Here is a 224,969-nt window from a genome sequence, read left to right on the forward strand (position 1 = left end):
CTGCGCCGGCTGCTGGCACGCAGCGGCCTGGAGCGCGAGGAAGTGAATATCCTGCGCGGCATCGCCAAGCACATGCTGATCGCCGCGCAGAACCAGCCGGGCCCGCACCAGGACCGGTGATAGGAGCAAGGACAGTGGCAGCAAACCGGAGCGATTCGATGCAGGGCGATGCAGGCATGCGCGGCAAGCGCGCGTGCTGTCGTCCCGCGGCTGCGGGTTTGCGCAGGCCCGGGCGATGTTGATCGCAGCATCGCCGCAATGTCCCTGACGGATCAGGGGCCAAACACCGGTACCCCAAGCGGGTCCGGCAAATCACTTACACTCCCTGATCCCGTCCCCACCGGCCACTGACCTCGCCGGCGACCCTGTCCCGGGCACCAGCCCGCGTGGCGCGGCGCACGGCGCGGCAACACGACACGACCAAGATGTTCTCTCGCCTGAAGGAAGATATCGACACGATCATGCTGCGCGATCCCGCCGCGCGCAGCCGCCTGGAGGTGCTGACTTGCTACCCCGGCCTGCATGCCGTGGTGTTCCACCGCTTTGCGCATGGATGCTGGAACGCGGGCTTCCACTGGCTGGGGCGCTGGATCTCGCACTGGGCGCGGTTTTTCACCGGCATCGAAATCCATCCGGCGGTCAAGCTGGGCCGGCGCGTATTCATCGACCACGGCATGGGCGTGGTGATCGGCGAGACCGCCGAGATCGGCGATGACTGCACCATCTACCAGGGCGTGACGCTGGGCGGCACCTCGCTGTACAAGGGCCAGAAGCGGCACCCCACGCTGGGCGCCAACGTGGTGGTGAGCGCGGGCGCCAAGGTGCTGGGCGGATTCGTGGTGGGCGACGGCGCGCGCGTGGGCTCCAACGCGGTGGTGCTCAAGCCGGTGCCGCCGGGCGCGACTGCCGTGGGCATCCCGGCCCGTATCATCCTGCCGGATGCGCCATCGGCGCAGCAGGGTGCCAAGCAGGAGTTCTCGGCCTACGGCATCACGCCCAATGCGGACGATCCGGTGTCGCTGGCGCTCAAGAGCCTGATCGACAATGCGGGGCGCCAGCACGACCGCATCGAGGCGGTGCTGGCCGCACTCGACCGGCTTGGCGAACACCTGGAGAACACGCCGAACGATCCCTTCGACGCAAGCGAACTGCGCAGGCTGATGAAGTGAGCGGGGCAGGGGCCGGGCCGGCGCTGTCGCTCAGTCCGTCTGCGGCAACAGGCGGAAGCCGTCGCGATCCAGTTGCAGCACCGCGGCGCGCGGATGGGCGCCGTCCAGGTCCCAGTCAGTGAGCACCCAGCGCACGCCGGCGGCTTCTTCATGCCGTGCCGGGCGGTGCGTGTGTCCATGCACCAGCAGCGACGCACCGGCGGCGCCGAGCAACTCGGCCGCGGCGGCGGGCGCCACATCACCATAGATCACCGGCACGGGCGCACCCGCGCTCAACTGCCTGGCGCGGTTGCCTTCACTGTCTGCCCGCAGCTTGCGGGCGATCGACAGACGCGCGCTAAGCGGCAGTGCCAGGAACACGCGTTGCACCCAGCCCTTGCGGGTCCAGCGGCGGAAGCGGTTATAGCGTTCGTCGTCGATGCACAGCATGTCGCCGTGGCTCAGCACCACGCGCTGGCCGGCACAGTGGATCACGGTGGGGTCGGGCAGCAGGCTGGCACCGGCCGCGCTGGCGAAACGCTTGCCCAGCAGGAAGTCCCGGTTGCCGTGCATCAAATACACGGCCACGCCGCGCGCGGCCAGTGCGCGCAGGGCGCCGGTCACGCGCTGCGCGAAGGGCGAGTCGGTTTCTTCGTCGCCGATCCAGAATTCAAAGAAGTCGCCCAGGATGAACAGCGTGCGCGCGTGCTGCGCGGCGCGCTCGAGCGTGCGCTCGAAGGCCGCCAGCGTGCGGGGCATGCCGGGCGTCAGGTGCAGGTCTGAAATGAACCACGCCGGCGCCTGTGCCTCGAAGGGACCGGCCACCGGCGTGTGGGGGATTGCGGTCATGCGCGGTGTCGGAAGGGGAATGCCGGCACGTGGATGCGCACGGAACCGCAATCGGCAGGCATCGGCTTACTCGACGATGACGGCCTTCTCGATCACCACGTCTTCCAGCGGCACGTCCTGGTGGAAGCCCGAACTGCCGGTGCGCACGCCCTTGATCTGGTCGACCACGTCGGTGCCTTCCACCACCTTGCCGAACACGGCATAGCCGAAGCCCTGCGGCGTGGGCGAGGAGAAGTTCAGGAAGTCGTTGTCGACCACGTTGATGAAGAACTGCGCGGTGGCCGAGTGCGGGGCGTTGGTGCGCGCCATGGCCACGGTGTAGCGGTCATTCTTCAGGCCGTTGCCGGCTTCGTTCTCGATCGGGGCGTCGGTGCCCTTTTGCTTCATGCCGGGCTCGAAGCCGCCGCCCTGGACCATGAAGTTCTTGATCACGCGGTGGAAGATGGTGTTGTCGTAGTGGCCCTTGCGCACGTACGACAGGAAGTTCTCGACCGACTTCGGGGCCTTTTCGGCGTCGAGTTCAATGGTGATGACACCCTGGTTGGTGTGGAGCTGGACCTTGGACATGGGATTTCCTCTGTTCGGTAATTATTTGACGACGGTGGCCGACTCGATCACGATCGGCGCGGCCGGCACATTGCGCATGGGGCCGTAGGCCGTGGTCGGCACGCTCTTGATCTTGTCGATCGTCTCCATGCCTTCCACCACCTTGCCGAAGACGGCGTAGCCGTTGCCGTCCGGCTGCGGGTAGTCGAGATTCGAATTATCCACCACATTGACGAAGAACTGCGCGGTGGCCGAGTTGGGGTCGCTGGTGCGTGCCATGGCCACCGTGCCGGCCTTGTTCTTCAGGCCGCTACGGGCTTCCAGCGGGATAGGCGCACGGGTGGGCTTTTCCTTCATGTCGCGGTCAAAACCGCCGCCCTGCACCATGAAGCCATTGATCACGCGATGGAAGATGGTGCCACTGTAGAAGCCGCTCTTCACATATTCCAGGAAGTTCGCGACGGTCTTCGGCGCGGCCTCGGGGTAGAGCTCGATGGTGAACTTGCCGGCACTGGTGGCGAACTGGACGCGTTCGGCGGCCTTTTGCTGCGCCAGCGCGCTGAACGAGGACAGTGCCAGGGCGCCTGCGGTCAGGCCGGCCAGGACGATGCGACGGGAACGGATCATGAAGGAACTCCGGTAAGTCTGGATGCACATGGTCCGGGCGCGCCGCGCCCGGACCTTGGAATGGGTGGCCGTCAGTTGGCCGCAGGGGCGCTGGCAGGTGCCTGGCGCTGCGCTGGCGTCGCCTTGCGGCCAGTGCCGGCGGGCGCCGCCGGCGACGCGGCATCAGGGTTCAGCTGGCGCAGGCCGGTGCTGGCGCGGGCATCGCCCGGATTGCGGCGCAGCGCTTCGGTGTAGGCCTGCTCGGCCAGGCGGCGGTAGACGTCGCCTAGGTTGGTGTAGCCAATGGCGAAGCCCGGCTTGACTTCGGTGGCCAGCAGCAACTCGGCCTCGGCGCGCTTCAGGTCGCCGCGCTTGGCGTAGAGCAGCGCCAGGTTGTTGTGGGGCTCGGGCAGTTCCGGGAAGTCCTGCGCCATTTCGGTAAAGGCCTGGATGGCGGCGTCCTCGCGGCCGGACTGGGCCAGAGCCCAGGCGCGCTGGAAGCGTGCCTGCGCATTGCGCGGGTTGGCGGCCAGCACGCGGTCAAAGCCCTTGATGGCTTCGTCGTAGCGGCGCGCGTTGGCGGCCTGCTGGGCCTCGCTCATGCCAGGGTCGGTCGACTGGATGCCACCGGCCGGCGCCGTCGGCGCGGCCAGCGACAGCGGGCCGTTCTGCGCGTAGGCAGGGGCCGCCAGCGCGGCGGCCAGGGCCAGCAGGGGCAGTACGGCGCGATGGCCGCGTCGGCGCGCGGGGGCGGCGAACATGGCAGAACACGGGGAGGGCAGCGGCAGGCTCATTGAGGACAGGTCCGTTATACTCCGCGGCATTCTAGCAAAGCGGCAAGTCCGGCACGAAGGGCGATGCCATCGGGGCGGCAGGCGCGGCATCTCGCGCGGCCTGGCTGCGCGGTGCCGGAGGCAACCTGCGCACCGCCTTCCGGTAAGATATGGGGCGCGACGGAAATGCGCCAGTGACCGCGTTGCCGCCGGCGGCCTGCCAGGCGCCGGGCAACCGGCGCCACGGCCCGCGCTGCCTGCTGTGCGAACCCCGGCAGTCTCCTCTCACCACTCACTTCGTTTCATGCAGCTTCTGAACATCTACAACACGCTCGCGCGTGAGAAACAGCCATTCGTGCCAATCGAACCCGGCAAGGTCCGCATGTATGTGTGCGGCATGACGGTGTACGACTATTGCCACGTTGGCCACGCTCGCGTGATGGTGGTGTTCGACATGGTGCACCGCTGGCTGCGTGCCGCCGGCTACGAGGTGACGTATGTGCAGAACATCACCGACATCGACGACAAGATCATCCGCCGCGCGGCCGAGAACGGCGAGACCATCGGCGAGCTGACCACGCGCTTTATCCAGTACATGCATGAGGATGCCGCCGCGCTGGGCGTGATCCGCCCTGACCACGAGCCGCGCGCCACCGACTACGTGCCGCAGATGCTCGACATGATCGGCAAGCTGGAAGCCAGGGGCCTGGCCTACCAGGCCAGCGACGGCGACGTGAACTATTCGGTGCGCAAGTTCGACGGCTACGGCAAGCTCTCGGGCAAGTCGCTGGAAGACCTGCGCGCCGGCGAGCGTGTCAGCGCCAACGACGCCAAGCAGGACCCGCTCGACTTCGTGCTGTGGAAGTCCGCCAAGGCCAGCGAGCCGCCCGAGAGCAAGTGGGACTCGAAGTGGGGCGCCGGCCGCCCGGGCTGGCACATTGAATGCTCCGCCATGAGCTGCACGCTGCTGGGCGAGCATTTCGACATCCATGGCGGCGGGGCTGACCTGCAGTTCCCGCACCACGAGAACGAGATTGCGCAGTCTGAAGGCGCCAGCGGCAAGCCCTTCGTCAATATGTGGATGCACAACGGATTCGTGCGCATCAACGACGAAAAAATGTCCAAGTCGCTTGGCAATTTCTTCACCATCCGCGAGGTCCTGAAGTCGTACGACGCTGAGGTCGTGCGCTTCTTTATCTTGCGCGCGCACTACCGCAGCCCACTGAACTACAGCGACGCGCACCTGGACGATGCGCGCCACGCCCTGACACGCCTGTACACGGCACTCAAGGACAGCCAGCCGGGCGGCTGCGCGGTGGACTGGGACGAGCCGCACGCCAGGCGCTTTGCCGAGGCCATGGGCGACGACTTCAACACGCCGATCGCGATGTCGGTGCTGTTCGACCTGGCCAGCGAGATCAACCGCACCGGCTCGACCGCGGCTGCGCGCCAGCTCAAGGCGCTGGCGGGCACGCTGGGCCTGCTCGAGCGCGATCCGCATACCTTCCTGCAAGGCGGCAGGTCCGACGACGGCATCTCGCCGGAACAGATCGAGACCTTGATCGCCGCGCGCAAGACCGCCAAGCTGGAGCGCAACTTTGCCGAAGCGGACCGCATCCGCGCGCAACTGCTGGAAGCGGGCATCGTGCTGGAAGACAAGCCGGGCGGTGCCACCGAGTGGAGGCGTGCTTGAACGCTGCCGCGCGCAAGCCCGCCACCGCCACGCCGCCGGCCACGTCTCCCGCTACGAGGGGCCGGGCGAAGGCGGCCGGTCCGCGCCCGGGCAAGGCTGGCGCCAGCGAGGCGCCGCTGCCGGATGGCAAGGACGCGGCCAGGGGCACGCGCAACGCCAAGGCCGTGCTGCCCGAGGCGGATGCGGTGCCGCTGCCGGTCGAAACCGTCATCGATGCGGTGCGCCCCGCCTACTGGGACGAAGCCTGCGCCGACCTGATGAAGCGTGACCGCATACTGCGCAAGATGATCCCGACCTACGGCCCGGCGCACCTGGTGTCGCGTGGCGATCCGTTCGTCACGCTGGCGCGCGCGGTGGTGGGCCAGCAGATCTCGGTCAAGGCGGCGCAGTCGGTGTGGGAGCGGCTGCATACGCTCTGCCCCAAGCTCACCCCGGCCCAGTTCCTGCGCGCCGGTCCCGAGAAGCTGGCAGGCTGCGGCCTGTCCAAGCGCAAGGGGGAATACCTGATCGACCTGGCCGACCACTTCAAGGCGGGCATGGTGCATGTCGCCGAATGGGCGCAGATGGACGACGAAGCCGTGATCGCGGAGTTGACGCAGATCCGCGGCATCGGCCGCTGGACCGCGGAGATGTTCCTGATGTTCAACCTGATGCGGCCCAACGTGCTGCCGCTGGACGATATCGGCCTGATCAACGCAATCTCCGCCAACTATTTCAGCGGCGAACCCGTCACCCGCAGCGAGGCGCGCGAAGTCGCGGCCAACTGGGAGCCGTGGCGAACCGTGGCGACGTGGTATATGTGGCGCAGTCTCGACCCGTTGCCAGTGACGTATTAGGCATCGCAGAAAGAAAATTTAGTGGCAGGTGCAGTCCGGGCTATCTGGCAGGCGCTAAGATAGCGACCAAATTCCGGTAGAATGCGCCCCTTCACAGACAGGTACGTGTGATTTTATGAAAACCACCTTCCTGGATTTTGAGCAGCCCATTGCCGAACTTGAGGCAAAGATCGAAGAACTGCGCTTCGTGCAGGACGATTCGGCTGTTGATATTTCCGAAGAGATTTCGCGGCTGGCCGGCAAGAGCCAGCAGCTGACCAAAGACATCTACGCCAACCTGACCCCGTGGCAGGTTGCGCAAATTGCCCGCCACCCCCAGCGTCCCTATACGCTGGACTACGTGCGCGAGATCTTTACCGATTTCCACGAGCTGCACGGCGACCGCACCTTTGCCGACGATCTTTCGATCATCGGCGGCCTGGCGCGCTTCAACGGCCAGGCGTGCATGGTCATCGGCCACCAGAAGGGCCGTGACACGAAAGAGCGCGCCATGCGCAATTTCGGCATGCCCAAGCCCGAGGGCTACCGCAAGGCGAAGCGCCTGATGGAGCTGGCGGACAAGTTCGGCCTGCCGATCTTCACCTTCGTCGACACCCCGGGCGCATTCCCCGGCATCGATGCCGAAGAGCGAGGCCAGTCAGAGGCTATCGGCCACAACCTGTACGTGATGGCCGGCCTGAAGGTGCCCCTGATCGCCACCATCATCGGTGAAGGCGGTTCGGGCGGCGCGCTGGCGATTGCCGTGGGCGACGTGGTGCAGATGCTGCAGTTCGCCACCTACGCGGTGATTTCGCCCGAAGGCTGCGCCTCGATCCTGTGGAAGACGGCCGAGAAGGCGCCGGAAGCCGCCGAGGCGCTGGGCCTGACCGCGCACCGCCTGAAGGCGCTGGGCCTGATCGACAAGATCGTGAGCGAGCCGCTGGGCGGCGCGCACCGTGACTACAAGGGCATGGCGGCGATGCTCAAGCGCTCGCTGGCCGAGTCGTTGCGCCAGTTCCAGGGCATGAGCGTGAAGGAGTTGCAGGCCCGCCGCTACGAGCGCCTGCTCGCCTATGGCAAGTTCAAGGAAACCGGCACCCAGGACTGAACCGTCCGCCCGGCTGACCGACAAGGTCGCACAGGCCCTACAGGCCGGTGCGGCCTTTGTTGTTTCTGGCGGCGGCACGGGCGCGGCGACGATCGCCGTGGCCCTGTCGGGCGGTCGCGATTCGGTCGCGCTGCTGCATGCCGCCCGCGCGGCCGCGGCGGAGTGGGGCGTTGGCGCGCGCGTGGTGGCGCTGCATGTCCACCACGGCCTGCAGGCGGATGCCGACGACTGGGACCGCTTCTGCGCCGCGCTGTGCGCGCAGTGGCAGGTCGGCTATTTCGTGCGGCGGGTATCGGTGCAGCCCGAAGCGGGAGAGGGCGTGGAAGCGGCTGCGCGCCGCGCGCGCTATGCCGCGCTGGCGGCGATGTGCGCCGACAGCGGCGCGCGCCTGCTGCTGTTTGCCCACCACCAGGACGACCAGGTCGAGACCGTGCTGCTGCGGCTGTTCCGCGGCGCTGGAGTGGCCGGCATGGCTGGCATGCCAGCGCTGCGCCCGCTGGACGAGCGCAGCGGCGTGATGCTGCTGCGCCCCTGGCTGGATGTGGCCCGCGCCGAGATCGAGGCCTATTGCGCGGCCAACGCACTGCAGTGGGTCGACGACCCGTCCAATGCCGATGAACGCTATGCGCGCAATGCCTTGCGCGCGCACCTGCCGGCGCTGGTGGCGGCCTTTCCGGCGTTGTCGGCCAATGTGGTGCAGGCGGCCGCGCATTTCGCCCAGGCAGGCGCACTGATCGACGAACTGGCAGCCGCCTCGCTGGCGGCGCTGGCGCGCCCCGGCCGCGATGCCGACACGCTTTCCGAACTCGACCTGGCAGGGCTGCGCGCCTTGCCCGTGGCACATGCCGATGCCGTGCTGCGCTTCTGGCTGCGCGACCTCGGCGTGCGCGCGCCGTCCACCGCTCGGCTGGCGGCTATGCGCGAGCAACTGGTCACCCACGCTGGCGGCGAGCCCGCGATCGCGCATGAGGGGCTGGTCCTGCGCCGTTTCCGCGACCGCGTGCTGGCCTGCACGCCGCCACCGATCGCTGCGCCGGCACCCGTGACGCTGGACTGGCGCGGCGAGGCCCGCATCGTCGTGTCAGCCTGGCGCGGCGAACTCCATTTCTTCCGCGATGACACCTTCGGCGTGCCCGAAGCGGTGCTGCGCCAGCCCTTGCGCCTGGCCGCCCGCAGCGGCGGCGAGCGTATCGTGCTGCGTCCGGGCGGCCCGGCCCGGGCCCTGAAGCAGGCCTGCCAGGAAGCCGGCATCCCGGCCTGGCGCCGCGCCTGGCTGCCGTTGCTGTGGTCTGGCGATACGCTGGTGCTGGCCGCCGGCCTGGGCATGCACCGCCGCTGGCCGGACGCCCCGGCAGCGCCGCGCTGGTGCGTCGAATGGCATCCGCGGCCGCCGGCAGTGGCGATGCCGACGCACTGAAGCTCCCGGATCGCCGCCGGCATCACTTCCGATCTGCAGCCCGAACCCCGCTCCCGCCTTGCCTCACGGGGCTTGTTCGTGTATTTTCAAGGGCTTTGCATAATCGCTGGCGTCGACAAGAAGATGGCTCTCATCGTTCACAAATACGGCGGCACTTCGATGGGTTCCACGGAACGCATCAAGAATGTCGCCAAGCGCGTGGCCAAGTGGCACCGCGCCGGTCACCGCGTAGTCGTGGTGCCTTCGGCCATGTCGGGCGAGACCAATCGCCTGCTGGGACTCGCCAAGGAAATTTCGCCGCAGCCCAATCCGCGTGAACTGGACATGCTCGCCTCGACTGGCGAGCAGGCCAGCGTGGCACTGCTGGCCATCGCGCTGCACGGCGAAGACATCGACGCGGTCAGCTACACCGGCTGGCAAGTGCCGGTGAAGACCGACTCGGCCTATACCAAGGCCCGTATCGAATCGATCGACGACGAGCGCATCCTGGCCGACCTCGACGCCGGCCGCGTGGTCGTGATCACCGGCTTCCAGGGCATCGACGACGACGGCAACATCACCACGCTGGGCCGTGGCGGCTCGGACACATCGGCCGTGGCCATCGCCGCCGCCATCGAGGCCGACGAGTGCCTGATCTACACCGACGTCGATGGCGTGTACACCACCGACCCGCGCGTGGTCGAAGACGCCCGCCGCCTGGACCAGATCACCTTCGAAGAAATGCTGGAAATGGCCAGCCTCGGCTCCAAGGTGCTGCAGATCCGCTCCGTGGAGTTCGCCGGCAAGTACCGCGTGAAGACCCGCGTGCTGTCGTCGCTGACCGACCCGCTTATGCCGCTCGAGCAGGAAATGCACTCGGGCACGCTGATCACTTTTGAGGAAGACTCCACCATGGAAGCAGCCGTCATCTCCGGCATCGCCTTTGCCCGTGACGAAGCCAAGATCACCGTTCTGGGCGTGCCGGACAAGCCGGGCATCGCCTACCAGATCCTGGGCCCGGTCGCCGACGCCAACATCGACGTCGACATGATCATCCAGAACCAGTCCGTCGACGGCAAGACCGACTTCACCTTCACCGTGCCGCGCGGCGAGTACCAGCGCGCGCTGGCCATCCTGAACGACGGCGTGAAGTCGCACATCGGCGCCGGCAGCGTGTCGGGCGACCCGAAGGTGTCGAAGGTATCGGTGGTGGGCGTGGGCATGCGCTCGCACGTGGGCATCGCCAGCAAGATGTTCCGCACCCTGTCGGAAGAGGGCATCAACATCCAGATGATCTCCACCTCGGAAATCAAGATCTCGGTGCTGATCGACGAGAAGTACATGGAACTGGCCGTGCGCGCGCTGCACAAGGCCTTCGAACTGGAACAGGCGTGATCCGTTCGTGAACACTTCTGGCGGGACCGCGGTTTTTGTGTTGAGTGATCGATTTTTCGTTGACCAACACGTGCGGCGCCGCTAGAATACGCGCTTCGTTGTGTGGCTCCCTCACGCAACGCAAGTTTGGGAGACGTGGCCGAGAGGTCGAAGGCACTCCCCTGCTAAGGGAGCATCCGGGCCAAAACCTGGATCGAGGGTTCGAATCCCTCCGTCTCCGCCAGAAATGGCGGCGAACCCCGGAAGATCGCGGTCTTCCGGGGTTTTGTTTTTTGCGGGTCCGGATTCCTGCTGTGCGAGCAGACACCCGCCACTTCTCTGCTGCTGCTCGTGCCGTTGCGTAGAGCGGCGCCAACGATTCCACCCTCGAAGTCCATATCGCAATCTGGCGACGAAAGAGCGCCAGTTTCTGCAGATGCTCCCGTTAAAGCCGTTGATCTGATTTCGAAGCCCACGGCCAGCGCGTGCCTGGATAACTCGCGAACGGAGTCACTATTTGCGCTTGCGGCTAGCAAGCCAGGCCACTGTCCCCCTAAACTGCCACCCCACTTAAGTTGGGTGTTTACGCGGCGATAATCAGGGCCCGTTTTTCCCCGCTTGTTATAGATTGTTAATACATATAAGAGGCTGGATTCCGAATAGAACCCCAGCCAATAAGTGCACTATTAGCATCAGTCGTTGGTGACGGCCGCTCAGCCGCATGGCTGCCATCGACATCCGGGGGGGAACAATCTTGCGCCAGACGCTTGCGCGCGCGCTGCGCCCGCTTGGACGCCTTGGGTCGCGCACCATCACCGCGGGCACCTTGCTGCTTGGCGTGATGACGACGGCTGTCGTCTATGCGTTCTGCACCGACCTGCTGGAAAAGGACGTCCGCCTGCGATTTGAGAACGATACTGGCGATGTGATCCAGCAGATCGATACACGGATCCGCCTCTATACCGATGTACTCGTGACCATGCAGGCGCTGTTCGGCGCCAGCGACCATGTCTCGCGCGGCGAGTTTCGCGATTTCGTCAGCGGCTTGAACCTGCCGCAGCGCTATCCCGGTTTCCAGACGCTGAACTACGCGCCGTACGTGCCGGCGGCCGAGATCGACGCCTTTGTCGCCCGGCAGCGCAGCGATCCGATCCTGCGCGAGGCGGGCGTGACGTTTAACGTGCGGCCCCCCGGCCGGCGGCCGGGCCATTTCGTGCTGACCTATGTCGAGCCGCTCGACATCAACCTGGCGTCGATCGGCATCGACATGGGCGCCGAGCCACGGCGCCTGGCTGCGCTTGAACGCGCGCGCGATACCGGGGAGTCAGTCAGCAGCGGGCGCCTGATCTTCAGCGAGGCAAAGAACCCGCATGTGGGCATCGCCCTGCGCCTGCCGGTGTACCGCAAGGTGCCCGACCTGGATTCCGTGGAAGCGCGCCGACGCGCCTATGTCGGCTCGGTTGGCGCGGGGATCCGGGTGGGTGACCTGCTGAAGGACCTGGTCAGCAATGAGAACCTGCGCCGGATCCGGTTCCGCGTGCATGACGCCGGAGACTTCGCGGAGGCGGCGGTCCCGTCCTCCGCCGCCAACCTGCTCTATGACAGCCTGACCGGCCTGGCGGTCGGGGAGCGCAGCCGGGGCGCTGGCGGCAGCGCAGTCCACGCCAGTGCCGCGCGTGGCGCGACGGCACTGGCGGACGGCCAGGCGGCCCCGGCCCAGCATGATCTGGTCAAGAGCGTGGTGCGGAATTTCGGCGGACGGCGCTGGGTAATCGCGTTTGCTGCCGATGCCAAGGCCATCAGTGGTCCCCAGCGCTACCTGCCGGCGCTGGTGGTGATTTCCGGCCTGATCATCAGCGTGCTGCTGGGGTGGCTGGCCTATGCGCTGTCGAGTTCGCGGGCGCGCGCCGTGGCCGTGGCCGACCAGATGACGCACAGCCTGCGCGACAGCCAGGCCGCGCTGGCCGAGGCGCAGCAGATTGCCCGCCTGGGCGACTGGCGCATCGACCTGGACAAGGACATCGCGCATTTTTCCCGGGAAATGGCGCGCCTGCTGGGCTTGCGCGGCGACAAACCGACTCCGGAAGCGCTGTTCCAGGCGATCGACGCCGGCCATTGCGCCGTGCTGCAGGAAAGGATGCGGGTAGCCCTGCAGGATCGCCAGCCGTTCGAGTTCGAGTGCCCCTACCGTTCGCGGCGCGGGCGGCGGGGCTGGCTGCACCTGATCGGCCACGCGCATGGGGCGGCGGACAGCGCCGTGCTGCGGGGCACCGCGCAGGACATCAGCCAGCGCAAGTCCGCCGAGCAGGCCAGGATGCAGGAACACCAGATTGCCCTGCACCTGGCCACCGCCACCAGCGAAACCGAGGTGCTGGAGGAGATTGTCCACACGCTGCTCGAAGGCATGGACTGGGAGGCGGGTGCCTTCTGGCCGGGCGATGACAGCCAGGGGCTGAAGCTGCCACCGGTCTACCTGGCCCGCGTCAAGGTGCTGCAGCCCTGGTTCGCCGAGCGCCCCGCAGGGCCGGCCGGCGCTGCGGTCTTGCAGGCGCCGCAATGGTATGCAAGCCGGAGCGCGATGGCCCGGCATTCGCAAGCCAGGTGGCTCGACGCGGGCGGCATCCGGACGGTGTTCGCCTTCCCGCTGAGCAGGGGGCACGTGACGCTCGGCGTGGTCGAACTCTATTCCCGCAGCAAGCGCAGCCCCGATACGCATGCGCTCGCGATGGCGGGCGGCATTGCCAATCAGACCGGGCACTTCCTGCTGCGGCGCCAGGCCGAGGAGAACCTGCGCTTCCTCGCCAATCACGATGCCCTCACCGGCCTGCCCAACCGCCTCATGTTCAAGGCCGAGTTCGAGCAGGCGCTGACCCGTGCCCGCGCGAGCGACCAGGCGCTGCATGTCATTTTCGTGGACCTGGACGAGTTCAAAGTCGTGAACGACACGATCGGCCACAACGCCGGCGACATCGTGCTGCGCGAGATGGCCGACCGGTTGCGCGGGAGTCTGGAGGAGGTGGAGCTGATCACCCGCTTCGGCGGCGATGAATTCGTCGTGCTGCTGGACCCCAAGGGCGATTCGACGCTCCTGGAGCGGACCATCGCCAGGATCCAGGCTGCGCTCGCGCCAGGCTTCGTCGTCAACGAGTCGGAGCTGCGCATGACGGCAAGCATCGGCATCAGCTCCTTCCCCGAGGACGGCAGCGACTGGCAGACCCTGCTCAAGCATGCCGACCTGGCCATGTACGGTGCCAAGCAGCTCGGCAAGAACGGCTACCAGTTCTACTGCCGGGGCATGAGCGCGTCCCTGCAGCGGCGCATCGACATGGAGACGCACCTGCACCGCGCGCTCGAGCAGAACGAATTCATCCTCTACTACCAGCCGCGCATTGCGCTCGCGTCGGGAGCGTGCACGGCGGTCGAGGCACTGATCCGCTGGCGCCACCCGGAACTGGGCCTGGTCATGCCCGGAGATTTCATTCCCTTCGCGGAGCAGAGCGGCGCCATTGTCGAGATCGGCGCCTGGGCGCTGCGCGAAGCGTGCCGGCAGAATGCCGCATGGCGCGCGCAGGGGCTGCCGCCGGTGCGTGTTTCAGTCAATCTTTCGGCACGGCAGTTTGCCGACAAGTCGCTCAGGCTGACCATTATCGATGCCCTGCGGCAAGCGGCCTTGCCTGGCAACCTGCTGGAGCTGGAACTCACCGAAAGCATGATCATGCGCGATGCCGAACAGGCTTCCAGCTGGCTCTCGCGCCTGAAGCGCACCGGCGTTCGATTGGCGATCGACGACTTCGGCACCGGCTATTCCTCACTTGCCTACCTGAGCCGCTTCCCGATCGATACGGTCAAGATCGACCGTAGCTTCGTCCGCTACGTACCGGAAAGCCGCAGCGACACGCAGATTACCAGCGCGGTGATCGGGCTCGGCCACCGGCTCGGCCTGGAAGTGGTCGCCGAAGGCGTGGAGAACGAGGTGCAACTCGAATTCCTGCGCCGCGAAGGCTGCGACGAGGTGCAGGGCTACTACTTCAGCCATCCGCTGCCGCCGGCGAAGATCACTGCCTTCCTCGCCAGCCGCATGGAGAACGGCCCCGCTATCGAGCACGGGCCGCAACCGCTGCGCGCCTGACTGCCGGCAATCCGGCGCGCGCTTATGCAAGTCCAATAAAAGGCAGTCAAATAAAAATGGGAGCATGAATCATGCAGGTCCGTACTATTGAAATCATGTGGCAGGCCATCGACGCCCTGGACTTTTCCAGGATGAAGGCCAAGCTGCTGCACCAGAAGTATGCGCACTGGTCGCCAGAATCGCTGGAGCAGGCGGAGAGCGGCTACCGGCAATTCCTCAAGCTGGCGGCGAAGCATCCGGACACGCCCGCCGTCCCCAGCGAGCAGGTGGATGCCTTCTGGCATGCCCACATCCTGGACACCAGGCGCTATGCCAGCGATTGCGAGCGCATCTTCGGCTATGTCCTTCACCACGACCCTTACGTTGGCATCGATGGCCCGGAGGATGAGGCCCGCCTCCTGCAAATGGCCGCGGCGAGCGATGCGCTGAGCATGCGCGAATTCGGCAGCCCGCTGACGTCTGCCGCATATTGTGCCCGGGCAGCAGCTGACGAGGCCGCGTACTGTGCGCGCATGGCGAAGGCGGAAGAACCCGCGTACTGCGCGCGCATGGCGAAGGCGGAGGAGCCCGCGTACTGTGCACGGATGGCCAAGGCGGAAGAACCGGCGTACTGCGCACGCATGGCGAAGGCGGAGGAGCCGGCGTACTGCGCCCGCATGGCCAGGGCGGACGATCCCGCGTACTGCGCCCGCATGGCCAAGGCCGGCGCCCCCGCATACTGCGCACTGGCTTCGCCCCAGCCCGCGGCCTGCTGAAGGCCTGGCATTCGTGGCCGGGCGGGTGTCGTCGACCTGGCCACGTTGCCCACGCTGGCACTATCGGTTGCCGCGCGGCATAGGTGCTGCATCGCGCATTGGCCGCGGCATCGATGAAATGAAAAATTTCATTTCTGAAATCCGATAGGCTGGCCTCGGAAGAAAATCCTCCACTAAATCAAAGGGATGGGGCCTGAATCGGCCGTGGCCCGCTTCTTGCGGCAGCAGGCCGGGATGGGCGCGTATTTCATCGCGCCTGCAAACCTGCCGTCGCCCTGGCCATCGCGCTGCGTCGCGGGCAGGCGAACCTGGTCTTGAAGAGGAAGGCACCACGATGTACTACGGAAGAAACGGAGCCCGCGGGCACAGCCGCGAGCTTGCCGGAGATGGCGATCAGCCGCTTGCCGGCCAGAATCGAAGCGAGCATGGCGATCGGGACCAGCCGTCGCCAAAGCGAGCCAACTGGGCATGGGCCGCTGCATCGGCGCACTATGACTGGATGGACTCGCACGCCCCATTTGCCCATTACGACTAGCGGCCCGGGCAAGCCTTGCGCCCGTGCTGCATCCCTGATCACCTGACCCTGCCGTGGCGGTTGCGCACGGCTGGTTCGTTTCCCTGCGCCCCATGGACTACGCTCCTATCCGTTCCCTGCTGATTGCCAACCGTTCCGAGATCGCGATCCGCGTGATGCGCGCCGCCGCCGAGATGAATGTGCGCACGGTGGCGATCTATTCGAAGGAAGACCGCCTCGCGCTCCATCGCTTCAAGTCCGATGAGAGCTACCTGGTCGGCGAAGGCAAGAAGCCGCTGGCGGCTTACCTCGACATCGACGATATCCTGCGCATTGCCAGGCAGGCAAAGGTCGACGCCATTCATCCGGGCTATGGCTTCCTCTCGGAAAACCCGGACTTCGCGCAGGCCGTGATCGACGCGGGAATCCGCTGGATCGGCCCGTCGCCCGAGGTCATGCGCAAGCTTGGCAACAAGGTGGCGGCGCGCAACGCGGCGATCGAGGCGGGCGTGCCGGTAATGCCGGCAACTGATCCGCTGCCGCATGACCTGGATACGTGCAAGCGCCTGGCCGCCGGCGTCGGCTATCCGCTGATGCTCAAGGCAAGCTGGGGCGGCGGCGGACGCGGCATGCGGGTCCTGGAAAGCGAGCAGGACCTTGAGGGGGCGCTCGCCGCGGCGCGGCGCGAGGCGCTGGCTGCGTTCGGCAATGACGAGGTCTATGTCGAAAAGCTGGTGCGCAACGCGCGCCATGTCGAAGTGCAGGTGCTCGGCGACACGCACGGCAACCTCGTGCATCTCTATGAGCGCGACTGTACCGTGCAGCGGCGCAACCAGAAGGTGGTGGAGCGGGCGCCCGCGCCGTATCTCGACGATGCCGGCCGGGCCGCGCTGTGCGAATCGGCCCTGCGGCTGATGCGCGCGGTCGGCTACACCCATGCCGGTACGGTCGAATTCCTGATGGATGCCGATTCCGGCCAGTTCTACTTCATCGAGGTCAATCCGCGCATCCAGGTCGAACACACGGTCACGGAGATGGTCACTGGGATCGATATCGTCAAGGCGCAGATCCGCGTGACGGAGGGCGGCCATATCGGCATGACCGAGAACACGCGCAATGAAAACGGCGAGATCGTCGTGCGCGCCGCGGGCGTGCCGGTGCAGGAAGCGATTTCGCTCAACGGTCACGCGCTGCAATGCCGGATCACCACCGAGGACCCGGAGAACGGCTTCCTGCCGGACTATGGCCGCCTCACCGCCTACCGCAGCGCGGCCGGCTTCGGCGTGCGCCTGGACGCCGGCACTGCCTACGGCGGCGCGGTGATCACGCCGTACTACGATTCGCTGCTGGTCAAGGTCACCACCTGGGCGCCGACCGCGCCCGAATCGATCCGGCGCATGGACCGTGCGCTGCGCGAGTTCCGCATTCGCGGCGTCGCGTCCAACCTGCAGTTCCTCGAGAACGTCATCAACCATCCCGCGTTCCGGTCCGGCGATGTCACCACGCGCTTTATCGACCTGACGCCGGAACTGCTGGCCTTCACCAAGCGCCTGGACCGCGCCACCAAGCTGCTGCGTTACCTGGGCGAGGTCAGCGTCAACGGGCACCCGGAGATGAGCGGCCGCACGCTGCCATCGCTGCCGCTGCCCACACCGGTCCTGCCCGCCTTCGACACCAGCGGTGCGCTGCCCTACGGTACGCGCGACCGGCTGCGCGAGCTGGGCGCGGAGAAGTTCTCGCGCTGGATGCTGGAGCAGAAGCAGGTGCTGCTGACTGACACCACCATGCGCGACGCGCACCAGTCGCTGTTCGCCACGCGCATGCGCACCGCCGACATGCTGCCGATCGCGCCGTTCTATGCGCGCGAACTGTCGCAGCTGTTTTCGCTGGAGTGCTGGGGTGGCGCCACCTTCGACGTGGCGCTGCGCTTCCTCAAGGAAGACCCGTGGCAGCGCCTTGAGCAACTGCGCGAGCGCGTGCCCAACGTGCTGTTCCAGATGCTGCTGCGCGGCTCCAACGCGGTCGGCTACACCAATTATGCCGACAACGTGGTGCGCTTCTTCGTGCGCCAGGCGGCCAGCGCCGGCGTGGATGTGTTCCGCGTGTTCGATTCACTGAACTGGGTGCGCAACATGCGGGTCGCGATCGACGCCGTCGGCGAGAGCGGCGCGCTGTGCGAAGGCGCGATCTGCTATACCGGCGACCTGTTCGACAAGTCGCGCGCCAAATACGACCTGAAGTACTACGTCGGCATCGCGCGCGAGCTGAAGCAGGCCGGCGTGCATGTGCTGGGCATCAAGGACATGGCAGGCATCTGCCGTCCGCAGGCCGCGGCGGCACTGGTCAGGGCGCTCAAGGAAGAGACCGGGCTGCCGGTGCATTTCCATACCCACGACACCAGCGGCATCTCGGCCGCTTCGGCGCTGGCCGCGATCGAGGCCGGCTGCGATGCGGTCGACGGCGCGCTCGACGCCATGAGCGGGCTGACCTCGCAACCCAACCTGTCGAGCATCGCCGCGGCCCTGGCCGGCAGCGAGCGCGATCCCGGCCTCAGCCTGGAGCGCCTGCACGAAGCGTCGATGTACTGGGAAGGGGTGCGCCGCTTCTACGCGCCGTTCGAATCCGAAATCCGCGCCGGCACCGCCGACGTGTACCGCCACGAGATGCCCGGCGGCCAGTACACCAACCTGCGCGAGCAGGCGCGCTCGCTCGGCATCGAGCATCGCTGGACCGAGGTGTCGCGTGCCTATGCCGAGGTCAACCAGATGTTCGGCGACATCGTCAAGGTGACGCCGACATCCAAGGTGGTCGGCGACCTGGCATTGATGATGGTGGCCAACGACCTGAGCGCCGCCGACGTGTGCGATCCGGCCAAGGAAACCGCCTTCCCTGAATCGGTGGTGTCGCTGTTCAAGGGCGAACTGGGCTTTCCGCCCGACGGCTTCCCCGCGGCACTGTCGCGCAAGGTGCTGCGCGGCGAGCCGCCCGTGCCGTACCGGCCCGGCGACCAAATCCCGCCGGTTGACCTCGACGCGGCGCGCGTCGCGGGTGAAGCAGCGTGCGAACAGCCGCTCGACGACCGCCAGCTGGCTTCGTACCTGATGTACCCGAAGCAGGCCGGCGAGTACCACGCGCATGTGCGCAACTACAGCGACACCTCGGTGGTACCCACGCCGGCATACCTGTACGGCTTGCAGCCGCAGGAAGAAGTGGCCATCGACATCGCCGCCGGCAAGACCCTGCTGGTCTCGCTGCAAGGCACGCACCCCGATGCCGAAGAGGGTGTCATCAAGGTCCAGTTCGAGCTGAACGGGCAGTCGCGCACCACGCTGGTCGAGCAGCGCAGCACCACGCAAGCGGCGGCGAAGCGCCACAGCCGTCCGGTTGCCGAGCCCGACAACCCGCTGCACGTCGCTGCGCCCATGCCTGGCTCGATCGTGACGGTGGCGGTGCAGCCAGGGCAGCGCGTGGCCGCGGGCACGACGCTGTTGGCGCTGGAGGCGATGAAGATGGAGACCCATATCGCGGCGGAGCGGGACTGCGAAATCGCCGCAGTCCATGTTCAGCAGGGCGATCGCGTGGCGGCGAAGGATCTGCTGATTGAACTGAAGAATTGACGCTGGCTGGCAGGCGCAGGCTCCGATTCGCATCCCGCGGCGAACCGTCCGCCACTTCCACCACGCCGTGCAGACAGATTCCCGGCTACGTGCAGTTGTCCCGGTACGCCTGCTGCAGTTGCTTGCGCGTCTTGTCGCGTTCGATCTTGGGGATGGTGCGGCCTTGCGCGTTCTGGGTGGCAGGGCCGGATGATTGATAGGAGCGCTTCTTGGAGGTGGCGTTGTATTGCTCCTTCAGGGCTTCGCACTTGGCGCGCGCGGCATCGTCAGGATCGGGCGAGGCGGCTGACGGGGGGCGATAGGGACTGGCCCCGCCTTGCACCGCTTCCGATATGGCGCCGGCGGCACCGTCTGCCGGTGCGGGCTGCGCCAGGGCAGGCGAGGCCCACGCCAGGGCCAGCAGGCCGGTTGCCAGGCATCTCGTCGATATCGGCATCTTGTCTCTCCCCGGTGCAAAGGCATTCCGCTGGGCGCGGGAACCCTGTCGGACTACAGGCTGGCTTGCCAGACCATCATACGTCCCATTACCGGGATTGTCAGAAGCGAATGACCCGGGCGGTTCTTCCCCGTAGTCAGATCGGGAGCGCGGTGCGGCAAGCAGGCAGCATTGCATTGCAGCATCCGAGGGGTTTCGCGGCACCCCGACCAGGGCGTTCCAGGGCCGGCTGATCCACTTCTTTCTTTGATCCGGCGGGGCGGCACCCTCTATAGTCGATGTATGCCAAGGAGATGCCCCCCATGGAGCCTCAGAACCTGACTCCCGCCGCGCAGCGCGACGCCGACAAGGCACCCGGGTGGTTGCGCTGGCTCCCCGGGGTCCAGATGCTGAAGTCATACCAGCCGGGCTGGCTGCCGAACGACCTCGCCGGCGGGCTGGTGCTGACCACCATGCTGGTGCCGGTCGGCATCGCCTACGCGGAGGCCTCCGGCGTGCCCGGTGTCTACGGGCTCTACGCCACCATGATCCCGATGCTGGTGTATGCCGTGTTCGGCCCGAGCCGGATCCTTGTGCTGGGGCCGGATTCGGCCCTGGCCGCGCCGATCCTGGCTGTGGTGCTGCAGGTCTCCGGCGGCGATCCGGCGCGCGCCATCATGGTGGCCAGCATGATGGCAATCGTCTCGGGCGTGGTCTGCATCGTGATGGGGCTGTTGCGGCTGGGGTTCATTACCGAGTTGCTGTCCAAGCCGATCCGCTATGGCTACATGAACGGGATCGCGCTCGCGGTGCTGGTCAGCCAGTTGCCCAAGCTGTTCGCCATCTCGATCGAGGACGCCGGCCCGCTGCGGGAGATAATCAGCCTCGGCCGGGCGATCCTGGCCGGCGAGACCAACTGGTACAGCTTTGCGGTCGGCGCGGGCAGCCTGGTGCTGATCCTGTTCCTGAAGCGCTTCGAGCGCATTCCCGGCATCCTGATCGCGGTGATCATTGCCACGCTGGCCGTCAGCGGGCTCCACCTGGACCAGTCCGGCGTGAAGGTGCTGGGCCAGATCCCGCAAGGCTTGCCGGCCTTTGTCGTGCCCTGGGTGAGCGATGCGGACCTGGTGAAGATCCTGCTGGGCGGGTGTGCCGTTGCGCTGATCTCGTTCGCGGATACCAGCGTGCTGTCGCGCACCTTTGCCGCGCGCACCAACACCCGCGTCGACCCGAACCAGGAGATGGTCGGGCTGGGCGCCGCCAACCTGGCCGCGGGCTTCTTCCAGGGCTTTCCGATCAGCAGCAGCTCGTCCCGTACGCCGGTGGCCGAAGCCGCGGGCGCGAAGACCCAGCTTACCGGCGTGTTGGGTGCGCTGGCCGTGGCGGCGCTGCTGATGTTCGCGCCCAACCTGCTGCAGTACCTGCCAAACAGCGCGCTGGCCGCGGTGGTGATCGCGGCGGCCATCGGCCTGTTCGAGGTGAATGACCTGAAGCGCATCTACCGGATCCAGCAGTGGGAGTTCTGGCTTTCCATGGTGTGCTTTGCCGCGGTGGCGGTGTTCGGGGCCATCCAGGGGATCATCCTGGCCGTGGTCATCGCCGTTATTGAGTTCCTGTGGGACGGCTGGCGGCCGCACTATGCCGTGCTCGGCCGCGTCGAAGGCCTGCGCGGCTACCACGACATGCAACGCTACCCGCATGCGCAGCGCATCGACGGCCTGGTGCTGTTCCGCTGGGATGCGCCGCTGTTCTTCGCCAATGCCGAACTGTTCCAGGAGCGGCTGATGGAAGCGATCGATGCATCGCCGACACCCGTGCGCAGGGTCGTAGTGGCGGCCGAACCGGTGACCAGTGTCGATGTCACCTCGGCCGACATGCTGCGCGAACTGAGCCGCACCCTGGACGCGCGCGGCATTGCGCTGCATTTCGCCGAGATGAAGGATCCGGTGCGTGACAAGCTCAAGCGCTTCGAGCTGATGGAAGCGATTGGCGACAAGAATTTCCATCCGACCGTTGGCAGTGCGGTGGATGACTACCTTGGACTTGACGACGGCCCGGCCGGCACGGGCAGCGGAAGTGCGCCTGCGGCGCAGGCCGGCCAGTGAAAAGACCTGCGCCGCATGCTTCGTTGCCGGCGCTGGGCTTACGAGAGCCGCCGGCCGAGCGTCTCCGGCACCATGGCCAACCCGAGCAGCGAGACCAGGCCGCAGCCGATCAGGTAGAAGGCCGGCGCATTGGGGCTGCCTGTCAGGTGGATCAGCACGGTCGAGAACAATTGGGCAAAGCCGCCGAATATCGCAATCGCCACATAGTAGGTCACGGACATGCCGGTGGCCCGCAGGCGCTGCGGCAATACCTCGCTCACCAGCACCAGCGTGGCGGGTGAAGTCATGGCCATGGGGATGGCCAGGCACCCGACCACCACCAGCAGGCAAGTCAATGACGGATAGGTGTTGAGCACGAAAAAGGCTGGATAGGCCATCAGCAGCAACACCACGCGCGACCACCACACCATGGTGCGGCGCCCGACGCGGTCGCACATCCAGCCGGCGATCGGACCGAACACCACCATCATGGCCGCGGCCACGAAGCCGGCCCAGACCGCCTCCCCGCGCGGGATATGCAGCTGGAAGGTGGCGTAGTTCGGCAGATAGTAGGCGATCAGGTGTACCGCCGCGGCGAGGCCGGTCATCAGGAGCACGCTGGCCACTAGCTCACGCCAGTGCTGGCGCATCAGCTGCCATCCGCCGGCAGCGGCCTTCTTGCGCGGCGGCGGCACCAGCGTTTCCTCCAGGCGCCGGCGGATCAGCTGGCCGATGGGGATTACCAGGATGCCGAGCAGGAATGCAGCGCGCCAGCCCCAATGCTCGAGGGCATCGGCGCTGAGCGTATGGCTGAGCGAGAGCGCCACCAGCGCTGCGAACACGGCGGCAATACCCTGGCTGGCCGTCTGCCAGCTGGTGTAGAAGCCGCGCGAGCGTTCGTCCGCGTACTCCAGCAGCATGGCGCTGGCCGAGCCCATCTCACCGCCGATCGCAAAGCCCTGCAGCAGGCGTGCGAGGATCATCAGGACCGGGGCCAGGTAGCCGATCTGTGCATAGGTCGGCGTCACCACGAGGATCAGGGCGCTGAACGCCATCAGCCACATCGACAGCAGCACAGCGGGCTTGCGGCCATGGCGGTCGGCGTATGCGCCGATCACCAGTCCGCCCAGGGGCCGCATCAGGTAGCCCGCGCCAAAGGTGCCGAACGACAGTAGCAACTGGCCGAGCGGATTGCCGACAGGAAAATAGAGGGGAATGATCAGGGTGGCGAAGAAGTTGTACACCCCCGAGTCGTATAACTCCAGGGCACCGCCGATGGTGATGGCGGTGACCGCAGAAGCCTTGGACATGGGCTTGGGGTTGTCCTCGGCCGGCGCGGGCGTGGATATTGGCGACACCATGGTGGTGGTGGGATCGAGGGGCAAAGCTGTCTCCTGGCGCGGCCGTTGCCGGTACGGGTGCGGGCAAGAAGCCGCCGCGCGCTGTTGTTAGTCTGATGAAGTGAGTCGGTGGAGGCGGGCCGGCGGCCTGGCGTCGCCGGGCCGTGCTGCCTTATTCCAGCCGGAACCCGGTCTGCTTGATGGCGAGCGCCCATTTCTTCTGCTCGGCCGCCATGAAGCTGGCAAACTGGTCTGGGGAACTCTGGCTGGCGGGCTCATAACCCCTGCTGACGAGTTGCTGGCGCACGCCAGGCGCATTCAGGGCCTTCTCGATCTCCTTGCCGAGCAGCGCGACGATTTCCTTCGGCGTGCCGGCGGGTGCCACCAGGCCATACCATTCGCTGGCCTCGATACCGGGGAAGCCCGCCTCCGCCATGGTCGGCACATCCGGGAACAACGGCAGCCGCTGCTTGCTGGCCACGGCGATGCCCTTGAGTTGGCCGCCCTTGACGAACGGCATCACCGCCGGCACGCCGTGGAACATCATCTGGATGTGGCCTCCGACCATGTCGGTCAGCGCCTGCGGTCCGCCCTTGTAGGGCGCGTGCACGACATTGATATGGGCGGTCTCCTTGAACACCTCGGTGATCACGTTCTGCTGGGTGCCCGGGCCGACCGATGCATAGCTGAGCTTGCCGGGCTCCGCCTTGGCGCGTGCCACCAGGTCCTTGACAGAGCCGCCCACGGACGGGTGGATTACCAGCATGTACGGCGAGCTTGCCATCAGCCCCAGCGGCGCGAAGTCCTTGCCCATGTCGAAGGGCAGGTTCTTGTGCAGGCCGGCGTTGATCGCCATCGGTGCGCTGGCGACCAGCAGCGTGTAGCCATCCGGTGCCGCCTTGGCGCCCATGCCGGCGCCGATATTGCCGGTTGCCCCGGGCCGGTTGTCGACCACGACTTGCTGGCCCAGGCTGGCTGTCATCTTCTCGGCCACCGTGCGGGTGACGGCATCGACGCCGCCGCCCGCCGGCCAGGGTACGATGATGCGGATCGGGCGGTTGGGGTATCCGCCTTGTGCCAGCGCGCCGGTGGCGCAGGCGGCCAGTGCGATCGCGCCCAGGGTACGGCCAAAGCGGTTCAGTACGGATTTCATCTGTTGTCTCCTCGCTGTCTCTGGCGGGCCCCGTGCGGGTGGCGGGGCCTACGCTGTTTCAGTCTTTGGTTTATGCCGCTTCAGTAGCCTTGGTCTGTCCCGGCTTTGCGCTTCCTTGCTGCCATTGCGCCATCAGCCGCTCCCAGCGCGTGCGGGTGGCCGCCAGGTTGCGCGCCTTGACGTGGCCGTAGCCGCGGATTTCCTGCGGCAGCCGGGCAATCTCCAGCGCCAGGTCAAGGTTTTGCGCGGAAAGTGCCGGCAGCAAGGCTTCCACGCTGCGCCGGAATTCACCGATCAAAGCCCGCTCTTCCTTGCGCTCCAGGGTGTAGCCGAAGGGGTCGAATGCCGTGCCGCGCAGTCCCTTGAACCGGGCCAGTACGCCGAACGCGCTGCGCATCCACGGGCCATAGGCGCCTTTCACCAGTTCGCCGGCCTGGTTCTTCCGCGCAAACAGGGGAGGGGCCAGGTGATGGACCAGCCGGACCTTGCCTTCGAACATCGACGCAATCTGCTGGCGGAATGCGGCGCCGGTATGCAGGCGAGCCACCTCATATTCGTCTTTATAGGCCATCAGCTTGAACAGCGAGCGGGCCACGGCTTCGGTCAGGCGGGTGCCGCCGACGACCGATTCCGCCGCCTTCACGCGGCCCACTAACGACTCGTATTGCGCCGCATAGGCCCGGTTCTGGTAGCCGGCCAGGAAGTCGGCATGCTTCGTCATCAGTTCCCCGACCGGCACCTTGCGCACGAACTGGATCACCTGCGAGCCGGCCGGCAGCGCGGGTATCTTCGACATATCGTGGGCGCACAGCCGGCCCCATTCGAAGGCCGCCTTGTTGCTGTCGACCTGCACGCCGTTGAGCTCGATGGCGCGCATCAGCGCGGCGTGCGACAGCGGCACCTTGCCTTTCTGCCAGGCATAGCCGAGCAGCAGCAGGTTGGCGAAGATCGACTGGCCGAGCAGCTGCTTCGCCACCTGTTCGGCGTCGAAGCTGGCGAGCTGGCCTTCGCCGACGGACTGCGCGATCCGCGCCACGGCCTCGCCGGTCTGCGGATCCCAGTCGGGATTGCGGACAAAGGCCGCGGTCGGGGTGAGATGGCTGTTCAGCACCACATAGGTCCGCGCCGGCGACATCGCGGCCAGCGAGGTCTTGCCGGCTGCGACCACGGTATCGCAGGCGATCACCAGGTCGGCCATGGCCATGTCGACGCGGCTCGCATGCAGGGCGTCCGGGCTGGCGGCGATCTGGATGTGGCTCCAGGTGGCCCCACCCATCTGCGCCATGCCGGTCGCATCCTGGGTGATCACGCCCTTGCCCTCCAGGTGGGCGGCCATGCCCAGCACGCCGCCGATGGTGACGATGCCGGTGCCGCCGATCCCCGCCACCACGATGCGCTGCGGCTTGCCGGCATCCGGCAGCGTGGGCATCGGGATGGCCGGAGGCGTGGCGCGGCCGCTCGCGGTGGCGGCGGGCTTCTTCAGTTGGCCGCCTTCGACCGTGACAAAGCTCGGGCAGAAGCCCTTGGTGCAGGAGAAGTCCTTGTTGCAGGTATCCTGGTTGACCTTGCGCTTGCGGCCGAAGTCGGTTTCCACCGGCTGCACGGCCAGGCAATTGCTTTGCACGGAGCAGTCGCCGCAGCCTTCGCACACCAGCTCGTTGATGACCACGCGCTTCGCCGGATCGACCATGGTGCCGCGCTTGCGCTCGCGGCGCTTCTTGGTGGCGCAGGCCTGGTCGTAGATGATCACGGTCACGCCGGACACCTCGCGCAGCTCGCGCTGCACGGTATCGAGCTCGTCGCGGTGGCGCACGGTGACGCCGGCGGCGAGGTTGTCGACACCCTTGTACTTGCCCGGTTCGTCCGTGACCACGACGATCTGCCGCGCGCCTTCGGCGCCCAGTTCGCGCGTCATCGCCGGCACGTCGAGCTGGCCGTCCACCGGCTGGCCGCCGGTCATGGCCACGGCGCTGTTGAACAGGATCTTGTAGGTCAGGTTCACGCCGGCGTGGATCGACTGGCGTACCGCCAGCAGGCCGGAGTGGTTGTAGGTGCCGTCGCCCAGGTTGGCGAACATGTGGGTGCGCTTGCTGAAGGGCGCCTGGCCCATCCAGTGCACGCCTTCGCCGCCCATCTGCGACCACGAGGTGGTCGAGCGGTCCATCCACACCACCATGCCGTGGCAGCCGATGCCGGCGGTCGCGACCGAGCCCTCCGGCACCTGGGTGCTGGTGTTGTGCGGGCAGCCCGGGCAGAACCACGGCAGGCGATCGGTGGCGCGCGTATCGCCCTGGCCGGTGGCGCGTTCCTTCGCTTCGATTTCCTGCAGGCGCACGTCCATGCGCGCGGCCACGTCGGCCGGCACGCCCAGCGCCTTGAGCCGCTGCGCGATGGCCTTGGCCACCAGCGCGGGCGAGAGATCGGCCTTGGCGCGCAGCAGCCAGTCCTCGGCGGGCTTGCGGTGGCTCCATTCGCCGCCGGCGCCGTCGGTGTGGTGGTACTTGCCGAAGACGGCCGGGCGGGCGGCGGGCGGGTAGTGGTACAGCTCGTCCTTGAGCTGCTGCTCGATGACGGGACGCTTTTCCTCGACCACCAGGATTTCGCGCAGCCCGCGCGCAAAGTCGCGCACGCTGTCGGGCTCCAGCGGCCAAACCACGCTGACCTTGTGCAGCCGGATGCCGAGCGCGCGGCAGGTGGCGTCATCCAGCCCGAGGTCGAGCAGGGCCTGGCGCGTGTCGCTGTAGGCCTTGCCGCTGGCGATGATGCCGAGGCGGTCGCCGGATCCCTCGATCACGTTGCGGTTCAGGCGGTTGGCACGCACATAGGCGAGCGCGGCCGGCCACTTGAACTCCATCATGCGCGCCTCGGCCGCGAGCGGATCGTCGGGCCAGCGGATATGCAGTCCGCCCTCGGGCAGGGCGAAGTCTTCCGGCAACACGATGCGCACGCGATCCGAGTCGGTGGTCACCGAGGCGCCCGATTCCACCACCTCCTGCACGGTCTTCATGCCGGCCCACAGCCCGCTGAAGCGGCTCATGGCGAGGGCATGCACGCCGAGATCGAGGATGTCCTGCACATTGGACGGGAAGAACACCGGCAGCCCGCACGCCATGAAGGTGTGGTCGCTCTGGTGGGCCAGCGTGCTGCTCTTGGAGACATGGTCATCGCCGGCGAGCGCGATCACGCCACCCAGCGGCGAGGTGCCGGCGAGGTTGGCATGCTTGAGCGCATCGCCGCTGCGGTCGACGCCGGGACCCTTGCCATACCAGATGCCGAACACGCCGTCGTAGCGCTTGCTGGCGGCATCGAACTCCAGTTGCTGCGAGCCCCAGACCGCCGTGACGCCGAGTTCCTCGTTGACGCCGGGTTTGAAGACCACGTGGTTATCGGCAAGATGCTTCTTTGCCTGCCACAGCGCCTGGTCATAGGTCCCCAGGGGTGAACCGCGGTAGCCGGAAATAAAGGCGGCGGTGTTGTGGCCGGCCGCGGCATCGCGCTTGCGCTGCAACAGCGGCAGGCGTACCAGCGCCTGCACGCCGCTCATGTAGGCACGGCCGGAGTCCAGCGCGTACTTGTCGTCGATCGACACGGCTTGCATCGCCTGCCGGGCCGCGTCGGGGAGGATTGGAGCATTCATAAGGGCGGTTTTCAGGCAAACAGGGTTGAACGGGGCCTGCCGGCGTGCCTTGGCACCCGGATTCCAGGCAATACAGGTGATGGAAGCGGCGCTAGCCGGGGAGGGGGATGCCGAGTTCGCGGCCTAGCGCATCCAGTTCCCGCACGACCGCGTCGGGCAGGGCGATGCCTTGCTCGCGGCCTTCGCGTTCGAGCGCTTCGCCTCGGTGTCCGGGGAGCCGGGCATCGGCGCCGCCGGCGGCAAGATAATTGCCGGTCCACTGCGCCATGTAGTCGGCGAACAGGTCCTTGCCGGCAAAGGCGTCCGGCTTTACCAGCCAGACAAAACCGCCTTGGCGGCCGACCGCGCCGGCGCCTGCGACGGTGTTGCGTGCGGGAGAAAGCGAGTCTGCGGTGGCGGCCATGGCACCGGCCAGGCACTCCACCATCATGGCGATGCCGATGCCTTTGTGCCCGCCGGTGGGCAGCAGCGAGCCTTCCAGCGCGCGTTGCGCATCGGTGGTCGGATGGCCGTCGGCGTCTAGCGCCCAGTCATCGGGAATCGGCTTGCCTTCACGGGCGGCCAGCAGGATATGGCCGCGGGCGGCGACGCTGCAGGCGACGTCGAACACGATCGGCGCCGCGCCCGGCAACGGGCAGCCGAAGGCGATGGGGTTGTGCCCGATCGCGGCGCGGGCAAATCCTTCCATGCCCAGCACGGGCGGCGTGCGCTGTCCGACCATGCAGAAGGCACCTGCCTCGGCAGCCAGCAGCGCCGGGATGCCCAGCGCGCCGAGATGGCCGCACGATTGCACCGCAACCAGCACGGACGCGCACGATTGCAGCGCCTCCAGCCCCAGTTGCACGGCGCGCGGGCCCGCGATCTGGCCCATGGCGCCGTCGGCGTCCAGCACGATGCCGCCCGGAAAGGCCTTGTGCGACATCTCGGGGCGCGGGTTGAAATCGCCGGCACGCAGGCGTTCGACATAGGAGGGGACCCGCGTCAGGCCATGCGTCTTGTAGCCACGCAGTTCGCTGCGCACCAGTGCGGCCGCGGCTTCGGTAGCCTGGTCTGGCGCCACGCCGCACGACTCGAACACGGCGGCGGTCCAGCGCGCAAGGCGGTCGGTTTTCCAGCGGATACTCATATGGATTTCTCCCGCACGATCATCAGGCGCTCCGCGAACGGGGCGGCATAGATCGACTGGTAGTAGAGCGGCTGGTCGCGCAGCGTGTAGCCACGTAACTCCATGATGAATGCCGGCGCTTCCGGGTCGAGCCCGAGTTCCTGCGCGGCCGCGGCCGGGGCCGGGCCAAAGCGGATCCACTGGTCCACGCGCAGCGTCGGCAGCGACAGGCGCTGGCCGATCAGCTCGCGCAGGTTCTTCTCCAGGGCATCGCGGTCCAGCCCGCCAAGTTGCGCAAAGTCTTCCTCGCGCAGCCAGAACTCGCTGTAGAGGTCGAAGCGGCCACCGACGCTGATCACGCGCTCGATGCGCACGTAGCCGTCACCGGCGAGGAACTCCGACCACGGTCCCTTGCGCTTGATACGCTTTACCGAGCGCGCGTGGACGTAGGACGGCAGCTCGTTGCCCTGTTCATCGCGAAAGCGCAGGTAACGGACATCCGCCGGCGCAACGCGCGTCCCGGAGACAAAGGTGCCCCGTCCCTGTTCGCGCGTGATCAGTCCGGAGTGCGTCAGCCGCGCCAATGCCTTCTGGATCGTGCCGACGCTGACCCCATGGAAGCTGGCGAGCTCGCCCTCGGAGGGCAGGCGGTCGCCCTCGCGCAGCGCGCCGGATTCGATGGAGTGGATGATCGCGTCGGAGACGCTGCGAAGTTTGGTCATGGTTGTTCAGAGGCTCAGTGCGAATCGACTGACCGCGGTCTCCCGGATATCGAGCACCTCGCTGGTCAGCCGCGTGCCGGATGCGACGTCCATCGCATAACCAAACAGCTGCTCGCCGAGGTCGGAGATCTTGTCCCCGTTCTGCAGGACTCCGCTGACGTCGAAGTCAATGTTGTCGGCCATGGTGTGCAGGGTATTGACGTTGCCGCACACCTTGACGGTCGGTGCCACCATGCTGCCGATGGGGTTGCCCACCCCCGTGCCGAAGAAGGTGAGCTGGCATCCGCCGGCGGCCAGCGCAGTGAGATTTTCCACTGCCGCGGCCGGCGCGTCCATGAAATGCAGCCCCTTCTTCTGCGGCGCCTCGCCGTAGCGCAGCACGCCCACCAGTGGGCTGGTGCCGGCCTTGGCCATGGCGCCCAGCGCCTTTTCCTCGACCGTGGTCAGGCCGCCGCGCTTGTTGTCGGGCGAAGGCTGGTCCTCGCGCATGTCGACGCCGCGCGAGATCGCCAGGTTTTCCATGTTGCGCACCGCCGTGACAAAGGCCTCGCGCACCCGGCCATCGGCCGCGCGCTCGGCGAACAGATGCTCGGCGCCGATGAACTCCGAGGTTTCGGAAATGATCACGGTGCCGCCGCCGGCGATCACCATGTCCGCCATGCGGCCGATCACCGGATTGCAGCTCAGCCCGGAAGTGGTGTCAGAACCGCCGCACTCGACGCCGATCACCAGCGACGACACTGGGCACGGCACGCGGCGCGCCTTCGACGCCGCCAGCGAGAGCCGGCTGGCCTTGCGCGTGCCTTCGGCAATGCATGCAACCGTGCCGTCGGGCTGCAGGTGCACGCATTCGACCGGCTTGCCGGTGCTGCGGATGCGGCGTGCGACCTCTTCCGTCGACGATTCTTCCAGGCCCACCAGCAGCACCGCGGCGATATTGGGATTGCGGCCAAGGCCGGCCAGCGACTCGAACGCGAAATCCAGGTCGGCGCCGAACTGTCCGCGCACGAACAGCGTCGTGACCGGGATGCAGCCGCCTACGGTGCGGGCAATGGTGCGGGTGACCGGATTGCAGTTGTCCATCACGGAAACCACCGCGACCCAGTTGCGCACACCGACCGCGCCGTTCTCGCGCGGGTATCCGAGGAAGGTTGTTGTCATCTGCATTACCCCTTTTGCAGGTCGCCGCGGGCACGCGCCGACTCGATGTTGTGAACGTGCATGTGTTCGCCGGCGCGCACCGCGCGGCTGGCGCGGCCGATGACCTGGCCGTACTTCAGGATGGTTTCTCCCTCGACCGTGTCGGCGATGCAGATCTTGTGGCCGAACGGCACGTCTTGCAGCAGCACCAGCTTGCCTTGTCGCTCGCCTTCCAGCGCGCAGGCGTCGCCGGCCTGGCCGGCGTCCAGCAGGGTGGCCACATTGTCGGCCGGGTTCAGTACGATGGCTCGGGGCATTGATCAACTCCTGTATAGGTGTTGGGATCAAATGTAGGGAGCCTGCTGGTATCTAGTCAAGGATAAATAGGGATACTCAGCGAAAACCACTACTCCTAGAGTGAAAGTCCTATATAGAAGTTTGTTGACATCGGCCCGACCGCTGTCTATCGTCATGACAACGGCGATGTTGTTTGCGCCGGAGCATCGACGCAGTGAATCAACGGAGAAGGCGGACATGAACGTCATGTCACACAAGGAAAAGATTGCGAAGCTGCAGGCCCTGCGCGCACGCCTGGATCCCCTGGAGGACTTCGGCCTGTGGTTCTGGGCAGGCATGACCGCCGGCACCCATGCCGTCAATGCAGCACTGCATCAGGCGGGCATCACGCTGGATGACGACCGGTTCCCGACGCAACCCGGCGTCTACCTGGTGCCGCAGCCCGACGGCAGCCTGAAGCCGGCGTTCCGGCCGCTGGGCGACGTCCTGCATGTCGGTCGCCCGAAAGTGGAGGGGCCGGTGCCTGCCGATATCGCCGAGATGATGGAAGTGATGGAGCACATCGAGCACTACCGCGATCCCTGTCTGCGCGAAGGGCTGGCGCCGACCGCCGGGATTGCGCAAGGTTGCGACGCCGCGCTGCGCCGCTGCCTGGGATTGCTGGAAGCGCGCCTGGAGGGAGACCGCCATGGACATTGAGCAGCACATGGCGATGGCGCGCAGTCTCGAGGCGTCGCTGCAGAAGTGCACCAGCGTCGACTACGAGATGACTATCGAAGGCGCGATGCTGGCGGGAACGCACTGGTTGAACGCGCTACTGCACAAGGTGGGTGCGACGCCGCCGCAGGCGGATGTGTTCCATACCTACCTGCTGACGGTCAATGAATTCCGGCGGCTGGCGGTGGCGGCGGAGAAGCCGCTGCACGCCCTGGCCGCCATCGAGGATACGCGGGCGCCGTTTGTACGCGGCAACCATCCGGGTGGAGAAGCTGCCGCCGAACGGGCGCTGGAGCTGCTGTCGTTGATCCGCGCGACGGCGCTGGGCAGCGCATAGCAAGTACAGACGCAGCAAGAGACACGTCGAGAGACAGGAAAAGGAGACAACAGTGAAGGCAGTCCGTGTAGTGCCGGGCCCCGAGGGCGGCAAGGTCGAAGTGCAGGATATCCCCGTGCCGGTGGTGGCAGCGGGGCAGGTACTGGTGAGGGTGCGCGCCGCGGGCCTCAACCGTGGCGAAATCAACCAGGCGAAGGAGCTGCGCTCGGGCAACACCATCACCACCGGCGTCGAATTTGCCGGCGAGATCGCGGAAGTCGGCGAAGGCGTCAGCGGCTGGCGCAAGGGCGACCGCGTGATGGGCCATGGCCGCGGCTGCCAGGCGGAGTACGTGGTGGCCGACCCGTTGGCACTGATCCCGGTGCCGGACGGCTTGTCATGGATCGATGCCGCGGCGTTCCCCAACGTCTTTATCACCGCGCATGACGCACTGGTCACCAACGGCCGCCTGGTGGCGGGCGAGTCGGTGCTGGTCAACGGCGCCTCGGGCGGCGTGGCGATGGCGGCGATCCAGATCGCCTCGCTGATGGGCGCCCGGCCCGTGATCGCGTCCTCGCGCTCGGCGGCCAAGCTGGACAAAATCAGCCAGTTCGGCATGGATGTCGGCATCGACGCCTCGAAGGACGACCAGGTCGAGGCGGTCTTGCAGGCCACCGACAACAAGGGCGTCGACATCATCATCGATACCGTCGGCGGCCCGGTGTTCGAGGCCAATATGAAAAGCCTGGCAATCAAGGGCCGCCTGGTGAACATCGCGCGGCTGGGCTCGGCAACCGCCCAGATCGACCTGGCACAGCTCTGGCTCAAGCGCCTGCAGCTGATCGGCGTGACCTTCCGCACCCGCACGGAACAGGAGCGGCTGGAGTGCATCCAGGCCTGCGCGCGCGACATGCTGCCGTTTTTGCGCACGGGCCGCGTGCGGCTGCCGATCGATCGGACCTTTGCCATGACCGACATCGACGCCGCGCATGCGTACATGAAGCAAGACCAGCACGTCGGCAAGATCGTGTTGCTGGTCGACTGATTCCACAGAAAGCGATAGATAAGAGGAGACATGATGACAATCCAGATCAAGCCGCTGACCGGCTCCGTGGCTGCAGCCGTGACCGGTGTCGACCTGAACCAGCCGCTCGACGACGCCAGCTTCGAGATCCTGCACCGGGCGTTCCTGGAGCATGGCGTGCTGGTGTTCCGCGGCCAGCAACTGCAGCCGGCCGCGCAGGTCGCGTTCGCCCGGCGCTGGGGCAAGCCGGTGCAGGGCAACCCGCTGCTCAAGGGCCTGACCGAGTTCCCGGAACTGGCTCAGGTCACCAGGATCCCGAAGGAAACCGCCTCGACCGAGGCCTGGCATTCGGACTCGATCTATACCGAGGTGCCGCCGAAGATCTCGATCCTGTCGGCGGTCACCATCCCCATCGGTGGCGACACCATGTGGTGCAACCAGTACGTCTCGTACGACCGTCTGTCGCCGGCGATGCAGCGCATGATCGAAGGGCTGCGGGCCCGCTTCTCGGGGGCGCGGCTGGCCAAGATGACGGGTTCGGACAAGGTGCCGACGGCCGTGCACCCGATCGTGCGCACGCACCCGGAGACCGGGCGCAAGGCGCTTTATGTCGGCCACCCCGACACCGCGCAGTGCATCGAAGGCATGACCGAAGTGGAGAGCCGTCCGCTGCTCGACTTCCTGTATGAGCACTCGGTGACGCCGGACAACGTCTACCGCCATATGTGGCAGGAGGGCGATGTGGTGATGTGGGATAACCGCTGCACCATGCACTACGCCGTGCACGACTATGGCAATGCCGACCGCGTGCTGAACCGCGTCACGCTGGAAGGGGAAGTGCCCCGCTGAGCTGTACCGCCAAGACCGGCGCCGCGCCTTGCCATTGATCCGGCATGCGGCGCCCGGCACACAGGTTGCCCGTCCACCCCCGACGCACGGAATGCACGGGACCAAAGGAGATTGAAATGCAGATAGGGATCCCGACTGAGACGCGGGCGGGGGAGGCGCGCGTTGCCGCAACGCCGGAGACCGTGACGAAATACGTGGCACAGGGCCACCAGGTCATATTGCAGGCTGGCGCCGGCGTGCGTGCCAGCCAGACCGACAGCGCCTATGAGGCCGCGGGAGCGCGCATCGGCAGCGCCGCCGAGGCGCTGGGCGCGCAACTGGTGCTGAAGGTGCGCGCACCGGACGAAGCCGAGCTGGCGCAGATGAAGCCGGACGCCGTGCTGGTCGGCATGCTCAATCCCTTCGACGCCGAGAACAACGCGCGCATGTCCGCCGCGAACATCACCGCCTTTGCCCTGGAAGCCGCGCCGCGCACGACGCGCGCGCAGAGCATGGACGTACTGTCGTCGCAGGCCAACATCGCCGGCTACAAGGCCGTGCTGGTGGCGGCGCACCATTACCAGCGCTTCATGCCGATGCTGATGACCGCCGCGGGCACCGTCAAGGCGGCGCGCGTGCTGATCCTGGGCGCGGGCGTCGCCGGCCTGCAGGCCATCGCCTCGGCCAAGCGGCTGGGCGCGGTGATCGAGGCCTCCGACGTGCGCCCCGCGGTGAAGGAGCAGATCGAATCGCTCGGCGGCAAGTTCCTCGATGTTCCCTTCCTCACCGACGAAGAGCGCGAGATCGCCCAGGGCGTGGGCGGCTATGCGCGCCCGATGCCGCCGGACTGGATGAAGCGCCAGGCCGAACTGGTCCACCAGCGTGCCGTCCAGGCCGACATCGTCATTACCACCGCGCTGATCCCGGGCCGCAAGGCGCCCACGCTGCTGCACGAAGCGACCGTGCAGCAGATGAAGCCGGGCTCGGTGGTGGTCGACCTGGCCGCGGCACAGGGCGGCAATTGCCCGCTGACGGTGGTCGACGAAGTGGTCGAGCGCCATGGCGTCGTGCTGATCGGACACACCAACCTGGCCGGCATGGTCGCGGCCGACGCCTCGGCACTGTATGCCCGCAATGTGCTGGACTTCCTCAAGCTGGTCATCGACAAGGACGGCCAGTTCACGCTGAACCTGGAAGACGACATCGTTGCCGCATGCCTGATGACGCGGCGCGAAGAACTGGCGCTGGCCAGCTGAACCGGCAATCAAGGAGATCTCGATGGAAATAGTTGGCCACACGGTGATTAACCTGATCATCTTTGTACTGGCGATCTACGTGGGCTACCACGTGGTCTGGACGGTCACGCCCGCGCTGCACACGCCGCTGATGGCGGTGACCAATGCGATCTCGGCCATCATCATCGTCGGCGCCATGCTGGCCGCCGGCCTGACCGAGGGCTACGTTGGCCGCGCAATGGGGACGCTGGCGGTGGCGCTGGCGGCAGTGAATGTGTTCGGCGGCTTCCTGGTCACGCAGCGCATGCTGGAGATGTTCAGGAAGAAGGCACCCAAGGCGCAGCCCGAAGCCAAGGGGCAGCCTGGCGGCAAACTGGCGGAGGTAGCGCAATGAATGGCCTGTCGATGAATATGGTGACGCTGTCCTACCTGGGCGCGTCTGTTTGCTTTATCCAGGCGCTCAAGGGGCTGTCACACCCGACCACGGCGCGGCGCGGCAATACCTTCGGCATGGCCGGCATGTTGGTGGCGGCGCTCACCACGGTGGCGCTGATCTTCAAGCTGAAGAGCGAGCTGCTGTCCGGCGGGGCGGACCCGTCCGCGCCGGGCACCGGCCTGGCGCTGATCCTGGCGGCGCTGGTGGTGGGCGGCGGCATCGGTGCCTACGTGGCGAAGAAGGTGCAGATGACCAAGATGCCCGAGTTGGTCGCGGCGATGCACTCGCTGATCGGCCTGGCGGCGGTGTTTATTTCCGTGGCGGCAGTGGCGGAGCCTGCTGCCTTCGGTATCACGGCTGCCGGTTCGCATGACATTCCGCTGGGCAACCGCATCGAACTCTTCATCGGCTGCTTCGTCGGTGCCATCACCTTCTCCGGCTCGGTGATCGCCTTCGGCAAGCTGGCCGGGCGCTACAAGTTCCGGCTGTTCCAGGGCGCACCGGTGGTGTTCGCCGGCCAGCACTGGCTGAACCTGCTGCTGGCGGTGGCGATGGTGGGCTTTGGCATTGCGTTCTTCCTGACGCAGGCATGGATGCCGTTCCTGGTCATGCTGGCGCTCGCCTTCGTGCTGGGCGTGCTGATCATCATCCCGATCGGCGGTGCCGACATGCCGGTGGTGGTGTCGATGCTGAACTCGTACTCGGGCTGGGCGGCGGCGGGCATCGGCTTCTCGCTGAACAACCCGATGCTGATCATCGCCGGCTCGCTGGTGGGTTCCTCCGGCGCGATCCTGTCGTACATCATGTGCCGGGCGATGAACCGCTCGTTCTTCAACGTGATCCTGGGCGGCTTCGGCAGCGACGCCGCGGCCGCCAGCGGCCCGGCAGGGCAGGCCCAGCGCAATGTGAAATCGGGCTCGGCCGATGACGCCGCCTTCCTGATGGGCAATGCGGAAACGGTGATCATCGTCCCGGGCTACGGCCTGGCGGTCGCGCGTGCCCAACACGCGCTCAAGGAACTGACCGAAGTGCTCACGCACAGAGGCGTGACCGTGAAGTACGCGATCCACCCGGTGGCGGGCCGCATGCCCGGCCATATGAACGTGCTGCTGGCCGAGGCCGAGGTGCCGTACGACCAGGTCTTCGAGATGGAAGACATCAACAGCGAGTTCGGCCAGGCCGACGTGGTGCTGGTGCTGGGCGCCAATGACGTGGTCAACCCGGCGGCCAAGAACGACCCCAAGTCGCCGATCGCCGGCATGCCGATCCTGGAGGCGTACAAGGCCAAGACCATCATCGTCAACAAGCGCTCGATGGCCGCCGGCTATGCCGGGCTGGACAACGAGCTGTTCTACATGGACAAGACCATGATGGTGTTCGGCGACGCCAAGAAGGTGGTCGAGGACATGCTCAAGGCCGCCTGAGCCGCAGATTCACAGCAATAACGAGGAGACATGGATTGACATTCTCCCCTCCCTAAAGGGAGGAGATTCCCTCTGCAGGCGATCGATGTCCCGATCGGGCAAGGATATTTAACGCAGCGTTCACATCGCGATCATGTACGGCACCGCATTCACTGCATACCCACTGCCTTATTCCGAGGTCTGCGATACCTTTCGGCCTCCCCGGCGGCATCGCGTCGCACGAAGAACAAACCTGGGTGGTGAAACGTTCGTCGACTTCCTCATACCACGCGCCATGCGCAATCGCCTTGTACGCGAGCATTGTGCGGAAGGACGACCAGCCCGCATCGAGGACGGACTTCGCCATGCTGGTTTTGGCGAGGCCGGCGGCGTTCACATTCCCCACCGCGATGTAGTCAAAGTCTCGCACGATGCGACGCGAGAGCTTGTGCAGGAAGTCACGCCTTGCGTTGGTGATGCGGGCGTGAAGGTTCGTTGCCTGTCGCCGCTTGCGTGCTCGCTGCGCTTTGGCCAGCGCTTGCTCGAGTCGGCCGAGGTGGCGCGGATTCTCGAACTTCTCGCCGGTGGACAGCGTGGCAATGTCCTTCAAGCCCAGATCGATGCCGACGCCGCGTTCCGGGCAGCGGGCCTGGGTGTCGGCAACTTCAATCACGATGTTCAGGAACCAGTTGCCTCGCGCATCGCAGGAGAAATTTGTGCCGTCCTTGATCTTGCCTTCGGGAAGGGGGCGGGAGCTGAACACGCGAAACGTGTTGCCGGCAAAGCGGAATGCGTCGCCCGAGCGCTTGAGATCCCGGCCCTTGAGCGGCACCCAGCCAAGCGACTTGCGGCCGCGATAGCGCAGGTACGGCCGGCGGTGCTGGCTACGCGACTTGGCGTACTGCTCGCAAACCGCGTTGACGGTGCCGGAATGGATGCGCAGTTCCTTGCTGCTGCCGGTGGTCAACACGTTCAGATCGAAACCCGTGGGCCATTTCTTGCCCCACTTGAGTGCGTGCTTCTGCGTGTCGTTGCAGAAGTTCCAGACGTAGTTCACCGCGCGGCTCTGCTGATTGAGCAGGCCGTTCAGCGACTTCACCCGGTAGCGATAGACCAGAAGCATGCCGGTCATTCTAATATGGGATTGCTTGCTGCCGGCAGCACTCCTTTCACTCCCCGCCCTGAAGGGCGAGGTTTCTCGGAGCAAGTCTGATGAACCAGCAAGAACGCAACCTCGGCCTGTTCGCCGACCTGGAAGGCAAGGTAGCGCTGGTGACCGGGGCCTTTGGCGGCCTGGGCCTGCATTTTGCGCAGACGCTGGCGCGCGCCGGCTGCAAGGTGGCACTGGCGGGGCGGCGCGTGGCCGAAGGCGAGGCCGTGCTGGCGGAACTGCGCAGGCAGGGCGGGCAAGGCTGCGTCGTTGCGCTCGACGTCAGGGACCCCGCGTCGGTCGGTGCGGCGTTCGAGACGGCGCGCCAACAGCTCGGCCCGGTCCAGGTGGTCGTCAACAGCGCCGGCATCGCCACCACCGGGCCGGCCATGGAGGTGGATGAGGCCGCCTGGCAAGGCGTGATCGATACCAACCTGAACGGCGCCTGGCGCGTGGCGCAATGCGCGGCGCGGCTGATGCGCGAGGCCGGCAGCGGCGGCTGCATCGTCAATATCGCGTCGATCCTCGGCCTGCGCGTGGCGCAGCAGGTCCCGGCCTACACCGCCGCGAAGGCGGGCCTGATCCACCTGACGCGCTCGCTGGCGCTGGAATGGGCGCGGCACGGGATCCGCGTCAACGCGCTGGCGCCGGGCTATTTCGAGACCGACATCAACCGCGGCTTCTTCGAGACCGACAGCGGCCGGGCCATGATCGGGCGCATTCCGCAGCGCCGGCTCGGCCAGCCCCGGCAGCTCGACGGCGCGCTGCTGCTGCTGGCTTCGGATGCTTCCGACTACATGACCGGTACGGTGCTGCCCGTGGACGGCGGCCACGCGGTCAGCTCGCTCTGAGCCCACCCGCAATCGAGGAGAGCGATCCAATGCAACCAGCCCTTGCAGTTCCCGCCGCGACTGGCGGTTCGGGTTTCGATAGCGCTGCCCTGGCAGCGCTGCTGCATGCAGAAGGCCTGATCGACCGGCCCGAACTGACCCTGGAGCGCCTTGCCGGCGGCCAGTCCAATCCGACCTACCGGCTGGCCTGCGGCGCGCAGCAATACGTGCTGCGCACCAAGCCGCCGGGCCAGTTGCTGTCGTCCGCCCATGCCATCGACCGCGAGTATCGCGTGATGCACGCGCTGCGCGACAGCGACGTGCCGGTGCCCCCGGTCTACCTCTACAGCGAAGACACCACGATCCTTGGCACGCCCTTCTACCTGATGGGACTCCTGCAGGGCCGCGTGATCTATGACCAGTCCCTGCCGGGCCAGTCCCCGCAACAGCGCGCCGCGATCTACCGCGAGATGAACCGCGTGATCGGCGCCTTGCACCGCGTCGACTACCGCGCCGCCGGCCTGGCGGACTATGGCAGGAGCGGCGGCTACGTGGCGCGCCAGGTCGCGCGCTGGGTCGGCCAGTGCCGAGACACCGGCATGGGCGACAACAAGGCGCTGGCGGCGCTGGCAGAGTGGCTACCGCAGTACGTCCCGGACGCGGAGCAGACCAGCGTGGTGCATGGCGACTACCGCATGGACAACCTCGTCTTCCATCCCACCGAGCCCCGCGTCATCGGCGTGCTCGACTGGGAGCTGTCCACGCTCGGCCACCCGCTGGCGGACCTGGCCTACCACTGCATGAGCTGGCATATCCCGGCCGACCTGTGGCGCGGTATCGGCGGGCTCGACCTGCAGGCGCTGGGCATTCCCGACGAGGCGACCTACCTGCGCTGGTACGGCGAGGCAAACGGCACGCACGCGCTCGAGCAGTGGGACTTTTATCTCGCCTACAATTTCTTCCGGCTGGCGGCGATCATGCATGGCATCGGGCAGCGAGCCAGGAGCGGCAACGCCGCCGCGGCGGATGCCGTGGAGACCGGCAGGAAGGCGGTGCCGCTGGCCGAACTGGGGTGGCAATTCGCCATGCGCTACCGCGCGGCAGGGCGTTAGCGTTTGCGCACGGTCCGGCGCCAGCCGGATCGAAGCCTCCGCAGGTGATGGAATCTGCCCTGGATTCCTCATCGGGAATCAAAGTTTGCCTTCCGATCCAGCCTGGCTTAAAGATAGGAAGGGGAGATGGGCCCGCGGATTCATGGCCGCATCGGAACCGGGCTGACTGGCATCCCGAGCCTTCAGGAGACGTCAATGAGTGTGCTGATGCTTGTGAATATCGATACGGCGACAACCGACGAGGAAATCCAGGAGTTCATCGGTCGCTACGGCTTCCCGGCCTTCGATGAGATTGAACGCGTGCCGGGAGACGGCACCCGCCCGGCCGTATCGCTGCATTTCAATTCGGTCGATGCGGCCGCGTTGCGGCTGCTGCAGCCGCGCATCAACCACCTGTTCTGGAAGCAGCGCAAGGTGGACGCGATGGTGCTGACCGAGCGTTTCGAATAGGCCGCTGCCGCGGCTGGCGGGCATGTGGGTCCGGTGCTTCCTCGCTTGCCCGCCTCGGGGCAGGCCATGGCGGAGGAGGCGAGATGAACAGGCGAAACAGGATCCTGCACGCGCTGGCATGCAGTGCCGCAATGCTTGCGGGTGCAATGTCGGCAGGACCGGCCGTTGCCTATTTTGACCACTACCTTGGCGGCACCATCGTCGGCACGCTTACCCAGGACCAGCTCACGGCGTTGACGGATGTCTTCCGCAGGACCCTGGAGCAGGGCGCCGACGGCGCCCGCATGCCGTTCAGGCTGCCACCCGACGCGCGCGAGCGGCAGGTCGAAGGTTCCTTCACGCCATTGCGGTCCCGGCGCGACCACGGCGACCGGTGCCGGCAACTGCGCAGTGAATTCCGCCGGGCCGGCGAAACCGAAGCCTGGACCGGGTGGTACTGCAAGGAGAAGGACGGGAGCTGGAAGTCGCGCAAGCTGCCGAAGTAGCTAGTACCGCTCGTCGACATACCGATACGGATAGTCGGGCTCCCGGTATCCGCCCGCCTTCTGCCTGGCAGGCAGCTTGACTGGCTTGCGTTCGATCGCCTTGTACGGGATCTGTGCCAGCAGGTGCGTGATGATGTTCAGGCGCGCCCGGCGCTTGTCATTGGAATTGGCCACATGCCACGGGGCATAGTCGGTATCGGATGCGGCAAACATGGCGTCGCGCGCGCGTGAATAGTCGTACCAGCGGCTGTACGAGCGCAAGTCCATGTCAGTGAGCTTCCAGACCTTGCGGCCGTCCTTGATGCGCCCCTGCAGGCGGCGGGTCTGCTCCTCCGGGCTGACCTCGAGCCAGTACTTGATCAGGATAATGCCGGAATGCACGATGGCGCGTTCGACCAGTGGGACGGCGCGCAGAAACTCGTCGGCCTGCGCTTCGGTGCAGAACCCCATCACGCGTTCGACGCCGGCGCGGTTGTACCAGCTCCGGTCGAAGATGACGATCTCTCCCGCGGCGGGCAGGTGCGGCAGGTAGCGCTGCACGTACATCTGGCTCTTTTCGCGGTCGGTCGGCGCGGGCAGGGCGATCACGCGGAAAATGCGCGGGCTGACGCGTTCCGTGATGGCCTTGATGGTGCCGCCCTTGCCGGCACCGTCGCGCCCTTCGAACACCACGCAGACCTTGCTGCCGCTGGCCTGCACCCATTGCTGCAGCTTGACGAGCTCGACATGAAGGGCGAAGAGTTCCTTCTGGTATGCCTTCTCCGACATGCGCTCGCGCGGCTGCTGGTCCGGCTTTTCGTCGCGGCTGTCGGCCGGGTCTGGTTCGCGCGGCGGCTCCGTCTGACTCCCGTTGTCGTCGTGGCGCTTTCCTTTCCGCTTGGCCATGATCTTCCTCCACTGACGTACCGGTGCCTCGAGGGTCCGGTTATGCACCTTCAAACCTGGGGTACCGCTTGCATGCGCACAGGCGGCTCGTTTCTACGATAGAAGCAAAATCGGGGGAAATCCTCATGCCGATCCATTTTCCTGGCATAACCCTTGCCGGCTGGCCTGCCGGACGGCGACCGGAATTCGGTTGAATTTCAATGTGTTCCGTACTACCTTCGTAGCGCGTATGGAGCAATATCCGCTCCGTATGTCGTCTGGCAATGGCACGCGGCAGGAGAACTTCCTCCGGCCCGGTGCGCTGCCCCGGTACGCCTCGGATGGCTCCGTCACCAGTTGCGAGGAGGGAACATGGCCTTTCTGGTCAGGCGGCTGCTTCAGTCCGGCTGTGCGTGGCTGTTTGTCGCGCTGGCGGCAGCAGCGGGCGGCGCCGCTGCCCAAGACGCACCGAAGCCGCCACCCACCTTCAAGGCCGAGGAGCTTGAGGCGCTGGTCGCGCCGATCGCGCTCTATCCCGATTCCGTGTTGTCGCAGGTGCTGATGGCCTCCACCTATCCGCTGGAGATCGTGCACGCGGCGCGCTGGGTCAAGGCCAACCCCAAGGTCAAGGGCGACGCCGCGGTCAAGGCCGTGGCCGACCAGCCCTGGGATGTCAGCGTGAAGTCGCTGGTGGCCTTCCCGCAGGTCCTTGAGCCGATGAACGACAAGCTCGACTGGACCCAGAAGCTGGGCGATGCCTTCCTGGCCCAGGAGAAAGACGTGCTGGCCGCGGTCCAGCGGCTGCGCAACAAGGCCCAGCAATCCGGCAACCTCAAGAGCACCGAACAGCAGAACGTCATTGTCGAGCCCGCGACCACTGCGGCGCTAGGCGTGCAGACCGTGGTGCGCATCGAACCGGCCGACCCGCAGGTCATCTACGTCCCGGCCTACAACCCCACCGTGGTCTACGGTTCCTGGGGTTATCCGTCCTACCCGCCGTACTACTGGCCGCCTTATCCCGCCTATTACCCGGGCGCCGCGCTGGCCACGGGCTTTGCCTGGGGCGTCGGGCTGGCCGCCGCCGGGGCGATCTTCGGCAACTGCAACTGGGGCGGCGGCGACGTGAACGTCAACGTCAACCGGGCCACCAATATCGACCGCAACTTTGACCGCACCAAGGTGCAGAGCGGCGGGCGCTGGCAGCACGACGCCGGTCACCGGCAGGGCGTGGCCTACCGCGACAATGCCACCCGCGAGAAATTCTCCCGCGATGTGCCAGGCGGGGACCGGCGCAATGAGTTCCGGGGTCGCGAGGGTGGCGCCGGCGTGTCCGACCGCGCGGCGCGCGACCGGGCCGGCGGGCAGGACCGGGCGGGTGCCGGAGACCGGGCCGGAGAAAGGGCGGGTGATCGGGCGGGAGACCGCGCCGGAGACCGGGTCGGTGATCGCGCTGGCGAACGGGGCAGTGATCGGGCCGGGGTCTCTGACCGGGCCGATGTATCGGACCGCGCAGGGGCTGCCGACCGGTCACGGGGCGGCGGTGAACGGGCCACCACCGTAGCCGACCGCGGCGGCGGTGGCGGGCGGGACAACGCATTCCAGGGCGTGGGCGGCGGCGCGGCGTCGCAGCGCGACTTTGATCGCGGACGCTCCAGCATGCAGTCGGCCGGAGGCCACGCAGGCGGCGGCTTCAGCGGCGGCGGCGGGGGCCGTGGCGGCGGCGGCTTCAGCGGCGGCGGGGGCCGTGGTGGCGGCGGCGGACGCGGTGGCAGGCGCTAGCGGACCAGGGAGCCTCGATCATGACGTCACCACTAAGCCTTGCCCGATCCCTGCCTGGCCGCCTGGCCTGCGCGCTGGCGTTTGCGCTCGCGCTGACCGTTGCCGGCATGCACGCCGCGCACGCGCAGAAGTCCTTCAAAACCCCCGAGGCCGCCATGAACGCCTTTGGCGAGGCGGTCGCCATCAGCGACGACGATGCCATGAAGGTGCTGCTGGGCGCCAGGATCCACGACCTGATCCCGCCAGTCGGCGCCGACATCCGGTACCGCTTTCTCGAGGCCTGGCGGATCTCGCATGCGGTCCAGCCAGAGGGCAGCCATGCCCGCATCGCCGTAGGCAATGACGGCTGGACCCTGCCAGTGCCACTGGTGAAGACATCGAAGGGCTGGCAGTTCGATACGCGTGCCGGGGTCGACGAGATGCGCATACGCCGCATCGGCCGCAATGAACTCGCGGTGATCCAGGCCATGCTCGCGGTCTATGACGCCCAGCGCGAATACGCCCGGACCGATCATGACGGCGACGGCCTGCTGGCCTACGCAGGCAAGCTTGCGAGTACGCCGGGCAAGCAGGACGGGCTGTACTGGCCGACATCGGAGGGCAAGCCGCCCAGCCCGCTCGGGGCCGCATTCCTGACCGCCGGCAAGCGCAACCCGGGGCAGGGCGGCTACTACGGCTATCACTACAAGCTGCTGACCGCGCAGGGGCCCACCGCACCCGGCGGCGCGTACAACTATGTCGTCAATGGCAAGCTGTTCGGCGGCTTCGCCGTGCTGGCCTGGCCGGTGCGGTATGGCGATACCGGCGTGAAGAGCTTCATGGTCAGCCACGATGGCCAGGTCTATGAACGCGACCTGGGCACCGACAGTGCCGGCAAGGCCGCGGCGATCAAGACCTTCGATCCCGGCCCTGGCTGGAGCAAGGTGACGCCATGAAGCATGGGCTCCGGATCCTGGCGGGCGTTGCCGTGTTCGCCGCAGTGCCGGTGCTGACGGCATGCTATCCCTACCCTTACCCTGCCGAGGTGGTTCCGACCACCTACCCGGGCCTGCAGCCCAGCCGCTACGACCGCGCCTTCGCCGCGGCCGCCGGCGCCATGCGCGACCAGGGCGTGGCGATCAACACGGAGGATGCCGTGGCCGGCACGGTGGAAGGAACCCGCAACAACCTGCCGGTGAGGGCCAGCGTGCGCCGCCAGGCCGACGGCACGGTGCGGGTGCAGTTCGACGGCACCGACCCGTCGGATCCCCGCCTGCTAGAGCGCATCTCGCGCAGCTACGACGCGCGCATGGGCCGCTGAGGCGCGCTGCGCCGCCGTTGCCGCCAACCACTCAAGGCTGCGCGCGCGGAATGACCGGCGCCCCCGGCGCCGGACTGGCCGGGCGCTGCGGATTCACCGACGTGCCAAAGGGGTTGTTGCCCATGCGATGGCTGGTGGCCGCCTCGTTATAGAGGCCGAGCTGGTTCGAGGGCCGCTGCGCGATCGCCTCGGCCGCCAGCGTTGAGCGAGGCGCAACTGAGCCAGTTGACGCCGACCGAGCGCAGCAACCTGCGCTGATGGCGCCCTGACGATCGAGGGAGCGCTTTGGGGCGGCTTGCCTGGGCTCGGCATGAGCCAAGGCAAGCGTCCTCATTTTTTTTATCCGCTCATGGGCCATTGTCGGCCGGCCCAGGTGCCGGCGACAAAGGCCTGGGCTTGGCACGTGGCCAGCCGGCTTGCGTCACGCCACCTTCGCCGCGACCGCCTCCCCGTGGCCGTCCGCCGCTTCGCGCTGGAGCGCTGAAGCGCGCTGCACCAGCTTGCTCAGGCTGGGGTTCATCGGCTTGAGCTCCATGCGCTCGGCTGCGAGCGCGCAGGCCAGGTTGGCGCGTTGGCCTCGCAACGCCGCCTCGATCAGCGTCAGGTTGATGAGATCGCGCTGGGCGTGGCTGCCGCCGAAGCGATGCGCGATCTGGCGTACCGGCAGCAGCAAACCGATGGCGTGGTCGTAGTCTTGCCGCGAGAAAGAGAGCAGGGCTTCGGTCACCGGAAGGCCGACCTCGCGGGTCATCATCGCGTTGGAGCCACTGCCACCTGCCGCCGCGCGCATGCCGGCAAGCAGGCCATCCAGTGCACAGTCGCGCCCGGCGCAAAGATAGGACATGGCGGCGTGGGTATCGTTGAAGGCGTAGTAGCCTTCGGCGCCGCGCGCCTGCCAGGTGTCGGCGACTTCGTTCCAGCGCGCGCCCACGTCGATGCCGCGCAGGTGCAGGCGCCACAGCATGGCGCAGGCATCGATCAGCTCCAGCGCCACCGCGGAGTGGTGCTCGCGGATGTGCGCGTCGTAGATGTCCAGTACCTGCCTGGTATGGCCGAGTTCGAGATGGAACAGCGCCAGGTGCCACCAGTTGTGCACGGCCATCATATTGTCCTGCGACCAGTCGGCAGCACGCCCGCTCAGCCAGTCGATGCCTTCATCCTGGCGGCCCTGCATTTCCATCACGTGGGCGACCGCATGAATAGCCCAGGGATCGCGCGGATTCAGTTCCAGCGCGAAGCGGCCGCGTTCCTCGGCTTGCTCATACAAGTTCGTTTCCTCAAGACCGAACGCATGCATGCCAAGGACATAGCCGAAGCCGGGTACGCGCGTATTCCAGTGCGGCAGCACCTGGGCGATGCGGTCGCGCAGCAGGGTGGACTGCCCGAGCAGGAAGTCGCCGATATGGGCGATCTGCAGCGCTAGGCTGTCACGCGGATAGTCGACCACGATGTCACCGTACAGCTGGATCGAGCGCGCGAAGTGGCCGTCCAGCCAGGCGCGTGCCGCCGCGATATGCCGGCGCTCGCGCTCGTTGGCGCTGGCGGACCGCGCTTCGCCTGCCTCGACGCTCTGCCTGAGCATCGGCTCCACGGCGCCGTCGCCAGCCGTGATCATCATCCCCGCGCGCAAGGCATGGCCCATCACGAAGCCCGGATCGTCGGCCAGGGCATGGTCGATCACCGTGAGCGGGTCGCCGTAGTAGCCATGCAGCAATTCCAGGGCGGCTTCGAAGCGCTCCAGCGAGTTGGTGTTGGTGCTCGAGACCGAAACACCGCGCGAGTCAGTATGTGTCATGACGCAATCCTTCCAGTGTGACCGAGGCAGCCCTTGCCTCGCTCGATGGCAGCCCCTGTTCGTCCGCTATGTCGGAGCCACGCGGCCCGGGGTTGTGGTCATACTAGGCAGCGGGCGTGAACGGGCCCGGCAATCCAGCGTGAAAGAAGCGTGAAAATAGCGGCAGGCCGGGAAGTACCGGCTTCATATCTTTGCGCCGGCGAGGCGCGCGTGATGCTGTGCCGTCGCCTATAAAGGATGGGCTTTCAGGATTCCAAATCATGGCCCGCGCCCGTCTTGACCTGTTCGGCGGCTTCCAGCTGAGTTCCGCAGACGGAACGCCGATTCCGCTGACTGCCCGCAAGGCGCGCGCAGTGCTGGCCTATCTCGCGCTGGCACAAGGGCGCGCCCAGCCGCGCGACAAGCTGGCCGCACTGTGCTGGGCCGAAAGCAATGCCGAGCAGGCGCGCAGCAGCCTGCGCCAGGCGCTCAGTGCGGCGCGGCGCGCGCTGGAAGAGGCTGGCCAGCACGTGGTGCTGGCAGAAGGCGACAGCGTGACGCTCGGCGAAATCGAGGTCGACGTGTGCGAGTTCGAGCAGTTTGCCCGTGAAGCCACGCCCGCGTCGCTGGCGCGCGCCGCGGTGCTGTACCGGGGTGACTTGCTGGAGGGCTTTCATGCCGCCGCGCCGGCGTTCGACCACTGGCTGGCGATCGAACGCGAACGTCTGCGCGGCGTGGTGTTGGCGGTTATGGCCAGGTTGCTGGCGCACCATGAACAGGCCGGCGAGACGGAGCAGGCCATCGCCAGTGCCACCCGCCTGCTTGCGCTCGATCCGCTGCAGGAAAGCGTGCACCGGGCGCTGATCCGGCTGTATGAACGCCAGGGCAGGCAGGCGCTGGCGCTCAAGCAATACCGCTTGTGCCGGGCGGCGCTGCAACGCGAACTCGGGGTATCGCCCGAGCCCGAGACCGAGGCGCTGTACCAGGCAATGCTGCGGGCCCGTCGCGAGCCGGTGGCTGGCATGCCGGCTGGTGACGACGGTGCCGCGGTGCCACCTGCGTCCGCCGTAATCGCTGCCGAGCCGCAGTTGCGCCACGCAGTGGTCCTGATAGCCAGCCTGGACGATAGCAGCGTTGGCCTGGAGCCCGAGCCATTGCACGCTGCCCTTGCGCGCTGGCGCCAGCATGCCAGGGCATTGGCCAGCGCCTGCGGCGGTCATATCACCGATGAAATCGGCACCCGGCTGACCATCGTGTTTGGCGTTCCGGTGGCGCATGGGAACGACGCCGAGCGCGCCCTGCATACCGCCGGGGCGCTGCATGCCGGTCTGGCGCGGCTGGCGGAATCCGCCAACGCCAGGCTGCTGGCGCGCGTAGGCCTGGCCAGCGGCCAGGTGCTGGCCGCCTGCGGCGAAAGCGGCATGACGCTGACCGGCGGGCCGGTTAGCGTGGCCTCGCAGGCGATGGAGCGGGCCGAGCCTGGCGCAACCATGGTGTCGAATCGGGTCTACCAGGCGCTGCCCGGACGCCTGGAAGCGGACTGCGTGGCGCACGCCGTGCTCCCCGGAGCGGCCGAACCGATTCCGCTCTGGCGCGTGCGGCGCTTTCTCGGGGTGGAACAGGCGCCGGCGCAGCACGCCTTCGTCGGGCGGCAAGCGGAGCTGGCCCAGCTCGCCGGCGTTGCCGACAGCTGCCTGCGTTCCGACCATGGCCGGGTCGTGCTGATCCGTGGCGAGGCCGGCATCGGCAAAAGCCGGCTCGCCGACCGCTTCGTCGCGCTGGCGCGCGAGCATGGCCTGGAGGCACACCGGGCGCTGGTGCTCGACTTCGGCGCCGGCAGCGGCGGCGATCCCTTGTGCTTGCTCGCGCGCAGTCTGTTGGGCGTCGCGCCTCGCACGGGCGCGGGTGGCGCCGCCGCCGAAGAAGCGACAGGCGCGGTCATCGCGCAAGCGCTCGCGGCCTGGCAACTCGGCGAGGATGAGCTTGTGTTCGCCCGCGACATGTTCGAGCAGCCCCAGTCCCGGGAGCAGGCCGCCGCACTGGCCGCGATGGACGCCGCCAGCCGGCAACGCGGCGCACAGCGATTGATGGTGACGCTGGCCACCCGCCGCAGTGCGGTGCGCGCGCAATTGATCGTGGTCGACGACGTCCACTGGGCCGAGCGCACGGTGCTCGATTGCCTGGCGCAGCTGGCCGCGGCAACCCGCAGCCATGCGCTGATCCTGGTGCTGACCGTACGTCCCGAGCATGACCCGCTCGATGTGGCCTGGCGGGCGAGCAGCCAGGGGGCATCGCTGACCACCATCGACCTCGGGCCGCTCGACGATGCCGAGGCGCACGAACTGGCAGCCTGCCATCGGCAGGTCGATCCTGCCGTGGCCGCTACCTGCATTCGCCGGGCCGAGGGCAATCCGCTGTTTCTCGACCAGTTGCTGCGCGGCGCGGAGGCGGGCGCGGACGAGTTGCCCGGGACGCTGCAGAGCATTGTGCTGGCGCGGATGGACCGGTTCTCTACCGCCGACCGCCAGGCGCTGCAGGCCGCTGCCGTACTGGGCCAGCGCTTTGGCCCGGCCGCACTGCGGCGTTTGCTCGAGGATCCCGCGTACGCTTGCGAGCGCCTGGTACAAGAGGCCATGGCCCGGCCGGAAGGCGAAGACTATCTGTTCATGCACGCGCTGATCCATGAGGCGGTGTACGCGTCGCTGCTCAAGTCGCGGCGACAGAATCTGCACCGGCGCGCGGCCGCCTGGTATGAAGGCCGGGACCCGGCGCTGATGGCCGAGCACCTGGATGCCGCAGGCGATCCCGGCGCGCCCGAAGCCTATGCCGCCGCGGCGCGGCATGAGGCGGCGCACTTCCGCGGCGAGCGCGCATTGCGCCTGGTCGAGCGTGCGCAGCGCCTGGATAGCGGCGACGCCTGCAGGCACACGCTTGCCTGCCTGCACGGCGAGCTGGCACTTGACCTTGGCCTGCCGACGCAATCGCTGCAGGCTTTCCGGCAAGCGCAATTGCTGGCGAGCGATGCGGCACAGCGGGCCCGGGTGTGGCTTGGCACGGCGGCCGCCTTGCGCCTGCTCGACCGCTATGACGAAGCCCTGGCGGCGCTGCGCGAGGCGGAGCAGGCCGCTGCCGCGCCGGGCCAGCACGAGCGCCTGGCCGAGATCGAATCACTGCGCGGCAATCTCTATTTCCCGAAGGGCGACATGGAAGAGTGCCTCGCCGCCCACCAGCGCGCCCTCGGCCATGCGAGGGCGGGCGGATCGGTGCTGGGCGAGGCGCGTGCGCTGGGCGGCCTCGGTGATGCGTACTACCAGCAGGGCCGCATGCTGACCGCGCATGCGCATTTTGTCCGCTGCGTCGAGCTGGCGCGGGCACACGGCTTCATCCGCATCGAATGTGCCAACCTGCCGATGGTGGGCGCGGTGGAACTGTTCCGCAACGAACTTGCGGCCGCGCAGGCCAGCTGCGAGGAAGGACTGCGCCTGGCGCGGCGCATCAGCGATGCGCGCAGCGAGATGCTCGCCTACGACGTGATGACATCGACCGCACAGCTCGCCGGCGACTGGCCGCGTGCCGAAGCGCACGCGCGGCTGGCACTGGCACTGACGCGCCGGTTGGAGGCCCGGCGCTTCGAGGCGGAAGCGCTGGCCCGGCTTGGCCTGGCCATCGGCGCGCTCGGCCAGGTGCAGGAGGCGGAGTCCCTGCTCGACGAGGCACTGCAGCTGAGCCACGCCAGCGGCGTGCGGTATTCAGGGCCAACCGTGCTCGCGTTCCTCGCGCGCACCACGCGCGATCCGGACAAGCAGCTCGACGCCCTGCGCCAGGGCGAGGCCATGCTGGCCCAGGGCTGCGTGAGCCATTGCCACGTCGATCTGCTCGAAGCTGCGATCGACGTTTCACTGGCGGCGCGCCGGTGGCAGGAAGCCGAACGCTACCTGGCAGCGCTGCAGGATTACATGCGGCCTGAGCCGTGCCCCTGGGGAGACTTCCTGATCCGCAGGGGTCGCGCCTTGATCTGCGCCGGACGGGAAGAGGGTGGTGCGAGCACGCCGCCGCTTTGGGCCCGGCTACGGCTGCTCAGGGACGAGGCACACGCGGCCGGTCTGAATGAATCCCTGGGTGCCATCGATGCGGCACTGGAGCGGCTGACAGCGACATCGCGTATCGGGCAGGACGCATCTGGCCTGTCCTGATCGAAAGGGCTCACCGTCACCCCACGCAGCGTTCAAGGAGCGCCTGGCCGCTGGTCACGGGCGCGGTACAGGTGCGATGTCGGCACACGTAGGCTGCCGGCCGGCCGTCGACCGGGAGCCGCCCCTGGCCGACGGGAACGTCTTCGGCGAATGCCAGCACGCGTGCCGGAAGATAGGTGCGGTGAACGCTTTCCACCAAGGCGGCGGCCGCCGCCTTGTCGCCGGCAAGAATGATCCCGAACGCGCCGCGCTGCGCGAAGTCCGCGGCGGCCAGGAGGTGCACGAAGCCGGCCGGGGCCGCGGTGGCGGCAGCACGGTAACGCTGGAATTCGTGCTCGGCGAGGTCACGATAGCGATCCTCGCCGGTGAGTTCATGCAAGCGCAGGAAGGCGAACACGCTGGCTGAAATGCCAGACGGCCAGGCGCCGTCGTACGGAGCGCGGGGCCTGTGTATCAATGGCTCGCCATCATTGGGCGTGAAATACAGCCCGTCGCCCCGGAACCTGTCGATGATGAGCGTCACGAGTTCGGCGGCGCGATCGAGGTATCTCCTGTCGAAGCAGGATTCGTAGAGGTCGATCAGCGCGTTGGCCAGGAAGGCATAGTCTTCCAGGAACCCTGGCACCTTGACTGTGCCGTTCTTCCAGTACCGATACACACCGCCGTCCGGCATGGTGAGCTTGTCCTGGACAAAGCTGGCGGCACGCCTTGCGGCGGCGAGGTGTGCGGGGTTGCCCGTTGCCTGGTAAGCCGCGCAGAGTCCCTGGATCATGAGACCGTTCCACCCGGCGAGAATGTTGTCGTCGCGGCCGGGGCGCACGCGCCGGGCGCGTGCTGCCAACAGCCGCTCGCGCCAGCCTTCCAGCCGTGCCTCCTCCAGAGGAGTCAGCGTGACGGCACGGTGGAGCACCGATCTGCCGGGCTCAAAGTTCCCGCCTTCGGTCACGCCGTAGGCGCGACACGCCAGGGCCCCCTCTGATTCGCCCAGGACTGCCTTTACCTCGGCCGCTGTCCAGACATAAAAGCGGCCTTCCTCGCCTTCGCTGTCGGCATCTTCGCCGGCATGGAAGCCGCCGTCGGGGTGCGTCATGTCTCGCAGAATGTACGCGATCGTTCCCTCGAATACGCGGCGCCAGGCTTGCTTTCCGGTCAGGCGATAGGCGTTGGCGTAGAGTGTGACGAGCTGGCCGTTATCGTAAAGCATCTTTTCGAAGTGGGGCACGGCCCAGCGTTCGTCGACACTGTAGCGGGAAAACCCACCGCCGAGCTGATCATGGATGCCGCCGGCCGCCATGCCGTCGAGCGTGCGCTCCAGCGCATCAAGCAGCGCGGGTTCATGCGTTCGCTGACAGATGCGCAGCACGAGGTCGTACGCGCTTGCGTTGGGAAACTTGGGCGCTCCGCCCAGGCCGCCATGGGTCGGGTCCGTATTGCGCGCGAGGGCGAGGGCTGTCTGCGCGGGCAGGTCCTGGACTTCCGCGGCCTGTTCCGCGTCTTCACGGCTCAGGACCCCTTCGTCCAGGTGCCGGAACCCCCGCTGAAACTGCTCGATGGTGTCGCGCAGTTCCTGGCGGCGATGCCTCCAGGCTTCGCTCAGGCTCAGCAGCACGCGCGGGAGCCCAGGGCGGCCGTAGCGGTCATCCGGCGGAAAGTAGGTGCCACCGTAGAAAGGCTCTCCTTGCGGCGTCAGGAATACCGTCAGCGGCCAGCCGCCGCCCTGTCCCATCAACTGGGGGACTTTCTGGTAAATGTCGTCGAGGTCGGGACGCTCCTGCCGGTCGACCTTGATGCTGATGAACCGCTCGTTCATCAGGGCGGCGATCCGGGGATTCTCGAACGATTCGTGCGCCATCACGTGGCACCAATGGCAGGTCGCGTAGCCGACCGAAAGCAGGACCGGCTTGTCGTCGTCGCGCGCACGGCGAAACGCCTCTTCGCACCAGGGATACCAGTCGACCGGATTATCCGCGTGTTGCCGGAGGTAAGGCGAGGTTTCTGTGGCGAGCCGGTTTGTCATCCTGGTCTCCAGCCTGGGCCGGTGGGACAACTGTGGCGCAGAACAGGGCGCCCGGCAAGCGCGTGGCGGGTTTCCGGCATCAGGCCACCCCAACCCCTGGTGACCAGTACTGGTATCGCCAGGTAAAGCCATCGCGCGGTGGCGTGGTGCCGGGGGGTGCCCCACCGCCACGATAGGCGAAGGTGTACAGCACCAGCGCCGTGCGCCGCGAAGAGTACCGGTCCCGCAGGGGCATAGCCTCCCTTGCGGGCCACCAGCGCGGTGCAAGCAGCGCGCCGCTGACATAGGCCAGGCCGCAGTGCCCCCAGCCGGCTGCAGACAGCTGCCACAGCCAGCGGTAGCCGGCGTTCGGAGGGCGTGAGCGAGCGCGCATGCGACTCCTTGTTTCAGTTCGGATCCGCTACCGCTCTGATCCGATCCGTCCAGTTTTGCATTGCCGGACGGTTTGCCGACCAGGGACTGCGATCGGTTAAGGCGACTGTGGCAAAAAAAACTGCCCGGGGCAATGCAAGTTACAGTGCCTGCCGGCATGTCACCAGCGAGGCCCGCGAGGCGAGTGGTCAACGTCGCCCTGATACGCCACAAATAAAAGGAGCCACAAATAAAAAGAGCACCTTCTACAGGTGCTCAGTGCTTCCAACAATCGGGTGCGTCCGAACCGGGTCAGCAACTTATGATCCGGTCCGGACCTGCAGGCATATGTGGCCTGCACGATCACGCTTCATCTGGCAGATCATCCAGGAAACATGATCGTTTCGCTGACCTACCTTCACTTTACTCAAGCGTGTCTCAGTCAGCACTTTAAGTATAGGGCAGCCGACGGTCAGGTCAACCTGAATCTGGCTGTGCCGCCGCGCGAGCAGCCTGGTCCAGCGAGCTGCGCTACAGGGCCGCGATGAACTTGTCCCACGGCGTCGCTTGCAGCGTCTCGGTCGCGGCGTGTCCGTAGCCCCGGATGATCAACGCCGCCCGCTCGAGTTGCTTCAGGTCGTCCGTCTCGACAATGTCCACGACGTCAAAGCGCCCGAGTGTCAGATAGCTGTCCTTCCAGGTGACTGCAGGGCATTCGGCCTTGATTTTCTCGGCCACCGTGGCGGCGAGTTTCTTCATGTCCCTGGGGTCCGTGAACGCGTCAGGAGCGAGACGGCTGAGGATGACGTATGTAGTCATGGCATACCTCCGTGCAAGAAATTGCTCCGCAAATCGGCACGGCAGTCATGCGGGAACAACCGGCCGCAGGTCTTTCAGTCTATGTCATCGGCGCCCCCCTGCTGCGACCTGTCCCCAGGGCCCCGTGGGCCGGGCCATCAACGAACTCCCTGCGGCCATGGCTTTGATCAGCCATGCGCCTGCGAATGCAGTTCCACCACGTCTCGATCGGCTACCGGATGATCGGCGCCCACCTGCTGGCCGCTGAACTTGCCACTCCCCCAAATGCGGGCGAACTTGAACGTACGCGCGAGATCAGGGTGCACCTGCAGGGCGACATCCAGCACGGTGTCGCCGCGGCGCATCGTAAAAGGCCGACGCTGGTCGACGGGTTTCCCGGGTGCCTTGGTGTAGACACGCACGATGCCCAGAGCCCTGAAAAGGAACGGACCGACCTCGGCCAGTCCGCGCCCGCCGGTTGCCGAGGTTGCGAGCGCCGGAAAATGTACACCGAGCAGGTCTTCGAGCACGGCCGCGTCTTCCGGCTTGGCGAGATCAGTCTTGTTGGCCAGCAGCAGCGCAGGGAGGTGAACACTGAACGGGTCAGCCGCCGCTTCCGCCGTCGCCCCAGGGCTGTCAGCCTGACCCGGCCAGCGCTCCGACAGGATGATCTTTGCCTCGGCGAGGCGCCGCAGAATCAGCGCCAACTGTTCTGTACAGTCTGGCGCGCTCAGATCGACCACGAGCAGTACGCCGTCTGCCGCCCGCAATATGTCGGTGAGCCCGGGTTGCATGAATTCGACTGATACAGGTGGCAGATCCACCAGCTGAAAAGCAATGTCGTCGAACGGCAACATGGCGGGAATCGGAAACTGCGTAGGGTGGGGGTAGGGCCCGACCTCGTTGCCCGATCCTGTCAGCCTTGCGTGCAGGCTGGATTTTCCCGCGCCGGGCGGGCCGATCAGACAGAGCTGCGCCGCGCCTTCTGGATGCACCGCATGTGCCGGCCCTCTGTGAGCGGCCTTCCCGTGGCCCGCGGATGCCTGGGTGAGTTCCCTGATCCGCGACTTGATATCGGCCTGCAGACGCTCCGTCCCCTTGTGTTTCGGGATGACACGGAGCATCTCCTTCAGGCATTCGAGCTGCTCGCGCGGCTGGCGTGCCAGCCGATAGGCTTGTTCGGCCTGCTTGTACTCTGGAGTGAGGTTTGCTGGCATGGGCTGTCGCCAGAGCTTCAGCGTCCGGAAGCCGAAAGAGCGATCCAATCGCCAAAGGGCAGTTTCATTCTAGTCTGCCGTCCGTGCTGCTAATGGCAAGCGGGGCCGGCAGCGGCGCCGTACCCGGTCTCCAGCCCGACCATTCGCTCAGCGCGCAAGGCTGCCCGCCGGCCCCGCACGGTGTTGACGCCGCACAGCAGGCCCAGCCCGACCACGAAGTAGCTGCCGGTGACCAGCAGCGCCTGCCGGTGATCGCCGCCCGTCAGCCAGCTTGCCATGCCATAGGTCAGTGGCCCGGCGATCGAGGCCAGCTTGACCGCCAGGCCCCAGAGCCCGAAGAACTCGGCCGCGCGCGAGGGCGGAGCCAGCAGCCCCACCATGGCCCGTCCGGCGGACTGGGCGGCGCCCAGGCACAGGCCGGCCACATTGGCGGCCAGCCAGAACAGCGGCGCTTCGCGCGCGGCGCGCGCCAGCATGATGGTCAGGATCCAGCCCAGCAGCGTCAGGGCAATGGCGCGCACGTGGCCGATGCGGTCCTGCACATGGCCGAACAGGAAGGCGCCGGCCGCTGCCGTCAGATTGACCACCAGCACCAGGGTCAGGGTCTGCCGCATGGTGAAGCCCATGGCCTGGTTGGCGTAGATGGCGGTCAGCGTGATCACCGCCTGGATGCCGGCCTGGTAGAACAGGGTGCACAGCAGGAAGCGGCGCAGGTCCTTGAACTGGCGCAGCTGGCCCAGGCGTTGCCATACCCTGGCCCAGGCCGTGCCGATGGCCCGTTCGCCAGCCGGCGCGGCCGCGGCGACCTGTGGCGCGCCGCGGTCGCGCAGCAGCAGGAAGGTCGGCAGGCTCGCCACGGCAAAGATGGCTGCCGTGATCAGCATGGTGACGGGAACGAACTGGCTGGCGACCTGGCCGCGCGCGCTGGCCCAGTTGACATAGAGCAGGCAGGCGCCCAGCGTGGACAGGCCACCGATATAGCCAAGGCTCCAGCCCCAGCCCGATACCCTGCCCAGGGCGCGGGTGGTGGAGAGCGATGGCAGGAAGGCGGCGATCAGGTTTTCGCCGCTGCCGAAGAAGAAGTTGGACAGGACCACGCACAGGATGGGGCGATGCCAAGGGTGCCGGGCTGCGCAAAATAGAGCAGTGCGGTGAACACCACGCAACCCGCCGTCGTCACCGCAAGCAGTGGCTTCTTGGCTGCGCGCAGGTCGGCGTAGGCGCCGACCAGCGGCGCGCTGAGCACCACCAGCGCATAGGAGAGGGAAAGCGCCGCGGTCCACGCCAGCGTGGCCCAGGGCGCGTTGCCGGCCACCACGGCGACGAAGTAGGCATTGAACAGCGCGGTGATGACCACCGTGGTGTAGCCCGAATTGGCAAAGTCGTACATGGCCCATGCCCACACTTCGCGCGGCCGTACGTCGACGCCCAGGGCAGAGGGCACGCGGGGCTCGCGAGCGTGGCCACCCGCTTGGGGCACGGTCATGTTCCTTCCTCCACGATGCGGCGCCGCTTCAGCCGAAGCAGGACGCCATAGACGGCCAGCGCTGCGAACACGTGCTTGAGCGTGTGCCCGCTGACCAGCCCGGTGAGCGCGGCGATCTGGTGATCCAGCACATCGCAAGCCAGGGCCAGCACATAGCAGCCGGTGATGGCCAGCACATCCCAGTCGCCAGTGTAGCGCGGCGCATAGAGGCAGAGCAGCAGCGGCACCACCAGCATGGCCCACGCCTGAACCAGGAGATAAGGGCGCAGGTCTCCGATGCCTCGGGCTTCGCTCCATGCCCAGTAGCCGACGCTGGCCGGCCCCGCGATCAGCAGCAGCGGCAGCAGCCGCAAGCCGGCCTTCAGGCTGACCCGCTCGCACAGGTTGGCGCCCAGCCAGGACATCAGCGCGAGCGCCAGCGGGGCCCTGTCCCACACCAGCCGCTGGTTGTCCGGTGCAAGGTGGTAATAGGCGGAGCCCAGGCCAACCAGGAAGACGGCAAAGAAAAGCAGCCGGTAAGGCCAGGCCTCGGCCGGCGCGATGAAGGCGCGGCTGGCAGCCGTGGTGCCCAGATAGCGCAGGCCGGCCGCGCCCGCGAGCAGGAACAGCAGATTGGAGCCGATGTCGAGGCAGTGGGGCGTGCCGAAGCAGACATAAGGGTCGGCATAACGATGGTATTGCGGAGGCTGCGCGATGCGCGGCAGCAGCCAGGCCGCGGTGGCCATGGCCGTCACCAGCAGCCAGACTGCTGCTGCCCTGGCGGCAGGGCGGGCTTGTCGGCAGGCGCGCATGATGGCCTCCTTCCGCTTGTGGACGGCCTTGTGATAGCCGCGTACTACCAAGTTTCGACAATTGTCTGTTGCTTGGCCAATGCTTTGGCTGTGATGCCGCATTGTTCCGGCATTGGAACACTGTGTTCGCTTCCGGCAGGCTTCCGCAAATTTGAAGGGCTGCTATCTTCGAGCGCCGTGATCAAAATAAAGTGGCAGCGCCGCGATACACCTCGACGCTGCCCGAAACCCACGGATGTCAGTGAAGAACGCAACCCCATCAACCCGGCTGGCGCACCTTGCGACCGCCGTTTCCTTTGCTGTCTGCCTGTGCGTGCTGCCGGCCGCCGCCGGCGCGGCAACCTTCTCGATGCAGGGCGGCTATGGCCGCGACAACGGCCACGGCGTTGAGAAATACGAAGTGGCCGCGCGCTGGGACGATATCGTGCAGTGGCAGCTGTCCAGCCGCTTGGTACTGTCCCTGGACGGCGAGGTCAATCTCGCGAACTGGCGGGCGCTGTCGTCCCAGCCGTCGAGCCAATTGACCAGGTGCGCGGCAAGCCTCGGCCTTTAGGCCGGAGAAGGATAGCGCGGACGCCGTCGGCGTCCTTTCGGGGGCTAATGCGGCGTCTGTTGTTGCTCAATGTATTGGCGGATGATCTCGATGGGCGCACCGCCGCAGTTCCCTGCGAAGTAAGACGGCGACCACAGCGCACCGCCCCATAGCTTCTTGCTGATGCTCGGGTAGTTCTTCTTTCGGATCATACGGCTGGATACCCCTTTCAAGCTGTTTACCAGTGCGGACACCGCGACCTTTGGCGGGTAGTTCACAAGAAGGTGAACGTGATCGTCCTCCCCATCGAACTCCACCAGTTCAGCTTCGAAATCTGCGCAAACGCCGGTAAATATGTCGCGCAGGTCCTCTGCCGAATGTCATTGTCGTCGCTCATAGGCCAAGAGTATGATTGGGCCATGCAGCGTCTTCAAGCCTTCAAATACGAATTGATGCCGAACGGCGAGCAGCAGCGCAACATGCGCCGTTATGCCGGATCGTGCCGGTTCGTCTATAACAAGGCGCTGGCGTTGCAGAAACAGCGTTACGATCAAGGCGAAAAGAAGCTCAGCTATGCCGGTCTGTGTAAGCAACTCACGGAGTGGCGCAACAGCACGGAAACAGCATGGCTGGCCGATGCACCAGTCCATCCTCTTCAACAGACGCTCAAGGACTTGGAGCGGGCCTACACAAATTTCTTCGCAAAACGGGCCGACTTCCCGCGTTTCAAGAAGAAGGGTCTGGGCGACAGTTTCCGCTATCCCGACCAGAAGCAAATCAAGCTTGATCAGACCAACTCGCGTATCTTTTTGCCCAAGCTGGGCTGGCTGCGATACAGGAACAGCCGCGACGTACTCGGTGAGGTACGCAATGCCTGCGTCAGTCTTTCGGGCGGCAAGTGGTTTGTTTCGATCCAGACTGAGCGGAAGGTCGAGCGACCTGTGCCGAAAGCCACCAGCGCCATCGGCATCGACATGGGCATCGCTCGCTTTGCCACCATGAGCGATGGCACTTTCCTCGCGCCGCTCAACAGCTTTAGGAAGCACGAAGCCAGACTGCGCCGTGCGCAGCGGGCGATGAGCCGCAAGACGAAATTCAGCAACAACTGGAAGAAGTCCAAGGCCCGAATCCAGCGTATCCACGCACGCATCGGTAACGCCCGCCTCGACTACCTGCACAAAGCCACGACCACGATCAGCGAAAATCAAGCGATGGTGTGTATCGAGGACCTGAAGGTACGGAACATGTCCAAGTCAGCGGCCGGTTCAAGCGGGCAACCGGGCAAGAACGTCAGGGCCAAGTCCGGCCTGAACAAGGCCATCCTCGATCAGGGTTGGTACGAGTTCGGGCGTCAACTGGAATACAAGCTAGCGTGGAATGGCGGCTGGCTAATAGCTGTGCCGCCACAGCACACCAGTCGCACGTGCCCTTGCTGCGGGCATGTATCTGCCGAGAACCGGCAGAGCCAGGCGAGCTTCGCCTGTGTGGCATGCGGCTATGCGAATCACGCCGACGTGGTCGGCGCGATCAACATTTTGGCGCGGGGGCACCGCGTTGCAGCCTGTGGAGAGTCGGCGTAGTCAAGCCGCTCTACGAAGCAGGAACCCACCGAAGTGACTACGTAGAGCATCACGTAGCGCCGTAGGAATCCTCGTCCTTTCCGCCGTAAGGCGGCAGCCGAAGGCTGAGGACCGGGAGGATGTCAAATACTCGATCGATCCGTCGATGACCCCATACAGCGTCACGCCGGACTGTGCATTGGCGCTGCCTGCGGCCGCGCCAAGTACAGCCAGCGTGATAAGCGATTTCTTCATGCTAAGTCGTCTCCTGTCGGTTTTTATGGAAGGCGCTGGCCGGTTGCTACGCCCGGCTCTGTTCCATTAGACCTTTGTGCGTGGTGTCAGGCCCCCTCCTAAAAGGAGTGAATCGGGGTCTGGGTGTTGCCGTGCCGCACGGATGATGGCTGGAGGAGAGTCCCTATTGACTTGAGGTGGGGAGGCGGTTGGCGAAGCAAAAAAACGGGGGCTCGCCAATGCGAGCCCCCGCTTCGGTGCGGCTGGATTTACTGCACGTTGCCGGCGACCGCGATCACCTGGCCGGTGATGTAGTTGGAATCCGGCGAGCAGAACAGGTACACGCCGCCCGCGGCTTCTTCCGGGGTGCCCCCGCGGCCGAGCGGGTTGCGCTGGGCGTGCGTCTTCAGCGCTTCCGGGTTCAGGCCCACGCGGATCTCACGGCCTTCGATGTTGACCGTGGCGCCGGCCTTGGCGTCGGCCGAGGTCATGCGGGTGTGGATCAGGCCGAACGCCACCGCATTCACGTTGACGTTGAAGCGGCCCCACTCGCGCGCCATGGCGCGGGTCATGCCGATCACGCCGGCCTTGGCGCCGGAGTAGTTGATCTGGCCGGCATTGCCGTTCAGGCCCGAGGTCGACGAGATATTGACGATCTTGCGGTACACCTCGCGGCCGGCTTCCTTGTCGGCGGCGGCCAGTGCCTTAATATGCGGGTAGGCGGCGCGCAGGATGCGGAAGGGCGCGGTCATATGGCAGTCCAGAATGGCGTACCACTGCTCGTCGCTCATCTTTTGCACCACGTCGTCCCAGGTGAAGCCGGCGTTGTTGACGATGATGTCGATGCACTTGAAATTGCTCATCGCCGTGTTGATGAAGCGATCGGCAAAGTCCGGTGCGGACACGTTGCCCACGCAGGCCACGGCTTCGACGCCCATTGCCTTCAGTTCTTCGACGGTCTGTTGCGCCGGCTCGGCGTCCAGGTCATTGATGACCAGGCGTGCGCCTTCGCGTGCCAGCCGCATGGCGATGGCGTTGCCGATGCCGCGGCCCGAACCGGTGACCAGTGCCACCTTGCCTTCAAGTGCTCCCATTTCAGACTCCTTGTGCTTGATTGGATTTACAGGGCAACGATGGCGTCGCCGAGGATCTTGCTTTCGCCATACTGGTTGGCGGTCTGGATTTCCAGCCTGACGCGTTTCTCGCCGTCGACTTCCAGCTTCTCCACCACGCGGCCGGTGCAGGTGATGCGATGGCCCAGGTGCGTGATGCCGACAAAGCGCACGCCGAACTGGCGCAGCTGGCGCTGGTCCACCCACTGCGTCAGCAGGCGGCCCAGGTAGGCCATCGACAGCATGCCGTGGGCAAACACGTCGGGCATGCCGGCCTTGCGGGCGTAGTCGGTGTCGATGTGGATGGCGTTGTGATCGTTCGAGGCGCCGGCAAACAGCGCCAGCGTGGTGCGATTGATCGGTTCCAGCGTCAGCGGCGGCAGGGTGTCGCCCACCTTGACCTGGTCGAAGCTCAGTTTGCTCATGGGAGTTCTCCGGTTCAGCCGTTGCGATGCACCAGCACGCTGCGCAGGTCCGCCACGTGCTCGCCGTCCTGGTTGGCGACGCGCGTCTCGCGCACCACGAACTCCAGCGCGCCCCCCTTCTTGTCGTAGATGTCGGTGATGGTGGTCTTGAAGTGCAGCGTGTCGCCCGCATAGGCCATACAGTGGTAGTCGAAGGACTGCTCGCCGTGCAGGATGCGGTCCGGCCGGATGCCGAGTTCCTGGCGCCAGGCGCTGGGCGGCTGCGTCAGTTCGAGCGAGAACAGGAAGGTCGGCGGCAGCGGCAGGCCCGGGTGGCCGGCGTCGCGCGCGGCGGCCTCGTCGATATAGACCGGGTCGGTCTGGCCGGTGGCCTTGGCGAAAAAGCGCAGCTGGCTGGCCGGCGCGGAGGTGCGGAAGTCCGCAATCACCCGGCCGATATGTTTCTTGTCGATCATGGATGGGCTCCTGTGTCGGGGTGTGCTCAGGCGTGCTTCTGGTACAGCGTGACCACGCAGGCGCCGCCCAGGCCGAGGTTGTGCGTCAGGGCCAGGCGTGCGCCTTCGACCTGGCGCTGGTCGGCGGTGCCGCGCAACTGCTGGACCATCTCGTAGCATTGCGCCAGGCCGGTGGCGCCCAGCGGGTGGCCCTTGGACAGCAGGCCGCCCGACGGGTTGACCACCCACTTGCCGCCGTAGGTGTTGTCGCCGTCGTTGACCAGCTTCTCGGCGCCGCCTTCCGGGCACAGGCCGAGGCCTTCATAGGTCAGCAGCTCGTTCTGCGCGAAGCAGTCATGCAGTTCGATCACGTCGATGTCCTGCGGGCCGACGCCGGCCTGCTCATACACCTGCTGCGAGCCTTCGCGCGTCATGTCGAAGCCGACCACGCGGATCATGTCGCGTGCGTCGTAGGCGCTGGGGCGGTCGGTGGTCAGCGACTGGCCAGCGATCAGCACGTCAGTCTTCAGGCCCTTCTTGCGGGCGAATTCCTCCGACACCACGATGGCGGCGGCGGCGCCGCAGGTTGGCGGGCAGGCCATCAGGCGCGTCAGCACGCCTTCCCACAGCGCCGGCGCGGCCAGCACGTCCTCGGTGGTCAGCACGTTGCGGAACACGGCCAGCGGGTTGTTGGCGGCGTGGCGGCTGGCCTTGGCGCGGATCCTGGCGAAGGTTTCGAGCTTCGTGCCGTACTTTTCCATATGGGCCTTGCCGGCGCCCGAGAACTGGCGGATGGCATTGGGTAGGTCCTTGCGGTCGACCAGTTCGTCCACCAGGCCGATGGCGCGCTCCAGCGCCGGGGCGCGGTCGTCCCAGCGCGACTTTAGCGCGCCGGGCTGCATGAATTCGAAGCCGACAGCGAGCGCGCAGTCCACCGCGCCGCTCTGCACCGCCTGGCGCGCCAGGAACAGCGCCGACGAGCCGGTGGCGCAGTTGTTGTTCACGTTGATGACAGGGATGCCGGTCATGCCGACCTGGTACAGCGCCTTCTGGCCGCAGGTCGAGTCGCCGTACACGTAGCCGGCGTAGGCCTGCTGCACGTCCTCATAGCCGAGGCCGGCGTCTTCCAGCGCCTGGCGCACGGCGGTTGCGCCCATCACGTCATAGGTGTCGCTGCTGCCCGGCTTCTTGAACGGGATCATGCCGGCGCCGGCGACGAAAACCTTGCGAGTCATGTGTGTGCTCCGATGAGTGTTTGTCTTGGGATCAGTGCTTACAGCTTGCGCGCGATCAGATCGCGCATCACTTCGCTGGTGCCGCCGTAGATGCGGGTCACGCGCATGTCGGCAAAGGCGCGCGCCACCGGGTACTCCATCATGTAGCCGTAGCCGCCGTGCAGTTGCACCATCTGGTCCAGAGCGGTGCCCAGCACTTCGGTCGCATGGAGCTTGGCGATGGCCGCTTCTTCCAGCGTCAGGCGGCGGCGGATGTGCTCGCCGAGGTAGTGGTCGACCAGCAGCCGCACTGAGATCGCCTGCGTCTTGATGTCGGCCAGCTTGAACTTGGTGTTCTGGAAGTCCCAGACGGTCTGGTTGAAGGCCTTGCGGTCCTTGACGTAGGCCAGCGTGTGTTCCAGGCAGACCTCCAGCTTGGCGGCGGCGCTGACCGCGATTGACAGGCGCTCCTGCGGCAGCTCGGCCATCAGGTAGCCAAAGCCCTTGCCTTCCTCGCCCAGCAGGTTTGCCACCGGCACGCGCACGTTGTCGAAGAACAACTCGGCGGTGTCCTGCGCGTGCTGGCCGACCTTGTCCAGCTTGCGGCCGCGGCGGAAGCCCTCGCGGTCGGCTTCCACCACGATCAGGCTGACGCCGCGCGCGCCGGCGGCCGGGTCGGTCTTGCAGACCATGATGATCAGGTCGGCGTTCAGGCCGTTGCTGATGAAGGTCTTGCTGCCGTTGATCACGTACTCGTCGCCATCGCGGATGGCGGTGGTGCGGATCGCCTTGAGGTCGCTGCCGGTGCCCGGCTCGGTCATGCCGATGGCCAGGATGCTCTCGCCGGAGCAGACCTTGGGCAGCCAGCGCTGCTTCTGTTCCTCGTTGCCGATGCGGGCGATATACGGCGCGATGATGTCGGAGTGCACGCCGAAGCCGACCCCGCTCAGGCCGGCGCGGGCATACTCTTCGGCATAGATCGCGGAATGGCCAAAGTCACCGCCGCCACCGCCGTACTCGGTCGGCAGCGTCACGCACAGCAGGCCTTCGCGGCCGGCCTTGAGCCAGGTCTCGCGGTCGACCTTGCCGGCTTTGTCCCATTCGGCTTGCCTGGGCAGGCATTCGCGTTCCAGGAAGCGGCGCACGGTGGTGCGGAACATCTCGTGGTCGTCACGATAGATGCTGCGGTTGATTTCCATTGAGTACTCCGGATGTCGGTCTGCGGGAGGTAGCCTCAGCCCAGCAATGCGGCCGTTGGTATGGCGCTAAGGTACCGGGGAGGAGGGGGCCGCGAACACCACCCGCATCAGGTGGCCGGAGACAGCAAAGAGGGGGCCGTGCTTGGGTCGCGCGGCCTTGGGGGGAGGGAGAGGGGGAGAGGGGGCGGCCGCGCCGTCAGTGCGGCACGTCAGGCGGCTGGGCGCCGCCGGCCTGGTCCAGCTCGCGGTCGCGGGCGCGGGCCACGGCCTCGTCGCGGCTGCTGACGCCCAGCTTGCGGAAGATGTTGCGCAAGTGCCATTTCACCGTCTCCGGCGACAGACCCAGGCTACGTGCGATCTTCTTGTTGGGCAGGGCCTGGCCGAGCAGGCGCACGACATCGGCTTCGCGGTCGCTCAGTTGCTCAAAGCGCGCATCGGCCCTGGCCGGGCTGCCGGCGGGCGCGGCAGCCGCGGCGGTGCCGGCTTCTGTGGCTCGCGGCGGCACGGTGGCCTGCAGCCGTTCGACATAGAAGGCCAGCACCGGGTCCAGCGTGGTGTTCGCGGCCACGCGCACGATCTGGCCGAGTGCGCCGGGGCAGGCATCGATCACGCTACGCATCAGGCCGAGCCGGTGGCCCCGGCGCAACCCTTCCAGTACATGCGCGCGTGCCGCCTCGGCGTCGCCGCGGCGCGATGCCACCACGGCCGCCAGCATGTGCATCTGCGCCACGTGGCGTTGCCAGCCGCGCGCCTCGCAGTACGCGATCAGCGCTGCGGTGCGGGCCTCGGCCCCGCACATGTCGTCATGCGCCAGGCTGAGCAGCAGGTGGGCGCGCTCGTTCACCATGTGGATGGCGTCCAGCGAGCCGCGCGGCGCGTTGCGATGGCGCGCGGCAATGGCGTCCAGGCGCGCCAGCGCCGCCTCGGCGGCAGCGATGTCGCCGCTGGCCAGGTGCAGCCGGATCTGGTTGGCCAGGCTCTGCGCCACCAGCCGGTCCAGGCGCAGTTGCGTGCCGTAGTCTTCCAGCCGCTCCAGCTGCGCGAAGGCATCGAGCCGGTGGCCGCAGATCCAGTGCGCGGCTGCCAGCACGGTGTGCACCCGCAGCACCGAGTCGGGGATCGATACCCGTTCGAGCACGTCGACCCGGTCTTCCAGCAGCCGGCGCGCGGCCTCCAGGTCGTTCTGCTCATACAGCGCCTCGCCCAGCAGGGCTGCGGCAAAGTACTCCGGCTCGGCGCCGGCGCCGCCGTGGCCCGCTTGCTCGACTTCGCGCAGCACGTCGCGGGCGACGCGCTCGGCCTGGATCATGTTGCCTTCCAGCGCATGGCTGAAGCCGATCATGCAGCGCCCGTTGAGCATGCCGCTGGCGGTGCCCAGCAGCGGCACGCCGTCGATCACCAGCGGCGGTGCCTCGGTCTGGATGCGGCGGGCGCGCTCGTAGTCGCCCAGGTGCATATAGAGCCACGACAGCAGGTTGTTGCGCGAGCCGATAAACAGCGCCGGCATGTCGGCGGGCGCGCTCTCGATCTGCGGCAGCAGCGCCAGCGCGCCCTGGCTGTCGTCGCGCAGCAGCACCAGGGAAAAGCGCAGCAGCGCCAGCCGGTAGCGCAGCGAGGCGTCGCCCGGCGGGATGTCGGCTTCGAGCCGGTCCGCGGCCGCGGCGCACGCGTCCAGGTCGCGCGAGAACATCTGTGTGCGCAGTGCCAGCAGGCGCAGTTCGGGGCGCGACTGCACCTGGTCGGCGGGGATGGTGCGCAGCAGCCCGAGCGCCTTGCGCACCTCGCCGCGCATGATCAGGGTGTCGGCAAAGCGCTGCACCAGGTCGGCGGCGGTGTCGGCATCGCCGGCCAGAACCGCGTGGCGCACGGCTTCTTCCAGCATGCGATGGTCGCGGAACCAGCGCCACGCCGCCGCGTGCACGGCGCGCTGCTGGGCCTCGCTGCGCGAGCGGAAACGCTGGGCCAGGGTTTCGCGCAGCAGCGGATGCAGCCGGTACCAGGATTCGCGCTCGGGGCCCTGCGCCGGGGTAATGAAGAGGTTCTCCTGTTCCAGCCGCGCCAGCAGCGCCAGAATCTCGCCTTCACCCAGCGCCTGCTCGCCCAGGGCCTCGCACAGCGACGCGGTGAAGCGTTCGCACGCGGCGGCACGCACCAGCAGCTCGGCTTCGTCCGGCGCCAGGCGCGACAGCACCTCGCGTTCGAAATACTCGGCGAAGGCGCCAGCATCCTGCACGCTGGCCTGCACGAAGCCGGTGGCAAAGGTGAGGCCGCTGGCGTTGGCCTTCTTGCGTTTCCAGTGCGCGGCAAAGAGCTGCAGGCCGGCCACCCAGCCGTCGGTCAGCTCGTGCAGCATGCGCGCATCGCGCGGGCTGATCTCGCCCAGCTGGGCGCGCAGGAAATGCTGCGATTCAGCAAGCGTGAAGCGCAGGTCGCGCTGGTCCAGCTCCAGCAGCATGCCCTGGTCGCGCAGGCGCCCGAGCGACAGTGGCAGCGCCACGCGCGAGGCCAGCACCACATGGAAATTGGCCGGGGCATAGTCGAGCAGCCACTGCAGCGGCTCCAGCACGCGCGGCGCCGTCAGGTGGTGCATGTCGTCGAGCACCAGCGTCACGTCGCGCGGGTGGGCAGCAATGCCGCGCACCAGCGCGATGATGGCGCGCTCGACGGCTTCGTCGTCCGTGCCGCGGTCGGCCAGCATCATGGCTTCGCGCGTCAGCGCGGGGCTGACCTCGGACAGGCAGCCGAGCAGGCGGTCCAGCCAGCGCTGGCGCTCGTTGTCGGCCGGCTCCAGCGTCAGCGCGGCCATGTCAAAGCCGAGCGCCAGCAGGTCCAGCCGCCATGCGGTCAGCAGCGCGGTCTTGCCGTAGCCGGCCGGGCCCTGCAGCACGATGCAGCGCCGGCGCCGCGCCTCGGTCAACTGCGCCAGCAGGCGCTCGCGCGCGACCACGCGCGCCGCGCTGCGCAGCGAGGCCGGGCGGGACGGCTGCGAGACTGGCGCGGCGGGCTGGCTACGGGGAGCGGCTGGCGGATTGGCTGGCGTCTGGGGCATGGGCGAGGCAGGACGGTGCAGGTGAGGTGCGGAGGAAATGCGGGCGAGGCAGCGCGATGCCGGGCAAAGGCGGCACGTTGTCGCGATTGTACTGGCAGACGCGGCGCGGCGGCCAAGCCACGCCTGGCCAGCTGTCCGGGTGGCCAGGGTGAGACGCGCACAGCACCCGCAGGCCACCCGGAACAGGTGGGGAAGGGTTTGCCGGGTGTCCGGCCACAAGGCGTCGCCTTATATTCGCGCAGCGGCAAGCCCGCCGGCGAAGCGCGTGCCTTTTCATGCCTGCACGCCTTCGCCCCTTCATTGTCTTGCCGCTTCGTCCCTTTGTCCCGCTTCAATTGCGCACCGCTGGACGCCCATGGAAACCATACATGCTGCCGTCGCGACCCGCCTCGTGCCGCCGCGCCAGAACCGGCGCGCGATCGCGCGCGAGATCCTGCTGCAGCGCCTGCACGACGCCAGGCATGGCCGGCTGGTATTGCTGACTGCGCCTGCCGGCTATGGCAAGACCACCGTCATGGCGCAATGGCGCCACCGCCTGCTGGCCGGCGGCGCGCGCGTGGCCTGGCTCACGCTCGCGCCGGAGGACGACGACCTGGGACAGTTCTGCGCCAGCCTCGATGCCAGCCTGCGACAGGCTGGCATCCGCGTGTGCCGGCCCGGCCCGGAGTTCGGCTTCGACCCGGCGCACCCCACCGCGTTGCTGCCCGCGTTCGTCGCGCTGCTGGACGGCGTGCCGGGCGAGGTCTACCTGATGCTGGACGGGCTCGACCGCCTGCGGCACCCGGCCACGCTGGCCTTCCTGCAGGGCGTGCTGAGCGCGCGCCTGCCGCACCTGCATATCGTCGCCGCGGCGCGCGGCGAGGCCGGGCTGGCCCTGGGCCGGCTGCGCGCCGGCGGAGAACTGGCCGAAGCCGGCCGCGCCGAGCTGGCCTTCAGCGTTGCCGAAACCCTGGCCTTCGTGGGCCAGCGCGTGGAAGGGCGCACCGCGCGCCGGGAGAGCTCGCAAGCCGCGGTCGACACGGCGGTGGTGCTGCAGGAAGTCACCGAGGGCTGGCCCGCCGGCCTGGAGCTGGTTGCCGCATCGCTGCGCACGGGCCAGGAACCGGCGTGGCCGCATGCGCAATCTGCCGCCCTGCATGCCTACTGGCAGGAGGAGGTGACTGCCGGATTGCCGCCGGCGTTGCTGGACTTCATGCGCTGTCTCGCGGTGCCGCGCCGCATCCATGCTGAGCTGGCCGCGCTGCTGGCCGGCTGCGCGCAGGCACCCGCGCGCCTTGCCGAGATCGCCGCGCGCAGCCTGTTCCTGGAGGCAGCCCCGCCCGAGCCGGATGAGGTTGCCGATGGGAGCGGGCAGGGCTGGTACCGCTTCCACCCGTTGTTCCGGGCGCACCTGCTGCATGAACTGGAGCACGGCACGGGTCCCGGGCCGCATGGACTGCCCGAGTTGCAGCGGCTGCACGGGCTTGCGTCCGCGTGGCTGGACCGTTGCGGCAAGCCGGCGGAGGCGATCGGACACGCGCTGTGCAGCGGCGACTTTGGCCGTGTGCTGGCGCTGGTGGAGGCCACCGCGGCCCACTTGCCCGGCGTCAGTCCGCTGCGGGACTTCCTGCAATGGGCCGACGGCATTGCACCCGCGCGGCTGGCGTTGCACCCGGCGCTGCTGCTGGCCTCGGCATGGGCATGCGTGGTATCGGTGCGGCCGCAGCACGCCGAGCACTGGATCCGGCGCTGGGAAGCCAGTGCCGGGCCCGGCGTGGATACCGTGGTGCACGCCACGATGATGCGCGCGACCATTGCCGCGCAGCAGGACGACCACGCGCGGGTGCAGGTGCTGCTCGACAGCCTGCAGGGCAGGCCGCAGGGCAATCCCGCGCTCGAGCAGATCCGCATGAGCCTGGCGTTGCGCTACGGCACCCTGCTGGGCTGCCAGCCCCGCTCGCGTGCGCCATACCGCTGCGCGGCGCAGCCCGGCGACACCGAGATCGCGCTGATGGGTGCCGGCACGCTGGCGCTGACGGCCTGGATCGAGGGCAACGCTTACGAGACACTGCGGCTCGGCACGGACGTGCTGGCGGCCGCGCAGCATGCCTATGGGCGCCGCTCGATCGCGGCCAGCCTGTGCGCGGTGGCGGTGGCTGCAGCACTGTACGAGCAGGACCGCATCGCCGAAGCCAGCCAAGTGCTGGCGGGCCGGCTGCAGACGCTGCGCACCGGCACCCCGGACGTGCTGATCGAAGCGGCGCTGTGCCATGCGCGGCTGCAATGGCTGGCAGGCGCGCGCCATGAAGCCCTGGCGGAACTGGTGGAAGCCGAAGCCATGTTCCACCGCCGCGGCCTGCCGCGCGGGGTGGCGCGCGTGGCGGCCGAGCGCCAGCGGCTGGCGCTGCTGGGCAAGGACCTGCGCCACGCGCAGCGGCTGCAGGCCTCGCTGGAGGAACTGGGCCGGCAAGATCCGGGCGATACACCGCGCGGCCAGGAAATCGCCGCTGTTGCGGCACTGGGCCGCGCACGGCTGGCGCTGGCGCAAGGCGAGCCCGCGCTGGCGCTTGCCGCGCTTGGCACCGTGCGCGGCCTGTACGTGGCTTCGATCCGGGAACCGCTGCTTGTGACTGTAGACCTGCTGCAGGCCACCGCGCTCGACGACCTCTATCGTCCCGATGAAGCGGCGCCGTATCTTGAAGCCGCGCTGGCAGCGGGCGAGCGGCTGGGGCTGGTGCGCACTTTCCTCGATGAAGGCGAACGTACCTTCGGCTTGCTGGCAGGCATGGCTGGCAGGGAGGACGGTGGCGCGGCGGGGCGCGGGGCTTACCTGGCGCGCCTGTGCGAGGCCGCCGCGATGACGGCGCCGCCGCCCGGGCCGGCCGAGCACAGTCCGGAGCCCGCCGCCGCGCCGGCTGCGTTGCCGGCCACGCTGCCGCCGGCCGACGTCGGCAAGGGCCGGCTGCTGACCCCGCGCGAGCGCGAGATCCTGGCGCTGCTGGAGCAGGCGATGTCGAACAAGCGCATTGCGCTGGTGCTCAACCTGAGCGTCGACACCGTCAAGTGGAACCTGCGGCAGATCTACGCCAAGCTCAACGTGTCGCGCCGCTACGATGCCATCTTGGTGGCGCGCAGCGCGGCGCAGCGGCCGGGCTGACCGTACCGGCCACCCGGCCGCGCGCTGGCCTTATTCCGCGGTGGCGCCGCTGGCCTTGATCATCTGGGCGATCACGGGCTCGGTCGCGTCGAATTCGCGCCGGAACTCCGCCGGCGAGTTGCCCACCGGATCCATGGCCAGCGCATCGAGCCGCGCGCGCATGGTCGGCGACTGGATCGACGCCCGCGCTTCGGTCTCGAGCCTGGACAGGACCGCCGCCGGCGTGCCGGAGCGCGCGAACAGGCCAAGCCAGGCTGGCGAGCGCAGTTCCTGCTGCTTCAGCCCGGCCTCGGCCATGGTCGGTACGTCGGGCAGCTCCTTGATGCGCTTGTCGCCCATCACCGCCAGGGCCGTCAGCCGGCCGCTCTTGATATGCGGGCCGAGCGTGCTCATCGAGCCGATCGCCCAAGCGATGTTGCCGGCGATCATGTCCTGCGCCATCGGTGCCTCACCCTTGTAGGCCACGTGCGCCATGTCCAGGCCGCGCACCTGATTCAGGTGCGCGCCGACCAGGTGCGGGAAGGTGCCGACGCCATAGGAGCCGTAGCTGACCTTGCCCTTGTTCTTCGCGGCCCAGTCGAGAAACTGCTGCATGTTCTTTGCCGGCACGTCCCGGCTCACCACCAGCACGATCTTGCCGACCGACACCTCGGTGATGAAGGCCAGGTCCCGGCGCACGTCGTACGGCACGTTGCGGTACAGGTGCGGCGTGTTGATCAGCGGCGAAGAGTGGCTGAGCAGGATCGTGTAGCCGTCCGGCGCGGCACGCGTAATGGCCTGCACGGCGATCACGCCCGCGCCACCGGGCTTGTTGTCGACGATGATGGTTTGCCCGAGACGCTTGCCCATGTCCTCGGCCAGCGCGCGCGCCACGGTGTCGGTGGCGCCGCCGGGCGGGCCCGGAACGACAAAGGTGATGGGACGCGACGGGTAGCTCTGGGCACCGCAGACGGCGCTCCATGCCATCACTGCCATCGCGATCAGGGACTTCATGCGCATGATGTGATACCTCGGGAAAGGGAATAGGAAACTGCGTAGCAAGAAGGGCTGCATGTGGGAAGTTATAGGATGCCCGGCACCTTGCATGCCCCCCATATCGGCTGGGCGGGATTGCCCTAGGTGCCGGCCAGTCGGGCAGAAAAAAAGAATGCTCCGGCACGAGGCCGGAGCAAAACACGCAGCCGGACGATGCGGCCAGGTGGAGATTGTGTTGTACCGCGCAGTCCCTTAGCGCTCTGCCATCAGCCCCAGGCCCTGTGCCTGCAACTGGGCCACGCCATCGGCATCGAAGCCCCAGTCGCGCAGCGCGGCGGCGCCATGCTCGCCACGCGCCGGCGCGGGCCCGGAGATCTCGGATGGCGTACCGAGGAAGCGCGGCGCCGGTGCCGGCTGCACCACGCCAGCGACTTCGACGAAGCTGCCGCGTGCGCGGTGATGCGGGTGGTTGGGGGCTTCGCTGAATTCCAGCACGGGTGCGATGCAGGCATCGCTGCCTTCGAACACGGCGCACCATTCGTCGCGCGTGCGGGTCAGGAAGACGGCCTCGAACTGCTCGCGCAGCACCGGCCAGCCGTTGCGGTCGTACTGGGCCGGCAGGTCCTTGCCGGCAAGGCCCAGCTTGTCCAGCAGCTCGGCGTAGAAGCGGCCCTCGACCGGGCCGATCGACATGTACTTGCCGTCGCGCGTGCGGTAGTTGTCATACCAGGGCGCGCCGCCGTCGAGCACGTTGGCCTGGCGCTCTTCGCGCCAGTTGCCCGAGGCCAGCAGGCCCCAGAACACCGCGCCGAGTTGCGCAGCGCCTTCGGTCATGGCCGCGTCGACCACCTGGCCCTTGCCGCCGCGCTGCACATTGAGCAGTGCCGCCACCACGCCAAGCGCCAGTAGCATGCCGCCGCCGCCATAGTCGCCGACCAGGTTCAGCGGCGGCACTGGTGCTTGCCCGGCGCGGCCGATACCCGACAACACGCCGGACAGCGCGACATAGTTCAGGTCGTGGCCGGCACGGTCGGCCAGCGGGCCGGTCTGTCCCCAGCCGGTCATGCGCGCATAGACCAGCCTGGGGTTGAGCGCCAGCGCGGCGTCGGGCCCCAGGCCCAGGCGTTCCATGGTGCCCGGGCGGAAGCCTTCGATCACCACGTCGGCGCGTTCGACCAGCGCCAGCGCTGCGCGCTGCGCTTGTGGCTGCTTCAGGTCCAGCGTGACCGAGCGGCGGCCGCGTCCGGTGATATCCACGCGCTTGCCGGTGGCCGACTTGGGCCCCAGGTCGGCCGGCGCCGCCGGGCGGTCGACGCGCAGCACGTCGGCGCCCATGTCGGCCAGCAGCATGGCGCCGAACGGGCCCGGCCCGATGGCTTCGAATTCCAGTACGCGGATTCCGCTCAGTACACCCATGGTGGTTCTCCTCTTGCCCAGTCCTGTTTGCATGGGACGCACCCATGCCCTTGATTGCGTTTTTGCACTGGCTGCAAGTAGACCAAAAGCGGGCGCCCCCGAGCCCCACCCGTATCAGGTAGTAGGCCGCCCACCCTTCCTGCGGTGCACAAATGCGCTCCTATAATCGGTTCACAGCGGCCGCAGTGCAGGCCGGAAGACGAAGTGAGCCGGAGCCAGAAGTGAGCAATACCCAGCGCGCAATCGCATCGCCAAGGCGGACACGGCAGGCCGCACGCCTGTTGCCGGTCCTGAGCGAGCTCAGGCAGGAGGTGCGCTCGCTGAGCCGGCGTGCGCATCGTCTGGCGCTCGCCCAGGCCGGTGGTGATGACGACGCCTGCCGCCATCAGCTGGCGCAGTTGTTCGAGCGCTGGATCGAAGACGGCTCGCCACGCGCCCAGGTGGTCTGCTTTGCCTCGGCCGCCGAGTTCGGCCTGCCGCTGCACCGGCATGCCGAGCGCTGCCGCGCCGCCGCGACGTGCGACGGCTCCGATGCGGTGCGCGCCTTGTACTGGGCGGCGCTGCACCGCACGCGCAGCCGCGTTGGCATGACCGCGCAGATGGAAGATGCGCAGGCCGCAGTGCTGCCCGCGGTGGCGCCGGCGCCACCGGCTGGCGCGCAGCTGCGGGTGCTGCCCGCCGCATCGGTGCGGCCGCTGTGCCGCCGCTGCGAGCGGCTGCGCCTGGATGCGCGCTGCGCCAATGGCCACGGTGCCTTGCGCCCGCTGGGCGACATGCAATGGCGCAGCCTGGCCGCCGGCGTGCAATGCCAGACGCGCGAGCACCAGTGCGATACCTGCAGCACGCGCTGGACCCAGCACCGCAGCGCGGCGGATCCCTTTACGGCCTGGACCATCAGCCGGCGCGGCAACGCAATCCCGGCAAGGGACGCATTGACGGCCTGAATGCAATGCACCGGCCATGCAGCAATGGCCGGCAATAACAGAACGGCGCGCCGGACCTTGCGGACCGGCGCGCCGTTTTACTTGCGGCTGGGCTAGGCCTTGTGGTTCGCCAATGGAGCGCCCTGCATCTCCTGCTCCTGCAGTTCGCGCCACGCGATCTTGCCGGTGGCGGAGCGCGGCAGGCGCTCGACAAACTGCACGATGCGCGGCGCCTTGTAGGTCGCCATGCTGGTACGGCACCAGGCCAGCAACTCTTCCTCGGAAACGCCGGCGCCGTCACGCCGCACGATCACGGCCTTCACCGTCTCGCCCCGATGCGGATCGCGCGCGGCGATCACGCAGGCTTCCAGGATCGCAGGGTGGGTATGCAGGATCGCTTCCACCTCGGCCGGCCACACCTTGTAGCCCGAGGCGTTGACCATGCGCTTGAGGCGGTCGCGCATGACGAAGTAGCCGTCGGCATCGACGCTGGCAAGGTCGCCGGTACGGAAGAAGCGCTTGCCGTCGATCGTGATAAAGCTCTCGGCATTGGCGGCGGGCTGGTTCCAGTAGCCCAGCATCACCTGCGCGCCGTGCACCACGATCTCGCCGACCTCGCCGCGCGGCACTTCGGCCAGCGTGGCGGGATCGATGACGCGCGCGTCGACGCCGTAGGTCGGCACGCCCAGGTGCCCGGTGCGCGGTGCGGCGAGAGGGTTGGCGATGATGAACGAGGCGGTCTCCGTCAGGCCGTAGCCTTCGACAAACTGCAGCCCGTAGCGCTCCTTCATCACCCGCGCGGTGCTGTCGGGCACCGCCGCGCCGCCGCCGACCACGCAGGCCAGGCTGCTCAGGTCGAATGACTCGATATCCGGCTGCGCGAAGAACTCCACCAGCATCGGCGGCGGCGCCGCCCAGAACGTGACGCGATGGCGCGCTACCAGCTGCGCCGCGGTGCGCCGGTCCCAGCGCGGCAGCAACACGATGGTGCCGCCCATGTAGACCGGCGCATTGACGCCGTTCTGCAGCCCGAGCAGGTGGAACATCGGCGCCACCGCCAGGAAGGTCGACTCCGCGTGCGAGCGCCGCCATAGCTGCGAACCCGCCACCGACACCATCACCGTGCGGTGCGTGTGCATGCAGGCCTTGGGCGCCCCGGTGGTGCCCGAGGTGTAGGGCAGCATGCACAGGTCGTCCAGGCCTGCGGCGCGCGGCGATGGCGTGGAGCCGGCGGCCATGGCCTGCTGCCAGTGGACTGCGCCGGCCGGCAACGCCGAGCCGGACGAGCGCTGCTGCACCCAGTCCGGAATCGCGAGGCTGTCGTCGGGCTGCGCGGGCAGGGCATCGCCATAGTGATGCACGATCACGTGGCGCAGCGGCGTGGTGCCGACCAGCGGTGCCACCTGCCCGACCAGCTCGCTTGCGGCAAACGCGGCCACCGCGTCGCTGTCGGTGACGATATGGCGTAGCTCGTCTTCCAGCAGCATGGCATTGGCCGGCACCACCACGGCATCGGCGCGCAGGATCGCGTAGTAGGCCACGATGAACTGCGGGCTGTTCTGGCTGAGCAGCACCACGCGGTCGCCTCGGTGCACGCCGCATGCCTGCTGCAGGTAACCGGCCATGCGCTCCACCTGCGCCAGCAGTTCGGCATAGGTGGTGGCGCCGTGGTAGAACTGGACCGCGACCTTGTCGGGGAAGCGCCGGGCCGAGATTTCAAGGTTCTCGGCCAGCGTGGTGTGCGGCATATGGAAAACGCGCGGCACGTCGCCGAGCGCCACTGCGGCATCCACCGCAAGCGGGCCAGTGGGGGCGGCGGCGACGCCTGCATCGGGCAGATCGTTGTGGGTCATGGTGGTCCTCTCTGTCATGTTGCAGTTGCCGTCAGAACGCGGTATCGCCATCCAGCAGCCGGCGGCCGCTCTCGTCGTAGGCAGTGCGTTCGCTGCCCAGCAGGGCGCGGTGCTCATGCACCAGCGCGGCCACTTCGCGGTCGATGGCTTTGATCAGCGCACCGCCGAATTCGACCCATTCGCCCGGGGGCTGGAAATCCATGTTGCTGCTCTCCTTGACAGGTTCAGCCCGGCCTCAGGCCAGCGTGAAAGTCGGTACCGGGGCGCCGCCATCGCTGGGCGAGAACTTCACCTGCACCTTCTGCCCGATCCGCACCGTGTCGAGGTCGCAGTCGACGATATGGGTCATCATGGTCACGCCTTCGTCCAGCGTGACGTAGGCGATGCAGAACGGATTGGGACCTGCGCGGCGCGTCACGCTGAAGCTGTAGATCGTGCCGCGGCCGCTGGCCGGCTTCCATGAGGTGGTGCCCATGCAGAACGGGCACAGCACGCGCGGATACCAGTGGGGCTTGCCGCAGTCGTCGCAGACCTTGAACAGCAATTGCCCTTCGCGCGCGGCCTGCCAGAAGGGCAGGTTGTCGGGCTGCTCGTCCGGCGCCTTGTAGGCAATGGGGGTATGTGGGGTCGTCATGTCATTGCTCCCGCGCATTATTCACGTTCAAGGATCAGGGTGGCGCTGCCGTGGCGCGAGCCCAGGTAGCCGCCGGTGCCTTGCGCCAGCGCCAGGTCGCAGTTGGCGACCTGCACCGCCGGGTGGGCTTCGCCGCGCAGCTGGCGCACGGCCTCGATGACCTTGGTGATGCCGCCGCGGTTGGCCGGATGGTTGTTGCACAGGCCGCCGCCGTCGGTGTTGAAGGGCAGCTTGCCGACGCCGGAGATCAGGTTGCCGTCGGCGACGAACCTGCCGCCTTCGCCTTTCTTGCAGAAGCCCAGGTCTTCCAGCTGCATCAGCACGGTGATGGTGAAGCTGTCGTAGATCGACGCGTACTTGATGTCGGCCGGCGTGACGCCCGCTTCGGCGAACGCCGTCGCGCCCGAGAAGCGCGCGCCGGACCAGCTCAGATCGACTTCTCCACCGAGCTGGCCCTTGATGTACTCGCCGGCGCCGCGGATCTTCACCTTGGGCCTCTGCAGCGTGGCGGCGATTTCCGGGCGCGCCACGACCAGCGCGCCGCCGCCGTCCGATACCACGCAGCAGTCGAGCTTGTGCAGCGGATCGGAAATCATCGGCGAGTTCAGCACGTCCTCGACCGTGACCACGTCGCGCAGCATGGCATGGGGGTTGTGCTGCGCGTGGTGCGACGCGGCCACCTTGACCCAGGCGAGCTGCTCGGCAGTGGTGCCATATTCGTGCATATGGCGCATGGCCGCCATCGCGTACAGGTTGACGGTGACCGGGCTGAAGGGGCTCTCGAACGGCGCGTCGGGCAGGTTGGCGCCCCAGTTGCGCGCCTGGGTGCCGCTGGAGCCTTCCGAACGCGGGCGGCCCGCCAGCGTGATCAGGGCCACGTTGCACTTGCCGGCCGCGATGGCCTGCGCCGCGTGCGAGACATGGACCAGGTAGGCCGAGCCGCCGGTGTCGGTGGAGTCGACATGGCGCACCTTGAGGCCGAGATAGTCGACCATATTGATCGCGCCCAGTCCGGGCGCGTCGCCGGCGCAGAAGTAGCCGTCCACGTCAGCCAGCGTCAGGCCCGCGTCTTGCAGTGCGCCCTTGGCGCTTTCGGCGTGCAGCTGCGCCACCGACTTGTCCGGTGCCTTGCGGGTCGGGTGCTCATAGGCGCCGACGATATAGGCCTTGCCGTTGATGCTCATCATTTCTCCTCTCGTGCGTCAAATGGTGCTACGCATGGATATTGCAGCGGTTTGGTCATTCTGTCCTGAGGGGCCTGTAGACCGGCCTACCGGATGGCCCCCGCCGCGCGCATGTGCACGATCTCTTGCTTCCCATAGCCCGCCGCCAGCAGGATCGCGTCGGTGTGCTCGCCAAGCATGGGCGCGCGCTGGCGTACCGCGCCGGGGGTGGCGCTGAGCTTGATCGGCACGCCGGCGATCTTGACCGGCGTGGCCGAGCCCGGTTGCTCAACGTCGACCAGCATTTCGCGCACGCGGTAGTGCGGGTCCGCGAAGATCTCCGCGGAGGTGTAGACCGGACCGAACGGCACCTTGCCGCCCAGGCACTGTGCGATCTCCTCTTTGGTGCGCGCGGTGCTGAACGCTTCGATGGCGTCGATCACTTGTTGCGCGTTGCGCACACGCGCGGCGTTGGTGGCGAAGTCCTCGTCGGTGGCCATCTCGGGGCGGCCGATGGCATGGGCCAGCTTGGCCCAGAACGCGTCGGTGGCGCAGGCGATCGAGACATGGCCATCGCGGGCGCGGAACAGGCCGAACGGGCACAGCAGCGGGTGGCGGTTGCCATCCGGCGCAGGCACGGTGCCGGTGTAGGAGGTCTGGTAGACGATGCGCTCGCACATGGCCAGCACGGCGTCGGTCATGGCCACGTCGACGAACTGGCCTGCGCCGGTCTCGCGCACACGATGCACAGCGGCCAGGATGCCGATGCACAGCATCAGCGCCGGCACGGTGTCACCGACGCCGGGGCCGATCTTGGTCGGGGTGTCGCGGTCCGGGCCGGTGATTCCCATCATGCCGCCCATCGCCTGCGAGACCACGTCATAGGCCGGCCATTGCGCATAGGGGCTCTCGCCGCTGCGCGGATCGCCGAAGCCGCGCACGGTGCCGTAGACCAGCCGCGGATTGGTCTCGCGCAGGGTTTCATAGGCCAGCCCGAGGCGTTCCATCACGCCGGCGCGGAAGTTCTCGACCACGATGTCGGCACCGTCGATCAGCTTGCGGACGATCTCGCGGCCCTTGTCGGTCTTCAGGTCGACTGCGATCGATCGCTTGTTGCGGTTCACGCTCTGGAAATAGCCGCCAAAGTCGCGCAGCGTGTCGTCGGCGCAGAAAGGGCCGGTGACGCGCGTGCCGTCGCCGGTCGACACAGTGCCTGCGCGGCTACGGCTACCGGGTGGGCATCAACTGGCCGTACAAGGGGGCGGAGCTGATCCGCGCCTATGCCGACCCGGCGCGCGGCCGCCACAGCCTGCAGATCGAAATCAACCGCGCGCTTTATATGGACGAGGCAAGGCTCGCGCAGCACCGCGGCTTCGCCGTGCTGCGCGGCCATCTCGACCAGTTGCTGGAGGCGGTGGCGGCATTTATCCGCGAGGCACTGGCGCGATGATGGCGCGGCGCGCTCAGATAACCTTGCCCGGATTCATCAGCCCCTGCGGATCGAGTGCGCCCTTGATCGCGCGCATCATGGCCAGCTCGACCTCGCTCTTGTAAAGCCGGTTTTCCTCGCGCTTGAGCTGGCCGAGCCCGTGCTCGGCGGAAATCGAGCCGTTATGCGAGCGCACGCTGTCGTGCACGATGCGGTTGACCTGGTCCTGGTGGGCCAGGAAGGCGTCATGGTCGACGCCTTCCGGCGGCGACACGTTGTAGTGCAGGTTGCCGTCGCCAAGGTGGCCGAAGGTCACCATGCGTGCGCCGGGGAAGGCGTTCTGCAGCAGCGCGTCGGTGGTCTCGATAAAGTCCGCCACACGCGACACCGGCACGGCGATATCGTGCTTGATGTTCTTGCCGTCTTCCACCTGCGCCAGCGGGATATGCTCGCGCAGGTTCCAGAAATCACGCGACTGCTGCACCGATTCCGCCACCACCGCGTCGGCGACCACGCCGGCATCGAAGGCGGCCGACATCATGGTTTCGAAGATGCCGCGCGCATGGGCTTCGCTTTCGCTGTCGGACAGTTCCAGCAGCACCAGCTGCGGGTGGATGTCTGCGAACGGATAGCGCAGCTGCGGGAAGTGCCGCGTCACCAGCGTCATGCTGAGCGCGGACATCAGCTCGAACCCGGTCAGCATGGCGCCCGCATGCGATTGCGCGATGGCCAGTAGCGCCAGCGCGGCGCGCGGGCTCGGCACCGCGGCCAGCGCGGTGACCGAGGCGCGTGGCAGCGGGAACAGCTTCATTACCGCGGCGGTGATGATGCCCAGCGTGCCTTCGGCGCCGATAAAAAGGTCGCGCAGGTCGTAGCCGGTGTTGTCCTTGCGCAGCCCGCGCAGGCCGTGCCAGATCTCGCCCGACGGCGTCACCACTTCCAGGCCCAGGCACAGCTCACGCGTGTTGCCGTAGCGCAGCACCGCGGTGCCGCCGGCATTGGTCGACAGGTTGCCGCCGATGGTGCAGCTGCCTTCGGCCGCCAGGCTCAGCGGAAACAGCCGGCCGTGCTCGCGCGCCACTTCCTGCAGGTGCTGCAGCACCACGCCGGCCTCGACCGTGATGGTGTTGTTGAGCGGATCCACCTGGCGGATGCGGTGCAGCCGCTGCAGCGAGACCACCACCTGGTCCTGCCCGGCCACCGGCGTGGCGCCGCCGCACAGGCCGGTGTTACCGCCTTGCGGCACCACGGCGATCTTGTGCGCATGGCAGGCATGGACCACCTCGGCGACCTCCTCGGTGGTGCCGGGGCGCAGCACCGCCAGCGCCTCGCCGCGATAGCGCTTGCGCCAGTCGGTCAGGTAGGGCGCCTTGTCGGCTGCATCGGTCAGCACGTGCTGCGCACCCAGCGCGGCGCGGCACAGTGCGAGGAAGGAGTCTTGAGGCGAGGTCATGGCGATGGCGGAATGGGGTCAGGACTTGGGCGCGGCTGGCTTGCCGGCCGCCCGGGCGCGGCGCTTGTAGGGGCGAAGGTACAGGATGGTGCTGGTGAAGTACACCAGCGTCAGCGCCACCTCCACCCACGCCAGCGTGGACGAGGGGGCGCGGTCGCTGGTGGCGCGCACGATGCCCTCGGTGAAGAACAACAGGATCAGCATCGACGACCACTGCATGGTGTAGCGGTTGCGCGTCAGCAAGCCGCGCAGCGGCAGCAGCAGCGGCAGGAACTTGATGATCAGCCACGACCCCCCGGGGCGCAGCGGCGCCAGGAACCATTCCCAGGCAATGCACAGCACCATCAGCGCCAGCAGGCTGCCCACGCTGAACCGGTACAGCCAAGGGCTGTGCAGCGCCTGGTCGCTCTCGGGGATGGGGCTCATGCCGCGTCTCCCGCCAGGCGCAGCGCGGTCTGCGCCAGCCGCCGGCCCATGGCGATGGCCAGTCCAGATTCGTCTTCCGTGACCGGGCCGCGGTTGTCGCCGTGGGCATGGTGGCTGGGGCCGTAGGGCGTGCCACCGGAGGCCGTGGTCATCAGGCCCTTCTCGGAATACGGCAGGCCCAGGATCAGCATGCCGTGGTGCAGCAGCGGCAGCATCATCGACAGCAGCGTGGTTTCCTGCCCGCCGTGCAGGCTGCCGGTGGCGGTGAACACGCAGGCCGGCTTGCCGGTCAGCGCGCCCGACAGCCACTGCGCCACGGTGCCGTCCAGGAAGTACTTCATCGGCGCGGCCATGTTGCCGAAGCGGGTGGGGCTGCCCAGGGCCAGGCCGGCGCATTCCTCCAGGTCGCGCAGCTCGGCATAGGGCGGGCCGTCGGCCGGGATATCGGACGCGGTTGCCTCGCACACGGTGGAAACCGGCGGCACGGTGCGCAGCCGGGCCTGGGCGCCGGGGACGCTGTCAATACCGTTGGCAATCAGTTCGGCAAGTTTGCGGGTGCTGCCGTGGCGGCTGTAATACAGGACGAGGATGTCGGTCATGGAGCGGGATGGCCGGCGGTGGCGGGGTGGTGTTGCGCGAAGGATGCCGGAAGCAATGCGCGTATTATAGATGCGCCCCCCGCGCCATCTCCCATCGGCTTCGCGCCCCCGGTGCCGCGGGCCGCCTGTTTATCCGTCAGAACCAGATCCAGGAGGTCGTTTGCGCATGATTGGACCCCGCGTTGCCCGCCTGCGCCGGGAATGGAACCTGCAGAAGGTACGCGCCCTGGCGCGCTATGCACTGCGCCGCGCCGGCGAAGACCGGCTGCCGCAGGTCTCGGCCAGCCTGACCTTCACCACCGTGCTGGCCGTGGTGCCGGTGCTGACGGTGGCGTTCGCGCTGCTGGCCGCGTTCCCGGTGTTCCGCGACTTCCGCAACGCCATCGAGTCGTTCCTGTTCCAGAACCTGATCCCCGGCAACGTCAGTGAATCGATCCAGCGCTACCTCGGCATGTTCGCCAAGAGCGCGCGCGGGCTGACCGCAATGGGCCTGGGCGGACTGATGGTCACCTCGGTGCTGACCATGCTGACCGTGGAAGATGCGCTCAATGCGATCTGGCGCGTCAAGCAGCGCCGCCCGCTGGCGCAGCGGGTGCTGGTGTTCTGGGCGGTGCTGACCTTCGGGCCGGTGCTGATCGGCGCGAGCCTGTCGATCAGCTCTTACCTGATCTCGGTCTCGGCGGGCTATGTCGGCACCATGCCGGTGGGGCTGGGGCTGCTGGTGGGCGCAACGCCGGTGCTGCTGTCGGCGCTGGCCTTTGCCTTCCTGTACACGGCGGTGCCCAATGCCTATGTCGAATGGCGCGATGCCATCGTGGCGGGCCTGGTGGCGGCGATCGCGTTCGAGTTTGCCAAGCGCGGCTTCGGCTATTTCATCACGCATATCCCGACTTACACGGCGGTCTACGGCACCTTCGCGGCGCTGCCCATCTTCCTGCTCTGGATCTACCTGAGCTGGCTGGTGACGCTGCTGGGTGCGACCATCGCCGCCAACCTGCCGGTGATCCGGCAGGGCTACTGGCGCCGCCGCACCTTTGCCGGCAGCGAGTTCTTCGACGCGCTGGGCGTGCTGCTGCTGCTCTACCGCGCGCGCGACGAAGTGCCGCGCAGCGTCGGCGAACTGGACCTGGGCCGTAAGCTGCGGGTTGAGGCCGATTACCTGTCGGGCCTGCTGGGCAAGCTCAAGGCCTTGCACCTGATTGGACGCCTGCAGCAGGAGCGTGGCCAGGCCCACTGGGCGCTGCTGTGCGATCCGTCGCAGGTGACGCTGCGGACGTTGCATGACCGGTTGGTGCTGAACCTGCCGCGGCTGCCGCGCACGGCGCTTGCGCAGCAGCTTCGCGGCGCCGATGCGCTCAAGTCGATTCTGGACAATCCGCAGCTGGACCAGACGCTGGAGGCGGTGTTCCGGCAGCAGCCGGCCGATCTGCCGCCGACTGAAGGAGATGGGGGGAGCCATCTGCAGCGGCGCACGCTGGAAGTGGTGCCGCCGGGCTGGCATGGGCAGGTGTAAGGCCCGGGCCAGCCCGGCGACAGTGAAGTTGCCTAGAACGGAATCTTGCCCCGCCAGATATCGGCATACATCACCCAGTCTCCCATCAGGCTGTAAAGCGGATGCCGGAACGTCGCCGGCCGGTTCTTCTCGAAACCAAAGTGCCCGACCCAGGCAAAGGCGTAACCTGCCAGCACAGCGGCCAGCAGCCACCACGCATTGCCGGTAACCACCAGCGCCACCAGACACAGCAGCGCCACCGTCGACCCGGCAAAATGCAGCCGCCGGCAGGTACGGTTCTGGTGTTCGGCCAGGTAGTAGGGATAAAAGGCCGCGAAGTTTTCGAACTCGCGCGCGCGGGCGTGGGCCATGGCTGTCTCCGGCAGGTCTTGTTTTGTGCAGTGTAGACCTTCTGCGCAGAGGTGCCGGGAGGCTGGCCGCCGGCGTGGCCGGCCAGCCATCTGCGGCCAGGCTTAGCCGGCCGCGACCACCTTGCGCGCAAACGCCGCCAGCGCGTCCAGCACTTCATCCGGGCGTTCGCCCATCAGCGCGTGGCCGCACGGGACCGTGACCAGGTTCGCCTTGGCCATCTTGCCGGCCAGCGCCTGGGCCGCCTTGGGCGACGTCATCATGTCCTTGGTGCCGGTGATGAAGAGCGCGGGGCAGGCGACCGCGGCCGCGGCCTCTTCGCCATGGGCGTAGGCATTGCAGGCCGAGAAGTCATTGTGGAACACATGGGCCTGCGGGTTGTTGCGCGACACGCGCTCCATCAGCCGCTGGCTGCCGCCGTGCATCCACGCGCCCGGCCCGGGCGAAGACGGCTTGTTGGCCAGGCTCGAATGCGACCAGGTGTTGACCATGGCGATGGCCTCGCCCTCGCGGTTGAGCGAAGCGTCCAGCAGCGCGTCCGAGACCTTCATCGGGTAAGCCGTGGCCAGCAGGCCGATGCCGCGCACGGCCTGCGCATGCCGCGCCGCGCATTCCAGCGCGATCAGCGAGCCCATGCTGTGGCCGAACACGAAGGCCGGCGCCTTCACGCCGGCGGCCGCCACCAGCGCCATGACCCAGTCGGCCATGGCCTCGACGGTGGCCAGCGGCGCGCCCTTGCTGCGGTTGTGGCCCGGCAGGTCCACCGCCAGCACCGAGAAGCCGTGGTTGGCAAACCAGCGCGTCTGCAGGGCCCACACGCTGTGGTCGTTCTGCGCGCCGTGGACAAACACGGCACAGGGCAGGGCGGGATCGAAGGGTTTGCCGCCGGTATAGGCGTAGGCCGGCTGGCCTGCAATGGTCAGTTCCATCAGGCTTGCCCTCCCTTGCCGCTCATGGCCTTTTCGGCCGCCTTCAGGCCGCGCTTGAGATCGTCGATCAGGTCATCCGGGTCTTCCAGCCCGATCGACAGCCGGATCGTGCCCTCGGTGATGCCGGCCGACTGCAGCGCCGCCGCGTCCATGCGGAAGTGCGTGGTCGAAGCCGGGTGGATCACCAGCGAGCGTGCGTCGCCCACGTTGGCCAGGTGCGAGAACAGCGACATGCTCTCGATAAAGCGCTGGCCGGCCACGCGGTTGCCCTTCAGGTTGAAGCTGAACACCGCGCCGCAGCCGCGCGGCAGCAGGCGCTTGGCCAGTTCGTAGTCAGGGTGCGATTCCAGTTCCGGGTAGGACACCGATTCCACCATCGGGTGCGAGACCAGGAACTGCACCACCTTGCGAGTGTTGTCGACATGCCGGCTCATGCGCAGCGGCAGCGTCTCCACGCCCTGCAGCAGCTGCCAGGCGGCCATCGGGTTCATGCAGGCACCGAAGTCGCGCAGGCCCTCGCGGCGCGCGCGCAGCAGGAAGGGCGCCACCGTGCTTTCCTCGGTGAACACCATGTTGTGGAAGCCCTCGTACGGCTCGGACAGCTCCGGGAAGCGCCCGGAGGCCTCGAAGTCGAAGGTGCCGCCTTCGACCAGCACGCCGCCGATGGTGGTGCCGTGGCCGCCCAGGAACTTGGTGGCCGAATGGTAGAGCAGGCCGGCGCCGTGGTCGAACGGGCGCAGCAGGTAGGGCGTGGTGAAGGTGGAATCCACCAGCAACGGGATGCCGTTGTCCTGGCCCAGTTGCGCCAGCGTCGGGATGTCCAGCACGTCCAGTCCCGGGTTGCCCAGGGTCTCGCCGAACAGCAGCCGGGTATTGGGCCGGATCGCCGCGCGCCAGGCGTCGATGTCGCGCGCCTTGACAAAGGTGGTCTCGATGCCGAAGCGGCGCAGAGTGTAGTGCAGCAAGTTGTGCGAGCCGCCATACAGTGCCGACGAGGCCACCACGTGCGAGCCCGCGCCCATCAGAGTGGCCACCGCCAGGTGCAGCGCGGCCTGGCCCGAGGCCGTGGCGATGGCGCCGGCGCCGTTCTCCAGCGCGGCGATGCGCTCTTCGAGCACGGCCACGGTGGGGTTGGAAATACGAGAGTAGACGTGCCCCGCGCGCTCCATGTTGAACAGCGACGCGGCGTGCTCGCTGTCGCGGAACACGAAGGACGTGGTCAGGTGGATAGGGGTGGCGCGGGCCCCGGTGGCGGGGTCTGGCGCGGCGCCGGCGTGCAGCGCAAGCGTGTCGAATCGGGTTCCGGACATGGTCGGTCGGCCTTGAGTTGTCTCCGGCCAGCATCGTAGCACCGTGCGCCCGCCGACGCCCGCAAACCGGCCTCCCGCTTTACTTTGACGGCGGGTTTGGGCTAGGATCGGCCAACGGGGCGCTACGATGCAGAGTGCGCCCGCACACCCATAGACAGATAACAATGTGACCGGTATCGCCCCCTGTGCCCCCGGCCGGAGCGATGCCCTCAGTTTGAGCGCAGGCAGCGGAGACCAACATGAAAGTCAGCGACATCCTCCAGATCAAGGGCAATACGCTCTATACCGTGACGCCTGACACCTCCTTGCTGGTAGCCGTCCACACCATGGCCGAGCACGATATCGGCTCGCTGGTGGTGATGGAATACGGCGACCTGGTCGGCATGCTGACCTTCCGCGAGATCATCGAGACGCTGGCCCGAAATAATGGCAACGTCGGCAGCACCAGCATCCGCAAGGTGATGGACGATGCGCCGCTGACCTGCACCATGGAGACCGACGTCAACGAGGTCCGCCGCATGATGCTGGAACGTCACACCCGCTACCTGCCGGTGCTCGACAACCGCACGCTGATGGGCGTGATTTCCTTCTACGACGTCGCCAAGGCCGTAGTCGAGGACCAGAGCTTCGAGAACAAGATGCTCAAGGCCTATATCCGCGACTGGCCGGAAGAGCGCGCCGAGTAATTGCGCCGGGCCGCCCGGGCTGAAGCTTCCTTCGGAAATACCCTCGGTTGGCGCCACGGGGCCGTGGCGGGGTGGCGGCCGAACCCCGGCTCCGGCACACTAGCCGGCGTTCCCATTTCGGCGGCGGTCCCCTGACCGACCGGCCCATCCATGAGCCAACACAGCCAGTTCCGACTGCTCGGCCTGCGCCGCTTCGCCCCGTTCTTCTGGACCCAGTTCCTTGGGGCGATGAACGACAACGTCTTCAAGGTCGCCTTCACCTCGCTGGTGACTTACCACACGGCACTGTTCGAGGGCGTGGACGCGCGCAGCGCGGCCTTTCTGATCTCGGCCATCTTTATCGCGCCGTTCGTGCTGTTTTCGGCCACCAGCGGGCAGATCGCCGACAAGCTGGAGAAGTCGCGCCTGATCCGGCTGGTCAAGTCGCTGGAAATCGCCATCATGGTGCTGGGCCTGGCCGGCTTTGCCTGGCACAGCGCGCCGCTGCTGTACGCCGGCACCTTCCTGATGGGGCTGCATTCCACGCTATTCGGCCCGGTCAAGTTTGCCTACCTGCCGCAGCACCTGGATGAAAGCGAGCTGGTCGGCGGCAACGGGATGGTGGAGATGGGCACCTTTGTCGCGATCCTGATCGGGACGCTGATCGGCGGCGAACTGGCCGGGCTTCAGCAGGGCGGCACGATCGTGGGGCCGATGTACGTGGGCGCGGTGTGCGTGGTGATCGCGGTGGCGGGGCGGCTGGTGTCGGGCCGCATCCCGGTCTCGCCGGCGCCGCAGCCGGACCTGCGCATCAACTGGAACCCGTTCTCCGAGACCTGGCGCAACCTGGTGCTGGCGCGCGGCAACCGCACGGTATTCCTGAGCCTGCTCGGCATTTCGTGGTTGTGGTTCCTGGGCGCCACCTTCCTGACCTCGTTCTTCAGCTATGCCAAGGATGTGCTGGGCGGCGACCAGAACGTGGTGACGCTGCTGCTGGCGGTGTTCTCGCTGGGCATCGGCACCGGTTCACTGCTGTGCGAGCGCTTGTCCGGGCGCCATGTCGAGATCGGCCTGGTGCCGTTCGGCTCGATCGGCATGACAGTGTTCGCAGTCGACCTGTACTTTGCCAGCCAGGGGCAGGCACCCGTGGCGCTGAGCGGCATCGGCGGCTTCCTGGCCGAGCCGCGCCACTGGCGCGTGCTGGTGGACCTGTTCTTGCTGGCCATGTTCGGCGGGTTCTACAGCGTGCCGCTGTACGCGCTGATCCAGAGCCGCAGCGCACCCACGCACCGCGCCCGCATCATCGCCGCCAACAACATCCTGAACAGCTTCTTCATGATTGCCGCTTCGCTGCTGGGCGTGGCGATGACGCGGGCGGGCTACAGCATCCCGCAGCTGTTCCTGGTGGTGGGGCTGCTCAATGCGGTGGTGGCGGTCTACATCTACTCGCTGGTGCCGGAATTCCTGCTGCGCTTTATCGCGTGGATCCTGGTCCATACCCTCTACCGGCTGCGCCGCGTCAACGCCGAGCGCATTCCCGCCGACGGCCCGGCCGTGCTGGTCTGCAACCACGTCAGCTTTGCCGACGCGGTGGTGCTGATGGCCTGCAGCCCGCGCCCGGTGCGCTTCCTGATGGACCACAACATCTTCAGGGTGCCGCTGCTGTCGTGGTTCTTCCGCCAGGCCCGGGCGATCCCGATCGCGCCGGCGCACGAGAATCCGGACATGCTCAAGCGTGCCTATGACAGCGTGGCGCAGGCGCTGGACGAGGGGGATCTGGTCTGCATCTTCCCCGAAGGCAAGATCACCGCCACCGGCGAGATCAACCCGTTCAAGCAGGGCGTGCAGCAGATCATCCGGCGCACGCCGGTGCCGGTGGTGCCGATGGCGCTGCGCGGGCTGTGGGGCAGCTTCTTCTCGCGCAAGGGGGCACCGGCGATGTCGCGGCCGTTCCGGCGCGGCATCCTGAACCGGCTGGAGCTGGTGGTGGGCGAGCCCGTGCCGCCCGAGGCCGCCACCCCGGAGGGGCTGCAGCAGATGGTGCAGGCCCTGCGCGGCGACTGGCGCTAAATCCGTTGTGCGGAACCCGAATCCACAATGATCACGCTCTATACCTTTGGCGCCGCCTTCGGGCTGCCCGACGCCAGCCCCTTCGTCACCAAGGCCGAGATGCTGCTCAAGCTGGCCGGCCTGCCTTACCAGGCGCGCCGCGGCAGCCTGCGGCGCGCGCCCAAGGGCAAGCTGCCCTACCTGGACGACATGGGCCGGATCGTGGCGGATTCCACCATGATCCGCTGGCATATCGAGAAGACCTACCACATCGACTTCGACGCCGGCCTGAGCGCGGCCGAGCGCGGCATCGCCTGGGCCGCCGAGAAGCTGATGGAAGACCACCTGTACTGGGCGGTGGCGCGGGTGCGCTGGCTGGACCAGGCCAACTTCGACAAGGGGCCGGCCCAGTTCTTCCGCGGCGTGCCGGCGCCGGTGCGCGGCCTGGCCGAGCGGCTGGTGCGCTACAAGGTGCGCAAGACGCTGTGGGGGCAGGGCCTGGGCCGGCACAGCGAAGAAGACCTGGTGGCGCTGGCCAGCAAGGGCGTGACCTCGATTGCCGACATCCTGGGCGACAAGCCCTACCTGATGGGCAACGCGCCATGCGGGGCCGACGCCACGCTGTTTGCCTTTGCCGGCAGCCTGCTGTGCCCCGTATTCGACACTCCGATCCGCACCGCGGCCGAGGGGCATGCCAACCTGGTGGCCTATATGGAGCGGATGCGCGCCGAGTTCTACCCCGAACTGGTGCTGGCAAGCGCCGCCGCCTGAGCCTGTCGGGCCGCCCGAGGCCCGCCATTGGCCTTACAATGGAAACCTTCCCCAATTCCTGTGCGGTTTCCATCATGTCCGGCAACACCCTTGGCCTGCTTTTCACTGTTACCACCTTCGGCGAATCGCACGGGCCCGCCATCGGCGCGGTGGTGGACGGCTGCCCGCCGGGCATGGCGCTGACCGAGGCCGACATCCAGGGCGACCTGGACCGCCGCCGGCCCGGCACCTCGCGCCACGTCACGCAGCGCCAGGAAGCCGATCAGGTCGAGATCCTGTCCGGCGTGTTCGAGGGCAAGACCACTGGCACCCCGATCTGCCTGCTGATCCGCAATACCGACCAGCGCAGCAAGGACTACGGCAATATCGTCGAGACCTTCCGCCCGGGCCATGCCGACTACACCTACTGGCAGAAGTACGGCATCCGCGACCATCGCGGCGGCGGCCGCTCGTCGGCGCGCCTGACCGCGCCGGTGGTGGCGGCCGGGGCGGTGGCCAAGAAGTGGCTGCGCGAAAAGTACGGCACCGAGATCCGGGGCTACATGTCGCAGCTGGGCGAAATCGCCGTGCCGTTCACGGACTGGTCGCATGTGCCGCAGAACCCGTTCTTCGCGGCCAATGCCGACGTCATCCCTGAACTGGAAACCTATATGGACGCGCTGCGCCGCGACGGCGACTCCGTCGGCGCACGCATCGAGGTGGTGGCCAGCAACGTGCCGGTGGGCCTGGGCGAGCCGCTGTTCGACAGGCTCGACGCCGACATTGCCCACGCCATGATGGGCATCAACGCGGTCAAGGGCGTGGAGATCGGCGCCGGCTTCGACAGCGTGGCCCAGCGCGGCAGCGTCCATGGCGACGAGCTGACCGCCGAGGGCTTCCGCACCAACAATTCCGGCGGCGTGCTGGGCGGTATCTCCACCGGCCAGGACGTCACGGTGTCGCTGGCGATCAAGCCGACGTCTTCCATCCGCACCCCGCGCGAATCGATCGACAAGGCCGGCAATGCCGCCACCGTCGAGACCTTCGGCCGCCACGACCCGTGCGTGGGCATCCGCGCCACGCCGATCGCCGAGGCCATGCTGGCGCTGGTGCTGATCGACCACGCCCTGCGCCACCGCGCCCAGTGCGGCGACGTCAAGGTCGATACGCCGCGCATTCCCGCGCAGGCCGGCCAGACGCCTTGATCTGACCTCGCGTTGGCCACGCCTTTCGCGGGCGGCGGCGCCACCGGCGCCGGCCGCCCCGACTACGCCCGTTTCGGGCTCTTCTACCTTGGCTACTACGGCTACGTCGGCCTGATTTCGCCGTACGTCAGCCTGTATTTCGCCGACCGCGGCTTCAACCCGGTGCAGATCGGCGTGCTGATGGCGAGCTTCCAGGTCAGCCGCATCGTCGGGCCCTACCTGTGGGGCTGGCTGTCCGACGTGATGCACACGCGCGTGCGCATCCTGCGCGTGAGCGCGTTCACCTCGTTGTTGGCTTTCCTGATGCTGCCGGGTGTCGGCAGCTACGGCGGCATGATGGCGATGATGCTGACGCTGAGCCTGTTGACCAGCGCGATGTCGCCGCTGGGCGATGCCCTGACCATCTCCACGCTGCGCCGCTACGGCGCCTTCGACCATAGCTACGGCCGCATCCGCATGTTCGGCTCGGTCGGTTTTATCGGCGCGGTACTGGCCGGCGGGGCCTTGTTCGAAGCGGTCGGCATGCGCGCCTTCCCGTGGGTGGCCAGCACGCTGCTGGCGATCCTGGCCGGGGTGGTGCTGACCATGCGCGACGCCGCCGCCGACGGTCCGCACACTGCGCCGCCGCGCGCCTTGCCGCTGCTGCGCCGCCCGGACGTGGCCTGGTTCCTGGCGTCAGCCTTCCTGATGATGTTCGCGCACGCCGCGCTCTATGTGTTTTATTCGCTGTGGCTGGCACAGCTGGGCTACAGCAAGTTCGCCATTGGCGTGATGTGGACCATCGGCGTGGTCGCCGAGATCGTTTTCTTCTACTACCAGGGCCTGCTGTTCGCGCGCTATTCGCTGCGCACCATCCTGGCCGGCACCTTTGTGCTGGCGGCGCTGCGCTTCGGCCTGACCGGCTACTTTGCCCAGTTTGCCTGGCTCATGGCGCTGGTGCAGGTGCTGCACGCGGCCACCTTTGCCGCGCACCACAGCGCCAGCCTGAAGCGGTTGCAGGCCTGGTTTGCCGGGCCGCTGCAGGGGCGCGGGCAGGCGCTGTACACGGGCATTTCCTACGGCGTCGGCGGCACGCTGGGCGGGCTGGCGATGGGCTGGACCTGGAACGCGCTGGCGCCCGAGCATACGTTCGGGCTGGCCGCCATTGCCGCGGCGGCCGGCGCGCTCTGTGCGGTGATGAGCTTTCGCGCGGAAGGCGATGGCGCCGCTCAGGCCAGCGCTGCGCAGACCCGCTCGGCGATCGCCAGCGACGAGGTCAGCCCCGGCGACTCGATGCCGAACAGGTGAACCAGCCCCGGCACGCCGTGCACGGCGGGGCCGTCGATGCGGAAGTCTGCCGCCGCCTCATGCGGGCCGCTGATCTTGGGGCGGATGCCGGCATAGCCGGGTTGCAGCGCGCCGTCGGCCAGTCCGGGCCAGTAGCGCCGCACCTCGTCATAGAAGCCGTCGGCGTCGGCTGGGTCCACGCCGTATTCGATCTCGTCGATCCAGCGCACATTGGGGCCGAAGCGCGCCTGCCCGCCCAGGTCGATGGTCAGGTGCACGCCCAGCCCAGCCGCCTCGGGCACCGGGTAGATCAGCCGTGAGAACGGCGCGCGTCCGGCCAGCGTGAAATAGCAGCCCTTGGCGTAGTACTGCGGCGGGATATGGGCCTCGGGCATGCCGTCGATGCGGCGCGCCAGTTCCGGCGCGGTCAGCCCGGCCGAGTTCACCACCGTGCGCGCCAGCAGCGTGGTGACGCTGCCATCCTCGTTGCCGATCTCCAGCCGGATGCCGTCCGGCGTCACCGCGCCGCCCAGCACCGGCGACTGCACCGCCAGCATCGCGCCGGCGTTTTCCGCGTCGCCCAGCAGTGCGGTCATCAGGCCATGGCTGTCGACAATCCCGGTCGACGGTGACAGCAGCGCGGCATGGCACTGCAGTTGCGGCTCAAGCGCCTGCGCCTCGGCGCGGCTGACGAGGCGCAGGTCGTCCACGCCGTTGGCCGCCGCCTTGGCGCGGATGCCTTCGAGCGTGGCCACCTGGGCCGCGCTGGTGGCCACGATCAGCTTGCCGCAGCGCTGGTGCGCCACGTGGTGGCTGGCGCAGTAGTTGTACAGCATGGCCTTGCCGCGCACGCACAGCTGCGCCTTGAGCGAGCCGGCCGGGTAGTAGATGCCGGCGTGGATGACCTCGCTGTTGCGCGCGCTGGTGATGGTGCCGAAGGCGTTCTCGGCTTCCAGGATGATTACTTCGCGGCCCTGCAGCGCGAGTGCGCGCGCCACCGCCAGTCCCACCACGCCGGCGCCGATGACGACGCAATCCACTGTTTCCATGGTTGTTCCTCGCTTCAATGTCTGTGTGTTCGGGACTCAGGCCGTCAGGTCGAGGCGCGCGGCGGCGGCCGCAAGGTGCTGTTGCGCGGCGTTGCGGGCGGCCGCGGCGTCGCCGGCGGCAATGGCTTCGGCCAGCGCCGCATGTTCCTGGTCGGCGGCGCGCGGCGCGCCGGTCGTCACGCTCAGCCGCGAGGTGTTCTCCCAGGCGCGCTGGCGCGCGGCCAGCATCTGCTGGCTGACGAAATCGGTCAGGCCGGTAAAGCAGGGGTTGTGCGCGGCTTCCGCAATGGCATGGTGGAAGGCCATGTCGGCCGCCGCCGCGCTGGCCATGTCGCCCTGGCCGTCGGCCTGTGCCTGCATCGCCGCCAGTGCGCCGCGGATGGCATCGATATCGGCATCCGTGCGCCGCTGCGCGGCCATTTCGGCGCAGGCGGTTTCCACCACCCGGCGCAGTTCGAACAGCTGCGCCAGCGTCGGGCCGCCGTCGGGCGCGCTGGCCACGCGCCAGGCCTGGCCGCCCGGCGTCTCCGACACATAAGCGCCCGAGCCCTTGCGCGTCACCAGCACGCCATCGGCCTTCAACTGGGCGATGGCCTCGCGCACGATCGGCCGGCTCACGCCGAAGGTGTCGGCCAGGCTGGCCTCGGCCGGCAGGCGCGCGCCCGCGCCATAGCGGCCGGCGAGGATATCGTCGTGCAGGGTCTGGGCGATACGGCTGGCGAGGGAGGCCGGGCGAGGCAGGATGGTCATGGTTTGATATGTCAGGCTGTCAGACAGCTTTTGCGGATTTTCGGCCTAACTTTGCGGCGCGTCAAGGTTTCCGTAGGGAGCGAATGCTACACATGCGGCCTTAGTCAATCGCCGAGGGCTTAATTTCGCCGCGCCGGCGCCGATAGAAACCTGATACAGGTGGCGGATCCTGCGCGTCAGCTCCGCCCAGGGCTTGCCATGCCCCGTGGCGTCCAATGCCGGGGCCTACTGCGAACAGCCATGATCCAGCTCACACCTAACGATCTTCCCGTCGGATACCCGCTGCCCTGGTCATTGCTCGATGGCGAGGGCAACCTGGTGCTCGGCAGCGGCAGTGTCATTCCCGATGAACGCGACCTGGCGCTGGTGTTCCACCATGGCGTGGTCTGCCGCGAAGATGGTCACGACGATGCCGATGACGAACTGCGTCCGACCACCGGGCCGCTTGGCCTGCAGGTCGGCACGCTGCTGCATGTCAAGCATGAGGGCGAGGCCGCGCGCCCGGCCGCCAGCCGCCTGATCGGTTTTATCGAGCAGGGCCTGTTTGTCACCTGGCCGCAGCTCGGCGGGCGCGACCTGCCGCTGCAGGCGGGCGATTCCGTGCTGCTGCGCGGCTTCTCCGGACAGGCCATCCACAGCTTCACCTCGACCATCACCGCCGTGTGCCGCAGCCCGTTTCGCTACCTGGTGCTGTCGGCGCCGGTGCAGAAGCACGCAACGCCGGTACGCAAGGCCGCGCGCGTGCCTACCCGGCTGGCGGCCTACCTGACCGAGCCCGGCGATGACGACGGCATCGACACCGGCACGGCGCGGCTGGCGCTGCTGTCCGACCTCAGCACCGGTGGCGCGCTGGTGCAGACCACCGCGCCTGCGCCGGCGCCGGGCAGCCGCGTACGGCTGCGCTTCAAGATGCGCACGGCGTCGCTGGACAGCGAGGTCACCATCGACGGCTGGGTCCGCCTCGCGCCCCCCGGCGCGGCCAGCGACGATGCCGACTTCCCGGCCTTCGGCGTGGCCTTCGACGTGCTGGCCGAGCGCGAGCTGACGCTGCTGCAGTGCTACATTTACGAACAGCTGCTTTCCAGCACCCGTATGCCCTTGCAGCCCGCGGCTGTATTGGCCGTTTAGAAGGAATCCGCTAATGTTTTGATTGTCTCCTCGCGTCGGCCCGTCTTTACTGCTTCCAACATAAAAAGACCCACCACCGAGGAGACAAGATGGAGCACTGCGGACACCACGCGTGCGGACAACGCACGCCCGCGCTACGCGAGCAGAAGGCCGGCAAGGCCTGGCACAGGCTGGCAGGCACAGCCGCGCTGGCCGTGGCGGCCATGCTGGCGCAGCCAGCACCCGCGCTGGCCGCGAGCGGCGACTATGCGAAGACGCGCTACCCGATCGTGCTGGTCCACGGATTGACCGGCGCGGCCAAGATGGGTGGTGCGCTCGACTACTGGTATGGCATCCCCGAGGTGCTGCGGGCCAACGGCGCGCAAGTCTATGTGGCCACGGTGCCGTCGTTCAACAGCGATGAAGAGCGCGCGCTGGCGCTGCAGGCCTATGTGCACGCGGTCAAGCTGGAAAGCGGCGCCGACAAGGTCAACCTGATCGGCCACAGCCAGGGCGGGCCGACCTCGCGCATGCTGGCGGCGATGTCGCCGCAGGACGTGGCCTCGGTCACCACCATCGGCAGCCCGCATCGCGGCAGCGAAGTGGCCGACACCGTGCTGGACCTGATCAATGGCTTGACATCCTCCTCGTCCTCAGCCTTCGGCTGCCGCCTTACGGCGGAAAGGACGAGGATTCCTACGGCGCTACGTGATGCTCTACGTAGTCACTTCGGTGGGTTCCTGCTTCGTAGAGCGGCTTGACTACGCCGACTCTCCACAGGCTGCAACGCGGTGCCCCCGCGCCAAAATGTTGATCGCGCCGACCACGTCGGCGTGATTCGCATAGCCGCATGCCACACAGGCGAAGCTCGCCTGGCTCTGCCGGTTCTCGGTAGATACATGCCCGCAGCAAGGGCACGTGCGACTGGTGTGCTGTGGCGGCACAGCTATTAGCCAGCCGCCATTCCACGCTAGCTTGTATTCCAGTTGACGCCCGAACTCGTACCAACCCTGATCGAGGATGGCCTTGTTCAGGCCGGACTTGGCCCTGACGTTCTTGCCCGGTTGCCCGCTTGAACCGGCCGCTGACTTGGACATGTTCCGTACCTTCAGGTCCTCGATACACACCATCGCTTGATTTTCGCTGATCGTGGTCGTGGCTTTGTGCAGGTAGTCGAGGCGGGCGTTACCGATGCGTGCGTGGATACGCTGGATTCGGGCCTTGGACTTCTTCCAGTTGTTGCTGAATTTCGTCTTGCGGCTCATCGCCCGCTGCGCACGGCGCAGTCTGGCTTCGTGCTTCCTAAAGCTGTTGAGCGGCGCGAGGAAAGTGCCATCGCTCATGGTGGCAAAGCGAGCGATGCCCATGTCGATGCCGATGGCGCTGGTGGCTTTCGGCACAGGTCGCTCGACCTTCCGCTCAGTCTGGATCGAAACAAACCACTTGCCGCCCGAAAGACTGACGCAGGCATTGCGTACCTCACCGAGTACGTCGCGGCTGTTCCTGTATCGCAGCCAGCCCAGCTTGGGCAAAAAGATACGCGAGTTGGTCTGATCAAGCTTGATTTGCTTCTGGTCGGGATAGCGGAAACTGTCGCCCAGACCCTTCTTCTTGAAACGCGGGAAGTCGGCCCGTTTTGCGAAGAAATTTGTGTAGGCCCGCTCCAAGTCCTTGAGCGTCTGTTGAAGAGGATGGACTGGTGCATCGGCCAGCCATGCTGTTTCCGTGCTGTTGCGCCACTCCGTGAGTTGCTTACACAGACCGGCATAGCTGAGCTTCTTTTCGCCTTGATCGTAACGCTGTTTCTGCAACGCCAGCGCCTTGTTACAGACGAACCGGCACGATCCGGCATAACGGCGCATGTTGCGCTGCTGCTCGCCGTTCGGCATCAATTCGTATTTGAAGGCTTGAAGACGCTGCATGGCCCAATCATACTCTTGGCCTATGAGCGACGACCATGACATTCGGCAGAGGACCTGCGCGATATATTTACCGGCGTTTGCGCAGATTTCGAAGCTGAACTGGTGGAGTTCGATGGGGAGGACGATCACGTTCACCTTCTTGTGAACTACCCGCCAAAGGTCGCGGTGTCCGCACTGGTAAACAGCTTGAAAGGGGTATCCAGCCGTATGATCCGAAAGAAGAACTACCCGAGCATCAGCAAGAAGCTATGGGGCGGTGCGCTGTGGTCGCCGTCTTACTTCGCAGGGAGCTGCGGCGGTGCGCCCATCGAGATTATCCGCCAATACATTGAACAACAACAGACGCCGCATTAGCCGCCGAAAGGACGCCGACGGCGTCCGCGCTATCCTTCCCCGGCCTAAAGGCCGAGGCTTGCCGCGCACCTGGTCAACAGTATTCCAATCGCCGGGCCGATACTCGTCGGCATCATCCAGGGCGTGCTCGATACGGTGGGCTGGTTCAACGGCATCGGCAACGGGCAGGCGCTGGATCAGGATGCGCTGGCCTCGCTCAAGATCCTGACCACGCGCGGCGCCGCCGAGCAGAATGCGCGCCTCAATGCCACGCTGGTGCCCGGCACGAAATCGGCACTGGGGCCGGATTGCAATACCGCTGGCGCGGTGTCCGAGCAACGGCAGGCGCGCGATGCCGCGGGCAACCTTGTCACCCATACCCAGGCCGCGTATTCCTGGACTGGTCAGGGCGGGCCGTTCAGCCTGCTGCGCTCCAACCTGCTGGACCCGACCACGGTGATGATGTCGACCTCGGCCGGGCTGATGGACCTGAAGGGCGCCGGCCCCAATGACGGGCTGGTCTCGGTCTGCAGCAGCAAGTGGGGCCGGGTGCTGGCCACTGGCTACTACTGGAACCACCTCGACGAGGTGAACCAGATGGCCGGCCTGTACCAGGACGTCGATCCGCGCACAGTCATCCTCAGCCACGCCAACCGGCTGCGCAATGACCAGCTCTGAGCGCTCGCCGCGGCTCTGGCTGGCCTTGCTGCCGGCCGGCGCAGCGGCAGCAGCGGTGTACTGGCTGACGATGGCGTCCGGCCCGGCTGCCGTGCCGCAGCGCACGGCGGCGATCACCACTGCTGCGAGTCCTTCGACAACATCGGCTGACGCCGGACCCGCCGGCGTGGCTGCGTTGCCATCGCTTTCCGGCGTCGACGTGCCCGCAGGCCTCGAACTCGACGCGCAGGGCAAGCTGCGGCTGACGCGCGCGCTGCGCACCTACTTCGACTACTTCCTCAGCACCCGCCACGACGCCGGCGGCGCCGACGCGCTGGACCGGCTGGTGTACGACGATATCCGCCGCCGCGTGCCGCAGCCAGCGGCAGGGCAGGCGTGGCAGCTGTGGCAGCGCTATGTAGCCTATCTTGCCGAGATTCAACCGCAGGCCACCCGCAAGCCGCGGGCGGATTCGAACGGCACGCTGGATGCGGCGCAGGTGCAGCAGCTGCGCGCGCTGCAGGCTGAGCGCAACGGTGCGCGGCAGCGCCTGCTGCCGGAGGTGGCGGCAATCTGGTTCGGCGACGAGCAGGCGTATGACGATGCCATGCTGGCGCGGCTCGACATCGCGGCGCAATCCGGCCTGGATGACGCGCAGCGGCAGCAGCGGCTGGCCGAACTCGAAGCCATGCTGCCCGAGCCATTGCGCGCGGCACGGGAGGCCAGCGCGCGTCCGCAGGCGATCAGCGACACCATCGCCGGCATGCAGGCCGCCGGCCGCAGTGCGCAGGACATCGGTGCGGCGTTGGCGCAGGCCTACGGTCCCGAGGTGGCGCAGCGCTACCAGCAGCAGGCGCAAGCCGGGCAGGCCTGGCAGCAGCGCTACGACGACTACGCCGCGCGCCGCGCGCAGATCGAGGCCTTCCCGGGGTTGTCGGAGCAGGACCGCCGGCAGCAACTGGATGCGCTGCGCAGCCAGACCTTCGGCAATCCCAGCGAAGCGCTGCAGGCCGAGGTGGTCGACAAGGCGATGGCCGCGCGGCGGCAGGCACGATAGCCGCGCTGCATCGCCCAAAGAAAAACGGCACCGGGTTCCCGGTGCCGTTTTTACAGCCGCTGGCTCGGCAGGTTTACATCCCGACGTAGTTCGGACCGCCGCCGCCTTCCGGCGTCACCCAGACGATGTTCTGGGTCGGATCCTTGATGTCGCAGGTCTTGCAGTGCACGCAGTTCTGCGCGTTGATCTGCAGACGCTCCTTGCCCGACGTCTCGTCCTGCACGAACTCATACACACCGGCTGGGCAGTAGCGCGACTCGGGGCCGGCGTACTTGTCCCAGTTGATGTTGACCGGCACGCTGGCGTCCTTGAGCGTCAGGTGCGCCGGCTGGTTCTCTTCGTGGTTGGTGTTGCTGATGAACACCGAGCTGAGGCGGTCGAAGGTCAGCTTGCCGTCCGGCTTCGGGTACTCGATCTTCTGGCACTCGGCCGCGGGCTTCAGGTACACATGATCCGGCTTCACGCGGTGGATGGTCCACGGCGGGTTGCGGATGCCCAGCTTGGGCAGCAGCCATTGCTCGATGCCGGTCATCAGCGTGGCGGTGGTGCGGCCCTTCTTGAACCACTGCTTGAAGTTCTTGGCCTGCAGCAGTTCCTTGTGCAGCCAGCTCTGCTCAAACGCAGCCGGGTAGGCGGCCAGTTCGTCGTGCTGGCGGCCGGCCTGCAGCGCGTCATAGGCGGCCTCGGCGGCCATCATGCCGGTCTTGATGGCGGCGTGGCTGCCCTTGATGCGCGAGGCATTCAGGTAGCCGGCATCGCAGCCGACCAGCGCGCCGCCCGGGAACACGGTCTTGGGCAGCGACAGCAGGCCGCCGGCGGTGATGGCACGCGCGCCGTAGGAGAGGCGCTTGCCGCCTTCAAAGTACTGGCGGATTTCCGGATGCGTCTTGAAGCGCTGGAATTCCTCGAACGGCGACAGCCACGGGTTGGTGTAGTCCAGGCCGACCACAAAGCCGACCGCGACCTTGTTGTCTTCCATGTGGTACAGGAACGAGCCGCCGTAGGTGGCCGGGTCCAGCGGCCAGCCGGCGGTGTGCACCACCAGGCCAGGCTTGTGCTTGGCGGGATCGATCTCCCACAGTTCCTTCAGGCCGATGCCGTAGCTCTGCGGATCCTTGCCGGTGTCGAGCTTGAATTTCTCGATCAGCTGCTTGCCCAGGTGGCCGCGCGCGCCTTCGGCGAAGATGGTGTACTTGGCATGCAGCTCCATGCCCAGCTGGAAGTTCTCGGTGGGCTCGCCTTCCTTGTTGATGCCCATATTGCCGGTGGCCACGCCCTTGACCGAGCCGTCTTCGTTGAAGAGCACTTCGGCGGCGGGGAAGCCCGGGAAGATCTCCACGCCCAGCGCTTCGGCCTGCTGGCCCAGCCAGCGCACGAAGTTCGACAGGCTTATGATGTAGTTGCCTTCGTTGTGGAAGCACTCGGGCAGCAGCGCGGGCGGCGTGCCCTTGGAGCCGGACTCGTTCAGGAACAGGAACTTGTCTTCGGTGACCGCCTGGTTCAGCGGCGCACCCAGTTCCTTCCAGTTCGGGATCAGCTCATTGAGGGCGCGCGGATCCATGATGGCGCCCGACAGGATGTGGGCGCCGGGCTCGGAGCCCTTTTCCAGTACGCACACGTTGACGTCGGCGCCTTTCTCCTGCGCGAGTTGCTTCAGGCGGATGGCGGTGGCCAGGCCGGCGGGGCCGCCGCCGACGATGACCACATCGTATTCCATGGCTTCGCGCGGGCCGAACTGCTCCACGAGCTGTTGCTGATCCATTGTCTCTAACCCTCTATTTCTTTGCTGCTTGCTTGCAATTGTGGGAAATGCGGTGATCGTTTTGCCGAGAACCGGGCCAGCGCGCGGACGGGAGCCGCGGGTGGGTGAGTTGGCAGCGATTTGGAGTCCAAAGACGCCCGGATCGCGCGTTTTCCCTCTTTCCCTTTACTGGCCAAGTTCTTAGAATCTCCGGCATTGTCCGGGACTCGCCACCCACAGGCAAGGATTTTTTTGGAACGGTCGTTCTTTTTTTGATATGCTGCCTTCTGCTCCCGCATAGGCCGGAGGAGCTCCCGCACAAGAGGTAATCATGGGTTTGTCGATCAATCTGGAAGGCAAGGTCGCGCTGGTCACCGGCGCTTCAAGCGGGCTGGGCTCGCGTTTCGCCACGGTGCTGGCCGCCGCCGGCGCCAAGGTGGTGCTGGCCTCGCGCCGCACCGAACGGCTCAAGGAACTGCGCGCGGCGATCGAGGCCGAGGGCGGCAGCGCCCATGTGGTGCGCCTGGACGTCACCGACCCGGACAGCATCCGCGCCGCGGTGGCGCACGCGGAGACCGAGGCCGGTTCCATCGACATCCTGGTCAACAACTCCGGCGTGTCGACCACGCAGAAGCTGACCGATGTGACCGCCGATGACTTCGATTTCGTCTTCGACACCAATACCCGCGGTGCCTTCTTCGTCGCCCAGGAAGTGGCCAAGCGCATGATTGCGCGCGCCAAGGGCGCCGAGCGCAACGGCAGCCCGCTGCCGCAGGCGCGCATCGTCAATATCGCCTCGGTGGCCGGGCTCAAGGTGCTGTCGCAGATCGGCGTCTATTGCATGAGCAAGGCGGCCGTGGTGCACATGACCAGGGCCATGGCGCTGGAATGGGCGCGCCACGGCATCAATACCAATGCCATCTGCCCGGGCTATATCGACACCGATATCAACCACCACCACTGGGACTCGGACGCGGGGCAGAAGCTGATCCAGATGCTGCCGCGCAAGCGCCTGGGCAAGCCAGAGGATCTCGACGGCCTGTTGCTGCTGCTGGCATCCGATCAGTCGCAATTCATCAACGGGGCTGTCATTACCGCCGACGACGGCATGGTCTGACCGCCTGACCGCTGACCGGGGGGCGCAAGGCCCCCTGCATCCCGGCTGCGCGCCAAAAGTGCCGCGGGATGGCCAGATTGCACGCCCAGGGCTTATCCGGTCCCCTTGGGTGCGCCGTCGTCAGCACACACCAATCATCAGAAAATTCGTGCGTGATGGGCCAGTCTTGGCATAATCCGCCATGTCTGCAGATTAAGTCTTTACATACAAGTAAAAAAACGCCGCGGTGGCTGCATGGCCCGAGCGGCCCGGACCGGAGGCCGGGGAGATGGAGCAACAAGAAGAGGCACGGCGCAACGCCGTGCCGCAACACGTCGTCGATTCCGCGGTGATCCCGCAGGCTGCCGACGAAGCGCAGGACGCTGAATTCCGGGTTTCGCCCCGCATCGAGGACTGGATTGGCGTGATCGTGATGGTGCTGCTGGTCGGCATCACCTTCGCCAACGTGGTGGTCCGCTATTTCACCGACGAGTCGTTTGCCTGGACCGAGGAGTTCTCGGTCTTCCTGATGATCGTGCTGGCGCTGGTCGCCGGCAGCGCCGCGGTGGCGCGCGACCGCAATATCCGCATCGAATTCTTCTTCGAGCGCGGCAGCGCGGCCCGGCAGCGGCGCCTGGCGATCCTGTCGGCGCTGGCCGTGGCGGTGATGTTCATCGCGCTGGCAGTGCTGGGGGCGCGCATCACCTGGGACGAATACACCTTCGGCGAGACCTCGCCGGGCATTGGCGTGCCAAGCTGGTGGTACTCGATCTGGCTGCCGGTGCTGTCGGCCGGCATCGCGCTGCGCGCGCTGGGGCTGGTGCTGCGCAACGTGCGCGCGCTCAAGGCGCTGCATGCAGCCAGGACAGGCACGATGGAGCAGGCGCCATGACTCTCGTTGCCATCATCCTGTTCGTGGTCTTTATCGGCCTGATGCTGCTGGGCGTGCCCATCGGCGTGTCGCTGGGGCTGGGCGGCCTGGTTGCCATCGGCCTGTCCAATCTCGACACCCAGATGTTCGGCCTGCTGGCCGTGCCGCAGAACTTCTATGCGGGGCTGGCCAAGTATCCGCTGCTGGCGATCCCGATGTTCGTGCTGGTGGGGTCGATCTTCGACCGCTCCGGCGTGGCGCAGCGGCTGGTGACCTTTGCCATCGCCATCGTCGGCCGCGGCCCCGGCATGCTGCCGCTGGTGGCGATCCTGGTGGCAATGTTCCTGGGCGGCATCTCCGGTTCCGGTCCGGCCAACGCGGCCGCGGTGGGCGGAGTGATGATCGCGGCGATGTCGCGCGCCGGCTATCCCGGCTCGTACAGCGCGGCGGTGGTTGGCGCTGCCGCCGCGACCGACATCCTGATCCCGCCGTCGGTGGCGTTCATCATCTACAGCGTGCTGGTGCCCGGCGCGTCGGTACCGGCGCTGTTCGCGGCCGGCATGATTCCGGGCATCCTGGCCGGCGTTGCGCTGATCGTTCCGGCGGTGTGGCTGGCGCGCAAGCACAATATGGGCGCGATCGAGGCCGGGTTGCCGCGCCCGCCGTTCTGGAAGAGCCTGCGCGAGGCCGCCTGGGGTCTGGTGGCGCCGTTCCTGATCCTGGGCGGTATGCGCGCTGGCTGGTTCACGCCGACCGAGGCCGCCGTGGTGGCCGTAGTCTACGGTCTCTTTGTCGGCATGGTGGTGTACCGCAGCATCGGCATGCGCGACCTGTTCACCATCTTCCAGGAGGCGGCCGAGACCTCGGCGGTGATCCTGCTGGTGGTGGCGCTGGCCGGCATCTTTGCCTATGCGCTGTCGACGCTGGGCGTGATCGACCCGCTGGCGCATGCCATCGCCACCTCCGGGCTGGGCGAGTACGGCGTGCTGGCGCTGATCGTGCTGCTGCTGATGACGGTAGGCATGTTCCTGGACGGCATCTCGATCTTCCTGATCTTCGTGCCGCTGCTGCTGCCGATCGCCAATGCCTTCCACTGGAACCCGGTATGGTTCGGCGTGGTGCTGACGCTGAAGGTGGCGCTGGGCCAGTTCACGCCGCCGCTGGCCGTGAACCTGATGGTGTCGTGCCGGATTGCCCGCGTGCGCATGGAAGAGACCGTGCCCTGGGTGATCTGGATGCTGCTGGCGATGTTTATCGCCATGCTGATGGTGCTGGCCTATCCGCCGCTGGCGACCTGGCTGCCTGAGTACCTCGGCTACTGATGTTCCGCATTCACAAACAAGAATTGACGCTTTCCCGAGAGGAGATGAGATGAAACGTCGTGCCCTGATGCTCGCAACGGCTGCCGCCATTGCCGCTTCCGCCTTCGCCCCCGCCGGCGCAATGGCCCAGACCTACAAGTCCGAGTACAAGATGTCGCTGGTGCTCGGCCCGGCCTTCCCGTGGGGCAAGGGCGGCGAGATCTGGGCCGACCTGGTCAAGCAGCGCACCAACGGCCGCATCAATATCAAGCTGTACCCGGGCACCTCGCTGGTGGCCGGCGACCAGACCCGCGAATTCTCGGCGATCCGCCAGGGCGTGATCGACATGGCGGTGGGCTCGACCATCAACTGGTCGCCGCAGGTCAGGGAACTGAACCTGTTCTCGCTGCCGTTCCTGATGCCCGACTACAAGGCGCTGGACGCGCTCACGCAGGGCGAAGTCGGCAAGTCGCTCTTCACCACGCTGGAAAAGGCTGGCGTCGTGCCGCTGGCCTGGGGCGAGAACGGCTTCCGCGAAGTGTCCAACTCCAAGCGCGAAATCCGCAAGCCGGAAGACCTCAAGGGCATGAAGCTGCGCGTGGTCGGTTCGCCGCTGTACATCGAGACCTTCAACGCGCTGGGCGCCAACCCGACCCAGATGAGCTGGGCCGACGCGCAGCCGGCGATGGCCTCGGGCGCGGTCGACGGGCAGGAGAACCCGCAGTCGGTGTTCGCCGCCGCCAAGCTGTACACGGTGGGCCAGAAGTTCGTCACCACCTGGGGCTACGTGGCTGACCCGCTGATCTTCGTGGTCAACAAGCAGATCTGGGAAAGCTGGACCCCGGCCGACCGCGAGATCGTCAGGCAGGCCGCCATCGACGCCGGCAAGCAGGAAATCGCGCTGGCCCGCAAGGGCCTGGTGGAGCCGGGCGCGCCGGCCTGGAAGGACATGGAGGCGCACGGCGTCAGGGTCACGCACCTGACGCCGGCCGAGCACGACAGCTTCCGCAAGGCCACCGCCAAGGTCTACGACAAGTGGAAGAAGCAGATCGGCGCCGACCTGGTGACCAAGGCCGAAGGCGCGATCGCCAAGCGCTAAGCCACGCAGAGGGTCCGCCAGACTCGGCGGGCCTGTTCCTTTGGAGACTGTGATGAAGCACGTCTATACGGTGGTCATGCCGATCCGCTGGGGCGACATGGATGCCATGGGCCATGTCAACAACACCGTCTATTTCCAGTACCTGGAGCAGGCGCGCATCGAGTGGTTCGCGTCGCTGGGCCGCGGCGGCAAGGACGCGAACGGGCAGGGCCCGGTCATCATCAATGCGCATATGACCTTCCTGAAGCAGCTGCGCTATCCGGGCGACATCGAGTGCCGCGTCTACGCCGGCCAGCTCGGCCGCACCAGCTTCGAGACCCGCATGGAAATCCGCCGCACCGACCTGCCCGACGTGGTCTGGGCCGAGGGCGGGGCCAAGGTGGTGTGGTGCGATTACACGCAGGAGAAGTCGGTGCCGGTGCCGGCCGAGATCCGAGCGATCATCGAGGGCTGACGCCCGCCACGGGGCTCAGTGGTTGACCAGCCGCTGCACCAGGTCCACCGAGGTACTGGCCCCGTACTTCTTCATCAGCCGCGCCCGGTAGATGTCCACCGTGCGCGGGCTGATCGCCAGCAACTTGCCGATCTGCTTGCTGGTTTTCCCCTCCACCAGCTGCGCCGCGATCTCGCGTTCGCGCGCGGTCAGCTCGGCCGTGACCTGGCGCTTCTGCGACAGGTCCTCGAAGGTCCAGATCCCGGCGCCCAGCGGTTGCGTGCGGTCCAGCGCGCGCCCGGTGACATGGCACCAGAACAGTTCCCCGCCTGCGCGCTTCATGATGCGCTCGTCCGAGTACATGCCGCGCTTGCCCATGATAGGCGCGATGCGCGCGCCGGTGCGCTCGAATTCGTCGGGGGTGGGGTAAAGCACCAGGAAGGACTGGCCCAGCAGCGCCTCGCGCGTGGTGCCGAAAATGCGGCAGACCTCCTCGTTGCAGTCCTCGATCACGCGTTCGCGTGACAGCACCAGGCCCACGGGGGCGAGCTGGAAGGCGGTCTGGTAGTCGATTGCGGGCATCTGCTTATGTATTTTTACGTAATGGCGTAGCCGGCTGCGCTTGCGTATGCTGTCGGTCGGACGAGTTGCGGCGACTGTCGCCCGCCTGTTGCCGATTGTACCGTTACAATTTCCCTGCGTCGCCCGCCGCACAATCCGGTGGCGGGAAGAGCGACAGGGAACTACCGAGGAAGGAGCGAAACATGAACAAGGTCTACGCCAGCGCCGCAGAAGCGCTTGCAGGCGTCGTCCGCGACGGCCAGACGATCGCCGTTGGCGGTTTCGGCCTGTGCGGCATCCCCGAGGCGCTGATTGCCGCGCTGCGCGACAGCGGTGCCAAGCAGCTGACCTGCATCTCCAACAACGCCGGCGTCGATGGCTTCGGCCTGGGCCTGCTGCTGGCCACGCGCCAGATCAGGAAGATGATCTCGTCCTACGTGGGCGAGAACAAGGAGTTCGAGCGCCAGTACCTGGCGGGCGAACTGGAGCTGGAATTCACGCCGCAAGGCACGCTGGCCGAGAAGCTGCGCGCCGGCGGCTCCGGCATCCCGGCCTTCTTCACCAAGACCGGTGTCGGCACCATCGTCGCCGAAGGCAAGGAAATCCGCGAATTCGACGGCGAGCAGTACGTGATGGAGCGTTCGCTGACCGCCGACGTCGCGCTGGTCAAGGCATACAAGGCCGACAAGGCCGGCAACCTGGTGTTCCGCCGCACTGCGCGCAACTTCAACCCGATGTGCGCGATGGCGGGCAAGGTCACCATCGCCGAGGTCGAGCATATCGTCGAGACCGGCGAGCTGGACCCGGATGAAATCCACCTGGCCGGCATCTTCGTGAAGCGCCTGGTGCTGAACACCACCCCCGAGAAACGCATCGAGCAGCGCACCGTGCGCGCGGCCAGCTGAGGAGACCCATCATGGCATGGACACGTGACGAAATGGCCGCGCGCGCCGCGACCGAGTTGCAGGACGGTTTCTACGTCAACCTGGGCATCGGCCTGCCGACGCTGGTGGCCAACTGGGTGCCGGAAGGCATGGAAGTGTGGCTGCAGTCCGAGAACGGCCTGCTGGGCATCGGCCCGTTCCCGACCGAGGACGAAGTCGACGCCGACATGATCAACGCCGGCAAGCAGACCGTGACGACGCTGCCAGGCTCGTCGATCTTTTCTTCGGCGGATTCGTTCGGGATGATCCGCGGCGGCCACATCAACTTGGCGATCCTGGGTGCGATGCAGGTCAGTGAGAAGGGCGACCTGGCCAACTGGATGATCCCGGGCAAGATGGTCAAGGGCATGGGCGGCGCGATGGACCTGGTGGCCGGCGTCGGCCGCGTGGTGGTGCTGATGGAACACACCGCGAAGAAGAAGGACGGCACCGAGGACATCAAGATCCTGAAGGACTGCAACCTGCCGCTGACGGGTGTTGGGGTGGTCAACCGCATCATCACCGACCTGGGCGTGATCGACGTGACCGAGGCCGGCCTGAAGCTGGTGGAAACCGCTCCGGGCGTCAGCCGCGAGGAAATCCAGGCCAAGACGGGCGCGCCGCTGCTGTAAGCGGGCTGAGCTCCGAAGCCTGACAGGGCCCCTGCAGTGCGATGCGCCGCAGGGGCTTTTTTGTCAGGTCGCTCCGCCTTGGAACTCACCGGCCGGGCTACGCCAGCCGGCTGCACTCCCTAGCTCTTCCGGCGAATAGCCCGGCAGCATCGCAGCGCACTATGCTGGCTGCTCTCCGGCAAGGCGCAGACCCTGCCGCGGTCGAACCCTCACGGAAGGTGCGTCATGCCGGCTTCCCCGAACCAATCCTTGCCACTGGTCTACGCCTGCTCCGGTTGCTCCAGCGTGGCGCAACTGGCCAATGCCTGCGCGGTGCGGCTCGACCGCAGCGGCCGTGCGGAAATGTCCTGCATCAGCGGCGTGGGTGGCGGCGTGCCGGCGCTGACGCGGGTGGCGCGCTCGGGGCGGCCGATCCTGGCGCTGGACGGCTGCCCGTTGGCCTGTGTCAAGGCCTGCCTGGCCAGCGCGGGCGTGGCGGCGGACCGGCACCTGGTGCTGAACCGGCTCGGCGCGACCAAGCGGCAGCACCGCGCATGCACCGAGGCCGAGGAACAAGCGATCTGGGGAGCGGTAGAGGCGGCACTGACGAGCCTGGCAGCCGCAGGCTGAAGCCGGGCGCGCCGTGGCACGCCCGGTGCGGCAGGTCAGCCGGCCTGCTTGTTGTAGCTTGCGAACACCGAAGCGGCGCCGTCCGCTTTTACAATCAGCACGTCGAACGGGTCCTTGCGCGGGCCCTGCTCCATGCCGGGCGAGCCGACCGGCATGCCCGGCACGGCCAGCCCGACGGCCCTGGGTTTTGTGGCCAGCAGCTTGCGGATATCCGCCGCCGGCACATGGCCCTCGATGGCGTAGCCGCCGATATGCCCGGTGTGGCAGGAGCCAAAGCGTTCCGGCATGCCGAAGCGCTTGCGGTACACGCCGGTGTCCTCGACGTCATGCACCGTCACGGTGAAGCCGTTGCTGCGCAGGTGCTTGACCCAATCCTCGCAGCAGCCGCACAGCGGGCTCTTGTAGACGTCGATGGCAAGCGGCCTGGCGGCTTGCGCCAGCGCGCCGGCCACCGGTGCCAGCGCTCCGGCCGAGACCGCGCCCAGCGCCAGCGCGCGCAGGAAACTGCGTCGTTGCATCGCTTGCTCCTTACTGCGCCACCCAGCCGCCGTCCATGTTCCAGATCGCTCCGCGGACCTGGCGGGCCGCTTCGGACGACAGGAACACGGCCAGCGCGCCCAGTTCATCGGGCGTGACAAACTGTCCCGAGGGCTGCTTCTCCAGCACCAGCTCGCGCTTGGCCTGTTCCACCGGAATGCCTTCCTTCTGCGCGCGGGCTTCGACCTGCTTCTGCACCAGTGGCGTCAGCACCCAGCCCGGGCAGATCGCGTTGGCGGTGACACCGGTCTGCGCGGTTTCCAGCGCGGTCACCTTAGTGAAGCCGACGATGCCGTGCTTGGACGCCACATAGGCGGACTTCTGCGCCGAGGCCACCAGCCCGTGGGTGGAGGCAACATTGATGATGCGGCCCCAGTCCTTCTGCTTCATGCCGGGCAGCGCCAGGCGCGTCGTGTGGAAGGCCGAAGTCAGGTTGATGGCGATGATCGCGTCCCAGCGCTCGGGCGGGAAATCCTCGATGGCGGCCACGTGCTGGATGCCGGCGTTGTTGACCAGGATGTCGGCGCCACCGAAGTCGGACTGCGCGTAGCGCATCATGTCCTCGATCTCGGCCGCCTTGCTCATGTCGGCGCCGTGGTAGCCGACCCGGATTCCCTGGCCGGCCTGCGCGATCTCTGCCTTTGCGGCGTCCGCGTCACCAAAGCCGTTGACGATGATGTTAGCGCCCTGGGCCGCCAGCGCTTTCGCGATGCCGAGCCCGATGCCGCTGGTCGAGCCAGTCACCAGTGCGGTCTTGCCGTTGAGCATGTAAGCCTCCGTCGAGAGAAAGGGATGCCACAGAAGGAATGCCACAGGGTTGGCGGCGCGCGCCGTGGCGGTGCGCGGCCGCGCACGCGGGGCGCTGACACTGTGCTGTGGCATTGTACCCGCTGCGGCGTACAATCCAGCTTTGCTCAACCTCCGGCAGCACCGTCTTTTTTGCGGTCCGCGGTCCGGTTCGCCAGGGAGTCCAGATGTCTGCCAGTCCGCGTCTCGGTTTTGTCCAGTGCATCAGTCCGGCGGGCCTGCACCGCATGGCCTACCACGAGTGGGGCGACCCCGCCAATCCGCGCGTGCTGGTGTGCGCGCATGGGCTGACGCGCACCGGCCGCGACTTCGACACCGTTGCCAGCGCGCTGTGCGGCGACTACCGCGTGGTCTGCCCCGATGTGGCCGGGCGCGGCCGCTCGGAATGGCTGGCCGATGCCCACGGCTACGTGGTGCCGCAGTACGTCGCGGACATGGTCACGCTGATTGCGCGGCTCAATGTGGAGAAGGTGGACTGGTTCGGCACCTCGATGGGCGGGCTGATCGGCATGGGCCTGGCCGGGTTGCCGAAGTCGCCGGTGCGCAAGCTGTTGCTCAACGACGTGGGGCCGAAGCTGGCGCCCTCGGCGGTGGAACGGATCGGCGCCTACCTGGGGCTGCCGGTGCGCTTCAAGACCTTCGAGGAAGGCCTGGCCTACCTGCAGACCATCAGCGCATCGTTCGGGCGCCATACGCCAGAGCAGTGGCGCGAGCTCAACGCCGCCATCCTGAAACCGGTGCAGGGCACGGACGGCCTGGAATGGGGCTTGCATTACGATCCGCAGCTGGCAGTGCCGTTCCGCAAATCCACGCCCGAGGCCATTGCTGCCGGCGAGGCCGCGCTGTGGCGCAGCTTCGAGGCCATCGAAGGCCCGGTGCTGGTGGTGCGCGGCGCGCAGTCGGACCTGCTGCTGCGCGAGACCGTGGCCGAAATGGTGGCGCGCGGCAAGCATGTGAGCTCGGTGGAAGTGCCCGACGTGGGCCATGCCCCGACCTTTGTCGATCCGGCGCAGATTGCGATCGCCCGGCAGTTTTTTACCGGGGCCTGATTGCATCGCATGCCGGCCTTGTTTTTATCAGTCAACGCATTGTCATGAGTAACCTTGAACTGAAGCGCGCCCACGTGGGCAAGCGGTTGTCCGAATACGCGGTCTATAACGGTGTGGTGTATCTCGCCGGTCAGGTGCCCGAGGTCGATCCCAAGGCCGATATCCGCGGCCAGACGCGCGAGGTCCTCGGCCATATCGACCGCCTGCTGGCCGAGGCCGGCAGCGACAAGACCCGCATCCTGTCGTGCCAGATCTTCCTGACCAATGTCGACCAGATCGGCGAGATGAACGAGGTCTGGGACGCCTGGGTGCCGCAAGGCAACACGCCCCCGCGCGCCACCGTCGAAGCCCGCCTGGCCAATCCCGATTACCTGATCGAAGTGGTGGTGACCGCTGCGCTCAACTGATGCAGGCGTTGTGACATGGTGACGTCCACCGACCTGACCGGTCGGGTCGCGGGCATTCCGGATGCCGAACTGGTCGAACGCGCACTGGCCTACGTGCGCGAGCATGGTGCCGAGGTCGCGCTGCCCACCGGCGAGACCGTGCTGTCGCACGCGCAGGGCATGCTGCGCATTCTCGACGGCCTGCGCGTCGACGACGCCGCGCGCGCCGCCGCCTGCCTGTTCGGGCTGGTGGCCTTCGTGCCCGCCACCGAGGCCGAGATCGCGCCGCGCTTTGGCGACGAGGTGGCGCGGCTGGTCGACGGTGTGCGGCAGCTGCTGCGCATCGGTGCCATCGCCGGCAGCCGCCCCGAGGCCGAGCCGGCCGCGCCGTCCAAAAACGAAGCGCAGGCGCGCCACGAACAGGTCGAGGCGCTGCGCAAGATGCTGCTGGCGTTTGCGCAGGATATCCGCGTGGTGCTGGTGCGCCTGGCCTCGCGGCTGCAGACGCTGCGCTGGATGGCCGAGACCAAACAGGCGCCGCAGCCGGGCGTGGCGCGCGAAACGCTGGACATCTACGCGCCGCTGGCCAACCGCCTTGGTATCTGGCAGATGAAGTGGGAGCTGGAGGACCTGGCGTTCCGCTTCGAGCAGCCCGATACCTACAAGCGCATCGCCAAGCTGCTGGATGAAAAGCGCATCGAGCGCGAAGGCTATATCGCCAGCGCCATCGAACGGCTGCAGTCCGAACTGGCGACCGCCGGCATCCCTGCCGAGGTCAGCGGGCGGCCCAAGCATATCTACAGCATCTGGAAGAAGATGCGCGGCAAGGAGCTGGATTTTGCCGACCTGTACGATGTGCGTGCCTTCCGCGTGATCGTCGACGATATCAAGGACTGCTACACGGTGCTGGGTATCGTCCACCATATCTGGCAGCCGATCCCGCGCGAGTTCGACGACTACATCTCGCGACCCAAGGCCAACGGCTACAAGTCGCTGCATACGGTGGTGATCGGCGATGACGGGCGCGCCTTCGAGGTGCAGATCCGCACCCACGAGATGCACCACTTTGCTGAATACGGCGTGGCCGCGCACTGGCGCTACAAGGAGGCGGGCAGCCGCGGCTATGCCGGGCAGTTTTCCGCCAGCGAGCGCTATGACGAGAAGATAGCCTGGCTGCGCCAGCTGCTGGCGTGGAAGGACGATGCCGACCACAGCGTGGCGCACGACGAGTCGTGGGAGCAGATCAAGCATGCCGCGATCGACGACCACATCTACGTGCTGACGCCGCAGGCGCGCGTTGTGGCGCTGCCGCAGGGCGCCACCGCGGTGGACTTTGCCTACTACCTGCACAGCGATCTCGGCCACCGCTGCCGCGGCGCGCGCGTGGACGGCACCATGGTGCCGCTGAACACGCCGCTGAAGAACGGCCAGACCGTGGAGATCATCGCGGTCAAGCAGGGCGGACCGTCGCGCGACTGGCTCAACGCGGACCTGGGCTACCTGGCCAGCAGCCGCGCGCGGGCCAAGGTGCGGGCCTGGTTCAATGCGCTCGATTCGCAGGAGACCATCGCGCAGGGCCGCGTGCTGATCGACAAGACCCTGCAGCGCGAAGGCAAGACCGCGGTCAAGCTGGAAGACCTGGCCACGCGGCTGGGCTTCAAGACGCCGGAGGACCTGTTTGCGGCAGTGGCCAAGGATGAGTTCAGCCTGCGTCACGTAGAGCACGCGCTGCGACACCCGGAGGGCGAGGTCCAGGCGCCGCTGAGCGAGGAAGATGCTGTCACCAAGAAAAGCCGCGCCACCAGCGTGGCGCGCGGCGCCAAGAGCGGCGTGCTGGTGGTGGGGGTGGATTCGCTGATGACGCAGATGTCGCGCTGCTGCAAGCCGGCGCCGCCGGATGACATCGTCGGCTTTGTCACGCGCGGGCGCGGGGTGTCGATCCATCGGCGCAGCTGCCACACCTTCCAGCAACTGGCCGGGCGCGCGCCGGAGCGGGTGATCCAGACCGAGTGGGGCCAGAAGAGCCACGCCGCGGTCTACCCGGTCGACATCCACGTCGAGGCGATCGATCGCCAGGGGTTGCTGCGCGATATCTCCGAAGTGCTGTCGCGCGAGAAGATCAACGTCACCGGCGTCAAGACGCTCTCCAGCAAGGGCGTGGCACGCATGCAGTTCACTGCCGAAGTGTCCGAGGCTACGCAGCTGCAGCGCGCGCTGCAGTTGATCGAAGACGTCCAGGGGGTGTTGCAGGCGAAAAGAAAGTGATGCTATACTTGCGGCTTCGCTAGGCTCGTAGCTCAGCTGGTTAGAGCACCACCTTGACATGGTGGGGGTCGTTGGTTCGAGTCCAATCGAGCCTACCAACGAATTGCAGGAAAGCAGTAAAAAGAAGTGTGGCAAGTCCGATTCAACCCCATACGGAACGGAAGGGCATCATGGTTATGACACCGCGAACTACTACCGCTGGCAAGCGACAGTAGTCGAGGTGCGCCTTCGACCCGGTTGGATTGGGTTTGACAAAGAGAAACGCGGCCTTGGCCGCGTTTTTTTTCGTCTGTCGCCTGCCAGCACCCTGATAAGCTGCCGCCTTTCCGGTGCGGCAGAGCAGGGCAGTAAAGAATAAATCGCCAGTCCCGCAGGCATGCCGGGGCCGGTGCCACAAGATGCAGTTTGATCCGCTCAGGCGATGCGCAAGGCGCAGCCAGCGGAACCTGGAGAGTCGAAATGATCGCAATCACGCTGCCGGATGGGTCCCGCCGCGAGTTTCCCGGCCCGGTGACGGTTGCCGAAGTGGCGCAGAGCATCGGTGCCGGCCTGGCCAAGGCCGCGCTGGCCGGCAAGGTGGACGGCCAGCTGGTCGACACGAGCTACAAGATTGACCGCGATGGCGAGCTGGCCATCGTCACGGACAAGGACGCCGATGGCGTCGATGTGATCCGCCACTCCACGGCGCACTTGCTGGCCTATGCCGTCAAGGAGCTCTATCCGGAAGCGCAGGTGACGATCGGGCCGGTGATCGAAAACGGCTTCTACTACGACTTTGCCTACAAGCGTCCCTTCACGCCCGAAGACCTGGCCGCCATCGAGAAGAAGATGACGGAGCTCGCCCGCAAGGACGAGAAGGTCGTGCGCGAAGTGTGGAACCGCGACGAAGCGGTGGCGCTGTTCGAGTCGATGGGCGAGAAGTACAAGGCCGAGATCATCGCCTCGATCCCCGCCGACCAGGAAATCGGCCTGTACCGCGAAGGCAGCTTCGTCGACCTGTGTCGTGGCCCGCACGTGCCGTCCACGGGCAAGCTGAAGGTCTTCAAGCTGATGAAGGTGGCCGGCGCCTACTGGCGCGGCGATGCCAACAACGAGATGCTCCAGCGCATCTACGGAACGGCCTGGGCGAAGAAAGAAGACCAGGAAGCCTATCTGCACATGCTGGAAGAGGCCGAGAAGCGCGACCACCGCAAGCTGGGCAAGACGCTCGACCTGTTCCACCTTCAGGAAGAGGCGCCCGGCATGGTGTTCTGGCATCCGAAGGGCTGGCAGGTGTGGCAGGCCGTCGAGCAATACATGCGCGGCCGCCTGACAGACGCCGGCTATGACGAAGTCCGTACGCCGCAGGTGATGGATCGTTCGCTTTGGGAGAAGTCCGGCCACTGGCAGAACTACAAGGAGAACATGTTCGTCACGGAGTCGGAGAAGCGCGACTACGCGATTAAGCCGATGAACTGCCCAGGCCATGTGCAGATCTTCAACCACGGCCTGCGTTCGTACCGCGACCTGCCGCTGCGCCTGGCCGAGTTCGGCGCCTGCCACCGCAACGAGCCGTCGGGCGCGCTGCACGGGCTGATGCGCGTGCGCGGCTTTGTGCAGGATGATGCGCACATCTTCTGCACGGAAGAGCAGATCGTGGCGGAGGCCAAGGCCTTCAACGAACTGGCGTTCTCGGTCTACGACGACTTCGGCTTCAAGGATGTGAAGGTCAAGCTGTCGCTGCGCCCGGACCAGCGTGCTGGCTCCGACGAGGTCTGGGACCACGCCGAAGAGGGCCTGCGCCTGGCGCTGCGCGCCTGCGGCGTGGATTGGGAAGAGCTGCCGGGTGAGGGCGCCTTCTACGGCCCCAAGGTCGAGTACCACATCAAGGACGCGATCGGCCGCTCGTGGCAGTGCGGCACGCTGCAGCTTGACCTGGTGCTGCCGGAGCGCCTGGATGCCGAATACGTCTCCGAGGACAACTCGCGCAAGCGCCCGGTGATGCTTCACCGCGCCATCCTGGGTTCGTTCGAGCGTTTCCTGGGCATCCTGCTGGAAAACCACGCCGGTGCGTTGCCGGCCTGGCTGGCCCCGGAGCAGGTGGTGGTCATGAATATTGCGGATTCGCAGGCGGAATACGCCGAAAGCGTCGTGCAATTGCTGCAAAAACAAGGGTTTAGGGCCAAGGCCGATTTGCGTAATGAGAAAATTACGTATAAAATCCGCGAGCATTCGCTTCAAAAGGTTCCCTACCTGCTGGTAGTGGGCGACAAGGAGCGGGATGCCAGTCAAGTGGCCGTGCGTGCCCGTGGCAACGTGGATCTGGGTGTGATGCCCGTCTCCGCGTTTGTTGAGCGTCTGCAAAACGACGTCGCCAGCAAAGCCTGATGGGTGGTGAGCACGGCTTGTTTTTTTGTCTTCTTGAGGTAACGCAACATCGCTACGGACAAAGGTCATCGCATCAACCGGGAAATCAGCGCGCCTGAGCTGCGCCTGGTAGGGGTTGATAACGAACAGCTCGGCATCGTCAAGTTCATGGACGCACTGCGGCTGGCTGAAGATAAGGACTTGGACCTGGTCGAGATCGCGCCGAACGCGGTTCCGCCCGTCGCCCGGATCATGGATTACGGGAAGTTCAAGTACGAGGAAGCCAAGCGCGCCCACGAGGCGAAGCTGAAGCAGAAAATCATCCAGGTCAAGGAAGTCAAGTTCCGGCCGGGTACGGATGATGGCGACTACAACGTCAAGCTGCGCAACCTGAAGCGCTTCCTGGAAGATGGCGACAAGACCAAGATCACGCTGCGGTTCCGTGGTCGCGAGATGGCGCACCAGGAAATCGGCGCGCGCATGCTCGAACGCTTGAAGGCGGACCTGGATGAAATCGGTCAGGTCGAGCAGATGCCGAAGATGGAAGGGCGCCAGATGGTGATGGTGCTCGCCCCCAAGAAGAAGAAGTAATTCCTGCGCGTTGCAGCGGCCGGGATGCCAGGCATCCCGGCGTTGCTTCGTGCGGAAGTCGCGCGCGGCCCGCAAGGGCCGCTGTGCAACAACAAGTGGATGCGGGTCTTGCAAGCGTCGGCGTGAGCCGTCCACCTGCATGCATGTCATATGAGCTGGAGTTTTTCATGCCGAAGATGAAGACGAAGAAAAGCGCCTCCAAGCGCTTTACTGCCCGTCCGAACGGTTCGTTCAAGCGTGGCCAGGCCTTCAAGCGTCACATCCTGACCAAGAAGACCACCAAGAACAAGCGTCAACTGCGCGGTACTCAGGACGTCCATGAGACGAATCTGAAGTCGGTGCGCGCGATGATGCCTTACGCATAACCCCTGACGAAAACGAAAGGAGAATTACATGCCTCGAGTAAAGCGTGGGGTCACTGCACGGGCCCGTCACAAGAAAGTCATCGATGCTGCCAAGGGTTACCGCGGCCGTCGCAATAATGTCTATCGCATCGCCAAGCAGGCGGTCATGCGTGCTGGCCAGTACGCATACCGCGATCGCCGCAACAAGAAGCGCGTGTTCCGCGCTCTGTGGATTGCGCGTATCAATGCCGCGACGCGTGAGCATGGCATGACCTACAGCGTGTTCATGAACGGTCTGAAGAAGGCCTCGATTGAACTGGACCGCAAGGTGCTGTCGGACATGGCTATTCACGACAAGCCTGCCTTTGCCGCCATCGTCAACCAGGTGAAAGCCACCGTTGCCTGATGCCGGCTGCGGTAGCGCGTAAGCGCTGCCGGGCAAGCACCGACCGCAAGGTCGACCGCTGACCGCAAGGTCCGCTGAAACGGGGCTCCTCACCGAGCCCCGTTTTTATTTCGAATGCCGTTTCAGTTGCCGGAATCCGGTTGCCGAGACCGCATTCGAAACGAACACCGCACGTAGTGCCAACCCACGTCGGACCGGTGCGTACCGGCCCGACGCCAAAAGTCCCACGACCGCCGCCATGTCTCAGGATCTGGATCAAATTGTCGCCGATGCCCAGGCCGCCTTCGCTGCTGCCAACGACAACGCCACGCTGGAAAACGAAAAGGCCCGCTTCCTGGGCAAGACCGGTGCGCTGACCGAACTCCTCAAGGGCCTAGGCAAGCTCGACCCGGAAACCCGCAAGACGGAAGGCGCCCGCATCAACCAGATCAAGCAGCAGGTTGAAGCCGCCCTGCAGGCACGCCGCCAGGCGCTGGCCGATGCGCTGATGAACGCGCGCCTGGCCGCGGAGGCCATCGACGTCACGCTGCCTGGCCGTGCGGTCAGCCGCGGCAGCCTGCACCCGGTGATGCGCACGTGGGAGCGCGTCGAGCAGATCTTCGGCTCGATCGGTTTCGATGTGGCCGACGGCCCCGAGATCGAGACCGACTGGATGAACTTCACCGCGCTGAACAATCCGGATAACCATCCGGCGCGTTCGATGCAGGACACCTTCTATGTCGACGGCCGCGACAGCGACGACAAGCTGCTGCTCCTGCGCACGCACACCAGCCCGATGCAGGTCCGCTACGCGAAGATGCATGTCGAGAAGTACGCCGGCAAGGCGATGCCGCCGATCAAGGTGATCTGTCCGGGCCGCACCTACCGTGTCGACAGCGACGCCACGCACTCGCCCATGTTCAACCAGGTCGAAGGCCTGTGGATCGGCGAGGACGTCAGCTTTGCCGACCTCAAGGGCGTGTACACCGATTTCCTGCGCAAGTTCTTCGAGCGCGATGACATTCAGGTGCGCTTCCGCCCATCGTACTTCCCGTTCACCGAGCCGTCGGCAGAGATCGACATGGCCTTCGGCAATGGCAAGTGGCTGGAGATCTCCGGTTCGGGCCAGGTGCATCCGAACGTGCTGCGCAACATGGGCCTCGATCCCGAGCGCTATATCGGTTTTGCGTTCGGCTCCGGCCTGGAGCGCCTGACCATGTTGCGCTATGGCATCAACGACCTGCGCCTGTTCTTCGAGGGCGACGTGCGCTTCCTGCGCCAGTTCGCCTGACGCGCCGCCGTCCCCTCGTCAACGACCACACAGAATACTTACCGGATCAGAAGCGCCATGCAATTCTCGGAATCCTGGCTTCGCACCTTCGCCAACCCTGAAAAGATCTCCACCGACGCGCTGTCGCACACGCTGACCATGGCCGGCCTGGAAGTAGAAGAGGTGGGCTCGGTCGCGCCGCCGTTCGACAAGGTGGTGGTCGCGCGCGTGCTGTCGACCGAGCGCCATCCCAACGCCGACCGCCTCAACGTGTGCCAGGTCGATGCCGGCACCGGCGAGACCCTGCAGATCGTCTGCGGTGCGCCCAACGTCAAGCCCGGCATCCTGGTGCCGTGCGCACTGGTTGGCGCCGTGCTGCCCCCGTCCGAGGACGGCGGCAAGCCGTTCGAGATCAAGGTCGGCAAGCTGCGCGGCGTGGACAGCTATGGCATGCTGTGCTCGGCGCGCGAACTGAAGCTGTCGGAAGAGCACGGTGGCCTGCTGGTGCTGCCGGAAGACGCGCCGGTCGGCCAGAACATCCGCCAATACCTCGACCTGGATGACCAGGTCTTTGTCATCAAGCTGACGCCGAACAAGGCCGACTGCCTGTCGATCCATGGCGTGGCGCGCGAAGTGTCGGCACTGACCGGCGCCGCGCTGACGCTGCCCGAGATGAAGCCGGTGGCGGTGACGATCCAGGACAAACTGCCGGTCAAGGTATCGGCGCCGGACCTGTGCGGCCGCTTCTCCGGCCGCGTGATCCGCGGTGTCAATGCGCGCGCGGCCACGCCGGCATGGATGGTGCAGCGCCTTGAGCGCTCGGGCCAGCGCAGTGTTTCCGCACTGGTCGATATCTCGAACTATGTGATGCTGGAATTGGGACGTCCGTCGCACGTGTTCGACCTGAACAAGATCCACGGCGGCCTGGATGTGCGCTGGGGCCGCAAGGGCGAGCAGATCAAGCTGCTCAACGGCAATACCATCGAGGTCGACGAACAGGTCGGCGTGATCGCCGATGACAAGGAGATCGAAAGCCTGGCTGGCATCATGGGCGGCGACAGCACTGCCGTGACGCTGGACACCACGGACATCTATCTCGAGGCCGCATTCTGGTGGCCCGCTGCGATCCAGGGCCGGGGCCGCCGCTACAATTTCTCGACCGACGCCGGACACCGCTTCGAACGCGGCGTGGACTACGCCACCACGGTCGAGCATATCGAGCGCATCACCGCGCTGATCCTCGAGATCTGCGGCGGCCAGGCCGGTCCGGTGGACGACCACGTGGTCAACCTGCCGCAGCGCAAGCCGGTCAGCCTGCGCGTGGCGCGCGCCGAGCGCGTGCTGGGCATCGAGCTGTCGCCGGCGGCCATCGCCGATGTATTCCAGCGCCTGCAGCTGCCGTTCGTGCGCACCCAGGGCGCCGAGGGCGAGGTGTTTGAAGTCACGCCGCCGAGCTACCGCTTCGATATCGAGATCGAGGAAGACCTGATCGAGGAAGTGGCCCGCATCTATGGTTTCGAGCGCATCCCGGCGCGTCCGCCGATCGCCGAGAGCGAGATGCGCCCGACCAACGAGGCTCGCCGCTCCACCCACGTGGTGCGCCATGCCGTGGCCGCGCGCGACTACCAGGAAGTCATCAATTTCGCCTTCGTCGAAGAGAAGTGGGAGCGCGACTTCGCCACCAACGACAACCCGATCCGCCTGCTGAACCCGATCGCCAGCCAGTTGGCGGTGATGCGTTCGACGCTGATCGGCGGCTTGGTCGACAAGGTGCGCTACAACCTGAACCGCAAGGCCGCGCGCGTGCGCCTGTTCGAGGTGGGCCGCGTGTTCCATCGTGACGACAGCGTGAAGGACGGCGGCCTGACGGTGGCCGGCTACGATCAGCCGATGATGGCCGCGGGCATTGCCTACGGCCCGGCCTTCGAAGAGCAGTGGGGCATCCCCACGCGCAACGTCGACTTCTTCGACATCAAGGGCGATGTCGAGGCGCTGTTCCATCCGCGCGTGCCGCGTTTCGAGCCGGTGTCGCACCCCGCGCTGCACCCGGGCCGCGCCGCGCGCGTGCTGCTCGACGGCAAGGCCGTGGGCGTGGTCGGCGAGCTGCATCCGCGCTGGCTGCAGGAATACGAGCTGACGCACGCCCCGGTCGTGTTTGAACTGGCGCTTGACGCGCTGCGCGACGCCGGCCTGCCGGTGTACACCGAGATCTCCAAGTTCCCGGCCGCCGTGCGCGACTTGGCCGTGGTCGTGAAGCAATCGGTACGCGTGCAGGATCTGCTCGACGCCATGCGTGCCGCACTGGAAAAGCAGGGCTACGGCCGCTACTGCCAGAACCTGGTGGTGTTCGATGAGTTCCGTCCCAAGGGCGCTTCAGCTGCCATTGGCGCGGACGAGAAAAGCCTTGCGTTCCGGGTGACCTTGCAAGATACTGGGTCGACCCTCCAGGACGAAACCGTCGACAGCGCAGTGCGCTGCATGGTCGACGCGCTGACAGAGGCCTTCCAGGCCCGGCTGCGCGGCTAAGCCATCGCCAGTACGCGACAAGTACGCGACGGACACACGATAAACAAGGGCGCCCGGGCTCGCCCTGGGCGGATCGCCAGACATACACTTGAGCGATCGACATGAATGATCGAGACGCGAATTCCATGACCGCTGCAGCACTGGGTGAGATGAGCGACCGGCAGGCTTCCTCCCTTGACGACGCGATGCCGGATAACCGCGCGACCGAAGTTCCCACGCTGACCAAGGCCGAACTCGCCGAGATGCTGTTCGACCAGGTGGGCCTGAACAAGCGTGAATCGAAGGACATGGTCGAAGCCTTCTTCGACGTCATCCGCGAAGCGCTGGAGCAGGGCGACAGCGTCAAGCTGTCCGGCTTCGGCAACTTCCAGTTGCGCGACAAGCCGCAGCGGCCCGGCCGCAATCCCAAGACCGGCGAAGTCATTCCAATCACCGCGCGCCGCGTGGTCACGTTCCACGCCAGCCAGAAGCTCAAGGGCCTGGTGGAAGAACGCGCAGGCATCGTCGGCTGACGCGTCACCCGAACGGCGGATTGCTTCCCGAAGCCGGCATCGGTATGCTTCTGGGCGCGCACCTGGTGCGCGCCAACCGCATGGCCGGCATGGCCTGACGCTCGTCTACACACCACATGTCGGACAAATCCAGCGATCGCATCGCGTTGCCGCCGATTCCGGCCAAGCGCTACTTCACCATCGGTGAGGTGAGCGAGCTTTGCGCTGTCAAGCCGCACGTCCTGCGCTATTGGGAGCAGGAGTTCACGCAACTCAAGCCCGTCAAGCGCCGCGGCAACCGCCGCTACTACCAGCACCATGAAGTCCTGCTGATCCGCCGCATCCGCGAACTGCTCTACGAACAGGGCTTCACCATCAACGGGGCGCGCAACCGCCTCGATGAAGGCCGTCATCACAGTGGGGCAGCGGCAGCGCCTGAGGCCGCAGAGGTTGGCGAAGAAAACGCGGCGGCATTGTCGGTCGACATCAGCGGCCTGCGCAATGAACTGGTCGAAGTGCAGCACCTGCTCGCGCAACTGCGGGAGATCGCGAAGCACGGATAATTTCGACGTCAGGAGCTAGTCATACGAGAAATGCTTCTGTTATAATCTTTTGCTTCGGGGCGTAGCGCAGCCTGGTAGCGTACCTGCATGGGGTGCAGGTGGTCGGAGGTTCAAATCCTCTCGCCCCGACCAGACAGAAACCCGCTTGGTGAATAGCCAAGCGGGTTTTTTATTTTCCGCGTGGAAATGGCCGGCCGGTGCGGTAACGCTTTGATACAGCCGTCGCCGATGCCCGTTGCTATGCTCTGCCATCCTCCTGGCCGATTCCCCACTTATGTTCCGAAAGCTCTGTGTGGCTACCTTTGCGCTCCTCTGGCTGACGGCCGCGCCTGCCGCACGCGCCGATGACCGCGGCTACCCGAGCGCCTATCGTGGCGGCGAGTACAAAGAGAAATTCCGTAGCGGCCCTTGTGAAATCGAACGCGAACAGAAGCGCGATGGCGAATACAAGGAAGAGCGCAAATGCAAGGGTGGTCCGCGTGGCTATGAGCAGAAGCAGAAGTACCGCGACGGCCCTTGCCTGATCGAGCGCGAATGGAAGGACGACGGTGAATACGAAGAGAAGGTCGAATGCAAGCGTGGATGAGTGCATGACCTTTCGGTCCGCCAGCCGGGTGGCGTGGCTGGGCCGCAGCCCCATTGGCGGCTGCCCCCAATGCCGATTTCAGGCTTCGCGCATCATGCCAGCACGGCATGCTGCCTGATCGACTCCAGCTTCTTCTCGCCGATCTTCTCCTTTGCCATTTCGGTGTCGAAGTGCGTCTGCAGGTTCATCCAACTCTGGGGATCGGTGCCGAAGAACGCACCAAGGCGTACAGCGGTGTCCGCCGTTATGGCGCGGCCACCCTTCACAATTTCATTGATACGGCGAGGCGGTACGTCGATGGCCTTGGCCAGGGCGTACTGAGAAATGCCAAGCGGGTCGAGCCAGTCCAGTTGAAGGATTTCTCCCGGAGTGGCCAGGGGTACTTCGCGTGCCATGGAGGCCTCCTTTCAGTGGTAGTCGACGATCTCGACGTCAGTTGCATGGCCATTGGCGAAGCAAAAGCAGATTCGCCATTGGTCGTTGATACGGATGCTGTGCTGACCAGCCCGGTGCCCTTGCAGCGCTTCCAGCCTGTTACCCGGCGGGACTCGCAGAAAGCTGAGGTCGCCGGCCGCGTGCAACTGCTGGAGCTTGCGCATGGCAACAGATTCTATGTTGACGAACCGGGCGATCCGCGTGCCTGCGAAGAGCAGTGCCGTGTCGCGGCAGTTGAACGAAGTGATCATGGTCATATTAACGCGAAGCGTTAATAACGTAAAGCGTTATTACTGTTTCCCGTGCGGCCTTGCCGAGCGGTTCGATTCCGGGAGCCCGCTCCAGACCGGGAGTGATAGGCGAGCTCAAGATTATCTGTAGCCGCAGATATTGATCTGCATCCTGAGTGCCTGTTGGGCTATACGCGCTGCTCGGCCGTTTCCAGAAAAAGCGGCGAGATACCCGGGTTCTCCCATCATGGCCCGCTGGGGCCCTGGCTTAGACTCGTGCCGCTGTACTTGCCAGCCCGCCCGCACCCCGCCGCGGCGGGCTGTTTTTTTGGGGGCTAGCGAGTCAGTCTGCGCAACAGCGCGTCATGTCCGCTTGCCAGGCCGGCAAGCGCTGTTGCGTCGGCCAGTTCGAAATCGCTGAAGCGGAAGGCCGGTGCCACGGTGCAGCCGACTAGGGCGAAGTCCACGCCATCACCCAGATCCAGGCGTTCGGCGGCAAACCATAGTCCGGCGGGCACCATTGCCTGGAAGGCCGCGCCGGGATGCCGCAGCGGGTCGCCCAGGCGCTGCGTGACGATGGTGCCGTCCACGATCCGGTGCACGTCCACGGGGGAGCCTGCGTGGTAGTGCCAGAGTTCGTCGGACCGGATGCGATGCCACGCGGAATAGTCGTTGCCGCACAGCATGTAGTGGATTGCGGTGCAGGCTTCGCGCGTGCGCCCGTCCTGGCAGACGACCTGTTCTTCGCCGCGATAGGTTTCGCGGTAGTAGCCGCCTTCCGGATGTGGCTGCAGGTCGAGCGAGCGGATCAGTTGGCGGGCGGTCGGACTGAGGTCTGGCATGTGGGCAAGGGGCGTGGCGCATCGGGGATGCGGAAGCCGTAGCTTAAAGCAGCGCGAAGCGTGCCTGGCCGGGGCCGACAAGGGCGGGGCGGCTGACCGGGTAGCGGTGACGGGTGCCCTGGGCGTCGAAGGACAGGAAATCCGGCGTCCAGCGCAGCGCCTGCAGCTGGCGTGGCTCGATGCCGTCGACGAGGATGGCGCCGGCGCCCACGCAGACACTGCCGCAGGGCAGGCGCAGGGATTCGCTGTCGTCGCCGAAGTAGTAGGCCTCGAGCAGGATGGAATCGGACTGGTACAAGGGCATGGGGCAGTATCCGGATACTGTATGGATGTACAGTATAGCCCTGGCCGGCGGTTCGGTCATCCCCCACGATTCTCATTTTCGTGCGCCGGCACACCCTGCGGCGCTGCGTCCTTGCCGCGTGGAAGTTGGTGGCAAGCGGTGTCGGCCTGGATTGGTATAACCTGAAAACGATGCCGGTCGCACAGCGTGGTCGTGGCAGGCCGGCAGGGTCGCTACGGGGGATGCCATGGCGAGGTGCGGGAGCAGGGCTTGCTGGTTTGGCTTGGGCGCGGTGCTGGGCGCGGCGGTGGGCAGTGCCTGCGCCATGCTGGTGCGCACCGCCGCGGAGCAGCGGGTGCTGCGCCAGCGCGATGCGCCGCTGGTGCCGTCCGATCCCGCGGCGGATCAGGCGCTGACCGATACCGCCACCGACGTGGTGGAGTACGGCGGCTTCGTGATCCACGTGTATTGCCACGCGCTGGGCATGGGGCGGTTCAAGGCCCTGTGCGATATCTGGGAGTCGGGCGCCGTGGTGCTGGAGGGCGGCGCGCCGCCGGCCACGCACGCGACGCCTGAAGACGCGCGGGCCGCGGCGATTTCGTGGGCGCGGCAATGGGTGCAGCACAATGGCTGAAGGCGCCGCCGCGCAATCATCGCCATGACAGGAGATGCCGATGCACGCCTGTGACCTGTGTCATCAGCTGGTGGGCGAACCGTCCAGCGTGCCGCCGCACGAGAACCTGGCTGCCTCGGGCATGGCTGCGATGAGCAACCGCTGCAAGGTCGACAGCCGCTGGCGCTGCACTGGCTGCGGCGCCTGGATGTATCAGAGCACGGCATTGGGTGAGCCGCCGAATATGTGGCGAATGGGCCCGCGGCCGGCCGACTGGCCTGATAATCACGGCTGAGCAGGCATGGCCGCGCCGCCACCAGGCGGTGCGGCCATGCCCGGTATCGCGCCCGGCTCAGGCTCTCGGGCGTCTGTTTCAAGGAGAATTCATGTTTGTTTGTGGGAACCAGGCTTGCGGGGCGCGCTGGGAGCCGAATGAGGTGCAGATCCGCAATGAAGGGCAGGGTCCCGTGTTCCGCTGCCCGCAATGCGGTGCACGCAATCACGTCCAGGCACGCACCGCGCGCGACGGCAGCACGGTCTACCGCCAGGTGGCGGCGAAGCCGGCACCGCGCTAGTCCGGACCGACGGCGGCACGCCATGTCACCCCACGCATGTGGGGTCAAATACACATGGCTGCTGCCTTAAGCTTGCTCAGGCGGGACCGTTATACACATCATGGACTTTGCCGACCTTCCTCAAGACTCTGCTTCCAATGCCGAACGCATGGGCTGGGCGAACGCTTCGCCGGAAGTGATCGCCAAGGTATTGAATTCAGCACTGGCAGCGCAGGATCTCTCAGGGTTTGCCGCGCTGCTGTCGGATATCGCGCGCGACCGTGGCCTCAAGGGCGAGCGTGCCGCGCACCAGTCGATCTACGACATGCCGTACGCCAGCCTGCTGCCCAGGCAGAAGCACCTGCTTTCCGATGCCTTCGATCTGCTGGTCCTGCTCGGGCTGGAACTGCGCCCGCGTGGTGCCGACGCAGGCTTCGGCGACGCTGCGGACATCGACACGGACGCAGAAGCAGACCAATAACCCCCGGCTGGACAGCGCCGCTCTATGCGCGTTCCAGCATACCGATTTCGCGCACCGCGACCGACAGCATCGACAGCCCAGCAGCCCCCGAGGCGCGCTGGTCGGCCAGCATGCGCGTAAAGCGTTCCAGCGCGCCATGACGGCTGGACCGCCACGCATCGATCATGGCTTCGGGCGTATCCAGTTCACCCGCCTGTGTCAGCACGCTGACGGTCAGTGCGCGCTTGAGCCGCCCCAGGTCTTCCAGCGTGGTGGTGCGTGCCAGCAGATCCCAGTGCGTGTCCGATGGCAGCGCCAGCGCGCGCTCGCGCAGCCAGCTGAAGCTCAGGTGGCTGTCCAGCGCGAAATAAACCCCCGCCACCAGGTCCAGGCTGCGTTCGCACGCGGTGGCCACTTCGGCGATATCGAGCGCGGCAGCGGAGATCTCGCTGCCGGCCACGCGCACGGCCAGCGCTTCGTCGACCCCCGCATCCGTCAAGGCGCGGGTGCGCTCTGACAGCGCCGTCGCATCGGCCGGTGGCAGCAGCCGCGGCAGTTGCGGTGCCAGCCATTGCGCTGCCTGGGCAAAGCGCGCCAGATCCTCGGCGGCCTTGCTGCCGCTACGCAGATAGCGGATGAACCACAGGCACGCGCGCTCCAGCAGCAGCGCCACGGCCCCGAACATGCGCGCCTGCTCGGCATCGGCCACACGGTTGTCCAGCGCATCGATCTCCTGCCACAGGGTGGTCAGGCCGAAGACATCGCGTGCGATCAGGCAGGCGCGCACGATATCGGCCGGGCGTGCGTCGGTCTCTTCCATGATCCGGTGCACGAAGGTGGCGCCGATGCGATTGACCAGCATATTGGTCAGGTGCGTCGACAGGATCTCGCGTCGCAGCGGGTGGCGCTGCATCGCGTCGGCGTAACGCTGGCGCAGCGGAACCGGGAAATAGTCCGACAGCAGTCCGGCAACCAGCGCGTCTTCCGGCACGTCGGAGGCCAGCAGTTCGTCGTACAGCCACATCTTGCTGTAGGCAAGCAGCACCGCACGTTCGGGCGATGCGAGGCCTTCATCGGCCAGCTTGCGCTCGGCGATTTCCTCCTCCGAAGGCAGGAACTCCAGCGGGCGGTTGAGCCGCCCGGCGCGCTCCAGCCAGCGCACCAGGCGCGCCTCGCCGTCGAGCAGCGCGGGGCTGCTGCGCCCGGCCACGGACAGTGCCTGGGTCTGGTAGTAGTTGTCCTGCAGCACCAGCAGGCCGACCTCGTCGGTCATCTCGGCCAGCAGCTTGTTGCGCTGCTTCTCGGTCATTTCGCCGTCGGCAACCACCAGTCCGAGCAGGATCTTGATATTGACCTCGTGGTCCGAGCAATCCACCCCGGCCGAGTTGTCGATGGCATCGGTGTTGATGCGACCGCCGTTGCGCGCGAACTCGATGCGGCCCAGCTGGGTGAAGCCGAGGTTGCCGCCTTCGCCGACCACCTTGCAGCGCAGGTCGTTGCCATTGACGCGCACCGCGTCGTTGGTGCGGTCGCCGGCCTGCAGGTGGGTTTCCTGGCTGGACTTGACGTAGGTGCCGATGCCGCCGTTGTAGAGCAGGTCGACCGGCGCCATCAGGATGGCGTGGATCAGCTCGGCCGGCGACAGTGTGGCTGCCGTGACCCCCAGCACTGCCTGCACCTGCGGCGACAGCGGGATGGTCTTGGCGCTGCGCGGATAGATGCCGCCGCCGGCGGAGATCAGCGTGGCGTCGTAGTCGGCCCAGCTGGAGCGGGGCAGGCCGAACAGCCGCGTGCGTTCCTGCAGGCTCCTTGCCGTGTCCGGGTCGGGATCGAGGAAGATATGCCGGTGGTCGAAAGCCGCCACCAGCCGGATATGCGGCGACAGCAGCATGCCGTTGCCGAACACGTCGCCCGACATGTCGCCGATGCCGGCCACGGTGAAGTCCGTGGTCTGGATATCGACACCCATCTCGCGGAAATGCCGTTTGACCGATTCCCACGCACCGCGCGCGGTAATGCCCATCTTCTTGTGGTCATATCCGACCGAGCCCCCGGACGCAAAGGCATCGCCCAGCCAGAAGCCGTATTCGGCCGAGATCGCGTTGGCGAAATCGGAGAACGTCGCGGTGCCCTTGTCGGCTGCGACCACCAGGTAGGGGTCGTTGTCGTCGTGGCGCACCACCTCGGGAGGCGGCACCAGCTGGCCGCCGACGAGGTTGTCGGTCAGGTCCAGCAGCCCGCGCAGGAAGGTCTGGTAGCAGGCAATGCCCTCCTGCAGGAAAGCATCGCGGTCGGTGGGCGGGGGCGGGCGCTTGACCACGAAGCCGCCCTTGGAGCCCACGGGCACGATCACCGTGTTCTTGACCATCTGCGCCTTCATCAGTCCCAGCACTTCCGTGCGGAAGTCCTCGCGCCGGTCTGACCAGCGCAGTCCGCCGCGGGCCACGCGCCCGCCGCGCAGGTGCACGCCCTCAACGCGCGGCGAGTAGACCCAGATCTCGAACATCGGGCGCGGCTCGGGCAGGCCGGGGACCAGCGCGGGATTGAACTTGAACGACACATACGGGCGCGGCTGGCCTTCCTCGCCACGGTGGAAATAGTTGGTGCGCACGGTGGCGTTGATCACGCCCAGGAAGAGCCGCAGGATGCGGTCCTCGTCCAGGTTGGGCACCTTGTCCAGCGCCGCGCCGATATCGGCCAGCAGCTTGTCGCAGCGCGCCTGGCGAGCGGTGTCGGTGGCGACCTCGCTGAAGGTGTCGAAGCGCGCAACGAACAGGCCGACCAGCATGGCGGCAATGGCCGCGTTGCCGGTCAGTGCGCGCTCGATATAGGCGTCGCTGAAGGTCGAGCCGACCTGGCGCAGGTAGCGAGCATAGGCGCGCAGGATGGTGACGTCGCGCGCGGCCAGCTCGGCGCGCAGCACCAGGCGGTTGAAGTCGTCGTTCTCGATCTCGCCGTGCCAGGCGCGCGCGAAGGCATCCTCGAACAATGCCTTGACGCGCGCGATATCGAATTCCGCCGCGCCGCCGCTGTCCGCAATCTCCAGCCCGAAGTCGTGCACCCATACCGGCGTGCCGCTGTCGGGTTCGATCAGGTAGGGGCGCTCTTCATCCACGCGCACGCCCAGGTGCTCCAGCATGGGCAGGCTGTGCGACAGCGCGATCGGCTCGCCGGCACGGTACACCTTGAAGCGGAACACCCCCGGCGCGGCCTCGATCGGCCGGTACAGGTTCATCGCCATGCCGTTGCCGCGCAGCGCGTGCTCCATCAGCTCGATATCGCGCACCGCGGTGCGGGCCGGATAGTCCTCACGGTAGCCGGCGGGGAACGAGCCGCCATAGCGCTGCAGCAGCCGGTTGCCTTGCTCTTCGCCATGGCTTTCATGCAAGGCTTCGGCGAGATCGTCCTGCCAGCGGCGGCTGGCGTGCACGATGCGCGCCTCCAGCTCGCGCGTATCAACGTGCGGCATGGTGCCGGGCTCGCCGCGCACGGTCAGCTGGATGCGCGCCAGCGGCGACTCGGACAGCAGCGGCGTGAACTCGCAGCTGGTGCCGTGGAAGGCCGCGGTCAGCAGCTTCTGGATCTTCTGGCGCAGGTCGGTGTTGTACTTGTCGCGCGGCACGAACACCAGGCACGAGACAAAGCGGTCGAAGCGGTCGCGCCGTACAAAGAGCCGGGTGCGCTGGTGTTCCTGCAGCCGCAGGATGCCGGTGGTGATATCGAACAGTTCATCCTCGGTGGCCTGGAACAGTTCATCGCGCGGGTATTGCTCAAGGATGGTCACCATCGACTTGTACAGGTGCCCCTTGGCGAGGAAGCCCGCGCGCGCCAGGATATTGGCGCACTTGAGCCGCACCAGCGGGATTTCCGCGATCGGCGCCATGTAGGCAGTCGAGGTGTACAGGCCGACAAAGCGCCGCTCGCCGAACAGCTGCCCCTTGTCATCGAGCAGCTTGACGCCGACATAGTCGAGATAGCCCGGCCGGTGCACGGTGGCGCGCGAGTTGGCCTTGGTCAGGAAGATCGGCGAAGCCCCTTCGATGATCGCGGTGGCCGCGGCGGGCAGCAGCGTGAGGTCTTCGGTATCGGGCTCGCGCAGGCTTTCGCGCAGGATGCCCGCGCCCGAGCCCGGCACGCCCCGCAGGAAGTAGCGCCCGTCCTGCGACACCAGCTGGTAGTCACGCTGGCCGAGGAAGGTGAAGTGGTCATCCATCATCCAGTCCAGGAAGGCGCGCGCTTCGGCGCTTTCCGGCGCGGCCGCGTCGGGCGCCTGCGCCATGGCGCTGATGGTGGTCTGGGTGATGTCGCACATCTTCGGCCAGTCTTCCACCGCCGCGCGCACGTCGACCAGCACCTGCGCAATGCAGCTGCGTAGCGCCTCCAGCCGCGCGGCCTCGCCGCTGCGGTCGATCTCGAAGTGGATAAAGGACTCCAGGCGCGAGCTGTCCCCGGCTTCGCCGGCGCCGCCCTTGGCGATCCGCTCGATGCCGCCGCGCGCGTCGCGCCAGACCCGGAACACGGGATGGATCGCCGAGTGCAGCGCCAGTCCCTGCCGGTTGATCTCCACCGTCACCGAGTCGACCAGGAAGGGCATGTCGTCATTGACGATCTCGACCACGGTGTGGTCCGAGTGCCAGCCGTGCTCTTCCAGGTTGGGGTTGTAGACGCGGATGCGCGCATTGCCGGGCGTGAATTTCTGTGCGGTCTGCCAGTGCGCCATCACGGCGCCGTAGAGATCGTCGACGTCGTGCTGGAGCAAGTCTTCGGCGTCGGCCTGGTCGTAGTAGTGCAGCAGGAAGGGCTCGACCACGGCGAACATCGCCGCCGGCAGCCGCTCGCGCGCGAAGCTGGACAGTTCGTCCAGCAGGTGCGCGACCTTGTCTTCGTTCTCCTGCGGCATGATCCCTCCTCGCGGTGTCGATGGGCGGCCCGCAGCATGTGCCGGGGCATGCTCATACTTTAGGAAAAAACCGCATGCCCGGCGCAAGAAAAGTGGCGGGTATGAGGATGACGCGTGAAGAAAAGGGTCGGCTCCCGCTGCTGCCCGCGGGAGCGGCTTGCGCGGCGCTCAGAGGCGCGTGGCGGCGAGGGTGGGGCAGGTGGTGGGGCGGTGGGCGACCGGCGGCAGGCCGGGGCAATGCGGGGGCGCGGCAGCTGTCTCCTGCCGGGCGGCTTGGGTGCCCGCGCGAACCTGGCGCGTGGTGTGGTCGCTCAGCGTGGTCTTCATCCGCTCCAGCAGGGAGCCCAGCGCAACACGCTCTTGCGAACTGAACGCCGCCACTGACACGCTGTGCAGCGCGCTGAGGGCCTGCGCGGTGCGCTGCAGCCGGCTGGCTGCGCTATCTGCAATGCGGGGCGCCTGGGTGTCTGCGTACTCGATCCAGCCGTCGCGCTGCAGTTCATCCAGCATCGTCTCGGAACGCGCGACATCGATCGGCATCGGGCCGGTCAAGGGCGAGCCGCGCACGAAGGCATCCTGGCGGATGGCCCGCAACAGAAGCCACTGGGCGTAGTTCAGGCCAGAGGCGCACAGCGTCTGTTCCAACGCACTTTGCCAGGCGGTTACGGCATCAACCAGGGCAAGGACAACCGGCTCGCTGGGTTCGAGGGGTCTTGGCTGCATGAATGGCGTCTCCTGTTTTGGTTTGCCGCCACTGCGATGCGCTGGCATCCGTCTCACAGATACCAGGGGCCGGAGCATGGCCGGCCCGGGCGGCACGGACGCCGCAACCTCTCTGGCGGGGCACGGTCGACCGATGGGGCAGACACTACCAGAATCCTTTGCCGGCAATGTGACAGCGAGGGAATGCCCTGTGGCATCACAGGGACATAGTGGCCCGCACGTCTCCCAGCATTCTTTTAGCTATGAATAAAGCGACTGGATACTATGATTTTAAATCACAGCCAGAATGTATGCGGCTGGCTACACTGCCTGCCGGAGACCCCCGCCAACGAGCCTTCAGGCCAGCACGGGGCGCGCGGCGCGGGCACGGGCCCGGCCGCCAGACCGGAGATAAGGATGTACAAGGAACGCATTCGCCTGGCCAGGCTGCACGACAAGGTTGTCTCGGCCGACGAAGCCGCCGCGCTGATCCGCGACGGCATGACGGTAGGCATGAGCGGCTTCACGCGCGCGGGCGACTGCAAGGAAGTCCCGTTTGCGCTGGCGCGGCGGGCGGCAACCGAGCCACTGCGCATCACCCTGATGACCGGCGCCTCGCTGGGCAACGATATCGACCGGGTACTGGCAGAGGCCGACGTGATTGCGCGCCGCCTGCCGTTTCAGTCTGACGCCACGCTGCGCCGCAAGATCAACGCCGGCGAAGTGATGTTCATCGACCAGCACCTGTCCGAGACCGTGGAGCAACTGCGCTCCGGCCAGATCGCGCCGGTGGACGTTGCGGTGGTGGAAGCGGTGGCGATCACCGAGCAGGGCGGCATCATCCCCAGCACCTCGGTCGGCAACTCGGCCAGCTTCGCCATGCTGGCGCGCAAGGTGATCGTCGAGATCAACCTGAACATGCCGCTGGAGCTGGAAGGGCTGCACGACATCTACTTCCCGGTGCAGCGTCCCTACCGCCAGCCGATCCCGCTGATCGCGCCCGAGCAGCGCATTGGCCTGCCGTATATCCCCATCGATCCCGAGAAGATCGCGGCCATCGTCATCACCGCCAAGGACGACAGCCCGTCCAACGCGCTGCCGCCGGATGCCGATACGCGCAATATCGCCGGCCATCTCAACGATTTCCTGCTGCGCGAAGTCCGCGCCGGCAGGCTCTCGCCCTCGCTGCAGCCGCTGCAGGCGGGCATTGGCACCATTGCAAACGCGGTGTTGCACGGCATGGTCGATTCACCGTTCCGCGACCTGCAGATGTATTCCGAGGTGCTGCAGGACAGCACCATCGAACTTCTGGATGCGGGGCGCCTGGCGTTTGCCTCGGCCTCTTCGGTGACGCTGACGCGCGAGGTGTACCAGCGCTTCCTGTCGAACCTGGACCGCTATCGCTCGCGCCTGGTGCTGCGTCCGCAGGAGATCAGCAACCATCCGGAGATCCTGCGCCGGCTCGGGCTGATCACCATCAATACGGCGCTGGAGTGCGACATCTACGGCAACGTCAACTCCACGCATGTGGGGGGCACGCACATGATGAACGGCATCGGCGGCTCCGGGGATTTTGCGCGCAATGCGCACCTGTCGGTATTCGTGACCAAGTCGGTGGCCAAGGGCGGCGATATCTCCAGCATCGTGCCGATGGTGGCGCACGTGGACCATACCGAGCACGACGTCGACATCATCGTCACCGAGCACGGCCTGGCCGACTTGCGCGGCCTGGCGCCGCGCGAACGCGCGCGCACGCTCATCGCCAACTGTGCCGACCCGCAATACCGCGAGCTGCTGGGCGACTACTTCCGGCGCGCCAGCGCCCATGGTGGCCAGACCCCGCACCTGCTGGAAGAGGCGCTGTCCTGGCATGTCGGCTTCCGCGACCGCGGCACCATGCAGCCCGCGCACCCGGCCCAGGCGATGGCAGCCTGAGCGCTGCCTCCGCCAGAAAGCAAAACAGCCCGCGCAAGCGGGCTGTCTGCCTTGGTGCCGCCGGTTGGCGGCGGGGCAGGCTTACTGCGCCTTGCCGCCCTGGCTGGCGGGTGCCTTGGCGCCGTCGGTATACGGATCAGCCTTGCCGGCCTTGGCGCCGTCGGTGTACGGATCGAACTTGCCGGCCTTGGCGCCATCCGTGTTCGGATCGAACTTCTTGCCCGAGTTGGTCAGGTCCGACTTGGTCGATTGCTTGGCGCCATCGGTGTACGGGTCGAACTTGCCGGACTTGGCCGGGTTCTGGTTCGGGCTGGCTTTCTTGGTGTGGCTGCCACCGTAGAGATCGCCGCCGTCAGTGTAGTTCTTCTGCGCATAGACCTGCGTCGCGCCCAGCGCGGCCAGTGCTGCAACGATCAGGGTCGAAACGGTCTTCTTCAGCATCTTGCTTATCCTCGCGATTGACGGTCGCGCAGCGCCTGCGCGAATCCGGTTTTAGGGCCGAGCTTGGCCGGTGACGGCCGGGCACATATGGCGGAACACCCGGTAAATGTACCGAGTCAGCGCTTGTCCGCAAAGTGAAAATTTCTTTTACAAGTATTGAACACCCATGGCGTTGCCTGCGTACTGCGCCGGATCAAATGCAACGCTCTTTAGATAGATGTGGGTGCCCCATGGCCCATTTTCAACGGCCAGCCATAAAAAAACGGCTGCCAGGTGGCAGCCGGTCATGACCCTCGCGGGACGGTTTCGCCGTCCGGTTATTCCAGTGTGATGTTCTGGTCGCGTGCGATCTTCTTGCGCAGGTCCAGTTCGCGCTTGATTTGGGCGGCGTACTGCGCCGGGGTGTTGCCGTCGGTGTAGGCACCGCTGTCGGCCAGGCGGCGCTTGACGTTCGGGTCCTGCAGCGCCTTGACCGCGGCATCATGCACGCGCGTGATGATTGCCGCCGGCGTGCCGGCCGGGGCCACCAGGCCGTACCAGGCCATGTTGTTCATGTCCTTCATGCCGGCTTCGGCAAAGGTCGGCACGTCAGGCAGGCCCTCGACCCGCTTGGGCGCCGCCACTGCCAGCGCGCGCAGCTTGCCGGCCTGGATATGCGGCATCGACGACGGCAGGTTGTCGAACTGCGCGTTGACCTGGCCGGCCAGCGTGTCATTCAGCGCAGGGCCCGATCCGCGGTAGGGGATATGGACCATGTCGGTCTTGGTGATGTCCTTGAACAGCTCGCCGTCCAGATGCGAAATGCTGCCCTTGCCGGCCGAGGCGTAGCTGTACTTGCCGGGGTTGGCCTTCAGCATCGCGACGAATTCCTTCAGGGTCTTGGCCGGCACCTTCGGATTGACCGTCAGCACGTTCGGCACGTTGACCAGGTTGGTGATCGGCGCGAAGTCCTTGAGCGGGTCGTACGGGTTCTTGGGGTTGGTGGCGGGGTTGGTCGCCATCGTGCTGACGGTGGCGATGCCCAGCGTGTAGCCGTCCGGGGCGGACTTGGCGAGCGCGTCGGCGCCGATCGCGCCGCCGCCGCCGCCGCGGTTTTCCACCACCACCGGCTGTCCCAGCTCGCGGCCGAGGCCGTCGGAGACCGCGCGCGCGACGATGTCGGTGGTGCCGCCGGCCGCGAACGGAACGATCAGGCGGATCGGCTTGTTGGGGTAGGACTGGGCCTGGGCCAGGCCGGCGTGGGCCAGGCCAAGGGCGGCGATGCAGGTGGCTGCGCCGGCGTTGATAACTGCTTTCAAGGAGTGCCTCCGTTCTTCTTTCACTGATTTGCCAGGCGGGCTGCAGGCGTTTCTTCGGGCGCGACCTTTCGTCTGCGCCCCGCGCTGTCACGGATCCCCGCGCTGGCATGACCAGGCCGTGCCGGGATGCGGCGACGGCCGGCACCTTGCGATAGTTCCGCGATACGGAACCATGTTCCACAATGTGCGCGGATGCGATTCAACCGGGAAAGCGGGCGCAGGGGAATTGGTGAGAACCCGCGTATCAAGAAAGCGGCAGCCATGCCGACCGCGCGCAGAAGCCGGGCGGCGGAAATGAAAAAAGCCGGAAGCAACGCTTCCGGCTTTTCCTGAATTCGCTGGTGGGGCGTGAGTGACTCGAACACTCGACCTACGGATTAAGAGTCCGCTGCTCTACCAACTGAGCTAACGCCCCAACGAAGAAAAAGATTGTAGCAAGGTATCGGATAAGACGCAATAGCCTTCGCGCAATTTCTGCGAGCCAGGCTGCACTGGCCGCTACAATGCCAGGCCACCGCGCGCATCCCGCGCGGTGGTTCCGATCCACCAGCTTGCCCAGCCCATGCATGCCAGAGTCCTGCGCTATCTCGACGAGGTCGTCCGCCGCGGTTCGATCCGCAAGGCGGCCGAGCACCTGCATGTGGCGCCGACCGCGGTCAACCGCCAGATCCTGGATCTGGAGGCGGAACTGGGCGCGCCGCTGTTCGAGCGCATCAACAAGCGGCTGCGGCTGACGCCGCTGGGCGAGATGGTGCTGGCCCACGTGCGCCAGACGCTGCGCGAGCACGACGCGCTGCGCGAGCGCATCGAGGACTTCAAAGGCGCGCGCCGCGGCGAGGTCACCGTGGCGGTCACGGCCGGCCTGGCGGGCTCGCTGATGCCGTCGCTGGTGCATGACTTCCGCCAGCGCTATCCGGGCATCGTGGTGCGCGTCGCCGACCTGCCGGTGGCCGACATTATCGCGGCGGTGGAGCAGGGCGACGCCGACCTGGGCCTTGGCTATGACCTGCCTGAGCTGCCTGCCTTCCGCGCGCTGGCCACCAGCGACTGGCAGATCGGCGCGGTGGTGCCGCCGGGCCATGCGCTGGCGGCCCGGCAATCGGCGCTGCTGAGCGAATGCGTCGGCTATCCGCTGATCCTGCCGGCGCCCTCGCTATCGATCCGCGCCATCCTTGACGCGGCCTTTGCCCGCAATGCAATCGAGGTCTCGCCGGTGGCGGAGTCCACCTCGACCGCGCTGATCCGGCAACTGGTGATGCTGGGCACCGGCATCGCGCTGCTGAACCCGCTCGATGTGATGGAAGAGCGCGCCCGCCAGGCGCTGGTCTATGTGCCGCTGCGCGACCGCCACCTGCAGGGCCAGACGCTGACACTGGTGGCGCGCGCCCGTGGCCCGCTCAGCGCCGCAGCCGAGCTGATGGCCGAGCGCATCGGCGACGCGCTGGCGGTGTTGTTCGCGCAGGCGCGCTGAGCAACAGGGTGCCGCAGGTGTCCACTTTTTGTGGACAGGTTGATCGGAATTCTGCGCTTGGGGGATGGCACCTCGCCGCCGTAGACTGGCGGCCATCCAGTCCCCCAATTCGCTTTGCAGAAGGAATTCCGCCATGACCCTGATTGCCCTGAACGCCGACGTGCTGGTCACCATGGACGCGCAACGCCGCGAGATCCGCGACGGCGCCCTGGTTGCCGAAGGCCCCGCCGTGCAGTGGGTCGGCCCCACCTCGGAACTGCCGCCGCAGTACCGGCGCATGGTCGATGACGGCAGCGCGCAGGTGCTCGACATGCGCGGCCGCGTGGTCACGCCCGGGCTGGTCAACACCCACCACCACATGTACCAGTGCCTGACGCGCGCGGTGCCGGCGGCGCAGGATGCCGAGCTGTTCTCGTGGCTGACCAACCTGTACATGCTGTGGTCGCACCTGACGCCGGAAATGATCGCGGTGTCGACCAAGACCGCGATAGCCGAGTTGATGCTGTCGGGCTGCACCACCACCAGCGACCACCTCTACCTGTTCCCGAACGGCTCGCGCCTGGATGACTCGATTGCCGCGGCGCAGGAGATGGGCATGCGCTTCCACGCCGCGCGCGGCTCGATGAGCGTGGGCCGCAGCAAGGGCGGCCTGCCGCCGGATGTGGTGGTGGAAGAGGAAGCCGCCATCCTGCGCGACAGCCAGCGGCTGGTGGAGCAGTACCACGACAGTGCGCGCCACGCGATGCTGCGCGTGGTGCTGGCGCCGTGCTCGCCGTTTTCGGTGTCGCGCGACCTGATGCGCGAGTCGGCCAACATGGCGCGGCACTATGGCGTGTCGCTGCACACGCACCTTGCCGAGAACGACAACGACATTGCCTACTCGCGTGAGAGATTCGGCCTGACGCCGGCCCAGTATGCCGAGGACCTGGGCTGGGTCGGCCACGATGTGTGGCATGCGCACTGCGTCAAGCTGGACGACGAGGGCATCGCACTGTTTGCCCGCACCGGGACCGGCGTGGCGCATTGTCCGTGCTCGAACATGCGGCTGGCGTCCGGCATTGCGCCGGTGCGCGCCATGCGCGATGCCGGCGTGCCGGTGGGCCTGGGCGTGGACGGCAGCGCCTCGAACGACGGCGCGCATATGCTGGGCGAGGCGCGCCAGGCCATGCTGCTGCAGCGCGTTGGCTACGGGCCGGCCGCAATGAGCGCGCGCGAGGCGCTGGAGATTGCCACGCTGGGTGGCGCGCGCGTGCTCAACCGCGACGATATCGGCGCGCTGGCGCCGGGCATGTCGGCGGATTTTGTCGCCTTCGACATGTCGCAGGTCGGCTTTGCCGGCGCTGGCCATGACCCGGTGGCGGCGCTGGTGTTCTGCACGCCGGCCAACGTCGCGGCGAGCGTGATCAACGGCAGGGAAGTGGTGCGCGACGGTGCACTGCTGACGGCCGACCTGCCCAACGTACTGCTGCGTCATCGCGCGCTGGCGCGTACGCTGTTCGAGCGGGCCAGCCAGGGCGCCTGATGCAGGGACCGCCGTGGCGTGGGCATGTGCCTGTGCCACAGCAGATTAGCCAATCAAGCAAGCGCACAAAGCAAAAGGCCGGAAGCATTGCTGCTTCCGGCCTTTCTGTATTCGGTGGTGGGGCGTGAGTGACTCGAACACTCGACCTACGGATTAAGAGTCCGCTGCTCTACCAACTGAGCTAACGCCCCAACGAAGAACGAGATTCTAGCATGATTTTCGGCGCTGTCAAATGTTTGATGCACTTGCCGGAACACCCCCCGTCGTTGTGACCGGGAGCCACACATACGCGCGGATGGAACTCAAAGACGGCCGCGATGGTCTTCGCAATGAGCGCATTCGCATGGGCTCTATCCATACGATTTTGCCGGAGCCATGTTAGGATGTTTCTCCACTTGCATATGGAGGGCTGCACCGATGGAAATCAAATTCCAAGAGCAAGAGCGCTACGACATCAATAATGAAGGCTTGCTGTTCCAGGCACTTGTCAATGGCGAGAAGGTGACTTGCGTGGTGACACGCGAAGCACTGTGGGAAGGCTTCAGTGCCGACCAGGTACTGTCGCTGGAAGAGGCATTCCGTGCCGGTCGCGAAACCATCGAACGCGCCGCCGTGGTGCTGATCGAGCAGGGCGCGCCCCAGCCAATCGTCGTCAAGCGCGCCCACGTGGCGCCGATCTGATGCGGATGGATGCCCCGGCCAGCCCCCGGCATGCCGCGGGCGCCCATCTGTTGTCAGGTTCCCAGACGTAGGGCCGTCCGGCCTTGCGTGCCAAGCCGGCAACGCCGGCACAGGCAATCTCCCGGTTTTCCCGTTTCAGTTTCCTGGTTTTCCTGCAGCCGTATTGTGGCTTGAACGCTGGTGTGCGGCCGCCGCTCATGCCGACGCGCCGGTGCTTCAGTTCATTGTGCTGCCGGGGCCGCGGCGCCAGGCCGTGACGCGCACTCTTCAAAGATCCGCACGGTGCATTGCGCGCAGATGTCCGGCGAAAGCTGCTCGACGATCGTGTGCAGCGCCTGCCGCTTGGTCGGGAAGATATGGTCGGCCCCGAGCTTGTTGGTAAAGCCGGTCTGCGCCCAGGTCTGCAGCACCTGCGTGCGCGGGCGGTGGAAGTACAGATCGCCGCCCAGCGCGCGCCGTTCGGCGAGCTCGTTTTCCCACATCTCGGCACCGGCCAGGTCGATGAAGTTCATGCTCTTGGTCATCGCCAGCAGGTGCGTCTGGCCGGCGTTGACCGTGCGCAACCAGTGCAGGCGATCCGTCACGTACTGCACGGCGCCGAAGTAGATCGCGCCTTCCATGCGCAGCAGTTTCAGTTGCGGGCATTCCGGCTGCGGGCGGCGCAGTTCGTCCAGCGGCGTGAAGCGCCGGCCGGGATCGTCGGCGTCGGGCACCAGGCTGCGCACGGCAGGCCGCGACGTGCGGTACAGGTAGGCCACCAGCGACAGCACGGTGCCGAGCAGCACCGCCATCTCCAGCCGGATCACCAGCGTGGCGGCGAAGGTGCCGATGGAAATGGCGAATTCCGTGCGGCTGAGCGTGAAGATGCGGCGCAGCCGCGCGGTGTCGGGCAGGCCCCACGCCACCAGCAGCAGCATCGCGGCGATCGCCGCCATCGGGATCTGTGCCAGCAGCGGGGAGCTGACGGCCACCAGCGCCACCAGCCACAGCGCCGAGAACACGCTGGCCAGCGGCGTGCGCGCGCCGGCTTCGAAGTTCGGCACCGAGCGGTTGAGCGAGCCGCACGAGATATAGCCAGAGAAGAAGCCGCCCGCGATATTGGACAGACCCTGGCCAATGAACTCGCGGTTGGCGTCGATATGCTGGCCCGAGCGCAGCGCCACCGCCTTGGCGATCGAGATCGACTGGCCCAGCGCGACGATGGTCAGCGCCGAGGCAATGCCAAGCAGGTCGGGCAGCTTGCGCCAGTCGACATCGGGAAGGTGGAAGCGCGGCATCGCCGACGGGATCGGCCCGACCACGTTGACATGGTGGGCGCCACCCGCGCCGGACTGGTTCAGCAGCAGCGCCACGCCATAGCCGGCCAGCAGCCCCAGCAACATGAACGGCAGCCGCCGCCACAGCCGCTTGCACAGCAGCGTCACCACCAGCGTGACCGCGCCTACGGTGGCCGCGCCCCAGTTGATGGTGTCGATGTTCTCGAACAGGTGGCGCAGCACGCCGAACGCACTGGTGCCGGTCGGCACCGCCAGCCCGAACAGGTCCTTGAGCGCATACAGGCCGATCAGCGTCGCGGCGCCGCAGGTGAAGCCGAGCAGCACCGACGGCGAGATAAAGTTGGCCAGCGTGCCGAGCCGCAACGTCCCCACGGCGAGCTGGATCACGCCCACCACGATGGTGACCGCCAGCGCCAGCCCGATATAGGCCGGGCTGCCGGCAAACGCAAGCGGGCTCAGCATCGCGAACAATGCCAGCGAATTGGCGTTGGTCGGCCCCGACATCACGTGCCAGCTCGAACCGAACAGCGCCGCCACGATGCACGGCACCACCGCGCTGTAGATGCCGTATTGCGGCGGCAGGCCGGCCAGCGTGGCGAAGGCCACGCCCTGCGGCAGCACCAGCACGGCGCCGAGCAGGCCGGCCACCAGGTCGGTGCGCAGCGTGGTCTTGTCGACGCGCTGGCTCCATGGGAACAGGCGCGGCAGGAGTGATCCGGGATGGGACGCGGGCATTGGCAATGAAGGAGCAGGCTTAGCCGGCCTCGCCGCCGCGCCCGGGCGGTGGCGAGGCAACGGATTCGGGCGAGGTGGATTCGGGCAGGTTCGGCTGCGGCGCCAGGCCGGCCAGCATGGCGTCGAGCGCGCGGTAGACCTCGGTCAGACGCTCGGGGCCGAGCCGCTGCGCCAGCTCCTGGTAGCGTGCATCGACCAGCGGCTCCATTTGCATGATGATGGCGCGCGCCGACGGCGTCAGGCTGACCAGCTGGCGGCGCTGGTCGGTGGCAGAGCGGGTCCGTTCGACCAGCCCGGCGTCTTCCATGCCGCACAGCATGCGGGTCAGGCTGGGGCTCAGGATCAGGCAGGCATCGGCCAGCTGGTTCGGCTCCATCGGCTCGTGCTCGTTGAGCGTGCGCATCACGCGCCATTGCTGCTCGGTGATGCCGAACTGCCGCAAGATCGGGCGAAAGCCGGCCAGCAATGTCTCGCGCGCTTGCAGCAGCAGGTGAGGAAGGTTGCGGTGGCGGAACATGGCCTGGCTGGTGTGGCTCATGCCCGCAGTGTAGCGGGCGCGGCGCCGCGCGGCGAGCGGGGCTTGTCCGGACTTGCCTGAACCTGCGCGCGGCGCCAGCGGCGCGTTCAGCCGCAGCTGAGTGTGGCCACCACCGGCGTGTGGTCCGACGGCTGCTCCCACGTGCGCGGCACGCGGTCGATCACGCAGGCGCTGCAGCCGCTGGTCAATGCCGGCGACAGCAGGATGTGGTCAATGCGCAGGCCCGCATTGCGGCGGAATGCCATCATGCGGTAGTCCCACCACGAGAAGGCCTTCTCGGGCTGCTCGAACTGGCGGAACGCATCCGCCAGGCCGAGTTCCACCAGGGCGGCGAATGCAGCGCGCTCCTGTGGCGAGACCAGGTTCTGGCCTTCCCATTTCTTGGGGTCGTGCACGTCGCGGTCTTCCGGCGCGATATTGAAGTCGCCCAGCAGCGCCAGCTTCGGGTAGCGCTTCATCTCTTCGCGCAGCCAGGCCGTCATCGCATCCAGCCACTTGAGCTTGTAGACGAACTTGTCCGAGTCCAGCGCCTGCCCGTTGGGAAAGTAGGCGCAGACCAGCCGCACGTCGCCGTACGTGGCCGCGATCACGCGCTGCTGCGCGTCCTCGAAGCCGGGGATGTTGCGCACCACGTCGGCGGGGCCGGGCATGCTGTCGTCGCGGGCGAGGATGGCCACGCCGTTGTATGTCTTCTGCCCGGTGTAGATGCTGTGGAAGCCCGCGTTCTCCAGCTCGGCCAGCGGGTACTTGTCGTCCGGCAGCTTCAGTTCCTGCAGGCACAGCGCGTCGATCGGCGCGCCGGCCTGGTCCTGCTCGGCCAGCCATTGCAGCACCTGCGGCAGGCGCACCTTGAGCGAGTTGACGTTCCAGCTGGCAATGCGAAGCGGGCCGCTGGCGGGCAGGGCGGCGGCGCTCATGCTGCCATCCCGCCGTGGCGCAGCAGCGCGTCGATCTGCGGCGCGCGGCCGCGGAATGCGACAAACGAGTCCATCGCCGGACGGCTGCCGCCGACCGACAGGATCTCGCGCTGGTAGCGCGCACCGGTCTCGCTGTCGAGCACGCTGCCCGACAGCTGCGCGGCCTCTTCGAACGCTGCGTACACGTCGGCCGACAGCACCTCGGCCCACTTGTAGCTGTAGTAGCCCGCCGCATAGCCGCCGGCGAAGATATGGCTGAAGGTGTTCGGCCAGCGCGACAGCGGATGCTGCGGCACCACGTGCACGCGGTCGTTGATCTGGCGCGACAGGTCCAGCACCGAGGTGGCGCCGGCCGGGTCGAAGTCGGTGTGCAGGTGCATGTCGAACGACGAGAACACGATCTGGCGCAGTGTCATCATGCCGTTCTGGAAGTTCTTGGCCGCCAGCATGCGGTCAAACAGCGCGCGCGGCAGCGGCGCGCCGGTGTCGATGTGCTGCGTCATGCCGGTCAGCACCTCATACTCCCAGCAGAAATTCTCCATGAACTGCGACGGCAGTTCCACCGCATCCCATTCCACGCCGTTGATGCCCGACACGCCCAGCTCGCCCACCTGCGTCAGCATGTGGTGCAGGCCATGGCCGAACTCATGGAACAGGGTGATCACTTCATCGTGCGTGAACAGCGCGGGCTTGCCGCCCACCGGCGCGGAGAAGTTGCAGGTCAGGTAGGCCACCGGCGTCTGCACGCCGCCTTGCTCCAGCACCTTGCGGCCGCGCGCGTCGTCCATCCAGGCGCCGCCGCGCTTGCCTTCGCGCGCGTACAGGTCGATGTAGAACTGGGCCAGCAGCGTGCCGTCGGCGGTGGTGACGCGGAAGAAGCGTGCGTCCTTGTGCCAGGTCTGCGCCTGCTCGGGCTCGATGCGCACCGAGAACAGCTTCTGCACCACGCCGAACAGGCCCTCGAGCACCTTCGCCTCTGGGAAGTACTGCTTGACCTCTTGCTCGGAGAACGCATAGCGCTGCTGGCGCAGCTTCTCCGAGGCATAGGCGACATCCCACGGAGCCAGTTCAGGCAGCCCCAGCTCTGCTGCGGCGAAGGCCTTCATCTCGGCCCAGTCCTTCTCGGCATAGGGGCGCGCCTTGACGGCGAGCTCGTCGAGGAACTTCAACACCTCGGCCGGCGATTCGGCCATCTTCGGCACCAGCGAGACTTCGCCGTAGCACTGGTAGCCGAGCATCTGCGCCTCTTCGCGGCGCAGGGCCAGCTGCTCGCGCATATTGGCGGTGTTGTCCCAGTCGGCCTGGCCCTGGCCATGCTGCGGGCCCAGTTCCGAGGCGCGCGTGACGTTGGCTTCGTACAGGGTCTGGCGCAGCGCGCGGTCGTCCGCGTACTGCAGCACCGGGAAGTAGGACGGAAAGTGCAGGGTGAATTTCCAGCCGGCCTTGCCATCCTTCTCTGCGGCATGGCGGGCGGCTTCCTTGGCGTCGTCGGGCAGGCCGGACAGGCGGGCCTCGTCCTCGACATGCAGCGCGTAGGCGTTGGTGGCATCCAGCACGTGGTCGGAGAAGGCCTTGGACAGCTGGGCCTGCTGCTCCTGGATCTCGGCGAAGCGCGGCTTCTTGTCCTCAGGCAGCTCGGCACCGCCCAGGCGGAAGCCGCGCAGTTCGTTTTCGATCAGCTGGTGGCGCGCCGCGCTCATGCCGGCGAACTCCGGGCTGGCGGCCAGCGCCTTGTACTTGTCGTACAGCGCCAGGCTCTGGCCGAGCGAGGACCAGAACTCGGTCATGCGCGGCAGGTTCTCGGCGTGCGCGCGGCGCAGTTCGGGCGTATCGGCCACGGCGCTCAGGTGACTGACTACGCCCCAGGCGCGGCCCAGCGGCTCGGTGGCCGCTTCCAGCGCCTGCACGGCGCTGGCCCAGTCGGCGGGCGTGGCCGGATCTTCGGCTCGGGCGACGGCCTGCTGGGCGCGTTCCAGCAGCACGTCCAGCGCCGGGCTGATGTGCTCGGGCCGGATTTCTGCAAAGCGGGGCAGGTCGGAAAAGTCCAGCAGAGGATTGGTAGCGTTGGCGGCTTGGTCCATGGCGTGTTCTCGGTTGGCTGGCCTCGATCGGGCAATATTCCCGCAGATGGGGCCGGGGCGCTGGATTTTCCAGAGCCCCGGGTGGCGTATCGTACGCGCGGCCTCAGCCGGCGGCGCGCTCGGCGGCTTCCAGCGTATTGACCAGCAGCATGGTGATGGTCATCGGCCCGACCCCGCCCGGCACCGGCGTGATGTAGCCGGCGACTTCACGCACGCCGGCAAAGTCGACGTCGCCGCACAGCTTGCCGTTGTCGTCGCGGTTCATGCCCACGTCGATCACCACCGCGCCCGGTTTGACCATGTCGGCGGTGATCAGGTTGCGCTTGCCGACCGCGGCCACCACCACATCCGCGTCGCGGGTGTGGGCGCCGATGTCGCGCGTCTTGCTGTTGCAGATGGTGACGGTGGCGCCGGCCTGCAGCAGCAGCATCGCCATCGGCTTGCCGACAATATTGGAGGCGCCCACCACCACGGCGCGCGCGCCGCGCAGCGGGAACTGGACCGATTCCAGCATCTTCATGCAGCCGTAGGGCGTGCAGGGGCGGAACAGCGGGGCTCCGGTCATCAGCGCACCGGCATTGGCCACGTGGAAGCCGTCGACATCCTTTTCCGGCGCGATGGCTTCAAGCACCTTGTGGCTGTCGATATGCTTGGGCAAGGGCAGCTGCACCAGGATGCCGTGGATGTTGGGGTCCTGGTTTAGTGCCTCGATGCGGGCCAGCAGTTCCGCCTCCGACAGGTCGGCCGGGTAGCGGTCGAGTGAGGAATGGAAGCCGTTGTCCTGGCAGGCCTTGACCTTGTTGCGGACGTAGACCTGGCTGGCCGGGTCCTCGCCGACCAGGATCACGGCCAGGCCGGGCCGGTGACCACGCTCAGTCAGGCGGGCGGCGCGCAGGGCGGCTTCGGAGCGGATTTGTTTGGCAAGGGCGTTGCCGTCGATCAGGTGGGCAGGCATGGAGGCTGGGCGGGTTCGTGGCCGGGAGGTGGAGGTGCCGCCGCGCGCCGGAGCGCGGGTTGGGCTAAAGGCGGAATTATAAAGGTTGCGTGGGGCTTGCCGCACGGAGCTTGACCGGGTGCAAGGGCCGAGCGGGGGCAGCGCTGGTAGCATCGGCCGCATGCACACCGCGCTGCCGTCCCTGCTGTCCCACCCCTTGCTGCTGTTGCTGTCCCTGGCGGCACTGCTGTGGGCGCTGACGCGCCGGCCCTGGCAGCTGTTGCGGCGCAATGCGCTGCAGAACGCCTGGCTGGGTGCGATGGTGCTGGTGGCGCTGCTGTGGACGTTGCGCGCCACGCTGGTCGGCGGGCTGGTGATCCAGCTGCTCGGCGCCACGCTGATGGTGACGCTGTTCGGGCTGCCGCTGGCGCTGCTGTCGCTGTTCGTGGTGGACGTGGTGTCGCTGTTCGGGCTCGAATACCTGGCCGGGCATGGCTGGGCCCAGTTCGACTGGCCCTCGCTGTGGGTGCGCTACGTCTGGCTGGCGCTGCTGCCGGCGCTGATCTCCGCGGCGCTGCAGGCAATGATGCGGCGCCTGCTGCCACGCCATCCGTTCGTTTTTATCCTGGGGCACGGCTATTTCACGGCCGGGCTGGCCGCGCTGGGCGCCAGTGCGGCGGAAGCCGGCTGGCGCCACCTGACGGCGCCGGGCCTGCCATGGAGCGTTGCCGAAACCCTGACGGCAGCCGTCATCCTGGCCTTTGGCGAGGCCTTCCTGACCGGCATGCTGGTGGCGATTTTTGTGGTCTATCGGCCACAATGGGTCGTCACGTTCCGGGACGAGGAATACCTGGACCGCTGACGGGACTGAGGGGATGCAGAGGCGGCGCCGGACGGCGCGCGGAGAGGGCAGCCGGTGCGGCCGCGGGCCGCACCGGGTCAGGCGGAGGCAGGCGCCGGCCGCTCAGCTGTTGCGCGACAGCGCCAGGCGCAGCAGGTCGGCGACGGTGTTGACGTTGAGCTTTTCCATGATGTTGGCGCGGTGCGCCTCCACGGTCTTGATGGAAATGCCCAGGTCGTCGGCGATCTGCTTGTTCAGGCGGCCGGCCACGATGCGCTCCAGCACCTGCTGTTCGCGCGTGGTCAGCTTGCCCAGCAGGTCCTTGGCGGCGCGCTGCTCGCGTGCGGCGGAATGGTCGGTGCGGGCCTTGGTCAGCATGCGCTCGACCAGTGCGCGCAACTCGGACTCGTCGAAGGGCTTTTCGATGAAGTCGATGGCGCCGCGCTTCATCGTCGACACCGCCATCGGCACGTCGCCGTGGCCGGTGATAAAGACGATGGGAATGTCGATCTGCTCGGCCAGCATGCGCTCCTGCAACTCCGGGCCGCTCATGCCGGGCATGCGCACGTCGAGAATCAGGCACGACACCTGGCTGGCATCGTAGGCGGCGAGGAACTGCTCGGCGCTGGTGAAGCTGCGCACCTGATAGCCATTGCCCTCCAGCAGCCAGGTCAGCGAGTCGCGCATGGCTTCATCGTCGTCGACGATGAACACGGTCTCGCCGCGGTGGGGCGTGGGGTTTGGCGTTGCGGTCATGTAGTCTCCTCGGGACAACAATTCATTGCTGCGAAGTGTAACCGGCAGCGGCCCTCTGTGGCGAGACAGGCCCCCCACATCCGTGGGGAAACGGGGCGGGCCGGCTTTTTCTGGAATCCTTGGGTACGCCCGGGCGCGAAGGCCCCGGCAACAGGGCCTGTGGTTCGGCTTAATGCTCGGCCAGCGCCGATTGCAGCGGCAGCATGATTTTAAATGTACATCCGATGCCGTCGGCATTGTTCTCCACCCACAGGCGGCCCTGGTGCGACTCGATGATCGAGCGGCAGATGTTCAGCCCCATGCCCATGCCGTCGGATTTGGTGCTGAAGAAGGGTTCGAACAGGCGCTCCTTGGTGGCTTCGTCCACGCCCGGCCCCTGGTCGATCACGTCGATATGGACGTTGTCGCCGATCTCGCCCGGCTCCACCCGCGCGTGCAGGCGCACCACGCCGCCGGCATGCAGAGCCGGCAGGCCGGCCATGGCTTCCACGGCGTTCTTGAGCAGGTTCACCAGCACCTGCTCGATCAGCACCGGGTCGACATAGACCGTCAGCGGCGGGGTTGGCAGGCGGGTCAGGATGGTGACGCGGCGGCGCGTGGCCTCCAGGTCGGCCAGGCCTACCGCGTCGGCGACGATGTCGTGCAGCGCGGCCTCGCGCCGCTGCGGCTGGCTGCGCTTCACGAAGCCGCGGATGCGGCTGATGATGGTGCCGGCGCGCACCGCCTGGGCCTAGGTCTTCTCCAGCACCGGGATCAGGTCCTCGGGCGTGCTGCGGCCCGAGTGCAGCCGCGCCACCGCGCCCATGCAGTAGTTGTTGATGGCCGCCAGCGGCTGGTTCAGCTCATGCGCCAGCGACGACGCCATCTCGCCCATGGTGGTCAGGCGGCTGGTGAACTGCAGGCGCTCTTCATGCTGGCGCGCCATTTCCTCGGCGGCCTTGCGGGCGGTGATGTCGGTGGCGATCTGCATCTGCGCCAGGTGGCCGTCGACCCACTGGATATAGCGGCGGCGCACTTCGAACCATTTCTGCATGTCCGGCACGAACACTTCGCGCGCATCCGATGCGTACGGCATCAGCTCGGACGCCGGCAGGCCGGCATAGGCGTCGACATAGTCGGTGTTGTCGCTGGAGACCTGGTCCTTGTCGAGGTCGTCGCCGGCCAGCTTCAGGTGGCCCTCGGCCTCCCAGCCAAACAGCTGCCGGTAATAGCGGTTGGCAAAGAGCAGCTCCGCCTTGTCGGTGGCCAGCACCGACACCGCGGCGTCCAGGCTCTCCAGCACCGTGGTGAAGCGGTCATGCGCCGCGGCCAGTTCCTCGCGCGCGCGCTTGGGCTCGGTGATGTCCGTCATCGAGCTCATCCAGCCGGTATGGCGGCCGCGGCTGTCCACCAGCGGCGACACGTACATGCGCGCATAGAAGCTGCTGCCGTCGCGGCGCATCACGCGCATCTCATAGCCGCCGGCGGGCGACTTGCCCTGCAGGGTCAGGTCGATCTGCTTCTGCATCTCCTGCTGGTCGTTGGGCGGCCAGTAGGGGAAGGGCGGCAGGCGCCCGACCAGGTCGTTCTCCTGCCAGCCGGTCATGCGGCAGAAGGCCGGGTTGACATAGGTGATGCGGCCGTTCAGGTCGAGCGCGCGCAGGCCGATCAGCATCGAGTTTTCCATCGCGCGCCGGAACGAGGTCTCGGCCAGCAGCGCGCGCTGCGCCTCGGAGCGGCGGCTGGTGTGGCGCCACATGCTCCACAGGCTCCACAGCAGGAAGCACGACAGCCCTACCACCAGCCACAGCAGCATGTTGTTGGGCAGGTTCGACGCCGGCGGGTAGGCATCGGCGCGCAGCGACAGCGAGTGGCCCGGCGGATCCAGCAGCACCTCGTACGACAGCGCATTGCCCGGCACTGGCCGCAATGAGGTGCTGGCGCGGGTCTGGTTGTTCTTGTCGATCAGCGAGAAGCGGTAGCGCTCGGTCAGCTCGGGCGGCAGCAGGTGCGTCAGGATGCCGTTGATCGAGTACAGCGCGCCGAGCGTGCCGAGGAACTCGTTGTCGCGCACGATCGGCACTTCCATCAGCATGAAGCTGTCGCCGCGGTCGTTGACCAGCGGGCGCGAGTAGACCACGCGCTGGGTCTCGCGCGCGGCGTCGAAGGTGTCGAGCACTTCGGGCTCGAGCGGCTGGTCCTGGGTCTCGCGCAGGCGGCTGGCGAATTCCGAGGTCGATGGCAGCGACCAGCGGCCGCGCTTGGTGGCATCGAGCCAGTTGATGAAGACGATCTCGGGGTTTTCGCGCAGGATTTCCTGCGCCGCGGTGCGGTAGGCGCCTTGCTCGAGCTGCGCGGCGGCGATGTCGCGCGCCAGCGAGGCCAGCTGGTCCTGGTTGCTCAGCAGCGACAGACGCACGCGCTGCTGTGCCCAGGCGGCGTCGCGGTACAGGGCGTCGCGTTGCTGCTGGCGCTCGGTCTCGTGAAGGGACCACAGGATCACGCCCATGGCCACCGTGAACAGTACGATGGCAACCAGCGGGATGAACATGAACCAGCTGGTGGCCACCAGGTTGCGCCAGCGCAGCCACCACAGCCCGCGCGGTGCGGCCACGGGGGCGCCGTCGTCGGGGCCCAGCGCCTCGATCGGCCCCAGTCCGGCCGCCGGCGAAGGGGCGTGCGCGGGATCGCCTCCGGCCGCCTTGGCTGATCCCGACGCGTCGGGAGGAAGCATGGCTGCACGCAGGCTGGAGAGAAGTCGGTCGAAAAACGGCATGGGAGGGATTGACGGCTGATCGACCAGTGTACCGAGATTATTGCGGTGCGTCGCTTGGGGAAAGCGCCAATGAAAACATTGCTGCTGCGGCCGGTGCGGGCAGGCTTATGGCGCATGGCGGGCCGGTCCGGTGGTGATTCTTGGTGCGCTGCCGCATAATCCCACATTATAAAAAACGATATCGCAATTTGAAAATTTCACTTGTGTTGGACTTTGCGCTTCCATAGAATCGGTTCGACCCAACAATGCCGGCGGTAGCCATGTGCCTGCCGCGCGGAGAGACCGGAACAGGTTTCCCGGCGGCGGCCCGATGCAAGGCGGCATGGCACCGGATCCGCAAGTCGGTGCGAGTCATACGTAAAGTCGTGTCCAGGCGCTGCCAGCGCGGGCGCGGAAGCAAAGAATTCACCCAGGAGACAGTCATGTCCGCCGTACCAGAGCAGATTCTCGGCGCCTCGAGCGCCAACGACGCCGATCCCCAGGAGACCCATGAATGGCTCGACGCCCTGCAGGGCGTCCTGGCCGCCGAAGGTCCGGCGCGCGCCGCTTTCCTGATCGACAAGCAGATCGAATACGCACGCGTGAACGGCGTCACCCAGCCGTTCCACGCCGAGACGCAGTACATCAACACGATTCCGGTCGAGCAGCAGGCCCGCATTCCCGGCGACCAGGACATCGAGCACCGCATCCGCTCGTACACCCGCTGGAACGCCATGGCGATGGTGCTGCGCGCGAACAAGCACACCAACGTCGGCGGCCACATCTCGTCGTTCGCCTCGGCTGCCACGTTGTATGACGTCGGCTACAACCACTTCTGGCGCGCCCCGTCGGAAGCCAGCGGCGGCGACCTGGTCTTCGTCCAGGGCCACTCGGCTCCGGGCGTGTATTCGCGCGCCTTCCTGCTCGGCCGCCTGACCCAGGACCAGCTCGACAACTTCCGCCAGGAGGTGGACGGCAAGGGCATCTCGTCCTACCCGCACCCATGGCTGATGCCGGACTTCTGGCAGTTCCCGACGGTGTCGATGGGCCTGGGCCCGATCATGGCCATCTACCAGGCCCGCTTCATGAAGTACCTGGACAGCCGCGGCCTGGCCAAGGCCGGCGATCGCAAGGTCTGGGCCTTCCTGGGCGACGGCGAGACCGACGAGCCGGAATCGCTGGGCGCGATCGGCATGGCCGGCCGCGAGAAACTCGACAACCTGGTCTTCGTCATCAACTGCAACCTGCAGCGCCTGGACGGTCCGGTGCGCGGCAACGGCAAGATCATCCAGGAACTGGAATCCGAATTCCGCGGTGCCGGCTGGAACGTGATCAAGGTGGTTTGGGGCAGCAAGTGGGATTCCCTGCTGGCGCGCGACACCAAGGGCCTGCTGATGAAGCGCATGATGGAATGCGTCGACGGCGAGTACCAGACTATGAAGGCCAAGGACGGCGCCTACGTCCGCGAGCATTTCTTCAACACGCCTGAACTGAAGGCGATGGTGGCCGACTGGTCCGACGACGATATCTGGCGCCTGAACCGCGGCGGCCACGATCCGCACAAGATCTACGCCGCCTACAAGGCCGCCAGCGAGCACAAGGGCCAGCCCACGCTGATCCTGGCCAAGACCATCAAGGGCTATGGCATGGGCGACGCCGGCCAGGCCATGAACGTGGCCCACCAGCAGAAGAAGATGCCGGTGGACGCGATCCGCAAGTTCCGCGACCAGTTCAATCTCCCCGTTGCCGACGACCAGCTGGAAGATGTGCCGTACATCACCTTCCCGGAAGGTTCGAAGGAACTGGAATACATGCGCCAGGCGCGGCAGAACCTGGGCGGCTACCTGCCGACCCGCCGCCAGAAGGCCGAAGCCCTACCGGTCCCGCAACTGTCCGCGTTCGAGGCGCTGCTGAAGGCCACCGGCGAGGGCCGAGAAGTGTCCACCACCATGGCCTTCGTGCGTATCCTGAACACCCTGCTGAAAGACAAGCAGATCGGCAAGCACGTGGTGCCCATCGTCCCGGACGAGTCGCGCACCTTCGGCATGGAAGGCCTGTTCCGCCAGGTCGGCATCTGGAACCAGGAAGGCCAGAAGTACGTGCCGGAAGACCATGACCAGCTGATGTTCTACAAGGAATCGCAGACTGGCCAGGTGCTGCAGGAAGGCATCAACGAAGCCGGCGCCATGTGCGACTGGATCGCCGCCGCCACGTCGTACTCGACGCACGGCGTGCAGATGATCCCCTTCTATATCTACTACTCGATGTTCGGCATCCAGCGGATCGGCGACCTGTGCTGGGCCGCTGCCGACATGCGCTCGCGCGGTTTCCTGCTGGGCGGCACCGCCGGCCGCACCACGCTGAACGGCGAAGGCCTGCAGCATGAAGACGGCCACTCGCACGTGTTCCACGCCGCCATCCCGAACTGCATCTCGTACGACCCGACCTTCCAGTACGAGCTGGCGGTGGTCATGCAGGACGGCCTGCGCCGCATGTACGCCGAGCAGGAAGACGTCTACTACTACCTGACGGTGATGAACGAGAACTACGAGCATCCGGAAATGCCGGCTGGCGTAGAGCAGGACATCGTCAAGGGCATGTACCAGTTCCGCAAGGGCGTCGAGAACAGCAACGCGCCGCGCGTGCAGCTGCTGGGCTCGGGCACGATCTTCCGCGAAGTGATCGCCGCTGCTGACCTCCTCAAGAAGGACTGGGGCGTGGAGTCGGACCTGTGGGGCTGCCCGAGCTTCACCGAACTGGCCCGCGAAGGCCACGACGTCGAGCGCTTCAACCTGCTGCACCCGACCGAGACCCCGCGCGAATCGCACGTGGCCAAGAGTCTGAAATCGGCCCGCGGCCCGGTGATCGCCTCCACCGACTACGTACGCGCCTTTGCCGAGCAGATCCGTCCGTTCGTGCCGCGCCGCTACGTGGTGCTGGGCACCGACGGCTTCGGCCGCTCGGATACGCGCGAGAAGCTGCGCCACTTCTTTGAAGTGGACCGCTACTGGGTCACGCTGGCCGCGCTCAAGGCGCTGGCCGACGAGGGTGCGATCGGCCGCGACAAGGTCGCCGAGGCCATCAAGAAGTACAACCTCGATCCGAACAAGCCCAACCCGATGTCGGTCTGATCCGGCAGCCAGCACCAACCCCCGCAGTACGGCAACGCCGTGCCGCGGGCGCCCCGGCCAGAGCCCGGACGGCGCCTTGCGGCATGGCGGCGTGACAGAAGCGGGCGGCGAAGGTAATCTCGCCGCTTGCGGACGTCGCGCGTGCCGGCCTGCCCAGGAGACACTGAATGAGTCAAGCGATTGAAATCAAGGTGCCGGATATCGGCGACTATGACGCCGTTCCCGTCATTGAAGTGCATGTGAAACCCGGCGACAGCATCGACGCGGAAGACGCGCTGGTGACGCTGGAGTCGGACAAGGCCACCATGGACGTGCCCTCGCCGCAGGGCGGCGTGGTCAAGGAAGTCAGGATCAAGGTTGGCGACAACGTCGCCGAAGGCTCGGTGCTGGTGATGCTGGAGCCGGCCGGCCAGGCCGCTGCTGCGCCCGCGCCTGCAGCCGCACCGGCGCCTGCCGCCGCTGCACCGGCCCCGGCAGCCGCCGCAGCCCCCGCAGCCCCCGCGCCGGCTCCGGCCGCAGCGCCGGCTGGCGGTGGCGGCATCATCGAGGTGAAGGTGCCTGATATCGGCGACTACGACGCCGTGCCGGTCATCGAAGTTCACGTCAAGGCGGGCGACACCATCAATGCCGAAGACGCCGTGGTGACGCTGGAGTCCGACAAGGCCACCATGGACGTGCCGTCGCCGCAAGGCGGCGTGGTCAAGGAAGTCAAGGTCAAGGTCGGTGACAACGTCGCCGAAGGCACGCTGCTGCTGATCCTGGAAGGCGCCGCCGCAGCCGCCGCCCCGGCCGCTGCCGCCGCGGCACCGGCTCCGGCTGCCAGCGCGCCCGCACCGGCGCCGGCCCCCGCAGCCGCCGCCCCGGCTCCGGCCGCAGCGCCTGCTGCCGCGCCGGCCGCCGCTGGCGCAACCGGCAAGGCCGCCCACGCCAGCCCCTCGGTGCGCAAGTTCGCACGCGAGCTGGGCGTGGACGTGTCGCGCGTGCCGGGTACCGGCCCCAAGGGCCGTATCACCCAGGAAGACGTGCAGGGCTACGTCAAGGGCGTGATGAGCGGCCAGGCCGCCGCGCCCGCGCAGGCCGCCGCGGCTGGTGCCGGTGGTGGCGAGCTCGGCCTGCTGCCGTGGCCGAAGGTCGATTTCACCCGCTTCGGCGAGGTCGAAAGCAAGGCCCTGTCGCGCATCAAGAAGATCTCGGGCGCCAACCTGCACCGCAACTGGGTCATGATCCCGCACGTCACCAACCATGACGAAGCGGATATCACCGAACTGGAAGCCTTCCGCGTCCAGCTGAACAAGGAAAACGAAAAGGCCGGCATCAAGGTGACGATGCTCGCCTTCATGATCAAGGCCACGGTGGCGGCGCTGAAGAAGTTCCCGAACTTCAATGCCTCGCTGGACGGTGACAACCTCGTGCTGAAGAAGTACTTCAACGTCGGTTTCGCCGCGGACACCCCGAACGGCCTGGTCGTGCCGGTGATCAAGGACGCCGACAAGAAGGGCGTGCTGGAGATCAGCCAGGAAATGAACGAACTGGCCAAGCTGGCACGCGACGGCAAGCTCAAGCCGGACCAGATGCAGGGCGGCTGCTTCTCGATCTCGTCGCTGGGTGGCATTGGCGGCACGTACTTCACGCCGATCATCAATGCGCCGGAAGTGGCCATCATGGGCGTGTGCAAGTCGTACCAGAAGCCCGTGTGGGACGGCAAGCAGTTCGTGCCGCGCCTGACGCTGCCACTGTCGCTGTCGTGGGACCACCGCGTCATCGACGGTGCCGAGGCCGCGCGCTTCAACACGTACTTCGGGCAACTGCTGGCGGATTTCCGCCGGATCCTGCTGTAAGCGGGGTTGCGCCGGGCAGGCCGACGGCCTGGCCTGCCCGGCGCACCACGCGCAACCGGGAGCGAGCCATGACTACCTGCGTGGTCGTCAGGAAGGGCGCCGAGGTGGCCATCGCGGCAGACGCGCTGGTCACCTTTGGCGACACGCGCCTGTCGCGTGCCTACGAGCGCAACCAGAAGGTGTTCCCGGTGGGCGACGGCTTTATCGCGCTGGCCGGGACCACCGCGCACTTCCCGGTCATGCGCACGCTGCTGGCGGGGCTGGGCGAGGAGTGCCGGCTGGGCTCGCGCGACGACGTGTTCCGCACCTTCCTGAAGGTGCATGAGAAGCTGAAGTCGGACTATTTCGTCAACACCAAGGAAGACGAGGACGATCCCTACGAGTCGTCGCAGATCGTATGCCTGATCGCCAATCCGGCGGGCATCTTCGGCGTCTATTCGTACCGCGAGGTGTTTTCGTTCGACCGCTTCTGGGGCATCGGCTCGGGCCGCAACTACGCGCTGGGCGCGATGCATGCGGTCTATGACCGGCCGGACCTGGATGCGGGCGAGATCGCGCGTATCGGCGTCGATGCGGGCGTGGAGTTCGACAAGAGTTCGGCGGGGCCGATCGAGGTGCACACCGTGCGGCTGCACGAGGGTGACGCCGCACCGGCGGCGGTGGCTGGCGGTACCGCGGGTGGCAATCCGTCGACCGGCAATACAGCACCCGACAGCGCGGCAACCAACAACGACGGCGCGCCCTGAAGCCGAGAGGCGGGCGCGCATAGAGGAGCAAACATGAGTGTGATCGAAGTCAAGGTGCCGGATATCGGCGATTTCGACGCGGTGGAAGTGATCGAGGTGCTGGTCAAGGCCGGCGACACGGTCGAGGTGGAACAGTCCCTGATCGTGCTGGAATCCGACAAGGCCAGCATGGACGTGCCGTCGTCGGCCGCCGGCAAGGTGGTTGAGGTCAAGGTCAAGGTCGGCGACAAGGTCGGCCAGGGCGCGGTGATCTGCACCATCGAGGCCCAGCAGGCCGCGGCCGCCCCGGCGCCCGCGCAAGCCCCGGCACCGGCGCAGGCTCCCGCACCCGCGGCGGCTGCTCCGGCCCCGGCTCCTGCCGCCGCCAGCCACAGCGGCGGCGCCGATATCCAGTGCGAGATGCTGGTGCTGGGCGCCGGCCCCGGCGGCTATTCGGCCGCTTTCCGCGCCGCAGACCTGGGCATGAACACCGTGCTGGTGGAGCGCTACGGCACCCTGGGAGGCGTCTGCCTGAATGTGGGCTGCATCCCGTCCAAGGCGCTGCTGCACAACGCCGCCGTGATTGACGAAGCCAAGGCGCTGGCTGCCCACGGCATCCTGTTCGGCGAAGCCAAGATCGACCTGGACGGCCTGCGCCACTACAAGAACCAGGTGGTCGGCAAGCTGACCGGCGGCCTGGCCGGCATGGCCAAGGCGCGCAAGGTGCAGGTGGTGCGCGGCGTCGGCAATTTCCTCGACCCGCATCACCTGGAGGTGGAGCTGACTGAAGGCGAGGGCAAGCAGACCACCGGCAAGAAGACCGTGATCCGTTTCGAGAAGGCCATCATCGCCGCCGGCAGCCAGGCGGTGAAGCTGCCCTTCATCCCCGACGACCCGCGCATCGTCGACTCGACCGGCGCGCTGGAGCTGCCCGAAGTGCCCAACAAGATGCTGGTCATTGGCGGCGGCATCATCGGCCTGGAAATGGCCACGGTGTACAGCACGCTGGGTGCCGACATCGACGTCGTGGAAATGCTCGACGGCCTGATGAACGGCGCTGACCGCGACCTGGTCAAGGTCTGGGAAAAGAAAAACAAGGACCGCTTCGGCAAGGTCATGCTGAAGACCAAGACCGTCGGCGTGGAAGCCAAATCGGACGGCATCTACGTCAAGTTCGAAGGCGAGGCCGCACCGGCCGAGCCGCAGCGCTACGACCTGGTGCTGGTGTCGGTAGGCCGCTCGCCCAACGGCAAGCGCATCAGCGCCGAGAAGGCAGGCGTTGCCGTGACCGACCGCGGCTTTATCAACGTCGACAATCAGTTGCGCACCAACGTGCCGCATATCTTTGCGATCGGCGATATCGTCGGCCAGCCGATGCTGGCGCACAAGGCCGTGCACGAAGCCCACGTGGCGGCGGAAGCCGCCCATGGCGAGAAGGCCTACTTCGATGCCAAGCAGATCCCGTCGGTGGCCTTCACCGATCCGGAAGTGGCCTGGGCCGGCCTGACCGAAGACGAATGCAAGGCGAATGGGATCAAGTACAGCAAGGGCGTGTTCCCCTGGGCGGCTTCGGGCCGCGCCATCGCCAACGGCCGCGACGAGGGCTTCACCAAGCTGATCTTCGACGAGGAAACCCATCGCGTGATCGGCGGCGGCATCGTCGGCACGCATGCCGGCGACCTGATCAGCGAGGTCTGCCTGGCGATCGAGATGGGCGCCGACGCGGTGGATATCGGCAAGACCATCCATCCGCACCCGACGCTGGGTGAGTCGATCGGCATGGCGGCGGAGATCTATGAAGGTACGTGTACTGACGTGCCTCCGCCGCGCAAGCGCTGAGCGCCGGTCGCCGCATGCGAGAAAGCCCGCCTGTCCAGGCGGGCTTTCTCATGGGCAATTATGCAATTAACCGCCAAGATTTGGCGGCGTCCGCGAGATCTGGTGCCACAACCGCTTGCATCGCGGCCGGGATGCAGTTTGCGACAGGAGCGGCGCAAGATCTTCGCTGCCTATACTGAATGCAGCCGGCATGCACCTCAATGCAACCGAGGGCGGCACTGCATATTCGCACGCGGCCGTTCGCTTGCCAGATGTCTGCTGGCGGGATCCGGTGGCCCCCCGTGTGGCTACCGTTCAGCTGACAAGGAGGCACGACGTGTTCAGGCATCTTCTTGTTGCGGTAGACGGCTCCGCCCTGGCCGAAGCGGCCTTTCGCAAGGCACTGGTGTTCGCGCAGGAGACGCAAGCCAGCATTACGGCGGTGCGCGCCTGCCCGGATTTCCACATCACGACTTACCACACCGAAATGCTCACCGACACCCGAGAGCAGTTCGAAGAGGCGGTCCTCGAGGACGCATCGAAATACCTGGACGGCATCGCCCGAGAGGCCGCCGCGGCAGGCGTGCCTTGTGACACCAGCAGCGTGGTCGACGACCACCCCTACGATGCCATCATCAAGGCTGCCGAAGAAAAGGATTGTGACCTGATTGTCATGGCATCTCATGGACACAGGGGTGTGAAGGGTCTGCTGATCGGCAGCGAAACCCTGAAGGTACTGACCCACAGCAAGATTCCGGTGCTGGTATATCGCTGAACGCCGCGTGAATGGGGTCGCCGGCATCGATGATGCCGGACACGTTCGTGATGCCACCATGGTTGCCTGTCATGGGCGCCATAAAGGATCCGCCATGAGCACTCGCCGCTATGTCGTGATGATCGACCAGCCCAGGGACGTTGCCGACGAGCAGATGGCAGAGTACATCAAGCATGCCATCGCCGGCTGGGGTGCCGGATTGCCCCCGCCTCCGGCGGACAGCCCGTTCTTCGACCTGGATGTGTTGTCGGTAACCGTGATCAGCAAGCCGCACAAGGACCATCCATGAAGGATGTGCCCGGTTCAGGGAGCTACCCCGGCCGTTACTGGCATTTCCTGGATGACGGTCGCATGCAATGCGACCTGTGCCCGCGCAACTGCCGCCTGCACGGCGAGCAGCGCGGCGCTTGCTTCGTGCGCCAGCGGGTCGGCGATCGGATGGTGCTGACCGCCTACGGCCGCTCGTCGGGCTTCTGTATCGATCCTGTAGAGAAGAAGCCGCTCAACCACTTTTACCCGGGCTCCGCCGTCCTGTCGTTCGGCACGGCCGGCTGCAACCTGGCCTGCAAGTTCTGCCAGAACTGGGATATCAGTAAATCGCGCGAGATGGAGACCCTGGCCGATGCGGCCATGCCCGAAGCGATCGCCGCATCGGCGGCGGCACATGGTTGCAAGAGCGTGGCCTTCACCTACAACGACCCGGTGATCTTCGCCGAATACGCCATGGACGTAGCCGATGCCTGCCACGAACTGGGGATCAAGGCGGTGGCAGTGACCGCCGGGTATATGGGCGCCCAGGCGCGGCGTGATTTCTACGCCAGGATGGATGCGGCAAACGTCGACCTGAAAGGCTTTACCGACGCGTTCTATGTTGCCTTCACCGGGGCGCACCTGCAGCCGGTACTGGAGACGCTCCAGTACCTGAAACACGAAACCGATGTCTGGCTGGAGATCACGACGCTGCTCATTCCCGGCAAGAACGACAGCGATGACGAGATTCGCGCCGAGGCCCAGTGGATCGCCAGGGAGCTTGGGCCCGACGTTCCGCTGCACTTCACCGGATTCCATCCGGACTACAAGATGCGCGACGTGCCGCCGACACCATGCTCCACCCTTGCGCGCGCTCGCAAGCACGCGTTGGCGGAGGGGCTGCATTACGTCTACACCGGCAACGTCCACGATACTGCCGGTGCCACCACGTATTGCCCTGTTTGCCGCGCGCAGCTCATTGTGCGCGACTGGCATGCGATCGAAAGCTATCGCCTGACGCCCACGGGAACTTGCCCGGACTGCTTTGCGCAGATTGCAGGACGTTTCGGGAATTTTGAGCGTCAGTTCGGGCGGCGGCGGATTCCTGTGTACATCGGGGAATAAGCCGGCATGCAGGCGCAGTGCCCACAGCCGCTGGTCGCTGGGACCAACCTGGTGGAAGGGGGAAGCGCAAAAAAAAAGCCCGACCTGTAGAGGTCGGGTTTAACGATACCTTTGGACAAGGAGACCGCGGTACCGAGGAGACATCGGCAGACAAGGCAGCGCCGGTGCAACTCAGTCAGGGCACTACCTTCATCGTTGGCAAAGCACACCGCAAACGCCAGGCGTCGATATGCTTTGCCAACGGACCGGCCGTAGCCGGTCCATCTTCAACGCAGACTGCTATCAGGCAGCCGTCGTCTTCTTCGCCGTGGCCGTACGGGCCGTGGCGCTGGCTTGCTGGGCAGCCTTGGTGGCAGCCGTTGCCGCAGCCTGGAAGTTGGTTTCAGCGATTTCGACCGCTTGCTTGGTCGCCTTCTGCACCGACTCGTAGGCGTTGTTGGCAGCGGAGATCGCCGACTTCACGATGGCCACGGTCGATTCCGAACCGGCCGGGGCGTTCTTGGCGAGGTTCTCGACCAGGGCTTGCACGTTCTTCGAGCCTTCGGCCAGTTGGGCCTCGGCTACCTTGGTGAACTCGCTCTGGGTTTCCGAAGCGATTTCATACAGGTGGCGCGTGTAGGCCAGGGTCTTTTCGGCAACCGGCTGCACGGCTGCGGCCTGGATGGCCAGCAGTTCCTGCGCGTCCTTGGCCGACAGTGCCTTCTTGGCGTTGTCGACGCTTTCTGCGAACGAGGTCTTGACGACCTGCAGGTTCAGCTCGACGAGCTTTTCGACGCCTTCAAACGCCTTGGTGGTCAGGCCGAACAGCGTTTCGAGGTTGGCCTTTTGCGCTGCTGCAACTTGTTCCGGGGTGAGGATCATTGCTGGTCTCCAGTGGTGAACTTCAAGGTCTAGCAAATTAAGCCGCCTAGATGTCAGGGCCGTGACGGTGTTGTGCCGGATTCGGCCAGCCCAGGCGTGTGGGTGGGTCAAGGCGCATTTCTTGTTTGGTGCGCCGCAACAATTCCTATTGTAGAGACGCCGGATTCAATGTCAAGTGGATTTTGTGCGATGCACAAAAGAGCGTTGCAGACGATGTACGGATGTGGCGGCTGCGCTATCCCGGCACGCTCCGGCGACGGCCGGGCAGGGGTGCTACCATCCCGGATTGCCCGCGCCCGCACGGCTGGCCGCCGCCGGGAATCCAACAAGACGTGAACCGAACCGCCCAGGCCACTTCCATGCTCGCTTTCTACGCCGACCACTTTGTGCTGCCACTGCCACCCGGGCACCGTTTCCCGATGCGCAAGTACAGCATGCTGCGCGATGCCGTCGCGGCGCAGGTGCCGGGGTTGCGCCTGGTGGAGGCGCCGCGCGCGGGCGACGACGCCTTGTTGCTGGCGCACACGCCCGGGTACGTGCAGGCCGCGTCAACCGGCACGCTCGACGCGGCGCGCCAGCGCGAAATCGGCTTCCCGTGGTCCGAGGCCATGGTGGAACGCTCGCGGCGCTCCGCCGGCGCCACCATCGAGGCCTGCCGGACGGCGCTGCGCGAAGGCGTTGCCGTGAACCTGGCGGGCGGCACCCACCATGCGTATGCCGACAAGGGCGGCGGCTTCTGCGTGTTCAACGATGCCGCCATTGCGGCCCGCGTGCTGCAGCGCGATGGTGCCGTGCGCCGCGTGGCCGTGGTCGACCTGGACGTGCACCAGGGCAACGGCACCGCGTCGATCCTGCAAGGCGATCCCTCCGTGTTCACGCTGTCGCTGCATGGCGAGAAGAACTATCCGTTCCGCAAAGAAGCCAGCAACCTGGACGTCGGCCTGCCAGACGGCTGCGACGACGACACCTATGCGCAGGCGCTGCAGGCGGCGCTGGACACGCTGTTCAGTCGCTTCGATCCTGAACTGCTCATCTACCTGGCCGGTGCCGATCCGCATGAGGGCGATCGCCTCGGGCGGCTCAGGCTGACCCTGGCGGGCCTGGCACGGCGCGACCGGCTGGTGTTCGATGCCGCGCATGCACGCCAATTGCCGGTGGCAGTGGCGATGGCGGGCGGCTACGGCAACCAGATCGAGGATACGGTTGCGGTCCACGCGCAGACTGTGAGCCTAGCCGCGCAATATCACGCGCGCCATGCACAGGTGGCGCTGGCCTCATGAGTGGCGTGATGGAGCAAGGCGGCGCAGCGGCAAGCGCCCGCGCCACCCTGTGGGTGGCGTCGATGCCGTGGCTGTTCGTGCTGATCTGGAGCACCGGCTTTATCGTCGCCAAATACGGCATGCCGTATGCGGAGCCGATGACCTTCCTGTTCCTGCGCTTTGCCGGCGTGGTGGTGCTGATGGTGCCATTCGTGCTGCTGGCGCGCGTGCCGCTGCCGCGCCTGCCAGGCAAGGCGGAAACGGACTGGCGCGCCGTCGGCCATATCGCCGTCGCCGGGCTGCTGCTGCAGACGGGCTACCTGGGCGGCGTCTGGGCGGCGATCAAGCTTGGCATGCCCGCCGGCATATCGGCGCTGATCGTCGGCATGCAGCCGATCCTGACCGCGCTGATCGCCACGCGCATGGGTGAGCGCATCGGCGCGCGCCAGTGGCTGGGGTTGCTGCTGGGCATTGCCGGCGTGGCACTGGTGGTGGCCAACAAACTGGGTGCCAGCGGGCTCACGCCGGCAAGCCTGGCACTGGCGGGTGGCGCCTTGCTCAGCATCACGGTCGGCACGGTCTACCAGAAGCACTACTGCCCGGTGTTCGACCTGCGCATGGGCTCGGTGATCCAGTTCGCCGCGGCGGCACTTGCGTGCGTGCCGTTCATGTTCCTGTTCGAGACCCGCGCGGTGCAGTGGAGTGCCGCGATGTTCGGTGCCATGGCGTGGTCGGTGGTGGCGCTGTCGATCGGCGCGATCTCGCTGCTGTTCCTGCTGATCCGGCAGGGCGCGGCCACCAAGGTGTCGAGCCTGATGTACCTGACGCCGCCCACTACCGCAGTGATGGCCTGGCTGCTCTTCGGCGAGCGCTTTCCGCCGCTGGCCGCTGCCGGCATGGTGCTCGCGGCGCTGGGTGTCGCACTTGTCATCCGCCGCTAGCCGCGGCGCGTTCGAGTCGCGTACGCGGCTACTTCAGAGTATTCCTATTCCATCCTGTTCCGTCCACGTCTCATGAAACCGCAAGCCGAGTCGCGCAGTGCCTATCTGTACTTCCAGCCGATCACCACGCGTTGGATGGATAACGATGTCTATGGCCACGTTAACAACGTTGTCTACTACAGTTATTTTGATACCGTGGTGAATACCTACCTGATCCGGCAGGGCGTGCTCGATGTCACATCGGGCGACACGATCGGGCTGGTGATCGAGACGCAGTGCAACTACTTCTCGTCGCTCAGCTTCCCCGAGACCGTCGTGGCCGGCCTGCGCGTGGCAAGGCTGGGCACGTCGAGCGTGCGCTATGAGGTCGGGCTGTTCAGCGGCGACAACGAGATCGCCGCCGCGCAGGGGCATTTCATCCACGTCTATGTCGATCGCGCCACGCGCCGGCCGGTGCCGTTGCCCGAGCCGCTGCGCGAGGCGCTGCTGCCGTTGGTGATGACCGACGCGGTGGCGGGCGGGCAACGGTAGGAACGGGGCAACAGGAGATGAACAAGATGTCCCACGAGGTGCAATTCGGTTCGCAGGATGCCGTGGACTGCGTGGATCGCGCGATCCTGACGCGGCGTTCGGTGCGGGCCTTTCTCGATACGCAGGTGCCGCGCCGGACCGTCGAAGAAATCCTGGCCGTGGCCAGCCGTGCGCCGTCGGGCACCAATACGCAGCCGTGGCGCGTCTATGTGCTGTCCGGCGAGGCCAAGGCCAAGCTGTGCGCCGATGTGCTGGGCGCCTACGAAGACCCCGAGCGCGACAGCAAGTACCTGGAGGAGTATCCGTACTACCCGCGCGAGTGGGCCGATCCCTACTTGTCGCGGCGGCGCAAGGTGGGTTGGGACCTGTACGGGCTGCTTGAGATCAGCCGTGAAGACAAGGCGCGCATGCATGAACAGCATGCGCGCAACTTCCGTTTCTTCGATGCGCCGGTGGGGATGATCTTCACCATCGACCGCATCATGGAGCAGGGCAGCTGGCTGGACTACGGCATGTTCCTGCAAAGCATCATGGTCGCCGCCCGGGCGCGGGGGCTCGATACCTGCCCGCAGGCGGCGTTCACGCAATTCCACAAGATCATCGGCAGTCACCTGCGGCTGCCGCCGGAGGAAATGGTGGTGTGCGGCATGTCACTGGGTTTTGCCGACCCGGAAGCGATCGAGAACCAACTGACCACGGAACGTGAACCGGTCAGCGAGTTCGCGCGTTTCCTCTCATAGTAAAGCTTGTATCAATGTGTAACGATGAATGCCGATATACAAGGTGACTTCCCTGTGTTGGCTGGAGTGTTTCCAGGAGGCAGCAAGGTGAACCCGGGTACGCCCGGGGCAAGCCAGAGGCGGTTCGCATGCAAACGTGACCTTTTGGTTGCTTTTTCCACAATGTGGAAATGTTTGCAAATCGAACTTTAAGGAGCGTCTGTAAGTCTTTAATCTTGCTAACAATTTCTTTCTTTCCTACACTAGCGCCATTCCTATGCGCTGAACGAATCATGTTCCGGTCTGATTCCATTTTTTCCAGATTCTTCGGCTCCGCACCCCTGTCCGCTGTTGCTGCCGCGGTCCTGGTGTCGGTGTCGATGGTCGCGGCACCCGTGGCCCTAGCGGCCACCACGTCTGCAACCACCCAAAAAACGTCCAAGAAGCAGGCAAAATCGGCTAACGCCGAGAAAAAGAGTGCTTCGAAGACTGTCGCCAAGAGTTCGCGTGGCGGCAAGGTCGCCAAGAGCGAAGCAAGCAGCACGCGCAAGGTGGTGGTGCTGAGGAACGGCAAGCGCCATACCGTTGTGGCCCAGCGCGCGGCACCCGTGCGCGCCGTCTTCACCCCGGCCAAGCCGTCGCTTGGCGAAGCCATGGGCTTGCGCGACACCGATGACGCGCTGGCACTGCGTTCCAGCGTGGCGCTGGTGATGGACCAGAACTCAAACGAGGTGCTGTTCCAGAAGAACGCCAGCGCGGTGCTGCCGATTGCCTCGATCACCAAGCTGATGACCGCGCTGGTGGTGATGGACGCCCGCCTGCCGATGGACGAAGTCCTGACCATCTCCGAGGACGACCGCGACACCGAGAAGCACAGCAGTTCGCGCCTGCGCTTCGGTACGCAGTTGACGCGCCAGGAACTGCTGCTGCTGGCGTTGATGTCGTCCGAGAACCGCGCCGCGTCGGCACTGGGCCGCAACTATCCGGGCGGCCTGCCGGCCTTTGTGCAGGCGATGAACCGCAAGGCCCGCGAGCTGGGCATGAACGACAGCCACTTCGTCGATTCCAGCGGGCTGTCGAGCAGCAATGTGTCGAGCGCGACAGACCTGGTGCGCATGGTCAACGCAGCGTACCGCAACCCGACCATCCGCGAGTTCTCGACGCAGACCGAGCATGAGGTCAACGTGATGGGCCGCACCCAGCACTACGTCAGCACCAACCGCCTGGTGCGCGGCGGCAACTGGGAGATCGGCCTGCAGAAGACCGGCTTTATCTCCGAAGCTGGCCAGTGCCTGGTGATGCAGGCCAAGGTCCAGGGCCGCAACGTGGTGATGGTGTTCCTGGACTCGGCCGGCAAGCTGTCGCGCTTTGCCGATGCCAACCGCGTCAAGGAATGGCTGGAGCATGCGCCGTCGCCATCGTCCCCGCAGCGTGGCTTCCCGTCGTCGCCGAACCTGACGCAGGCTCCGGGCGGCGCGCACGCGATCCTGGCTTCGCAGCAGTCGCGCGGCATTTGATACGGAACGCCTGACCGGAAAAAACGCGCCGTGCTACGGCGCGTTTTTCTTTTTGGCGGCCGCGGCCGTCAGAGCAGCTTGCCGGGGTTCATGATCCCGGCCGGGTCGAACACGGCCTTGATTTCGCGCATCAGCCGCAGTTCCAGCGGGTCCTTCATGGCCAGGAAGGCATAGCGCTTGAGCTGGCCGATGCCATGCTCGGCGCTGATGCTGCCGCCGTAGCGCATCACTTCGTCCAGCACTGCGTCGGTCACCGCATCGCCTTGCGTGGCCGCCCAGTCCCTGGGCGCGCCGGCTGGGCGCGACAGGTTGTAGTGCAGGTTGCCGTCGCCGAAGTGCCCGAAGATAAAGGGCCGGATGGCGGGATCGAGCCCACGCAGCCGCGTTTCCATCGAGGTCATGAAGGCCGGGATCTGCTCGATCGGCAGCGAGATGTCGTGCTTCAGGTGCGGGCCGTCGGCGCGCTGTGCCTCGGAGATTTCCTCGCGCAGTTTCCACAGCGCCTGCAATTGTGCGAGCGAGGCAGACACGGCTGCATCGAGGCACAGCTCGCGCTCCAGCGCCTCGCCGATGACGCGTTCGAGCAGCGCGTTCAGTGCCGCTTCATCGGTGGTGTCGGCCAGTTCCACCAGCACATAGGCGGGGTAGCGCTGCGCAAACGGTTCCTGCACCCCTTCCGCGTGCGTGAGCACCAGGTCCAGGCAGTCGCCGGTAAAGAACTCGAAGGCCTGCAGGCGCGCGCCGCATTGCGCGAACAGCAGCTCGTAGAGTGCCAGCGACTGCGCCGGTGAGGCCACCGCCGCCAGCACCACGCTGCGCGTGTCGGTGCGCGGGAACAGCCGCAGCGCGGCCGCGGTGATCACGCCGAGCGTGCCTTCGGAGCCGATCAGCAACTGCTTCAGGTCATAGCCGGTATTGTCCTTGCGCAGCGTGCGCAGGCCGTGGAAGACCTCGCCGTTGGGCAGCACGGCTTCCACGCCCAGCACCAGCTCGCGCGCCATGCCATAGCGCACCACGTTCACGCCGCCGGCATTGGTCGCAAGGTTGCCGCCGATCTGGCATGAATCTTCAGCCGCCAGCGACAGCGGCAGCAACCGGTTGGCGTCTTGCGCCGCGCGGCGCAGGTTGCCGAGGATGCAGCCGGCCTCGGCAACCATGGTGTTGGCGATGGTGTCGAGCGAGCGCACCGCGTTCATGCGATCCAGGCTCAGCACCACGTTCTGCGCCTGCGCATCGGGTGTGGCGCCGCCGCACAGGCCGGTATTGCCGCCGCGCGGCACCACCGGCACCGCGGCCTGCTGGCACAGCGCCAGGGCGCGCGACACCTCGTCCACGGTACGCGGCCGCAGCACGGCCTGGGCCTGGCCGCGGTAGATGCCGCGCCAGTCGGACAGCCACGGGGCGATGTCGTCGGGGTTGGTCAGGACGGTGTCGGCGCCGAGGGCCTCGGTGAGCCGCTGGGCGAATTGGCCGGTTTGCATGATGGCGGTGTCGTTTCAGGAAAGGGAAGGGTGGCTGCTGGCGCGCGCTGTCGACGTTTCATCGGCGCGCGTGCGCAGCACAAGGCCAAGTCGGCGTGCGGCGCATTGCAGGTGCGTCACCGCGGCGGCGCGGGCTGCCGCGGCATCGCCACGGCGGATAGCATCGACGATCGCTTCATGCTCGGCATGCACGGTCTCGGCCAGGCCGGCCTGGCGCAGCGTATTGGCGCGCGCGGTGGCCACGGCCTGGTGCAGCTGCAGGTTCAGGTACTGCAGCAGCTGGCGGTAGTAGGGGTTGTGCGTGGCGGCGGCAATGCCGATATGGAAGGCGGCGTCGATATCGGCGGCCGGCTGCGGGTCATAGAGATGAGCGTGCAGCCGCTGCAGCAACCCGCTCAGTGCGGCCACGTCCTCATCGCTGCGGCGCGCGGCGGCCAGCGCCGCGGCGGCGCCTTCCAGGTCGATGCGCAGGTCGTACAGGTCCGCCAGCCCGCTGGCGTCGATATCGGGTTCGCGCGGCAGCTGGAACCCCGCCGCGCCGGTACGCGAGCGCACCGTGCAGCCAACGCCCTGGCGTGACTCGACGAGCCCCTGCGAGCGCAGGTGCTCGGTGACTTCGCGGATCACCGCGGCGCTGACGCCGTACTGCTCGGCCAGCTGCCTGCCGGTCGGCAGTCGGCTGCCGACGGGGTAGGTGCCGCTTTCGATGTCGGCGCGCAACTGGCGGGTGACCTGTTCGGTGAGGGTGACGGCACGGGTTCGCATAGTGCCGATTATAAGGTTTGCTGGTTATCTGAAAACATAGGGTAAACCATTGAATTGGGATGGCCGCGGCCCCAAAGCAAAACGCGCGGACTGCCATGATGGCAATCCGCGCGTTGGCGGTGGCTGGTGATTCGGTCTTTTCAGGCGGCAGCTTCGGTCACGTAGCCCATGCCGCGCGAGATCTGCAGCGCCGTGTCCTTCAGGTTCTGCAGCCAGCTGTCCTGCAGCCGGTCGGCCGGCGCCGACAGCGACAGCCCGGCCACCAGCCGGCGCGAATCGTCATAGATGCCGGCGGCAATGCAGCGCACGCCAAGTTCCAGCTCTTCATTGTCGCGCGCATAGCCGTTGGAGCGCACCCAGCTGAGTTCCCGCTCGAGCTTGGTCAGGTCGGTGATCGAGGTGCGCGTATGTCCGGCCAGCCCGGTGCGGGTGGCGTAGTTGCGCACGCGCGCGGCTTCGTCCGCAGCCAGGAACAGCTTGCCGACCGAGGTCAGGTGCAGCGGCGCGCGGCCGCCGATGGCGCGCACCACCTGCATGCCCGAGCGCTCGCTGTAGGCGCGCTCGATGTAGACGATCTCGTCGCCCTGGCGCACCGACAGGTTCACGGTCTGGCCGGTGACGCGGTGCAGCGCGCGCATCGGCGCCAGCGCCGCGTCGCGCACCGACAGGCGTGCCTTGACCAGGTTGCCCAGTTCCAGCAGCCGCATGCCGAGCCGGTAGCTGCCGGGATCGGAGCGGTCGACAAAGCGGCAGGCCACCATGTCGTTGAGGATGCGGTGGGCAGTTGAGGGATGCAGCCCCGTGGCCAGTGACAGCTCTTTCAGGCTGACCGGGTCGGCGTGCTGCGCGAGCGCGTCCAGCAGGGTCATCATGCGCTCGATGACCTGGATGGACGTCTTGCCGGGTGACTTGTCTGCGTCGGACATAGATGGGAAAAAAGAGAAATGTTGCCGTGCGGCATTTTTAAGCGTCTGCCTGATTCTATCTCGCATTGTGAAAATTTCAATAGGTGAAATGACATTACCGTAAGAAATGCCCGGTGATGTCGCTCGCGCAAGTGATGTGCATTGCACCTGATTCACGCCCTTGCTGAACGGTTTGTGCGCCACGCGCGACGCAAACGCGCATAATTGTGGGGTTTCGGGGTCTGGAGAAGTCGACAATGCGAGTTGGTCTGTTCGCCACCTGCCTGGTGGACCTGATGCGTCCGGAAATCGGGTTTTCGGTGCTCAAGCTGCTGGAAGCCGCCGGCTACGAGGTCATGGTGCCCGAGGCGCAGACCTGCTGCGGCCAGCCGGCCTACAACTCGGGCGAGCGCGCGGTGTCGCGCGACCTGGCGGAGAAATTCCTGCGCGAGTTCGAGATGTTCGACTACATCGTGGTGCCGTCGGGCAGTTGCGGCGGCATGATCCGCCAGCATTACGGCGACCTGCTGCACAACGATCCCGAACTCAACGGCCGCTACGAGCGCCTGCGCGAACGCGTGTTCGAGCTGACGGATTTCCTGGTCAACGTGGCCAGGGTGCAGACGCTGCCGTCGTCGTTCTCGGGCCATGTCACCTATCACGATTCCTGTTCCGGCCTGCGCGAGCTGGGCGTCAAGCAGCAGCCGCGTGAGCTGCTGTCGCGCCTGCCGGGCGTGCAGCTGACAGAAATGAAGGATTGCGAAGCCTGCTGCGGTTTTGGCGGCACCTTCTCGGTCAAGTACGGCAATATCTCGACGGCGATCGTCGATGAGAAGTGCGCCAACATCAAGGCCAGCGGCGCCGATACGGTGGTGCTGGGCGACCTGGGTTGCATCCTCAATATCGAAGGCCGCCTGCGCCGCACCGGCGACAGCAGCACGCGCGTGCTGCATATCGCCCAGGTGCTGGCGGGCGACGCCTGACATCCGCTGAAATCCGGGGAATCGCCACGATGCAAGTCCACAGCATGGAATTCAAGGCGCGCGCCGGCCAGAAGCTGGCCGACCAGCGCCTGCAGCAGAACCTGAAGAAGCTTTCGACCAAGTTCGTCACGGCCCGCGCGGATGCGATCCGCGATATCGACTTCGACGCCACGCGCGAGGCCCTCAAGGAGCGCCGCAACCGCGCGCTGGAAAACCTCGACGTCTGGCTGGCCACCTTCGAAGAGAACGCGACCAGGCGCGGCGCCACGGTGCTGTTTGCCGAGACCACCGCCGATGCCGCGCGCCTGGTGGCCGAGATCGCGCAGAAGCATGACGTGAAGAAGGTCATCAAGAGCAAGTCCATGGTGACCGAGGAAATGCGGCTGAACCAGGTGCTGGGCGAGATGGGCGTGCAGAGCATCGAGACCGACCTGGGCGAATACATCCTGCAGATCAACGACTCGGAGCCGCCGTCGCACATCATTGCGCCGGTGGTGCACAAGGACAAGGACGAGATCGCCGACCTGTTCGCTAGGGTTCACCACAAGCCGCGGCTGACCGAGATCCCGGAGATGACGCGCGAGGCGCGCGAAGTGCTGCGGCCCGAGTTCCTGAGCGCCGACATGGGCGTCACCGGCGGCAACTTCATCATTGCCGAGACCGGCTCGGTGGCGGTGGTCACCAACGAGGGCAACGAAGGCATGTGCACGGTGATGCCGCGCGTGCACGTGGCCGTGACCGGCATCGAAAAGGTGCTGCCGACGCTGGAAGACCTGGCCACGGTGATGCGCCTGCTGCCGCGCTCGGCCACCGGCCAGGCCATCTCGAACTACTTCTCGCTGCTGACCGGCCCGCGCGCCGAGGGCGAGCGCGACGGCCCCGAGCACATGTACTTCGTGCTGGTCGATGGCGGCCGCACCGGGCTGATCGGCGGCGACTTCCAGGAGATGCTGCGCTGTATCCGCTGCGGCGCCTGCATGAATCATTGCCCGGTGTACCAGAAGATCGGCGGCCATGCCTATGGCTGGGTCTACCCGGGACCGATGGGCAGCGTGCTGACGCCAAGCTATGTCGGCCTCGCCAATGCGATCGACCTGCCACAGGCGGCGACCATGTGCGGCGAGTGCAACCGCGTGTGCCCGGCATCGATCCCGCTGTCGGACCTGCTGCGCAAGCTGCGCGAGAAGCAGATGGAACGCGGGCTGCGCCCATGGCAGGAGCGCTTCGCGCTGCAGGCGTGGGGCTACGTCGCCAAGCGCCCGGAGCTGTATGCCTTTGCCACCCGCATCGGCGCCTGGCTGCTGGGCCGCATGGGCGGCAGCAACAAGCTGATTGCCAGCCTGCCGATGGCCGGCAAGGGCTGGACCGAAACCCGCGACATGCCGGCCCCGTCGGGCCGCACGTTCCGCGAACTGTACAAGGAAAGGAGGGCACGTTCATGAGCGCCGCCAACAACGAAGCACTGGTGCGCATGCGTGCCGCACTGGACCAGCACCTGGCCGGATCGATGCCCGCTGGCGACCTGGTGCGCGCATGGCGCGAAGCCGGTACGGGGCTGGCGCTGCCGCCGGTCTACGGGCAGGCAATGGAAGAGCTGCTGCGCCGGCTCGAGATGTCGGCAGTGTTCGCGCAGGATAGCTGCTCGTTCTCGAGCTCGGCTGTGACAGACCAGCTGACGCGCTGGCTGGACAAGGCGGCAACAGTCTGAGGCTTCAGTACAGCACCACTAACCCTTCATCATCCCCGTCAGCGTATCCACGAATTCCAGCGATAGCCGCGACAGCGGTTCGGTCTGCACATGGAAGATCTGCACCGAGGCATTGACCTTGGTGCGTACCGGCACCGCGACGATATTGGGCCAGCTCTGGCCGAACACGGTCATGGCATCGACCAGCGCGATGCCGGCGCCGGCCTGCGCCAGCGCGCGCGCCACGTGCGCCTGCTCCACCTGCACGCGCATATCGGGCTGGTTGCCCTCGCTGCCGAACATCTCATGGACCAGCAATCCGAACGGCACGTCCGGTCCGTAGCCGATCAGGTCCTCCCCGACCAGCTCGGCCGGGCGCACCCAACTCCGCGTGGCCAGCCGGTGATCCACCGGCACCAGCGCCACGATCGCGTTCTTTACCAGCAGGCGCGCCTCCAGGTTGGGGTGCACCAGCGGCATGTTCGACACGGCCAGGTCCACCTGTCCCGACAGTAACGCGCGCAGCATATTGCCGGGGATCTGCGTACGCACCACCACCCGCACCGCCGGGTGCGCAGCGCGAAAGCTCGCGATGGCGCGCGGCAGCACGGTCTGGCCCAGGTTGGGGCTGCATGTGAGGCGCAGGCTGCCGGTGCGGTTGGCCGCGAGGTCCTCGGCGATCTCGTTGACGCGCTCGATCCCTTCATAGACCGCATTCACTTCGCCCAGCAGGCGCCGCGCTTCCGGCGTAGGGTAGAGCCGCCCCTTGGTGCGGCGGAACAATTCCAGGCCGAGGCGTTGCTCGGTGTGCGACATCAACCGGCTGATGGCCGGCTGCGACACGTACAGCAGCTTGGACGCACCGCTGATCGAGCCGGTCAGCATCACCGCGCGGAACACCTCGATCTGGCGCAGGTTCATTTTCATGACATTAACCTGATGTTAAGGCTGGCGGACATATAAGCATATGACAGTCAATGGCGCCATACCTACACTGAACTCCATCGACACACGCCGCGCGCCGCAGGGCACGCACCAGCGATGTGCAGGGTTTTCCATCCCGGAGGCAGGAGACTGTATGAGCGACATCCATCTCACCTACATCAACGGCAAGGACATCGCACGCCTGGAAATGACCGACGCCGAGATCCTCGACGCGGTCGAGCAGGCGCTCGTGGCGCAGGGCAACGGCCAGACCGTGATCGAGCCACGCGTGCACCTGATTCCCGACCCCGCCTTCAACGGCCACTTCAACGTGTTGCGCGGCTATGTGGCGCCGCTGGGGCTGGCAGGCGTCAAGATCGTCGGCGACTTCGTCGACAACTACAAGCTCGGGCTGCCATCGGAAATGGCGATGCTCAACCTGTTCGATCCGCGCACCGGCATGCCGGTGGCGATGATCGATGCCACCTTCATTACCGATGCCCGCACCGGCGCGCTAACCGCGCTCGGCGCCAAGCATCTGGCGCGCCGCAACAGCAAGGTGCTGGGCCATATCGGCGCGCGCGGCACCTCCTACTGGAATGTGCGCCTGCTCGACAGCCTGTTCGACTTCGACGAGATCCGCGTGCACTCGCGCCGCCCCGAAAGCCGCAATGCCTTCGCCGCGAGGCTGGAGCGTGATCTCGGCAAGAAGATCGTCGTCACCGAAGACTGGGAGTCGTGCGTGCGCGGCGCCGATATCGTGATCGAGGCCTCGCGCCTGGAGCGGCCGACGCCGATGCTGAAGACCGAGTGGATCAAGCCCGGCGCCTTTATCGTGCCGTACGGCACCATGAGCGCGGTCGAGCTGTCGCTGACCGACATCATGACCAGGATGGTGGTGGATGACTGGGGCCAGTGCAAGGGCGGCATGTTCGGCTCGCTGCGCGCGCATGTGGAAGCCGGCAAGCTGTCGGAACAGACGCTCTATGCCGAACTGGGCGAGATCGTCGCCGGGCGCAAGCCGGGCCGCCAGAGCGACGACGAGACCAACCTGTTCTGGCACCGCGGCCTGTCGCTGAGCGATATCGCGCTGGGCCACGCTATCCTGAAAAAGGCCGAGAGCCGCGGCCTGGGCCAGAGGTTGCTCTACGCATGATCGCCAACGCCCGCATGTACTCGGTCAGCGCGCCGGTGGAGCAGGCGTGGCGCGCGCTGTTGGCGCACGTGGCCGACCGCGCCGGCGTGGACCTGCCATATGTCGAACATCCCGCGCCGGCCCCGGTCAACGCGTTGTGGGCGCGGCTGGACTGCGGCTGCGTATTCATGTGCGGCTATCCCTATGCCAGCGCGCCGGCAACGCCGCAATTGCTGGCCGCGCCGGTGCCGGCGCTGGCGCGCTACGGCGGGCGCCCGGTCTACTTCAGCGAATTCATCGTGCGTGCTGACGCGCCGGTGCAGGCGCTGGCGCAGACCTTCGGCGCTCGGCTGGCATGCATGCTGCCTGAGTCCAACTCGGGCTACAACGCGCCGCGCCATCACCTGATGCGGCTGGCGCCGGCCGGCACCCGTGCGCTGTACCGGCCTGCCGCCGCACCCACGCCGACCCCGCGCCAAGTCATCGACGCGGTCATCGGCGGGGATGCCGAGGTGGGAGTGGTCGACAGCTATGTGCTGGACCTGCTGCGCCGCTTCGAACCCGGGCTCGCGGGGCAGCTGAAAACGCTGGAGGTGACCCCGGCCGCGCCGATCCCGCCGCTGGTCGCCTCCGCGCAGGCCGACCCGCACGAGTGCGCGTATGTGCGTGCCGCGCTGCTGACGCTGCATGAGGGTGCAACGGGGAGCGCGTTGCTGTCCATGCTGGGGCTGGCGCGCTTTGCGCCGGTGCAACCGGCCGACTATGCCGTTCTGCCTGAACTCGCACGCGAAGCGGACCAGGCGGGGTTTGCGCTGACCGATGCCGGACCGGGCACGGCCAAGCACGATAACTAGACTGCCGGCGCGGTGGGGGAGCCAAGCCTGATCACTGCCAAATAGGGGAAACCGTCATGAAGACCGCTGTGAAACCTGATGTGGAAGCTGCCGTGAAGCCCGCCGTAAATCCTGTCCTTCGACGCATGGCCATGCGCTGCGTGCTTGCCTGCATCGCGGCCTGCGCCCCGTGGCTCGCTGCCGCACCCGCGCTGGCCCAGCCGCCTGGGTATCCCGCCAAGCCGGTGCGCATCGTGGTGCCGTTCGCCGCCGGCGGGCCCGCCGATGTGCTCGGCCGCGCGGTCGGCGAAGGCATCGCCAAGGCCACCGGCCAGAGCGTGCTGGTGGAGAACAAGGCCGGCGCCGCCGGCACCATCGGCGTCGACATGGTGGCCAAGGCCGCGCCCGACGGCTATACGCTGGCGCTGGTGCCGGTCGGCAATATCGCGGTTAACCCCACGCTGATGCCGAACCTGCCGTACAAGCCGGCCGACCTGGCGCCGGTGGCGATGCTGGCCACCGCCGAGAACGTGCTGGTGGTCAATGCGGCCACGCCAGTCAAATCGCTGGCGGAACTGCTCAAGCTGGCCGGGCAGAAGCCGGGTGAGCTGAGCTTTGCTTCGCCCGGCGCCGGCAGCCAGGCGCACTTGGCCGGCGAACTGCTGCAGCTGGATGCCCATGTCAAGCTGAACCACGTGCCGTACAAGGGCATCAGCCCGGCCATGACCGATGTGGTCGGCGGCCAGGTGACGATGATGTTCGCGCAGATGTCGGCGGCGCTGCCCTATATCAAGGCCGGCAAGCTGCGCCCGCTGGGTGTGGCCAGCGCCAAGCGCTCGGCGGTGCTGCCCGATGTACCGACCATCGCCGAACAGGGCTTCCCGAAGTTCGAGGCGTTGTCGTGGTATGCGCTGATGGCCCCGGCCGGTACGCCCGCGGAGATCGTGCGCAAGCTCAGTCAGCATGTTGATGCAGTGCTGGCTGATGCGACGCTGAAGGAAAAGCTGGCCACGCTGGGGATGGAAGCGGCCGGCGGCACGCCGCAGCAGCTTGCCACCACCATCCAGAAGGAAAGTACGCGCTGGGCCGGCGTGATTCGGCAGCGGCATATCACTATCGACTGACGCGTCGCGCACTGGCATGAAAAAGGGGAGCCGCCTGGCTCCCCCTCTTCATTGCACGCTGTCTTCAACCCAGCAAGAGCGCATCATCATCCAGCTGCTCGTGCCGCGTCTGCTCAAACATCTTCAGCAGGTCCGGCACATCCAGGCCCTTGCGCTTGTCGCCCGACACGTCCAGCACCACCTGCCCCTGGTGCAGCATCACCGTGCGCTGCCCATAGTCCAGCGCCTGGCGCATGCTGTGCGTCACCATCATCGTGGTCAGCTTGCTTTCCTCGACGATGCGCGCGGTCAGTTCCAGCACGAAGGCCGCGGTCTTCGGATCCAGTGCGGCCGTGTGCTCGTCCAGCAGCAGAATGCGCGACGGCTGCAGCGACGCCATCAGCAGGCTCACCGCCTGGCGCTGGCCACCGGAGAGCAGGCCGATGCGGTCGGTCAGGCGGTTTTCCAGGCCCAGGTTGAGCAGGCGCAGCTTCTCGCGGAACAGCTCGCGCGAGACGCGGTTTAGTGCCGGGCGGAAGCCGCGGCGGCTGCCGCGGGCCATGGCCAGGGCCATGTTTTCCTCGATGGTCAGCGCCTCGCAGGTGCCGGCCATCGGGTCCTGGAACACGCGGGCCACCAGTTGGGCGCGGTCCCATGCGGGCTGGCGCGTGACGTCGGTGTCATCGATGGCAATGCGGCCCGAGTCGACCATCTGGTCGCCGCTGATCGCGTTCAGGAAGGTCGACTTGCCGGCGCCGTTGGAGCCGATCACGGCCACGAACTGGCCGCTCGGGATCTCCAGGCTGAGGCCGCGCAGGGCGCGGGTCTCGATCGGGGTGCCCGGGTTGAAGGTGAGCTTCAGGTCTTGTGCGCGCAGCATCTCAGGCACCTCCGTTCTTGCGGGCGAACAGCTTCTTGCGGGTCGCCGGCAGCACCAGCGCGATCGTCACCAGCGCGGCGGTGACCAGGTTCAGGTCCTGCGCCTTGAGGCCGATGAAGTCGCTGTTCAGCGCCAGCGCGATGAAGAAGCGGTACAGGATGGCGCCCAGCACTACGGCCAGCGTGGTCCAGATCAGGCGGCGTGCCGGCAGGATGGTTTCGCCGATGATCACCGCGGCCAGGCCGATCACGATGGTGCCGATGCCCATGGAGATATCGGAGCCGCCCTGCGTCTGCGCGAACAGCGCGCCGGCCAGTGCCACCAGCGCATTGGACAGCGCCATGCCGGCCAGCGTGGCGCGGCCGGTGGGGATGCCCTGCGAGCGGGCCATGCGCGGGTTGGCGCCGGTGGCGCGCATCGCCAGGCCCAGCTGCGAGCTGAAGAACCAGTCCAGGCCGACCTTGGCCACCACCACCACCACGAGCAGCACCAGCGGGCGCAGCACGTAGTCAGGCAGCCATTCGGGCTGCAGGATGGTGAACAGCGTGGGCTCGGTGATCAGCGGCACATTGGGGCGGCCCATGATGCGCAGGTTGACCGAGTACAGCGCGATCATCATCAGGATACTGGCGAGCAGATCCATGATCTTCAGGCGCACATTGAGCCAGCCGGTGATGAAGCCTGCCAGCGCGCCGGCCGCGATCGCCACGGCAGTGGCCACGAACGGGTCCTGGCCGGCGGCGATCAGCGTCGCGGCGACGGCGCCGCCGAGCGGAAAGCTGCCATCAACGGTCAGGTCGGGGAAGTTGAGGATGCGGAAGGAGATCAGCACCCCGAGCGCCACCAGGCTGAAGATCAGGCCGATCTCCAGGGCGCCCAGAAGGGAAAAGAGGGACATGGGGGAATCCTGTTGCAGGGGCTGGCGGCTGCCTTGGCGCCGCCTTCGGGGCGGGTGGGCCGGCACGCCCGTGTGGGGCTGCCGGCCGCCTCGCCCTGTTCTGTCCCGTCGGGCCGGATAGGCCCGACGGAGCACCCGCCGCCTTGCGGCGGCAGGGGGCAATGCTGGTCTGTGCTTACTTGATGACCGTCTTGGCTTCCTTGACCAGCTCAGGCGACAGCGTGACGCCTTGCTTGGCAGCGGCGCCCGTGTTGACGAAGAGCTCCAGGTTGTCGCTGGTCTGCGAGGCGATCGCGCCCGGCTTCTCGCCCTTCAGGATGCGCACTACGACCTTGCCGGTCTGGTGGCCGAGGTCGCCGTAGTTGATGCCCAGCGCGGCCACGGCGCCACGCTTGACGCTGTCGGTATCGGCGGCCACCAGCGGGATCTTGGATTCGTTGGCGACCTTGACCAGGGACTCATACGCCGACACCACGTTGTTGTCGGTGTTGGTGTAGATCACGTCGACCTTGCCGATCAGGCTCTTGGCGGCCGGGCCGATGTCAACGGTACGCGGCGCGGCGGCTTCCTTGAGCGTCAGGCCGTCCTTGGCCAGCAGCTCCTTCAGTTCCTTGACCACGACCACCGAGTTGGCTTCGCCCGGGTTGTAGACCATGCCCACGGTCTTGGCCTTGGGCACCACGCGCTTGATCAGGGCGACCTGCTTGTCCAGCGGCAGCTTGTCCGACACGCCGGTCACGTTGGTGCCCGAGGCCGACCAGCTCTTGACCAGCTGCGCGGCGACCGGATCGGTCACGCCCGAGTACACCACCGGCACGGTCTTGGTGGCGGCAACCACGGCCTGGGCCGACGGCGTGGCGATGGCAACGATGGCGTTCGGGTTGTCGCCGACGAACTTGCGGGCGATCTGCGCCGCGGTGCCGGTGTTGCCCTGGGCACTCTGGTATTCCCACTTCAGGCTCTTGTCGGCGTCATAGCCGGCGGCCTTCAGTTCGGCGCGCACGCCGTCGCGGATGGCGTCCAGCGCGGGATGGTCAACGATCGACAGCACCTTGACGGTCTGGGCCTGCACGGCGCCGCCGTACAGCAGTGCCAGCGCCACGGCGCCGCCCAGGATGGACTTGGTTGCTGCGAGACCCCTGATGGACTTCATTGTCTGTTCTCCCCCGAAACTCGGTTCTGGATTGGATACGGCCGCGGATGGTTCGGTCCGCCGTCCTGGCCCGCGCGCATGCTGGCGTACGGTGCCGGTCCGGGCGGGCGCGGCGGCTTCCTGCGGCTGGAGGGAGCGTGCGCGGGCGCGTCGGATGCGACAGCGATAAGCCTGCGAGGATACCACTTCCCGCGCACGATATGGACAGTCATCATGCCGAAGTGGGGCATCGGATGCTGTCAGACGCCCGCAATCCGCCATCGAGGCGCATTTTATTGCGCGGGATTCATATTTTGCTTGTGGATTACCCTGATTGCGGCGGCGACATCTTCATGCAATTGCGCGATCCGGGTGTCGAGGCTTTCCTCGATCCCTGGCTTTCACCAGCATGATGAAAACGATGCGGCACGCGCCACGTAGTGGCGGTCAAAGCGGGGATCTTGAATTCACGTTTCGAAAAGATTCATGTCTTCCGATCGATATCCGGAATTTCAGATCAGCTAGCATTCATCCACCGTGGCAGCGCCGGGACACCCCTGGAAGAGGGCTTTGCCCCGAACTCTCCGGCACATCGCCGGATCCGCGAGCGATGAGATGGATTGTCCTCCGTGATGGCATCAAAACCTGTGAGGTTCGCTATGTATCGTGTCTTGAGTATTGCCGTGCTGGGGGTCTCGCTTGCGGCGTGCAGCAGCCCGGCCCCGACAGCTTCGGCGCCGGTTACCCAGCCCGCGTCGGTCCAGCCCGCGGCTTCCACTGAACCGGCGGCTGCCAGCAAGCCGGCAGCCAATGCCGTGGACCCGGCGGTGATCCAGGCCCTGAACAACATGGGCACCTACCTGTCGACGCTGAAGCGTTTCAGCGTCGATATCGACCTGGACGGAGAGCGCGTCCTGGCCGATGGCCAGAAGCTGCAGCATTCGGCGACCGCCAAGGTCGACATCGACCGGCCGAACAAGATGCGGGCGCAGATGCGAAGCGCGCGCGCGCAACGTGACCTGATCTACGACGGCAAGACCGTTACGCTCTACCAGCCGGCGCAAAAGTACTACGCGTCAGCCGGCGTGACGGAAAACCTTGGCGATCTGATCGTTCATCTGCGCCAGCGGTTCGGGATCGAGGTGCCGATCGGCGACCTGTTCCTGTGGGGAACGCCCGCGGCACCCGTGGACAACATCACCTCGGCCATGTATGCGGGCAGCGACTACATCGATGGCACCCTCTGCGATCACTATGCCTTGCGCCAGGAGGCGGTCGACTGGCAGATCTGGATTGCAAGCGGCAGCCGTCCGGTGCCGCGCAAGGTGGTGATGACCAACCGGGCTGACGAGGCACGTCCGCAGTCGGTAACCTGGCTGGACTGGAAGCTGAAGCCGGCTTTCAAGGATTCCGTCTTCCACTTCACGCCGCCGCAGGGCGCCCGTGAGGCCAAGTTCGTTCCGCTCAAGACCCAGTGAAGGAGAGGCACATGAAACGAGTCGAAACGTCCCTCCTCGCGGTCCTGGGTGCCGTCGTGCTTGCCACCTATGGCTGGGTGCCGCAGGCTGAAGCGCGTGGCGGCGGTCACGCCGCGGGGCGCGGCGGTGGTGGCGGCGGCGCACAGGTCAGCAACGTGCGGGCCGACGCGCGCACGAACAATGTCCGCAGCGCCAGCGTGAACAGTGTCAGTGCCAACCGGAATGTCAACGTCAATACGAACCGGAACGTCAACGTCAATGTCGACACGCATGGCGGATGCTGCGGCGGCTGGGACAATGACTACCATCCGGTTGCCACCGCTGCCGCCGTTACCGCAACGGTGGCTGTGACCGCTGCCGTGGTGGGGTCGGTCGTGCGCTCGGTCCCGCCAAGCTGCGTCCCGGTCAGCTATGGCGGCATGGTGTACCAGCAATGCGGCAGCACCTGGTATCAGCCGCAGGGAACCCAGTACGTCGTGGTGAATGCTCCGTACTGACGCGGCCGGCTGCGATGGGTTGAGCCGCGCCAGTCCTGCCTGACGGCGCCGGCTCAGCCGCGCAGCGCCGCGGCGCACTCGCGCACCAGCGCCGGGCCGCGGTAGATCAGGCCGCTGTAGACCTGCACCAGCTTCGCGCCGGCATCGATCTTGGCGCGCGCATCGGCGCCGCCGAAGATGCCGCCCACGCCGATGATCGGCACCGCGTCGCCGACCACGCCGTGCAGCGCGCGCACCACCCGGGTCGAGGCCTCGAACACCGGGCGGCCGGACAGGCCACCGGCTTCTTCAGCGTGGGGCAGGCCCTTGACCGCCTCGCGCGAGATGGTGGTGTTGGTGGCGATCACGCCGTCGATCTTGTGCCGCACCAGCGCGTCGCCGATGTTGCCGACCTGGTCGGCATCCAGGTCCGGCGCGATCTTCAGCGCCAGCGGCACGTAGCGCTTGTGCTGGTCGGCCAGGCGCTGCTGCGCGTCCTTCAGCGTCGACAGCAGGCTGTCCAGCTCGCTCGCGCCTTGCAGCTGGCGCAGGTTCTTGGTGTTGGGCGACGAGATATTGACCGTCACGTAGCTGGCGTGCGGGTAGACGCGCTCCAGGCAGTAGAGGTAGTCATCGTTGGCGCGCTCGATCGGCGTATCGGCGTTCTTGCCGATGTTCAGCCCCAGCACGCCGCCCTCGGCCTTCCAGCGCGAGGCCCGCACATTGGCGACAAAGGCATCGACGCCGCCGTTGTTGAAGCCCATGCGGTTGATCAGCGCATCTGCCTGCGGCAGCCGGAACATGCGCGGGCGCGGGTTGCCCGGCTGCGCGCGCGGCGTGACCGTGCCCACCTCGATAGAGCCGAAGCCGAGCGCGGCCAGCCCGTCGATATAGGCGCCGTCCTTGTCCAGCCCCGCGGCCAGGCCGACCGGGTTGGGGAAACGCACCCCCATGACCGTGCGCGGGTCGTCGGCGATCTTATTGCCGATGCAGCCGCCCAGGCCCATGCGGTGGGCGCGCAGCAGGTTGTTCAGCGTGAAATGGTGGGCGTCCTCGGCATCCATCGAGAACAGGGCCGGGCGAAACAGGGGGTAGAGCGCGTTGAGCACGTGAGGCAGGGCAGAGTGAATACCAGGCCCGCATTGTAGCGGCTGGGCCGCATACCCGGGCAGCGCGCGGACGGATGCCGCGACCCGCCTATTCCCGGGTGGGTGCAGGCGCGGCGGTGGCCGTATCCCCGGCTTCGTCCTCGAACGCATGCCAGTGGTTGCCGGTCAGCACCTGCAGCGGCCGGAAGCGTGCCTTGTAGGCCATCTTGCGGCTGTCGGCGATCCAGTAGCCCAGGTAGAGGTGCGGCAGGCCCAGCTCGCGCGTCTGGCGGATCTGCCACAGGATGTTGTAGGTGCCGTAGCTGGCGTTGCGTTCGAGCGGGTCGTAGAAGGTGTAGACCGACGACAGTCCGTCGTCGAGCACGTCGATCATGCTGACCATGCGCAGGCGCCCGGCCTCGGGCGAGCCCGGCGGTTCGCGGAACTCCACCAGACGGGAGTTGACGCGGCTCTGCAGCAGGAATTGTTCGTACTGGTCGCGGCTGTCCTGGTCCATGCCGCCGCCGGCGTGGCGCATCGACTGGTACAGCAGGTACAGCGAATAATGCTCTTCGACATAGGTCAGCGGCGCCACCAGTGCCTGCAGGTGCTGGTGGCGGCTCCAGGCGCGGCGCTGCGAGCGGTCCGGCGCGAACTGGTCGACCACCACGCGGCATGGCGTGCAGGCGTGGCATTCGTCGCAATACGGCCGGTAGGTGAAGATGCCGCTGCGGCGAAAGCCGGCGCGCACCAGGCGTGAATAGACGTCGGCATTGATCAGGTGCGCCGGGGTGGCGACCTGGGAGCGTGCCATGCGGCCGTCGAGATAGCTGCAAGCGTAGGGCGCCGTGGCATAGAACTGCAGCGCGGAGAGCGGAAGTTCCTTCAGCTTGCTCATGACTCAGGGGGCTCCGGGCGGGACGATGCGGCCGGACGCGCAGTCAGCGGGGCGCCCCGTGCCAGGTTTCAGCCGGCCGGCGCGGCTGGCGTCCCGGCCCAGCGCTCCAGCACCGATTTGTCGAACCGCCACGGGCTGATCGCCGGTTGCGCCGTCGCCGCCCGCACATGGGCCACGAATTCCGCGCGGGGGATCGGGCGCGCACCCAGCGAGGCCAGGTGGTCGGTTTCCTGCTGGCAGTCTATCATCGCCACGCCGTGATTGCCGAGGAACGCGCACAGCGCCGCCAGCGCAATCTTTGATGCATCGGTGCGGTGCGCGAACATCGATTCGCCGAAGAACATCCGCCCCAGCGCCACCCCATACAGGCCGCCCACGCGTTCGCCGCGGTACCAGCTTTCGACCGAATGGGCCATGCCGTTGCGGTGCAGCGTACCGTACGCGGCAATGATGTCGTCGGTGATCCAGGTGCCATCCTGGCCGTCGCGCGGCGTGGTCGCACAGGCGCGCATCACCGCCAGGAAGTCGTCGTCGACGCGGATCTCCCAGTCAGCATCGCGCAGCACGCGGCGCAGGGTCTTGCGCAGGTTGAGCGAGACGCGCAGCGCCGACGGGGGCAGCACCATGCGCGGATCGGTGCTCCACCACAGCACCGGCTGGCCACTCGAATACCACGGGAAGATGCCCTGGCGGTACGCCAGCAGCAGCCGCTGGGGCGACAGGTCGCGGCTGGCCGCCAGCAGGCCGGGGGCCTCGGAATCGGGCCCAAGCGCCTCGGCAACCGGCGGAAACGGATCTTGCGGGTCCAGCCAGGCAATCATGCGGGCTGCGCCGTAGGGCGATGCGCGGCAGCCGCGCCGCTCAGGGCGTGACCGTGGCCCGGCTGGTCAGCGGGCGCATCGGCTTGTCGATATCCAGGCTGTGCAGCCGGAAGCTGCCGTCCTGCAGCCGGCCGGCGGCGCGGTCGGCAAAGAAGCAGCGCAGGGTGTGGATCACGGTGGGGAACGCCAGTTCATCCCAGGGCACATCGGCCTCTTCCACCAGCTTGACCTCCAGGCTTTCCTCGCCGGGGGCGACATCCAGGTCGTCCAGCGTGGCCAGGTAGAAAAGATGCACCTGGTGCACATGCGGCACGTTCAGTATCGAGAACAGTTCCCCAACTTGCACGCGCGCGCCGGCTTCTTCCAGTGTCTCGCGCGAGGCGGCCTGCGCGGTGGTCTCGCCGATCTCCATGAAGCCCGCCGGCAGGGTCCAGAACCCGTAGCGCGGCTCGATCGCGCGCTTGCACAGCAGGATCTTGTCTTCCCACACCGGGATCGTGCCGACGACGTTGCGGGGATTGACGTAGTGGATGGTGCCGCAGTTGTCGCAAACACTGCGCGGGCGGTTGTCGCCGTCAGGCACGCGCAACACGACCGCATGACCACAGTTCGAGCAGAATTTCATGAGGGGCGTCCGGGAGGAATGGCGAAAGTGTATCACCCTCGCCGAGGGGGCCGGCAGGCATGATTGGGGCGGTGGGGCACCATCGGTCAACGCAACCTGCGTGCTGCACGGAGGGCAGCATCCGATTGCCAGCACCGGGGCAGCAGAAAACAAAAAACCCGCCAGAGGCGGGTTTATCTGCTTTAACGGCGCCACATGATACGCATCATGCGGTTGGTTGCGGGGGCAGGACTTGAACCTGCGACCTTCGGGTTATGAGCCCGACGAGCTGCCAACTGCTCCACCCCGCGTCCGTCGAAGAAAAGATTATATGGCATCCGGTTGCGCAATGCAACACTTGTTTAAAAATACCTTCCAGCGGTGAGCATTGCCGCCTGCCATAACGATTAGATCGCCGGCACGGGGCAGAGGTTCAGCCCTTTCCAGCGCTATTGGTTGTGCGCTGCCACAGCGCGGCTTCGAACTCGAAGCTGTCGCGTTGCTGCAGGTCGTCGCGCTGCCAGATCACGCGGTCGCGGCGTACCGTCAGCATCCAGGTGGTGGTGGCCAGCGGCGCCGGGTGGGAGAACGCGCGCGGGGTCAGCACCGCGCCGCAGGGGCCATGCTGGGGATCGCGCACGGAGGTGTAGCGGATCATGCCAAGGCCGGCCTCGCGCGCAATGCGGCCGAAGGCCTGGCAGGGCTCGTGGTGGTCGGGGTCGGTCCAGGTTGCGTGGTCCTGGTCGAACGGCGGTGTGTCCAGCGCCACGCCCCAGGTCTCGACGCGCACTTCGAACAGCGTCTGCGCGCGGGCGTCGATGCCCGGCAGCGCGGGGCTGTCGTTGAGGAAGCGCCAGCGCCAGTAGCCGAGTTCGGCGCAGGCGGTGCGGATCTCGTTGGCGCCGTAGAACACGCCCGGGTCCTGGCTGGCGCGAAAGCGCGAGCCCCAGGGCGAGGGCGGATAGCGGAACGGGGTGAACAGCAGGTAGTGCAGGTGGCGCGCCTCGGCGGGCACGGCGGGTTTGCCGGCGTCAAGCACGGCTTCCAGCACAGCCTGTTCTTCCAGGCTGTCGACCAGCGGCATGGTGGATACGACGTGCTGGGCCTCCACCGCCCGCCACAGCGTGAGCGCAAACTGCCGGCGCTCAGATGCGACCGCGGGTGGCGTCCAGGTAGTGAACGACACGGACCAGACCTTCCGTTGTGCGGATCATTTCAAGGGGCTTGCCGCCCAGCGCGAGGTTTTCATTGGTCAGCCATAGCCGGGCCTGGTCGCCGTGGCCCAGGATGGCATCCAGCGATCGGAACAGGCGCACGAACAGCACGCCGAATTCCCACTCCTTGCGGTGCGCATCGAGCACATAGCCGCCAGATGCCATACGCGATACCGATGCCGTGCTGATGCCCAGCACGCTTGCCACGATGGCCTGGCTGATGCCGAGGAAGCCCGCGGCGCGCATCACCGCCTTGGTCAGCGTGGTGCCGGGGTCGGGGCCGCCGGCGGGATCGATTTCCGGAATCCGCCTGGATTGCATCGCCATCACTCCTGTTTCTTGAGAAATATTATAGGCGATGCCTTTCAGAAGGGAAGCGCTTGCTGAAAAGACCAGCAAGCAGCGGGGCGGCGTCAGTAGGTCTCGATATGGAGCCGGCCCTCCGCCTTCATGGCGGCCTCGATCTCCAGCCAGGCGTGCCCGGCGCCGGCGCACACCGCTTCGAATGCCTCCAGCACGCCTGCTTCCATGCCCTTCAGTCCGCAGATATAGACATGGCCGTTGGGATCGGCCAGCAGGGCGGCGGCGCTGTCCCCGGCCTCGCGGATCGCGTCCTGCACGTAGCGGCGCGGCGCGGCGGGGTCGCGCGAAAAGGCGAAATGGATGTCCAGGAAGTCCCTGGGCAGCTTCAGCAGCGGGCCGAAGTAGGGCAGTTCGTTGGCGTTGCGGGCGCCGAAGAACAGCATCCGGCGCCCGCCGAAGTGCGCCATGTTGCGGCGCATGCGCTCGGTCATGGCGCGCATCGGCGCCGAGCCCGTGCCGGTGCAGATCATCATGATGCTGGCCTCGGCATGGTTGGGCATCAGGAAGGTCGATCCGAACGGGCCCACCACCTGAACGTTGTCGCCCTTGGCCAGGTCGCACAGGTAGCTGGACGCGACGCCCCGCACCGGCTTGCCATCGTGGTCCTGGTCGACCCGTTTGACGGTCAGCGCCAGGTTGTTGTAGCCGGGGCGCTCGCCGTCGCGCGGGCTGGCCACCGAGTACAAGCGGATGTAGTGCGGCTTGCCCGACGCATCCGTGCCGGGCGGCACGATGCCGATCGACTGGCCTTCCAGGATCGGGAAGAAGTGCGTGCCGAAATCCAGCACGATATGGTGGATGTCGCTGGACGCGTCCTCGGCGGTCAGCCGGTAGTTGCCGGCCACGGTCGCGGTGACCGGTGCGCGCACGCCATGCAGGTTCACATAGGGATGGGCCGCCGACCACGGCGCACGCGGCGAGGTGTGGCGGCTGGTTTCCACGGACTGGATGACGGCGTCGGGTGCGGCGCCGGTTGCCGTGCCGCTGCCGAGGGTTGCCTGCGGTGCCTCACCCAGGTCGGCCAGTTCCGGCAGCGGCACCTCGGCCGGCAATTCGTCCCACAGCAATTGCGCCTCGATCGGGTAGGCCTGGCCGCGCAGCATGGTGCGCCAGTTGTCGATGGCGCCCGTCGGGCAGGGCGACAGGCAGGCGTTGCAGCCGTTGCACACGTCCGCCCTGACCACGTAGTTGCGGTCGTCGTGGGTGATGGCATCGATCGGACAGGTGTCCTCGCAGGTATTGCAGCGGATGCAGATTTCCGGATCGATCAGGTGCTGCTTGATGATGTCGGGGGCGCCCATGGCGTGTCTCCGGTGGCTCCTGGCCTGTCCTTGTGGTTCTGGTTCAGTTGAAACGCACGTACTCGAAATCCATCGGCTGGCGGTTGATGCCCACCGCCGGCGGCGCGATCCAGTTGGCGTACTTGCCCGGCTCCACCACGCGGCCCATCAGCGAGGCCACAAAGGCGCGGTCTTCATCGGTGGCCAGCCATTTGCGTTCGTTGGCCTTCCACTCGGCTTCGGAAATCAGCTGGCCCTCGGGCGAGACGTGCACATTGGCGAGCGTGCCGATCTTGCGGTTGAAGGCCTTGTGCGGCACGGTCAGGCGGAACGCGATGCCGGCCTTCTCGATGACCTTGTTCCAGCGCGCGACGCCGCCCATGCTGTCCTTGATGTAGTCGTCGCGCAGTACTTCATTGAGCGCATTGAGCATTGGCACCTCGCGCTCGCCCAGGTGGCCGTCGCGCACTTCCAGCACGCGGTAGACATCGCTCTTGAGCACGTGGTCGTCGGCGCGCTTGCCTTCCTCGAAGCGGCCCTTCAGGCCGGCGCTGTAGAAGGTGGCGGCGTTGGACGACTGGTCGGCGCCGAACAGGTCAATGGTGACGCTGTAGTGGAAGTTCAGGTAGCGCTGGATGGTCTCCAGGTCGATCACCCCGGCGGCGCGCACTTCGGCGGGGTCTTCGATGCCGCGTTCGCGCATCACCTCGCAGGTGCGCTGGATCACGCGCGACACGCCGGATTCACCCACGAACATATGATGCGCTTCCTCGGTCAGCATGAAGCGCGTGGTGCGCGCCAGCGGATCGAAGCCGGATTCGGCCAGCGCGCACAGCTGGAACTTGCCGTCGCGGTCGGTGAAGTAGGTGAACATGAAGAACGCCAGCCAGTCCGGGGTGCGCTCGTTGAAGGCGCCGAGGATGCGCGGATTGTCCTGGTCGCCCGAGCGGCGCTCCAGCAGCGCCTCGGCTTCCTCGCGGCCGTCGCGGCCGAAATAGCGGTGCAGCAGGTATACCATCGCCCACAGGTGGCGGCCTTCCTCCACATTGACCTGGAACAGGTTGCGCAGATCGTACAGGCTCGGCGCGGTCAGGCCCAGGTGGCGCTGCTGCTCGACCGAGGCGGGCTCGGTGTCGCCCTGCGTGACGATGATGCGGCGCAGGTTGGCGCGGTGCTCGCCCGGCACGTCCTGCCAGGTGGCTTCGCCCTTGTGCTCGCCGAAATGGATCCTGCGCTCGGGGTCGGCCGGCTGCAGGAAGATGCCCCAGCGGTAGTCCGGCATCTTGACGTGGTCGAAGTGCGCCCAGCCCGATGGATCGACCGACACCGCGGTGCGCAGGTACACATCGAAGTTGTGCGAGCCGTCCGGTCCCATGTCGTGCCACCAGTCGAGGAACGCTGGTTGCCAGTGTTCCAGCGCGCGCTGCAGCGCGCGGTCGTCGGACAGGTTGACGTTGTTGGGAATCTTCTGGCTGTAGTCGATGCTCACGTGCTGTCTCCTTGTTGTCTGGCGGGGCCCGGGCGCTACACCCGGTCCCAGTCGAAGCGTGCCTTGTTGCCGCTGCCGAAGACCTTCAGCGCGCCGTACTCGCCGACGGCGTTGGGGCGCTGGAAGATCCAGTTCTGCCATGCGGTCAGGCGGCCGAAGATGCGCGTTTCCATGGTCTCGGCGCCGCCGAAGCGCAGGTTGGCTTCCATCCCGGTCAATGCATCCGGCGACAGGCTGGCGCGTTCTTCCAGGGCGATGCGGATTTCGTCCTCCCAGTCGATATCGTCGGGCGCGGCGGTGATCAGCCCGAGCGAGTCGGCGCTGAGCGCATCCAGCGGCGCGCCGATATGCTCGCGTACCGCCGTGAGCGCGGCCTCGTCGCCATAGAAGCGCGCCGCCAGCCGGGTTTGCCCGTTGGGCATGGGGTAGTGGCCGAAGTTGAGCGCGGACGCGAACACGCGCGGCGCATCGTCCGGGGCGTCGGGCAGGTGCAGCATGTAGCTGCGGTCGGCGGCCAGCGCCAGTTCCAGCAGCGTGCCGGCAAAGCAGGAATCGGCTTCGATCAGCGCGATCAGGCTGCGCGACGACACATCCAGCCGCGCCAGCGTGCGGCGCAGCATGCCGATGGTCTCGCGCACGAACCAGTGGCCGGCATGCGCCTGCAGCAGCGCGTCGGCGGCCAGCACCGCGGCCGAGTCGCCATCGGTCTTGAGCACCCAGATGCCGATATCCAGGTGGTTGGCGCGCAGTGTCAGGATGGCGTCGTCCAGTTCGCGCGCCATCTTCAGCGGCCACCATTGCGCGCCGGCCGCGACCACGCCGGCGAGATCCGCGGGCTGGTGCTTGTCGGGCCCGAACACGGTCAGCGTGGCCTTGCGCGCAGCGGGATCGACATGCACGCGCACGGTCTCGTAGCGGTAGCCGTCGGGCTCGATGGTGCGCGACAGCGGTGTCAGCGTGATGCCATGGTGGCCCTGTGGCCGGTCGCTGGTGGCCGCCAGCGCCGCCGCGCGCTCGGCGATATGCTCGGCAAAGCGCGCCGGCTTGACCACTTCGTCAACCAGCTTCCAGTCCTTGGCGCGCTGGCCGCGCACGCCTTCCGTGGTGGTGCAGAAGATGTCTGCGTGGTCGCGGCGCACGTGGCGCTTGTCAGTCACGCGGGTCAGGCCGCCGGTGCCGGGCAGCACGCCGAGCAGCGGCACCTCGGGCAGGCTTACCGCGGACGAGCGGTCATCGACCAGCACGATCTCGTCGCACGCCAGCGCCAGTTCATAGCCGCCGCCGGCGGTGGTGCCGTTGCAGGCGGCGATGAACTTCAGCCCCGAGTGCCGGCTGGCATCCTCGATGGCATTGCGGGTCTCGTTGGTGAACTTGCAGAAGTTGACCTTCCACGCATGCGACGACAGCCCCAGCATGAAGATATTGGCGCCCGAGCAGAAGATGCGCTCGCGCGCGCTGGTCAGCACCACGGTGCGCACTTCGGGGTGTTCGAAGCGGATGCGCTGCAGCGCGTCGTGCAGTTCGATATCGACGCCAAGGTCGTAGGAATTGAGCTTCAGCGCGTAGCCGGGGCGCAGTCCGCCTTCCTCGTCGACGTCCATCGCCAGCGTGGCGACGGGGCCGTCGAAACTCAGTTTCCAGTGGCGGTACTGGTCGGGATGACGCTCGAAGGTGACGGGGGCGGGCGCATCTGACGGGGCGGCTGCCTGGTCAGGGCGCAGTGGGGCGGTTGCCGGCGCGGACATGGCTGTCTCCTGAGTGCACTATAGTGCCTTGCGGCTTTTGATGAAATATAGTGCATGGAGGCGGCCGGCGCAATGTCTTTGTCAGCCGTGCGCCGCCGGCAGGGTGGTCAGGCGCCGGCGGCCTGCAGTTGGGCGCGCAACTGTTGCAGCGAGGCGGCGGCGTCCTGGCCGCTGGTGTCGATCGAGATATCGGCGCGGTCATAGAGCGGCGCGCGTGCCTGCAGGATGCGGCGCAGGTCGGCCATGGCCTCGCGGTTGCCTTCCATCGGCCGCATGTCGCCCTGGGCCACCACGCGCGCCATGTGTTCCTCCGGCGAGGTGCGCACCCAGATGGTGTAGCACTGCGACAGCAGCAGGTTGAAGGTGGCCGGTTCAGAGACCAGGCTGCCCGGCGTGGCCAGCACCAGGCGGTCGTGCTCGCGCAGGGTGCGTTCCAGCGCGCGCATTTCGTAGCGGCGGTAGGCCGCCTGGCCGTAGAGCGAATGGATTTCCGACAGGCTGGCGCCGGCTTCCTGCTCGATCACGGTGTTCAGTTCGACAAAGGGCACGTCCCTGGCCGCTGCCAGCGCGCGGCCCAGGGTGGACTTGCCGGCGCCGCGCAGGCCGATCAGCGCGATGCGGCGGTGGCGCGCATCGCCGGACTCTGCGGGGGCCAGTGCATGGCGGCAGGCTTCACGCACGCGCGCCAGATCGCCCGCGGGCAACTGCGCCAGCCATTGCACCATCTGCGCAAACGCGGTGGCCTGCTCGCCTTTCAGGCCGTCCACTTCGGCCAGCACCACCGGCAGCGGCACGTCGAGCGCGCGCGCCACCTGGCGCAGCAGCAGCACCGACGCATTGCCGGTGCCGGTTTCCAGGTTGGCCAGGTAGCGCTCGGACACGCCGGCGCCGCGCGCCAGGTCCTTGCGCGACATGCCGCGCGAGGCGCGCAGCGAGCGGATGCGCTCGCCCAGCAGCGTCAGGTAGGGGTCGCGCTCGGCGTTGGCGGCTGCGGCGGGCGCATCCCCGGCAGGGCGCGCGTCGGCTTCGGTCTCGTTGGCGGGCAGCGGGGTGGGATCGCGGCGCATGGTGGTGGTTTCGGGTTGACCGGCAGAAAAAGCAAGGGCGCATTATACGAGCAGCCCTGGTGCGCCAAGTGGCGCGGCAGGCAGTCGGTTCGATAAAGCCTGTCCTATAGTGCATCCCCTCGCTTGCATAATAGTTGATATGAAATAAAATGCATCAACAAGCGGATGCCGGCATGCACATTGGCGGACATCGGCAAACAGAACAGCGACTGGACTGACGCTGGCGCGGCGCCCGTGGCCCGCGGCGCGACACCAAGGAGTGGAGACAATGACGCCCCCCAATACCGCCGCCGGCATGCCAGCGGCAGCATCGCCCGTGCTGCCGGATGTTCCACCCGCTACCGATGTCGTGGCGGCACTGCCCACCCGCTACAACGCCGCCGAGGACCTGCTGTCGCGCAATCTGGAGGCAGGGCGCGGGGGCAAGACTGCCTACATCGACGACACCACCTCGCTGACTTACGCCGAGCTCGATGCCCGCGCCCGCCGTTTTGCCGGCGCGCTGCGCGACGCGGGCTTCCGCCAGGAAGAGCGGCTGCTGCTGTGCGCGCTCGATACCATTGATTTCCCCACGGTATTTCTCGGCTGCCTGCTGGCGGGCGTTGTGCCGGTGGCGGTCAATACCCTGCTGACCGCGGACGATTACGCCTACATGCTTGGCCACAGCGGCGCGCGCGCCGTGGTGGTGTCGGAGCCGCTGCTGCCGGTGATGAAGGCGGCCATCGAGAAGAGCGGGCTGGCGCCGATGGTGATCCAGGCGGCGCCGCATGCCGATGGCGCGCCGGCGTGCAGCGTGGGCGCGATGCTGGCGCGCACGCGTTCCCCCGCGCAGACCGTGCGCAGCGGCCCGGACGACATGGCGTTCTGGCTGTATTCGTCGGGCTCGACCGGACGGCCCAAGGGCACCGTGCACACGCATGGCAACCTGTTCCATACGGCTGACCTGTATGCCCGCCAGGTGCTGGGCATCCGCGAAGACGACATGGTGTTCTCGGCCGCCAAGCTGTTCTTTGCCTACGGGCTGGGCAATGCGCTAACCTTTCCGATGTCGGTCGGCGCCACCACCGTGCTGATGGCCGAGCGGCCCACGCCGGCGGCCGTGTTCAGGCGGCTGCGCGAGCAGCGGCCCACGGTGTTCTGCGGCGTGCCCACGCTGTTTGCGGGCATGTTGGCGGCGCCTGAGCTGCCGCCGCGCGCCGAGGTGGCGTTGCGTGTATGCACCTCTGCCGGCGAGGCCCTGCCGCGCGATATCGGCGAACGCTTCCTGGCGCATTTCGGCTGCGACATCCTGGATGGCATCGGCTCCACCGAGATGCTGCATATCTTCCTGTCGAACCGGCCGGGTGAGGTGCGCTACGGCACCACCGGCAAGCCGGTGCCAGGCTACGCGCTGAAGCTGCTGGACGAGCGCGGCGAGCCGTGCGCGCCCGGCGAGATCGGCGATCTCTATATCAAGGGCCCCAGTGCCGCGCTGATGTACTGGTGCAACCGCGACAAGAGTCGCGATACCTTTGTCGGCGAATGGACGCGCAGCGGCGACAAGTACCTGTGCGATGCCGATGGCTACTACACCTATGCCGGCCGCAGCGACGACATGCTCAAGGTCGGCGGCATCTACGTGTCGCCGTTCGAGGTCGAGGCCGCGCTGGCGCAGCACCCGGCCGTGCTGGAGGCGGCGGTGATCGGCGTCACGGATGCCGACGAACTGGTCAAGCCCAAGGCCTTTGTCGTGCTGCGGCCCGGCCAACAATGGCATGACGGCATGGCGGCGGAACTGCAGGCCTTTATCAAGTCGCGCCTCGCGCCGTACAAGTACCCGCGCCAGATCGAATGCGTGCCCGAACTGCCCAAGACCGCGACCGGCAAGATCCAGCGTTTCCGCCTGCGCCAGCGCGAGCAAGCCGCGCGGGAGGCGGCGCAATGAAGCGCCCGTAGCTTCTGGACATTCCTTCTGAACCGATGCAAGACAATAGCGTGCCCATGCAAAGCAGCCTGGTGGAAATTCCCTTCGACAACCGCCGTATCCGGATCGAGTACCAGTGGCTGCGACCTGAACGCGCGCAGCGCCCGCTGGTGGTGTTCCTGCATGAGGGGCTGGGCTCGGTCAGCATGTGGCGCGATTTTCCGCGTGAATTTTGTGAAGCCGGCGACTATCGTGGCCTGGTGTTCTCGCGCTACGGCTACGGACGTTCGACGCCGCGGCCGCACGACGAAAAATGGCGTCCCGACTTCATGCATCGCCAGGCATGCGAGGCGCTGCCCGCATTGTTCGACGCGCTCGACATCGGTCCCGGCCGCGCGCACGGCATGCCCTGGCTGCTGGGTCACAGCGACGGCGGCTCGATCGCGCTGATCCACGCCGCCAGCTTTCCACAGGCGGTTGCCGGCATCACCGTGCTGGCGCCGCATATCGTGGTCGAAGACCTGTCGGTGCGCAGCATCGCGGGCACGCGCCGGGCTTACCTGGAAACCGACCTGCGCCAGCGGCTGGCGCGCCACCATGACGACGTCGATTCGGCCTTCTGGGGTTGGAACGATATCTGGCTCGACCCCGAATTCCGCCAGTGGGACCTGCGTCCGCTGCTGTCTGGGCTGCGCTGCCCGGTGCTGGCGGTGCAGGGCGAGGACGACGTGTACGGCACCATGGCGCAGATCGAGGGTATCCATCGATATGCCCCCCAGACCACCTTGCTTAAACTCGCGCGATGCGGGCATTCGCCACACCGGGACCAAAAAGAACCGTTGACGCTGGCTGCCGTTCGGCATATAAATCTGCATACTTCAAACCTAAAATAATTCGGCTTCCCGCCTGTTGCGAAGGGTCCTCACGGTGCATGCGCCAGCGCGGGACACGGCAAGGGCAGGGGTGACCGGCAACGGTCCAGCGAGCCACCGGCTTGACCACCAGGAGACACCATGCGTCGCTTCACCTCGCGCAGGCTTGCGCCTGCCTGCCTTGCCGTCGCCACCGTCTTTGCCATGGCCGGCGCGTCCGCGCAGCCAGCAGCCCCCGCACCCGCTGCACCCGGGGGAAAGATCAAGGTCGGCTTCATGCTGCCGTACACCGGCACCTACGCGGCCCTGGGGACGGCCATCGAGAACGGCTTCCGCATGTACGTGCAGCAGCAGGGCGGCAAGCTTGGCGGACGCGACATCGAGTACTTCAAGGTCGACGATGAATCCGATCCGGCCAAGGCGCCGGAGAACGCCACCAAGCTGGTCAAGCGCGACCAGGTCGACGTGGTGGTCGGCACGGTGCATTCGGGCGTGCAGATGGGCATCGTCAAGGTGGCCAAGGAGAACAACACGCTGCTGATCATTCCCAATGCCGGCGTGGATGAGGCAACAGGTCCGCTGTGCGGCCCCAATATCTTCCGCACCTCGTTCTCGAACTGGCAGCCGGGCTACGCCATGGGCCAGGTGCTGGGCGAGCGCGGCCTGAAGAAGGTGGTGACGCTGACCTGGAAGTACGCCGCCGGCGAACAGTCGGTGAAGGGCTTCAAGGAAGCGTTCGAGGCCAAGGGCGGCAAGGTGGTGAAGGAACTGAACCTGCCGTTCCCCAATGTCGAGTTCCAGGCGCTGATCACCGAAGTGGCGTCGCTCAAGCCTGACGCCGTGTTCGTGTTCTTTGCCGGCGGCGGCGCGGTCAAGTTTGTCAAGGACTGGGCTGCGGCGGGGCTCAAGGACAAGATTCCGCTGTACGGCTCGGGCTTCCTGACCGACGGCACGCTCGAAGCACAGGGCAACGCCGCGCAGGGGCTGGAAACCACGCTGCACTACGCCGATGGCCTGACCAACCCGCGCGACAAGAACTTCCGCCTGGACTACGCCAAGACCTACAAGCTGCAGCCGGACGTGTACGCAGTGCAGGGCTACGATGCCGCCCAGCTGCTGGCCGCCGGCGCCACGGCGGTGAAGGGCGACATGACGCGCAAGGCCGACCTGTACAAGGCCATGGGCGCGGCCAGGATCGACAGCCCGCGCGGCGCCTTCACGCTGTCCAAGGCGCATAACCCGGTGCAGGATTTCTACCTGCGCAAGGTCGACGGGCGCGAGAACAAGGTCAGCTCGGTGGCCGTCAAGGCACTGGCCGACCCGGCCCGCGGCTGCCGCCTCTGATCGGCTCTTCCGGAGCAGCCTGATACCGCGCCTTCGTCCTCCAGGGACAGGCGCGGTGGCGGCTGACGCAACATGGATATCGTCTCCTTCCTGATCCAGTGCCTGAACAGCGTCCAGTACGGCCTGCTGCTGTTCCTGGTGGCCAGCGGCCTGACGCTGATCTTCGGCATCATGGGCGTGATCAACCTCGCCCACGGCAGCTTCTACATGCTCGGCGCCTACCTGGCCTTCACGCTCGCCGGCCTGACCGGCAACCTGTTTATCGCCATCCCGCTCGGCATCGTGCTGGCGGTGGCATTCGGCTACGTGCTGGAATGGGCCTTCTTCAGCTACCTGTATGAGCGCGACCACCTGCAGCAGGTGCTGATGACCTACGGGCTGATCCTGGTGTTCGAGGAGTTGCGCAGCATCCTGGTCGGCGATGACGTGCACGGCGTGCAGGTGCCTGCGCTGCTGGACGGCTCGTTGGCGATCGGCAACGACATGACCTATCCGGTGTACCGCCTCTTTATCTCCGCGGTATGCCTGGTGGTGGCCCTGGCGATGTACTACGTGATCCGGCGCACCCGGCTGGGCATGATGATCCGCGCCGGCGCCACCAACCGCGAGATGGTGCAGTCGCTGGGCATCAACATCACGGTGCTGTACCGTTTCGTGTTCGCGCTGGGCGTGGCGCTGGCAGTGCTGGCCGGCATGATCGCCGCGCCGGTGTCGTCGGTCTATCCGGGCATGGGCGCGCAGGTGCTGATCGTCTGCTTCGTGGTGGTGGTGATCGGCGGCATCGGCTCGGTCAAGGGCGCGCTGGTGGCGTCGCTGCTGCTGGGCTTCGTCGATACCTTCGGCAAGGTGTTCTGGCAGGAGGCGGCCGGCGTGCTGATCTACCTGCTTATGGCGGTGATCCTGCTGTGGAAGCCGCAGGGGCTGTTCAAGGCAGGATGACATGAACCCGACGACATTGCCGGCGCGCCGGCACTCCTTGCGCAATGCCACGCTGGCCACCGGGCTGGGCTGGCTGGTGGCGTTCGCGGTGCTGGCGGCACTGCCGCTGCTGCTGACCGCGGACAGCAACAAGTTCTACATCGAGCTGCTCAGCAAGGTGATGATCATGGCGATCTTCGCGCTGTCGCTGCAGCTGCTGATCGGCTACACCGGGCTGGTCAGCCTGGGCCATGCCGCGTACTTCGCCATGGCGGCGTATGCCACCGCAATCCTGGCGCCGCAGGCCGGCCCGGGCAACGGCTGGCTGCTGCTGGCGGGTGCGCTGGCCGCGTCCGCGCTGCTGGCGCTGGTGGTGGGGGCGCTGGTGCTGCGCACCCGCGGCGTGTATTTCATCATGGTCACGCTGGCGTTCGCGCAGATGGTGTATTTCGTCTTCCATGACACCAAGATCGCGGGCGGCAGCGACGGCACCTATATCTACTTCCGGCCGGAATTCCCGGTGCCTGGCGAGCACCTGCTGACGGTCAACGATCCCACGCATTTCTACTGGATGGTATGGATCGGGCTGGTGCTGACGGTAGCGGTGCTGGCGCTGGTGCTGCGCTCGCGCTTCGGGCACGCGCTGGTCGGCATCCGCCACAACGAGCAGCGCATGCGCGCGGCCGGCTATGCCACCTACCGCTACCAGCTTGGCGCCTTTGTCGCGGGCGGGCTGCTGGCGGGGCTGGCCGGGTTTCTGTATGCGATCCAGTTTGGCTTCGTCAATCCGGAGATCGCGTCGTGGCACCAGTCCGGCAACGCCATGCTGATGGTGATCCTGGGAGGCGTGGGCAGCCTGGCCGGCGCGGTGCTGGGCGCGTTCTCGTTCGTGCTGCTGGCCGAGTGGTTCAGCACCCTGACCAAGCACTGGCAGCTGCTGATGGGCGGCTTCATCATCGTCGCGGTGGCACTGCTGCCGCGCGGACTGGTCAGCCTGCCGTCGGTGTTGCGGCACGGTCGCCGCGGACGCCGCAATGGCGATGCCGGCACCGGCACGGATGAGGCCGCGGGCGCCGCGGACAGCCGCCGCGAAGGACGCCGCAATACGGAGGCCGCATGACATCGCAAGGAACCCCGATCCTGCAGGCGCAGCAACTGACCCGGCGCTTCGGCGGCCTGACCGCCGTGGCGGGCGTCGACCTGTCGCTGGAGTTGCATGAGATCCATGCCGTGATCGGCACCAACGGCGCGGGCAAGTCCACGCTGATCAATATGCTGTCTGGCGAACTGCCGCCGTCGTCCGGCCGCCTGCACCTGAAGGGCGAGGACGTGACCGGCTGGTCGCAGCCGCGGCTGGCGCGCCATGGGGTCGGGCGCAGCTACCAGCGCAACAATATCTTCCTGCCGCTGACGGTGCGCGAAAACTGCCGGCTCGCCGCGCAATCGCGCGCGCAGCGCGCGTGGCGGCTGTGGGAAAGCGCCCAGGGCTGCCGCACCAGCGCCACGCTGGCCGACGAGGCCCTGGAGCGGGCCGGCCTGGCACCGCTGGCGGACCGGCTCGCCAGCGACCTGGCGCATGGCCAGAAGCGCCAGCTGGAGGTGGCGATGTGCCTGGCCACGCAGCCGGTCGCATTGCTGCTGGACGAGCCGCTGGCCGGCATGGGCGCGGAAGAGTCGGCGCGGATGCTGGCGCTGCTGCGCGGCCTGCGCGAGGGCCACGCCATCCTGCTGGTCGAGCATGACATGGACGCGGTGTTCTCGGTCGCCGACCGCATCACCGTGATGGTCAACGGCGCCGTGATTGCCACTGGCAGCCCCGAGGCGATCCGGACCAACCACGAGGTCCAGGTCGCTTACCTGGGCGAGGAAGAGAGCGAGGCCGCATGAATGCCCCGATGATCGAAGCCACCGGCATCAACGCCTGGTATGGCTCCAGCCACGTGCTGCGCGACGTCGACTTCACCGTGGGCGTGGGCGAAACGGTCGGGCTGCTGGGCCGCAACGGCATGGGCAAGAGCACGCTGCTGCGCACGCTGCTGGGCCATGTGCGCCAGCGCCAGGGGCAGATCCGCGTGGCTGGCCGCGACGTCTCGCGCGCGCAGCCGTTCGAGGTCGCGCGCCTGGGCGTGGCCTACGTGCCGGAGGGCCGCGGCATTTTCCCCAGCCTGTCGGTGCGTGAAAACCTGCTGATGGCCGCGCGCAAGGGCTGCAACGGCCGCAACGACTGGGACGAGGCGCGCGTGCTCGACTTGTTCCCGCGGCTGAAGGAACGCCTGTCCCATGGCGGCCAGCAGTTGTCCGGCGGCGAGCAGCAGATGCTGTCCATCGGCCGCGCGCTGATGACCAATCCCGACTGCCTGGTGCTGGACGAGGCCACCGAAGGGCTGGCCCCGCGCATCGTGCGCGAGATCTGGGCGGTCATCGCCACCGTGCGCGGCACCGGCATCGCCTCGGTCGTGGTCGACCGCAATTTCCGCTCGGTGCTGGCCCACGCCGACCGCGCCGTGGTGCTGGAAAAGGGCCGGGTGGTGATGTCTGGCCCCGCGTCGGATCTTGCCGGCAAGCCCGAAGCGCTGGACCGCTATCTGGGCGTTTGAGGTGGAAAGCGCCGCATAAGACCCTTATGTTGTCCTGCCGCAACGCTGCTTGCGGGCGCAAGGACACGCTGTTTTGCTCTCCCGGGGCTTGACCATCCGCCGCTTCCCTCCCATCCTTGCGAAGTCACGAAAGCGGCATCCCTTTTTGCCGCAGTGGTCGATCGTCGACAGTTCATCTAAAATTGCGCGCGTTTGTGCGATGCAATAGAAGAAGTTAGCGGACCCGCAGCCACCGCGTCAGGGCCGGGTCGCCGGAGAGGCATCAATCGCCCGCGAGCCCGGTCAATCAGACCAATACTCATGACCCAATCCGCAACAACCAGTCATTATTTTGTCGAAAGCCCCAGTACGCGGGCGCTGATCGTGGGAGCGATCGGTGTCGTCTTCGGGGATATCGGCACCAGCCCGCTTTACGCGCTCAAGGAGTGCTTCAGCCAGGAACACGGCATTCCCTTCAGCGCTGATGCCGTGCTTGGCATCATCTCGATGCTGTTCTGGGCGATGATCATCGTCGTTTCGCTCAAGTACGTGATGTTCGTGATGCGCGCTGATAACGACGGCGAGGGCGGCGTGCTGGCCCTGATGGCGCTGGCGCTGCGCACAGCGGCACCGCGCTCGCGTATGGCGCGCCTGCTGATGATGCTGGGCATCTTTGGTGCCTGCATGTTCTATGGCGATGCGGTCATTACGCCGGCAATCTCAGTGCTGTCGGCGGTGGAAGGGCTGGAGATCGCCGCGCCGGGCCTGTCGCAATTCGTCATTCCGATCACGCTGGTCATCCTGTGTGCGCTGTTCCTCATCCAGCGCAGCGGCACGCATGCCGTGGGCAAGTTGTTCGGCCCGATCATGGTTGCGTGGTTCCTCGCGCTTGGTGCGCTGGGGCTGCTGCACCTGGTGAAGGCGCCGGGCATCCTTCTGGCAGTCAGCCCGCACTATGCGATCAGCTTCCTGATGGAGCATTCGCTGCAGGCCTTCGTCGTGCTGGGTTCGGTGTTCCTGGTGCTGACCGGTGCCGAGGCCCTGTACGCGGACATGGGCCACTTCGGCGCGCGCCCGATCCGGTATGGGTGGTTCGCGCTGGTGATGCCCTGCCTGATGCTCAACTATTTTGGCCAGGGCGCGATGTTGCTGAACAATCCGGCAAACATCTCCAATCCCTTCTACCTGATGGTGCCGGACATGCTGCAGCTGCCGATGGTGCTGCTGGCGACCGCCGCCACTGTGATTGCTTCGCAGGCCGTGATCTCGGGAGCCTTCTCGCTGACCAGCCAGGCGATCCAGCTTGGCTTCGTGCCGCGCATGCGCATCCGCTATACCTCTGCAGCAGAAATCGGCCAGATCTACCTGCCGGTGATCAACTGGATCCTGCTGGTACTGGTGGTGATCGTGGTGGTGGCGTTCAAGAAGTCTGAGAACCTGGCGGCTGCCTACGGTATTGCCGTCACGACGACCATGGTGATCACGACCTTCCTGGCGGCCGTCGTGATGCGTAATGTCTGGAAGTGGCATCCGGTGCTGGTCACGCTGATCGGCCTGTCATTCCTGCTGGTCGACCTGGCGTTCTTCTCGGCCAACCTGCTGAAGATTGCCGAAGGCGGCTGGTTCCCTCTGTTGATGGGCGGTACGGCCTTCTTCCTGCTGATGACCTGGCACAGCGGCCGCAAGCTGCTGCGCGCGCGCAGCCTGGAAGACGGCATCCCGCTCGAGCCCTTTATCGCCGGGCTGCTGGCGCACCCGCCGCACCGGGTCGAGGGCACCGCGGTGTTCCTGACCGGCAATACCGACTCCGTGCCGGTATCGCTGCTGCACAACCTGAAGCACAACCGCGTGCTGCATGAGCGCGTGGTGTTCCTGACCTTCGTCACGCGCGATATCCCCTACGTGGACGACAACCAGCGCGTGAGCAGCAAGGACCTCGGCGGCGGCGTCTTTATCCTGAAGTCCGAATACGGCTTCAAGGAAACGCCAGATGTGCAGAGGGTGCTGGACCTGGCCGACCACAAGCTTGGCATGCACTTCGAGCTGATGGAGACCTCGTTCTTCATCGCGCGCGAATCGGTGATTCCGTCCAAGCTGCCGGGCATGCCGATGTGGCGCGAGAGCCTGTTCGCCTGGATGCACCAGAACGGCGCCAAGCCGTCGGACTTCTTCCAGATCCCGGCCAACCGGGTGGTGGAGCTGGGCACCAAGGTCGAGATCTGAGCGCGCGGGCCCCGGCGCCCGCTTCCGTCGAACTCAGCAACCCCCGGACGCGCCGCCAGGCAACCCGGGGGTTTTGCTTTCTGCCTGGTTTGCGCCGCCTGCAGCCCGGCCCTCGGGGCGCATGTCCCGGGAAGTCGCGCATTGCGGACCCCGAACTGGGACACCGGCCTCATGCGTGCACACCGCCCCGCGCCACACAATGCAACCCTCAGCTTGTCACTGACCGCCTTCAAGGCGGTCTCTTCCAGAAGGAGCCTGTGCCATGTGCGCGTTGCAGCAGTGGTCTCGCCAGTCCAGCCGGCATGCCGACGGTATCCGTCGCATCCGTCGGCTGCGACGGGCGCTGCCGCCGTGGCTGCCGCTGCTGCTGCCGGCGCTCCTGCTGCTCTACGTCTTCTGTCATTCACATGCGAACTGGGAATCGTGCCTCGCCTCACTGCGTGAGCTGAGTCACGATCACGGCGCGCCGGCGCGCGAGCTGGGACGCGCGTTGTCGCTGGCGCGCTCCCTGCGCGGACGCCAGGCACCGGATCCGGCTGCCTGGCACGCCGCGGTGCAGCTGGCCGCCGACCGGGGGGCGGCGTGCCTGGCAGCACTCGGGCGCAGTCCGGCGCGGCTGCTGCCGTCGCTGACAGCGCTGTTCGCGATGCTCGCATGGCTGCACTAGGGCGGCCGCTTTCCCGCATCCGCATAACACTGATCCAGGAGTCAGGCGCTGCGCCGCTGCCATGATGGGATGGCAGCCGGCTTGCGCCAGGCAACGGCTGGCACGGCTCGAGGCGATCCCGTGCGGCCCGTGCTGTTTCGTAGCCGATCGCCCGCATGAGGCGTGCCGTCGCGGCAATGCCGCCGGCATCCCTGTTGGAGATTGCAATGCATGAGAATTTTGCCAAGACCCTGCTAGTCGCTGCCGCACTCGCCGCCGGGTTCAGTCATGCCGCCCACGCCGGTGCATATGGCGAAGCCCTGGCCGCTGCCGTGCCGCGCCACAACGCGCAGCGCGACGCCTTCACGGACGGCGCGCGCAGTCCGGCCGCCGAGGCCGCGATGCGGCCCGTGGTGGCTCGCGGCAGCATGTCAGTGTGCGTGGTCCGTGGCTTTGATCCGAACCGGGATGCGAAGCGCAAGCCTGATCCATACACGGATGGCGCGCGCATGGGACGCTTCGATCCCTTTACCGAGGGGACGCATATCAGTTCTCGCGATGGTTTCACCGACGGCGCGCGCAGCGATGCACGCGGCAGCGAGGAATGCCTGTCCTGAGTGATCGACGGCGCTTTGGCGCCGCCCATCCTTTGCCTAAGCTAGGGAAGTCACGCGGCGCGCCCGCATGGCAGCCGCGGCCCGCGGCTGCCGGCAGGCCGTCCCAGCACCGCGCGGCCCCGACATGCCGATGTTCAAGCAGCAGCTCCGCCTGTGCACCAGCCGTGACGGCGTTCGCCTTGCGTACGCCATCACGGGCAGCGGCGCGCCGCTGGTCAAGGCGGCCAACTGGATGAGCCACCTGGAGTTCGACGTCGGCAGCCCGGTGTGGAGCCACATGATCACGGCGCTGTCTGCCACGCATACGCTGATCCGCTATGACGAGCGCGGCTGCGGGCTCTCTGACCGGGATATCGAGGACCTGTCCTTCGACGCGTGGCTGCGCGACCTGGAAACCATCGTCGACGCCACCGGGGTGGACCATTTTCCGTTGCTGGGCATCTCGCAGGGCGCGTCGATTGCCGTCGCCTACGCGGTCGCGCATCCCGAGCGGGTCAGCCATCTGGTGCTGCACGGTGGCTACGCGCGGGGGCGCCTGAAGCGCGACCACCTGAGCCAGCGCCTGCTGGAAGAGGCCGAGCTGATGAACAAGCTCGCCGAGCTTGGCTGGGGCCAGGAGAATCCGGCTTTCCGCCAGTTCTTCACCACCCAGTTCATCCCCGGCGGCACGGCCGAGCAGCATGCATGGTTCAATGAACTGGAGCGGGTCTCGACCTCGCCGCTGAATGCCGCACGCTTCATGCGCGTCTTCAATGAGATCGACGTGGTGGCGCTGCTGCCCCAGGTATCGTGCCCGACACTGGTGCTGCACGCGGTGCGCGATGCGCGCGTGCCGTTCGACGAAGGGCGCCTGATCGCCAGCGAGATTCCCGGCGCGCGCTTCGTGCCGCTGGAAAGCGGCAATCACCTGTTGCTGGAAACCGAGCCCGCATGGCTGCGCTGGCTGGACGAGGTGCGCGCCTTCCTGCAGGCTGGGGAGCCAGTGCGCGACCCGGCCTTCACCGCGCTGACACGGCGCGAGCGCGATATCGTCGAACTGATCGCGCAGGGCCGCGACAACGCCCAGATCGCCGCGCATCTTGACCTGTGTGAAAAGACCGTGCGCAACCACATCACCAGCATTTTCGCCAAGCTGGAAGTGGAGAACCGCGCGCAGGCCATCGTGCTGGCGCGCAAGGCCGGCTTCGATCGCGCCGGCGCCTGAATTCCGGACCTGAGGCTGTGATGCGGTCGATACCTGCCAGCGTCAGATTGTCCCGCTATCCGACCCCTTGAAATTCGCGCGGGGCAGCACTAATTATGGATTGCCCAGTCGTCGCGGCAACGCGGCGCTGCGTGTTTTCCGTTGGTTTGCAGCGGCCTGGCAGGAGGCCAGGTGCACTACATCAGGGTCCTGCGCCTCCCCGCTGCATAGAAGGAGGATCTAACCATGAGTGACTTCTTTTTCGGGAACGACCCGTTCAGTGAATTCGACCGGATGCAACGGCAGATGGCGAATCTCTTCGGCGGGTTTTCAACCAGCCTGCGCTCCGGGCGTTTCGGGGCGTTCCCCCCGCTGAATATCGGCGCGACCGATGACTCGATCGAGATCGTGGTGTTCGCGCCCGGCATCAAGACGGACCAGCTCGAGGTATCGATCGACAAGGGCCTGCTGACCATCAGCGGCGAGCGTGCCCAGGTGCAGCCGGAGGGCGAAGCCGAGATACGGCCCTATGCGCAGGAGCGCTTCTTCGGCAGCTTCCGCCGCGTGATCGAGTTGCCGCAGTCGGCCGATCCGGACAAGGTGCAGGCACGCTATACCAACGGCTGCCTCTCGATCAGCGTAGGCAAGCGCGAAGCGTCGCGTCCGCGCGCCATCACCGTCAGCTAACGTGAGGAGGACGCCATGAACGATTCGAAGCAGGTCGTCCAGCGCGACCAGAACACAAGCGGCCAAGGCGAGCGGGGCGCCGTCGCGCAACGCCGCGAGGAAATCCAGACCATGACGCTGGTGCCCGCGGTCGATATCTACGAAACCTCAGCAGGAGTCACGCTGTGGGCGGATCTGCCCGGCGTGCCGCGCGAGAACCTCGAGGTCAACGTCCACGACAGCAGCCTGCGCATCGAAGGCGAAGCCGTCGTGCCGACGCCCGCGAGCCTGCGCGTGCAGCATGCCGAGATTCGGCAGCCGCGCTATGCACGTACGTTTACGCTCAGCCCGGATCTTGACGCCTCGCGCATCGAGGCCAACTTGCAGGACGGCGTGCTGAAGCTGACGATCCCGCGCAGGGAAGAGGCGCGGCCGCGGCGGATTGAAGTGTCGGTCGGCTGAGGCCGCGGGTGTGCTCCCCTCTCCCGCTTGCGGGAGAGGGGCAGGGGGTGAGGGCAGGCACAGGCATACCGACACGCGTTACTTCGTCGATACACCTGGCCCTCACCCCAACCCTCTCCCGCAAGCGGGAGAGGGAGTACCCAAGCCAGAAGGAACGCCAGCAGGCTTCGGCATGCGGCTTGAGACTGCCTCCAGCCTCACCCCTGGTTCACCAACGTCCTTGCGTCCGTCACGTGCGTGCGATACGCCTCGAAGATGCGGCGCAGCGCCGCTTCCATGCTGATCCCGGGCTTCCAGCCCAGTTCTTCGATGGTGTTGTCGATCTTCGGCACGCGGTGCTGCACGTCCTGGTAGCCCTTGCCATAGAAGTCGCCCGAGGAGGTCTCGATGATCTGCGTCTTGCGCGCTTCGTCGGCGTATTCCGGATAGTCGGCGGCCATCTTCAGCATCATCTCGGCCAGCTCGCGCACCGAGTGGATATTGCCCGGGTTGCCGATGTTGTAGATCTTGCCGCTGGCCACGCCGTTGGGGTTCTCGATGATGCGCATCAGCGCGTCGATGCCGTCGGCGATATCGGCAAAGGCGCGCTGCTGGGCGCCGCCGTCGACCAGCTTGATCGGCTCGCCGCGCACGATATGGCCGAGGAACTGCGTCACCACGCGCGACGAGCCTTCCTTCGATTCGAAGATCGAATCCAGCCCGGCGCCGATCCAGTTGAACGGACGGAACAGGGTGTAGTTCAGGCCTTGCTCCATGCCGTAGGCGTGGATCACGCGGTCCATCAGCTGCTTGGAGCAGGCGTAGATCCAGCGCGGCTTGTTGATCGGGCCGTAGACCAGCGGCGAGGCCTCGGGGTCGAACTCTTCGTCGCTGCACATGCCGTAGACCTCGGAGGTCGACGGGAACACCAGGTGCTTGCCGTACTTGACCGCGGCGCGCACGATCGGCAGGTTGGCCTCGAAGTCCAGCTCGAACACGCGCAGCGGCTGGCGCACATAGGTGGCCGGGGTGGCGATGGCCACCAGCGGCAGTACCACGTCGCACTTGCGGATGTTGTACTCGATCCACTCCTTGTTGATGGTGATGTCACCCTCGAAGAAGTGCATGCGCGGGTGGTCGACGAGGTCGCCGAGGCGGTCCGACGACATGTCCATGCCGTAGACCTCCCACGGCGTGGTTTCCAGGATGCGGCGCGTCAGGTGGTGGCCGATGAAGCCGTTGACGCCGAGGATCAGTATTTTCTTGCCTTGCATTGCGTTTGACGATGGCATGGGAAAACGGAACTCGCTGGCGCGGCTAGCGCGCGCCAGCGATGGGGAAGTTGGCGACGGCCACGCGCCGCCAGTCGCGCGCGACCACATGCATCGGCACGCGCGCACTCAGCTCGGCAAAGGTCTGCGGCGACAGCAGCGCGACGGCGCGCGGACCGTGCAGCCAGGCATCGATGAAGGCATCGACGGTGGGCAGCCATTTCTGCGGCTCCTGTTCGGTGCCGAAGGTTAGTTCGTCGGCTCGCGCCACCATGGTGAGCGGATGGTGCAGGTAGAACGGCAGCGTATGGTCCAGCATGCCGACGCCATAGAGCGGCATGCCAGGCTCCAGTACGCGCGCGATCGGCGCCACCATGTCGATGCCCGACGCCGAGCGGCCGATGGTTTCATGGCCGAGCAGGGCGGTGGAGAATGCCAGCAGCATCCCGAATGCATAGGCCGTAATACTGGCCATGGGCCCGTGCCGGCGCTGCAGCCACAGGCCCGCCACGGCGCTCAGCATCACCAGCGCGAACGCCAACGCCGCCCACACGGCATAGGCGCGGTACAGCGCGTTGGGCGTGTTGTTGGAATCGAGCGTGGCCACGTAGGGGCTGGCCAGCAGCCCGATCGCGCCGACGACCAGCATCGCCCGCAACTGTCGGCGCCAGGCACGCTCGCCGGTCTGCACCAGCGCCGCACCCGCCAGCATCCCAAGCGCCGGGAACACCGGCAGGATATAGCCGGGGAGCTTGGATCCGGACAGGCTGAAGAAGACGAAAATCGACGCGGCCCACAGCGCCGCCATCAGGGCAGGCTGGAACGGCCGCGAACTGCTTGCGTCGGCGACGCCGGCACGTTGCCGGACGGCGCGCACCATGCCGGGCACCAGCCCCAGCCATGGCAGGAAGCCACCGATCACCAGCGGCACGAAGTACCACAGCGCACCCTTGCGCGCATGCACGGTCGAGGTATAGCGCTGCCAGTGCTCGTGGATAAAGAAAAAGCGCAGGAATTCCGGGTTGCGCCGCGCCACCAGCCAGTACCACGGCACTGCCACCAGCAGCATCACCACGATGCCGGCCGGCACATGCAGCCTTCGCCACAGTGCCAGGTCGCGCGTCACGCAGGTGTAGATCACCAGCACCAGGCCGGGCAGCGCCAGGCCGACCAGCCCCTTGGTCAGCACGGCCACGCCCATCGCGGCCCAGCACGCCAGCATCCAGTTGCGGCGCGCGGCGGGCGTTGTGCCCGGATGCTGGGCCAGCAGCATGCACGCCAGCACGCAGGCCATGACGCCGGACAGCGTCATGTCCAGCGTATTGAAATGCGCGGCGACGTTCCACATCGGTGCGGACGCCAGCACCAGACCCGTCAACAGTCCGGCGCGCGCGCCGAACCAGCGTGCCGCGGCCAGCATCGACATGCCCAGCCCGGCGATGCCGGCCAGCGCCACGCACAGCCTTGCCTGCCATTCGCCGACGCCGAACAGTGCGTACGACAGTGCCGTCACCCACATATGGAAGGGCGGTTTCTCGAAGTACTTCAGCGCGTTGTAGCGGATGGTGACCCAGTCGCCGGTGCTCAGCATCTCACGCGCGATCTCGGCATAGCGGCCTTCGTCGGGGCCGAGCAGGTGGCGCACGCCCAGCGTGCCGAACCAGACCAGCGCGAACGCCAGCGCCACCAGCGTCACCGTCAGGGCGGGCATGCCGGCGATGCGCGCGGCATGGCCGGGGTCGCCGGCCCGGGCGGCGTCAAGCCTGCGCACGGCGGCAGAGCGATTGGGACGTTGAGGCATGGCAGGAACGTCGTGGCCTGGAGGCGGGTGTGACGGCAAGGGCGGCGGTGGCTTGGGTAGGGTGCTGAGGCGGCGCTGCGAGGCAGCGCGGCCCGGCGGCATGGCCATGACAACGCCGGCTGGAGGTGCGGCGTTGACTAAGGCTGGGTCCTGGCGCGGAGAGGGCGAGAATAATGGGCAAACCTTAATGGCAGATTAAGCGGGCGCGCACATAATGGCCACGATGCGTTCCAGGCACGATGCCGCACGCACTCGTGTGACTGGTGGATAACACCGGAAGGATAAACAAACCCAGCCCGGAAAAATGAGAATCCTGATCGTTGAAGACGCCCCGATGCTGGGCGACGGGCTTCGCCGCGGCCTGCAACTGCTGGACTATGCGGTCGACTGGTTCAGCACCGGCGCTGAAGCCGACCATGCACTCGGCGTGGTCCACTACGATGCCGTGGTGCTGGACCTGGGCCTGCCAGGGGAAGACGGCATGTCGCTGCTCGCGCGCTGGCGTGCGCGCGGCTGCCGCATCCCGGTGATTGTGCTGACCGCGCGCGATGCGATCGACAGCCGCATCGGCGGCCTTGACGCCGGCGCCGACGACTACCTGGTCAAGCCGATCGCGCTCGATGAGCTGGCGGCACGGCTGCGTGCCGTCACCCGCCGCGCCGCGGGCCTGTCGTCGCCAGTGTGGAAGCACGGCGCGCTGGAATTCCACCCGGCCGCGCGCCAGGCGTACTGGCAGGGCCAGCCGGTGGAACTGACCAGCCGCGAAGCCATGTTGCTGGAGCTGCTGCTGGCGCACCCCAACCGGCTGCTGACGCGCGACTTCCTGCGCGACAAGCTTTATGACTGGCAGGGCGGCATCGAGAGCAACGCACTGGAGGTGCATATCCACCACCTGCGCCGCAAGATTCATCCGAAGATCGTGCGCACCTTCCGCGGCGCGGGCTACACGCTGGGCGCGGCGGAGGATTGCATATGACGTTGCAGCGCCGGCTCATCTTTGCGGTGCTGATCGCCGCGCCGGTGGTGTGGCTGCTGACCATCGGCCTGACCTACGTGCGGGCCCGGCATGAGATCAATGAGCTCTATGACACTGACATGGTGCGCATGGCGCTGCAGATGCATTCGGTGGTCCCGCTGGTCGATGTCGCCGCTGCGCCGTCGCGCACGCGGCTGCCGCAGCTGGTGGAAGGTGACCAGGGCGACGCCGGGCTGGGCGATTTGGCCATCGCGGCGTGGCTGCCAGACGGCAAGTCGCTGCATATCGATCCCGAGGGCGACCTGCTGCCACGCGCCCCCGGCGTCAAGGGCTTTACCGAGATCACCATCAACAAGAAGGCCTGGCGGCTCTACTACCTCGACGACCCCGACACCGGCTGGCGTGTCTGTGTCGGCCAGCAGATCGGCGAGCGCAACGAGCTGATCCTGTCCTATATCGCCGCGCAGGTGTTGCCGTGGGCCGCGGGGCTGCCGGTGCTGATCGGGCTGCTGATCTGGTTCATGCGGCGCGCGCTGGCGCCGGTGCGGGCGCTGTCCTCGGACATCGAAGGGCGCGCCCCGGAGGACCGCCGACCGCTCAGCCTCAAGGCCGTGCCCGGTGAACTGGTGCCGCTGGTGCATGCGATGAACCGGCTGCTGGCGCGCGTATCGGATTCAATCGAACACGAACGGCGCCTGACCGCCGATGCGGCGCACGAGATGCGCACGCCGCTGGCCGCGCTCAAGGCGCAGTGGGAGATAGCCGAGCGCTCGCCTGACGCCGACGAACGCGCGCAGGCGCGCGCCAATGTGGCATCCGGCATCGACCGCATCGGCCGGCTGGTGTCGCAGTTGCTGACACTGAGCCGGCTGGAGGATGCCTCGGCGCCGCCTTCGCGCCAGCCTGTCAACTGGCTGCCCGTGGCGCAGCAGGCGCTGTCCGACTGCCTGGGCCTGGCCCAGCAGAAACAGGTCGACGTCGAGCTGGAATGGCCGGCCCGGGGCCATCCCCCATTGCCGGTGGCGGGCGACACCAGCCTGCTGTCGCTGATGCTGCGCAACCTGCTCGACAACGCCATCCGCTACAGTCCGCCCGGTGCGCTGGTGACGGTCGATTTCCAGCCTGACGGCATCACCGTGCGCGACCAGGGGCCGGGCGTGGCGCCGGACGTGCTGGCACGGCTGGGAGACCGCTTTTTCCGCGGTGGCAGCGGGCAGCGCGAGCAGGGGCACGGCCTTGGCATTTCCATCGCGCGGCGCGTGGCGCGGCTGCATGGGCTGGAAATTGCGTTTGCCAACCGCTCGGATGGGGCCGGGAAGGGCCTGGCTGTGCGGATCGGGCGCGGCGGCTGAAAGCGAAAACGCCCCGCACGGCTTCCCGTGCGGGGCGTCTTGCCATGCGCTTGCGGCTTAGCGCTTGAGCTTGGCGAAGGCCGCGGCCATCGCGCCCGCCGGTTCCTGCTCGCGGCGGCCGCCACCGAAGCCCTTGCCACCATTGCGCTGGGCGCCGCGATCGCCACGGTCGCCGCCGGCACGCGCCGCGGCCTGGCCGGGCTCGTCGTCCAGGCGCATCGACAGGCCGATGCGGTTGCGCTTGACGTCGACCTCCATCACCTTGACCTTGACCACCTGGCCAGCCTTGACCACCTCGTGTGCGTCCTTGACGAACTTGTTCGACAACGCCGAGATATGGACCAGGCCGTCCTGGTGCACGCCGATATCGACAAACGCACCGAAGGCTGCCACGTTGGTGACCACGCCTTCCAGCACCATGCCGGGCTGCAGGTCCTTCACGTCTTCCACACCTTCCTGGAAGGTCGCGGTCTTGAACTCGGGGCGCGGGTCGCGGCCCGGCTTTTCCAGTTCGGTCAGGATGTCGCGCACGGTCGGCAGGCCGAAGGAGTCGTCGGTGAACTGCGTCGGCGACAGGCCGCGCAGCGCGTCGCGGTTGCCCATCACATCGCGCAGGCCCTTCTTGACGTGTTCCAGGATGCGCTGCACCACCGGATACGCTTCCGGGTGCACCGAGGAGCGGTCCAGCGGATTGTCGCCGTCGTTGATGCGCAGGAAGCCGGCCGCCTGCTCGAAGGTCTTGTCGCCCAGGCGCGGCACCTGCTTCAGCGCGTTGCGGTTGGGGAAGGCGCCATTGGCGTCGCGGAACTCGACGATATTGCGCGCCAGCACCGTGTTCAGGCCCGACACGCGCGCCAGCAGCGGCGCCGAGGCGGTGTTGACGTCCACGCCCACGGCGTTGACGCAGTCTTCGACCACGGCGTCCAGCGCCCGCGCCAGCTCGCGCTGGTTGACGTCATGCTGGTACTGGCCCACGCCGATCGACTTGGGATCGATCTTGACCAGTTCCGCCAGCGGATCCTGCAGCCGGCGGGCAATCGACACCGCGCCGCGCAGCGACACATCCAGGTCCGGGAATTCCTTGGCTGCCAGCTCCGACGCCGAATACACCGAAGCGCCGGCCTCGCTGACCACGATCTTGGTCAGCTTCAGCTCGGGCATCTGCTTCATCAGGTCCTGCACCAGCTTGTCGGTTTCGCGGCTGGCGGTGCCGTTGCCGATCGACACCAGCGCCACATTGTGCTGTTTTGCCAGGCGCGCCAGCGTGGCGAGCGAGCCGTTCCAGTCGCGGCGCGGCTCGTGCGGGTAGATGGTGGCGGTGTCCAGCAGCTTGCCGGTGCTGTCCACCACGGCGATCTTGCAACCGGTGCGGATGCCCGGGTCGACGCCCATCACGGACTTGGGCCCGGCTGGCGCGGCCAGCAGCAGCTCATGCAGGTTGCGGCCGAACACCTTGATGGCTTCGTTCTCCGCGGTTTCGCGCAGCTGCGTCAGCAGTTCGGTTTCCAGGTGGGGCTGCACCTTGACGCGCCAGCACCAGCGGCATACGTCGCCCAGCCACTTGTCGGCCGGGCGGCCCAGGTTCTGGACGCCGACATGGCGCGCGATCATGCCTTCGCACGGGTGCGGCACCATCGCGTCCTGTTCTTCGCCCAGGCCCAGCTTGACCATCAGCACGCCCGCGTTGCGGCCGCGGAACAGCGCCAGCGCGCGGTGCGACGGCACGGTGCGGATGGTCTCGCTGTAGCTGTAGTAGTCGCGGAACTTCTCTTCCTCGGCGGTTTCCTTGCCTTCCATCACGGTGGAGGCCACCACGCCGTTGTTCCACAGGTGCTCGCGCAGCTTGCCCAGCAGTTCCGCGGTCTCGCCGAACTGCTCGGACAGGATGTCGCGCGCGCCGTCCAGCGCGGCCTTGACATCCGGCACGCCGCCGTCGGCGGTGGGGTTGCCATTGACGTACTTGGCGGCCTCGGCCTGCGGATCCAGCGTGGGATCGGCCAGCAGCGCCTGCGCCAGCGGCTCCAGCCCGCATTCGCGCGCGATCTGGGCGCGGGTGCGGCGCTTGGGCTTGTAGGGCAGGTAGAGGTCTTCGAGCGTCTGCTTGGTTTCGGCGGCCTCGATGGCGGCCTGGAGCTCGGGCGTGAGCTTGCCTTGCTCCTGGATCGACGCGAGGATGGCCGCGCGGCGGTCTTCCATGTCGCGCAGGTAGAGCAGGCGCTCTTCCAGGTTGCGCAGCTGCGTGTCATCCAGGTTGCCGGTCACTTCCTTGCGGTAGCGGGCGATGAAGGGCACGGTGGCGCCTTCGTCGAGCAGCGCCACGGCCGCGGCCACCTGGCGGGGCTGCACGGACAGTTCAGCCGCGATGAGCGAGACAATCTTTTGCGAGACGGATGCGGGCAGGTTGGACATCGGAGAGCGCAGCGAAAAACGCAGTCAGTCGAAAGCGGGGCATTTTGCCACAAGCGCGGGAGGTATCCGCCGGGGCGCGCTGTGGGTGCGGGGCGGGCGGCGTCCCGCGCACGTCCGGAACGGGCCGGCGGGGCAGGCCGGTGCCCGGCCCGGATGCTAGAATCCGGTCATGATCGTCAAGTCCCGCCCGGCCGCCGCCAAGGCCACCATCCTGGCCATGCCAACCTTCGCCAACGTGCCTGAAACTTCCCTGTTCCGCTTCGGCCGCCTGGCTGCACTGGCCCTGGCTGCATGCGCCGTGCTGATGCCGCTGCGCGAGGCGCGCGCCCAGGCTTCCGCGCCCGCCGCGCCGCCCGCCGCCAACGGCCAGCGCGACTTTGCCGCCGAACGCAAGGCCGTCGAGGATTCGCGCGCCTGGACCAACTACCGCTTTGCCGCCGCCGAACGTGAGTGCTACGGCAAGTTCTTCGTCAACCACTGCATCAACAACGCCAAGGAAGTCCAGCGCGAGGAGCTGCAGGTGCTGCGCAAGCGCGAACTGGAGGTAGGCGAGGCCGAACGCGCCCACCGCGCCGCCGAGCGCGACCGCGAACAGGCGCTGCGCAACGCCGAGTTCGAGGCCAGCCAGCCGAAGCGCTCGGCCAGTGAACAGTCCAGCCGCGAGGCCTTCCAGAAGAAGCAGCAGGAACAGCAACTGCGCGAGGCGCAGCGCCAGGGCGAGGCGCCGCAGCGTGCCGCCAACGCGCAGGCGTACGAAAAGAAGCAGTCTGACTTCGATGCCCGCATGCAGGAGGCCCAGCAGAAGGGCGCCGAGCAGGCCCGCCAGCGGCAGGAGAACGTCAAGACGTACGAGGCCAAGCAGCGCGACCTCGAACAGCGCCAGAAGGAACTGGAAGAGCGCCGCGCCAAGGCGAAGGAGCAACAGGGCCAGGCGTCGGCGCCGCGCCCGTTCGGCTTCTGAGGCCCGGTACCGTGACAGCGCAGCGGAGGCATAGATGGACAGCAACCTGAACACCCTGGAGCGGCGCATCATGGAGTTGCAGATCGAGCACCGCGACCTGGATTTCCTGATCGACCGGCTTGCCAGCGACGCCGTCCATGATGAACTGCAGCTGCGCCGGCTGAAGAAGCGCCGCCTCAAGCTGAAGGACGCCATCACGCTGCTGCAGCTGCAGCTCGAACCCGACGTGCCGGCCTGAGCGCATCCGCGCCAGGCTGGCCGATTGCCACCGGCCCTGTCCGGCGGCCCATACAACATCCCCCCTCCCTTGTCCGATCTTCCAGATTCCCCTGAGTCGTCCGAAGCCGTCAGCCTGACCGACGCCGGGTCGCCCGTGCCTGCCGCGCCCGCCGACGACGGCGCCAGCCGCGGCGCTGAACTGGCCACCATCTTTGCCGATACCGGCACGCTGGCCCAGGCCATTCCCGGCTACCGGCCACGCGCCTCGCAGCACAAGATGGCCGAGGCCGTCGCCGACGCGATCGCGCAGAACGATTCCGTCATCGTCGAGGCGGGCACCGGCACCGGCAAGACCTACGCCTACCTGGTGCCGGCGATGCTGTGGGGCGGCAAGGTGATCCTGTCGACCGGCACCAAGAACCTGCAGGACCAGCTGTTCCTGCGCGATATCCCCACCGTGCGCCATGCGCTGAACGTGCCGGTCTCGGTGGCGCTGCTCAAGGGCCGCGCCAACTACGTCTGCCACTACCACCTGGAACGCGCGCAGGCCAACGGGCGCCTGGCGTCGCGCCAGGATGCGGCATGGCTGCGCGACATCGGCCGCTTCGTCAAGGAAACCTCCACCGGCGACAAGGCCGAGCTGGCGTCCGTGCCCGAGAACGCGCCGGTATGGCAGATGGTGACCTCCACGCGCGACAACTGCCTGGGATCGGAATGCCCGCATTACAAGGAATGCTTTGTGATGCGCGCGCGCAAGGAAGCGCAGCAGGCCGACGTGGTGGTGGTCAACCATCACCTGTTCTTTGCCGACGTGGTGCTGCGCGACACCGGCATGGCGGAACTGCTGCCGGCGGCCAACACCGTGATCTTCGACGAGGCCCACCAGCTGCCCGAGACCGCCACGCTGTTCTTCGGCGAGACGCTTTCCACCAGCCAGCTGCTGGAAATCGCCCGCGATGCCGTGGCCGAAGGCCTGTCGCATGCGCGCGATGCGGTGGACTGGGTCGCGCTGGCCGCGCCGCTGGAGCGCGCCGCGCGCGACCTGCGCCTGGCCTTCAGCAAGGACAATGCGCGGCTGGCGCTGGGCCAGATCGAGGCCGACCGCCGTATCGCCGAGCCTTTCAACGAGACGCTCGATGCGCTGGACGAGGCGTTGTCAGACTTCGTCGAGATGCTCGAAAGCCAGGCCGAGCGTGCCGAATCGCTGCAGCAATGCCACCGCCGCGCGCTGGAGCTGGCCAACAAGCTGGCCGCGTGGCGCGCCGATGCCGCGCCCGTGCCGGCACCGCAGCAGACGGAAGGCGAGGGAGAAGCAGCCCCGGCGGTGCCCGCGGGGGCTGAAACCGTGCGCTGGGTCGAGGTGTTCTCGCATACCGTGCAGCTGCACCGCACGCCGTTGTCGATCGCGCCGATCTTCACGCGCCAGCGCGACGGCCAGCCGCGCGCCTGGGTCTTCACCTCGGCCACGCTGTCGGTGAAAGGCAACTTCACCCACTACGCCGCGCAGTTGGGGCTCGACAAGGACCGCTCGCTGACGCTGCCCAGCCCGTTCGATTACGCGAAGCAGGCGCTGCTCTACGTGCCGCGCGACATGCCGGCGCCGCAGTCGCCGCAGTTCACCGACGCGGTGGTGCAGGCGGCATTGCCGCTGATCGAGGCCGCCGGCGGGCGCACCTTCCTGCTGTGCACCACGCTGCGCGCCGTGCAGCGTGCCTCGGACCTGCTTTATGACGCGTTCGCCGAGCGCGGCCTGAACCTGCCGCTGCTGGTGCAGGGCCAGGCCAGCCGCACCGAGTTGCTGGACCGCTTCCGCGAACTGGGCAATGCGGTGCTGGTCGGCAGCCAGAGCTTCTGGGAAGGCGTGGATGTGCGCGGCGAGGCGCTGTCGCTGGTGATCATCGACAAGCTGCCGTTCGCGCCGCCCGACGACCCGGTGCTGGCCGCGCGCATGGAAGTGCTGCAGAAGAAGGGCCTGAGCCCGTTTGCCGTGCACCAGCTGCCGCATGCGGTGATCACGCTCAAGCAGGGGGCGGGGCGGCTGATCCGTTCGGAGTCTGACCGCGGCGTACTGGCGATCTTCGATACGCGGCTGGTCGAGAAGCCCTATGGCCGGCAGATCTGGCAAAGCCTGCCGCCGTTCACGCGCACGCGTGAGGCAGCGACGGTGGTGCGGTTCCTGGAGTCGCTGCGCAGTCCTGGCAAGGAAGCTGAGGCGGAGCCCGCAGGGGAAGCGGCAGCGGACTGAACGCTGCGGGTGCCGGAAAAAGAAAAACGGGACGTATCGGAGGATACGTCCCGTTTTTTATGGCCGCTGGCCAGCCGGCGTCAGAACACTTCCCACCAGGCCTTGTCCTTGCGGCGCGCGCCGTACTTGATGAAGTCGCTCTCGGGGAAGTTGCGCTCCATCACGCGCGCGGTGTCGTCGCGCAGGTCCTTCATGCCCATCGCGTCATACGAGCGGATCATGATGTACAGGGCCTCTTCGTTGGCCGGCGCGCCATCGTAGTCCTTCAGTGACTGCTGGGCACGGTTGACGGCGGCAAGGTAGGCGCCGCGCCGGTAGTAGTAGCGCGCGGCATGCACTTCATGCTGGGCCAGCGAGTTGACGATGTACTGCATGCGCAGCGTCGCGTCGGGGGTGTACTTGCTTTCCGGGTAGCGGGTGATCAGCGTATGGAAGGCGTCGTACGCGGCGCGGGCGGCCTTGGGATCGCGCTCGCTCAGGTCCTGGCCCGAGAATCGGCCCAGCCAGCCCAGGTTGTCGTTGAAGTTGATCAGGCCCTTGAGATAGTAGGCGTAATCGATATTGGGATGATTCGGGTGCAGCTGGATGAAGCGGTCCACCGCGGCCAGGGCTGCAGCCGTTTCACCATCCTTGTAGCTGGCGTAGGCGGTATCGATCTGGGCCTGCTGCGCATAGCGGCCAAACGGATAGCGGCCTTCGAGCTTTTCATACAGCTTGACGGCACGCGTGTAGTCGCCGCCATCCAGCGCATCCTTGGCTTCCGAATATAATTTGTTGGCCGACCAGCCTGCGGTCTCGTCGGGTTGGTCCGCCAGCAGGCCGCATGCAGACAGCATGACGCAGCCGCCTGCGAGCAGAACCGCTCCAATTGTCGTGCGCCAGCGCGCGCGTTTCATGCTCTGCAATTGCATGGGCAATCGTATCCCGGATGAAGAAAAATAGCGTCAAGCATTATAGCCCAAGCCCCCAGCCCCACCCCGAAGCCGGAGGTGGCGTGGGAGGACTTCCACCAGAACGGGTGCGCGCAGCCGCGTCCGTGGCCGATTTCGAGGCACATCCCGAGGAATTTGAAGACCTTGCCGAAGCGCCGACCGGCAGCGGCGCGCCAGCTGCCGAGCCGGCCGTGACCCTGACGCTGGAGGTGGACAGCGCCTCACATGGCCAGCGGCTCGATAAATTGCTCGCGCGGCACTTCAGCGAGTTTTCACGCAGCCGCCTGCAACAGTGGATCGAAAGCGGCGCGGTGCGCGTCGACGGCCAGGTGCGCCGGCCGCGCGACGCGGTGCAGATGGGCAACCGCATCGAGATCCAGCCGCAGGCCGCGCCGGAATCGTCCGCTTTCTCGCCCGAGGACGTGCCGCTGGACGTGGTCTATGAAGACGACACCCTGCTGGTGATCAACAAGCCCGCCGGGCTGGTGGTACACCCGGCTGCCGGCAACTGGAGCGGCACCGTGCTCAACGGGTTGCTGCACCGCGACCCCGCCGCCACGTCGCTGCCGCGCGCGGGCATCGTGCACCGGCTCGACAAGGAAACCTCCGGGCTGATGGTGGTGGCGCGCTCGCTGACCGCGCAGACCGACCTGGTGCGCCAGCTGCAGGCGCGCACGGTCAAGCGCACCTATATCGCGCTGGTGTGGGGCCGCACCTATGACGAGGGCACCATCGACGCGCCCATCGGCCGCGACCCGCGCGAGCGCACGCGCATGGCGGTCGTGCATACCGCCAGCGGCAAGCCGTCGCGCACGCATTTCCGCACGCTGGCCACGGTGCCGCTGGGGCGGGGCTTTGTGTCGATGGTGATGTGCAAGCTGGAGACTGGCCGCACGCACCAGATCCGCGTGCATTTCGAATCGATCGGCCATCCGCTGGTGGGCGACCCGGTCTACTTCCGCGCCACGCAGCGCGGGCAGCGCCCGGCGGTACGCGCGCCGCTGCCGGTGCCGTATGAGCGCCAGGCACTGCATGCGTACCAGCTCGGCCTGGTGCATCCGGCCACCGGCAAGCGCATGTCGTGGACCGCGCAGCCTCCGGAAGACCTGCAGGCGTTGATCGATGCGCTGGATTTTGAAAGCGCGCAGGCCGACGAGGAAGAAGAAGCCTGGGACGAAGTCTGGGAAGGCGGCGAGGCCCACTGGGAATATGCCGGCGATGACGAAGACGGTGACGATGACGATGAGCGCAGCGCCTGATCCCGCCTGGCTGGTCCCTGACTGGCCCGCGCCGGCGCGTGTGTGCGCGCTATCCACGACGCGCCAGGGCGGCGTCAGCAAGGGCCCGTACGGGCTTGCCGGCGGCGCCCCGGGCGGCCTAAACCTGGGCACCCACGTCGGCGACGATGCCGCGGACGTGGCGCGCAACCGTGCGCGGCTGGCTGCGTGCCTGCCGTCGATGCCGCAGTGGCTGGAGCAGGTGCATGGCTGCGCGGTGGCGACGGTCGATCATGTCGCGGCCCCGAGCGCGCCCGTGCCCCAGGCCGACGCGAGCCTGGCGTTGGCATCCGGCCACGTCTGCGCCGTGATGACGGCGGATTGCCTGCCGGTGCTGCTGTGCGATGCGCAGGGGACGGTGGTGGGCGCCGCGCATGCGGGCTGGCGCGGCCTGTGCAGCGGCGTGATCGAAGCCACGCTGTCACGGATGCAGGCCGCCGCCGGTGCTGGCGCCCCGCGCTGGCTGGCGTGGCTGGGCCCGGCCATCGGCCCCGATGCGTTCGAGGTGGGTGCGGAAGTGCGCGATGCTTTCCTGGCGCAGGCACGCGCCGATGAACAGGCCGCGGTTGCCGCAGCCTTCCGCGCTGGCGCACCGGGCAAGTACCTTGCCGACATCTATGCGCTGGCGCGCACGCGCCTGGCGCGCGCCGGCTGCACCGAGGTCTACGGCGGCGACGCCTGTACCGTGGGCGAAGCCGGTCGCTTCTACTCCTATCGGCGCGACGGCGTGACCGGCCGCATGGCCAGCCTGGTCTGGCTGGCGGACTGAGCCGGCCGCTGCCTCACTCGTCCTTGCCCCTGGCCGCCTGCGCGCGCTCGGCTTCGGCCTTGCGCCGCCGCCGGCCGGGCGTGCCCATGATGTAGAGCACCAGCGCCACCGGCGCCACGCCATACATCAGGAAGGTGGCAACCCCTGCCACCACGGTGTGCTCGGTGATCGCCATCATCAGCGCCACGTAGAGCCAGCCAATGGCCACGATGTACATCAAAATTTCATCCTTCTCGCCTATGCTCTGTGGCCTCGGCAGATGCGAGCGCTGCATACCGTCCGGTAGGTCGGGAAGCGCGCGGCGCCGGGACGGATTCCCGCATTGACAGCGCGTGCGTTGCAAGGCAACAATGAGCTCAAATGTCTCGGAATCGCTGACGATTCCCAGGTTTCTCCGGCAAGCATACCGCATGGCGTTGCCACGCCAGAGTGTCGCGTTTGCCGGATAAAAGGGGAGCCGCTATCGGAATGGACGCGAGCCATGGCTGCAGCAGGTGCGGTCTAGGCTTCCAGCCAGTTCCAGGGCAGATGTGCCGGCAGACCCTCCCGCTTTGGGGAGGCGCAAGCCGGGTCCATTCGGATAGCATCTCCCCATGCAAAGTGCCGGCCAGGGCAATGCCCGGAGCCGGTTCGAATAGTGACGGCAGAGAGACAATCAAATCATGGCGACCGGCAAAGGCGCGGCAGCTTCCACTCAGGAAGGCAAGTCCCAACCATTCAAGTTCACGCCGGGGCCATTCGATCCAGCCACATGGCTGGAATGGTCCCGCCAGTGGCAGGGCACTGAAGGCAACGGCCACGCGGCCGCGTCCGGCATTCCGGGCCTGGATGCGCTGGCAGGCGTCAAGATCGAGCCGGCGCAGCTGGGTGATATCCAGCAGCGTTACATGAAGGACTTCTCAGCCCTGTGGCAGGCCATGGCCGAGGGCAAGGCCGAGGCCACCGGGCCGCTGCACGACCGGCGCTTCGCCGGCGACGCGTGGCGCACCAACCTGCCATACCGCTTCGCTGCCGCGTTCTACCTGCTCAATGCGCGCGCCTTGACCGAGCTGGCCGATGCTGTTGAGGCCGATGCCAAGACGCGCCAGCGCATCCGCTTTGCGATCTCGCAATGGGTCGATGCGATGTCGCCCGCCAACTTCCTCGCCACGAATCCCGAGGCGCAGCGCCTGCTGATCGAGTCGGGCGGCGAATCGCTGCGTGCCGGCGTGCGCAACATGATGGAAGACCTGACGCGCGGCAAGATCTCGCAGACCGACGAGAGCGCGTTTGAGGTCGGCCGCAATGTCGCGGTGAGCGAAGGCGCCGTAGTCTTCGAGAACGAATACTTCCAGCTGTTGCAGTACAAGCCGCTGACCGACAAGGTGCATGCGCGCCCGCTGCTGATGGTGCCGCCGTGCATCAACAAGTACTACATCCTGGACCTGCAGCCGGAGAGCTCGCTGGTGCGTCATGTGGTGGAGCAGGGGCATACGGTGTTCCTGGTGTCGTGGCGCAATCCGGACGCCAGCATGGCTGGCAGCACCTGGGACGACTACATCGAGCACGCGGCCATCCGCGCCATCGAAGTCGCGCGCGACATCAGCGGCCAGGACAAGATCAACGTGCTCGGCTTCTGCGTGGGCGGCACCATTGTGTCGACTGCGCTGGCGGTGATGGCCGCGCGCGGCCAGCACCCGGCTGCCAGCGTCACGCTGCTGACCACGCTGCTGGACTTTGCCGACACCGGCATCCTCGACGTCTTTGTCGACGAGGGCCATGTGCAGCTGCGCGAGGCCACGCTGGGCGGCGCCGCCGGCGCGCCGTGCGCGCTGCTGCGCGGCCTTGAGCTGGCCAATACCTTCTCGTTCCTGCGCCCGAACGACCTGGTGTGGAACTACGTGGTCGACAACTACCTGAAGGGCAACACGCCGGTGCCGTTCGACCTGCTGTTCTGGAACGGCGACGCCACCAACCTGCCGGGGCCTTGGTACTGCTGGTACCTGCGCCACACCTACCTGCAGGACGAGCTCAAGGTGCCGGGCAAGCTGACTGTGTGCGGCGTGCCCGTGGACCTGGCCAGCATCGACGTGCCGACCTACATCTACGGCTCGCGCGAAGACCATATCGTGCCATGGACCGCGGCCTATGCCTCGACCGCGCTGCTGGCGAACAAGCTGCGCTTCGTGCTGGGTGCGTCGGGCCATATCGCCGGTGTGATCAACCCGCCGGCCAAGAACAAGCGCAGCCACTGGACCAACGATGCGCTGCCGGAGTCGCCGCAGCAATGGCTGGCTGGCGCCACCGAGCATCACGGCAGCTGGTGGCCGGACTGGACCGCATGGCTGGCAGGCCAGGCCGGCGCGAAACGTGCCGCGCCCGCCAACTACGGCAATGCGCGCTATCCCGCGATCGAACCCGCGCCTGGGCGATACGTCAAAGCCAAGGCATGACGCTTGCATGAGGGCCGGCGTGCGTCATGCACGGCGCCGGCAGGCATGCAGGTTCCCTCCCGTTTCCATTGAAAGGACTACAAAATGACTGACGTTGTCATCGTATCCGCCGCCCGCACCGCGGTCGGCAAATTTGGCGGCTCGCTGGCCAAGATCCCGGCGCCGGAACTGGGTGCCGTGGTCATCAAGGCCGCGCTGGAACGCGCCGGCGTCAAGCCGGAGCAGGTGAGCGAAGTCATCATGGGCCAGGTGCTGACCGCCGGTTCGGGCCAGAACCCCGCACGCCAGGCCGCGATCAAGGCCGGCTTGCCGGCGATGGTGCCGGCCATGACCATCAACAAGGTGTGCGGCTCGGGCCTGAAGGCCGTGATGCTGGCCGCCAACGCGATCATTGCAGGCGACGCCGAGATCGTGGTGGCCGGCGGCCAGGAAAACATGAGCGCCGCCCCGCACGTGCTGCCGGGCTCGCGCGACGGCTTCCGCATGGGCGATGCCAAGCTGGTCGACACCATGATCGTCGACGGCCTGTGGGACGTGTACAACCAGTACCACATGGGCATCACCGCCGAGAATGTGGCCAAGGAATACGGCATCACGCGCGAGGCGCAGGATGAGCTCGCGGTCGGCTCGCAGAACAAGGCCGAAGCCGCGCAGAAGGCCGGCAAGTTTGACGAAGAGATCGTCCCGGTGCTGATCCCGCAGCGCAAGGGCGACCCGGTGGCCTTCAAGACCGACGAGTTCGTGCGCCAGGGCGCCACGCTGGACAGCATGTCCGGCCTCAAGCCTGCCTTCGACAAGGCCGGCACGGTGACCGCGGCCAACGCCTCGGGCCTGAACGACGGCGCCGCCGCGGTGGTGGTGATGTCGGCGGCCAAGGCCAAGGAACTGGGCCTGACCCCGCTGGCCACGATCAAGAGCTACGCCAACGCCGGTGTCGATCCCAAGGTGATGGGCATGGGCCCGGTGCCGGCCTCCAAGCGCGCCCTGTCGCGCGCCGAGTGGACCCCGCAGGACCTGGACCTGATGGAGATCAACGAGGCCTTCGCCGCGCAGGCGCTGGCGGTGCACCAGCAGATGGGCTGGGACACCTCCAAGGTCAACGTGAACGGCGGCGCCATCGCCATCGGCCATCCGATCGGCGCGTCGGGCTGCCGTATCCTGGTGACGCTGCTGCATGAAATGAAGCGCCGCGACGCCAAGAAGGGCCTGGCCTCGCTGTGCATCGGTGGCGGCATGGGCGTGGCGCTGGCAGTCGAGCGCAAATAAGGAAGGGGTTTTCCGGGTCCGCGCGCGGTTGGCGCGGACCCGGCGACGATAACGAAGAGCCAATCAAGGAGTGGACATGACTCAGCGCATTGCGTATGTGACCGGCGGCATGGGTGGTATCGGAACCGCCATCTGCCAGCGGCTGGCCAAGGATGGCTTTCGTGTGGTGGCCGGCTGCGGCCCCAACTCGCCGCGCCGTGAAAGGTGGCTCGAGCAGCAGAAGGCACTCGGCTTTGACTTCGTTGCTTCTGAAGGCAACGTGGCTGACTGGGACTCGACCAAGACCGCATTCGACAAGGTCAAGGCCGAGGTCGGCGAGGTCGATGTGCTGATCAACAACGCCGGCATCACCCGCGACGTGGTGTTCCGCAAGATGACCCGTGCCGACTGGGACGCGGTGATCGACACTAACCTGACCTCGCTGTTCAACGTCACCAAGCAGGTGATCGACGGCATGGCCGACCGCGGGTGGGGCCGTATCGTCAACATCTCGTCGGTGAACGGGCAGAAGGGCCAGTTCGGCCAGACCAACTACTCCACCGCCAAGGCCGGCCTACACGGCTTCACCATGGCGCTGGCGCAGGAAGTGGCGACCAAGGGTGTGACGGTCAACACCGTTTCGCCGGGCTATATCGCCACCGACATGGTCAAGGCGATCCGCCAGGACGTGCTCGACAAGATCGTCGGGACGATCCCGGTCAAGCGCCTGGGCGAGCCGGAAGAGATCGCTTCGATCTGCGCCTGGCTGTCGTCGGACGAGTCCGGTTTCTCGACCGGCGCTGACTTCTCGCTCAACGGCGGCCTGCATATGGGCTGACCTGCCGGCCTGGTTCAACCAGTCGGCAGCCGGCGCTGGCGCCCGCGTATTGCGGTGCAGCCAGCGCGGCGCACAAGGCGGCGGACGCTTCGTTTCGCCGCCTGTTTCGCGGGCCGTCATGGCCCGCGAATCGTTTCTGCCCGCGTGGCATTCCTCCCTTTTTGCGCCAGTTCACCGGGTTTTCCTTAAGCCCGTTCGCTTTTCTTAGTGCCTTGTTGGGCATAGAATCAGGGCAGCGGCGCAGCCAGCACCATGTTCGTGCAGCGCGGCCCTCGCGGGGGCGAGGTTGCAGGCCGCCACGCGCAGCCATGCGCGAACAGGCCACAGACGGCCGGCACGACAACAAGCAGATGGCGCGGGCGATACCGATTTGCGCACTGCACCCCATGCGGTGCAGCAGCGCGCAAACAGCGATGACACAAGGACAGAGCACCGATGGCCACGACCAAAAAAGGCGCAGAGCGACTGATCAAAAAGTATCCGAACCGCAGGCTCTACGACACCCAGACCAGCACCTACATCACCCTCGCCGACGTCAAGCAGCTGGTCATGGATTCAGAGGAATTCAAGGTCGTCGACGCCAAGTCTGGTGACGAACTGACCCGCAGCATCTTGCTGCAGATCATCCTGGAAGAAGAGTCGGGCGGCGTGCCGATGTTCTCCAGCGCGATGCTGTCGCAGATCATCCGCTTCTATGGTCATGCCATGCAGGGCATGATGGGCACCTACCTGGAAAAGAACATCCAGGCCTTCATCGACATCCAGAACAAGCTGGCCGAGAACTCCAAGGGCCTGTATTCCGGCGAAACCTTCAGCCCCGACATGTGGTCGCAGTTCATGAACATGCAGGGCCCGATGATGCAGGGCATGATGAGCAACTACATCGAGCAGAGCAAGAACCTGTTCGTGCAGATGCAGGAGCAGATGCAAAGTCAGGCCAAGAATATGTTCGGGACGTTCCCGTTCAACCAGCCGGACAAGAAGTAAAGCACTAGCGGGGAGGTGTCAGAAATTCTGTGTGCTGAGGTCGGTTAAATAAATCTCAGCGTAGGGCGTTGGTGAAGCGGTCACCGAAGAGAATGGCGAACTGGTTGGCCGCTTGTTTCCAGGTGATGGGCGGCATCTTCCAATCTTTCTCGATGTTGCGCAAGGCCAGGTACAGCAGCTTGCTGGCGGCTTCGTCGCTGGGGAAGTGGCCCCGGTTCTTGACGATCTTGCGCAACTGCATGTGCATGCTCTCGATGGCATTAGTGGTGTAGATGATTCTGCGCACTTCCGGCGGATAGGCAAAGAACGGGATGACCTGCTCCCATTGCCGCCGCCACATGTCGGCCACCGTCGGGAATTTGCGGCCCCAGTCGCTGCCGGCAAAGGCATCCAGCGCAGTGGCAGCGGCATCGGCCGTGGCAGCCTGGTAAATCGGCTTGAGCGCGGTCGCCAGGCCCTTGCGATCCTTCCAGCTCGCCAGGTTCAGCGAGTTGCGGATCAGGTGGACGATGCAGGTCTGGATTTGCGCGGCCGGGTAGACGGCCTCGATGGCCTGGGGGAAGCCGCGCAGGCCATCGACCACGGCGATCAGGATGTCCTCCAGGCCGCGGTTCTTCAGTTCGTTGAAGACCTTGAGCCAGAACTTGGCGCCTTCGGTCTGCTCGATCCACAGGCCGAGGACTTCCTTGCGCCCATCGGCGCGGATGCCCAGCGCGAGGTACACCGCCTTGTTCCTGACGGTGCCTTCGTCGCGGATCTTCAGGCGCAGCGCGTCGAAGTAGACAATGGGGTACATCGCCTCCAGCGGGCGCTGCTGCCATTGTTCGACCTCGGCCAGCACTTCGTCGGTGATGGTGGAAATCAGGTCGGGCGAGACCTGCAGCCCATACAGTTCCTGCAAATGGCCCTGAATCTCACGCACGCTCATCCCGCGTGCATACATGCTGATTACGTGGTCGTCGAAGCCGGACAGCCGGCGTTGGTACTTGGCGACCAGTTGCGGCTCGAAGGTGGCTTGCCGGTCGCGCGGAATGTCCAGTTCCAGCTCGCCGTTGGGCGTGATGACGGTCTTTGCACTGCTGCCGTTGCGGTGATTGCCGCTCTTGCCTTGCTTGGCCTCGCTGGCCAGATGGTGCGTCAGTTCGGCGGCAAGCATACGCTCGGCCAACTGCTTCTTGAGCAAGCCGGCCAAGCCTGATTCACCGAGAATCGACTCGGCGTCCTTGTTCTGTACCTGAGCCAGCAGTTGATCGATCAACTCATCCGGAAACAGCTTCGGCGCGCTCGATTTCTTGCTCTTCTTGCTCATGCTTGTTGTTTCGGTCATAAGGGCGTTTCTTTCGATATCGTCTCATGACCTCAACACACAAGAAATCTGACAGGCTCACTAGCGGCGGGCTCTGCACCCTCCGCATATCCCGCACGCGGGCTGGCACTCAGCCCGCGCTCGCATGCAGGCGGATGCCCAGCGCCCGCACACCTCCCTGAAGGCCCTGCCGACGCAAAGCAGGTAGAATGCGCGGTCTGTGCCCCCAGGCGCACGCAATCACGCAACTCTCTCCAGCGGCGGCTCAGTGTGGACTCGCCTTTTGTGCGCGAAACCCCATGCCCTCCGTTATCCAATATGCTCGTCCGGCCTTTAAGGCCTGGTCCTCTGCTTCGGTGAAGGCTTCGCCATGAGCCGGCTGTTCCTGGCCCCCATGGAAGGGCTCGCCGACTACGTCTTGCGCGACGTGCTGACCGATACCGGCGGCTACGACGGCTGTGTATCCGAGTTCGTTCGTGTGACGGGTTCGTTGCTTCCTGCGCGCGTCTACGAGCGCGATACGCCCGAAATCCTCGCCGGCGGCTATACCCGCAGCGGCACGCCGATGGTGATCCAGTTGCTCGGCAGCGACCCGGAATGGCTGGCGCGCAATGCGGCCTATGCCGCGACCTTGTCGCCGCATGGCATCGACCTGAACTTCGGCTGTCCCGCCAAGGTCGTCAACCGGCATGGCGGCGGCGCCATGCTGCTGACGAATCCTGAGTTGTTGAGCCGGATCGTTGCGTCCGTGCGCGCTGCGGTGCCGGCCCATATTGCCGTGAC

Annotated in this window: 202 protein-coding genes, 6 tRNA genes and 4 pseudogenes (2 of these 212 running past the window's edge); 120 read left to right on the forward strand and 92 right to left on the reverse strand. The window is 66.7% G+C overall.

From position 1 onward, the window contains the following. Positions 1 to 120, forward strand: the end of a protein-coding gene (locus tag KB879_RS06375) for an RNA methyltransferase (protein ID WP_211980946.1). The gene continues 780 nt to the left of window position 1, outside the view; the window shows 120 of its 900 coding nt (coding positions 781-900); its start codon lies beyond the left edge, outside the window; the stop codon is at positions 118 to 120. A 305-nt stretch (positions 121 to 425) separates the two neighbouring features. Further along, complete coding sequence (cysE, locus tag KB879_RS06380; RefSeq protein WP_035825307.1) at positions 426 to 1,169, forward strand: serine O-acetyltransferase; 744 nt, start codon at positions 426 to 428, stop codon at positions 1,167 to 1,169. A gap of 30 nt (positions 1,170 to 1,199) precedes the next feature. On the opposite strand, the gene KB879_RS06385 is transcribed toward cysE, so the two are convergent. From KB879_RS06385 to KB879_RS06400, 4 genes are all read right to left on the reverse strand, one after another. After that, on the reverse strand, positions 1,200 to 1,997 hold the full coding sequence (locus KB879_RS06385) for a UDP-2,3-diacylglucosamine diphosphatase (protein WP_013956229.1): 798 nt from the start codon (positions 1,995 to 1,997) through the stop codon (positions 1,200 to 1,202). Positions 1,998 to 2,063: 66 nt separating this feature from the next. Beyond that, positions 2,064 to 2,564, reverse strand: a complete 501-nt coding sequence (locus KB879_RS06390) for a peptidylprolyl isomerase (protein WP_013956230.1) — start codon at positions 2,562 to 2,564, stop codon at positions 2,064 to 2,066. A gap of 21 nt (positions 2,565 to 2,585) precedes the next feature. Further along, entirely contained in the window at positions 2,586 to 3,170 is a 585-nt protein-coding gene (locus tag KB879_RS06395) for a peptidylprolyl isomerase (protein ID WP_153954365.1), read from the reverse strand. A 71-nt stretch (positions 3,171 to 3,241) separates the two neighbouring features. Beyond that, a complete protein-coding gene (locus KB879_RS06400) occupies positions 3,242 to 3,943 on the reverse strand; it encodes a tetratricopeptide repeat protein (RefSeq protein ID WP_153954364.1) in 702 nt (233 codons plus the stop codon). A gap of 283 nt (positions 3,944 to 4,226) precedes the next feature. Here KB879_RS06400 and cysS point away from each other — a divergent pair, with 283 nt between their 5' ends. From cysS to KB879_RS06440, 8 genes are all read left to right on the forward strand, one after another. Then, positions 4,227 to 5,615, forward strand: a complete 1,389-nt coding sequence (cysS, locus tag KB879_RS06405) for a cysteine--tRNA ligase (RefSeq protein WP_013956233.1) — start codon at positions 4,227 to 4,229, stop codon at positions 5,613 to 5,615. Next, positions 5,612 to 6,451 carry a DNA-3-methyladenine glycosylase gene (locus KB879_RS06410; protein ID WP_013956234.1) on the forward strand — a complete coding sequence of 280 codons (840 nt, stop codon included), beginning with the start codon at positions 5,612 to 5,614 and terminating at the stop codon, positions 6,449 to 6,451. Before cysS ends, KB879_RS06410 begins: the two co-directional genes overlap by 4 nt. A gap of 115 nt (positions 6,452 to 6,566) precedes the next feature. Beyond that, complete coding sequence (locus KB879_RS06415; RefSeq protein WP_010808961.1) at positions 6,567 to 7,538, forward strand: acetyl-CoA carboxylase carboxyltransferase subunit alpha; 972 nt, start codon at positions 6,567 to 6,569, stop codon at positions 7,536 to 7,538. After that, on the forward strand, positions 7,504 to 8,955 hold the full coding sequence (gene tilS, locus KB879_RS06420; protein ID WP_228772438.1) for a tRNA lysidine(34) synthetase TilS: 1,452 nt from the start codon (positions 7,504 to 7,506) through the stop codon (positions 8,953 to 8,955). Before KB879_RS06415 ends, tilS begins: the two co-directional genes overlap by 35 nt. Positions 8,956 to 9,078: 123 nt before the next feature. Continuing rightward, positions 9,079 to 10,329 (forward strand): aspartate kinase, encoded by a 1,251-nt coding sequence (locus KB879_RS06425; protein WP_010808959.1) that lies wholly within the window; start codon positions 9,079 to 9,081, stop codon positions 10,327 to 10,329. A gap of 129 nt (positions 10,330 to 10,458) precedes the next feature. Then, positions 10,459 to 10,552: transfer RNA gene (locus KB879_RS06430), tRNA-Ser, on the forward strand. A gap of 477 nt (positions 10,553 to 11,029) precedes the next feature. After that, positions 11,030 to 14,437, forward strand: coding sequence for an EAL domain-containing protein (locus KB879_RS06435; RefSeq protein ID WP_153954363.1), 3,408 nt, complete (start codon positions 11,030 to 11,032; stop codon positions 14,435 to 14,437). 71 nt (positions 14,438 to 14,508) lie between these two features. Continuing rightward, the gene (locus tag KB879_RS06440; RefSeq protein WP_153954362.1) at positions 14,509 to 15,192 is read left to right on the forward strand and encodes a hypothetical protein; all 684 of its coding nucleotides are present in this window, start codon (positions 14,509 to 14,511) and stop codon (positions 15,190 to 15,192) included. A 247-nt stretch (positions 15,193 to 15,439) separates the two neighbouring features. Here the strand turns inward: KB879_RS06440 and KB879_RS06445 are convergent, their stop codons facing one another. Further along, positions 15,440 to 15,619, reverse strand: coding sequence for a hypothetical protein (locus KB879_RS06445; protein ID WP_013956238.1), 180 nt, complete (start codon positions 15,617 to 15,619; stop codon positions 15,440 to 15,442). A 200-nt stretch (positions 15,620 to 15,819) separates the two neighbouring features. On the opposite strand from KB879_RS06445, the gene KB879_RS06450 reads away from it, so the two are divergent. Next, complete coding sequence (locus tag KB879_RS06450; protein ID WP_153954361.1) at positions 15,820 to 19,323, forward strand: pyruvate carboxylase; 3,504 nt, start codon at positions 15,820 to 15,822, stop codon at positions 19,321 to 19,323. Between the two features lie 85 nt (positions 19,324 to 19,408). On the opposite strand, the gene KB879_RS06455 is transcribed toward KB879_RS06450, so the two are convergent. Then, entirely contained in the window at positions 19,409 to 19,759 is a 351-nt protein-coding gene (locus KB879_RS06455) for a hypothetical protein (protein WP_013956240.1), read from the reverse strand. A gap of 302 nt (positions 19,760 to 20,061) precedes the next feature. On the opposite strand from KB879_RS06455, the gene KB879_RS06460 reads away from it, so the two are divergent. Then, complete coding sequence (locus KB879_RS06460) at positions 20,062 to 21,843, forward strand: SulP family inorganic anion transporter (RefSeq protein ID WP_013956241.1); 1,782 nt, start codon at positions 20,062 to 20,064, stop codon at positions 21,841 to 21,843. A 38-nt stretch (positions 21,844 to 21,881) separates the two neighbouring features. Here the strand turns inward: KB879_RS06460 and KB879_RS06465 are convergent, their stop codons facing one another. The 7 genes from KB879_RS06465 to KB879_RS06495 all read right to left on the reverse strand — a co-directional run bounded on the left by KB879_RS06465 (position 21,882) and on the right by KB879_RS06495 (position 31,236). Further along, positions 21,882 to 23,207: an MFS transporter gene (locus KB879_RS06465; protein WP_153954360.1), complete on the reverse strand. Its 1,326-nt coding sequence runs from the start codon at positions 23,205 to 23,207 to the stop codon at positions 21,882 to 21,884. A gap of 127 nt (positions 23,208 to 23,334) precedes the next feature. After that, positions 23,335 to 24,315 carry a tripartite tricarboxylate transporter substrate binding protein gene (locus KB879_RS06470; RefSeq protein WP_013956243.1) on the reverse strand — a complete coding sequence of 327 codons (981 nt, stop codon included), beginning with the start codon at positions 24,313 to 24,315 and terminating at the stop codon, positions 23,335 to 23,337. 70 nt (positions 24,316 to 24,385) lie between these two features. After that, positions 24,386 to 27,952: an indolepyruvate ferredoxin oxidoreductase family protein gene (locus KB879_RS06475; RefSeq protein ID WP_153954359.1), complete on the reverse strand. Its 3,567-nt coding sequence runs from the start codon at positions 27,950 to 27,952 to the stop codon at positions 24,386 to 24,388. A 91-nt stretch (positions 27,953 to 28,043) separates the two neighbouring features. Next, positions 28,044 to 29,078: an Ldh family oxidoreductase gene (locus KB879_RS06480; RefSeq protein WP_013956245.1), complete on the reverse strand. Its 1,035-nt coding sequence runs from the start codon at positions 29,076 to 29,078 to the stop codon at positions 28,044 to 28,046. Further along, positions 29,075 to 29,779, reverse strand: coding sequence for a GntR family transcriptional regulator (locus KB879_RS06485; RefSeq protein ID WP_211980947.1), 705 nt, complete (start codon positions 29,777 to 29,779; stop codon positions 29,075 to 29,077). Before KB879_RS06485 ends, KB879_RS06480 begins: the two co-directional genes overlap by 4 nt. 6 nt (positions 29,780 to 29,785) lie before the next feature. Further along, positions 29,786 to 30,940: a UxaA family hydrolase gene (locus tag KB879_RS06490; protein ID WP_013956247.1), complete on the reverse strand. Its 1,155-nt coding sequence runs from the start codon at positions 30,938 to 30,940 to the stop codon at positions 29,786 to 29,788. Between the two features lie 5 nt (positions 30,941 to 30,945). Next, positions 30,946 to 31,236, reverse strand: a complete 291-nt coding sequence (locus tag KB879_RS06495; protein WP_013956248.1) for a UxaA family hydrolase — start codon at positions 31,234 to 31,236, stop codon at positions 30,946 to 30,948. 217 nt (positions 31,237 to 31,453) lie between these two features. On the opposite strand from KB879_RS06495, the gene KB879_RS06500 reads away from it, so the two are divergent. From KB879_RS06500 to KB879_RS06530, 7 genes are all read left to right on the forward strand, one after another. Continuing rightward, the gene (locus KB879_RS06500; protein ID WP_013956249.1) at positions 31,454 to 31,915 is read left to right on the forward strand and encodes a hypothetical protein; all 462 of its coding nucleotides are present in this window, start codon (positions 31,454 to 31,456) and stop codon (positions 31,913 to 31,915) included. After that, entirely contained in the window at positions 31,905 to 32,270 is a 366-nt protein-coding gene (locus KB879_RS06505) for a hypothetical protein (RefSeq protein ID WP_013956250.1), read from the forward strand. The genes KB879_RS06500 and KB879_RS06505 overlap by 11 nt, the downstream gene beginning before the upstream one ends. A gap of 52 nt (positions 32,271 to 32,322) precedes the next feature. After that, the gene (locus tag KB879_RS06510; RefSeq protein WP_211980948.1) at positions 32,323 to 33,294 is read left to right on the forward strand and encodes a zinc-binding dehydrogenase; all 972 of its coding nucleotides are present in this window, start codon (positions 32,323 to 32,325) and stop codon (positions 33,292 to 33,294) included. Positions 33,295 to 33,327: 33 nt separating this feature from the next. Next, entirely contained in the window at positions 33,328 to 34,122 is a 795-nt protein-coding gene (locus tag KB879_RS06515; RefSeq protein ID WP_013956252.1) for a TauD/TfdA family dioxygenase, read from the forward strand. 116 nt (positions 34,123 to 34,238) lie between these two features. Then, a complete protein-coding gene (locus tag KB879_RS06520; RefSeq protein ID WP_211980949.1) occupies positions 34,239 to 35,357 on the forward strand; it encodes a Re/Si-specific NAD(P)(+) transhydrogenase subunit alpha in 1,119 nt (372 codons plus the stop codon). 22 nt (positions 35,358 to 35,379) lie between these two features. Then, positions 35,380 to 35,730, forward strand: coding sequence for an NAD(P) transhydrogenase subunit alpha (locus KB879_RS06525; protein WP_013956254.1), 351 nt, complete (start codon positions 35,380 to 35,382; stop codon positions 35,728 to 35,730). After that, positions 35,727 to 37,196, forward strand: coding sequence for an NAD(P)(+) transhydrogenase (Re/Si-specific) subunit beta (locus KB879_RS06530; RefSeq protein ID WP_013956255.1), 1,470 nt, complete (start codon positions 35,727 to 35,729; stop codon positions 37,194 to 37,196). The genes KB879_RS06525 and KB879_RS06530 overlap by 4 nt, the downstream gene beginning before the upstream one ends. 52 nt (positions 37,197 to 37,248) lie before the next feature. Here KB879_RS06530 and KB879_RS06535 read toward each other — a convergent pair whose 3' ends face one another. Beyond that, positions 37,249 to 38,298 (reverse strand): RNA-guided endonuclease TnpB family protein, encoded by a 1,050-nt coding sequence (locus KB879_RS06535; protein WP_211982134.1) that lies wholly within the window; start codon positions 38,296 to 38,298, stop codon positions 37,249 to 37,251. Positions 38,299 to 38,387: 89 nt separating this feature from the next. Between KB879_RS06535 and KB879_RS06540 the strand changes: the two genes are divergently transcribed. From KB879_RS06540 to KB879_RS06555, 4 genes are all read left to right on the forward strand, one after another. Beyond that, on the forward strand, positions 38,388 to 39,176 hold the full coding sequence (locus KB879_RS06540; RefSeq protein ID WP_211980950.1) for an SDR family NAD(P)-dependent oxidoreductase: 789 nt from the start codon (positions 38,388 to 38,390) through the stop codon (positions 39,174 to 39,176). 29 nt (positions 39,177 to 39,205) lie between these two features. Next, complete coding sequence (locus KB879_RS06545; protein WP_211980951.1) at positions 39,206 to 40,267, forward strand: phosphotransferase family protein; 1,062 nt, start codon at positions 39,206 to 39,208, stop codon at positions 40,265 to 40,267. A gap of 195 nt (positions 40,268 to 40,462) precedes the next feature. After that, positions 40,463 to 40,717 carry an RNA-binding protein gene (locus tag KB879_RS06550; protein WP_153954357.1) on the forward strand — a complete coding sequence of 85 codons (255 nt, stop codon included), beginning with the start codon at positions 40,463 to 40,465 and terminating at the stop codon, positions 40,715 to 40,717. Positions 40,718 to 40,800: 83 nt separating this feature from the next. Next, positions 40,801 to 41,202, forward strand: a complete 402-nt coding sequence (locus tag KB879_RS06555) for a hypothetical protein (protein WP_153954356.1) — start codon at positions 40,801 to 40,803, stop codon at positions 41,200 to 41,202. Here KB879_RS06555 and ppk2 read toward each other — a convergent pair whose 3' ends face one another. Further along, positions 41,203 to 42,087 carry a polyphosphate kinase 2 gene (ppk2, locus tag KB879_RS06560; protein WP_153954355.1) on the reverse strand — a complete coding sequence of 295 codons (885 nt, stop codon included), beginning with the start codon at positions 42,085 to 42,087 and terminating at the stop codon, positions 41,203 to 41,205. A 351-nt stretch (positions 42,088 to 42,438) separates the two neighbouring features. On the opposite strand from ppk2, the gene KB879_RS06565 reads away from it, so the two are divergent. The 3 genes from KB879_RS06565 to KB879_RS06575 are packed head-to-tail and all read left to right on the forward strand — an operon-like array spanning position 42,439 to position 45,145. Beyond that, the gene (locus KB879_RS06565) at positions 42,439 to 43,845 is read left to right on the forward strand and encodes a DUF3300 domain-containing protein (RefSeq protein WP_153954354.1); all 1,407 of its coding nucleotides are present in this window, start codon (positions 42,439 to 42,441) and stop codon (positions 43,843 to 43,845) included. A 20-nt stretch (positions 43,846 to 43,865) separates the two neighbouring features. Next, positions 43,866 to 44,780 carry a DUF2950 domain-containing protein gene (locus KB879_RS06570; RefSeq protein WP_153954353.1) on the forward strand — a complete coding sequence of 305 codons (915 nt, stop codon included), beginning with the start codon at positions 43,866 to 43,868 and terminating at the stop codon, positions 44,778 to 44,780. Continuing rightward, positions 44,777 to 45,145, forward strand: coding sequence for a hypothetical protein (locus tag KB879_RS06575; protein WP_013956264.1), 369 nt, complete (start codon positions 44,777 to 44,779; stop codon positions 45,143 to 45,145). Before KB879_RS06570 ends, KB879_RS06575 begins: the two co-directional genes overlap by 4 nt. Before the next feature lie 421 nt (positions 45,146 to 45,566). Here the strand turns inward: KB879_RS06575 and KB879_RS06580 are convergent, their stop codons facing one another. Next, positions 45,567 to 46,940: a tetratricopeptide repeat protein gene (locus tag KB879_RS06580; protein ID WP_211980952.1), complete on the reverse strand. Its 1,374-nt coding sequence runs from the start codon at positions 46,938 to 46,940 to the stop codon at positions 45,567 to 45,569. 260 nt (positions 46,941 to 47,200) lie between these two features. Between KB879_RS06580 and KB879_RS06585 the strand changes: the two genes are divergently transcribed. Then, positions 47,201 to 51,112: a BTAD domain-containing putative transcriptional regulator gene (locus tag KB879_RS06585; protein WP_211980953.1), complete on the forward strand. Its 3,912-nt coding sequence runs from the start codon at positions 47,201 to 47,203 to the stop codon at positions 51,110 to 51,112. A 16-nt stretch (positions 51,113 to 51,128) separates the two neighbouring features. Here KB879_RS06585 and KB879_RS06590 read toward each other — a convergent pair whose 3' ends face one another. The 6 genes and pseudogenes from KB879_RS06590 to KB879_RS06615 all read right to left on the reverse strand — a co-directional run bounded on the left by KB879_RS06590 (position 51,129) and on the right by KB879_RS06615 (position 57,772). Continuing rightward, positions 51,129 to 53,129, reverse strand: coding sequence for a thioredoxin domain-containing protein (locus KB879_RS06590; protein ID WP_211980954.1), 2,001 nt, complete (start codon positions 53,127 to 53,129; stop codon positions 51,129 to 51,131). Between the two features lie 79 nt (positions 53,130 to 53,208). Then, on the reverse strand, positions 53,209 to 53,502 hold the full coding sequence (locus KB879_RS06595) for a hypothetical protein (protein ID WP_013956268.1): 294 nt from the start codon (positions 53,500 to 53,502) through the stop codon (positions 53,209 to 53,211). A gap of 509 nt (positions 53,503 to 54,011) precedes the next feature. Beyond that, positions 54,012 to 54,299 (reverse strand): GYD domain-containing protein, encoded by a 288-nt coding sequence (locus KB879_RS06600; protein ID WP_013956269.1) that lies wholly within the window; start codon positions 54,297 to 54,299, stop codon positions 54,012 to 54,014. Positions 54,300 to 54,466: 167 nt separating this feature from the next. Then, a complete protein-coding gene (locus KB879_RS06605) occupies positions 54,467 to 55,495 on the reverse strand; it encodes a TGS domain-containing protein (protein WP_153954349.1) in 1,029 nt (342 codons plus the stop codon). Positions 55,496 to 55,584: 89 nt separating this feature from the next. Continuing rightward, a pseudogene (locus KB879_RS06610) lies at positions 55,585 to 56,981 on the reverse strand (MFS transporter). Further along, entirely contained in the window at positions 56,978 to 57,772 is a 795-nt protein-coding gene (locus tag KB879_RS06615; protein ID WP_211980955.1) for a hypothetical protein, read from the reverse strand. The pseudogene KB879_RS06610 and the gene KB879_RS06615 overlap by 4 nt, the downstream one beginning before the upstream one ends. Positions 57,773 to 58,007: 235 nt before the next feature. Between KB879_RS06615 and KB879_RS06620 the strand changes: the two genes are divergently transcribed. After that, positions 58,008 to 58,325 carry a hypothetical protein gene (locus KB879_RS06620; protein ID WP_249221259.1) on the forward strand — a complete coding sequence of 106 codons (318 nt, stop codon included), beginning with the start codon at positions 58,008 to 58,010 and terminating at the stop codon, positions 58,323 to 58,325. A gap of 44 nt (positions 58,326 to 58,369) precedes the next feature. Here KB879_RS06620 and tnpA (KB879_RS06625) read toward each other — a convergent pair. Further along, a pseudogene (gene tnpA, locus KB879_RS06625) lies at positions 58,370 to 58,669 on the reverse strand (IS200/IS605 family transposase); the annotation flags it as partial. A 54-nt stretch (positions 58,670 to 58,723) separates the two neighbouring features. On the opposite strand from tnpA (KB879_RS06625), the gene KB879_RS06630 reads away from it, so the two are divergent. Continuing rightward, complete coding sequence (locus KB879_RS06630) at positions 58,724 to 59,884, forward strand: RNA-guided endonuclease TnpB family protein (protein ID WP_049800573.1); 1,161 nt, start codon at positions 58,724 to 58,726, stop codon at positions 59,882 to 59,884. On the opposite strand, the gene KB879_RS40360 is transcribed toward KB879_RS06630, so the two are convergent. The 7 genes from KB879_RS40360 to KB879_RS06665 form a co-directional block, all read right to left on the reverse strand. Then, positions 59,885 to 60,118: a porin gene (locus tag KB879_RS40360; protein WP_371827393.1), complete on the reverse strand. Its 234-nt coding sequence runs from the start codon at positions 60,116 to 60,118 to the stop codon at positions 59,885 to 59,887. It abuts the gene before it with no gap. A 248-nt stretch (positions 60,119 to 60,366) separates the two neighbouring features. Continuing rightward, positions 60,367 to 61,191 (reverse strand): SDR family NAD(P)-dependent oxidoreductase, encoded by an 825-nt coding sequence (locus KB879_RS06640; protein ID WP_013956277.1) that lies wholly within the window; start codon positions 61,189 to 61,191, stop codon positions 60,367 to 60,369. Positions 61,192 to 61,217: 26 nt separating this feature from the next. Continuing rightward, positions 61,218 to 61,634, reverse strand: a complete 417-nt coding sequence (locus KB879_RS06645) for a MaoC family dehydratase (RefSeq protein WP_013956278.1) — start codon at positions 61,632 to 61,634, stop codon at positions 61,218 to 61,220. Between the two features lie 14 nt (positions 61,635 to 61,648). Then, positions 61,649 to 62,089 carry a MaoC family dehydratase N-terminal domain-containing protein gene (locus KB879_RS06650; RefSeq protein WP_013956279.1) on the reverse strand — a complete coding sequence of 147 codons (441 nt, stop codon included), beginning with the start codon at positions 62,087 to 62,089 and terminating at the stop codon, positions 61,649 to 61,651. A gap of 26 nt (positions 62,090 to 62,115) precedes the next feature. After that, a complete protein-coding gene (locus KB879_RS06655) occupies positions 62,116 to 63,303 on the reverse strand; it encodes a lipid-transfer protein (RefSeq protein WP_013956280.1) in 1,188 nt (395 codons plus the stop codon). A gap of 38 nt (positions 63,304 to 63,341) precedes the next feature. After that, the gene (locus tag KB879_RS06660; RefSeq protein ID WP_013956281.1) at positions 63,342 to 64,481 is read right to left on the reverse strand and encodes an acyl-CoA dehydrogenase family protein; all 1,140 of its coding nucleotides are present in this window, start codon (positions 64,479 to 64,481) and stop codon (positions 63,342 to 63,344) included. Between the two features lie 196 nt (positions 64,482 to 64,677). Beyond that, positions 64,678 to 67,530: a LuxR C-terminal-related transcriptional regulator gene (locus KB879_RS06665; protein ID WP_153956400.1), complete on the reverse strand. Its 2,853-nt coding sequence runs from the start codon at positions 67,528 to 67,530 to the stop codon at positions 64,678 to 64,680. A gap of 355 nt (positions 67,531 to 67,885) precedes the next feature. Here KB879_RS06665 and KB879_RS06670 point away from each other — a divergent pair, with 355 nt between their 5' ends. After that, entirely contained in the window at positions 67,886 to 70,666 is a 2,781-nt protein-coding gene (locus KB879_RS06670; protein WP_013956283.1) for a LuxR C-terminal-related transcriptional regulator, read from the forward strand. A gap of 30 nt (positions 70,667 to 70,696) precedes the next feature. Here KB879_RS06670 and KB879_RS06675 read toward each other — a convergent pair whose 3' ends face one another. Both KB879_RS06675 and KB879_RS06680 read right to left on the reverse strand, forming a co-directional pair. Further along, entirely contained in the window at positions 70,697 to 71,665 is a 969-nt protein-coding gene (locus tag KB879_RS06675; protein WP_013956284.1) for a tripartite tricarboxylate transporter substrate binding protein, read from the reverse strand. 228 nt (positions 71,666 to 71,893) lie between these two features. Further along, positions 71,894 to 73,057 (reverse strand): CaiB/BaiF CoA-transferase family protein, encoded by a 1,164-nt coding sequence (locus KB879_RS06680; RefSeq protein ID WP_013956285.1) that lies wholly within the window; start codon positions 73,055 to 73,057, stop codon positions 71,894 to 71,896. A 221-nt stretch (positions 73,058 to 73,278) separates the two neighbouring features. On the opposite strand from KB879_RS06680, the gene KB879_RS06685 reads away from it, so the two are divergent. After that, positions 73,279 to 74,001: a hypothetical protein gene (locus tag KB879_RS06685; RefSeq protein ID WP_013956286.1), complete on the forward strand. Its 723-nt coding sequence runs from the start codon at positions 73,279 to 73,281 to the stop codon at positions 73,999 to 74,001. 92 nt (positions 74,002 to 74,093) lie between these two features. Here the strand turns inward: KB879_RS06685 and KB879_RS06690 are convergent, their stop codons facing one another. From KB879_RS06690 to KB879_RS06710, 5 genes are all read right to left on the reverse strand, one after another. Further along, positions 74,094 to 75,833, reverse strand: a complete 1,740-nt coding sequence (locus tag KB879_RS06690) for a long-chain fatty acid--CoA ligase (RefSeq protein WP_211980956.1) — start codon at positions 75,831 to 75,833, stop codon at positions 74,094 to 74,096. Between the two features lie 31 nt (positions 75,834 to 75,864). Then, positions 75,865 to 76,035, reverse strand: coding sequence for a hypothetical protein (locus KB879_RS06695; protein WP_193351053.1), 171 nt, complete (start codon positions 76,033 to 76,035; stop codon positions 75,865 to 75,867). 33 nt (positions 76,036 to 76,068) lie between these two features. Then, complete coding sequence (locus tag KB879_RS06700; protein ID WP_013956288.1) at positions 76,069 to 76,467, reverse strand: Zn-ribbon domain-containing OB-fold protein; 399 nt, start codon at positions 76,465 to 76,467, stop codon at positions 76,069 to 76,071. A gap of 17 nt (positions 76,468 to 76,484) precedes the next feature. Continuing rightward, on the reverse strand, positions 76,485 to 77,651 hold the full coding sequence (locus tag KB879_RS06705; protein WP_211982136.1) for a thiolase domain-containing protein: 1,167 nt from the start codon (positions 77,649 to 77,651) through the stop codon (positions 76,485 to 76,487). A gap of 86 nt (positions 77,652 to 77,737) precedes the next feature. After that, positions 77,738 to 78,838, reverse strand: a complete 1,101-nt coding sequence (locus tag KB879_RS06710; protein WP_211980957.1) for a CaiB/BaiF CoA-transferase family protein — start codon at positions 78,836 to 78,838, stop codon at positions 77,738 to 77,740. Positions 78,839 to 78,864: 26 nt separating this feature from the next. On the opposite strand from KB879_RS06710, the gene KB879_RS06715 reads away from it, so the two are divergent. Beyond that, entirely contained in the window at positions 78,865 to 79,080 is a 216-nt protein-coding gene (locus KB879_RS06715; protein ID WP_013956291.1) for an N-formylglutamate amidohydrolase, read from the forward strand. Positions 79,081 to 79,093: 13 nt separating this feature from the next. Here the strand turns inward: KB879_RS06715 and KB879_RS06720 are convergent, their stop codons facing one another. The 3 genes from KB879_RS06720 to wrbA are packed head-to-tail and all read right to left on the reverse strand — an operon-like array spanning position 79,094 to position 81,537. Then, positions 79,094 to 80,512, reverse strand: a complete 1,419-nt coding sequence (locus tag KB879_RS06720; protein WP_153956398.1) for an FAD-binding oxidoreductase — start codon at positions 80,510 to 80,512, stop codon at positions 79,094 to 79,096. Positions 80,513 to 80,530: 18 nt separating this feature from the next. Continuing rightward, positions 80,531 to 80,938, reverse strand: a complete 408-nt coding sequence (locus tag KB879_RS06725) for a DUF2069 domain-containing protein (RefSeq protein WP_013956293.1) — start codon at positions 80,936 to 80,938, stop codon at positions 80,531 to 80,533. Further along, the gene (wrbA, locus tag KB879_RS06730) at positions 80,935 to 81,537 is read right to left on the reverse strand and encodes an NAD(P)H:quinone oxidoreductase (RefSeq protein ID WP_013956294.1); all 603 of its coding nucleotides are present in this window, start codon (positions 81,535 to 81,537) and stop codon (positions 80,935 to 80,937) included. Before wrbA ends, KB879_RS06725 begins: the two co-directional genes overlap by 4 nt. Before the next feature lie 166 nt (positions 81,538 to 81,703). On the opposite strand from wrbA, the gene KB879_RS06735 reads away from it, so the two are divergent. Then, the gene (locus KB879_RS06735; RefSeq protein ID WP_013956295.1) at positions 81,704 to 83,050 is read left to right on the forward strand and encodes a YihY family inner membrane protein; all 1,347 of its coding nucleotides are present in this window, start codon (positions 81,704 to 81,706) and stop codon (positions 83,048 to 83,050) included. 32 nt (positions 83,051 to 83,082) lie between these two features. On the opposite strand, the gene KB879_RS06740 is transcribed toward KB879_RS06735, so the two are convergent. From KB879_RS06740 to KB879_RS06750, 3 genes are all read right to left on the reverse strand, one after another. After that, positions 83,083 to 83,400 (reverse strand): Mpo1-like protein, encoded by a 318-nt coding sequence (locus tag KB879_RS06740; protein ID WP_013956296.1) that lies wholly within the window; start codon positions 83,398 to 83,400, stop codon positions 83,083 to 83,085. 102 nt (positions 83,401 to 83,502) lie between these two features. Beyond that, a complete protein-coding gene (locus KB879_RS06745; RefSeq protein ID WP_153956397.1) occupies positions 83,503 to 84,327 on the reverse strand; it encodes an alpha/beta fold hydrolase in 825 nt (274 codons plus the stop codon). Further along, complete coding sequence (locus KB879_RS06750; protein ID WP_013956298.1) at positions 84,327 to 85,637, reverse strand: O-acetylhomoserine aminocarboxypropyltransferase; 1,311 nt, start codon at positions 85,635 to 85,637, stop codon at positions 84,327 to 84,329. Before KB879_RS06750 ends, KB879_RS06745 begins: the two co-directional genes overlap by 1 nt. Positions 85,638 to 85,876: 239 nt before the next feature. Between KB879_RS06750 and KB879_RS06755 the strand changes: the two genes are divergently transcribed. From KB879_RS06755 to KB879_RS06775, 5 genes are all read left to right on the forward strand, one after another. Next, complete coding sequence (locus KB879_RS06755) at positions 85,877 to 86,323, forward strand: CBS domain-containing protein (protein ID WP_013956299.1); 447 nt, start codon at positions 85,877 to 85,879, stop codon at positions 86,321 to 86,323. A gap of 150 nt (positions 86,324 to 86,473) precedes the next feature. Beyond that, positions 86,474 to 88,372 (forward strand): MFS transporter, encoded by a 1,899-nt coding sequence (locus tag KB879_RS06760; protein WP_013956300.1) that lies wholly within the window; start codon positions 86,474 to 86,476, stop codon positions 88,370 to 88,372. 27 nt (positions 88,373 to 88,399) lie between these two features. Next, positions 88,400 to 89,122: a glutathione S-transferase C-terminal domain-containing protein gene (locus KB879_RS06765; RefSeq protein WP_211980958.1), complete on the forward strand. Its 723-nt coding sequence runs from the start codon at positions 88,400 to 88,402 to the stop codon at positions 89,120 to 89,122. Positions 89,123 to 89,196: 74 nt separating this feature from the next. Next, positions 89,197 to 90,306 carry a chorismate synthase gene (aroC, locus tag KB879_RS06770; protein ID WP_041227845.1) on the forward strand — a complete coding sequence of 370 codons (1,110 nt, stop codon included), beginning with the start codon at positions 89,197 to 89,199 and terminating at the stop codon, positions 90,304 to 90,306. A 12-nt stretch (positions 90,307 to 90,318) separates the two neighbouring features. Continuing rightward, entirely contained in the window at positions 90,319 to 91,593 is a 1,275-nt protein-coding gene (locus KB879_RS06775; RefSeq protein ID WP_153956396.1) for an MFS transporter, read from the forward strand. Here KB879_RS06775 and KB879_RS06780 read toward each other — a convergent pair. Both KB879_RS06780 and KB879_RS06785 read right to left on the reverse strand, forming a co-directional pair. Beyond that, positions 91,515 to 92,621, reverse strand: coding sequence for an NAD(P)/FAD-dependent oxidoreductase (locus KB879_RS06780; protein WP_013956304.1), 1,107 nt, complete (start codon positions 92,619 to 92,621; stop codon positions 91,515 to 91,517). The two genes, KB879_RS06775 and KB879_RS06780, sit on opposite strands and share 79 nt — an antisense overlap. Before the next feature lie 36 nt (positions 92,622 to 92,657). After that, the gene (locus tag KB879_RS06785) at positions 92,658 to 93,371 is read right to left on the reverse strand and encodes a FadR/GntR family transcriptional regulator (protein WP_013956305.1); all 714 of its coding nucleotides are present in this window, start codon (positions 93,369 to 93,371) and stop codon (positions 92,658 to 92,660) included. Between the two features lie 240 nt (positions 93,372 to 93,611). Between KB879_RS06785 and KB879_RS06790 the strand changes: the two genes are divergently transcribed. Then, a complete protein-coding gene (locus KB879_RS06790) occupies positions 93,612 to 94,499 on the forward strand; it encodes a flagellar brake protein (protein WP_041227847.1) in 888 nt (295 codons plus the stop codon). 89 nt (positions 94,500 to 94,588) lie between these two features. Beyond that, complete coding sequence (locus KB879_RS06795) at positions 94,589 to 95,239, forward strand: esterase/lipase family protein (RefSeq protein ID WP_371827394.1); 651 nt, start codon at positions 94,589 to 94,591, stop codon at positions 95,237 to 95,239. Here the strand turns inward: KB879_RS06795 and KB879_RS06800 are convergent, their stop codons facing one another. Then, complete coding sequence (locus tag KB879_RS06800; protein ID WP_211980959.1) at positions 95,240 to 96,400, reverse strand: RNA-guided endonuclease TnpB family protein; 1,161 nt, start codon at positions 96,398 to 96,400, stop codon at positions 95,240 to 95,242. It lies immediately after the preceding gene. Between the two features lie 54 nt (positions 96,401 to 96,454). Between KB879_RS06800 and tnpA (KB879_RS06805) the strand changes: the two are divergent. The 3 genes and pseudogenes from tnpA (KB879_RS06805) to KB879_RS06815 all read left to right on the forward strand — a co-directional run. Next, positions 96,455 to 96,754 (forward strand): annotated as a pseudogene (gene tnpA / locus KB879_RS06805) (IS200/IS605 family transposase); the annotation flags it as partial. A gap of 123 nt (positions 96,755 to 96,877) precedes the next feature. Continuing rightward, positions 96,878 to 97,411 carry a hypothetical protein gene (locus KB879_RS06810; protein ID WP_013956310.1) on the forward strand — a complete coding sequence of 178 codons (534 nt, stop codon included), beginning with the start codon at positions 96,878 to 96,880 and terminating at the stop codon, positions 97,409 to 97,411. After that, positions 97,398 to 98,447 (forward strand): lipase secretion chaperone, encoded by a 1,050-nt coding sequence (locus KB879_RS06815; protein ID WP_256449307.1) that lies wholly within the window; start codon positions 97,398 to 97,400, stop codon positions 98,445 to 98,447. Before KB879_RS06810 ends, KB879_RS06815 begins: the two co-directional genes overlap by 14 nt. Before the next feature lie 73 nt (positions 98,448 to 98,520). Here the strand turns inward: KB879_RS06815 and KB879_RS06820 are convergent, their stop codons facing one another. Further along, the gene (locus KB879_RS06820; RefSeq protein WP_013956312.1) at positions 98,521 to 100,209 is read right to left on the reverse strand and encodes an electron transfer flavoprotein-ubiquinone oxidoreductase; all 1,689 of its coding nucleotides are present in this window, start codon (positions 100,207 to 100,209) and stop codon (positions 98,521 to 98,523) included. Between the two features lie 310 nt (positions 100,210 to 100,519). Here KB879_RS06820 and KB879_RS06825 point away from each other — a divergent pair, with 310 nt between their 5' ends. The 5 genes from KB879_RS06825 (at position 100,520) to KB879_RS06845 (ending at position 105,009) form a co-directional block, all read left to right on the forward strand. Beyond that, the gene (locus tag KB879_RS06825) at positions 100,520 to 101,305 is read left to right on the forward strand and encodes an SDR family oxidoreductase (protein ID WP_013956313.1); all 786 of its coding nucleotides are present in this window, start codon (positions 100,520 to 100,522) and stop codon (positions 101,303 to 101,305) included. A gap of 268 nt (positions 101,306 to 101,573) precedes the next feature. Then, a complete protein-coding gene (locus tag KB879_RS06830; RefSeq protein ID WP_013956314.1) occupies positions 101,574 to 102,176 on the forward strand; it encodes a TRAP transporter small permease in 603 nt (200 codons plus the stop codon). After that, positions 102,173 to 103,477 carry a TRAP transporter large permease gene (locus tag KB879_RS06835; RefSeq protein WP_013956315.1) on the forward strand — a complete coding sequence of 435 codons (1,305 nt, stop codon included), beginning with the start codon at positions 102,173 to 102,175 and terminating at the stop codon, positions 103,475 to 103,477. The genes KB879_RS06830 and KB879_RS06835 overlap by 4 nt, the downstream gene beginning before the upstream one ends. Positions 103,478 to 103,526: 49 nt before the next feature. Further along, complete coding sequence (locus tag KB879_RS06840) at positions 103,527 to 104,555, forward strand: DctP family TRAP transporter solute-binding subunit (protein ID WP_013956316.1); 1,029 nt, start codon at positions 103,527 to 103,529, stop codon at positions 104,553 to 104,555. 52 nt (positions 104,556 to 104,607) lie between these two features. Continuing rightward, on the forward strand, positions 104,608 to 105,009 hold the full coding sequence (locus KB879_RS06845; RefSeq protein WP_013956317.1) for a thioesterase family protein: 402 nt from the start codon (positions 104,608 to 104,610) through the stop codon (positions 105,007 to 105,009). Between the two features lie 15 nt (positions 105,010 to 105,024). Here KB879_RS06845 and KB879_RS06850 read toward each other — a convergent pair whose 3' ends face one another. Further along, the gene (locus KB879_RS06850; protein WP_013956318.1) at positions 105,025 to 105,570 is read right to left on the reverse strand and encodes a PAS and helix-turn-helix domain-containing protein; all 546 of its coding nucleotides are present in this window, start codon (positions 105,568 to 105,570) and stop codon (positions 105,025 to 105,027) included. Positions 105,571 to 105,752: 182 nt separating this feature from the next. Between KB879_RS06850 and KB879_RS06855 the strand changes: the two genes are divergently transcribed. The 3 genes from KB879_RS06855 to KB879_RS06865 all read left to right on the forward strand — a co-directional run bounded on the left by KB879_RS06855 (position 105,753) and on the right by KB879_RS06865 (position 107,713). Beyond that, positions 105,753 to 106,454 carry a CoA transferase subunit A gene (locus tag KB879_RS06855; RefSeq protein ID WP_013956319.1) on the forward strand — a complete coding sequence of 234 codons (702 nt, stop codon included), beginning with the start codon at positions 105,753 to 105,755 and terminating at the stop codon, positions 106,452 to 106,454. Positions 106,455 to 106,465: 11 nt separating this feature from the next. Beyond that, on the forward strand, positions 106,466 to 107,104 hold the full coding sequence (locus KB879_RS06860) for a CoA transferase subunit B (RefSeq protein WP_013956320.1): 639 nt from the start codon (positions 106,466 to 106,468) through the stop codon (positions 107,102 to 107,104). Between the two features lie 225 nt (positions 107,105 to 107,329). Next, positions 107,330 to 107,713, forward strand: a complete 384-nt coding sequence (locus tag KB879_RS06865) for a putative zinc-binding protein (RefSeq protein WP_211980960.1) — start codon at positions 107,330 to 107,332, stop codon at positions 107,711 to 107,713. A gap of 35 nt (positions 107,714 to 107,748) precedes the next feature. Here the strand turns inward: KB879_RS06865 and KB879_RS06870 are convergent, their stop codons facing one another. Then, positions 107,749 to 108,231, reverse strand: coding sequence for a DUF411 domain-containing protein (locus KB879_RS06870; RefSeq protein ID WP_153955925.1), 483 nt, complete (start codon positions 108,229 to 108,231; stop codon positions 107,749 to 107,751). Positions 108,232 to 108,241: 10 nt separating this feature from the next. Next, positions 108,242 to 109,018, reverse strand: a complete 777-nt coding sequence (locus KB879_RS06875; RefSeq protein ID WP_114130446.1) for a 3-hydroxybutyrate dehydrogenase — start codon at positions 109,016 to 109,018, stop codon at positions 108,242 to 108,244. 206 nt (positions 109,019 to 109,224) lie between these two features. Here KB879_RS06875 and KB879_RS06880 point away from each other — a divergent pair, with 206 nt between their 5' ends. The 14 genes from KB879_RS06880 (at position 109,225) to KB879_RS06945 (ending at position 121,859) form a co-directional block, all read left to right on the forward strand. Continuing rightward, on the forward strand, positions 109,225 to 110,106 hold the full coding sequence (locus tag KB879_RS06880) for an alpha/beta fold hydrolase (RefSeq protein WP_013956324.1): 882 nt from the start codon (positions 109,225 to 109,227) through the stop codon (positions 110,104 to 110,106). Positions 110,107 to 110,150: 44 nt separating this feature from the next. Further along, entirely contained in the window at positions 110,151 to 110,513 is a 363-nt protein-coding gene (locus tag KB879_RS06885; protein ID WP_010813105.1) for a RidA family protein, read from the forward strand. Positions 110,514 to 110,528: 15 nt separating this feature from the next. Continuing rightward, positions 110,529 to 112,757 carry a bifunctional (p)ppGpp synthetase/guanosine-3',5'-bis(diphosphate) 3'-pyrophosphohydrolase gene (locus KB879_RS06890; protein ID WP_153955926.1) on the forward strand — a complete coding sequence of 743 codons (2,229 nt, stop codon included), beginning with the start codon at positions 110,529 to 110,531 and terminating at the stop codon, positions 112,755 to 112,757. Positions 112,758 to 112,778: 21 nt separating this feature from the next. Beyond that, a tRNA-Val gene (locus KB879_RS06895) sits at positions 112,779 to 112,855 on the forward strand. 361 nt (positions 112,856 to 113,216) lie between these two features. Beyond that, a complete protein-coding gene (gene thrS / locus KB879_RS06900) occupies positions 113,217 to 115,124 on the forward strand; it encodes a threonine--tRNA ligase (protein WP_013956326.1) in 1,908 nt (635 codons plus the stop codon). 48 nt (positions 115,125 to 115,172) lie between these two features. Continuing rightward, positions 115,173 to 115,694, forward strand: a complete 522-nt coding sequence (infC, locus tag KB879_RS06905) for a translation initiation factor IF-3 (RefSeq protein ID WP_080569535.1) — start codon at positions 115,173 to 115,175, stop codon at positions 115,692 to 115,694. Between the two features lie 167 nt (positions 115,695 to 115,861). Beyond that, positions 115,862 to 116,059, forward strand: a complete 198-nt coding sequence (rpmI, locus tag KB879_RS06910) for a 50S ribosomal protein L35 (protein WP_006575466.1) — start codon at positions 115,862 to 115,864, stop codon at positions 116,057 to 116,059. Between the two features lie 28 nt (positions 116,060 to 116,087). Beyond that, positions 116,088 to 116,444, forward strand: a complete 357-nt coding sequence (gene rplT, locus KB879_RS06915; protein WP_008650487.1) for a 50S ribosomal protein L20 — start codon at positions 116,088 to 116,090, stop codon at positions 116,442 to 116,444. 238 nt (positions 116,445 to 116,682) lie between these two features. Beyond that, positions 116,683 to 117,714, forward strand: a complete 1,032-nt coding sequence (pheS, locus tag KB879_RS06920) for a phenylalanine--tRNA ligase subunit alpha (RefSeq protein WP_013956328.1) — start codon at positions 116,683 to 116,685, stop codon at positions 117,712 to 117,714. Between the two features lie 57 nt (positions 117,715 to 117,771). Further along, complete coding sequence (gene pheT / locus KB879_RS06925; RefSeq protein WP_211980961.1) at positions 117,772 to 120,219, forward strand: phenylalanine--tRNA ligase subunit beta; 2,448 nt, start codon at positions 117,772 to 117,774, stop codon at positions 120,217 to 120,219. A 101-nt stretch (positions 120,220 to 120,320) separates the two neighbouring features. Further along, positions 120,321 to 120,731 (forward strand): integration host factor subunit alpha, encoded by a 411-nt coding sequence (locus tag KB879_RS06930; RefSeq protein WP_153955928.1) that lies wholly within the window; start codon positions 120,321 to 120,323, stop codon positions 120,729 to 120,731. A 116-nt stretch (positions 120,732 to 120,847) separates the two neighbouring features. Next, positions 120,848 to 121,273, forward strand: a complete 426-nt coding sequence (locus tag KB879_RS06935) for a MerR family transcriptional regulator (RefSeq protein ID WP_013956331.1) — start codon at positions 120,848 to 120,850, stop codon at positions 121,271 to 121,273. 55 nt (positions 121,274 to 121,328) lie between these two features. Next, a tRNA-Pro gene (locus KB879_RS06940) sits at positions 121,329 to 121,405 on the forward strand. A gap of 160 nt (positions 121,406 to 121,565) precedes the next feature. Beyond that, positions 121,566 to 121,859, forward strand: coding sequence for a hypothetical protein (locus KB879_RS06945; RefSeq protein WP_238553062.1), 294 nt, complete (start codon positions 121,566 to 121,568; stop codon positions 121,857 to 121,859). 92 nt (positions 121,860 to 121,951) lie between these two features. Here the strand turns inward: KB879_RS06945 and KB879_RS06950 are convergent, their stop codons facing one another. The 4 genes from KB879_RS06950 to KB879_RS06965 form a co-directional block, all read right to left on the reverse strand. Next, entirely contained in the window at positions 121,952 to 122,254 is a 303-nt protein-coding gene (locus tag KB879_RS06950; RefSeq protein ID WP_013956365.1) for a HigA family addiction module antitoxin, read from the reverse strand. Between the two features lie 12 nt (positions 122,255 to 122,266). Further along, positions 122,267 to 122,545, reverse strand: a complete 279-nt coding sequence (locus tag KB879_RS06955; protein ID WP_041228359.1) for a type II toxin-antitoxin system RelE/ParE family toxin — start codon at positions 122,543 to 122,545, stop codon at positions 122,267 to 122,269. 314 nt (positions 122,546 to 122,859) lie between these two features. Then, positions 122,860 to 123,366, reverse strand: coding sequence for a cupin domain-containing protein (locus KB879_RS06960; RefSeq protein WP_211980962.1), 507 nt, complete (start codon positions 123,364 to 123,366; stop codon positions 122,860 to 122,862). Positions 123,367 to 123,409: 43 nt separating this feature from the next. Next, on the reverse strand, positions 123,410 to 123,670 hold the full coding sequence (locus tag KB879_RS06965; protein WP_035817461.1) for a hypothetical protein: 261 nt from the start codon (positions 123,668 to 123,670) through the stop codon (positions 123,410 to 123,412). A 271-nt stretch (positions 123,671 to 123,941) separates the two neighbouring features. Between KB879_RS06965 and KB879_RS06970 the strand changes: the two genes are divergently transcribed. The 4 genes from KB879_RS06970 (at position 123,942) to KB879_RS06985 (ending at position 125,297) form a co-directional block, all read left to right on the forward strand. Beyond that, positions 123,942 to 124,283 carry a hypothetical protein gene (locus KB879_RS06970; protein ID WP_235205703.1) on the forward strand — a complete coding sequence of 114 codons (342 nt, stop codon included), beginning with the start codon at positions 123,942 to 123,944 and terminating at the stop codon, positions 124,281 to 124,283. A 40-nt stretch (positions 124,284 to 124,323) separates the two neighbouring features. After that, positions 124,324 to 124,557 (forward strand): hypothetical protein, encoded by a 234-nt coding sequence (locus tag KB879_RS06975; protein WP_035817458.1) that lies wholly within the window; start codon positions 124,324 to 124,326, stop codon positions 124,555 to 124,557. Positions 124,558 to 124,648: 91 nt separating this feature from the next. Then, entirely contained in the window at positions 124,649 to 124,837 is a 189-nt protein-coding gene (locus tag KB879_RS06980; RefSeq protein WP_018310329.1) for a hypothetical protein, read from the forward strand. Positions 124,838 to 124,937: 100 nt separating this feature from the next. Next, positions 124,938 to 125,297 (forward strand): hypothetical protein, encoded by a 360-nt coding sequence (locus tag KB879_RS06985; RefSeq protein ID WP_013956372.1) that lies wholly within the window; start codon positions 124,938 to 124,940, stop codon positions 125,295 to 125,297. A gap of 22 nt (positions 125,298 to 125,319) precedes the next feature. Here KB879_RS06985 and KB879_RS06990 read toward each other — a convergent pair whose 3' ends face one another. Next, on the reverse strand, positions 125,320 to 130,176 hold the full coding sequence (locus KB879_RS06990; protein ID WP_211980963.1) for an NAD-glutamate dehydrogenase: 4,857 nt from the start codon (positions 130,174 to 130,176) through the stop codon (positions 125,320 to 125,322). Positions 130,177 to 130,344: 168 nt separating this feature from the next. Next, positions 130,345 to 130,899: a MarR family transcriptional regulator gene (locus tag KB879_RS06995; RefSeq protein WP_153955930.1), complete on the reverse strand. Its 555-nt coding sequence runs from the start codon at positions 130,897 to 130,899 to the stop codon at positions 130,345 to 130,347. A 396-nt stretch (positions 130,900 to 131,295) separates the two neighbouring features. On the opposite strand from KB879_RS06995, the gene KB879_RS07000 reads away from it, so the two are divergent. Further along, the gene (locus tag KB879_RS07000; RefSeq protein WP_013956375.1) at positions 131,296 to 132,813 is read left to right on the forward strand and encodes an acetyl-CoA hydrolase/transferase family protein; all 1,518 of its coding nucleotides are present in this window, start codon (positions 131,296 to 131,298) and stop codon (positions 132,811 to 132,813) included. 81 nt (positions 132,814 to 132,894) lie between these two features. On the opposite strand, the gene KB879_RS07005 is transcribed toward KB879_RS07000, so the two are convergent. From KB879_RS07005 to KB879_RS07015, 3 genes are all read right to left on the reverse strand, one after another. After that, complete coding sequence (locus KB879_RS07005; RefSeq protein WP_114130423.1) at positions 132,895 to 133,254, reverse strand: hypothetical protein; 360 nt, start codon at positions 133,252 to 133,254, stop codon at positions 132,895 to 132,897. 317 nt (positions 133,255 to 133,571) lie between these two features. Then, complete coding sequence (locus tag KB879_RS07010; RefSeq protein WP_013956378.1) at positions 133,572 to 134,552, reverse strand: tripartite tricarboxylate transporter substrate binding protein; 981 nt, start codon at positions 134,550 to 134,552, stop codon at positions 133,572 to 133,574. Positions 134,553 to 134,891: 339 nt separating this feature from the next. Then, positions 134,892 to 134,967: transfer RNA gene (locus KB879_RS07015), tRNA-Lys, on the reverse strand. A 147-nt stretch (positions 134,968 to 135,114) separates the two neighbouring features. Between KB879_RS07015 and KB879_RS07020 the strand changes: the two genes are divergently transcribed. Both KB879_RS07020 and KB879_RS07025 read left to right on the forward strand, forming a co-directional pair. Next, entirely contained in the window at positions 135,115 to 136,023 is a 909-nt protein-coding gene (locus KB879_RS07020; protein ID WP_153955931.1) for a LysR family transcriptional regulator, read from the forward strand. A 133-nt stretch (positions 136,024 to 136,156) separates the two neighbouring features. Then, the gene (locus tag KB879_RS07025; protein ID WP_211980964.1) at positions 136,157 to 137,545 is read left to right on the forward strand and encodes an 8-oxoguanine deaminase; all 1,389 of its coding nucleotides are present in this window, start codon (positions 136,157 to 136,159) and stop codon (positions 137,543 to 137,545) included. A gap of 115 nt (positions 137,546 to 137,660) precedes the next feature. Here KB879_RS07025 and KB879_RS07030 read toward each other — a convergent pair. Beyond that, positions 137,661 to 137,736 (reverse strand) — tRNA-Lys (locus KB879_RS07030). 226 nt (positions 137,737 to 137,962) lie between these two features. On the opposite strand from KB879_RS07030, the gene KB879_RS07035 reads away from it, so the two are divergent. After that, positions 137,963 to 138,226, forward strand: coding sequence for a DUF1488 domain-containing protein (locus KB879_RS07035; protein ID WP_010813081.1), 264 nt, complete (start codon positions 137,963 to 137,965; stop codon positions 138,224 to 138,226). 221 nt (positions 138,227 to 138,447) lie between these two features. On the opposite strand, the gene KB879_RS07040 is transcribed toward KB879_RS07035, so the two are convergent. The 5 genes from KB879_RS07040 to folD all read right to left on the reverse strand — a co-directional run bounded on the left by KB879_RS07040 (position 138,448) and on the right by folD (position 144,729). Further along, the gene (locus KB879_RS07040) at positions 138,448 to 140,238 is read right to left on the reverse strand and encodes a SulP family inorganic anion transporter (RefSeq protein WP_211980965.1); all 1,791 of its coding nucleotides are present in this window, start codon (positions 140,236 to 140,238) and stop codon (positions 138,448 to 138,450) included. 19 nt (positions 140,239 to 140,257) lie between these two features. After that, positions 140,258 to 140,776 carry a homoprotocatechuate degradation operon regulator HpaR gene (gene hpaR, locus KB879_RS07045; RefSeq protein ID WP_211980966.1) on the reverse strand — a complete coding sequence of 173 codons (519 nt, stop codon included), beginning with the start codon at positions 140,774 to 140,776 and terminating at the stop codon, positions 140,258 to 140,260. An 86-nt stretch (positions 140,777 to 140,862) separates the two neighbouring features. Beyond that, positions 140,863 to 141,693, reverse strand: a complete 831-nt coding sequence (gene xth / locus KB879_RS07050; protein WP_153955935.1) for an exodeoxyribonuclease III — start codon at positions 141,691 to 141,693, stop codon at positions 140,863 to 140,865. After that, the gene (locus tag KB879_RS07055) at positions 141,690 to 143,774 is read right to left on the reverse strand and encodes a M3 family metallopeptidase (RefSeq protein ID WP_013956385.1); all 2,085 of its coding nucleotides are present in this window, start codon (positions 143,772 to 143,774) and stop codon (positions 141,690 to 141,692) included. The genes xth and KB879_RS07055 overlap by 4 nt, the downstream gene beginning before the upstream one ends. Positions 143,775 to 143,877: 103 nt before the next feature. Next, on the reverse strand, positions 143,878 to 144,729 hold the full coding sequence (folD, locus tag KB879_RS07060) for a bifunctional methylenetetrahydrofolate dehydrogenase/methenyltetrahydrofolate cyclohydrolase FolD (RefSeq protein ID WP_013956386.1): 852 nt from the start codon (positions 144,727 to 144,729) through the stop codon (positions 143,878 to 143,880). 160 nt (positions 144,730 to 144,889) lie between these two features. Between folD and KB879_RS07065 the strand changes: the two genes are divergently transcribed. Continuing rightward, entirely contained in the window at positions 144,890 to 145,570 is a 681-nt protein-coding gene (locus KB879_RS07065; protein ID WP_153955936.1) for a hypothetical protein, read from the forward strand. Positions 145,571 to 145,672: 102 nt separating this feature from the next. Here the strand turns inward: KB879_RS07065 and KB879_RS07070 are convergent, their stop codons facing one another. Continuing rightward, on the reverse strand, positions 145,673 to 146,305 hold the full coding sequence (locus tag KB879_RS07070; RefSeq protein WP_010813074.1) for a response regulator transcription factor: 633 nt from the start codon (positions 146,303 to 146,305) through the stop codon (positions 145,673 to 145,675). A gap of 169 nt (positions 146,306 to 146,474) precedes the next feature. Then, positions 146,475 to 149,060: pseudogene (locus KB879_RS07075) on the reverse strand (PAS domain S-box protein). Positions 149,061 to 149,482: 422 nt separating this feature from the next. Here KB879_RS07075 and aceE point away from each other — a divergent pair. The 7 genes from aceE to amrS all read left to right on the forward strand — a co-directional run bounded on the left by aceE (position 149,483) and on the right by amrS (position 158,700). Continuing rightward, on the forward strand, positions 149,483 to 152,170 hold the full coding sequence (gene aceE, locus KB879_RS07080; protein WP_153955938.1) for a pyruvate dehydrogenase (acetyl-transferring), homodimeric type: 2,688 nt from the start codon (positions 149,483 to 149,485) through the stop codon (positions 152,168 to 152,170). Positions 152,171 to 152,337: 167 nt separating this feature from the next. Then, positions 152,338 to 154,008, forward strand: coding sequence for a dihydrolipoyllysine-residue acetyltransferase (gene aceF, locus KB879_RS07085; RefSeq protein WP_153955939.1), 1,671 nt, complete (start codon positions 152,338 to 152,340; stop codon positions 154,006 to 154,008). Between the two features lie 68 nt (positions 154,009 to 154,076). Further along, the gene (locus KB879_RS07090) at positions 154,077 to 154,754 is read left to right on the forward strand and encodes an MFS transporter (RefSeq protein ID WP_013956392.1); all 678 of its coding nucleotides are present in this window, start codon (positions 154,077 to 154,079) and stop codon (positions 154,752 to 154,754) included. Between the two features lie 33 nt (positions 154,755 to 154,787). Beyond that, a complete protein-coding gene (gene lpdA, locus KB879_RS07095) occupies positions 154,788 to 156,572 on the forward strand; it encodes a dihydrolipoyl dehydrogenase (protein WP_211980967.1) in 1,785 nt (594 codons plus the stop codon). A gap of 316 nt (positions 156,573 to 156,888) precedes the next feature. Beyond that, positions 156,889 to 157,326, forward strand: coding sequence for a universal stress protein (locus tag KB879_RS07100; RefSeq protein ID WP_041227872.1), 438 nt, complete (start codon positions 156,889 to 156,891; stop codon positions 157,324 to 157,326). Between the two features lie 94 nt (positions 157,327 to 157,420). Next, on the forward strand, positions 157,421 to 157,615 hold the full coding sequence (locus KB879_RS07105) for a hypothetical protein (RefSeq protein WP_013956395.1): 195 nt from the start codon (positions 157,421 to 157,423) through the stop codon (positions 157,613 to 157,615). Then, positions 157,612 to 158,700, forward strand: coding sequence for an AmmeMemoRadiSam system radical SAM enzyme (amrS, locus tag KB879_RS07110; RefSeq protein ID WP_153956152.1), 1,089 nt, complete (start codon positions 157,612 to 157,614; stop codon positions 158,698 to 158,700). The genes KB879_RS07105 and amrS overlap by 4 nt, the downstream gene beginning before the upstream one ends. 282 nt (positions 158,701 to 158,982) lie before the next feature. On the opposite strand, the gene phaP1 is transcribed toward amrS, so the two are convergent. Further along, positions 158,983 to 159,561, reverse strand: coding sequence for a TIGR01841 family phasin PhaP1 (gene phaP1 / locus KB879_RS07115; protein ID WP_013956397.1), 579 nt, complete (start codon positions 159,559 to 159,561; stop codon positions 158,983 to 158,985). 359 nt (positions 159,562 to 159,920) lie between these two features. On the opposite strand from phaP1, the gene KB879_RS07120 reads away from it, so the two are divergent. The 5 genes from KB879_RS07120 to pbpG all read left to right on the forward strand — a co-directional run bounded on the left by KB879_RS07120 (position 159,921) and on the right by pbpG (position 164,528). Then, positions 159,921 to 160,841 (forward strand): histone deacetylase, encoded by a 921-nt coding sequence (locus tag KB879_RS07120; protein WP_041228360.1) that lies wholly within the window; start codon positions 159,921 to 159,923, stop codon positions 160,839 to 160,841. Continuing rightward, complete coding sequence (locus tag KB879_RS07125) at positions 160,838 to 161,761, forward strand: DMT family transporter (RefSeq protein WP_249221260.1); 924 nt, start codon at positions 160,838 to 160,840, stop codon at positions 161,759 to 161,761. Before KB879_RS07120 ends, KB879_RS07125 begins: the two co-directional genes overlap by 4 nt. Positions 161,762 to 161,833: 72 nt before the next feature. Next, on the forward strand, positions 161,834 to 162,292 hold the full coding sequence (locus KB879_RS07130) for a thioesterase family protein (RefSeq protein ID WP_211980968.1): 459 nt from the start codon (positions 161,834 to 161,836) through the stop codon (positions 162,290 to 162,292). A gap of 17 nt (positions 162,293 to 162,309) precedes the next feature. Then, entirely contained in the window at positions 162,310 to 163,032 is a 723-nt protein-coding gene (locus KB879_RS07135) for a nitroreductase (protein ID WP_153956154.1), read from the forward strand. 272 nt (positions 163,033 to 163,304) lie between these two features. Further along, positions 163,305 to 164,528 (forward strand): D-alanyl-D-alanine endopeptidase, encoded by a 1,224-nt coding sequence (pbpG, locus tag KB879_RS07140; RefSeq protein WP_211980969.1) that lies wholly within the window; start codon positions 163,305 to 163,307, stop codon positions 164,526 to 164,528. A gap of 68 nt (positions 164,529 to 164,596) precedes the next feature. Here pbpG and KB879_RS07145 read toward each other — a convergent pair whose 3' ends face one another. From KB879_RS07145 to KB879_RS07155, 3 genes are all read right to left on the reverse strand, one after another. Beyond that, on the reverse strand, positions 164,597 to 166,009 hold the full coding sequence (locus KB879_RS07145; RefSeq protein WP_211980970.1) for an FAD-binding oxidoreductase: 1,413 nt from the start codon (positions 166,007 to 166,009) through the stop codon (positions 164,597 to 164,599). 15 nt (positions 166,010 to 166,024) lie between these two features. Further along, a complete protein-coding gene (locus KB879_RS07150; protein WP_153956157.1) occupies positions 166,025 to 166,774 on the reverse strand; it encodes a FadR/GntR family transcriptional regulator in 750 nt (249 codons plus the stop codon). Between the two features lie 140 nt (positions 166,775 to 166,914). Further along, positions 166,915 to 167,700, reverse strand: coding sequence for an IclR family transcriptional regulator (locus KB879_RS07155; protein WP_013956405.1), 786 nt, complete (start codon positions 167,698 to 167,700; stop codon positions 166,915 to 166,917). Between the two features lie 236 nt (positions 167,701 to 167,936). On the opposite strand from KB879_RS07155, the gene KB879_RS07160 reads away from it, so the two are divergent. Genes KB879_RS07160 through KB879_RS07170 form a run of 3 tightly spaced genes read left to right on the forward strand, consistent with a single transcriptional unit; the run spans position 167,937 to position 170,370 of the window. After that, positions 167,937 to 168,662: a (Fe-S)-binding protein gene (locus KB879_RS07160; protein WP_011615043.1), complete on the forward strand. Its 726-nt coding sequence runs from the start codon at positions 167,937 to 167,939 to the stop codon at positions 168,660 to 168,662. A gap of 29 nt (positions 168,663 to 168,691) precedes the next feature. Then, entirely contained in the window at positions 168,692 to 170,104 is a 1,413-nt protein-coding gene (locus KB879_RS07165) for a LutB/LldF family L-lactate oxidation iron-sulfur protein (RefSeq protein ID WP_153956158.1), read from the forward strand. Further along, positions 170,101 to 170,370, forward strand: a complete 270-nt coding sequence (locus KB879_RS07170; RefSeq protein ID WP_153956159.1) for a hypothetical protein — start codon at positions 170,101 to 170,103, stop codon at positions 170,368 to 170,370. Before KB879_RS07165 ends, KB879_RS07170 begins: the two co-directional genes overlap by 4 nt. 18 nt (positions 170,371 to 170,388) lie before the next feature. Here KB879_RS07170 and KB879_RS07175 read toward each other — a convergent pair whose 3' ends face one another. After that, entirely contained in the window at positions 170,389 to 171,276 is an 888-nt protein-coding gene (locus KB879_RS07175) for a LysR substrate-binding domain-containing protein (protein ID WP_013956407.1), read from the reverse strand. A gap of 151 nt (positions 171,277 to 171,427) precedes the next feature. Here KB879_RS07175 and KB879_RS07180 point away from each other — a divergent pair, with 151 nt between their 5' ends. From KB879_RS07180 to KB879_RS07190, 3 genes are read left to right on the forward strand one after another with little or no spacing between them, the layout of a single operon-like run. Continuing rightward, positions 171,428 to 172,429, forward strand: coding sequence for an ornithine cyclodeaminase family protein (locus KB879_RS07180; protein ID WP_013956408.1), 1,002 nt, complete (start codon positions 171,428 to 171,430; stop codon positions 172,427 to 172,429). Beyond that, entirely contained in the window at positions 172,426 to 173,262 is an 837-nt protein-coding gene (locus KB879_RS07185; RefSeq protein WP_013956409.1) for a phosphate/phosphite/phosphonate ABC transporter substrate-binding protein, read from the forward strand. The genes KB879_RS07180 and KB879_RS07185 overlap by 4 nt, the downstream gene beginning before the upstream one ends. A gap of 56 nt (positions 173,263 to 173,318) precedes the next feature. Continuing rightward, positions 173,319 to 174,365 carry a tripartite tricarboxylate transporter substrate binding protein gene (locus tag KB879_RS07190; RefSeq protein ID WP_211980971.1) on the forward strand — a complete coding sequence of 349 codons (1,047 nt, stop codon included), beginning with the start codon at positions 173,319 to 173,321 and terminating at the stop codon, positions 174,363 to 174,365. Between the two features lie 64 nt (positions 174,366 to 174,429). Here the strand turns inward: KB879_RS07190 and KB879_RS07195 are convergent, their stop codons facing one another. From KB879_RS07195 to KB879_RS07205, 3 genes are all read right to left on the reverse strand, one after another. Then, on the reverse strand, positions 174,430 to 175,224 hold the full coding sequence (locus KB879_RS07195; protein ID WP_013956411.1) for an ABC transporter ATP-binding protein: 795 nt from the start codon (positions 175,222 to 175,224) through the stop codon (positions 174,430 to 174,432). A 1-nt stretch (position 175,225) separates the two neighbouring features. Beyond that, on the reverse strand, positions 175,226 to 176,122 hold the full coding sequence (locus tag KB879_RS07200; RefSeq protein ID WP_013956412.1) for an ABC transporter permease: 897 nt from the start codon (positions 176,120 to 176,122) through the stop codon (positions 175,226 to 175,228). A gap of 175 nt (positions 176,123 to 176,297) precedes the next feature. Next, positions 176,298 to 177,275, reverse strand: coding sequence for an ABC transporter substrate-binding protein (locus tag KB879_RS07205; protein ID WP_013956413.1), 978 nt, complete (start codon positions 177,273 to 177,275; stop codon positions 176,298 to 176,300). A gap of 200 nt (positions 177,276 to 177,475) precedes the next feature. Here KB879_RS07205 and KB879_RS07210 point away from each other — a divergent pair, with 200 nt between their 5' ends. The 3 genes from KB879_RS07210 (at position 177,476) to KB879_RS07220 (ending at position 179,229) form a co-directional block, all read left to right on the forward strand. Beyond that, complete coding sequence (locus KB879_RS07210) at positions 177,476 to 177,667, forward strand: hypothetical protein (protein WP_148271572.1); 192 nt, start codon at positions 177,476 to 177,478, stop codon at positions 177,665 to 177,667. A 246-nt stretch (positions 177,668 to 177,913) separates the two neighbouring features. Next, positions 177,914 to 178,732, forward strand: coding sequence for a DUF2092 domain-containing protein (locus tag KB879_RS07215; RefSeq protein ID WP_013956414.1), 819 nt, complete (start codon positions 177,914 to 177,916; stop codon positions 178,730 to 178,732). 11 nt (positions 178,733 to 178,743) lie between these two features. Continuing rightward, complete coding sequence (locus KB879_RS07220) at positions 178,744 to 179,229, forward strand: hypothetical protein (RefSeq protein ID WP_013956415.1); 486 nt, start codon at positions 178,744 to 178,746, stop codon at positions 179,227 to 179,229. A 53-nt stretch (positions 179,230 to 179,282) separates the two neighbouring features. Here KB879_RS07220 and KB879_RS07225 read toward each other — a convergent pair whose 3' ends face one another. The 11 genes from KB879_RS07225 to KB879_RS07275 form a co-directional block, all read right to left on the reverse strand. After that, entirely contained in the window at positions 179,283 to 180,317 is a 1,035-nt protein-coding gene (locus tag KB879_RS07225; protein ID WP_114136441.1) for a quinone-dependent dihydroorotate dehydrogenase, read from the reverse strand. Positions 180,318 to 180,405: 88 nt separating this feature from the next. Next, positions 180,406 to 181,194: an arginyltransferase gene (locus KB879_RS07230; protein ID WP_013956417.1), complete on the reverse strand. Its 789-nt coding sequence runs from the start codon at positions 181,192 to 181,194 to the stop codon at positions 180,406 to 180,408. Positions 181,195 to 181,262: 68 nt separating this feature from the next. After that, complete coding sequence (gene aat / locus KB879_RS07235) at positions 181,263 to 182,015, reverse strand: leucyl/phenylalanyl-tRNA--protein transferase (RefSeq protein WP_013956418.1); 753 nt, start codon at positions 182,013 to 182,015, stop codon at positions 181,263 to 181,265. A 40-nt stretch (positions 182,016 to 182,055) separates the two neighbouring features. Then, on the reverse strand, positions 182,056 to 182,640 hold the full coding sequence (locus KB879_RS07240; RefSeq protein ID WP_153956161.1) for an NUDIX hydrolase: 585 nt from the start codon (positions 182,638 to 182,640) through the stop codon (positions 182,056 to 182,058). A gap of 214 nt (positions 182,641 to 182,854) precedes the next feature. Next, a tRNA-Met gene (locus KB879_RS07245) sits at positions 182,855 to 182,930 on the reverse strand. A gap of 122 nt (positions 182,931 to 183,052) precedes the next feature. After that, entirely contained in the window at positions 183,053 to 183,805 is a 753-nt protein-coding gene (locus tag KB879_RS07250; protein WP_013956420.1) for an RES family NAD+ phosphorylase, read from the reverse strand. Beyond that, a complete protein-coding gene (locus KB879_RS07255; RefSeq protein ID WP_013956421.1) occupies positions 183,765 to 184,154 on the reverse strand; it encodes an MbcA/ParS/Xre antitoxin family protein in 390 nt (129 codons plus the stop codon). Before KB879_RS07255 ends, KB879_RS07250 begins: the two co-directional genes overlap by 41 nt. Positions 184,155 to 184,246: 92 nt before the next feature. Next, positions 184,247 to 185,497 carry a benzoyl-CoA 2,3-epoxidase subunit BoxA gene (gene boxA / locus KB879_RS07260; protein ID WP_013956422.1) on the reverse strand — a complete coding sequence of 417 codons (1,251 nt, stop codon included), beginning with the start codon at positions 185,495 to 185,497 and terminating at the stop codon, positions 184,247 to 184,249. A 43-nt stretch (positions 185,498 to 185,540) separates the two neighbouring features. Further along, positions 185,541 to 186,965, reverse strand: coding sequence for a benzoyl-CoA 2,3-epoxidase subunit BoxB (boxB, locus tag KB879_RS07265; RefSeq protein ID WP_211980972.1), 1,425 nt, complete (start codon positions 186,963 to 186,965; stop codon positions 185,541 to 185,543). Between the two features lie 35 nt (positions 186,966 to 187,000). Continuing rightward, positions 187,001 to 188,710, reverse strand: a complete 1,710-nt coding sequence (gene boxC, locus KB879_RS07270; RefSeq protein ID WP_013956424.1) for a 2,3-epoxybenzoyl-CoA dihydrolase — start codon at positions 188,708 to 188,710, stop codon at positions 187,001 to 187,003. 107 nt (positions 188,711 to 188,817) lie between these two features. Beyond that, positions 188,818 to 189,777, reverse strand: coding sequence for a helix-turn-helix transcriptional regulator (locus KB879_RS07275; RefSeq protein ID WP_013956425.1), 960 nt, complete (start codon positions 189,775 to 189,777; stop codon positions 188,818 to 188,820). A gap of 268 nt (positions 189,778 to 190,045) precedes the next feature. Here KB879_RS07275 and KB879_RS07280 point away from each other — a divergent pair, with 268 nt between their 5' ends. From KB879_RS07280 to KB879_RS07340, 13 genes are all read left to right on the forward strand, one after another. Continuing rightward, positions 190,046 to 191,701, forward strand: coding sequence for a benzoate-CoA ligase family protein (locus KB879_RS07280; protein WP_153956162.1), 1,656 nt, complete (start codon positions 190,046 to 190,048; stop codon positions 191,699 to 191,701). A gap of 56 nt (positions 191,702 to 191,757) precedes the next feature. Then, positions 191,758 to 192,573, forward strand: a complete 816-nt coding sequence (locus KB879_RS07285) for an alpha/beta fold hydrolase (RefSeq protein ID WP_228772678.1) — start codon at positions 191,758 to 191,760, stop codon at positions 192,571 to 192,573. 120 nt (positions 192,574 to 192,693) lie between these two features. Then, complete coding sequence (locus KB879_RS07290; RefSeq protein WP_013956428.1) at positions 192,694 to 193,896, forward strand: ABC transporter substrate-binding protein; 1,203 nt, start codon at positions 192,694 to 192,696, stop codon at positions 193,894 to 193,896. A 72-nt stretch (positions 193,897 to 193,968) separates the two neighbouring features. After that, the gene (locus tag KB879_RS07295; protein WP_153956163.1) at positions 193,969 to 194,835 is read left to right on the forward strand and encodes a branched-chain amino acid ABC transporter permease; all 867 of its coding nucleotides are present in this window, start codon (positions 193,969 to 193,971) and stop codon (positions 194,833 to 194,835) included. A 1-nt stretch (position 194,836) separates the two neighbouring features. Continuing rightward, positions 194,837 to 195,934, forward strand: a complete 1,098-nt coding sequence (locus tag KB879_RS07300) for a branched-chain amino acid ABC transporter permease (protein ID WP_013956430.1) — start codon at positions 194,837 to 194,839, stop codon at positions 195,932 to 195,934. Next, the gene (locus KB879_RS07305) at positions 195,931 to 196,701 is read left to right on the forward strand and encodes an ABC transporter ATP-binding protein (RefSeq protein ID WP_013956431.1); all 771 of its coding nucleotides are present in this window, start codon (positions 195,931 to 195,933) and stop codon (positions 196,699 to 196,701) included. The genes KB879_RS07300 and KB879_RS07305 overlap by 4 nt, the downstream gene beginning before the upstream one ends. After that, positions 196,698 to 197,411: an ABC transporter ATP-binding protein gene (locus KB879_RS07310; protein WP_013956432.1), complete on the forward strand. Its 714-nt coding sequence runs from the start codon at positions 196,698 to 196,700 to the stop codon at positions 197,409 to 197,411. The genes KB879_RS07305 and KB879_RS07310 overlap by 4 nt, the downstream gene beginning before the upstream one ends. A gap of 300 nt (positions 197,412 to 197,711) precedes the next feature. Then, entirely contained in the window at positions 197,712 to 199,613 is a 1,902-nt protein-coding gene (locus KB879_RS07315) for a potassium transporter Kup (protein WP_153956165.1), read from the forward strand. 262 nt (positions 199,614 to 199,875) lie between these two features. After that, positions 199,876 to 200,280 carry a hypothetical protein gene (locus KB879_RS07320; RefSeq protein ID WP_153956166.1) on the forward strand — a complete coding sequence of 135 codons (405 nt, stop codon included), beginning with the start codon at positions 199,876 to 199,878 and terminating at the stop codon, positions 200,278 to 200,280. A 206-nt stretch (positions 200,281 to 200,486) separates the two neighbouring features. Further along, positions 200,487 to 200,876, forward strand: a complete 390-nt coding sequence (locus tag KB879_RS07325) for a hypothetical protein (RefSeq protein WP_153956167.1) — start codon at positions 200,487 to 200,489, stop codon at positions 200,874 to 200,876. Positions 200,877 to 200,943: 67 nt separating this feature from the next. After that, entirely contained in the window at positions 200,944 to 202,080 is a 1,137-nt protein-coding gene (locus KB879_RS07330) for an alpha/beta fold hydrolase (RefSeq protein WP_211980973.1), read from the forward strand. 225 nt (positions 202,081 to 202,305) lie between these two features. Then, entirely contained in the window at positions 202,306 to 202,746 is a 441-nt protein-coding gene (locus KB879_RS07335) for an Hsp20/alpha crystallin family protein (RefSeq protein WP_153956169.1), read from the forward strand. 15 nt (positions 202,747 to 202,761) lie between these two features. Next, entirely contained in the window at positions 202,762 to 203,187 is a 426-nt protein-coding gene (locus KB879_RS07340) for an Hsp20/alpha crystallin family protein (protein WP_013956438.1), read from the forward strand. A 197-nt stretch (positions 203,188 to 203,384) separates the two neighbouring features. On the opposite strand, the gene KB879_RS07345 is transcribed toward KB879_RS07340, so the two are convergent. After that, positions 203,385 to 204,440 (reverse strand): bifunctional UDP-4-keto-pentose/UDP-xylose synthase, encoded by a 1,056-nt coding sequence (locus tag KB879_RS07345; protein ID WP_013956439.1) that lies wholly within the window; start codon positions 204,438 to 204,440, stop codon positions 203,385 to 203,387. Positions 204,441 to 204,483: 43 nt separating this feature from the next. Continuing rightward, on the reverse strand, positions 204,484 to 206,238 hold the full coding sequence (locus tag KB879_RS07350; protein ID WP_153955269.1) for a glycosyltransferase family 39 protein: 1,755 nt from the start codon (positions 206,236 to 206,238) through the stop codon (positions 204,484 to 204,486). Positions 206,239 to 206,542: 304 nt separating this feature from the next. On the opposite strand from KB879_RS07350, the gene KB879_RS07355 reads away from it, so the two are divergent. Both KB879_RS07355 and KB879_RS07360 read left to right on the forward strand, forming a co-directional pair. Further along, positions 206,543 to 207,214 carry a response regulator gene (locus tag KB879_RS07355; RefSeq protein ID WP_013956441.1) on the forward strand — a complete coding sequence of 224 codons (672 nt, stop codon included), beginning with the start codon at positions 206,543 to 206,545 and terminating at the stop codon, positions 207,212 to 207,214. Continuing rightward, a complete protein-coding gene (locus KB879_RS07360) occupies positions 207,211 to 208,566 on the forward strand; it encodes an ATP-binding protein (protein WP_153955270.1) in 1,356 nt (451 codons plus the stop codon). Before KB879_RS07355 ends, KB879_RS07360 begins: the two co-directional genes overlap by 4 nt. A gap of 57 nt (positions 208,567 to 208,623) precedes the next feature. Here KB879_RS07360 and KB879_RS07365 read toward each other — a convergent pair whose 3' ends face one another. Then, positions 208,624 to 210,975, reverse strand: coding sequence for a Tex family protein (locus KB879_RS07365; RefSeq protein ID WP_153955271.1), 2,352 nt, complete (start codon positions 210,973 to 210,975; stop codon positions 208,624 to 208,626). Between the two features lie 169 nt (positions 210,976 to 211,144). Between KB879_RS07365 and KB879_RS07370 the strand changes: the two genes are divergently transcribed. From KB879_RS07370 to KB879_RS07380, 3 genes are all read left to right on the forward strand, one after another. Beyond that, a complete protein-coding gene (locus tag KB879_RS07370) occupies positions 211,145 to 211,936 on the forward strand; it encodes a hypothetical protein (protein ID WP_211980974.1) in 792 nt (263 codons plus the stop codon). Between the two features lie 34 nt (positions 211,937 to 211,970). After that, on the forward strand, positions 211,971 to 212,174 hold the full coding sequence (locus KB879_RS07375; protein WP_013956445.1) for a DUF465 domain-containing protein: 204 nt from the start codon (positions 211,971 to 211,973) through the stop codon (positions 212,172 to 212,174). A gap of 69 nt (positions 212,175 to 212,243) precedes the next feature. After that, positions 212,244 to 214,400, forward strand: a complete 2,157-nt coding sequence (locus KB879_RS07380; protein ID WP_153955273.1) for an ATP-dependent DNA helicase — start codon at positions 212,244 to 212,246, stop codon at positions 214,398 to 214,400. A gap of 80 nt (positions 214,401 to 214,480) precedes the next feature. Here KB879_RS07380 and KB879_RS07385 read toward each other — a convergent pair whose 3' ends face one another. Further along, positions 214,481 to 215,311: an outer membrane protein assembly factor BamD gene (locus KB879_RS07385; protein WP_013956447.1), complete on the reverse strand. Its 831-nt coding sequence runs from the start codon at positions 215,309 to 215,311 to the stop codon at positions 214,481 to 214,483. 17 nt (positions 215,312 to 215,328) lie between these two features. Between KB879_RS07385 and KB879_RS07390 the strand changes: the two genes are divergently transcribed. Together KB879_RS07390 and pgeF are read left to right on the forward strand one after the other, a co-directional pair. Then, positions 215,329 to 216,591, forward strand: coding sequence for an RluA family pseudouridine synthase (locus tag KB879_RS07390; RefSeq protein WP_013956448.1), 1,263 nt, complete (start codon positions 215,329 to 215,331; stop codon positions 216,589 to 216,591). Then, on the forward strand, positions 216,575 to 217,378 hold the full coding sequence (gene pgeF / locus KB879_RS07395; RefSeq protein ID WP_013956449.1) for a peptidoglycan editing factor PgeF: 804 nt from the start codon (positions 216,575 to 216,577) through the stop codon (positions 217,376 to 217,378). The genes KB879_RS07390 and pgeF overlap by 17 nt, the downstream gene beginning before the upstream one ends. Positions 217,379 to 217,391: 13 nt before the next feature. Here pgeF and KB879_RS07400 read toward each other — a convergent pair whose 3' ends face one another. Next, a complete protein-coding gene (locus KB879_RS07400; protein WP_013956450.1) occupies positions 217,392 to 217,595 on the reverse strand; it encodes a hypothetical protein in 204 nt (67 codons plus the stop codon). 445 nt (positions 217,596 to 218,040) lie between these two features. Between KB879_RS07400 and KB879_RS07405 the strand changes: the two genes are divergently transcribed. The 4 genes from KB879_RS07405 (at position 218,041) to phaR (ending at position 222,880) form a co-directional block, all read left to right on the forward strand. Then, entirely contained in the window at positions 218,041 to 219,810 is a 1,770-nt protein-coding gene (locus KB879_RS07405) for a class I poly(R)-hydroxyalkanoic acid synthase (RefSeq protein ID WP_013956451.1), read from the forward strand. An 84-nt stretch (positions 219,811 to 219,894) separates the two neighbouring features. Then, positions 219,895 to 221,076, forward strand: coding sequence for an acetyl-CoA C-acetyltransferase (locus tag KB879_RS07410; protein ID WP_211980975.1), 1,182 nt, complete (start codon positions 219,895 to 219,897; stop codon positions 221,074 to 221,076). Positions 221,077 to 221,152: 76 nt separating this feature from the next. Then, positions 221,153 to 221,893 carry a 3-ketoacyl-ACP reductase gene (locus tag KB879_RS07415; protein WP_013956453.1) on the forward strand — a complete coding sequence of 247 codons (741 nt, stop codon included), beginning with the start codon at positions 221,153 to 221,155 and terminating at the stop codon, positions 221,891 to 221,893. Between the two features lie 435 nt (positions 221,894 to 222,328). Next, positions 222,329 to 222,880 carry a polyhydroxyalkanoate synthesis repressor PhaR gene (gene phaR / locus KB879_RS07420; RefSeq protein ID WP_013956454.1) on the forward strand — a complete coding sequence of 184 codons (552 nt, stop codon included), beginning with the start codon at positions 222,329 to 222,331 and terminating at the stop codon, positions 222,878 to 222,880. A 55-nt stretch (positions 222,881 to 222,935) separates the two neighbouring features. On the opposite strand, the gene KB879_RS07425 is transcribed toward phaR, so the two are convergent. After that, a complete protein-coding gene (locus KB879_RS07425) occupies positions 222,936 to 224,189 on the reverse strand; it encodes an IS256 family transposase (protein ID WP_211982141.1) in 1,254 nt (417 codons plus the stop codon). A 367-nt stretch (positions 224,190 to 224,556) separates the two neighbouring features. On the opposite strand from KB879_RS07425, the gene KB879_RS07430 reads away from it, so the two are divergent. Further along, a protein-coding gene (locus KB879_RS07430; RefSeq protein WP_013956455.1) for a tRNA-dihydrouridine synthase crosses the window boundary here: on the forward strand, positions 224,557 to 224,969 show its beginning. The gene runs 556 nt beyond the window's last position; only the first 413 of its 969 coding nucleotides appear in the window; the start codon lies at positions 224,557 to 224,559; the stop codon falls past the right edge of the window.

It is taken from the genome of Cupriavidus sp. KK10 (assembly GCF_018223725.1).
Lineage (GTDB): Bacteria > Pseudomonadota > Gammaproteobacteria > Burkholderiales > Burkholderiaceae > Cupriavidus > Cupriavidus necator.

What these genes read in the sequence shown, in the direction of transcription:
- KB879_RS06525 (WP_013956254.1), top strand. Translation starts at nt 35,380, where the DNA reads ATGGAAATAGTTGGCCACACGGTGATTAACCTGATCATCTTTGTACTG.
- KB879_RS06480 (WP_013956245.1), bottom strand. Translation starts at nt 29,078, where the DNA reads ATGAGTATCCGCTGGAAAACCGACCGCCTTGCGCGCTGGACCGCCGCC.
- phaR (WP_013956454.1), top strand. Translation starts at nt 222,329, where the DNA reads ATGGCCACGACCAAAAAAGGCGCAGAGCGACTGATCAAAAAGTATCCG.
- KB879_RS07325 (WP_153956167.1), top strand. Translation starts at nt 200,487, where the DNA reads ATGCATGAGAATTTTGCCAAGACCCTGCTAGTCGCTGCCGCACTCGCC.
- KB879_RS07365 (WP_153955271.1), bottom strand. Translation starts at nt 210,975, where the DNA reads ATGTCCAACCTGCCCGCATCCGTCTCGCAAAAGATTGTCTCGCTCATC.
- KB879_RS06975 (WP_035817458.1), top strand. Translation starts at nt 124,324, where the DNA reads ATGCACGCCTGTGACCTGTGTCATCAGCTGGTGGGCGAACCGTCCAGC.
- KB879_RS07070 (WP_010813074.1), bottom strand. Translation starts at nt 146,305, where the DNA reads ATGACCGCAACGCCAAACCCCACGCCCCACCGCGGCGAGACCGTGTTC.
- boxA (WP_013956422.1), bottom strand. Translation starts at nt 185,497, where the DNA reads ATGGGCGCCCCCGACATCATCAAGCAGCACCTGATCGATCCGGAAATC.
- KB879_RS07280 (WP_153956162.1), top strand. Translation starts at nt 190,046, where the DNA reads ATGACGCCCCCCAATACCGCCGCCGGCATGCCAGCGGCAGCATCGCCC.
- KB879_RS06885 (WP_010813105.1), top strand. Translation starts at nt 110,151, where the DNA reads ATGAGTAACCTTGAACTGAAGCGCGCCCACGTGGGCAAGCGGTTGTCC.
- KB879_RS07180 (WP_013956408.1), top strand. Translation starts at nt 171,428, where the DNA reads ATGAGCGACATCCATCTCACCTACATCAACGGCAAGGACATCGCACGC.
- KB879_RS07335 (WP_153956169.1), top strand. Translation starts at nt 202,306, where the DNA reads ATGAGTGACTTCTTTTTCGGGAACGACCCGTTCAGTGAATTCGACCGG.
- KB879_RS07385 (WP_013956447.1), bottom strand. Translation starts at nt 215,311, where the DNA reads ATGCAATTGCAGAGCATGAAACGCGCGCGCTGGCGCACGACAATTGGA.
- cysS (WP_013956233.1), top strand. Translation starts at nt 4,227, where the DNA reads ATGCAGCTTCTGAACATCTACAACACGCTCGCGCGTGAGAAACAGCCA.
- KB879_RS07240 (WP_153956161.1), bottom strand. Translation starts at nt 182,640, where the DNA reads ATGAAATTCTGCTCGAACTGTGGTCATGCGGTCGTGTTGCGCGTGCCT.
- KB879_RS07360 (WP_153955270.1), top strand. Translation starts at nt 207,211, where the DNA reads ATGACGTTGCAGCGCCGGCTCATCTTTGCGGTGCTGATCGCCGCGCCG.
- KB879_RS06750 (WP_013956298.1), bottom strand. Translation starts at nt 85,637, where the DNA reads ATGTCCGGAACCCGATTCGACACGCTTGCGCTGCACGCCGGCGCCGCG.
- thrS (WP_013956326.1), top strand. Translation starts at nt 113,217, where the DNA reads ATGATCGCAATCACGCTGCCGGATGGGTCCCGCCGCGAGTTTCCCGGC.
- KB879_RS06645 (WP_013956278.1), bottom strand. Translation starts at nt 61,634, where the DNA reads ATGAGCAAACTGAGCTTCGACCAGGTCAAGGTGGGCGACACCCTGCCG.
- xth (WP_153955935.1), bottom strand. Translation starts at nt 141,693, where the DNA reads ATGAGCGCCGCCGCCCTGCCCGCCAGCGGCCCGCTTCGCATTGCCAGC.
- KB879_RS06575 (WP_013956264.1), top strand. Translation starts at nt 44,777, where the DNA reads ATGAAGCATGGGCTCCGGATCCTGGCGGGCGTTGCCGTGTTCGCCGCA.
- KB879_RS06785 (WP_013956305.1), bottom strand. Translation starts at nt 93,371, where the DNA reads ATGACCATCCTGCCTCGCCCGGCCTCCCTCGCCAGCCGTATCGCCCAG.
- KB879_RS07315 (WP_153956165.1), top strand. Translation starts at nt 197,712, where the DNA reads ATGACCCAATCCGCAACAACCAGTCATTATTTTGTCGAAAGCCCCAGT.
- KB879_RS06705 (WP_211982136.1), bottom strand. Translation starts at nt 77,651, where the DNA reads ATGAGCATCAACGGCAAGGCCTATATCGTCGGCGCCTATGAGCACCCG.
- KB879_RS07300 (WP_013956430.1), top strand. Translation starts at nt 194,837, where the DNA reads ATGAACCCGACGACATTGCCGGCGCGCCGGCACTCCTTGCGCAATGCC.
- KB879_RS07145 (WP_211980970.1), bottom strand. Translation starts at nt 166,009, where the DNA reads ATGCAAACCGGCCAATTCGCCCAGCGGCTCACCGAGGCCCTCGGCGCC.
- KB879_RS06760 (WP_013956300.1), top strand. Translation starts at nt 86,474, where the DNA reads ATGAGCCAACACAGCCAGTTCCGACTGCTCGGCCTGCGCCGCTTCGCC.
- KB879_RS06960 (WP_211980962.1), bottom strand. Translation starts at nt 123,366, where the DNA reads ATGCCAGACCTCAGTCCGACCGCCCGCCAACTGATCCGCTCGCTCGAC.
- KB879_RS06930 (WP_153955928.1), top strand. Translation starts at nt 120,321, where the DNA reads ATGAATGATCGAGACGCGAATTCCATGACCGCTGCAGCACTGGGTGAG.
- KB879_RS07330 (WP_211980973.1), top strand. Translation starts at nt 200,944, where the DNA reads ATGGCAGCCGCGGCCCGCGGCTGCCGGCAGGCCGTCCCAGCACCGCGC.
- lpdA (WP_211980967.1), top strand. Translation starts at nt 154,788, where the DNA reads ATGAGTGTGATCGAAGTCAAGGTGCCGGATATCGGCGATTTCGACGCG.
- KB879_RS07425 (WP_211982141.1), bottom strand. Translation starts at nt 224,189, where the DNA reads ATGAGCAAGAAGAGCAAGAAATCGAGCGCGCCGAAGCTGTTTCCGGAT.
- KB879_RS07025 (WP_211980964.1), top strand. Translation starts at nt 136,157, where the DNA reads ATGACCCTGATTGCCCTGAACGCCGACGTGCTGGTCACCATGGACGCG.
- KB879_RS07255 (WP_013956421.1), bottom strand. Translation starts at nt 184,154, where the DNA reads ATGCAATCCAGGCGGATTCCGGAAATCGATCCCGCCGGCGGCCCCGAC.
- KB879_RS06690 (WP_211980956.1), bottom strand. Translation starts at nt 75,833, where the DNA reads ATGACCCACAACGATCTGCCCGATGCAGGCGTCGCCGCCGCCCCCACT.
- KB879_RS07185 (WP_013956409.1), top strand. Translation starts at nt 172,426, where the DNA reads ATGATCGCCAACGCCCGCATGTACTCGGTCAGCGCGCCGGTGGAGCAG.
- KB879_RS06950 (WP_013956365.1), bottom strand. Translation starts at nt 122,254, where the DNA reads ATGGCACGCGAAGTACCCCTGGCCACTCCGGGAGAAATCCTTCAACTG.
- KB879_RS07340 (WP_013956438.1), top strand. Translation starts at nt 202,762, where the DNA reads ATGAACGATTCGAAGCAGGTCGTCCAGCGCGACCAGAACACAAGCGGC.
- KB879_RS06520 (WP_211980949.1), top strand. Translation starts at nt 34,239, where the DNA reads ATGCAGATAGGGATCCCGACTGAGACGCGGGCGGGGGAGGCGCGCGTT.
- KB879_RS06490 (WP_013956247.1), bottom strand. Translation starts at nt 30,940, where the DNA reads ATGACAACAACCTTCCTCGGATACCCGCGCGAGAACGGCGCGGTCGGT.
- KB879_RS07170 (WP_153956159.1), top strand. Translation starts at nt 170,101, where the DNA reads ATGAGCGCCGCCAACAACGAAGCACTGGTGCGCATGCGTGCCGCACTG.
- KB879_RS07105 (WP_013956395.1), top strand. Translation starts at nt 157,421, where the DNA reads ATGAGCACTCGCCGCTATGTCGTGATGATCGACCAGCCCAGGGACGTT.
- KB879_RS06485 (WP_211980947.1), bottom strand. Translation starts at nt 29,779, where the DNA reads ATGACCAAACTTCGCAGCGTCTCCGACGCGATCATCCACTCCATCGAA.
- KB879_RS07000 (WP_013956375.1), top strand. Translation starts at nt 131,296, where the DNA reads ATGTACAAGGAACGCATTCGCCTGGCCAGGCTGCACGACAAGGTTGTC.
- KB879_RS07375 (WP_013956445.1), top strand. Translation starts at nt 211,971, where the DNA reads ATGGACAGCAACCTGAACACCCTGGAGCGGCGCATCATGGAGTTGCAG.
- hpaR (WP_211980966.1), bottom strand. Translation starts at nt 140,776, where the DNA reads ATGAGCCACACCAGCCAGGCCATGTTCCGCCACCGCAACCTTCCTCAC.
- KB879_RS06425 (WP_010808959.1), top strand. Translation starts at nt 9,079, where the DNA reads ATGGCTCTCATCGTTCACAAATACGGCGGCACTTCGATGGGTTCCACG.
- pgeF (WP_013956449.1), top strand. Translation starts at nt 216,575, where the DNA reads ATGAGCGCAGCGCCTGATCCCGCCTGGCTGGTCCCTGACTGGCCCGCG.
- KB879_RS07415 (WP_013956453.1), top strand. Translation starts at nt 221,153, where the DNA reads ATGACTCAGCGCATTGCGTATGTGACCGGCGGCATGGGTGGTATCGGA.
- KB879_RS06390 (WP_013956230.1), bottom strand. Translation starts at nt 2,564, where the DNA reads ATGTCCAAGGTCCAGCTCCACACCAACCAGGGTGTCATCACCATTGAA.
- KB879_RS07195 (WP_013956411.1), bottom strand. Translation starts at nt 175,224, where the DNA reads ATGCTGCGCGCACAAGACCTGAAGCTCACCTTCAACCCGGGCACCCCG.
- KB879_RS07065 (WP_153955936.1), top strand. Translation starts at nt 144,890, where the DNA reads ATGCACACCGCGCTGCCGTCCCTGCTGTCCCACCCCTTGCTGCTGTTG.
- KB879_RS06865 (WP_211980960.1), top strand. Translation starts at nt 107,330, where the DNA reads ATGCCGGCTTCCCCGAACCAATCCTTGCCACTGGTCTACGCCTGCTCC.
- KB879_RS06830 (WP_013956314.1), top strand. Translation starts at nt 101,574, where the DNA reads ATGGAGCAACAAGAAGAGGCACGGCGCAACGCCGTGCCGCAACACGTC.
- KB879_RS07405 (WP_013956451.1), top strand. Translation starts at nt 218,041, where the DNA reads ATGGCGACCGGCAAAGGCGCGGCAGCTTCCACTCAGGAAGGCAAGTCC.
- KB879_RS06980 (WP_018310329.1), top strand. Translation starts at nt 124,649, where the DNA reads ATGTTTGTTTGTGGGAACCAGGCTTGCGGGGCGCGCTGGGAGCCGAAT.
- KB879_RS06795 (WP_371827394.1), top strand. Translation starts at nt 94,589, where the DNA reads ATGGAGCACTGCGGACACCACGCGTGCGGACAACGCACGCCCGCGCTA.
- KB879_RS07190 (WP_211980971.1), top strand. Translation starts at nt 173,319, where the DNA reads ATGAAGACCGCTGTGAAACCTGATGTGGAAGCTGCCGTGAAGCCCGCC.
- KB879_RS06570 (WP_153954353.1), top strand. Translation starts at nt 43,866, where the DNA reads ATGACGTCACCACTAAGCCTTGCCCGATCCCTGCCTGGCCGCCTGGCC.
- KB879_RS06880 (WP_013956324.1), top strand. Translation starts at nt 109,225, where the DNA reads ATGTCTGCCAGTCCGCGTCTCGGTTTTGTCCAGTGCATCAGTCCGGCG.
- KB879_RS07285 (WP_228772678.1), top strand. Translation starts at nt 191,758, where the DNA reads ATGCAAAGCAGCCTGGTGGAAATTCCCTTCGACAACCGCCGTATCCGG.
- KB879_RS06435 (WP_153954363.1), top strand. Translation starts at nt 11,030, where the DNA reads ATGGCTGCCATCGACATCCGGGGGGGAACAATCTTGCGCCAGACGCTT.
- KB879_RS06580 (WP_211980952.1), bottom strand. Translation starts at nt 46,940, where the DNA reads ATGACACATACTGACTCGCGCGGTGTTTCGGTCTCGAGCACCAACACC.
- KB879_RS06755 (WP_013956299.1), top strand. Translation starts at nt 85,877, where the DNA reads ATGAAAGTCAGCGACATCCTCCAGATCAAGGGCAATACGCTCTATACC.
- KB879_RS06700 (WP_013956288.1), bottom strand. Translation starts at nt 76,467, where the DNA reads ATGACGACCCCACATACCCCCATTGCCTACAAGGCGCCGGACGAGCAG.
- KB879_RS07090 (WP_013956392.1), top strand. Translation starts at nt 154,077, where the DNA reads ATGACTACCTGCGTGGTCGTCAGGAAGGGCGCCGAGGTGGCCATCGCG.
- KB879_RS06470 (WP_013956243.1), bottom strand. Translation starts at nt 24,315, where the DNA reads ATGAAATCCGTACTGAACCGCTTTGGCCGTACCCTGGGCGCGATCGCA.
- boxC (WP_013956424.1), bottom strand. Translation starts at nt 188,710, where the DNA reads ATGTCCGCGCCGGCAACCGCCCCACTGCGCCCTGACCAGGCAGCCGCC.
- KB879_RS06400 (WP_153954364.1), bottom strand. Translation starts at nt 3,943, where the DNA reads ATGAGCCTGCCGCTGCCCTCCCCGTGTTCTGCCATGTTCGCCGCCCCC.
- KB879_RS06415 (WP_010808961.1), top strand. Translation starts at nt 6,567, where the DNA reads ATGAAAACCACCTTCCTGGATTTTGAGCAGCCCATTGCCGAACTTGAG.
- KB879_RS07200 (WP_013956412.1), bottom strand. Translation starts at nt 176,122, where the DNA reads ATGTCCCTCTTTTCCCTTCTGGGCGCCCTGGAGATCGGCCTGATCTTC.
- KB879_RS07165 (WP_153956158.1), top strand. Translation starts at nt 168,692, where the DNA reads ATGCAAGTCCACAGCATGGAATTCAAGGCGCGCGCCGGCCAGAAGCTG.
- KB879_RS06835 (WP_013956315.1), top strand. Translation starts at nt 102,173, where the DNA reads ATGACTCTCGTTGCCATCATCCTGTTCGTGGTCTTTATCGGCCTGATG.
- pbpG (WP_211980969.1), top strand. Translation starts at nt 163,305, where the DNA reads ATGTTCCGGTCTGATTCCATTTTTTCCAGATTCTTCGGCTCCGCACCC.
- KB879_RS06640 (WP_013956277.1), bottom strand. Translation starts at nt 61,191, where the DNA reads ATGGGAGCACTTGAAGGCAAGGTGGCACTGGTCACCGGTTCGGGCCGC.
- KB879_RS06500 (WP_013956249.1), top strand. Translation starts at nt 31,454, where the DNA reads ATGAACGTCATGTCACACAAGGAAAAGATTGCGAAGCTGCAGGCCCTG.
- KB879_RS06670 (WP_013956283.1), top strand. Translation starts at nt 67,886, where the DNA reads ATGGAAACCATACATGCTGCCGTCGCGACCCGCCTCGTGCCGCCGCGC.
- KB879_RS07350 (WP_153955269.1), bottom strand. Translation starts at nt 206,238, where the DNA reads ATGCCTCAACGTCCCAATCGCTCTGCCGCCGTGCGCAGGCTTGACGCC.
- KB879_RS07210 (WP_148271572.1), top strand. Translation starts at nt 177,476, where the DNA reads ATGGACAGTCATCATGCCGAAGTGGGGCATCGGATGCTGTCAGACGCC.
- cysE (WP_035825307.1), top strand. Translation starts at nt 426, where the DNA reads ATGTTCTCTCGCCTGAAGGAAGATATCGACACGATCATGCTGCGCGAT.
- KB879_RS07215 (WP_013956414.1), top strand. Translation starts at nt 177,914, where the DNA reads ATGTATCGTGTCTTGAGTATTGCCGTGCTGGGGGTCTCGCTTGCGGCG.
- KB879_RS06530 (WP_013956255.1), top strand. Translation starts at nt 35,727, where the DNA reads ATGAATGGCCTGTCGATGAATATGGTGACGCTGTCCTACCTGGGCGCG.
- KB879_RS06985 (WP_013956372.1), top strand. Translation starts at nt 124,938, where the DNA reads ATGGACTTTGCCGACCTTCCTCAAGACTCTGCTTCCAATGCCGAACGC.
- KB879_RS06600 (WP_013956269.1), bottom strand. Translation starts at nt 54,299, where the DNA reads ATGACTACATACGTCATCCTCAGCCGTCTCGCTCCTGACGCGTTCACG.
- KB879_RS07355 (WP_013956441.1), top strand. Translation starts at nt 206,543, where the DNA reads ATGAGAATCCTGATCGTTGAAGACGCCCCGATGCTGGGCGACGGGCTT.
- folD (WP_013956386.1), bottom strand. Translation starts at nt 144,729, where the DNA reads ATGCCTGCCCACCTGATCGACGGCAACGCCCTTGCCAAACAAATCCGC.
- KB879_RS07135 (WP_153956154.1), top strand. Translation starts at nt 162,310, where the DNA reads ATGAACAAGATGTCCCACGAGGTGCAATTCGGTTCGCAGGATGCCGTG.
- KB879_RS06995 (WP_153955930.1), bottom strand. Translation starts at nt 130,899, where the DNA reads ATGCAGCCAAGACCCCTCGAACCCAGCGAGCCGGTTGTCCTTGCCCTG.
- KB879_RS06495 (WP_013956248.1), bottom strand. Translation starts at nt 31,236, where the DNA reads ATGCCCCGAGCCATCGTACTGAACCCGGCCGACAATGTGGCCACCCTG.
- rpmI (WP_006575466.1), top strand. Translation starts at nt 115,862, where the DNA reads ATGCCGAAGATGAAGACGAAGAAAAGCGCCTCCAAGCGCTTTACTGCC.
- KB879_RS07130 (WP_211980968.1), top strand. Translation starts at nt 161,834, where the DNA reads ATGAAACCGCAAGCCGAGTCGCGCAGTGCCTATCTGTACTTCCAGCCG.
- KB879_RS06815 (WP_256449307.1), top strand. Translation starts at nt 97,398, where the DNA reads ATGACCAGCTCTGAGCGCTCGCCGCGGCTCTGGCTGGCCTTGCTGCCG.
- KB879_RS40360 (WP_371827393.1), bottom strand. Translation starts at nt 60,118, where the DNA reads ATGAAGAAATCGCTTATCACGCTGGCTGTACTTGGCGCGGCCGCAGGC.
- KB879_RS06875 (WP_114130446.1), bottom strand. Translation starts at nt 109,018, where the DNA reads ATGCTCAACGGCAAGACCGCACTGGTGACTGGCTCGACCAGCGGCATC.
- KB879_RS06565 (WP_153954354.1), top strand. Translation starts at nt 42,439, where the DNA reads ATGGCCTTTCTGGTCAGGCGGCTGCTTCAGTCCGGCTGTGCGTGGCTG.
- KB879_RS06540 (WP_211980950.1), top strand. Translation starts at nt 38,388, where the DNA reads ATGAACCAGCAAGAACGCAACCTCGGCCTGTTCGCCGACCTGGAAGGC.
- KB879_RS06590 (WP_211980954.1), bottom strand. Translation starts at nt 53,129, where the DNA reads ATGACAAACCGGCTCGCCACAGAAACCTCGCCTTACCTCCGGCAACAC.
- KB879_RS06395 (WP_153954365.1), bottom strand. Translation starts at nt 3,170, where the DNA reads ATGATCCGTTCCCGTCGCATCGTCCTGGCCGGCCTGACCGCAGGCGCC.
- KB879_RS06550 (WP_153954357.1), top strand. Translation starts at nt 40,463, where the DNA reads ATGAGTGTGCTGATGCTTGTGAATATCGATACGGCGACAACCGACGAG.
- KB879_RS06860 (WP_013956320.1), top strand. Translation starts at nt 106,466, where the DNA reads ATGGCATGGACACGTGACGAAATGGCCGCGCGCGCCGCGACCGAGTTG.
- KB879_RS07400 (WP_013956450.1), bottom strand. Translation starts at nt 217,595, where the DNA reads ATGTACATCGTGGCCATTGGCTGGCTCTACGTGGCGCTGATGATGGCG.
- KB879_RS06955 (WP_041228359.1), bottom strand. Translation starts at nt 122,545, where the DNA reads ATGATCACTTCGTTCAACTGCCGCGACACGGCACTGCTCTTCGCAGGC.
- wrbA (WP_013956294.1), bottom strand. Translation starts at nt 81,537, where the DNA reads ATGACCGACATCCTCGTCCTGTATTACAGCCGCCACGGCAGCACCCGC.
- KB879_RS06725 (WP_013956293.1), bottom strand. Translation starts at nt 80,938, where the DNA reads ATGAGCCCCATCCCCGAGAGCGACCAGGCGCTGCACAGCCCTTGGCTG.
- KB879_RS06535 (WP_211982134.1), bottom strand. Translation starts at nt 38,298, where the DNA reads ATGCTTCTGGTCTATCGCTACCGGGTGAAGTCGCTGAACGGCCTGCTC.
- KB879_RS06475 (WP_153954359.1), bottom strand. Translation starts at nt 27,952, where the DNA reads ATGAATGCTCCAATCCTCCCCGACGCGGCCCGGCAGGCGATGCAAGCC.
- KB879_RS06585 (WP_211980953.1), top strand. Translation starts at nt 47,201, where the DNA reads ATGGCCCGCGCCCGTCTTGACCTGTTCGGCGGCTTCCAGCTGAGTTCC.
- KB879_RS06935 (WP_013956331.1), top strand. Translation starts at nt 120,848, where the DNA reads ATGTCGGACAAATCCAGCGATCGCATCGCGTTGCCGCCGATTCCGGCC.
- KB879_RS06620 (WP_249221259.1), top strand. Translation starts at nt 58,008, where the DNA reads ATGTCAGTGAAGAACGCAACCCCATCAACCCGGCTGGCGCACCTTGCG.
- KB879_RS07040 (WP_211980965.1), bottom strand. Translation starts at nt 140,238, where the DNA reads ATGCCCGCGTCCCATCCCGGATCACTCCTGCCGCGCCTGTTCCCATGG.
- KB879_RS06440 (WP_153954362.1), top strand. Translation starts at nt 14,509, where the DNA reads ATGCAGGTCCGTACTATTGAAATCATGTGGCAGGCCATCGACGCCCTG.
- KB879_RS07120 (WP_041228360.1), top strand. Translation starts at nt 159,921, where the DNA reads ATGCTCGCTTTCTACGCCGACCACTTTGTGCTGCCACTGCCACCCGGG.
- KB879_RS06855 (WP_013956319.1), top strand. Translation starts at nt 105,753, where the DNA reads ATGAACAAGGTCTACGCCAGCGCCGCAGAAGCGCTTGCAGGCGTCGTC.
- KB879_RS06605 (WP_153954349.1), bottom strand. Translation starts at nt 55,495, where the DNA reads ATGCCAGCAAACCTCACTCCAGAGTACAAGCAGGCCGAACAAGCCTAT.
- KB879_RS06660 (WP_013956281.1), bottom strand. Translation starts at nt 64,481, where the DNA reads ATGGAAATCAACCGCAGCATCTATCGTGACGACCACGAGATGTTCCGC.
- KB879_RS06990 (WP_211980963.1), bottom strand. Translation starts at nt 130,176, where the DNA reads ATGCCGCAGGAGAACGAAGACAAGGTCGCGCACCTGCTGGACGAACTG.
- KB879_RS06445 (WP_013956238.1), bottom strand. Translation starts at nt 15,619, where the DNA reads ATGCTCGCTTCGATTCTGGCCGGCAAGCGGCTGATCGCCATCTCCGGC.
- KB879_RS06385 (WP_013956229.1), bottom strand. Translation starts at nt 1,997, where the DNA reads ATGACCGCAATCCCCCACACGCCGGTGGCCGGTCCCTTCGAGGCACAG.
- KB879_RS07305 (WP_013956431.1), top strand. Translation starts at nt 195,931, where the DNA reads ATGACATCGCAAGGAACCCCGATCCTGCAGGCGCAGCAACTGACCCGG.
- KB879_RS06650 (WP_013956279.1), bottom strand. Translation starts at nt 62,089, where the DNA reads ATGATCGACAAGAAACATATCGGCCGGGTGATTGCGGACTTCCGCACC.
- KB879_RS06800 (WP_211980959.1), bottom strand. Translation starts at nt 96,400, where the DNA reads ATGCAGCGTCTTCAAGCCTTCAAATACGAATTGATGCCGAACGGCGAG.
- KB879_RS06695 (WP_193351053.1), bottom strand. Translation starts at nt 76,035, where the DNA reads ATGGATTTCCAGCCCCCGGGCGAATGGGTCGAATTCGGCGGTGCGCTG.
- KB879_RS06680 (WP_013956285.1), bottom strand. Translation starts at nt 73,057, where the DNA reads ATGGGTGTACTGAGCGGAATCCGCGTACTGGAATTCGAAGCCATCGGG.
- KB879_RS06630 (WP_049800573.1), top strand. Translation starts at nt 58,724, where the DNA reads ATGCAGCGTCTTCAAGCCTTCAAATACGAATTGATGCCGAACGGCGAG.
- KB879_RS07150 (WP_153956157.1), bottom strand. Translation starts at nt 166,774, where the DNA reads ATGCGAACCCGTGCCGTCACCCTCACCGAACAGGTCACCCGCCAGTTG.
- KB879_RS06740 (WP_013956296.1), bottom strand. Translation starts at nt 83,400, where the DNA reads ATGGCCCACGCCCGCGCGCGCGAGTTCGAAAACTTCGCGGCCTTTTAT.
- pheS (WP_013956328.1), top strand. Translation starts at nt 116,683, where the DNA reads ATGTCTCAGGATCTGGATCAAATTGTCGCCGATGCCCAGGCCGCCTTC.
- KB879_RS06845 (WP_013956317.1), top strand. Translation starts at nt 104,608, where the DNA reads ATGAAGCACGTCTATACGGTGGTCATGCCGATCCGCTGGGGCGACATG.
- KB879_RS06595 (WP_013956268.1), bottom strand. Translation starts at nt 53,502, where the DNA reads ATGCGCGCTCGCTCACGCCCTCCGAACGCCGGCTACCGCTGGCTGTGG.
- KB879_RS06515 (WP_013956252.1), top strand. Translation starts at nt 33,328, where the DNA reads ATGACAATCCAGATCAAGCCGCTGACCGGCTCCGTGGCTGCAGCCGTG.
- KB879_RS06460 (WP_013956241.1), top strand. Translation starts at nt 20,062, where the DNA reads ATGGAGCCTCAGAACCTGACTCCCGCCGCGCAGCGCGACGCCGACAAG.
- KB879_RS06720 (WP_153956398.1), bottom strand. Translation starts at nt 80,512, where the DNA reads ATGACCTCGCCTCAAGACTCCTTCCTCGCACTGTGCCGCGCCGCGCTG.
- KB879_RS07390 (WP_013956448.1), top strand. Translation starts at nt 215,329, where the DNA reads ATGAAGAAAAATAGCGTCAAGCATTATAGCCCAAGCCCCCAGCCCCAC.
- KB879_RS06825 (WP_013956313.1), top strand. Translation starts at nt 100,520, where the DNA reads ATGGGTTTGTCGATCAATCTGGAAGGCAAGGTCGCGCTGGTCACCGGC.
- pheT (WP_211980961.1), top strand. Translation starts at nt 117,772, where the DNA reads ATGCAATTCTCGGAATCCTGGCTTCGCACCTTCGCCAACCCTGAAAAG.
- KB879_RS06615 (WP_211980955.1), bottom strand. Translation starts at nt 57,772, where the DNA reads ATGCGCGCCTGCCGACAAGCCCGCCCTGCCGCCAGGGCAGCAGCAGTC.
- KB879_RS07035 (WP_010813081.1), top strand. Translation starts at nt 137,963, where the DNA reads ATGGAAATCAAATTCCAAGAGCAAGAGCGCTACGACATCAATAATGAA.
- KB879_RS07290 (WP_013956428.1), top strand. Translation starts at nt 192,694, where the DNA reads ATGCGTCGCTTCACCTCGCGCAGGCTTGCGCCTGCCTGCCTTGCCGTC.
- KB879_RS07125 (WP_249221260.1), top strand. Translation starts at nt 160,838, where the DNA reads ATGAGTGGCGTGATGGAGCAAGGCGGCGCAGCGGCAAGCGCCCGCGCC.
- KB879_RS06505 (WP_013956250.1), top strand. Translation starts at nt 31,905, where the DNA reads ATGGACATTGAGCAGCACATGGCGATGGCGCGCAGTCTCGAGGCGTCG.
- KB879_RS07295 (WP_153956163.1), top strand. Translation starts at nt 193,969, where the DNA reads ATGGATATCGTCTCCTTCCTGATCCAGTGCCTGAACAGCGTCCAGTAC.
- KB879_RS06870 (WP_153955925.1), bottom strand. Translation starts at nt 108,231, where the DNA reads ATGCAACGACGCAGTTTCCTGCGCGCGCTGGCGCTGGGCGCGGTCTCG.
- KB879_RS07410 (WP_211980975.1), top strand. Translation starts at nt 219,895, where the DNA reads ATGACTGACGTTGTCATCGTATCCGCCGCCCGCACCGCGGTCGGCAAA.
- KB879_RS07020 (WP_153955931.1), top strand. Translation starts at nt 135,115, where the DNA reads ATGCATGCCAGAGTCCTGCGCTATCTCGACGAGGTCGTCCGCCGCGGT.
- KB879_RS07205 (WP_013956413.1), bottom strand. Translation starts at nt 177,275, where the DNA reads ATGAAGTCCATCAGGGGTCTCGCAGCAACCAAGTCCATCCTGGGCGGC.
- KB879_RS06765 (WP_211980958.1), top strand. Translation starts at nt 88,400, where the DNA reads ATGATCACGCTCTATACCTTTGGCGCCGCCTTCGGGCTGCCCGACGCC.
- KB879_RS07160 (WP_011615043.1), top strand. Translation starts at nt 167,937, where the DNA reads ATGCGAGTTGGTCTGTTCGCCACCTGCCTGGTGGACCTGATGCGTCCG.
- aat (WP_013956418.1), bottom strand. Translation starts at nt 182,015, where the DNA reads ATGATTGCCTGGCTGGACCCGCAAGATCCGTTTCCGCCGGTTGCCGAG.
- KB879_RS07230 (WP_013956417.1), bottom strand. Translation starts at nt 181,194, where the DNA reads ATGAGCAAGCTGAAGGAACTTCCGCTCTCCGCGCTGCAGTTCTATGCC.
- phaP1 (WP_013956397.1), bottom strand. Translation starts at nt 159,561, where the DNA reads ATGATCCTCACCCCGGAACAAGTTGCAGCAGCGCAAAAGGCCAACCTC.
- KB879_RS07310 (WP_013956432.1), top strand. Translation starts at nt 196,698, where the DNA reads ATGAATGCCCCGATGATCGAAGCCACCGGCATCAACGCCTGGTATGGC.
- KB879_RS06965 (WP_035817461.1), bottom strand. Translation starts at nt 123,670, where the DNA reads ATGCCCTTGTACCAGTCCGATTCCATCCTGCTCGAGGCCTACTACTTC.
- rplT (WP_008650487.1), top strand. Translation starts at nt 116,088, where the DNA reads ATGCCTCGAGTAAAGCGTGGGGTCACTGCACGGGCCCGTCACAAGAAA.
- KB879_RS07055 (WP_013956385.1), bottom strand. Translation starts at nt 143,774, where the DNA reads ATGGACCAAGCCGCCAACGCTACCAATCCTCTGCTGGACTTTTCCGAC.
- KB879_RS06735 (WP_013956295.1), top strand. Translation starts at nt 81,704, where the DNA reads ATGATTGGACCCCGCGTTGCCCGCCTGCGCCGGGAATGGAACCTGCAG.
- aroC (WP_041227845.1), top strand. Translation starts at nt 89,197, where the DNA reads ATGTCCGGCAACACCCTTGGCCTGCTTTTCACTGTTACCACCTTCGGC.
- aceE (WP_153955938.1), top strand. Translation starts at nt 149,483, where the DNA reads ATGTCCGCCGTACCAGAGCAGATTCTCGGCGCCTCGAGCGCCAACGAC.
- KB879_RS06790 (WP_041227847.1), top strand. Translation starts at nt 93,612, where the DNA reads ATGATCCAGCTCACACCTAACGATCTTCCCGTCGGATACCCGCTGCCC.
- KB879_RS07320 (WP_153956166.1), top strand. Translation starts at nt 199,876, where the DNA reads ATGTGCGCGTTGCAGCAGTGGTCTCGCCAGTCCAGCCGGCATGCCGAC.
- amrS (WP_153956152.1), top strand. Translation starts at nt 157,612, where the DNA reads ATGAAGGATGTGCCCGGTTCAGGGAGCTACCCCGGCCGTTACTGGCAT.
- KB879_RS06555 (WP_153954356.1), top strand. Translation starts at nt 40,801, where the DNA reads ATGAACAGGCGAAACAGGATCCTGCACGCGCTGGCATGCAGTGCCGCA.
- KB879_RS06665 (WP_153956400.1), bottom strand. Translation starts at nt 67,530, where the DNA reads ATGCCCCAGACGCCAGCCAATCCGCCAGCCGCTCCCCGTAGCCAGCCC.
- KB879_RS06890 (WP_153955926.1), top strand. Translation starts at nt 110,529, where the DNA reads ATGGTGACGTCCACCGACCTGACCGGTCGGGTCGCGGGCATTCCGGAT.
- aceF (WP_153955939.1), top strand. Translation starts at nt 152,338, where the DNA reads ATGAGTCAAGCGATTGAAATCAAGGTGCCGGATATCGGCGACTATGAC.
- KB879_RS06455 (WP_013956240.1), bottom strand. Translation starts at nt 19,759, where the DNA reads ATGCCGATATCGACGAGATGCCTGGCAACCGGCCTGCTGGCCCTGGCG.
- tilS (WP_228772438.1), top strand. Translation starts at nt 7,504, where the DNA reads ATGGCAAGTTCAAGGAAACCGGCACCCAGGACTGAACCGTCCGCCCGG.
- KB879_RS06545 (WP_211980951.1), top strand. Translation starts at nt 39,206, where the DNA reads ATGCAACCAGCCCTTGCAGTTCCCGCCGCGACTGGCGGTTCGGGTTTC.
- KB879_RS06675 (WP_013956284.1), bottom strand. Translation starts at nt 71,665, where the DNA reads ATGCGCATGAAGTCCCTGATCGCGATGGCAGTGATGGCATGGAGCGCC.
- KB879_RS07275 (WP_013956425.1), bottom strand. Translation starts at nt 189,777, where the DNA reads ATGCGCCGCGATCCCACCCCGCTGCCCGCCAACGAGACCGAAGCCGAC.
- KB879_RS07155 (WP_013956405.1), bottom strand. Translation starts at nt 167,700, where the DNA reads ATGTCCGACGCAGACAAGTCACCCGGCAAGACGTCCATCCAGGTCATC.
- KB879_RS06820 (WP_013956312.1), bottom strand. Translation starts at nt 100,209, where the DNA reads ATGGATCAGCAACAGCTCGTGGAGCAGTTCGGCCCGCGCGAAGCCATG.
- KB879_RS06780 (WP_013956304.1), bottom strand. Translation starts at nt 92,621, where the DNA reads ATGGAAACAGTGGATTGCGTCGTCATCGGCGCCGGCGTGGTGGGACTG.
- KB879_RS07005 (WP_114130423.1), bottom strand. Translation starts at nt 133,254, where the DNA reads ATGCTGAAGAAGACCGTTTCGACCCTGATCGTTGCAGCACTGGCCGCG.
- KB879_RS06745 (WP_153956397.1), bottom strand. Translation starts at nt 84,327, where the DNA reads ATGGAACTGACCATTGCAGGCCAGCCGGCCTACGCCTATACCGGCGGC.
- KB879_RS06655 (WP_013956280.1), bottom strand. Translation starts at nt 63,303, where the DNA reads ATGACTCGCAAGGTTTTCGTCGCCGGCGCCGGCATGATCCCGTTCAAG.
- ppk2 (WP_153954355.1), bottom strand. Translation starts at nt 42,087, where the DNA reads ATGGCCAAGCGGAAAGGAAAGCGCCACGACGACAACGGGAGTCAGACG.
- KB879_RS07220 (WP_013956415.1), top strand. Translation starts at nt 178,744, where the DNA reads ATGAAACGAGTCGAAACGTCCCTCCTCGCGGTCCTGGGTGCCGTCGTG.
- KB879_RS06850 (WP_013956318.1), bottom strand. Translation starts at nt 105,570, where the DNA reads ATGCCCGCAATCGACTACCAGACCGCCTTCCAGCTCGCCCCCGTGGGC.
- KB879_RS06450 (WP_153954361.1), top strand. Translation starts at nt 15,820, where the DNA reads ATGGACTACGCTCCTATCCGTTCCCTGCTGATTGCCAACCGTTCCGAG.
- KB879_RS07370 (WP_211980974.1), top strand. Translation starts at nt 211,145, where the DNA reads ATGATCGTCAAGTCCCGCCCGGCCGCCGCCAAGGCCACCATCCTGGCC.
- KB879_RS07175 (WP_013956407.1), bottom strand. Translation starts at nt 171,276, where the DNA reads ATGAAAATGAACCTGCGCCAGATCGAGGTGTTCCGCGCGGTGATGCTG.
- KB879_RS06840 (WP_013956316.1), top strand. Translation starts at nt 103,527, where the DNA reads ATGAAACGTCGTGCCCTGATGCTCGCAACGGCTGCCGCCATTGCCGCT.
- KB879_RS07345 (WP_013956439.1), bottom strand. Translation starts at nt 204,440, where the DNA reads ATGCAAGGCAAGAAAATACTGATCCTCGGCGTCAACGGCTTCATCGGC.